Here is a 230,686-nt window from a genome sequence, read left to right on the forward strand (position 1 = left end):
AACCTTAACCTTAACCTTAACCTTAACCTTAACCTTAACCTTAACCTTAACCTTAACCTTAACCTTAACCTTAACCTTAACCTTAACCTTAACCTGTGCGACTGAAAGGAGCACTTTGTGGACAAGGACAAGCAGCAACAGGAAATTTCCGTCATCGGCAGGCTTTTTTCGATCCAGGTCCTGCTGATTCTCATGGGTCTCTTCTCTCTGGGGTCCGGCATCTACACGGGCCAGGCGGTGCAGATTTTCTGGGGGGTCATGATCACCGGCGGCGCCATTCTCCTCCATTTTGTACGGAAGAAGGACTGGAAGAAGCATTGGGAGGAGCAGGAGCGCATGGCCGAGCTTTACCGGCGGCGGGAGCAGGAAAGGAAAGAGCGGGATGCCGAAAAGCGAAAGTAGCATCGTCCTCGCGTCCGCATCTCCGCGGCGCTCGGAACTTCTTGAGTCTGCCGGGATCAACTTCATTGTCGTGCCCGGAGATATAGACGAGGCACCGCTTCCCGGCGAACTTCCGGCAGACCACGTTCAGCGGCTCTCACGGGAGAAGGCGTGCGAGGTGGCCGGCCGAAGTCCCGGGCGATTCTTCATCGGCGCAGACACCGTCGTCGTATGCGAAGGCGAGATCATGGGGAAGCCGAAGGATGAGGCGGACGCCTTCCGGATGCTCCGAAAACTGTCGGGCATTTCCCACGAGGTGATCACCGGGTATACCGTCTTCGACAGTGAGAAGAACACCTGCGTCACCGATTCAGTATCTACCAGAGTCTATTTCAAGCAACTGAGCGAAACGGAGATAGGGGCATACATAGCTACCGGGTGCCCTTTCGACAAGGCGGGAGCCTACGCCATCCAGGGGGGCGCGGCCTACATGGTCCGGAAGATCGACGGCTCGTACAGCAATGTGGTGGGGCTGCCGCTTTGCGAGGTGGTGGAGACGCTGCAACGTGTTGGGGCAACCGGCTGAGAACCTCTCCTGCTGCTGTTCCGCAGCCCGAACCGCCTATATCGTTTCAAAAAGATGTAATTCGGCGACCCCACGGTCGCCGTTTTTTATCTCGTTTATCCAATATTTCCTTGCTGTAGAAATATATATCCGATAATATTTCTGCAGCAAGAAGGAGGGAGCTATGCCTCAGGCCCGCCGCAAACCAGGAGCCGAAGCTCTCGGCAAGGCTGCCGTACTGTCGAAAGCACTCGTCAGGGCCGCAGCGCAACTGGATCTTCCCCAGGCAAAACTCGCACGCATTCTCGGAGTGAGCGCCGCCACCATGTCCCGCATCTATTCCGGCTCCTACTCTCTTTCGCCGGAGAAGAAGGAATGGGAATTCGCGGTCTTGCTGGTCCGGTTGTTCCGGTCCCTCGATGCGATAGTCGGTGGGATGACGGAGGATGCACGTCTTTGGTTGACGAGCGAGAACCGGGCGCTGGCGGATCAGAAGCCGCTGGACCTGATCACCACCACGGAGGGGCTGGTTCGTGTCGTCAACTACCTGGACGCCAGACGCGCTGTCGTCTAACAGCCGTCGTCTCACGGACATCGTGTGGCGGATGGTGGAGGCGCAGCACGTTGCATCTACGATGAAGCTTGTCGATACACTTGCGGAGCAGGATCTACTGGAGGAAATCCTCGAGGAGAGCAAGCCGCCGGTGCCGGCGGAGGTCCGTGACCTCGACTACCTGCTGGCCGCTCCTTTCCGTTACGTGCCGGTCCCTCCCGGGTCACGGTTCCGGGCTACATCCGATCCCGGAGTGTTTTATGCGGCGGAATCCGTAAGAACTGCTTCGGCAGAGGTTGCCTTCTGGCGCTGGAGGTTCCTTCAGGAAACAGCGGGGCTGGAGCGCCTCGGACCGGCACAGCATACCGCTTTCAGTGTCAGGCTCGACGGTAAGGGCATTGACTTGAGGGCGTCCCCTTTCGACGCTGATTCGGCTAGGTGGACAGACCCTCACGATTATACCGCGACCCAGCAATTCGCACGTACCGCAAGGGATGCGGGGGTAGAGGCAATAAAGTACGAATCGGTGAGAGATCCTTCTCCCTCCTGGTGCATTGCCGTGCTTACACCGAACGCCTTCGCCGCAAAGCGCCCCGAACCGGATACCCAGACATGGCAGCTGGTGGTAACGCGCGATGAAGCGATCTGGAGGAGGGGGGCGACCCAAACGTGTTCTTTTCCGACTTCACGCTGGTCCTCCTTTGGTGGTCATGAGAAAACTGGACCAGCGTGAACCCGGCTCAGCGGCTTCCTCCGGGCCTCCTGCCTCCGGAGGCGCCGGGCGCAGAGGGATCGCGTGTTTTCGTCACTCTGCGCCTTTATATGATGATATGCCTCGTGACCAGTTCCTACACCCGGGCAGAGAGCCGCTGACCGCATAGCAGGTCCAGCGCCGTCACACCGGCGACAGCTGCGGCAGCGACCACGGGTGCTTTCGAGCCGCTTTTGGCGGCGGAGGTCCCCAGGGTCGCCAGGTCGAGCAGGTCTCCCCCAACCCGCGCCCACAGCCACGGTGCCTGTCTCTGCTGGGTGAGAATCCCTATTCCCGTCGCTATCTCCCGCAGACCGTACGTCCGCAGAAGCCCCTCACGTTTCTCCATTCGTAATGCCTTGCCTATCTTCCCCGATGCCATGATTTCCGCAACCCCGAGGCCGATGCTGAACCACCCGAGGGCGGTGGCGATTTTTCTGTAGTTCATACATCTCTCCTTTCTCGTTGCATGGACTACTACAAGTATAGCAAAGGGGAGAGAGCAGCCTCTGCTGCACCGGGCAAAAACTTGAGACTTCCGGGGGGAGATATTTACGGGGCTCCAACGTGCTGAGCTGGAAAATCAGGGGAGGGTGGTATGAAGGCCATGCACCCATGGTGATGGAAAGAACTTCAGTGCGGAAGGAGGAGGGGAGAGCTTCCTGCCTGCAGCGGGATGCTAGGCCGGACGCGATGGCAGGAGCACCTTCTGTTCCAGCAGGGTCGCCAGCATTTCCACCCGGGGCATCTCTATTCCGCGCTCACGTCCATACGCGAGGGGGGTTCGCAGAATCGAGGCTATCTCCAACTGTCGCCCCTCCTCCACGTCGATCTGCATGGAGGGTTTGTACTCCCCCATCCTGTCGGTGAATTCAAGCATGCTCTCCGCATATCCGGCAGAGATCGGCCTGGTAAGCCCCTGTGCATTGGCGCCTGTTATCACCTCCAGCATGATATCCCGCACGAGGCTCCGGCATGCATCCTGAGCGAGAAGCATGTCGACCGTCTGCTGCAGGAGGGCGCAGAGCCCGTTGAAGGGGATGTTCCAGACGAGTTTCTCCCAGCGGCTCCGCTTCAGGTCATCCGTCGCCCGGCAGTCTACCCCAGCCTTCACGAACATCGCTACCAGCCGATTCACCCGTTCCCGGTCCATGTTCAGGTACTCCCCCAGGACAATCCTTCCTGCTCCCAGGTGATGCACCTCTCCCGGCTCCCCACGGTTGGAGCAGAGAAACGCCACGCCGCCGACGATCCGTTCCCTGCCGAACAGCTCCGCCAGCGCCTCTTCGTTTCCGAGCCCGTTCTGCAGGGTCAGTATGAGGGTCGACTCGCCGACCAGGGGCGGTATCAGCTCGGCATACCTGTCGTTGGCAAAGGTCTTGAGCCCTACGAGCACAAGGTCGACGGGGCCTATCTCCTGGGGCTTCCGGTATCCCTGCACGTGGGGCAGGGCGAAGTCGCCGTCGATCGAGAAGACTTTCAGACCCTGCCGGGTGATGGCGTCGTAATCCCGCCGCAGCAGAAAATGGACATCCTCGCCGCTTTTTTGCAACAGCGCCCCGTAATAGAGCCCCAAGGCACCGGCTCCGACTACCGCTATACGCATGTATCACCTTCTTGACGGGTGTTGAAAGACAGTCATCTCGTTTATTGCCTTGCGCTCTGGCGATGTCTCTAAACTATAGACGTTAGTAAACTTCGTTGAAAAACTGAGGTTGTTCAAAAACAGCCAGATCGTCGCACCCGCAGAAAGCCCCACGGAGGCGTAGCTGCGCTACGCCGCACACGGCGGCTTTTGAGGACGGCGGCGAGATGGCTGTTTTTCAACAACCTTCTAAAGGCCCTTAACGCAGATGGCGTACTTGAGGTACCGCCCCTCGGGGAATGTGACCGGGTAGGGGAAGTCCGCCGGCTGCCCATGGAGGGCGATGACCCGCAGGTGGCTTCCTGCCTGCAGTGCTCCGCGCCGTATCTCCTTCAGGTAGTCCGCGACATCTACCTTCTGGTGGTTGGAGGAGGCGATAATCAACCCGCCGTCCTCCAGGAGCGGCAGGGCTGCGGCCACCACTTCCGAGGTTCCCCCCTTGGTGGTGAAGCGGCTTTTGCCTGTTGTGGAAAAGGATGGGGGGTCGAGCAGGATGATGTCGTAACGTTTCCCCTGGCGGCCCATTTCCACCAGTGCAGCCAGGCAGTCCCCGACGATGAACTCATGTCGTTTCGGATTCAGCCGGTTCGCGCTGAAGTTAGCTCTCGCCCTGTCGGTGTAGGCCGGGGATGCGTCGACGCTTGTCACGAGAGTCGCGCCGCCGGCTGCTGCGGCCACCGAAAAGGCGCCGGTGTAGGCAAAGAGGTTGAGGACCCGCTTTCCCGCTACCCTCTGCATCAGGTCTCGACGGTTGGCGCGCTGGTCGAGGAACAGCCCCGTGTTGAGCCCTTGCTCCAGGCTGACGAGAAAATCGAGACCGTTTTCCCTGACCGTCAGCCGGTCGGGTGCGGCAATGCCGGCCAGCAGCTTGCCGTAGCGCTTGCTCTCGCTTACGGCCTCCAGCTCGCGTGTCTTCTGTGGCCGGGATTTTTCGTAGATGCCGAAAGGCTGCAGCATCTCCTGCAGCACCTGAGTCACCAGCGGCAGGTGAGGGCGCCACGCCGCGGTGTAGAGCTGGACCATGAGATACTCCCCATAGCGGTCCACGGTGAGGCCGGGGAGGCCGTCACCCTCCGCGTTCACCAGGCGGTAGGCAGTGGTCTCTCCGAGGATGGCATGCTCATCGCGCAGCCGGAACGCCGACGCCAGCCGCTGCTGCACCAGGCGCCGGTCGAGACGAAGCCGCTCGCGCCCCAGCACCCGCGCCACGATCCGCTCTCCCGGGTCGAGAAGGGCTGTGGCAAGGAAGCGGCCCTGGTTGTCCGTGAGCTCTATAAGCTGTCCGGGGCGGCCGGAGGGCCATTTTTTCGTATGGCTGTCGGCTATGATCCAGGGATGCCCCAACTCCAGCATTTGTACGGTTTCAGGGCCGACGGGCCATCCAGCATTAGACATCTGTGCGCCTTCTCGGGAAGTTCCTCGGGGGGAGTTGTGAAAGGTTTAGCGGGCCGCAACGAAGCGGGCGCGGCTGCACGCAAGGCCTGACGCCTGCGGTGCGTTCATCATTGGCTAGTCGTCGAACATCGAGTACTCGATATCCATGACTTGCCAGGTTTCATCCTGATATTTCAGTGTCCAGATCGTGTCAGCCCCCCCGCGGGACCCTTCGATTATCCCCGCGTCGTAAAGAGCATACACCTCCATGGTCAGCGTGTTGTCGGCGGACAACGGAGAGACTGCGAAGGTAATCGTATAGGGGGGCCAGTCTTTCTGGTCGTCACTGCCGGTGGCTCGCTCATACTCGCTCCAGGGCACTTCCGAAAGGCCGTCATCCTGGTAGCGCCAGGCACGGCCGTTGTTTGCGAGTATTGAACCCGGCTCCGAGCTCGCAAAACCATCCCTCCGGATGATGATAAGGGCAAGTTCTTCAGGTGCAGGCGGAATGGGTTTCGCAACGGTCACTGATCTCTCCCCTCATCATCTGCCGATGAAAGAATACCGCGAACCTCGGCATCTTCCGGGTTCTGCTCGAGTGCGATCCTGAGGTGTTCAAGCCCTTCCTCCCGCCGCCCCATCTGCAGGCAGGCAAGTCCGAAATCCTTGCGAAGGTCCCTGAGGCTGCCGTTCAACTCGACTGCCGCCGCAAAGTAGGAGAACGCCTCCGGGTTGCCGTCACGAGCGAGAAGTTTTCCCATGGCGTGATGAAAATCGGGAAATTCCGGGTTGAGTTCGATGGCCTTCAGGAAAGACTCCCGGGCTCGCTGTGTATCGCCTCCCGACAGTTCCGCCGACCCGAGCCCGAAGTGGGCCAGGGCGAGAGAGCCGTCCAGCGAGGTTGCTTCCCGGAAACAGCGCCGGGCCTCCTGGTGGTTCCCCATGAGCAGATTGATGTTGCCGAGGTTGATCTTCGCAAGCGGGAAGCCGGGGTCCAGTTCCGCCGCAACGGTGCATTGGGCGAGGGCGTCCTCGAGCCTTCCCGCCATCATGAGCGCTGCGCCGTAGTTGTTCCGGCACTTCACATGGTCCGGATTGAGCCTGACTGCTTTCTCGTAGTGCGTGATAGCCTCATCGAAGCGTCCCAGGTCCTGGAGCAGCACGGCGTAGGTGTACAGCGAGTCCCAGTGGTTCGGCGCGTGCCTGAGGGCCTCCTGAAGCACGGCTTCGGCGTATTCGTAAATGCGCAGGTCGTGAAGGGTATCCCCGAGCTTGTGGAGAACGCTGGCATGGTCCGGAAGAATGCCTGCGGCTATCTCGAAACAGACCGCGCTTTCCTGAAGAAGCCCCTGGGCCTTGAGACGGTCGCCGAAGGAGATGACGATCTCCGCTACATCGGGTTCCTTGATCAAAGGTTCTTCTTCCAGCAGGGCGACCAGGTCCTGTGCAACGGCGCGGGAAATGGTGGCTCCATCTGAGGAGACACGCCGGCTGAGGGAGCGCAGATCTTCGGTGGCCTCGGCGAGATTTCCCTTGGCGGCCTTCAGCGCCGAGGCAAAAAAGGGTGCCAGGTTGTCATGGGGCGAGTCTTCGGCAAAGCTTTCATAGGCAGCGAGGGCGGGGTCCAGCTCGCCGCGCAGGTGCATCTGCAGGGCCGTTACAAAGTCGGCGCCGGAAACTTCAGCGGCGCTGTCGTCGGTTTCTCCGTTCCTTCCGAACATCTTGTTGAAAAATCCCATGACCTGTCCTTTTTATCTAGATTACTCAGCGCCTGAATCCACGTTCTCGCCCTGAAGTTCCGCAAACGCCTGCTGCAAAGCCGGATCGGGGGTTTTGCCCTCGGCTGCGCAGAGGTAGTAGCGGCATCGGACGGATGAAGGATTCTTCTTCACCGCCTTCCTGAGCGCCGCCACGGCATCCTGGTTCCTGCCCATTTTCAGGAAGCACATCCCGATATCGAAGTTGATATCGGGGAAAGCCGGGTTAAGGATGACGACATTCTTGAAGGCAAGTATCGCATCTTCGTTCTTGCCGTCCCTGGCAAGGACTTTCCCGATCAGGTAGTGCAACTGCGGGATGTTCGGATTGATGCTCAACGCCCGGTTCACATGCTCCACCATCTCTTCGACCTTGTCCGCGGTTTTCGCCAGAATGGTGGCGATGCCGAAATGAGCGGGCATCAGATTGTCATCGAGGGAGAGGGCTCCTCTGAACTGTTCCAGCGCCTTCTCGAAGTCCCCTTGAAGCTTGTATACGTTGCCCAGGTTGATCTTTATGTATGGGGATGAAGGGTCGAGTTCCGCCGCCTTGACCAGGTACGGCTCGGCCTCGGAGGCTTTGCCCGTTTCGGCGAAAACCGTCCCCAGGAGATAGTTGGCGTCCAGGTTCTCCGGGTCGATTTCGAGGGCTTCCCTGTAAAATTTCGCGGCTGCTTCGTACTTCTTCTGGCGGTGCTTCTCGTGGGCCTTCTTCAATAGAACGTCGATCGACATCTTTCTCTCCAACCCATATGGAATTTGTCTCCGGGTGCGATTATTACCACACATCCGGAGCCGGATAAAGCCGTTTTCGGGGAAGGAGATCAGATCGGGCTATCTTCGCTTCGGGATATGGGGGAGCATTCCTGCAGGGAGATTTACCGGATCAGGCCGGCCAGCAAAGGCAGCAACAGAGCTGTGAAGAGCCCGTTCAGCGCCATCGCCAGCGCAGCAAAAGCACCGGCGGACCGGCTCCTCTGAATGGCATGAGCGGTTCCGACGCCGTGCGAGGCGACGCCGAGAGCCATGCCGCGGGCCTTATCGTCTTTGACTCTCAGGCGGTTCAGGATGAAATCTCCCCCTACGGCACCGGTTATGCCGGTGAGAACGACCACCACAGCCGTCAATGAAGGCAGCCCGCCGATCTGCTCTGAGATCCCCATGGCGATGGGGGTGGTGACCGACTTCGGAGCGACGGTAAGAAGTATCAGGTTTTCGCCCCCCAGCGCCCAGGCGATACCCACCGCGCTGATGACGGCAGCTGCGGAGCCCACTGCCAGCGAAGCGATGATCGGTACGAAAGACTTCCTGATTATCGTGATCTCCCGGTAGAGGGGGATTGCCAGGGAAACCGTTGCAGGGCCCAGCAGAAAGTGAATGAACTGCGCTCCCTTGAAATAGGTCTGGTAATCGATGCCGCTTACCTTCAGCAGAACGACCAGCGCAACGATCGCTGTCAGTACCGGATTCAGCAACGGGTGACAGTCGAACCTGCGGAATATCCAGGTGCCGATCTGGTAAGCGATCAGGGTCAGGGTCAGCCACAACAGGGGGGTTGACGACAGGTAAAGCCAGGCATCCTGTACTTCCCCGGTCATTCTCCGCTCCCTTCCCGCTCGGAGGGCAACCGGCGATTGAGAAACTGCATGACCAGCGCCGTTACCGCAATGGTCGCCAGCGTCCCGATGATGATCACGCCGGAAATCGGCGCCCATGATTTCATAAGAAGGTCGAGGTGCGTAATGACCCCTACCCCGGCGGGGACGAAGAGCAGAGCCAGGTAACGGAGCAGGAAGCCGCCGACCTTTTCGACCTCATCCGGCATTCTCCGGGGGCAGAAGGCCAGGCCGCAGAAGAGCAGCACCATGCCGATTACCGGGCCTGGAACGGGGAGTTTTGCAAGCCTCGTGATGACTTCTCCGACAAGCTGGCAGACGAGGATAAGGGTAAGAGAGCCGAGCATGGAAGTTCCTTTCCTCTAAGGGGAGGGGCGGGAAAGCGGGGCCTGCCCCTCCGCGCTTGCCTGTCCCATCAGTAGCATTTTCAGGAGATCTGTAGGGTCGATAAGGTTGGCAGGTCTCTCGCCGTACCATTTCGACCAGTCTTTCGTGCCTCGGGTGTACATTTCGAAATGAAGCTGCTTCGTCCCGCTCACCCTGCCGAGCACCTCTCCCTGCCGGACAGGTGCCGAGGCCTTGATGTCCGGCTTTAGAAGCTCGGCATAGTTGGCTACAAAATCATGATGATCAACAAGAACAGCGTAGGTGACCTCTCCGTTTGCCCGTGTATAGAAGGGGGCAATCTTGATGATGGTCCCATCGGCCACGGCCCTGACCGGTGAACCGGCACCCCCCACCGGGTAAAGGTCGACTCCCGCGTGACGGCGACGGTTCCGGTCCCTCGGAGCCCCGAAATAGGGGTAATCCTGGGAGCCCTTTCGCCACCTGCCGCAGCGGATGGATTCGTCCTTCGTGAATGGATACTTCAGCGCCCCTTCAACGGGCGCCACGAGTTTTGCCCCCATTGTTTCGGGTTGCTCGCCGGAAGCGCCAATGGGGCTGATGGAGAAGGATAAGAAAAAAACCGCAAGAAGCAGTCCCTTTGCAAGATGTTTTGTCATGTAGGCTGCTCTTGATGTAACGCCGGGAGATTTGGTCCATTCAAGGTCTCCCGGTCAGGTCGTTCCCGCTACGGCGCCTCTGGGGATTTCCGGACCGCCAGTTCCCGGATGCAGTCGCCCAGCGCCGTATCCCGGATGTCCGTGATCTCGCTCCTGAAAGGCTGCCGTGATGAGAGCTCCTCTTTTCCCGTAAGCGCCTTGCCTGCCGTCGTGGCGCTGAAAGTCTCCAGCGCCCTGCGTATCTGCGGCGGATACTCCGGCTCTTCGCCGGCAATCGTTTCTCCCTTCGCCGCTGACGTGTAGATCTTCTCCTCGTGCTGAAGGCCGGTTTCTACCGCAGCACTGCCCTCCTTGCTCTCGAAGAAGGTAACCGCATCACGCAGCGAAGCCTCATCGAGGTGGTCGGAATAAAGGCGGGCGAAATAATCTTTCAATGCCGGAGTGGCCTTTGCCACCGTACACCCTGAGACACCTTCCGGCAGCGGGATCGGCGACACCTGCACCATGAAACGGATGGCCAGCGCCTCTCGTTGGTGGGGCTTGACGAGGTCGACCAGGCGCATCGCGTTCTGCCCGGCAGGCTCCGCAGCTGCAGACTGCGCCGCGGTTGAGGCGGTGAATGCTGCTAAAAGAAGGAGCTTTGTGAATGTTCGCAGTAGAGCCATGGCATCGCTTTCTGATTGCAGGTATGAGCTGAATGGGCCGGGGAGATCGCAGGGGTTTTGTCTATCTGTCAGTGGTCCCCTGCTGATGTTTCTTTGAAAAGATGAGCCAGGCCGGCCCATATCGCGCCGGTGTTTACACGTATCAGATCCTCAAGGCCGGTCGACAGGTTGTCGGAATCTAAATCCCGCTGAAGCTTGTAGGCCATCTGTTCGAAGGGACTATTTTCATAACCGAACTGGATAAGGCCCGCCGCATATGCCAGCAGAAAGTTATTTACTCCAAGCTGATCCCACTGGACAACATGCACCAATTCATGGAAATGAATGCTTTCAGAATGCATCATGTCTTCCCTGACAAAGAAGGTGTCTTTGAAAGTAATGCCTGAAAAAGGTGTGGTTTCCATCTGTTGCAATTCAGGCAGGCCCATGCTGCTGACAGGGGGGTAAGGTATTTTCTCTGTTACCGCTATCACCTTGGCTCTCTTCAATAGGTCGGAAGAAAATACCTTTTCCAGTCTTGAAAAGCCCAGGGTGATGACCGGTACACCATTATGCTTATGATCCTCCAGGGTTTTCTCGATCCAGGAGCGGACAGCAGGCAACGCGAAATTTAATCTTTGAATGATGTCTTGATCCATATTTGATTCGGTTGTCACTTCCAATGAGATCCTAGATCTTATTTTTTTGCTGCTACCGGCGTATCGTTCGGGAATTGCACGGCGCGCTTACCGCTCGGGTGCAGGTCCTTCAGTGTGCGAATGCGCGTCACTCGCGCCGGATATCGATGCGGTTGTCGTAGAAGGTGCTGCCGTTGCCCCGGTCGGTCAGGCGCTGGGAGGTGAGGGCGTTTACCGAGCGGCTTCCGGGGGCGAATTCGAGCCACCAGACCCCTTCCGCCACTGCCGTCCCCGGCGGCACCGCTTCCGTCGTTTCCAGGATGAATGTCACTTCTCCCTGGCAGTTGAAGGCGATGACGCGGTCGCCGTGTGCCAGCCCGCGGCGGTCGGCTTCCTCCGGGTTTACCTTTAGCTGCATGACTCCCTGTTTTCTGCGCAGGTCGTCCCGCTCGTAGAAGGAGGCATTGAGGGCAAACGGGTTCGGCGCGGTCATAAGCCGCAGCGGATATTTACCGTTCTCTTCGTGGGGAGCGATGTAACGCGGCAGCGGCTCCTTCTCCGATTCGTTCAGTATCTCGATCTTGCCGGAAGGTGTGACGAAGCGGGCCGGCGGCCACGGCGGCACATTGAGCAGAACTCCTTTTCCCTCTTCAAGGCCCGTCGTGTCTATCCCCTCCCGCAGCGGCGATGCCCTCTGAAGGAGGCGGTCGATCAGTTCCTCGGCGCTCCGGCGGAAGAAGGGCTCATGGAACTCCAGTTCTTCTGCCAGGGCGGCGAACACCTCCCAGTTGGAACGGCTCTCCCCCACCGGCGGGATCGCCCCTTTCGCCCGCTGAATGCAGTACGTCCCGTAGGCGCGGTAGATGTCCGGGTGCTCCAGCGACGAGGTGGCGGGAAGGAGCACGTCGGCCCAGCGGGCGGTGTCGGTCATGAACCGCTCGTGGACAACGGTGAACAGGTCCTCGCGGGCGAGGCCGCGCAGCACCGCGTTCTGGTCGGGAGTGATCGCCGCGGGATTGGAATGGTAGACGTAGAGGCTCATCACCGGCGGATCGGACAGGTCGTTCAGCGCGTGCCCCAGGCGGTTCATGTTGACCACCCGCGTAGGCTGCTTCATGAAGTCCTCCCGCAGCACTTCGTTCATGGCGAAGGCGCCGGCGGTGGAGGTGCTCCCAAGGAGGCCGGCGTGGCGCTTGCCGTAAGCGCCGACGAATGCAGGGAGGGCGGCTATGGTTCGCACGGTCATGGACCCGTTCCCGTAGCGGGAGAGGCCGCTTCCAAGCCGGATGAAAGGGGCTTTTGCCGCGGCATACTCATGGGCAAGCCGCACGACGGTTTCCGCCGGAAGCCCAGTCAGTTCAGCCGTCCACTGAGGGGTGCAGGCCGTGAGCACCTCCCGTGAAAACCTTTCGCATCCCTGCGTCCTCTCCCGAAGGAATTGAAGATCCGCAAGCCCATCCCGTTCCAGAACGTGCATCAGGCCTAGTGCCAGGGCTCCGTCGCTTCCGGGTCTGATGAGGAAAACTTCGTCCGCGGCAGGGGCCGTGTGGGTGGCGTAGGTGTCGATCAGCCATACGCGGGCGCCTTTTTTCCTGGCGCGGTTGGAGCGGTGGAGGAAGTGAATGCTCGTGGCGGCGGCGTTGATGCCCCACAGAATGATCAGGTCGCTTCCGAGCACTTCGTCGGGATCGGGCGCGGGCGTATCACCAAGCACGGCTTTCAGTCCGGCGTCTTTTGCCGGCGCGCAGATGGTCCGGTCGAGGCGCGAGGCCCCCAGGTAATGGAAGAAGGGATGGCCGGCATTGCGCTGAATGAGGCCCATGGTGCCTGCGTAGGAGTAGGGGAGGATCGCCTCTGCGCCGTGGGTGGCTATGATTTTCCGCCAACGGAGGGCGATCAGCTTCAGGGCCTCATCCCACGTCGCCTCCCGGAATGTGCCGGATCCCTTCTCGCCGCTCCGGATGAGCGGCTTCAGGAGCCGCCGGGGGGAGTGCACCGTCTGCTCGTAGTCGTTCATTTTCGGGCAAAGAGTCCCCTGGGCATAAGGGTGATCGGGATCTCCTGTCACCCGGACGGCCCGGTCCTTTTCAACGTGGACCAGCAGCCCGCAGGTGTCGGGGCAGTCGTAGGGACAGACGGAACGTATGATTGTCGTCATGATGATATCTCTGAGAGGGGGCTGCATAACGCATAAAAGTCTTAAGCCGGTTACGGCGTGCCCCCCTTCACCCGTCTGCCCAGTTTTTCGACGGGTCGGGGTCCATGGAGCTTGATCAGTTCCCATAATATGCTGCTCAAGCATCGTGCCGGGTTACGGTCGGGGGGCGGTGGCGTCTGGAATACTTGCCTGATGCGCGCCCTTTTATAGCACACTCGCCCGCTGAAATAAAATCTGATTAAGATTAAGAGGAGGGCTATCCTGAGTTGTCAAATTTGAAGCCATGCTCCGTGCATAGCCCTGCAACGGCAGCGTTCCGCAGCATAAACTGAAAAGCCGCCCGCGGCTAACGCCGGTGCGGCTTTTCTACGTGAAGGAGCTGATTGCATTCACTGCTTGAAAAACGACAGCAGTGATTCGAAGCTCATTTCGGGGGGCGTTGCATGCTGCTGCATTAGGAGCGAGTCGCACAGGGAGAATAAGTACGCTTCCCTATTTCCCAATCCGCTTTATTTAATGGGGGGATGCGTTCCTTTTAATTCAGGATAGTAGCGACTACTTCTTATTCAGCGCTTGGACTATCTGATCGGCAAGTTGGTTGACTGCATAATCAAACCCGCTTTCAGATGAAAGTGGGTGATTAGCAGAACTGCCATCTGCTTTGAAATCAGTCAACACTTTGCTTGTTGAGTCCTTTAGCAACACATTAGCCTCAATGCCACTGGCACCTGCCATTATGCCCAACATTATTCTGGCAGTGCTCGATACAAGTCGTACGCCGGTTACATCTATTTCCAAGCTGTAGTCACCTTTGTTGGGATGAAATACTGTGGAATTAAACAAACCTTCAGAAACGAGACGGGAATATAATTTCTCCTTCAATGAACGGCAAGCCGTTGCCGCGTCTTCTTTTTCTCCTTCAGGTACTTTATCCGACTTTACCACGATAGACACTGACTTCTGGTTGTTTATAGGCTCAACCAGCTGTTGCTTCACTGTAAAGGTGCCAGAAGAAGTGCATGCCGAAACAAACGCCAGCAACACAAGTAATACTGCGATTTTTGCAATTTTTAACAACATAGTTAATTTCTCCCTTTTGTTTTATTTGGCAAGGTGTTTTATCCCGCCCAACTCATATTGAATAATTAAGTTCTGGATCTATGCGTATGTGTATGCATATCCATACAAGTAATGCTTGTGCATGCTACCAGTTATCTTCATTTAGATGCTTTTGATGTAATTCGTCACTTTGCAATTAATCTACAATAAATTTCTCAAGCGCGGTGATCGGGCACGAAATCGTTGGGAAAAGGAGACGACCTGTCACCTTGCATCTCAGTCTCCACCGCCGCAGTCGCCGCCACAGCCGCTGTCACTGTCCCCCCCGCTGCATCCGTCGTTGCTGGCCGCAGGGAAGGCATCGAAGAAGGGGCCGTAGAGTAGCGTTGCGGCCATGACGGTGGTTCCGAAGGTTGCGTATGCGTAGACAGGGCCGATGCCGCTCGCTTCATTTCTCCGTTCGGCTTCCACCTGAGAACCGTAGTGCATCCTCAGATCTACGAGGTACCGTCTGCCGAGCGGGGTGGCCGGGGAGGTGGGTTTCAGGAAAAAGGAGATCGCCAGAAGCGAGAGGGGAAGCATCGTGAAGAGCCGTGCAGAAGGGCGATCGAGGGCGATTCCTGCCACGAACTGGAGGGTGCCGATCCCCAGGACTACAGCGCAGACGGCTGCAAAGACGATCCAGGTCCGTCTCCGCTCCTCGTCGCTCTTTGTCAGCCCCCACTGCTCCAACTCGGCGCGCGCCTGCCGTAGTGACGCTTCGGCGTGGGTGCTGAGCCTGCTGCTGAAGAAGTCCTCGGGGGAGCGGGGTTTCTCGAGAAACTGCCACACCGCCATCTCCAGCCCCTCCGCCGGCGGGAGTGCCCCTTCAGCCCGCCGCAGTTCCGAGGTCCTGTTGCGGAACCGGCTTTCCCGTTCCTCCTGCAGGATTTCGATGATTCCTTGCCGCCAGAGCCTGAAAAGGGCCGTCTTTAGAACCAGTTGCCAATCCCCCCGCAGAGCTGCGACGGTTTCCGGCGGGAACGCCTCTGGGGCGGGAAGAGGGCGTTCCCGTTTCAGAATCCGTCTGCCTGCGATGATCCCGCAGGCTGTCAGCAGGGGGAAGATCACCAGGGACTGCGGCCCGGAAATGATGTGGAGAAATTCGTTCATGGAACGCTTTCGGTAAAACGGAGATGGTTGACTCCCGCCACGGTCAAATGGCAATGCCTGCTAGATATGTATCGGTAACATGACGGTAATCTTGCATCGACCCAACAGTGGTGAAGGCTAACCTGTTGTGACGGGACGAAAAAAAGCCGCCCGCGGCATATGCCGGGGCGGCTCTTGATATGTCTCATGGTGAAGTGCCGGCTGTGGTTACGCGGCGTCCAGGACTTCTCCCTCTCTACGGGCTATCTTCTGAAAAAGCGGGTCCGAAATTTAAACGACCGTGCAGGCCTATGCGCTTGTTATCGAAGCTGCTTAAGCCGCTTTCAGATTAAATCCGGGTGCACAGCGTCAAAGGGAAAGACGAACAGGCCTTTGTCGGTTTAACGGCTTGCGCGGTTGACCCGCGCCGGGGCACTTCTCAGCCCCGGTCGGTGTCCAAGGGCCTGTTGAGATCTTCTTTTTCGGGCTGCAGCCTCTTCTTGCTTGCAGGAGAACACTCTGATATATTTCCTGAAAAAGGAGCGCCCCATGAATGAAGTATTCTTTCTTGTAGAGGACGCGCCGGAGGGCGGATTTACGGCTAAGGCCCTCGGGGAGTCAATTTTCACAGAGGCCGAAAGTCTTGAGGAACTTCATTTGAATGTGAGGGACGCTGTCAGGTGTCACTTTGATGAAGACAATGTCCCCAAAATGATCCGTCTCCATTTTGTTCATGAAGAAGTTCTCGCTGTATGAAATTGCCGCGCGACGTCACTGGCAACGACCTTGCCAAGGCCCTTCGCGAACTTGGTTATAAAGTTACCCGTCAGACGGGCAGTCATATTCGCCTTTCGACATCCCAAAACGGCGAACATCACATCACCGTTCCTGCCCACAATCCTTTAAAGATTGGGACTCTCGCTGCAATTCTCTCTGACATAGAAGCTCACCACAAACTGACCCGCGACCAGCTTCTGGATCTACTCTTTTCTTAGATTCGTTCTCTTTTATGTCTCTCAACGTCTCAAGGCGCACCGGCGGAGCGAAGCGTAGACCGCGTGCCGCCGCAAGTTGGCCCCCGCTACTTTTGCGAGCGAAGGTTAAGTGTCACCGATGCGTACACGAAGAATTCAGGTAAATTACTAACAATCTGACCTTCTTTGAAATGGTGGTGTGCAATTGAGGGGAAGAGTTCTTCTGGGACTGGATGAATTGCATTTGGGTTATGGTACATCGAAACGCCCTCTCCCCAAGTCTCCTCTGATTTTTCATCGACAATGTATTTAAACATTTTTGGAAGGGACGCGTCAGGGTTATGATCGTGATGCGTTCCTTGTCTGATCATGATGATATCTTTATCCCCAAAACCAGCTTGTTTCCCTAACCTGTTGAACTTGGATATTGTTCCACTCGCTGAGGTTACTATTGCACTAACATGCTCGGAATCCGGCTGGAAGAAGAACCCCGACGGGATTTCCTTCTCTCCTACCCTATGCGTGGCAATGGGCGTTGGTGTAATGACTAATTTTTTATTCTCATCATAGTGATAGTCATGTTTGACTCCGTACAAATAATTAATCAGTGCAGTGGAGCTCCACAGCATCGACTGGTCGTCATGAAAGTCGGCAATAGCAAAAACAAGGGGGCGTCCTTTCACATGTTCCAATTCCCAGTACTTTTTCTTAACTTTTGAGTACAGCGGACTGCCAAACCGGATCGGCATGGCATTTTTGTGCTCTTCCTCAATATCTCGGAGAAGTTGATCATACATATTCTTTTTTGTGTGCAGGTACTTTGGCGGGTTATTTTCTTTTCTGCCAACTGTGACAGCTTCTATGGCTACTTCCTTCCCATACTTGGTCACGATGAAGTCTGGAGCATAGTGGGTGCGGTCGATGAATAATTCTTCTTCCTTCAGATAGCAAAATAAATAAAGTTCCCAAAGCCTTGCATCAAAACCAGTCGACTGAAACTGCTCAACAAAGTTGCCGTCTATGTCAGAAAGGTGTCGCATGTACTCATTAATCATCGCCTTGGCGGGCGTAAATGATCTGTCACTATTAAGCTTTGTGAAATATGGATGTTGTTTTTGTATTGGGACTACTGGTGCAAAGAGATCAATACCTTCTTTTTTGTCACCTTGAGGAAACATTGCGCCTGCTGATGTATGCCACTTCATGGCTCTGTGCAGCCAATCTGTTGCCTCTGCCTCGGTTGATATCGAGCATTGCAAATCTATCGCACGGAATCGTCCGCCTTCATCGCGACCTAGAACGACCCCGACGTAATCATCATCTACGGTGTCAACAAGGACTGCGCCAAGGACTGTCTCCTCTTCATTCGCGTACCAACCGATCTCATAGCTAACATAGGCGGCTGCTGGGCTTCGTGTAGCCCCTACAAAAGCGTTGAAACGTTTTTGATCAAGAGGTTGGATTTTTATCTCTTGCATTTCATTCTCCATGGGTCAACGTCACAAGGCGCACCGGCGGAGCGAAGCGAAGTCCGCGTGCCGCCGCGAGTTGGGCATTATGGGGTATTCCGTCTTAAACCCTCAGTCACTCACTTTTTGCCATTTGCAATTGGGGTTACCCGTCAGGACCAAATTGAAGTCATCGAAATTTATGATAAAAGTGCTGGCACCGTTTGGATAAGTCATGGCCATATTGCCTTCACCAGGCCCATTCGTTGAGGTCATGATATACGAGCCATTACTCCGTGAATACGTTACACCATCAATTACCAAAGTTTCATCGTAGGAAGCGTCCCCTAATACCAGTGTTCCTGTTATGGAATTAGCTCCTTCAAGTGAAATTATTCCATCTTGATAAGTGTATGTGCCACTTGCCGAAACAAGCTTATATGTTCCTTTCAATTGTTGGGAAGGTGGTGTGATTGAAGGGGCTGTGGTGTTGTTTTCACCACAACCAAATAGGGAAATTGATACAACCAACATAAAACCCAACCAATTCTTCATAATCAAAATCCTCCTCAAATTTCAAATCTGCCCAACGGGGTGCCCGGTTCACCTGGCGGTTTTTCGGGCAGGTGCAACCGGCTGGTTATGCGCTGGTCTTTAGTTCTTTGTATGAACAAAGTAGCCATCTTTTTGATAGAACACTTTACCGTCTGACTGACGAGTAAAGGTGTCTTCTCCAGGGGCGCAATGTGCAATACGGTGTCCATCACCTATGCCGTGTTGATGACGAGAACCGCAGAACGGGCAAAAGTCAGTTTCAGATTCTACTGTTTCGCGCCAAAGCACTATGTAATCTTTACCATTATGCTCTTCGGATTTTGGATTTAAGTATTTTGCCAGATAAGCAAAAACTTCATCTGCGCGACGGAACCACTCTTTGGTATGTTCAACTTTGTAAGCTTTTAGGTCTTTATGGATTTTATTTTCAAGTTCGTGGCCACCCTCGAACGTCATCATGATTTTCAATTTATTCGGATTGCCGCTTTGTAAGCTTGATTTTCTTTTTTCTGGTCTGAATGCAGTACCGATTTTTATGGGTTCGCTGGGGATTGTTTCAAGAACGTAGATCATTTGAAAGTCCTCGTGAATTATTCATTGATTCGCATAACTAGTTATTAGTAGGTTTCCCTATATAGTCCACAAATTACCTATATGAGGAAATTATGCCCAATATAAGGAATTGATGAAGTTCCTTATATCAGGAACATTTCCGAACACTTTTATTCCCTTACAACCCTTTCCACCAACTCCCTGTCCCCCCGTATCAACCCCCATTGCACTCGCCAGAGCTTCTGCACCGGGTCCCACTTCGCGCCAGCCCCTTTCAGCCGGTCTCGCAGTGCTTTCATTGTGAATGGCACCTGTACCAGGACGGTGTCCGTTTCCCTGATTCGCGGGACTCCTTTTCCTGGCCTTTCGTCTACGATGATCTCAGCCGTCTTGATTCGGATGTCCCTGATGGCGTCGTACCGGTAGCGAACGCACAGAAGGGTGTCTCCGAACTTCTCGACCAACCGCAGCGTTCCGTTTTCACCGGGCTTAAGGTGCTTGTGCGCCTTCATGTACTTCAGCATTCGAGGCCTCCGGGAACAGGATCAAGGCACTGTGTGGCAATCGTAATCACGTATATGCCGGATTATCCATTCCACGAGCTTATAGCACACTTTCTGATGAATAAGAATTTGCAAATTGTATGGAGCTTATATTGGGTGTACTTTAAGGGCATCTCGTGTCTGCTGTTTACTGCTGCAAATAAAAAAAGCCGCCCACGGCACATGCCGGGGCGGCTTTGGCTTTATACAAGCAACTGTCCCTTATGCGGCCTCCAGGACTTTCCCTTCTTTTCGGGCTATCTCGATGATCGCGCTGGAGTCATCGTCACGCCACTGCCGCGAGCCGCACGGTATCGGTTCAATTCTGCTGTCGACACGAGCTGCAATCCTCCACAGACGGTTGATCTCGCTCCTGTCTTTCATGTCATCAAACTGGGGCGATACTACCAGAAGATCTATATCGCTCCACTCGTCGGCCTGCCCTCGTGCCTGAGACCCGAAAATAACCGCCCGTTCAACCACAATACCCTGTGCAGAGAGCGCAGCCAGATACTTCCTTACTGATGTCAGAACTGATTGTTCAACCATTGCAGCACCTCGGCGATCTTTGCCATGTAATCGTCAGCTTCGGCAGGACTCGGAGGGGGCAGAAGCATTTCAGGATACCTGCCCTCGATGTTGAACTCGTTGACGTCGGCCAGCAGGTCGATCTGCTGGTCCGAGAGTTTCAGGCTGGCTATTTCGGAGAGCCGCACAAGGTTGTGAATTCGTGGCGCCAACTGCCCCGTGCTCCTGCAAACGTGCGCCTTCAGTGCCTTCTCCAGCGCCAGGTGTGCAATGAACAGGGCATGCCTGCTCTTCCCGTGGCCTATTAATTCCTGGGCCACGGCCCAGTCCTCGTCGGCTCCGTTTCGCCAGTAGCTGATCTGTTTGCCGATATCGATCATGGTGAAGCTTTTATCACAAAAGTACCAATGATGCAGCAAATACGTTTACTTCTTCAGTCACAGAAAAGCCGCCCACGGCAATGCCGGGGCGGCTTTTATTACACTATGAAACAGTTCCGGGTCAGCCCAGCTGCGCCTTCCCGTCCGCAACCATCAGCTCCGCTACAAGCCGGGTGAATTTGAGCGGGTCCTTGATGGGCGAGCCTTCGGTGAGGAGCGCCTGATCGTAGAGGAGCTCGCAGTAGTCATTGAGGCGCGGGTTCTTGCTGTCCTTCTCGTAGAGTCCGGTCAACACCTGCATGAGCGGGTGATCGGGGTTGAGCTCCAGGATGCGCTTCGACTCGGGGACCTCCTGGTTCATCGACTTCAGGAGCCGCTCCATGTTGGCGTTGAGCCCGTACTCGTCGGCCACGAGGCAGCAGGCGCTGTCGGTGAGGCGGCTTGAGAGGCGTACCTCCTTCACCTTCTCCTTCAGCTGGTCCTGGATCAGGTCCAGGACCCCTTTGTACTCCTTGGCCGCCTTCTCCCGCTTCTCCTCTTTCTCCTTCTTCTCCTCCTCGCTGTCGATCTCCAGATCGCCACGGTCTACCGCCTTCAGCTTCTTGCCGTCATACTCGCGCAGGCTCTGGGTGACCCATTCGTCGACGGGGTCGGTGAGGAAGAGGACCTCGAAGCCCTTCTTGCGGAAGACTTCCAGGTGGGGGGAATTTTCCACCGTCGCGCGGCTTGCACCGGTGATGAAGTAGATCTCTTTCTGCGCTTCGGGCATCCGCTCCACATATTCCTTGAGGCTCACGAACTTCCCCGCTTCCGTGGCGGTGCTCTCGAAGAGGATCAGCTCCTGGAGCTTCTCCTTGTTGGCGAAGTCGAAGTGGAGCCCCTCCTTCAGCACCGGGCCGAACTCCTGGTAGAACTTGAGGTATTGCTCGTTCTCCTTCTCCTTCATTTCCGCCAGGGTGCCGAGTACCTTGCCTACCAGGCTCTTCTCGATCCGCTTGATCTGGACATCTTCCTGGAGGATTTCGCGGGAAACGTTGAGGGGAAGGTCACTGGAGTCGACGACCCCCTTGATGAAGCGAAGATACTCGGGGATCAAGTGTTCGCAGCTGTCGGTGATAAAGACACGACGCACATAGAGCTGCACCCCTTTCTTACGGTCGGGGTAGAACATGTCGAAGGGGCGGTGTGCGGGGATGTAGAGGAGCGCCTTGAACTCGCTCACCCCTTCCGCAGAGTAGTGGATGGTCTTCAGCGGCTTGTCGTAGTCGTGGGAGATGTGCTTGTAGAACTCCTCGTACTCCTCTTCGGTGATCTCGCTCTTGGGGCGCGCCCAGATCGCCTTCATCGAGTTCAGGGTCTCCTCGACGGTCTTCTCGATGTCGCCGCCACCCTCGATGACTTTGCCGTCGACCCCCGTGGCCGGCTCCTTGCGGGTGATGTCCATGACGATCGGGTACTGGACGTAGTCAGAGTACTTCTTGACGATGGAGCGGATTCTCCACTCATCCAGGTACTCCTTCATCTCTTCTTTCAGGTGAAGGATCACGTCGGTGCCGCGGGTCTCCTTCTCGGCGTCCTCAATGCTGTAGCTCCCGTCGCCGGTGGATTCCCAGCGGCAGCCTGCCCCCTTGTCACCGGCCTTGCGGGTGATCATGGTAACCTTGTCGGCCACCATGAAGGAGGCGTAGAAGCCCACCCCGAACTGGCCTATAAGCTCCGGATTCTCCGCCAGGTTCTTCGCCTTGGCCGCCTCCATGAAGGCGCGGGTGCCGGAGCGGGCGATGGTGCCGATGTTCTCCACGACTTCGTCGATGTTCATCCCTATGCCGTTGTCGCGGATGGTGAGGGTGCCGGCTTCCTTATCTGGGATGAGCTTGATCTTCCAGTCGCTGTTCCCCTCCAGGAGCGCCTCGTTGGAGTGGGACTCGAACTTCACCTTGTCGATGGCGTCCGAGGCGTTTGATATCAGCTCGCGCAGGAAGATGTCCTTGTTGGAGTAGAGGGAATGGATCACGAGGTCGAGGAGCTGCTGTACCTCGGTCTCGAAGCGTTTGGTGCTTTTCGTCATTGCTGCGTTCTCTCCTTGTCAGGTTAATTGGCACATTCGATCACTGTAACCTAATCACTGCCGGCCCGTTTTGCAAGAGGGGAGGGGAATTTAATTCAGCATCGCGCCCGAATCACCGCTTTTTGTGGTTGAGAAGCCGGGAAAAGCTGATTTTCCCCATTTCTTGACACTCACTACCCCCTGTGCTATGTACATGCAGGCCATTGTGCCTGTAACAGCAGTAAACAAGCGGAGTTGCGATGCATACCCCCGACCTGAACCTCTTCCGTTCCCTCTGCGCGAAGGGAAACCTGATTCCCGTATACCGGGAGATCATGGCAGATATGGATACGCCGGTCAGCGCTTTCCGCAAGATCGACGACGGCCGCTACTCGTTCCTCCTGGAGAGCATCGAGGGGGGGGAGAAATGGGCCCGCTACTCGTTTCTCGGTGCGTCACCTTCCGTGGTCATCCGCTCCAAAGGGGAAAATATCGAAATCATCGAGGACGGTGTGGTGCGGCGTGTGGAAGGTGTGCGGGACCCCCTCGGTTTCGTCCGCGATTTCCTCTCCCGATTCCGGCCGGTGGAGCTTCCCGGCATCCCCCGTTTCTTTGGCGGCGCCGTCGGCTACGTCGGCTACGACATGGTCCGCCACTTCGAGGACCTGCCGGCGTCGACGCCGGCGGTGATCGGTGCCTACGACAGCTATTTCGTCATCACCGACACGATCCTCATCTTCGACAACGTCAGCCAGAAGATAAAGGTGGTCTCCAACGCTCACATGGAGGAGGGGAGTTCCCCGGAAGAGGCGTACGAAGAGGCCTGCAAGAAGGTGGACGCCATCATCGCCCGGCTGAAGACCCCGCTTCCCGCCCAGCAGGCGGTGCCGGCAACGGGGCATGTCTCATTCGCGCCGAACATGACGCGGGAAGCCTATGAGGGAGCGGTGGAGAAGGCGAAGGAGTACATCCGCGCCGGCGACATCTTCCAGATCGTCCTCTCCCAGCGTTTCACCGGCGACCTCACAGTGGAGCCCCTGGACATCTACCGGGTCCTGCGCACTCTCAATCCCTCCCCCTACATGTTCTTCCTGCGGCTGGACGACACCGTCGTCCTCGGCGCCTCCCCCGAAGTGATGGTCCGCCGGGAGGGGGGGCGTGTCGAGCTTCGCCCGATTGCGGGGACTCGGCCACGCGGCGCCACCCCAGAAGAGGATGCGGCATTCGAGCAGGAGATGCTGGAGGACCCGAAGGAGCGGGCCGAGCACGTCATGCTGGTGGACCTGGGCCGAAATGACCTGGGGCGGGTCTGCCGCACCGGGACCGTGCGCGTTTCGGAGCTGATGGTGGTGGAGCGGTACTCCCACGTCATGCACATCGTCTCCAACGTGCAGGGGGAGCTTGAGGAGGGGATGGACGCTTTCGACGTCGTGCGTGCCACCTTTCCTGCGGGGACCCTGTCGGGAGCACCCAAAGTGCGCGCGATGGAGATCATCGACGAACTGGAACCGGAGCGTCGGGAGATCTACGGCGGCGCAGTAGGTTACTTCTCCTTCTCCGGCAACATGGACCTTGCTATCGCCATCCGGACCCTTGTCATCAAGGACGGAAAGGTGCACCTCCAGGCAGGGGCCGGCATAGTGGCGGATTCTGTGCCCGCTGCGGAGTACCAGGAGACGGTGAACAAGGCGATGGCGGTCATGAAAGCCATCGAGACCGCAGAACGGGGATTGGTGTAGGGCTGCGGCTTTCACGCCGTCTTGCCGCCGTCCTCGTCGCTCCCTTGTGCGGCGTAGCGCTGCTACGCCTCCGTGGTCGCTTCTGCGGGTGCGACAATTCGGCGCAAAATCCGCAGCCCCGGCATTATCTGCTATATGGTTGCTGAAAACGAAGTTTCAGCGCAGCTAAAAGCAGCCATCTCCCCGCCGTCCTCGCAAGCTCCTGTGTGCGGCGTAGCGCTGTTTATGCCCCAGAGGGTACTACGCCTCCGTGGGGCTTGCTGCGGGTGCGAGGATCTGACTGCTTTTGAGCAACCAGATGTATCAGAGATCCCGCTAGGGCACTGGGATTAGGCTGAAATTTTTAACCGAACGGCTTCGAGATTTGCGACAGATCGTTGCACCCGGAGTCGGGCTTGCGGAGGCGTGGCAGCGCCACGCCGCACAAGGAGCCCGACGAGGACGGCGGCGAGATGACGCGAAGATCGGAGCCGCTACAGGACAATCCATGCTTTTGATGATCGATAACTATGACTCCTTCACCTACAACCTCGTTCAGTATTTCGGCGAACTTGGGGAAGAGGTGGCGGTGTATCGAAACGACAGGATAACCCTTTCGGAGATAGAGCAGCTATCCCCGCAGCGGATCGTGGTCTCCCCCGGCCCCTGCTCACCCAACGAAGCGGGGATATCTCTTCCCCTCATTCGCCACTTCGCGGGAAAGATCCCCATTCTCGGCGTCTGCCTCGGCCATCAGTCCATCGGGGCAGCCTTCGGCGGGCGGGTCGTGCGCAGCGATTTTCTCATGCACGGGAAGACCTCCCTTATCCATCACGATGGAAGCGGGCTCTTCGAGGGTCTTCCGAACCCCTTCGAAGCAACACGTTACCATTCCCTTGTCGTGGAAAAGACCCGCCTTCCTGAATGCCTTAAGATGACGGCCTGGGTTGAGGAGGGGGAGATCATGGGGCTCGAGCATCGGGAATTCCCCGTGTGGGGGGTACAGTTTCACCCCGAATCCATTCTGACGGTCCAGGGGAAGGATATTCTTGCCAATTTTCTCCGCATGAGTGCCAGGTAACTTAGGCCGCTGAATGATGGAAGGGGATAAGCCATGATCAAGCAGGCAATAGCAAAGGTAGTCGAGAGGATCGATCTTCCCGAAACCGAAATGATCGAAGTGATGGATCAGGTCATGTCGGGTGAGGCGACTCCGGCGCAGGTGGCTTCCTTCATAACCGCTCTGCGGATGAAGGGGGAGACGGTGGAGGAGATCGCCGGGGCGGCGCGGGTGATGCGCGACCGGGTGACCCGCATCAGGGTCGGCAGGGACGTCCTCGACCTTGACCGGGACGACATCAACCTCGACCGGGAGACGATCCTGGATACCTGCGGCACCGGAGGGAGCGGCACCAATTCCTTCAATATCTCGACCACCGTCGCTTTCGTCGTCTCCGCATGCGGCGTAAAGGTGGCTAAGCACGGCAACCGCTCCGTATCTTCCGCGTGCGGCAGTGCCGACGTGCTGGAATCCCTCGGCGTAAATCTCGACATTACCCCGGAAGCCGTGGAGAGCTGCATCAACCGGATCGGCATCGGATTCCTCTTCGCTCCCGCCCTTCATGGAGCGATGAAGCATGCCATCGGCCCCCGCAAGGAGATCGGCATCCGGACCATCTTCAACATCCTCGGCCCACTCACCAATCCCGCCGGCGCCGACTGCCAGGTGCTTGGGGTCTACCGGGAGGACCTGGCGGAAAAGCTTGCTCATGTGCTGCGAAAGCTCGGATGCAAGCGGGGGTTCATCGTTCACGGCCTTGACGGCATGGACGAAATCACCCTCACCACCGAGACCAGGATTGCCGAAGTATCTCCTGCCGGTGTGACCGTGGGTATCGTGAAGCCGGAGGATTTCGGAATGCGGCGCTGTTCGATGATGGAACTGCGGGGCGGCAATGCGGCCGACAACGCCGTGATCGTACGTGAGATACTGTCGGGTGGGAAGGGGCCGAAGCGGGACATCGTGCTCCTCAACGCCGCCTATGCCCTCACGGCAGCCGGGAAGGTGCTGACACCGGGGGAAGGCCTGCAAGTGGCAATGGACTCCATAGACTCCGGACGCGCCCTGCTGCAGCTGGAAAAACTTGTGGAGATGACAAACCTATAGAAAGAGGTCGAGGCTGAGGTTAAGGTTAAGGAACTCTGTGTTTCTCAGCCTTAACCTTAACCTCAACCTGCCTTGAACCTATGACCTCTACCCCCGACATTCTGCAAAAAATCATCGAGCACAAGCGGGGCGAAGTTGCCGCTGCCAAGGCCGCGACCCCCCTTTCGGAACTGCAGTCTCGTATAGCCGATCTGGAAGATCAGCCCCGCGGATTCGAGCGGGCGCTTCGCGATGCTGCAGATTCCGGCTGGACGGCTGTCATAGCCGAGGTGAAAAAGGGTTCTCCGAGCAAGGGGGTCATCCGGCCCGATTTCGATCCGCTGGAGATTGCGGAGACGTACGAAACGAACGGAGCAACCTGTCTTTCGGTTCTCACCGACGAACACTTCTTTCTCGGCAGCCTCCGATACCTCCCCCTCATTCGTGAGTCGATACGCCTGCCTCTTCTGCGCAAGGACTTCATCTACGATCCGTACCAGATCTTCGAAGCGAGGGCGTTCGGCGCCGATGCGATCCTTCTGATCGCCGCCATGCTAGATCTCGATCAGTTGCGGGATTTTGCGGCACAGGCGGAGGAACTGGGGCTCGACGTGCTTCTCGAAGTACACGACGAGCGGGAGATGGAGGCGGCACTGGCCACCTCCTGCCAACTGATCGGCGTCAACAACCGGAACCTGCGCACCTTCGTCACCGATCTGGAAACGACGGCGCGGCTTGCGAAGATGCTGCCCGCCGGCAGGCTGCTGGTGGCGGAGAGCGGGATAAATGCCAGAGCCGATATCGTCAGGCTTCAGCAGGCGGGAGCACAGGCGTTTCTGGTTGGCGAGTCTCTTATGCGTGAAGCCGATATAGGCGCAAAGCTGCGTGAGCTGATCGGCTGAGATGAAGATTTTCCCGGAAAAAGCTATTCCTGCCCGGGTGGAAGTTGCGGCTCTCCTCGTCATAATGGCGCTTGCCGTGGCGATGCGGCTGACATTCCTTCACGAGCCGTTCGAGCGGGACGAGGGATTCTTTGCCTATCAGGCGCAGGAGCTGCTGCGAGGCGCCATTCCCTACAAGGAAATCATCGACAACAAGCCTCCGGGCATAATGTACCTGTATGCCCTGGTGATAGGGCTCTTCTCCATCGATAACTCGGAAGGCATCAGGATATTCACCGCTTTCTATGCCGTGGGAACGCTTCTCGCCGTTTACTGGCTTGCCCGCCGCCTCGCCGGATATGGGGCCGGGTTGCTCGCGGGCCTGTTTTACGCACTCTTTTCCAGCGGTCCACTGATACAGGGGAGCAGCAGCAATGGCGAGACCTTCCTCGTGCTCCCCCTGATGCTGAGCGCCTGTTTTTTCGTGGCCTGGCTGGAAAGCTCCAGGCGAACCCACCTCCTTGTCAGCGGCCTCTTCGCAGGGTGCGCCATGTTTATAAAGACCGTGGCCTTGCCTGTTGTCGCCCTGATGCTCTGCTTTATCCTGTATGCGCAGATCCGTCCGACCCACGGCCGCCGGGGAGGGGCGTTATCACGAGCCATCGGCGCAATCGGGGACTTGGCCGCTTTCGGACTGTTTCCCATCCTGCTATATGGGGCGTTCGCCCTCTTTCTTGTGCGGCATGATGCGTTGCAGGATGCGGTCTACTGGAACTTCACGGCTGTCCGCAGTTATGGCGAAACCCCGCTCAGCCTTTTTTATGTAATAATGAAGAGGGGATTTGCCGAAGTCTACCGCGAGCATCTTTTCCTCTACCTGCTCGCCCTGCCGGCGAGTCTCCGGATGATCGTCAGGGGGGAGGATAGGAGCAGGGTTTTCGCCGCGCTGCTTCTGCCTGCGGCTCTCATGGGCGTGTGTATGCCGGGGAAGTTCTTTCCCCACTATTTCATCCAGCTGATACCTCCCCTCGCGCTTCTGGCAGGGGTGGGTGGTGCGGTTCTGTGGGAGCGGAAAGGCAGGCTGCTTTATGCCGCAGCCCCGGTTCTTGCGGCAGCCCTGGCGCTGTGGGCTTACGTCGACTACGAATATTACTTCGTCCTGACGCCGGATGAGGTCTGTCTGAAGAAGTATGAGACGTCGGGACCCGATTTCGTTGCCGCTCCGGCTGTTGCCGCCCATATAAAAGCCTCTTCGCGGCCCGGTGATTATACCTATCAATGGACATTCGAACCTCAGGTCTATTTCCTGTCCGGGCTACGGGCTCCGAACCCGTACTACTCCTTCATGATGATCCCTTCGACTCCCGATCCCGAAGGAGCGCTTTACAGGATAAACCGGTCTCTCTGGATGGCGAAGCCTCACCATATTGTGGTGAGCGAACGGGGCAGGGGGGCTTACGGGTGGGAAATCATGGAAAACATTCTGTCCAGGCGTTATCTGCTCGAACGGAAGATCGGCAGTTACAGCATATACCGGTTGAAGTCGTAGGTTTCCACCATGCGATGCCTCTAACCATGCGGACATAACGATGACAAGAGTCAAAATCTGCGGGATAACAAACCTGGATGATGCACTGATGGCGGTTCAAGCCGGGGCGGACGCACTGGGCTTCGTGTTCCACAAGCGCTCTCCGCGCTGCATCACGCCGGAAGCGGCTGCCGCCGTCATCAGGGAGATTCCGCCCTTCGTGCAGACCGTCGGGCTCTTTGTGAACGAAGAGGTCGAATACGTCAACGAGACCTCCGATCTCTGCCGGCTCGACCTCGTCCAGTTGCACGGGGACGAGGCGCCCGGCTATTGCGGCCTGGTCCGGCGGCGGGTGATCAAGGCATTCCGGGTCAAGGACATGGAGAGCCTGGGGCCGATCGGCAATTACCGGGTCACGGGGTATCTCCTCGATGCGTTTTCTCCCAAGGCTTACGGCGGGACCGGGGTTGCCTTCAACTGGGAAATAGCCAAGGTTGCCAGAGAGCAGTTTTCTCCGATTATCCTGGCGGGAGGGCTCACGCCGGAGAACGTGGCTCAGGCCGTTAAAGCGGTAGATCCCTTTGCGGTGGACGTATCGAGTGGGGTGGAGTCTCTTCCGGGCAGGAAGGACCGAGACAAGGTCGCAAGCTTCATCCGGCTCGCTAAAGGACGGAAATGAGATATTTTACGATACTGCTCCTGCTGCATGGCTTCAGGGGCGGGACGGAGGGGTTATGAAGTTACCTGACAGGAAAGGGCACTTCGGGCAGTTCGGAGGCAGATACGTGCCGGAAACTTTGATGCCGGCTCTTCTCGAACTGGAACAGGCCTACAGCAGGTACCGGAACGACCGCGATTTCCGGAAGGAGTTCACCTACTACCTGCGCCAGTATGTCGGCAGACCGAACCCTCTCTATTTCGCCGAGAAGCTGACAAAGCGCCTCGGGGGCGCCAGGATTTACCTGAAGCGTGAGGACCTGAATCATACGGGCGCCCACAAGGTCAACAACACCATCGGACAGGGCCTTCTCGCGAAACGGATGGGGAAGAAGCGGGTGATCGCCGAAACCGGGGCGGGCCAGCATGGGGTCGCGACGGCGACCATCGCCGCGCTGATGGGGATGGAGTGCGAAGTGTTCATGGGGGAGGAGGATATCCGCCGCCAGTCCCTCAACGTGTTTCGCATGCGCCTGCTCGGGGCGACCGTAACGCCGGTCACCGCCGGGACCGCTACGCTGAAGGATGCCATGAACGAGGCGCTCCGAAACTGGGTGACCCATGTCCATTCGACCTTCTACGTCATAGGTACGGTTGCGGGTCCGCACCCCTATCCCCAAATGGTGCGGGATTTCCAGGCGGTGATAGGCAGAGAAGCGAAAGCACAGCACCGCAAGGTCGAGGGGCGGCTGCCCGACTACCTGGTCGCTGCGGTGGGAGGTGGGAGTAACGCCCTCGGACTTTTCTACCCCTTCTACGATGACAGCAGCGTTCAGATGGTCGGAGTGGAGGCGGCCGGTCACGGGATTGCCAGCGGGCAGCATGCCGCCCCCCTCTGTGCGGGAACCGTCGGCGTCCTTCACGGAAACAAGACTTACCTCCTCCAGGACGAACACGGGCAGATCGCTCATGCGCACTCCATTTCCGCAGGACTCGATTACCCCGGGGTCGGGCCTGAGCATGCGTGGCTTAAGGACAGCGGCCGCGCCACCTATGTTTCGGTCACCGACGACGAAGCCATGGAAGCATTCCAGATACTGACCCGCGAAGAAGGTATTCTTCCTGCCCTCGAATCCTCCCATGCCATTGCTCAAGTCATTAAAATGGCTCCTACTCTCTCCCCCGACAAGACGATCATCGTGTGTCTCTCCGGTCGCGGCGACAAAGATATCCACACTGTCGCAAGTGTCATGGGAGTGACACTTTAAGCATCGTTTTTTCCTAATGAATTCAGGTAACTGGCTGATTCATAATCAAAAAATTTTAAAAAGCTGTTGACAGTGCGGAGGTGGTTCAGGTATAAAACCACCTCCTGCTGTCAAAAAGCAGACGCGAAGGAGCCCGAAAAGGTTCCTTTTGCCGTCTCTGGGATTAATCTCAATGAGACTTGCAAAGCCCGATTTATTAGATACTCTTTAGGCGTACTAATCCAGGCGAGTGCTGCCGGGTATTTGAATGAAAGGAGGTTCCAGCCGGAAGCGATGAACGGGCTACGTCACCAACGTAGGTCCCATCCGGCAAAGCCGAAAACACCGACAAAAAAACCAACTATGAAAAAAACTACAATTCTAATGGTATCTATGGCAGCAGTGTTTCTGTTCACCGCATCGTGTGACAGATCTCACCTGCAGCAGGCGCAGGTTCCGGTACAACCGGGAGACTCCGAACTCGACCGGGAGATCCGGAGGGTGATGGAAAAGGGGATCAATCTCGAGGAGCGAAAGAAGCAGGTGCCGGCTATTGCCGCCGCTTTCTCCAAAAAGACGGACCCACAGCGGGCCCGCTGGCTGGCGGCGCTCTGCTACCTGAAGACTTTGGGGACACCCTTCATGCCGATGGACATGGCCGAGATCGCCCTTGCGGAAACGGGTGAGCATGGCCTCTCGGGGAAGGCTGTCTCAGTAAAGGGCGCGGCCGGAGTATGGCAGCTCATGCCGTTCCGGGCCAAGACCCACGGCTATTCGCGGAAGGACCTTGAGGATGACGAGAAGTGCGCGGAAGCCGCGGTTCGGGAACTCCTCACAAAGGTGGCGATGGCTAAGGGGGATCTGGTGAAAGCCAAGAAGCTGTACTGCGGCGTCGGCCCACAGGCGGATGCCTACGAAGTGCGGCGGAGGCAGTTCAGGAAACAGATCCTCGAAGAGATGGCGAAGCTTTCAAAAAAGAAAGAGGCTCAAAGCACCATAGCCCAGGCGCTCTGACACAAAATCTCTCATATCACACAGACAGGCGGCTCTCCTCCAAGGGGCCGCCTGTTTCATTTCCTGGACGGAATTCGATCAGAAGCGGTAGTCAATTTTAACCGAGACGAGGTGCGATTCCGATTCCGGCTGAAACGCCGCCGTGTCAACGACGGCCACACCGCTCTGCTGGGGCGTGATGGGATTGACGCGAACGGGGCGGGACCGATCGAACTTGAGGGCTTCGTACCCGAGGCTGATCGACCAGGAGCCCGATTCCACTCCCGCCTCGGCAAACGGAGCAGGCCGTCCCTTCGGTCTCGTTACCACATCGTCGAATCCCGAGGCGTTCAGGTTGACGTGATTGCGAGTATAGAAGGGGACCGTGACCCCGGCTTTCACGGAGAAGGTCGCTGTAGCGGTGTCAAGCTTCGCACTGCCTCCGAGCCGTCCATAGAGCATGTTCCAGTCTTCACTGGACCTGGTGCGAATCCAGAACTTATGGCCTGCTCCAGCCAGGGGGGCTACGGTCAGGCCACCCGCCATGGGGAGATCGAAGGCGGCATCCAGTTCCGTACGCGTGCCGAGGTAGATGGTGTCGGTATGGATCGGCCTGGTATTGGTCACATCGTGTCCGTCGTAATCGACGCTTCCTCCCCAGACCTCGAAGGTCTCGCGGAGGTTGAACACGGCGGCGATGGAATGACTATGGGTTACCCCGACGGAGGTTATGAGCCCTTTCTCGTTGACGAAGTCGTTCCCGTCTATCTTCTCGTTCCAGGTGAAATACCCCGGCTTCACGTAAACCCTGGTTTCACCCGCCGCTGCATTTCCGCGGATGAATGCTACCGCCATGATTCCTGCCAATACCATTGCCGATATCTTCAAGCTCTTCATATCTTCTCCCAGTGCCGCCACGACATTGCCAGACTCGGGCAGACACCTTCCTTATCGGCGAGGGGAGAATATACTGAAGCCATCCATTGATAATTTTGGGACCACTAATCTTCTTTGTTTTCAATAAGTTGAGTTAAATGTGCTCCGCCTGTCCTTTCACTGCTTCATCCCCTGTGGCCGGACTTGCGGAAGCAGCCTGCGTTGCGTCACGGTGGAAGAGTGTGCTAAGGTATCGCGTTCTTTACCACAGCCTCTGATCGTCTTTTTGTCACTCCGGAGCATGTTCAATGAAGAAGCTGCCAGTAATCCTTCTTTTTCTGTTTCTGCTGACTGCCTGTTCATCGTTGGTGTCCGATCCGGATGTGCGGGTTTCCCGCGTAAACGTCGTCGGCTTCGACAGCAGCGGCCTCGACCTTGAGTTTTACCTGAATGTGTCGAACCCCAACTCGTTCGGCGTGACATTGCAGGGCTACAGCTACGACGTGCAGGTGATGGCCCTGCCGGTCGCACGGGGGGGAGCCAGGGAGAGGGTTGAGTTCAAGGCGGAGTCCATGACCGACATGCGCCTGCCGGTCCGGGTTCAGTATCGAGATCTGCTGGAGGTCATAAAGCGTCGCCCCGATCCGGACCGGATACCGTACCGACTGAACGCGGGGCTTGACCTGGATACTCCAGTGGGGCGGATGAACGTTCCCATCGACAGGACCGCTACCTTCGCCGTACCCGAGGAATACCGTCCCTCCTGGATGTTGAAGCAGGTTTCCGATATTTTCGACAGGATAAGGCCATGAATGTCATCGATGTAACAGCCCTCCAGAAGCATTACGGCCTTCGCAACGTGCTCGACCAGGTCACATTCGCGGTGGGTGAGGAGGAAAAGGTTGGTCTGATAGGAGTGAACGGCAGCGGGAAATCCACCCTCCTCCGAATCCTGGCGCGGCTGGAAGATAGTGATGGCGGTACCATTGCCACCAAGCGCGGCGCACGGATCGGGTACCTTCCTCAGGAGCCGATTCTGGACGACACGTTGACCGTGGGAGAGGAGATCGAACGGGGACTCGCGGAGATCCGCACTGCTCTTGCGGAATTCGGCGAAATAGCGCGACTCCTTGAGAAGGGGGGTGGGGACCCGAAACTTCTCGACCGTCAGGGAGAGCTGTCGGCGTGGATAGAGCATCATGGAGGATGGAATACCGACTACCGGATCAAACAGGTGATGGAGCACCTCGGTCTGACAGACTCCACCCAGCAGATCCTTGAACTTTCCGGTGGCACCAAACGTCGCGTCGCCCTGGCCCGGCTCCTCCTGGAGGCTCCCGACCTGCTGCTCCTCGACGAGCCGACGAACCATCTGGATGCAGAAACCACCGAATGGCTGCAGGAGTGGCTCAAGGCTTATCCCGGGGCAGTGATGCTCATAACCCATGACCGCTATTTCCTCGACCGGGTTGCGGGGCGGATGCTGGAGCTTGAGCAGGGTCGGGTGACAGGCTTTCCGGGCGGATATTCTGCATACCTGGAGGGAAAGGAGGCCCAGCTTGCCCAGGAGGCGCGCGCCGAATCGCGGCTCCTCAACCTCCTGCGCATCGAGACAGCCTGGATCCGGCGCGGCGCCAAGGCTCGCACGACGAAACAGAAAGCACGCATCGACCGTTATCAGCAGTTGCAGGATAAGGCCGTGCGGGTCACACGAAGGGAAACCAGGCTCGACTTCGGCGGCGAGGCGGAGCTGGGAGGCACGATCCTGGAGCTTGCCGACGTGAGAAAAGGGTACGGGGAGAAGGTCCTGGTGGAGGGACTGACTTTCGGCATGAAACGGGGGGACAGGGTCGGCATCATCGGCCCCAACGGCTGCGGGAAAACGACCCTGCTGCGTATGGTCATCGGTGAGGAGCTGCCCGATTCGGGGAAGGTGGTGCTGGGGAAGAAGACCCGTATAGCCTATTTCGACCAGCAGCGTGCGCTTCTCGATCCGGAGGCCACCATCTACGATTTCTTCGGCGATGGTGACTATGTCACTGTTCGCGGCGAGCGGCGCCACAAAATCGGCTACCTTGAGGACTTCCTCTTCCGGCCCGACGACCGCCGGCGGAAAATAGGTACGCTTTCGGGTGGAGAGAAGAGCCGGCTGATCCTTGCCAGGCTTATGCTGGAGGAGGCGAACCTCCTCATCCTCGACGAGCCCACCAACGATCTCGACATCCCGACCCTGCAGCTCCTCGATGCAGCCCTGACCGACTTCCCCGGCTGTGTCCTGGTAGTGACCCATGACCGGTTTTTTCTGGACAAGGTAGCCACCGGGATTCTCGCGTTCGGGCAGGGGGGACGAGCTACGTTCTACGAGGGGAACTATACTCTGTACCGGCAACTGAAAGACGAGGAAGAGCAACCGCAGCCCGTATCGGGAAAATCTGCGCCTCAGGCCCGCCGAGAAGAGAAACAGAAGCCGAAGCGCGGGCTTACCTACGCGGAGCGGCTTGAACTGGAGCGGGTCGAAGCGGAGATAGCCGAGCTGGAGGGGCGGAAGGCGGAAGTAGAACGGATGCTGGCCGATCCTTCGGGGTATGAAGGGTTTCCGGGTGGGATCGGTGCACTTTCCAGCGATTACGATGAGGTTCAGCGGCTGCTCTCGGAACGCTACGATCGCTGGGAAGAGCTGGAACTGAAAAAGGAGGAGGGTACATGCCGACCCTGATGTTCATGCTGATGATGTTCTGTGCGGGAATAACGGTTGCACTGCAGCCTTCCATAAACGCGCGGCTGGCGCAGAAGGTGGGGATCCTGGAGAGTGCCTGCATCTCCTTCGCCGTCGGTACGGTTGCACTGCTGCTGGTGGTCCTCGTTTCCGGCAGGGTCGGCTTTCGCGGAGCCGGCGGGGCACTGTGGTGGGAGTGGACCGGAGGGCTCCTGGGGGCGCTGTTCGTTTCGACTACCATAGTTGCAGTGCCCAGGATCGGTACCGCAGCGGCGATGGCCGCCACCATAGCCGCGCAGTTGATGACCGGCATACTTCTCGATCATTTCGGGCTTTTCGGGCTCAAGCAGGTTCCCTTCGATCTTAAACGGCTTGCGGGAATGCTTCTTCTCCTGGCGGGCGCGGCGCTGGTCTTCCGCCGCTGAGAGAATCGCCAGCGCCACCTGTCGTTCATAAAAAAAAGCCCTTAGAAGGGCTTTTTTTATGAGTGTTCTGCCCGTCATGCACGCAGCTTGAACCGCCCTACCTGCTGCTGAAGGTCTTCCGACAGCTCGGTCAGCCTGGTTGCAGCTGCGGCGGTTTCCTGGGCGCCCCGTGAGGTTTCCTGGACGACGTTCGTGATCATGTGGATGTTGCTGCTGATCTCGCTCGTGGTCGAATTCTGCTGCTCCGCTGCGGTTGCGATCTGGTTTACCTGCATGGTGACCGAATTGATCTTGTCGAGGATTTCACGAAGAGCATCCCCTGATCTGCCGGCCTCTTCGGTCCCTTTTTCCACTTCCCGCACACCCTCTTCCATGGTATTGACCGCGCTCTTTGTGTCGAGCTGGATGGTTTTGATCATCTCGCCTATTTCTCTTGTCGCTTTGGTCGTACGTTCCGCCAGGGCGCGCACTTCGTCCGCCACCACGGCGAAGCCGCGTCCCTGCTCTCCGGCGCGAGCCGCTTCTATTGCAGCATTCAGGGCGAGCAGGTTGGTTTGATCGGCTATATCCTCTATGGTCCCTATTATCTCGCCGATATGGTCCGAACGCTTTCCAAGGACCTCGATGGTGGAAGCGGACTGCTTGACCTTCCCGGCGATCTGGTTCATTACCGCTACGGTCTTTTCGACCACTGCGGTTCCTGCCTGGGCAGATTCCGTTGCCACCTTGGATTCCTCGGCGGCATTGAGGCAGTTCTCGGCTATTTCGCACGAGGTGGCAGCCATCTCCTCGCTTGCAGTGGCTACCGTGCCGGTCTGGGTCACTGCGTCGCCGATCCCCTCAACCATCTTTCCAGAGGTGGCCGAAAGTTGACCGGCCGCGGCGGAAAGGTCGGTGGCGGTCTGCGCTATGCGGGAAACCATGTCGTGCATCTTTTCCATCAGCCGGTTTATACCATCCGCCAGGCTCCCTATTTCATCGTCAGAAGAATGATCCAGCTTCTTCGTCAGGTCGCCACCGCCGCTCGCCAGTTCATCTACTGTGGAGGAGAAGTGGAGGATGTGCCGAATTATCGCCCTGCTGAAGAACAGGTACATGGTTACGAGCAGCAGCAGGAATGCAGTCACTCCCGCTGCCACGAGCGCAAGTGTAAGCTTCCGAGAGCTGTCATACCCTTCCTGGATCGATGTGGTGAGTAGGAGACCGCCCAGGTACCTGGGGCCGGAGTCGTGGCATGACTGGCACCGCTGTTCGTTCAGCAGCGGAACAGCCATGTTGAGGGTGTGTACGCCGTTCGCTACTGTTTCGAACTCCACGGGCTGCCCCTTCTCGAATGCCTGTTTGACGGAGGGAATGGGTGCTCCGGCCTCCTTTTCGGTCTCCTTCCCATCGGCGTCCGTTATTTTCAGGTCCAGGAGGAACTTTCTTTCTTTAGCTTCCCTTATATAGCGGCTGACCTCTTTGGAGTCCCCCTTCATCATGTATTCGTCAATATCCTTGAGGATGATCGCTGCGACGTTCCGGGTCTGGTTCCGCTCGAGCTTCATGGTTGCGTTCCACTGGAGCCAGATCGAGATGGCCCCGAGGGAAACGAATCCGATGGTGAGGGTGGCTCCAAGAATCGCGAGTACCTTGAAAGTCAGCTTTTTCTTTAGCATATATTCACACTCCTTCGTTTCTACACCGGCACATAACGTTGGTTCATCGTATCGACCGCCACCATTCAATCTTTAGTGTGAAACTACGTCGGGCCTCAGAGGTGGCCTTGCGCGTTTTGCTAAAGACCCCGGAGGGTGGGGACGATATGAAGCCTTAAAACATGATCTTGAAGGAGCACATATGAATGAACCAGTCGTTCAGGTTCCAGCTTCAGGCTTTGTTCTAGCCGATATTGCCGATCTCGCGGCGGAGACCGGGAGGGAAACATGAGGAAATCAATTCTGATAGCAGTCATCGCAGCCCTCATGGCTGCCGCACCTTCGCATGCGGGTGTCAAGACTGTGGGACGGGGGGATACCCTCAATTTCGATCCCTCCGGCTTCCCTCCCGCAATGAGGACCAACTTCGATATCCTGAGGATCAAGTGTGTGAAATGCCACACTATGGAACGCACGGTCGTGGCAATAACTACCGGAATTGCTCCCATCACTTCACAGCCCTTCGACCGGAACGCGACCAAGATGTACGGCATAAAGATGATGCGCAAGCCTGACTCCAACATGAACAAGCAGGAGGTCAAGGCCACGGTGGATCTGATGAATTATCTGCTTGACCAGGCGGCGCGCTGAATAACGGTCTGAGCAAAGGAGGATCTTATGAATAAAGCTGCGTGGATATTTTTTCTCCTGTTGACCGCCTGGCCGTTTTCTGGCCGGGCCGAGGAGATAGTGATTGCAGGGGGAGGGGCGGCCATCGCACACGTTTTCGCCCCAATGAAGGAGGATTTCGAGAAGAACACCGGAATAGTCCTTACACTTAAGCCGATGAATGCGGTTAAGGCGCTTGTCACGCTTCAGGAGGAGAAAGCCGATGCGGCAACGGCCGCGCATTCGTTGAGGGACCTCGTGCAGAACGGCGCCCGGGACGGAATCAAGCTTGACGCTTCCGCATTCAGGAGCATGGAGGTCGCGCAGAATCGCCTCGTGGTCATGGTCAACAAGGCGAACCGGATTTCCGCCCTCGACAGGTCTCAGCTGCGGGACCTCTTCTCCGGCAGGATCACCAACTGGAAAGAGCTGGGAGGAGCCGACGAGCCTGTCACCGTCGTGTGGGGGACGGACACTGTCGGGCAGAATTCCCAGTTCGTAAGGGAGGTTCTGGATGGGGAGCCGGTGTCTTCTGCTGCGCTGAAAGTCACCGACTACCTGAGCATCAGGGACAAGGTCGCATCCGTTCCGGGTGCCGTGGGGATAGATCCTCAAGGCTTTGTGAATGCGAGCATTAATGTCCCGGATATACCCCTGATATCGAGTCCGATCATGCTGTTCACCAAGGGAGAGCCTCCGCCCAAGATCAAAAAGCTCCTGGAGTTTTACGAAGCGGAGTTCTCCTTTGTCCAGTGATGTTTTCGCTGGCGAAGCTGCGTCAATAGGCGCTAATGCGCCGGTTTCACTTGTGAATCACTGACTGTTCTGCTATAAAACATACGCCCGAAGGGGGCAACGGTGCGTGCGGTTCATCTGCAGCACCGTCCTCTTTTTTTGTGGCGAGCCGGCGACGGTGACGATCCACCCTGCCGGTGAACGGAGAAAAAAGATGGTGCGAAACTCGAAGTTAGGGGTCCGGCTTATCGGATCGTTCATGATCATGGCGCTCATCGTCGGGATCACCGGCGCATATGGCGTAATCAGCATGAACCGGGTTGCGGATCGGACCCAGAACATGCTGAAGAACCTGGCGAGCCAGCAGAAGCTCATCCTCCACATGATCGTGACGCAGAAGGATTGTCGTGTGTCGCTCCTCCAGGCGGCGGTGATCGGCAATGCCGAAAAACTCGAGGAGTACGCCGAAGATTATGAGGTCAAAAGTGAGCTTTTCAAAAGCCAGTGCGGATATATCCTCAAAGGGAACGATAAGCTGGGGATCAAGCCGGCTTCCCCCGGAAGCGATATCGAAAAACGGACCATTGCCGCCCTTTCCCACTGGTCATCCTTCGAAGAAGTAGCCGGGCAGCTTCTGGCGGCGAAGCGTGCCGGATCGGATGTGGAGCGCCTTGCGGGCGAGCGCCTCGACGAGGTCAGCGACAAGGCGAAGGAGGCGGTGGACGACCTCCTGATCGCCGTAGGAACAAAGATCACCGATGCAAACAAAGAAATAGAGTGGATTCAGAGCACCTCCGGCCTCACCTTCACCGCGGTGATCATCGCTGCGGTCATCCTGGGCCTCGCTCTCGGCCTCTTCACGACTCGCAATCTCGTTAAGCGGATCAGCACCATGGCTCAGGCCATCAACCAGGGGGCAGAGGGAGATCTGAGAACCCGGCTGAGTGTCGATTCAACCGATGAACTCGGTGTCCTCGCCGCGGATTACAACACGATGGTAGCCCGTCTCGGAGAAGGGATCGGGAAAGTCAACGCTTCTGCCGGGGAGCTCACGTCGATCTCCGCGGGAATTGCCGATGCGTCGAAGCAGGTTTCCTCGTCGGCGAACCTCCAGGCGGATAGCATCGGCAAAACTTCCGCTGCAGTATCGGACATAAACGAATCCATTATCGGAGTTGCTAAAGGGGTGGAACTGCTGTCGCAGTCCACATCGGAAAGCTCTTCTTCCATTCTCGAAATGGCGGCTAGCATAGATGAGGTAGCTCAGAACATGGAGAACCTGACCATGGCGGTCGAAGAGGTGAGCTCCTCCATAATCGAGATGGCTGCATCCATCAAGCAGGTCGATAAAGGCGTCATCACCCTCATGGATGCTTCCAACACTACCGCTTCTTCTATCATGCAGATGGACAACTCCATCAAGCAGGTGGAGATGAGCGCCAAGGAAACAGCCGAGATTTCGGAGGAGGCACGTCGGGACGCGGAGGAGGGAAGACAGGCGGTGGAGGCCGCCATCCTCGGGATGGGGGAGATAAAGCGCTCCTCCCGCATTGCGTCCGAGGCCATAGAATCATTGTCTGCCAAGGCCGAGGATATCGGTACCATCCTTTCCGTGATCGACGAAGTAGCGGAGCAGACGAATCTTCTGGCCCTCAACGCTGCAATCATCGCTTCACAGGCAGGTGAACACGGCAAGGGGTTCGCCGTTGTCGCCGACGAGATAAAAGAGCTGGCGGAGCGTACAAGCAGCTCGATCCGTGAGATAGCCCTGGTCATAAAAGGTGTTCAGGACGAGACGATCCGTGCGGTGGAGGCCATCAACGAATCGGAAAAGACCATCGCGGGTGGTGAACTTCTATCCCAGAAGTCGGGAGAAGCCCTCATCAAGATCGTGACCGGGGTCGAAAAGTCAACGGAGCGGATGGCGGAGATAGCCCGGGCAACCGTGGAGCAGTCCCGCGGCAGCCAGGTCATCAGGTTCGCCATGGAGCGGGTATCCGACATGGTGGAGCAGATCGCAAAGGCGACGCGGGAGCAGGGGCAGGGGAGCGAAATGATCACTGCCTCCGTGGAGCGCATGAAACAGCTCACGACGAAGGTGCGGATCTCCACACGGGAGCAGAGCAACGCAGGCAGCTTTGTCGCGAGATCGACGGAAGACATAACCCGGATGATCCAGCAGATCAAGATGGCGTGCGACGAGCAGAGCAGGGGGAGCAGCCAGATCGTCGTTGCCATGAAAGACATAGAGCAGTCCACTACGATAAATCTGGATGCCACTGCGGTTCTGAACCGGGCAGTCGGCAACCTCCTGGAGCAGGCGGAGGTCATGCAGCGGGAGATGGGCGTTTTCAAGACCTGAGGCAGGCTCGCAGGAAGGTCGTTCCGCGGAAGCGTATCCCGCCCCTACGGCCTCCCACCTTCCACCCAACCCCTCTCCGTCTCATCTCGGCAGGCTTTCAGAAAGCTAAAACAAAACTGAACAAATCTCTAAGAATCGCCAGTCCTTCTTATTGCTGGAAGAACGAACGGAGGTCATGTGGGAAGATTAAGTGAAACCTTTGCCCGTCTGAAGAAGAGCGGAGAGAAGGCGCTAGTTACATTCATAACGGCAGGAGACCCCGATCTCGCCGTCACCGAAAAGCTGATCCCCATACTGGCTGAAGCAGGGGCTGACGTAATCGAGCTGGGGATCCCGTTCTCCGACCCGATGGCTGATGGACCGACTATCCAGAAATCTTCCGAGCGTGCCCTCGCTTCCGGGACGACTCTCCCGGACATACTGGAGATGGTGAAACGGGTTCGCCGTCATTCCCAGGTCCCCTTGGTGCTTATGGGGTACTATAATCCCATTTTCCTCTACGGCCAGGATAGGTTTGCCACAGATGCCGTTGCGGCGGGTGTCGACGGTGTCCTCCTTGTTGATCTTCCTCCCGAGGAAGCGGAAGTCTTCAAGGCTAAGGCTAAGGAGGCGGGGCTCGATACGGTATTTCTCCTGACCCCGACGGCAAACGCCGGGAGGATTGCCCAGGTCCGGCGTTTCGGCAGCGGCTTCGTCTACTACGTGTCGGTCACCGGGGTCACGGGAGCAAGGAGCTCGGTGGACGCCTCTGTGTTCGAACGTGTCGCCGAGATACGCGGGCAACTGAAGCTGCCGGTCGCCGTCGGTTTCGGAATCTCCTCTCCTGAGCAGGCAGCGCAGGTCGCGAAAGTTGCGGACGGCGTTGTGGTGGGAAGCGCCATCGTGAAGCTGTTCGAGGAATTCCATGGAGATGAGCTGAGTTCAAGGCTTGCCGTCTTTGTGAGGGGGTTGAAGGAGGGGATTGCACGGACGGCCGACGCGCCTGAGGGTAGGGTGAAATGAATTGACACTACCATCCTTTTCCGGTAATAGACGGGTTTATTGAGGCTAAAATCGTTCCACTGAGGTTATAAAAGACATGGCATGGTTCAGAAGAGAAAAGGCTCCGCTTCTACAGGCGGAAGGGAAGAAGGTCCGGGTTCCGGAAGGACTGTGGACCAAGTGCTCGAACTGCAACGCCACCCTCTATACCAAAGAGCTGGAAAAGAACCTGAACGTCTGCCCGACGTGCAATTTCCACTTTCGCATCTCCGCGCGAAAAAGGCTGGAGCTGCTCCTGGACGAAGGTAGCTTTGTAGAGCATGACGCCGGGATGGTGTCGGTGGATTTTCTGAAGTTCAAGGACTCCAAGAGCTACCAGGACCGGATAGATGCTGCCGTCGCCAAGGGAGGCTCAAAGGACGCGGTCATCTGCGGCTCCGGTGCTGTGGACGGAACCCCGGTGCATATCTCTGTCTTCGATTTTTCCTTCATGGGGGGAAGCATGGGCAGCGTCGTAGGGGAGAAGATCACACGTGCCATCGAGCGGGGCGTTGAGGAAAACACGCCCGTCATCGTCGTATCCGCATCCGGAGGGGCGAGGATGCAGGAGAGCATTCTCTCTCTCATGCAGATGGCCAAGACTTCCGCCGCTCTGGCTAAACTGCGCCGGAAGGGACTTCCGTTCGTTTCCATCCTGACCGACCCGACCACCGGAGGTGTAACCGCCAGCTTCGCCATGCTTGGAGACATCAACATGGCGGAGCCGAAGGCGCTCATAGGTTTTGCAGGCCCCCGCGTCATCGAGCAGACCATCCGTCAGAAACTCCCGGAAGGTTTCCAGCGCGCCGAGTACCTCCTCGACCACGGGATGGTAGATGTCATCGTGGACAGGAAAGACATGAAGGAGAGGTTGTCGCAGATCCTCAAGATGCTCTGCCACGCCTGTTAGAGGTTGCTGAAAAGCAGCCATCTCGCCGCCGTCCTCGAAAGCCGCCTTGTGCGGCGTAGCGCGGCTACGCCTCCGCGGGGCTTTCTGCGGGTGCGACGATCTGGCTGCTTTTGAGCAACCTGAGGTTAAAACAGCGTAAGGTCACATCTTTCGCAAAGGTTAAAGCGGCGCCAGATTCGCGATGATTCCGTCGTCGGCGACGACCGATGGCCCGCAGGCGTAGCAACGCTACGTCGAGGAGCCTGAGGAGAAGCCGGCGGCGGAAGGGCGCGAATATGGCGTCGCCTCCCCCGCCCAATTTGGTGGACTTTTCCCCCCCCATTCCCTATAATCCCCGCCTGTCATGGACTATCAGGAGACCCTTGCACATATATTCAGCAGGGGGCGATTCGGCATAAAGCCCGGGCTGGAGAGGGTCCGTCTCCTCCTTCGGCGGCTCGGTGACCCCCACCAGCAGCTACGCGTAATACACATTGCCGGCACTAACGGCAAGGGCTCGACAGCAGCCTTCCTGGCTTCCATCCTCCGATGTGGCGGAGTCCGGGCAGGGCTGTTCACATCTCCCCACCTCGTCAGCTTTACTGAGCGATTCCGTATAGACGGCGCGGAAATAACCCAGGATGCGGTTGTCGCAGTCGCACAAAGGGTCCTTGAGGCGGCTCCGCCGGAAGCAACCTTCTTCGAGCTTGTAACGGCCATGGCATATCTCCACTTCGCGGAGCAGAGTGTCGAGGCGGCGGTGATCGAGGCTGGAATGGGGGGGGGAGCCGACGCCACCAACGTCGCCGACGGTGTCCTGTCAGTCATCACCCCCATCAGCATCGACCATGCTGAATATCTGGGGAATACGCTCGCTGCTATTGCCGGGGAGAAGGCGGGGATCATCAAGCCGGGGCGTCCGGTAGTAGCAGCCGCGCAGCAGCCGGAAGCGCTGGAGGTGATCGAGCGCTCCTGTCTCGCTTCGGCAAGCTCCTGCTATCGCTTCGGCGATGATTTTGCGGCTTCCTGGGACGGCAGTTCCCTCGGTTACCGCGGTCTGTCAGCCTCCCTCCAAGGGCTGATTCCGGGGATAGGCGGGAGGTATCAGTCCGGCAATGCGGCCTGTGCGCTTGCTGCCGCAGAGATCCTCGGCGGCATCGGTTTCCCGTTGGACGAGGAGGCATTGCGTTCGGGGATTGAACATGCAAGCTGGCCGGGGCGTATGGAGCTCTTCCTTCGTGAAGGGGTCCGCGTGCTGCTGGACGGGGCACACAACCCTGCCGGCGCCGAGGCGCTTGCCGAATCCCTCACCTACATCCCCCGGCGCAGGCTCTTTTTAGTGACGGGGGTCATGGGGGACAAGGACGCTGAACTGATAGCTCCGATCCTGCCGCTTGCTTACGAAGTCTATGCAGTGGCCCCTGCTCTGGAGAGGGCGCTTCCATCGGCGGGTCTCGCTGCGCTCTGCCGCAGCCGCGGCGCCAACTGCCGCAATGCTGGAGGGGTTTCGGAGGGGCTTGACCAGGCCTGCCGCGCCGCTTCTCCGGACGATCTGGTTCTCGTCTGCGGATCCCTCTTTACCGTAGGGGAAGCCCGAGCGTCTCTCACGGGGGCAAAATTCCAGCCGATCCGGGGTTGACTCCGGAGGCATCTGCTGGAAGTCCCTTCGCCGGGGGGCCTCTTGCGACTCCACGGCTCACTGGTCAAACTATCAGGCTGTCCTGACAGCTCCATCTTCACCGGAGCGGGAATACGGCTTGATTCCGCCGGCCGGTTTTCCTCCGGCCGCCTTCGACAATTACTCTCTTGGAGCCGTCTGGTGCGCCATGGTTTTACTCTCATACCGCTGCTGATCCTTGCTCTGGCCGGGATCGCCGCCGCGGAAGATCTCTCCGGTGCCGGACCAGTCAAGATCACCGCCGACTCCCTCTCCCACGACCGCGCCACGTCAACCTACCTGGCGGAGGGGAACGTGCGGATCGACTGGGAGGACGCGACCCTTACCGCGGACCGGGCATCCGTCGACCAGCAGAAGAACCAAGCGCTGGCGGAGGGGGGCGTGACGCTCGTGAAGGAGGGCGATGTGCTCAGGAGCGACCGTCTCGCCATCGATATCGTTACGGGAGAGGGGGAAGTGATCAACGGCGACCTCTTCGTGCCCCGGAACAATTTCCACCTCCGTGCCGGAAGACTCGCCCGGACAGGTCCGGAAGATTACCGGATGGAAAGTGGGTCCTTCACTACCTGCGACGGCGACGACCCGAGCTGGAGCTTTTCGGCCAAGCGACTCGATGTCACTCTCGAAGAGTACGCCACCGCACGGGATGCGATCTTCTACATCAAAGACTTCCCCGTCTTCTACTTCCCATATCTGATCTTTCCCGTTAAAACCGAACGGCAGTCCGGATTCCTCTTTCCCCGCATCGGAAGCTCGACCAAGAAAGGGTTTTACCTGGACCTTCCCTACTACTGGGCGATCTCTCCCAGCCAGGACGTTACCTTCAACCTCGACCTCCAGACCAGACGCGGAGTGGGAACCGGTGCCGATTACCGCTATATCCGCAGGCAGGGGAGCGACGGCCAGGCGAGGGGGTACGGCATATACGACACCGACCGTAGCCGCTTCCGCGGGGACCTGGAGGCGAAGCACCGGGAATTTTTCTCCGATACGCTCTACGCCAAGGGGGACATCGCTGTCGTTACCGACCGCGATTTCTACCGGGATTTTTCCACCGATACCGGAATATACAACCGGCAGCTCCTCGACTCGTCCGTTTCCCTCACCAAAACCTGGGAAAACAGCGTGCTTGCGGGAGAAGTCCGCTATGTTCAGGATCTGGAGGCGCCCAACAACCGGCTTACCCTGCAGCGGCTTCCGTCCATCACCTATACGCTCCTTGAGCGGCAGCTCCCCGTACTCCCCCTTTCCTTCGGCCTCGATGCTTCCTTCGTCAATTTCTACCGGGAGGAAGGGGGGCAGGGGCGGCGGATCGACCTTCATCCGGTTCTCTCCCATCGTGCTCCCATTCCCGGAGGTGCGCTGATGCTCTGGGGGGGATACAGGCAACGGCTGTACGACTCTTCGTCCGAAGGGGATGCCGGTTTTCGAAGTTCCGGTATCGCAGATGCTGGCGCTGTCGCCACTACTACCCTGGAGCGGGTGTACGAGCCCCGTTGGGGCGCTGTCGAACGGGTGAGGCATACCCTGATTCCGGAACTAGGCTACCGGTTCGTGGATAGCAAGAACCAGGAAGGACTCCCCTTCTTCGACTTCAACGACCGGGTGGTCGGGCAGAGCATGGCGACATGGGGGATCAGCAACTTCTTCACCGGCAGGATCGGCGGAGGGGATCTTCCCGAGTACCGGGAGCTTGCCTACCTGCGGCTAAGCCAGGGGTACGAACTGAGCGGCTCACGGCGCGACCTCCTGACGCTCACCGATCCGGCCAGGCCCTGGACGGACATCCGGATCGAATCGCGGTTCACCCCGGTGAAGCAGCTTTCCCTCTCAGCCGACAGCCGTTTCGACCCGTACCGTTTATCGTTTTCCACGGCTGCCGTAGCCGGTGAGGTAAACGACGGGGAGGGAAACATGGCCGGAATCGGCTACCGGACGGCCCGGGGAGTTGTCGAATACCTGGAGGGGAGGCTGGGGGTCGCCCTTGTAAAACCCTTACTTTTCAACTACACTGGGCGCTACTCCTTCGACAGAGCAGGGTTTCTCGAATCGCTTTACACTGTGGAGTTCAAGCGCCAGTGCTGGAGCCTGACCTTTTCCTTCCGCGACCGCCCCGACAACCGGGAATTCCTGGTCGGCTTCACCCTATCGGGGATAGGCGCCGTCGGTCCGGTAAAGGCATTCTGATATTTTAGGAGGTTGTTGAAAAACAGCCATCTCGCCGCCGTCCTCGAAAGCCGCCGTGTGCGGCGTAGCACGGCTACGCCTCCGTGGGGCTTTCTGCGGGTGCGACGATATGTCTATTTTTGAACAACCTTGATTTTCAACAGCTATTTCATATTGAGGAGCGTCCATGACCGACACCTTTACTCCGAGAGCCCTGCTGGTCACCGGTGGCGCCGGCTTTATCGGGTCCAACTTCATTCACAGCTTCATGGCGGGCAACCCCGGATGCCGCGTGGTCAATCTCGACGTACTTACCTATGCCGGAAACCTGAAGAACCTGGCGGGGGTTGAGAAGGATCCCTCCTACCGCTTCGTTCGGGGGGATATCTGCGATGCTTCCCTCGTCGCCAGTATCCTCGCCGAGGAGAATATCGACGCCGTCGTCCACTTCGCTGCCGAATCCCACGTCGACAGGTCCATCACCGGCCCCGAGATCTTCGTGAGAACCAACGTGCTGGGCACCCAGGTGCTTCTGGAGGAGAGCCGGAAACATCGGGATGCGCGCGGAGGCGAACCGTTCCGCTATCTCCAGGTTTCCACCGACGAGGTGTACGGCAGCCTCGGCCCGACCGGCTTCTTCACGGAAGAGACCCCGCTTGCCGCAAATTCTCCCTACTCCGCCAGCAAGGCGGGGGGAGACCTGCTCGTCCGGGCATATCACGAAACCTACGGATTCCCGGCGCTCACTACCCGCTGCTCGAACAACTACGGACCCTTTCATTTCCCGGAAAAGCTGATACCATTGATGATTCATAACATACTTGCGCGGCGCCCGCTTCCCGTCTACGGCGACGGACTCAACGTTCGTGACTGGCTCCACGTGCAAGACCACGCCAGAGCGGTGGAAACGGTCCTCAAAAAGGGCAAACCGGGGGAAGTCTACAATATCGGCGGCCACAACGAGTGGAAGAACATCGATATCGTCAATCTGGTCTGCGATCTCCTGGACCAGCGACTGGGCCGGGGGGCCGGGGAGAGCCGTTCCCTCATCACCTTCGTAAAGGACCGGCCCGGGCATGACCGCCGCTATGCCATCGATGCGGGAAAGATCAAGCGCGAACTGGGATGGGAGCCCGCGTACACCTTCGAGCAGGGAATAGCCGAGACAATCGACTGGTACCTGGCGAACCAGGAGTGGGTGGCGGAAGTGACCTCTGGCGCCTACCGTGACTACTACGACCGCCAGTACGGCGAGCGGGGTGAAGCATGATACTCGTCGTCGGAGCGAACGGAATGCTGGGACGGGACCTCATGCGGGTATTCCAGGGTGAGGCGCGCGGGTTGGATATCGATGAAATCGACATCACCTCCCCTGAATCGGTGCGGCGGGTAATTCTTACGGTGAAGCCCCGGGTCATCATCAATGCAGCCGCCTACACCGACGTTGACGGCTGCGAGAGCGAGCGGGACCGTGCAGTGGAGGTGAATGGCGAAGGGGTTGCCTATCTTTCGATGGCTGCCGGGGAAGCCGGCGCCAAGCTCGTGCAGGTGAGCACAGACTACGTCTTTGACGGCGGAAAAGGAACTCCCTACATCGAAGAGGACATTCCCAGGCCCATCAGCGTCTACGGTGAATCGAAGCTGGCGGGAGAGCTAAACGCGCAGCTCGCCCCCGAGTGGCTCGTGGTGCGGACTCAGTGGCTCTACGGTGTTCACGGCAAGAACTTCGTGGAGACCATGCTGCGAATTGCCTCCGAGAAGAAGGAGGTTTCGGTGGTGGACGACCAGATCGGTTCCCCCACATGGACCAAGGACCTTGCGCGTGCCATCGGAGCGCTTGTTGCCAAAGGATGTCACGGCATCTACCATGCAACCAATTCCGGGACCTGTTCGTGGAACGAGTTCGCCAGGGCGATTTTCGAGGAAGCTGGAGTCCCCATGACCGTGAACTCAATGAGCACGAAGGAGCTGAACCGCCCCGCCCCAAGGCCTCTCTTCTCGGTGCTCGACAACGGCAAGCTCATCCGGGACACCGGGTTCGAGCCGCAGCCGTGGCGGGATGCATTGCGCTGCTACCTTCAGGAGAGGAAGGACCTTTGGGCACATCTTTAATAGTTGAAAAACTCAGGTTGTTCAAAAACAGTCAGATCGTCACACCCGCAGAAAACCGCACGGAGGCGTAGTACCCTCTGGGGCATGAACAGCGCTACGCCGCACACGGCGGCTTTCGAGGACGGCGGCGAGATGAATGTTTTTTCAACAACGAATCGAGGAGGCACATCATGGAACGGGGTGAGCGGCCCTGGGGAACGTACACCGTTCTCGAGGAGAACAAGAACTACAAGATCAAGCGGATCGAAGTGCATCCGGGGCAGCGGCTGTCGCTGCAGATGCATCATCACAGGAGCGAGCACTGGATTGTTGTCTCCGGTACTGCCAAGGTTACCTGTGGCGACAGGGAAGCGATCTACAATATCAACGAATCGACGTTCATTCCCATGGGCACAACTCACAGGCTTGAAAATCCCGGGGTCATCCCACTCATCATCATAGAGGTGCAGAGCGGGGAATATCTTGGTGAGGACGATATCGTGCGCATAGATGACGACTACCAGCGCTGCAGTCCGAAGCCACTTGCTCTCCCCCTTCCCGAGGAAGGTTCCACCCTCGCAATCGCTGCCGAGTAGCCACCTTTCCACGTTACCCAGCCGGGGAGTGCCTCCGGGGCACCCGGCTGGGATCGTCCTCCATCCACCACGTTTATCCTCCCGCAATGACCTTCCGCCTCCTTCAACCTTTGTGACCGCTCCGCTCTCTGCCGAAGAAGCACCGGCTGACATCCTTCAGCGGCATGCTACAATTTCTATAACCCGGGCACGTCATGAATGAGACTTCGGGCGGCTGGACCAAACCATCTGCAGCAAGGGGGGAATATGGCCGGCAACAACAATCCTGTAGTGAAGGAGATCAGGGCAGCCCTGGAGCGGGAGTCGCGGGTAAATCCCCACCGTAACCCCATAAACATCACTTTCGAAGGGGGAGCCGTCATTCTGGAAGGGGAGGTGGAGAGCATAATCGCCAAGAAGATGGCTCTCCACGTAACTGCTGCGGTCAGAGGGGTCGAAGGTATCGTCGACCGGCTGCGGCTGGCTCAGGCGGAGCCGATGGAGGATGGAGCAATCAGGGATCATGTCTGTGATTCCTTCATGCAGGACCTGGCGTTGCGCGAATACACGGTCCGAACCCTGGTCAAGGAGGCATGGGAAGTGCGCCGGGATGTGTCGAGAGCGGGGGGCGTCCTGGAGGTAGAGGTAACCGGCGGCGTCGTCATACTCAACGGCAGGGCCGGAAGCATTTCTCACAAGAGGCTCGCAGGGGTGCTGGCGTGGTGGGTGCCCGGGGTTCGTGACGTTATCAACAGTCTGGAGTTGGACCCTCCCATGGCAGACAACGACTATGAACTGGCCGATGCGGTACTGCTCGTGCTGGGCAAGGACCCCTTCGTGGACGCTTCTCACATCCGGGTCGGATGCAAGGATTATGTGGTGACCCTGGACGGCATAGTGAAGCGTCCGAGGGAGCGTGACATGGCCGAGGCCGACGCCTGGTACGTATTTCAGGTAAACAATGTGGTCAATCGCATACAGGTTGTCGAGGGGGGGTAGCGCATGGCGCGGATTTTTGCCTCTCTATCGAAGAAAAAACGAAGCAGATGAAGTGCATCAACTGAGCTATAAGAGGTGACTGCAATGCGTGGAGGAAACGACCAGGTTCGCCGGGAGCAGAGGGCGGCGAGAACTGCCCTTGCGGGTCTTGCCCTTGCTATCGTCTCCCTGCTCACAGGTATTTCAGCCGGGACAGGAAGCCGACTGGGCCTGTGGCATTTCCGTACCGGGTTCACTATCCTCCACTGGTCGGTCTGGCTTGGTGTACTCTCCTCAATCGTTGCCGTTGCGGGCGCAATTCTCTGCGGAAAGCTGCGGCTTCTGCGGGGGGTTGTAGTTTCCGTTGCCGGACTCGTTCTGGGAGCTATCGTCATTGCTGTCCCGGTAAAGTGGCGCATGAAGGCGACCAGCGTTCCCCCCATTCACGATATCACCACCGATGTCGTGCGCCCCCCCGCGTTCGTGGCGATTCTGCCACTGCGCGAGCAGGCCTCCAATCCTCCGGAGTACGGGGGGCTTCGGGTGGCGGAGCAGCAACAGAGGGGCTACCCCGACATCAAAACACTGATAGTCGAACTTTCACCGGACCAGGCATTTCAGCGGGCGCTGGAGACAGCCCGGAAAATGGGATGGCGGATAGTGGCAACGGTTCCGGCAGAAGGAAGGATCGAAGCAACCGACACCACCTTCTGGTTCGGCTTCATCGACGATATGGTTATCCGGATCACCCCGGCGGGGTACCGGTCCCTCGTGGACATACGCTCGGTATCCCGGGTCGGCAGGAGCGATGCCGGCACCAATGCCGACCGGATACGGCAGTTCCTCCAAAAGCTGAAGACCGGCTAGCCCCGCCGCAACTTCCGCAGCTGTCCGCTGTGCCTTCCGGTTGCCGTGTGTGGAAGTGCTGTGCTATAACCGTAGTCTCGAACACGTTTGGATGGAAATGGCTGCGTCTCCGTCATCCCTTTAATTTATATTTTTTCCTAGGAGGGTTCATGTACATCGTCATCCTTGCCGGCGGTTCCGGCACGAGGTTCTGGCCGCTGTCCCGGAAGAAGCACCCGAAACAGCTCATGTCCGTCTTCGGCGGCAAATCGATGCTTCAGCGGACGGTCGAGCGTGTGCTACCTCTTGATCCGAAGCGCATACTGGTTGTCACCAACGCGCTCCAGGCACGGGAGACCGCGGCGCAGCTGGAAGGGGTGCACGGCGTGCCGGTGGACATAATAGAGGAGCCGGTTGGGCGGAACACCGCTCCGGCTATCGGGCTTGCCGCGGCCATCATCGGTCGGCACGACACGGAAGCCGTCATGGTGGTCCTCCCCGCCGATCACTACATCCTGGACGAGGATAAATTTCGAGCGACCATTGCGCGAGCGCGAGGCACGGCGCTCAACGGCTATCTCGTCACTCTAGGCATCACCCCCGACCGCCCCGAGACCGGATACGGCTACATCGAGGCCGACAGGAAGCTGCGGGGGGAGGGGCCCTACCCTGTGGTCCGTTTCGTCGAAAAGCCGAATCTCGACCGGGCGCTGCAGTTCCTCGAAGCCGGCAACTTCTACTGGAACAGCGGCATGTTCATCTGGCAGGTGAAGGTGATTCTGGAAGAGATCGAGCGGCACATGCCCGACCTTCATGCCGCCCTCGCCAAACTCGATTTTTCCAGGGACGTGTGGGAACTGGCCGACCTGAAGCCCCAGATCGAAGCGATCTACCCGGATATCAGGAGCGAGTCCATCGACTACGGCGTGATGGAGAAGGCACAGGAGGTCGAGGTGATTCCGGCCGATTTCGGCTGGAGCGACGTGGGGAGCTGGCGCGCGCTTCCTGAGGTGATCGAGCCGGGTGAAACCGGGAATGTCGTCATCAACGCCGCGGGGGAGGTTTCCGTGGACTCCCGCAACTGCCTTGCCTATGGCGGAGGAAAGCTGGTCGCCTTCGTGGGTGTCGAGGATCTGGTTGTTGTCGACACGGACGATGCCGTGATGGTATGCCACGCCGAGCGGGCTCAGGACGTCAAGAAGGTGGTGGAGGAACTGGAGCGCCGCGGGAAGTCCGAGTACCTGTAGCGCCATCAGCCTGGATGAACAGATGCAGGCTCGACCTGCTTCTTACAGATCTCAGTTCGTTTCAACAGTATTGGCCTGCCGACCAGGCTCAGGAGTATTTTTAAAAATGATGTATGGCTGGACCGGTACCATCCTGAAGGTGGATCTTTCTTCCGGAAGCATTCGGCGGGAGAAGCTTCCCGAAGAGTTGCTCCATGCGTATCTCGGCGGGCGTGGTCTCGGCGTCAGACTCCTCAGGGAGCGTTACCGCCTCGATCCCTTAGACCCGGAGATGCCCCTCATCTTCGCCGTCGGTCCCCTCTGCGGCACTCCTGCCCCCACTGCGGCTCGCCTCGCCGTCGTGAGCCGTTCTCCCCTCACCGGCACCGTCTACGACTGCTCGGCAGGGGGGAGGTTCGCCTGGCGGCTCAAAGGGGCGGGGCTTGATGCCCTCTGGGTTACCGGGGAGAGTCCTGCACCCGTCGTCCTTGCCATCAGTGGGGATCGCGCTGAACTGATACCTGCCGACAACCTTTGGGGTAAGAATGTTCACGAAAGCGTAACGGCGCTCTCCGGCCGCGGCAGCGTTGCCGCCATAGGCCCTGCAGGGGAAAACGGAGTCCTTTTCGCCAACATCATGATGGGGGAGGGTAACTCGGTCGGTCGAGGCGGGCTCGGTGCTCTCATGGGGAGGAAGAGGCTCAAGGCCATCGCCGTTGACGGGGATACAGGCACGGCAATAGCCGACCGGGAGCGGTTCGACCACGCCAGGCAGGACGTGATGCGGCTCTTCAGGGCTTCTCCGGTGATTTACGGGGAGCTGGGTATCGCCGAGTACGGAACTCCAGCGCTTGTCGATCTGATGCGGCAGCGGCGAATGGCTCCGACGGAAAACTTCTCGAAGACTGTTTTCCCCGATTCCGGGAACTACTCGGGGCCCGCCATCCGCAGGGAGTTCGGCGCCCGCAAGGATGGCTGCTACGGCTGCCCCATCCAGTGCAAGAAGAGCACTCCCCAGGGGGAGCACCTTCCCGAATATGAAACCGTTTCCCATTTCGGCGCCCTCAACGGCATCGGCAGCCTCAATTCGATCGTCAGGTCCAATACCCTCTGCAACGAGCTGGGTATGGACACCATATCCGCCGCCGTCACCCTCTCCGCCTGGGGGGAAGCGCGAGGGAGGTTTCCCGCTGCGGCGGAGATCGCCTGTCTCCTGGAGGACATCGCCCACCGCCGCGGTGATGGCGACCTGCTTGCCGAAGGCTCCCGGAGGGCAATGGAAAGCCTTGGGCGGCCGGGCCTTTCCATGACGGTGAAGTCTCTGGAACTTCCTGCTTACGACCCGCGCGGGGCCTACGGTATGGCCCTTGCCTACTGCACGAGCAACCGCGGGGGGTGCCATTTGCGGGCCTATCCCATATCCCACGAGATCCTGCGAAAGCCCGTCGCCACGGACCGCTTCTCCTTCTCCGGGAAGGCCCGGATCATCAAGATCGCCGAGGACAGCAACGCCGCGATCGATTCCCTCGTAGCCTGCAAATTCTCCTTCTTCGGAGCGACTCTGGAGGAGTACTCAGAGCTTCTGTCAGCTGCCACGGGGATGGAGTACGGCCCGCAGTCGCTCAAGGAGATCGGCGAGAGGATTTATCTCACCGAACGCTTCTACAACTGTGACAACGGCTTTGGGCGGAAGGACGATCTCCTGCCGGAACGCTTTTTCACTGAGCCGGGGTCCAGCGGGGAAGGGATCGACATCCCGACTATCGACAGGGAACGGTTCGAGGAGGAACTCCGGAAGTACTACCGGATTCGAGGCTTGAAGGATGACGGGACGTTTGCTGATCCTGATTTTCTTGTGCGGCAGCCCTAGGGAAGCAGGTTGAGGTTTTCGTTCGCTGCGCTCACAGGTTGAGGTTAAGGTACTTCCTCAACCTCAACTTAATGTTAATAAGAGTGATCTGTGATCGACCAGATAAAAAAATACCACGATAAGCTCATTGCCGACCGCTCCGCATCCCCCGAAGAAATCGCCTTTGCCGCCCAGGATGACGTGCTGCTTACGGAGGGCAACACCGGGCTCTCGCAACTGGCAGGCAGGGTGGTTTCCCGCCTCAGCTGCCTCGGGCTTGTGGTAGCCCGGCCTTCGCTCCCTTTCGCCGACCTCCTCGTCGCCCGGGCTCCCCAGGGCGAAAGCCGTCTTATCCCCCGCGACACCGAGACCCGCACCTTTCTCCACGACATCCCGTTTTTGCGGCGGAGCGACCCTGGGGAGGACCCGGCTCCTGCGATTGCGGCGCTTCTCGGCACTCGCAAAGGGATCATCGTCGAGGGGGTTGGAATCATTGCAACAGGGGCCGTGACGGTGGAGCAGGCCTACATAAACTACTCCTCCGTCTTTCACTCCGTCTTCGTCGCGTACCTACAGGACCTGCTGAAGGACGGCTTCATGCTACCGGGGGAGCGGAGGCTGTTCGAGGCCTTCCGTGTCGAGTGGCTGCGCCCGCTGTCGGCGGACGGACTACGCTTTCGCCCCGGGCCCTTCACTGCTGCGGAGGAGATCCTGAATGAGGTTGCGACGGTGGGGCGCTACACGGTCCAGCGCGGCCTTGTCGATTCCTTCTTCGGCAACATTTCCGTCCGTTGCGGCGACCTGATCTACATCTCACAGACCGCAGCGAGCCTGGACGAGCTTGCGGGGTGCATCGATCCGGTCCCAATGGACAACAGTTCCACCACCGGCATCACGGCGTCAAGCGAGCTGGCGGCGCACAGGCGTGTTTATGAGCAGACCGATGCCGGTGTCATTCTTCACGGCCATCCGAAATTTGCGGTGATCATGAGCATGCTCTGCCAAGAGGAGGGGTGCTCCGTTACCGATTGCTGGAAGGAGTGCCCGAAGGTGCGTCTTTTGGGAGACACTCCGGTGGTTGCCGGCGAGATCGGCGCAGGGGGGCTCGCCAAGCGGGTGCCGCCGGTGATCGGCGGCCCCGGCAAGGCTGTCGTCTACGGCCACGGTGTCTTCACCATCGGCCGATCCGGTTTTACGGAGGCCTTTCGCGCCATGGTGGACGTGGAGAACTGGTGCCGGGAAGAGTATTTCCGGCGGCTGGATCAGAGGGCGTAGCCTTATATCCATGATCTCAGGAAAAGACGAAGACGCGCCTCTTACTGAACCTGGTTCCCGTCAACGTCATACATTTCCACTGAGTCTATCGTGACGGCAGCTCCCTCAGCTTGTGATGCGAAGGTGATCGTCGCAAGCTGGCCACTCCCCGAAAAGGGGGTGGCACGGACGATTGCAACGATGATCTTTCCAGGGACGGTAGTGTTGGCAGCCATGAGGGATCCGGTGCTATAGCTGGTCTCGGTCACGGAGGGGGAAGAGAGCTCGGAGCTGTTGTAGCTCAACGAAATTCTCACACCCCCGACGCCATCCATACCGTCCCCCTGAATCGTGAAGGCACTCCCCGACCTGATAATCGACACTCTCCCGCTTTGACTGAGCACTTCGGCAGATGTGGCCTCACCACTGCCGATCCCGCCTGATCCGGCAACGACAATTACCAGCATCATTACTATCCTGATGATTTTTGGCAGTATGATATTTCTCACTGTCCCTCCGTTTGTGCCTTATCGGTTGTGGCCGTCATACCGTCGAACCCGCTTAGGGAATCCTGCGCTTGCCGGAGGGTTCCGCACCGGCAGATGACGGCATTGTTCCGGTGAATTCAAGACCAGGGACCCCATGCCTCAGTCCCTGGCCTCCCTGCTTGGCCGACTGCCGTATTACCTAGATCGATTTCAGGTACTCCACCAGGTCACGTTTTTCCTCCTCGGTAAGAGCCAGGCCGAAGAAGCTGTTGTAGTGGTTCACCACATCCAGCAGAGTCCTGAACCTTCCGTCGTGGAAGAATTTACCTTTGTTCTCCGGCTTCATGAACAGTCCGTTCTCCCTGATGTAGAGCCCTGAGAGCTTTGCGGTCTTGTAGACCCGGTCCGGTGACCGCTCCGCCTGGAAGCTGTCGATCCCGATCTCCTGCGGCCGGTGCGCATTCCATCCCGGTTCGGTCCAGAGCGGTTCCACATGGCACTCGTTACATCTCGCCTTGCCGCTGAACAGAGCGTCCCCCCGTTCCGCAGCATCCTCGTTGAAATGCACGCCCGGCTGGGGTTTTGGCGCCGGTATCGCCAGCTGGTAAAAATGAAGGGCCGGCAGCTTGCTTGTGATCAGGTCGCTGGCGGGGTCGACCTTTTTGTGCCCAAGCCTGTTGGCAACGGCTATCGGGAAACGAGGGGCGATATCGGGAAACTGTGCCGGATCGTCCAGCCTTGGGTCGAAGAAGTTTCCCACCCCCTGTAGTTCAAGCGCCGCTACGAATGCATTCCAGTAGGTGACTGTTCCCCATGCGCCGGTCCAGGTGTGGAGGTTTACACCGGCCATGCCGAAGGCATCCGGAATAAGCGTTGCCGCCGGTCCGCCGTCGGGGCGGAAAGCTTTCCCGTCCAGAAGCAGCTGTGCGTCGAATTTACCAGGTCCCCAGGAGCTGAGGACATTGCGCACTTGCTGGGGTGTGATTTCCTCGTTCCCCGGGGAGGATCTCAAAAGCTGAACGAACGGGGAGACGTCGGGTGCAAGCGCCACGATCTTGCCTACGTCCAGATCGCGGTTGGACCAGCCGTCGAGGCGGTGGCCGATACCGAAGGCAAGGGAGTTGTCCACGGTCGAGTGGCAGAGGGCGCAGGTAAATCCGACCGATGAGAGTCTTCCTTCAGGGGAGAAGTTTCCTTTGACGCCCACTACGGCATTGACCTGGAGAAGGGCAAGTGTCGTCGCCGGATCGTTCAGGTTGATCGTATTCGATTGAAGCCCCTGCACCACGTTCTGGGGGAGGGCATCCACGTCGACCTTGAGCCCCAGGTTGATCGCCGTAGTCGGCGTAAGGCCGTTTCCAACGCCACCCCGGCCCTGCCCCGCGATGGCTTCGTGGAGCCTGAGCTTCCCGCCCCAGAACTGCTCGTCTCCGTATGTATCGAAGCGGAAGATTTCCCGTCCCTCTCTGACCAGGGTCTGTGCATTGTCCGCCGTTGCGTCACCCGAATTGAACTCACTGTTCTGGGCAAGCGCCGGGCACGAAACAGCCAACGTACCAATGGTGAGGAATGCAGCAACTGCTTTTTTCATCTCATTCGTCATCTCATGCCTCCTGTGAATGATACAAAAATCCGGAGAGCTCTCTCGTATAAATAATTATGCCTATCTCATAAAAGTCAAGACTTCTCTTATTCATGATACGCAGTTTCAGGCATCACCTGTAATGAGACAACCCATTATGACTATCAATGCGCTAATAAGAACTGCGAATGTCTTACAGTAATGAAGGAACTAGGTGCTATATGTCATTAATATGCATGTTCATGAACCACCGATTCAGGATATTACTTCTTCAACAACAATAGACAGAAAAAGGGACCGAAGTTTTGGTCCCTTTCATCATTATAGCGACATTAGTTTTTTTAACTGCTAAATACAGCGATAAGCAGTACGGCAAATGAGAGAACTGCCACAGTGCCGTGCACGAGCATCAGCGGCATCGGCAATGCCCTGTGTTTCATGTGATACAGGAAAAAGAGACCGGCTCCTCCCAAAGCGGCAAGCACGAATCCGGCAAGCGCCACATTCGCCAGTGCGGGAACTGCCCCTCCTTTTACTGCGGCAATAAGTGTTACAAGCCCTGCCGCTGCGATAACTCCATGACCCACCGCCAACGCAGTGGGAGGAAGGTCTTTCCCCCCCAGGCGCATTGCAACCATAACAGCTCCACCAAAGGCCGCTAGTGCAAAGAGTATAGCTGCCGTACCCATAGTATTGCCTCCTTCCTCGATATGGTCTTTCCTTGATAAGTATACCCCCTGCAAATACGTTGAGTTTCCGGACCCTGATTCCGCTCGACTTCAGTCCTGATTCGTCGACTGCGTCCGCTCCCTCCTTGACAGCCGACACTGGACGGATAGTATTTATTAAAACTCGATAACATGGAGATGCCGATGCGTGCTTTGACATCTGTGGCCGGCATAACGATGCTCTGCATATCTCTCTCCGGGTGTTTCGGCATGCGACCGTCAGCGGGAGGAGGAAAGATTACGGAGCTGCCGGAAATGGGGGAGCGGGCACTTAACCCGGCGGACATTGCCCTTCCTGAGGGGTACGCGATAGAGGCGGTCGCCACCGGCCTGACCTTTCCCACCGGAGTGACCTTCGATGAAAGCGGGATGCCATACGTCGTAGAGGCCGGCTACTCGTATGGGGAAGTGTGGGAGGTACCGCGTCTTCTGCGTGTTGACGGCGGAAAGTTGGTGCCTGTTGCAGAGGGAAGGAAAAACGGGCCTTGGACCGGGGTAGTCCGGCATGAGGGGGCTTTCTATGTCGCGGAAGGGGGGGAGCTGGAGGGTGGCAGGATTCTCCGGATAACCGCCGACGGTAATATGAGCACCGTAGCCGGAAACTTTCCAACGCGCGGGGACCATCACACCAACGGGCCTGCCGTGGGGCCTGACGGCTGGCTCTACTTCGGCCTGGGAACGGCGACCAACTCCGGTATTGTGGGGGAAGATAACCTGAAATTCGGGTGGCTTGCGCGGAACCCCGATTTTCATGATACCCCCTGCATCGATGTGACACTAACCGGCGAGAATTATGAGACGAAGGATGTGGTGAAAGGGGAGGGGGAGGCATTCACTGGAGCTTTCGTACCCTTCGGCAAGCCGACTTCAAAGGGAGAAGTGATAAAAGGAAATATCCCCTGCAATGGAGCCGTGCTGAAGGTATTGCCGTCAGGAGGAAGCCCGGAGCTGGTGGCGTGGGGTTTCCGCAACCCCTTCGGTCTGGCCTTCTCGCCGGAAGGTAAACTGTTTGTGACCGATAACGGTTACGACGAGCGGGGCAGCAGGCCGGTTTTTGGAACCGGCGATGCCTTGTGGGAGGTTCAGCAGGGCATCTGGTACGGTTGGCCCGACTTCAGCACGGGGCTTCGCCTCGATGAAGGGACCCAGTTCAAGCAGCTGCTCGGGGGTAAGCCGAAACTGCTCCTGGAGAAGTACCCGAACATCCCACCGAAACCTGCAGCGATACTTCCTGTTCATTCCTCTGCGGACGGCTTCGATTTCTCCCGCAGTGAGCATTTCGGACATGTGGGAGAAGCCTTTGTAGCCCAGTTCGGTGACCAGTCTCCCACGACGGGGAAAGTGGTCGGTCCGGTCGGATTCAATGTAGTTAGGGTCGATGTTAAGAACGGGGTGGTACGGGAGTTCGTCTCCAACAAAGGGAAGAAGAATGGCCCCGCTTCCGGGCTGGGGACGGGCGGGATCGAGCGACCGGTGGCGGCCCGGTTCGATCCGTCGGGAAAGGCTCTGTATATCGTGGATTTCGGCATTCTGAAGGAGACTCCAGAGGGGGCGAAGCCGGTGCAGAAGACCGGGGTGCTGTGGAGGATAACGCGGGAGGTGCATCGTGACCGGTAGCGGATTGATACATAAGATTCCCTGCCTGCTGCTGGTGCTGGCGATTTTTTCGGTCAGTGCGTGCACCTCTGCCCGACGCGGAGAGCCGGTGGCGGGGCCGCTCAAGATCGATTCGGAAAAGGTGGCTCGCGGACAGAAGGTTTTCATGGTCCACTGCGACAAGTGCCACCCGGGGGGAGAAGCCGGCCTTGGTTTCGCCATCAACAACAAGCCGTTGCCCGGCCCTCTGATAAAGACGCAGATCCGCACCGGAGTCGGAGCCATGCCCTCTTTTTCAAAGGAGCTTCTTCCCGACGACCAGCTGGACGACCTGGTGGAATACATACAGACCCTGAGGAAGCACCCGGACTAGATGGAAGCGCTTTCAGCGGCAGTGGAGAGAAGTGACGGGGATCCGGTGCGCTGCTTGTGGCAGGAGTTCGCCGTTCCGTACAGGTTTCCGGTTTACTTTACCCGCAACTCATTTTCGCCTGAGAATGCGGCGCTGGCGGAGGCGGCAGGTTCGGCTGAAGGTCCAACTGCTGTCTTTCCCATCGTGGACGCCGGTGTAGCCGCAGTCTGGCCGGATCTGGGGGAACGGATCGGAATGTATGCACGATCACACCCGCACGCGTTGGCACTCGCAGCGGGCCTTCACATCTTCCCGGGGGGGGAGAGGTGCAAGGACGGCGAGGCCCAAGTGGGACAGCTGCACCGCCTCTTCCTGAAGCACGGTCTCTGCAGGCACTCGGTGGTTCTAGCCATTGGTGGCGGCGCGTTTCTCGATGTCGCCGGCTACGCGGCATCGACGGCACACCGCGGGATTCGCCTTGTCAGGATGCCCACGACCACTCTTTCGCAGAATGATGCGGGGGTGGGTGTCAAAAACGGATACAACGCCTTCGGAAGAAAGAACTGGGTGGGCAGCTTCTCCCCGCCTTTCGCAGTAGTCAACGATTTCGACTTCCTGCGTACCCTCGCTCCACGCCAGCGACGCGCAGGAATAGCAGAGGCGATCAAGGTGGCGGTGATCAAGGATACAGGTTTCTTCCGCTTCCTATCTGCCGAAAGGAACGCGCTCGCCCGTTTCTCGTCCCCGCAGGCAGAGGAGATGATCGTTCGCTGCGCCCGCCTCCACATGGACCATATCGCCGCCGGAGATCCATTCGAAACCGGCTGTGCGCGGCCCCTCGATTTCGGGCACTGGGCTGCGCATGCCCTGGAGGAAACGAGCGGCGACATCCTTCACGGCGAGGGGGTGGCAATCGGTATTGCACTGGATACCCGGTACGCATGGGAGACAGGCCTGGTCTCTGAGGCGGAAGGGGAAGCCATCCTCCATCTCCTGCAGGATATTGGCTTCCAGCTCTCCTATCCGGCGCTTGCTCAAATAGACCTGTGCCGATCCCTGGACAGCTTCCGCCAGCATCTGGGGGGACGCCTGACCATAACGCTGCCGAACGGGATCGGCAGCAGCATCGATGTCAACAGCATGGACCTGCCACTTCTGCACCGCTGCCGGGAATGGCTGATGTCTCTTCCTGCTGCGGAATGAGGGAATGGAGCAGAACATGAAACCTACCGCACCTGAGCTGCTGGAGCGGGATTTCATCGAATGCCGGTCACGGCTCCTTGATATCGCCGCATTCCTCGACCGGCTCGACCGTTACGAAGGTGCCCCCCTTGCACGGGAGGATTTCCGCTACCGGGCCGTCACGAAGATTCTGAAGCTCCTTGCTTCCGGCCGCTGTAACAGGGCAGTCGAGATTCTTACCATACTCAGCGATCCGACCTCCGAGACGCTTGGCGATGAAATTCCTCCGCCTAAAGCCGTCGGAGCATGGGGGGGGATCAGGTGCTGATCGATCCCCACATCCACATGGTTTCCCGCACAACCGACGATTATGCCGCCCTGGCACTCCACGGGATAAAGGTCGTGACCGAGCCGGCCTTCTGGGCGGGGTACGACCGGAAGACCGCCGCCGGTTTCGCAGATTACTTCGAGCACCTTACGGTGGTGGAGCCGGCGCGGGCGGCAAGGTTCGGTATAAGCCACTACTGCTGGCTCTGTCTTAACCCGAAGGAAGCAGTGGACCTGTCACTGGCGCAGGAGGTACTGAAGATCCTCCCGCACTTTCTGGACCGGCCGACTGTCCTGGGGCTGGGGGAGATAGGACTGAACCGTAACGGCCGCAATGAGGTGAAGGTGCTCGAATGGCAGGTGGAATTGGCGGCGGAGCGGCAGGAGCTGATCCTCGTCCACACACCCCACCTGGAGGACAAGCTGAAGGGGACAAGGCTCATCATCGACCTGATCAGGAACGAGCCGCGGTTGAGCCCCGACCGTGTGCTCATCGACCACGCCGAGGAGCATACGGTAAAACTCATACGTGATGCCGGGTTCTGGGCAGGAATCACCCTATACCCATTGTCCAAGTGCACTCCCGCCCGTGCCGTCGATATCCTGGAAACGATGGGGCTCGACAGGATATGGCTCAATTCTGCGGCGGACTGGGGGGTAAGCGATCCGCTGGCGGTGCTGAAGGCAGGGGAAGAAATGAGGCGCCGCGGCTTCGGGAGCCACGAGATTTCGCAGGTCCTCCGCGACAATCCTGCCGCATTCCTGGGTCAGTCTCCACGATTCCGTCTCCCATGTTGACCTACTGCACCAACATCCATCCGGGGGAAACGTGGGAGGAGGTTTCCACCTCCGTCTGGCAAAATGTACTCAAGGTGAAGGAGCGGGTATCTCCGGATGCTCCTTTCCCGGTAGGGCTCCGGGTTTCGGCGCGTGCTGCCCGCGAAGCGACAACGGAATCGGCTGTGGAGTTTCTGGAGGAATTGGGGCAAAGCGGATGCTTCATTCCCACCATCAACGGCTTTCCTTTCGGTTCGTTTCACGGCGATCGGGTTAAGGAACAGGCATATCTCCCGGACTGGCGCAGCCGGGAGAGGGTCCAGTACACCCTCGACCTCGTGCGGCTCCTCAATGTCTGGCTTCCCAACGGAATTACAGGTTCCATTTCCACGGTGCCCGTCGGATACAGGGCACATCTCAACCGGCAGGACTTTCCCCTGATACGGGAAAACCTCCTGAGCGTTTTGAAGGAGCTGGAAGGGGCGGCAGAGGGGGGAAAGCGGATAATCCTCGCGTTGGAGCCGGAGCCGGGATGCCTCCTCGAAACCGCCGAGGACGCCATTCGCTTCTTCGAGACAATGGACTTTCCTCAGGACTTCAGACCCTTTATCGGCCTCTGCTACGATTGCTGTCACGGTGCCGTCATGTTCGAGGAGCCCCGGCAGGCTCTCTTTGCTCTGGAGCAGGCGGGTATTACCGTACCGAAGATTCAGGTCTCCTCGGCGGTCCGCCTTCTCCGGGATCATGCTGCCGCAGCGGAACTGTTCCGGGAACCCCGTTACCTGCATCAGACGAATGTCAGAAGAGGAGCTGACATACTGCCATTCGGGGATCTTCCCGATGCGCTTCTGGAAGGGGCACGCATGGATGAGGAGTGGCGGATACATTTCCATCTTCCTCTGTACGATGACGGAAGAGGGCGGTACGGGACCACCAACGGCTTCATCCCCCATGTTCTCGCATGCCGCCCAGCCGGTGCGCTCCTGGAGATAGAGACATATACCTACGATGTTCTTCCAGATAAACCCGCCTCGATAACCGATTCCATCTGCCGGGAGTTTGAGTGGTTGAGGTCGCGCCTGTGAACCGCACCGTCGTCATAAACATGGTGGGGCTGTCTTCATCGCTTCTCGGCCCGGACACCCCGCGCATAAACCAGCTTGCCTCCTCTCGTGCGCGTGTGAGGCCGCTCTGTCCCGCGGTAACCTGCTCCATGCAAGCCACCTACCTCACCGGGAAGCTTCCCGGTGAGCACGGGATCGTCGGGAACGGCTGGTACTTCCGGGACCTCTCGGAGGTATTTTTCTGGCGCCAGTCGAATCGTCTCGTCCAGGGGGAGAAGGTATGGCATGCCGGGAGGAAGCGTGACCGGTCCTTCACCTGCGCCAACAGCTTCTGGTGGTACAACATGGCGACGGACGCCGACTGGAGCGTCACACCCCGGCCGATCTACTGTGCCGACGGGCGCAAGATCCCCGACTGCTACACCGCTCCCGGCCATCTCAGGGAGGATTTCACGAGGCGCTTCGGCCGCTTCCCCCTTTTCCGCTTCTGGGGCCCCGCCACATCCATCGAATCGAGCCGGTGGATCGCCGACGCAGCCATGGCATTGGAAGAGCAGTTCCGGCCGATTCTCCACCTTATATATCTCCCCCACCTGGACTACTGCCTCCAGAAGGTAGGATCGCGCGCAGAGGCAGTCTCGAAGGATCTGCGGGAGATCGATACCCTCTTCGGCACCCTGGCAGACTTCTTCCTCGGCCGCGGCTGCCGACTGATCCTGCTTTCCGAATATGGGATCTCGCAGGTGGATAACCCCGTCCACCCGAACCGGATTCTCCGGGAGGCTGGGCTGCTCGGCGTGAAGACCGACCTGGGGCGGGAGTATCTCGATCCGGGCGCCGGCAGGGCGTTCGCGGTTGCCGATCACCAGATCGCCCATGTCTACGTGCGGGGCAAACGGGACGTGGAGGCGATAAAGTCACTCTTTCTGGCTGTCCCTGGTATCGAGCATGTGCTCGATGTGGATGGGAAGAGGGGGTGGGGGCTTGACCACGAGCGTTCCGGAGAGCTGATTCTCGTGGCGTGCGAGGGGAGCTGGTTCACCTACTACTTCTGGGAGGAAGATGCCAGGGCGCCCGACTATGCTCGGACGGTGAACATCCACGCGAAGCCGGGGTATGATCCCTGCGAGCTTTTCCTCGATCCGCGGATCCGGTTCCCCGCCCTGAAGGTCGGGACATTTCTTATGAAGCAGCGGCTCGGCTTCCGTGGACTCATGGAGGTGATACCTTTAGACGCACGTGTCGTACGGGGCTCCCATGGCAGAGTCCCGGAGGATCGGGGGGAATGGCCTCTCCTCGTCTCATCGGAGAACCGTCTCGTGCAGGACCACCTGCTTCAGGCCACAGACGTCTGCAAGACCATACTCGACCATGTCTTCATCGACTAGAGTGCTCCCAGCCGGAATGTACGGCTACCTGCAGTTGTGCCGGGTGAGCAACCTGCCCACGGTCTGGGTCAATGTGCTTGCAGCCTGCCTTCTGTCCGGGGGGGATTTGTCGTGGCTGAAAGTGTCACTGCTCCTGACGGGAATATCAATGGCCTACTGCGGCGGAATGGCCATGAACGATTGCGTTGACTCTGCTGCCGATACGCTTCACCGGCCCGAACGGCCTATCCCGTCAGGGAGGATCACCGTCACTCAGGGGACGGTGCTGTATGTAATCCTCTTCTTTTTTGCCGTGGTGACTTTTGCAGCGGCCGGCGGTATCCCTGCTTTTGCCGCTGGTATTTTCCTTCTGATCCTTATTGTCCTGTACAACCTTGTCCACAATCTCTCACCCCTCTCCGTTATTCCCATGGCCGGATGCCGCTTCATGATATACGTCGTCTCCGGCCTCGCATGCTCGGGGACGCTTAGCTTTCCCCTTCTTGCGCTGGCAACGGTGCAGTTCGGTTATATCCTGCTCCTGTCGCTGGCCGCGCGGCTAGAAAAGGGGGGAAAGGTGAAACGAAGGGGAATGCCGCTAGTGCCGGTTATGCTGGCAGGCATTCCTGTAGTCGACGGTATAGCGTTGGCGTTCGTGGTGGGACCGGGCTGGTTTACAGCCGGTATCGCGGGTGGAGCGGCGACCCTGGCGTTTCAGAGGAAGGTGAGGGGGGATTGACAGATACAGGAGTTGCAGCAACTGACACTGCTGCATTCGGTCGTCGGCTCAGAGTCCCGCAATTTCAGATGGCTGCCGAGGCGCACTCCAGATCACGCCGCATCCTTTAACGGCTTGACCTCCCGCTCGATCCGCTCGGCCATGGTGATTTCAGCAACTTCAAGATCATATTCAGCCTGAAGGTTCATCCAGCTCTGGGCGTCGGTGCCGAAGAACCTCGCCAGGCGCAGGGCGGTATCCGCAGTGATGGACCGCTTCCCTGCGCAGATTTCATCAATACGACGCTGTGGTACGGCGATGGACTTGGACAGGCGATAGCGGGTTATGCCCATTGGCTTGAGGAAGTCTTCCAGAAGAATTTCACCGGGGTGAACAGGAGGCAGGTCGCGTTTCATGTCGTTTCTCCTCAATGGTAATCTACCAGCTCCACGTCAAGTGCATTGCCGTCGGCCCATTGAAAGCAGATTCTCCACTGGTCGTTAATTCTGATACTCCATTGACCGCTGCGGTTTCCGGAAAGCTGCTCCAGCCGGTTTCCCGGAGGGACCCGAAGAAAATCGAGAGCCGCCGCGGCATGTATCTGTTTCAGCTTGCGTTGTGCTACACGCTGCACGTCCTGCGGCAATTTCGCCGAGAACCGACCATGAAACAGTTTTTCCGTTTCCTTGCAAGCAAATGATTTGATCACAGTTAAAGATGGTAACGGACTGCGTTAGTATTGTCAAGCGATACTATGTGGGCTGAAAAAAGTCTTGGTGTCTGCAGGTTTTTTCCTTCCGCAATTGAAGGGCCTTTTATGTCTCTTTCCGTCTTTTAAATCCGTGCACCAATCTCCGACGGCTGCCGAGCCACAGCCGTTGCCCTTTGCGGGTGATGCCGGGTTGCGAGGTGCTCCTTCATGTACGCCTCCGGCTTCATCATCCGCTGGGTCTGCCATAGTACCTTGGCGATGTAGGGGATCTGGGAGGGCTTTACCTGGCGGAACCAGTCGATGAGGCGTTTTTCTCCTGAGGTGTTGAGGATGGAGCGCTTCCAGGTCTCCGCGTATAGATCGAAGAACCGCTGTGCACCGAGGCGCGGCTCCCAGAGTAGGTGGTGCATGTCGTAGTTCCCCCATGGCTGGTCGGGAATCTGTGCTGCCATCTCCTGGTAATACTCGGTACCGGGGAGCGGGGTGAGGATCGTGAAACCCGCCCGCTGCAGCCCGTGCTTTTCCACGAAGCTCCACAGCTCCCGGAATTCTTCTTCCCCCCAGTCGTGGCTCACAAGAAAGTTGCCGTTGATGCCGTAATGCAAGTCCCGCGCGATCCGCACAGCTTCGATGCTGTCGCCTACTCCGGCGTCCTTTGTGATCCCTTCCAGCCCATTGTCGCTGGCCGCCTCCAGCCCAAGAAAGATGTCGAAGTCCTTTGCCAGTGGGCGCCATGCGGCCATAATCTCAGCGCTTCGCCGGATCAGGTCGGTGCGGGTCTGGACGAGAATCCACCGTTTGTACACTCCCCGCTTCTTTAGTGCAGCGGCAAGCTCCAGGCTTCTCTCGGGATTGTGCCAGAAAAGGTCGTCGGCGACGAAGACGGAATCTCCTGCAGTTGCGAAGTCTTCCACGACAGCGGCCAGTTTCCGCTCCCGGCAGGTTCGGCCATAGAATTGCCACACGGAGCAGAAGGTGCAGCGGTGGGGGCAGCCCCGGGCGGTCTCCACAAGCCACACAGGTTTGAAGAGGAGGCAGTGGTAGCCGCTGCGGTGACGCTCGACCAGATCCCGGGCGGGGAGCTGGATCAGGTCGAGGCTCGTCCGTTCGGCGAGAGGGCTGGTGGTTGTCCAGCCATCGCCTGTCTTGAGCCGGAGAGCCGGCACCTCCGTGAGGGGCGCTCCCCGGTCAAGCGCGGCGGCAAGGGCGGGCATCACCTCTTCCCCGTCATCGAGGCAGATGGCGTCGATCAGCTCATGCTCCAGGGGGGCAGAGTAGGCAGCTGCAGCATGCCCGCCGACGATGATGAACGCATCGGGAGCGGCGTGGCGGATTTCCTGGGCGGTGGCGATGATGCGGTCGTATTCGAGGGCGTGGAGGCAGGAGATGCCGACGACGCGGGGACGGGCGCGGCGGACCCAGGTGGAGGCGGAAGGGCGGAAACGGAGGTCGGCGATGGTGACGTCATGCCCGGCCTGGCGAAGGGCCGATCCGATGTATTCGAGGCCCAAGGGTTCCACTCTAAAGAAGGGTCCCAGACCGAACTTTTCGTTTCCCGGGTGGGGGCGAAGGAGGAGGATGTTCATCTATACTGTTCCTCTGGCAATGCGAGAGCAGGGGGGGCTACAGCTGCTGTACGAATATTGCTGGTGGTTATTCCTATTCGGCATATCGAACAGAAGAAATCAAATAGGCGCAATGCCATACGCTCCGCTCTGTCAAGTACTGATTCATTCGGGGCTTTGCCCCGTACCCCACGTACTTTCTTTGGCTTGGCTCCAAAGAAAGTACGCAAAGAAAGATCCGCCCCGGAACATTCCGTCCCTTCGGGATTCCCTCCTTCGTCAGCCGGGCGGGGGATTCTGCAAAGTCGCTCCGCTCCTGGGCAGCCTCCCCCTTCCCGCCCGGCTTCTTCACTCGGCGGAATGTAATGGGGAGGCCGCGGAACGCGGCCTAAAGGCTTAAAGCTTAGTTTTTAAAGCAGTTCCCCCTTCGGCATGGCCGAGTGAGAACACCGGCGGCGGGTTTTCGACGATCTCCTGAGCGAAGCGAATCTGATCGTCGCGCCGCCGGTGCTCGCAGCGAGGGAACCGCGTGAGCGGCCATGGTGTTGGGGTGCCATTTTCTTTGCTTCGTTTCTTTTGGGCAAACAAAAGAAATGAAGTGGGGGTGAGGGGGCAACGCCCCCTTAGGCTGCTGAGAAAACGCAGCCAAAAGGATGCTGTAAAACGGGTGGCTCATCCAAAAAGCAAAAGCCCCGGCCGGGGCCGGGGCTAAAAAGCACGTACGCAGTATCCTGTTACTTCCCTTTGCCAGTCAGCTTCACGAGTGCTTCCATGTACTTCTCGGCGGTCTTCCGCACGATCTCCTCGGGAAGGGGCGGCGCCGGAGCCGTCTTGTTCCAGTCGAGGGTCTCCAGGTAGTCGCGCAGGAACTGCTTGTCGAAGGATGGCTGGGGGCCCCCCGGACGGTACTGGTCTTTCGGCCAGAAGCGGCTCGAATCGGGCGTCATGCACTCGTCGATTATTATGAGTTCGCCGTTGTAGATGCCGTACTCGAACTTGGTGTCGGCGATGATGATTCCTTTTGTGTCGGCGATGTCCCGGGCTTTGGAATAGATCTTGAGCGTCACATCACGCACTTTTTCGGCGACATCCCGGCCGCAAAGCTCCGCCATTGTCTCGAAGGAGATGTTCTCGTCATGGGTCCCCAGTTCCGCCTTGGTGGAGGGGGTGAAGATCGGCTGCTCCAGCTTGTCCGATTCGACGAGCCCTGCCGGAAGTTTGATCCCGCAGATAGCGCCCGTCTGCTTGTAATCTTTCCAGCCGGACCCGGAGATGTAACCGCGGACGATGCACTCGGCAGGAAGGGGCTTCGCCTTCTTGACCAGCATCGAGCGGCCTTCGAGGATGTCGGCGTACTTCCGGCACTGCTCCGGAAACTCCGAGACTTCCGTTGAAATGATATGGTTCGGGATGATGTCCTCCATCTGGCGGAACCAGAAGGCGGAGATCTGGGTGAGGACGTACCCTTTGTCGGGAATCGCCTCGTTCATTATTACGTCGAATGCCGAGATCCGGTCGGTGGTGACGATGAGCAGCGCGTCGCCCAGGTCGTAGATATCACGCACCTTACCCCGTGCAGCCAGCTTCAGATCGGAAAAATCGGTATTGAGAACGAGTTGTGACATAGTATGCTCCTTGAAAACGTTTTGATAGGAAGGTGAAATGTTGTGGAAAAAATCTGGTTGTTCAAAAATAGCCAGATCGTTGCACCCGCAGAACGCCCCGCGGAGGCGTAGTACCCTCTGGGGCATAAACAGCGCTACGCCGCACAAGGTGGCTTTCGAGGACGGCGGCGAGATGGGTGTTTTTCAACAACCTCAGTCGGCCAGAAGCGCCTGGTTGATCTCTATCTTCGCCTTCGCCTTCAGATCCTTGAGCCACTTGTCCATCGCCTCCTGCTGTTTCTTCGGCAGAAGCGATCGGGTTAACTGATCCTTCTGCTTCTGGAAATCCGCAGTACTGGCTGCTACGCGGTTCTTGAGCCTGACTGCATACCAGCGGTCGGCGACCTTGAAAGTTGTCTTTGCAACGGGTGCCGCACTGGTGAGATCGAACGCGGCTTCCATCAGGTCTGGGGAGGGGCCGATCTTGGGTACCACCGGATTTTTGTCGGAGTAGGAGAAAAGTCCGGTCTCCTGAACGGGAGCTCCTCCCTTGGCGAGCAGAGCCAGAGCATCTTCAGCTTTCTTCTTCGCAAGATCCCGTGCCTTTTCCTCGCGAGCGAGTTTCTCGACCTGTGTCCTTATCTGCGCAAGGGGCGGGACTGCAGCAGGCTTTCTCTCCTTTACCTTCACTATGTAGATGCCTTTAGGAGTCTCGATGGGCCCTCCCAGTTCACCCTGCTTGAACGTGAAGGCCCGCTTGAGAAGCTCGGTCTCGCCGGCGAGTTGCGCGGGAGGGGTCGAGGCTGAGAAGAGCGGCGTCTCGGAGACGGCTATGCCTAGAGATTTCGCGGCGGCGGCAATGTCTCCGGATTTCAGGTTCTTGTTTGTGGCGTCGGCAGCCAGCTCGTAAGCCTTTGTGGCGCCCTTGGCGCGCTGGGCGTCTGCCCGTGCACGGTCTTTTACTTCGGCAAAAGGCAGTATCCCGCCCTTTCCCTGGTATCGGTCGATGTTCTTCTGGTAGTAGGCCTGCGCTTCCTCATCGGTTACCGTGACCCCAGCAGCCACCTTGCCCGGATCCACCAGAGCATACTGAAGGCTCACCTGCTCCGGAGTCTTGAACTGCTCCGGGTGCGCCTGGATATACGCATTGAGATCCTGATCGGTGAGTTTTACCTCCCCGGCCACGTCGGCGGGTGCGAAGGAAATGAACTGGAGTTCCACCGTGTCATTCTGTTTCTTGAAGGCCTGCAGTGCCTCTTCATCCGTCACCTTGACCTGGTTCTTTACCTGCTCCCTGGCTTTCTTGACGAGCAGTTCCTCCTTCTGCGCATCCTCGAATTGGGTCGGGGTCATGCGGCTGGACCTGAGGATCTGCTGGTAGAGCTGGAAGTCGAAGGCGCCGTTCTTCTGAAAGGAGGGAACGGCGGCAACTGCGGCGGCGATCTCGTCCTTGCTCACCTTGATTCCCATCCGCTTCGCTTCCTTTCGGACGAGAGCCGTCTCGATCAGGTTGTCGAGGGCCGTTTTCTTGATCCCCAGCTGCTTCTCCATTTCGGGGGTCAGGGATCGCCCGTAGATCTGATCATAAATGTTGCGCAGTCGGTAGTAGCTGTTCTGGAAAGCCTCCAGCGAGATCTTTTCTCCGTTCACTTTGGCTGCGTAGGAGGCTCCCCCCACCGACGTTCCTCCTTCTCCCCAGACGAGGAAGATGGTGCCGATAAAGGAAAGGACGATTATGCCGAAGACTACCTTGATGATGACTGACTGCTTGTACTTTCTCATTATGCCGAGCATATGGAGAAGCTCCTTCGGAGAGATTGAGAGGCGGCAACGAGCCCGGTGAGCGGTGCGGTCGGAGTGGTGGTCATCCGGGACAACGAGTTGGACATACTATTCTATTTCCCCCTCAAAAGCAACAATAACGTCGGTCGGGGAGGGTGGGGAAATGGGCCGGGGTGACCTGTCATGCGACGGGGGAGCAGTGCGGTGAGAGGGCAGATGTAGGTGCTGAAAAAGACGAGTGTAGCGCCTATTTATAGCTTGCAACTATGGTAGCATTTTGATAAACATTTGACTTTATTTCGCGAAAAGGAGCAGCCATGCTGAAAATGTTCGACTACCTGCTGGGATTTTTTTCGAACGACCTTGCTATAGATCTTGGGACCGCCAATACTCTCGTATACCTGAAAGGTAAAGGGATCGTCATCAGGGAGCCGTCGGTGGTGGCGGTGCAGCAGATGAACAACGGACAGCAGAAGGTGCTTGCTGTGGGAATGGACGCCAAGAAGATGCTTGGCCGCACACCCGGTAACATCACGGCTATCAGGCCGATGAAGGATGGCGTCATCGCCGATTTCGACATCACCGAGGAGATGCTCCGGTATTTCATCCACAAGGTTCATAACCGCAAGACCCTGGTGCGGCCCCGCATCGTCATATGCGTTCCGTCGGGCATCACGCAGGTTGAAAAGCGGGCGGTGAAGGAGTCGGCTGAATCCGCGGGTGCGCGCGAAGTATACCTGATCGAGGAGCCGATGGCGGCGGCTATCGGAGCCGGTCTCCCAATCACTGAAGCCAGCGGCAACATGATCGTAGATATCGGCGGAGGCACCACCGAAGTCGCAGTCATCTCTCTTGCCGGGATAGTCTACACCAAATCGGTCCGCGTGGGCGGCGACAAGATGGACGAAGCCATCGTGCAGTACATCAAGCGCAAGTACAACCTGCTCATCGGAGACCGGATGGCGGAGATCATCAAGATCGAGATCGGCGAAGCCTTCCCCGGGAGCGAAGTGCGTTCCATGGAAGTCAAGGGTCGCGACCTCGTATCCGGAATTCCGAAAACGACAGAGATCAACTCCGACGAGATCCGCGAGGCGCTCTCCGAGCCGGTCAACGCCATCGTCGACGCCGTCCGGATATGTCTGGAGCGCACTCCCCCCGAGCTTTCGGCCGATATCGTCGACAAGGGGATCGTTCTGGCCGGCGGTGGCGCGCTCCTGCGCAACCTCGACCTGCTGCTGCGGGAGGAGACGGGGCTTCCGGTAGTGACCGCTGAAGATCCCCTTTCCTGCGTTGTTCTCGGCTCCGGAAAGGTTCTGGACGAGCTCAACCTGCTGCGCCGGGTGGCCGTTTCGTCCTGAGAGGCTGTTGAAAAACAGCCATCGGCCGTCTGTGTAGCATCCCGCCTTCGCAGCAAAAGCGGCAGCTTCGGCGGAGCAGGCTGCTATGCCTCCTCGGGGCTTTCTGCGGGTGCGACGATCTGATTATTTTTTAACAACTTTGGGTTGCTTCAGAGTTTTCTCCCCCTTCGCCGCAGCCTAGTGAGCAAGGCGACTCGCGGAGAAGGCCTGTCCACGCGAAACCAGCTTTAGCGGAGACCTTGCGTCATCGCCTCTTTTAAAGCTCATCCCCATACCTTCGGACTTCCTAATGGAGATAGACATCGTCGTTCCGGTCTGGAACCGGCCGGTTGAAACGCGATCCTGCCTCGTGAGCCTCGTCGAACATTCTCCCGGCGCCCGCTTCATTTTCATCGATAATGCCTGTGACCGTGAAACCGAGCGCCTTCTCCACGAGGTAGCGGATGCCCTCGATCACCGCGCGCTCCTCGTTCGCACCAACTCCAATATAGGGCTCGTGCCTGCAATAAACCTCGGGCTGTCACGCGCGGAAGCCCCTTTCCTCGGGCTGGTGCGCAACATCTGCCGGGTCGGCAAGGGGTGGCTTCCTCCTATCCTCGAATTCGCCCGCTCCCATCCGGATGCCGGCGTTCTCATGCCCCTTCTGCTTCCGGAGGGAGCATCGGAAAAGAGGATGCCTGCGAATTGCTCCCCCGCAATGGAGGCCTCAGAGGCTTCCATCGATGCCATGGTTCTCAGGAGAGAGCTGTACGAGCGGGCTGGTGGGCTCGACGAGGGGCTGGATGCAGCCGTGTGGTGTGCCCGTGACTATGCCCGCCGAGCTCACCGCGAAGGTTTTCTTGCCTTCACGATAGGGACGAGCGTTGTATTTCGCAGCCCGGAGGCGACGCTCGGCTCCCCCTCGAAACGGGAGGAGGTCGTCCGGCGCAGTGCCATGCTATACCGGGAGAGATGGGAAGATGATTCCTCGTTCTGTATTCACTTTCCTGGCGAGGTAACCCAGGAAAGCATTCAGCAGAGGCTCGACCTGTTTCTGGCAGCCGCGCGGCAGGGGCATCGCGTGACGCTCCTCGTATCGGCGAAGCTCTCCCGGCGGCTCTCCGAGATGGGGATGAGTCGGGTTCACGAAAACATCCGTATGGAACAGTTGCCTCGCCTCTTCACCGCAGGGGGGGCCCAGAAGCTTCTGGCAGCTGTTCGCCAAGCCTACTCCCGCACTACGGCGGTGACCGGGGTGGACGGTATACCCTTTCCGGGGGAACCGGAGGCGATACCTTTTTCCCGTTTCGAGGAGCTTGTTCGTGCTGCCGAGGCTGAACGGTTCCGGCCGCTGACCGCTCGGGACGATGTGCAGCAGGTTACTGAAACCGGAGGATTTGCATGACGTCAGAGATACTGTCGCAGCTCCGCGCCCATCAGGCGGTGATGAGCTTGATCGAAAAGGAACTCGTGGAGAAGGTCGCCGCATTGGTGGATATGATGGCGGATGCTCTTGGAAGTGGGAAAAAGGTGCTTGTGATGGGGAACGGCGGATCGGCGGCCGACGCCCAGCACCTGGCGGCGGAGATCGTAGGGCGGTTCAAGATGGAGCGGCGCGCGCTGCCGGCCGTGGCCCTTACGACGGACTCCTCGATCCTGACGGCCCTTGGAAACGATTACGGGTTCGAGTCCATTTTTCGGCGGCAGGTGGAAGCACTGGCTTCCCCCGGGGATGTGGTGATCGGCATCTCCACAAGCGGCACGTCGGGAAACGTCCATTCCGCCCTTACCCTCGCTGCCGGAATGGGGTGCCGCACCGCAGGCCTCCTCGGCAGAGACGGGGGTACCATCCGGGACATCGTTGACATCGACCTCACCATACCCAGCGACGACACGCCGCGGATACAGGAGGGGCACATCACCCTGATCCATATCGTCTGCGACCTTGTGGAACGTCGGCTTTTCAGCTGAGGGAGCCCACTTCAGCGGCACGGGAATCACGATGAAAGAGATGCGAACGAAACGCGCAGTTTTCCTTGACCGGGACGGCACCATAAATGTCGATACCGATTACGTGCACCGCGCCGAAGACTTCGAGTTCATCCCCGGGGCGCCCGAGGCGATACGGCTTCTCAAGGAGGCCGGGCTGGTGGTGGTGGTGGTGACCAATCAGTCGGGTATCGGCCGGGGATACTACGACGAGGAGGCGCTGGCCGATCTGCACCGCTATCTCGACACGGAGCTCGCTCCTGTCGGAGCCTCCATAGACGCCTATTACTTCTGTCCCCATCATCCCGAGCACGCCGTCGGCGACTACAGGGTTGACTGCTCGTGCCGCAAGCCGTTGCCGGGCATGCTGGAGCAGGCTGCGTGCGATCTCGACCTCGATCTGCGGCGCTCTTTCATGGTGGGTGACAAGCTTTCCGACGTGGAGGCGGGACTCCAGGCCGGTTGCCGTACGCTGCTGGTCAGGACCGGGTACGGCGACAAGGCGGCCCCCAGTGTGCCGGAGGGGGTGACGGTGTGTGACGACCTGATGTCGGCGGCGCGCTCGATACTCGCCGAGCTTTCCCTGGAATCGTAGCTTACGGTTTGACGCGGTTCGTTCCGATGTGATAAGAGCATCTCATTTATCTGTGAGAGGAAACGAGGACATGGGTATTACCAAAGGTATCATACTCGCCGGCGGCGCCGGCAGCAGGCTCTACCCGCTGACCCTTGTCGCCAGCAAGCAGCTTCAGCCGGTATACGACAAGCCGATGATTTATTACCCCCTGGCAACCCTCATGATGGCGGGGATCAACGACATCCTCATCATTTCCACTCCGCAGGATACTCCTCGGTTTCAGTCCCTTCTCGGCGATGGTTCCCGTTGGGGCGTCCGCCTGACGTACCGCGTCCAGGCCGAGCCCAAGGGAATAGCACAGGCTTTCCTTGTGGGAGAGGATTTCATAGACGGCGACCCGGTTTGTCTTATCCTGGGAGACAACATCTTCTACGGGAAGATGGAGCTCGACCGCGCTGCTGCCGGGTTCGGCTCCGGCGCGACGATCTTCGGTTATTATGTCCAGGACCCGGAGCGGTACGGAGTGGTCGAATTCGATGCCGAGGGTAAGGCTGTGGGCATCGAGGAAAAGCCGGCCAGGCCTAAGACGCATTATGCGGTTCCCGGCCTCTACCTCTATGACAGCAAGGTGGTGGATATCGCCCGCAACCTCAAGCCCTCCCCCCGGGGTGAACTGGAAATCACCGATGTCAACCTGGAGTATCTGCGCCGCGGGGAACTCAGCGTGGTGAAACTCGGCCGGGGCATAGCGTGGCTCGATACGGGCACGCACCAGAGCCTGCTGGAGGCGAGCCATTTCATCGGCACGCTGGAGGCACGGCAGGGGCTCAAGATCGCCTGTCTCGAAGAGGTGGCCCTGCGTATGGGGTTCATCGATTGCGAGAAGATGGCCGCCGTTATCGCCGATACTCCCAACTCGGCATACAGGGAGTATCTGCAGCGCGTGTACAATGAAATGGAGTTGTGCGGAGGGAAAATTTGAGTGTACTTTGCGAATTCAAAAAGGGTAAAATCCACGATGTCGTCATCAAGCCGCTGACCAAGTTCATTGACGAGCGGGGGTGGCTGGCGGAGCTTTTCAGGACGGATGAGGTTGCCCAGGACATCGTTCCGGTCATGGCATACGTTTCGATGACCCAGCCCGGAGTGGCGCGCGGGCCCCACGAGCATGCGGAGCAAACCGACTACTTCTGCTTCATAGGCCCTTCGAACTTCAAGGTCTACCTCTGGGACTCCCGGGCCGACTCACCCTCCTGCGGAATACGACAGACCATCTATGGCGGCGCCGACAGCCCGCTCATGCTGATCGTCCCTCCCGGTGTGGTTCACGCATACAAGAACGTCGGCATCGATAACGGCATAGTCTTCAACGCCCCGAACCGTCTGTACGCGGGGGAGGGGAAGAGATCGCCCGTCGACGAGATCCGCCATGAGGAGTCGGCGGGGTCGGTGTTCCTCCTTGATTGACCCCTTGACTTGCCATGGCCATAGGGATGCGAAGGTGGTGTCGGCCAAGGTCGATACCTGTTTTCATAATGGTGTACATTGTCAATGATGTGATCGGGGAGGCTTTATTGCCTCCCTTTACCGTTTCCGGGTGCGTTAATGTGGGCGATTCTTAAAAAATACCGTGTTCATCTGGGGGTGGGAGCGCTATGTATGGCTGTCCTCATCTTTTACTCCCTGAACCTTCGCGCAAAATCACACGCGACCCCCTTCGAGCGGACCATGCTGAGCCTCGTTTCCCCCTTCGCGGAGACGGTGAGCAGTGTCAGCGACGCAGTAACCGGCGTATGGAGCAACTACATCGATCTGGTAAACGTAAGGCAGGAAAACAAGCAGCTACGGGATAGCGTGAAGCTCCTAAATTCCCGGATGATTGCCGCTCAGGAAGCCCTCAATGCAAACACAAGGCTGCAAAGGCTTCTCGATCTGAGGGGTTCGCTGGATGCTCCTTCGATAGCTGCCTCGGTGATCGGGGATGACGGTTCGGCATGGTACAAGACGCTGCTTATCAACCGTGGGGAGAAGGACGGAATCCGCGAGGGGATGCCGGTGGTGGCTGCTGAAGGAGTCGTCGGACAGGTTGCCAAAGTCGGGGCGGGAAGTTCACGGGTACTCCTCATGACTGATTATGCGAGTGGCGTTGCTGCCGTCGTTCAGCGATCCCGGGCCCGCGGAGTCGTGAAGGGGGCCGGTGGAGGCCGCTGCACGCTGGCGTTCACCGTCCGCGATGATGACGTCAAGGTGGGAGATATGGTGGTTACCTCCGGTATAGGGGGAGTGTTCCCCAAGGGATTGGCGGTAGGTGAAGTGACGATGGTAAAAAAAGGTGATTACGGGATTTTTCAAACGATCGACATCCGTCCCGCCGTGAACCTGATCAGACTTGAGGAGGTGCTCGTGCTCCTCCATACCGGCAATGATTAAAGCACTGAAGCTAGTTGTTATTCTTACGGCAGCACTCCTTTTGCAGGTTACGCTGCTTCCTCGTTGGGTCGCGGACCCGTTTCAGCCGAACCTGCTGATCGTTTTCGTCGTCTACCTCGGGCTGCGTGGGGGGGGGCGCGCAGACTGGACGCTCGTTCTCCTCCTCGGACTCATTCAGGACTCCTTCAGCGGGATCTACCTGGGCCTGCACGGCTTCTGCTACCTGCTTGTCTATCTCTTTCTCAAAAGCGTTGCCGACCGTGTCTACGCGGACAGCTCCCGGCTCGTCATTCTGATGGTGTTCATAGCCACGGTCGTCACAGGGCTGTTGCAGATTCTACTTCTTTCGATGTTTTCGGCTGCACCGGGCATATATGCCTCCATCTTCTACGCGCTGGTCCCTCAGGGACTCGTCAGCGCCCTGGCTGCCTCCGTCATGGTCTCTTTCCCCCTCTTTCCCTTTCTGGAGAAACACCGGTGAGCGAGCAACGCTTTCTGAATAACGGCGAACCAAGAAATCGCGTCATGGGTCTGTCGCTGGCAGTGGCAACTGCACTTTTCCTCCTGCTCACCCGACTCTGGTTCCTGCAGGTGATCGAGGTGGACAAGATGCAGGAGCTGTCGGAGACGAACAGGCTCAGGCTCGTCCCGGTTGCTGCGTCCCGCGGAGCCATCCTGGATCGCAACGGCAAGGTGCTCGTCAACAATTCCCCATCTTTCAGCGTCGGGGTGGTGCCTCAGGACGTCAAGGACAGGGAGGGATTGGTCGACAGCATCTCCGGCGTGCTCGACATCGCCAGGGAAGAGATCCTCGCCAAGTGGGAAAAGGGGAAAGGGCGCGCCAAGTACTTCCCCATCATCATCGCGTCGAACATTTCACGGGACCAGCTGGAATACCTGGAGGAGAACCGGCTCAGGCTGCCGGGCATAGAAATCGCCATGAAGCCTGTCCGGGAGTACCCCAATGGGCAGCTTGCCGCGCATCTTCTCGGATACCTGGGGGAGATATCGGAGCGGGAGATGGAGAAGGAGGAATTTTCTGACTACAAACCGGGAGATTACATCGGCAAGAGCGGCATTGAGCGGAGCCTCGAACAGGAACTGCATGGAGAGGATGGCGGGCGGCAGATCGAGGTAGATGCGCGTGGGCGTTACCTGCGTACGCTCAACGAACGCCCCCCGACCATCGGCAACAGCGTCATGCTCACCATCGATCAGGAGCTGCAAAAAGCCATAGAGAACGCCTTCGGGGAGAAGGCCGGGGCTGCCGTCATGCTCGATGTCAACACGGGCGAGGTCCTTGCCTTCGCAAGCGCTCCTACCTTCGATCCGGCAGTCTTCACCGGCAAGATCTCGCCGGAGCAGTGGAAGGAGTACCTGGACGACAAGCGACGCCCACTGGAAAACAAGGCCCTGCGTGGGCAATACCCTCCAGGCTCGACATATAAGATAGTGACCGCTCTCGCCGGCCTCGAAGAAGGGCTGATCGACCAGCACACCTCTGTATATTGCAACGGCTCCTACCAGTTCGGCAACCGGAAGTTCAGATGCTGGGAGCGGAAAGGGCACGGCACCGTCAACCTGAAAAAGGCGCTCCAGATGTCGTGCGATGTCTACTTCTACCAGCTTGGGGAGAGGCTCGGCGTCGACCGGATCGCCGCCTATGCCCGAAAGTTCAATCTTGGAAAGCCGCTCAACATAGGGCTGGAGCATGAAAAAGGGGGGCTGATTCCGGATGCGGCCTGGAAAGAGAAGCGGTTCAAGGAGAAGTGGTATCGGGGCGAGACGCTGCCTGTGGCCATCGGTCAGGGATACACGCTCACGACCCCTCTGCAGCTGGCTTCGATGATTTCGACAGTTGCCAACGGCGGAACGATCTACAAGCCATTTCTCGTGAAAAAGGTTCTTGACCGGGACGGTAAGGTGCTGAAGGAATTCAAGCCGGAGGTAGCCGGACGGGCGCCTATGAATCCGCGGAATGTGGAACTCGTCAAGGAAGGTCTTCTGGCGGTGGTGAACGAGCCCCGCGGCACCGGCGGCGCAGCCAGGCTTTACGAAGTGAAGGTGGCGGGGAAAACGGGGACGTCACAGGTCGTCAAGCTGCGGGACAGCAAGGGGGGGATCCCGTACCAGTTCCGTGACCATGCTCTCTTTGTCGCCTTCGCTCCGTACGATAAACCCGAGGTGGCGGTGGCGGTCGTGGTCGAGCATGGCGAGCACGGGGGCTCAGCAGCGGCTCCCATTGCCGGAGCTGCTCTTCGTGCCTATTTCCAGGAGAAAGGTATCATAAAAAAGCCGCAGAAGCCGGCTGAGGAAGCTGAAGCCGATGCTGAGGATGATGCTGCCCCCACCGAGGAAGAATGACGATGATCGATAGACGACTTTTCACAAATTTCGACTGGACCCTCTTCGGCCTCGTGCTCACCATCGTGACCATCGGGGTCATAAACATAGCCAGCGCCTCCGCCTCATACAAGATGGTCGGGACTCCCTATGCCTTGAAGCAGATCTATTGGATACTCGCCGGGCTTACGCTTGTGACGGCGGTGTGCAGCATCGACTATCACCTCTTCGAGGATGTGGCCTACTGGTTTTACGGCCTGCTCGTTCTGCTCCTGGTGGGAGTCCTTGTAATAGGGAAGACCTCCATGGGGGCTACGCGGTGGCTGGATCTCGGGTTTGTCACCATCCAGCCGTCGGAGCCGATGAAGATCGTCATCATCATAACCTTCGCTCGTTTCTTTACTTACAACCCTGTTTTCCAGGGCCTCACCCTCAGAGGCCTGATGCAGCCGCTCATGCTCCTTGGGGCTCCGGCCCTGCTGATCATGAAGCAGCCTGACCTCGGAACAGCGATTCTCGTAATTCTTGTGGCCTGTTCCATGCTTCTGTACGTGGGGTTGCGGTGGAAGACGGTGCTGGCTGTCTTTATGGCAATCCTGCCCGTGCTCTACGTCGGATGGCACCATCTGCTGAGGGAGTACCAGAAGAAGCGGATACTGAACTTCATCGATCCGGAGCACGATCCCCTCGGCAGCGGCTACCACATCATTCAGAGCAAGATCGCGGTGGGCTCCGGAGGGCTGCTGGGGAAGGGGTACATGCAGGGGACACAGTCACAGCTCCGCTTTCTTCCGGAGCAGCATACCGACTTCGCATTCTCGGTTTTTGCGGAGGAATGGGGGTTCGCCGGCTGCCTCGTGCTTCTGGTTCTCTACATGCTCCTCATTCTCTGGGGGCTGCAGATCGCCGACCGCTGCAACGACCGCTTCGGAAGTCTCGTGGCCGTGGGCGTTACCGCGATGCTCTTCTGGCACACCGTCATCAATATCGGGATGGTCATCGGACTCTTCCCCGTGGTGGGGGTGCCGCTCCCATTCTTCTCCTACGGGGGGACATCCATGGTGACTTCGATGGTGGGGGTGGGAATGTTGCTGAATATACGGATGAGAAGGTTCATGTTTTAACTGCTCCCCATGACGGGTGATACAAAAGAAAAGCCGGGCTGCCCCGGCTTTTTCTTTCGGCTTTTTTCCCCGAACGGAGTCAGGTTGCTCAGGCGACCTTTTTGTCCAGCAGAAGGATTCCATCCTCTGCGGTCACGAGCCATACCGCTTCACAGTCGCTGCATTCCAGCAGATTATCAGCATATCCGTCGGAATGCATGTCTATGCCGATGCCTGTGGTGCTGCAGCATACGGGACATTTCATAACGTCCTCCTTTCCTGTTCTCTTCACCTTCACTATAGTTGATGTGTCTTGATGTCCGCAAGGGGTAAATGGTTAAAATATATTGCTAAAACAACAGTTTACGTTACGGTTTACACCCCGGCGTCCGCCACGGCGGCTCTTCTCCGATTCTTGCCCCGTTTCTCCCGTCTGCTATAATGCCGGTACATTCAGGTGCCCTGTGGATGCGACGATTCGGAGGCGGCCATGAAGGAAGCGAGCTTTTACGAGAAGGTCGGGGAAGGGAAGGTCCGTTGCGGGCTCTGCCGGTTCCGTTGCCTCATTGCCGACGGTCACCGGGGGATTTGTGCTGTTCGGGAGAACAGAAAAGGGACCCTTTTCTCGCTCGTGTACGGCAAAGCGGTGGCGGAGCATGTCGACCCGGTGGAAAAGAAGCCGCTTTACCATTTCCAGCCGGGAAGCCTCACCTATTCGATTGCCACCGTCGGATGCAATTTCCGCTGCCTCCACTGCCAGAACTACTCCATCTCCCAGCCCGAGGGGGAACGGCTGCGGATCGCAGGAAACGATCTCACCCCAGAGGAGGCGGTGCGCCGTGCGGTAGCTGCCGGCTGCCGTTCAATCTCCTATACCTATACCGAGCCCACCATCTTCTTCGAGTATGCGTACGACATCGCCATCCTTGCCCGGCGGGCCGGACTGCGAAACATCTTTGTCACCAACGGCTACATCACTCCCGAGGCCCTTTCCGCCATAGCTCCCTATCTCGATGCAGCCAATATCGATCTTAAAGGGTTTTCGGAGCGGTTTTACCGGGAGGTCGTCCATGCGATGCTCGACCAAGTCCTGGAATCAATCCTCGAATACAAGCGGCTGGGGATATGGATCGAGCTCACCACTCTCATAATTCCGAACTGGAACGACTCCGACGAGGATCTTGCGGGCATTGCCAGGTTCATCGCCCAGCGGGTCGGGCCGGATACTCCCTGGCACGTGTCCCAGTTCTACCCCACCTTCAAGTTGACCGATCAACCTCGAACCCCTATCGAGACGCTGCGACGCGCCAGGCAGATAGGGCTCGACTCAGGGCTCCGGTTCGTCTATGAGGGTAACGTGCCGGGAGCTGGAGGGGAAAACACCTGGTGTCCTTCCTGCTCCCGGCTCCTTATAAGGCGTTACGGCTACACCATCCGGGAAAACCTGCTCGATGCAGGAAGATGCCCCCAGTGTGGAACCCTTCTGCCGGGGGTGGAGCAGTGATCTCTTCTCTTTAGAAAAAAACCCTATATCCCGAAATGTATATCCGGTATGGTGGATGTCGTGCTGCGCGATGCGGCTTGGCTGCTGCCTAAGATTATTTCGTACGGACCCTCGTGGTAGCGGTGCGAGGAGGGGACAGCCTGTCTATGAGCGGACAGATTGAAGAGCAGGCAAAAAAAGGAGAATTTCTTCTCCCTGCAGCCCTTATGGTGGTGACGCTTTCCCTGCTGGCAGTCGAGGTGGCGGGAATGCTCTCGCATCAGCCCAACGCCTTCCCTTTGGCGAGAGGGAGTAGTTTTCGGACACTGATGCTCCTTGTGCAGGGTGGTTTGGTCGCGGTTGCATGGCGGCTGGCCGTCAGGACCCGGAGGTGCCGGAGGGAGCTTGAAGAGGCGAGGCTCAGGTCGGAAGAGGAGCAGGGGAAGGTCACCGCGATTCTCGATGCCATGGTAGATCCGGTAAGCGTCCAGGATACCGACTTTCGGATAATCTACCAGAATGCGGCACACCGCAATTTGATGGGAGACCATCGGGGGGAGCATTGTTACCGTGCCTACCGCGGGAACGCGGAGATCTGCCCCGAGTGCCACCTGGAGCAGACCTTCCGGGACGGAAAGCCGCACTTCCATGAAGCATCGCTGGAGAAGGGTGAGGCGACCATCTTCCTGGAAATACTCTCTTCCCCCCTGCGCGATCGAACCGGGAAAATAGTAGCGGGAATAGAGGCAATTCGCGATATCACCCCCCGGAAGCAGGCAGAGGATGAGATACGCAAGCTCAACCGTGACCTGGAACGCCAGGCCCTCAATCTGGCCGCCACCAATCGTGAGCTCGAAGCCTTCAGCTACTCCGCATCACATGACCTGCGCACCCCACTTACCCGAATCTATACCGCAGGGCAGGCGCTGGAAGAGGCGTACCTAGGGGTGCTGGACGATAACGGCAGGTTTTTCGTCCGTACCATCTGCGATGCTGCGGAGCATATGGAGGAGCTCATAGAGGCCCTTCTTTCCCTGTCCCAGGTGGCCAGCAGCGAAATGACCGTCGAGCAGGTCGATCTGGTGCCCATTGCACTGGAAATTGCGGCTGATCTGCAGGCGGGCGGCGATCGCTCTGTGGAATTCGTACTTCCGGAGGGCCTTCAGGCAATGGGAGACCGGCAGCTGCTTACCGTGCTCCTGGAGAACCTGCTGGGGAATGCGTGGAAGTATACGAGCCACGCCATCGCCCCCCGCGTTGAACTGGGCGCCGGAATGCGTGACGGCGTCCCCTGCTATTTCGTCCGGGACAACGGTGCCGGCTTCGACATGAAGGACGCCGACCAGCTCTTCAAACCCTTCAAGCGATTGCACTCTTCGGCAGATTTTCCGGGTACTGGTGTAGGTCTGGCCACGGTGCAGCGAATCGTGCAGCGCCATGGGGGGGAAGTGTGGGCGGAAGGGGAGCCGGGTAAAGGCGCTACGTTCTGCTTCACCCTTCGTTCCTTCGCATTGCCGGTTGCGGCTAACGGCTGAAAAATGCTATAACAGCCCGGCTTCTATCCAACCCCCTCCCGAGGTACCACGATTTGAACGTCTCGCTGTTTCGCCGCTGCTGGGTCACCTTCTCCGCCTGGGTGATCGGCTGCTACGCATCGCTGCTCAACGATTTCCGTGTGAAAGGAGTAGAGAACATCCCGCCCGCCGGGGGAGTTCTCCTCGCCTCCAACCATATCTCCGCATTCGAAACCATCTTCCTTCCCTGGGCAGTCATAAGGAAACATCCGCTCCAGATGCTCTGGGCTCCGGCCAAGGAGGAGCTCTTCCGCAAGCCGGTCCAGCGGCTTCTATACTCCTCATGGGGGGCGTTTCCGGTGAAGCGCGGCAGGGACGTGCGTGCCGGAAAGGCCATCAACGAGCTTCTGCGCGATCAGAAGGTGATGCTCTTTCCGGAAGGGACACGTCATTCCGATGGCGTCCTCGGGAAGGGAAACCGCGGCGTCGGCAAGATCATATACGACACTCACCCCGTGGTGATCCCAACGGCGCTGGTGGGGCTAAACCGCTGGAAGTTTCCGCGCCTCGGGCAGAAGGGTCTTGTGATCTTCGGCAGGCCTCTGGATTTCTCGGACCTCTTGGGGCTGGAAGACTGCAAGGAGACCCACCAGCTGATCGTGGATCGCGTAATGGAGGCCATCGCCCGGCTGCTTGAGGCGGAAGGAGCGTATCGCGGTGAAGGTTGAGATATTCTGTGACGGCGCTTGCAGCGGAAATCCCGGTGTCGGCGGGTATGGGGCGATTCTGCGGAGCGGTACCGCCGAAAAGGAGATTTCCGGTGCCGAAGAGCTTACCACCAACAACAGGATGGAACTGATGGGGGCCATCAGCGCACTGGAGTCGCTCAAACGCCCATGCGATGTCACCATAGTCACCGATTCGCAGTATCTGGTGAAGGGTATGACCGAATGGATCGCCGGATGGCAGCGCAGGGGATGGACGAGCAGCAAGAAGGAGCCTGTACTCAACCGCGACCTGTGGGAACGCTTGCTGCAGCTGGCGGCGGTGCACCGGATCACCTGGTCCTGGATCAGGGGGCACAACGGCCATGCCGAAAACGAGCGGTGCGATGAGCTGGCTCGGGGAGCGATAGCCGCTTTCAGGGAGGGAAACCGGTAGCCCGGCTCTGCGCGAGGCTGCCGGGGATATCATGAGTGGTTTCATTGTAGAAGTGAGCGAACAGGATGTTCGCCGGGAGAAGGATAAGGCTCGGGAACTCCGCAAGAGCCGCTGGTGGCAGAACCGTGTCGCTCAGGGCATCTGCCATTACTGCGGCAGGAAATTTCCGCAGGCCGAGCTCTCAATGGACCACATCGTTCCTATCATTCGCGGAGGCAAGAGCACTAAGGGTAATGTGGTGCCTGCGTGCAAGGAGTGCAACAGCAGGAAGAAGTACCTCCTCCCCATCGAGTGGGAAGAGTACCTGGAGTCGGCGAAGAAGCAGGATTGATGGGTGGGTGGGAGTCGGAGTGGCGAGCGTCCGCTGCCGCGTGGTACTTCCCTTAACTTCAGGAATCCCGCCGGCTCCCGACGTTTGGAAGAATCAAAGTACTGGAGCACCTATGTCTGAAGTCTGCAAACTCATCATCTACGATTGCGATGGGGTCATGTTCGACTCCTTTGAGGCGAACCTCTCCTTTTACCAGCGGGTCATGGAGATGATGGGAAAGCCTTACCTGGACCGGGAGAATGCGGAACACATGCGCATCCTCCATACCTACTCACACCGGGAGGTTCTCGCTCACTTCTTCGTAGACCCGGCGGAGTGGCAGGAGGCGATACGCCATGCCGGCCTCATCGACTATCGTGATCTGGTGCCGCTCATGCAGATGGAGGAGGGGTTCAGGGAAACACTCGACGCGCTCCGCTCCAGGGTCGAGCTTGCCGTTTGCACCAACAGGTCTACCTCGATGGACATGGTCCTCGATTCCTTCGGCCTGACCCGCTATTTCGGCTGCGTCATGACCGCCGCCAAGGTGGAGAACCCGAAGCCCCACCCCGAGCCGCTTCTGAAAGTTCTTGATCACTACGGTTACGAAGCCCGCCAGGCCCTCTTCGTTGGTGATTCCGACGTAGATCGTCAGGCCGCCGCCGCTGCCGGTGTTCCCTTCGTCGCATACAAGGCCGATTTGCCGGCCGTGGCGCGTATCGATCGGCATGCGGATCTGATACGAATTCTCGGTTAATACTCCTCCGTTTCCCTTTCTCTGCAGCCGTTTCACCTTTCTGAGCATTAAAAGCATTTGAACATTAAAGCCAACGGTGCTATCTATTTCGCCTGCCGCACGTCGGCAGTGTTCTACTCGTTTATGTGTTCAGAAGGAGAACCGAATGAGCTTCACGAAGTATAGTATCGTAGTGATTGCTGCTTCTTTATGCCTTACTCTGATATTTGCCGGTGGGTGTGGAGTGGAGTGGTTTCCTGATACTCGCGACCCTAATGCTTTCACTTTGGGCAGCAAAAACACGAAGACAAATACAGTAACCGAATCTGATGGTGTCCAGATGTCCCACAACACCACCGGATCCGACGTCAGTATCCTTAACGGCGAATGGGCTACCTCAAATGACAATGTGACTTATTCCGCATGGACAAAGGAGCCGGGTAGGATTTCAGCTGGCCAGTGGCTAAAGGTCCGGCACACCTCGGCTGCCTCTATCGGGGTGGCAACCGTTACCACAATTCGTGTCGAGGACTTCACAGCTACCTTTACCAGCTTTACGACGGAAGCCGGAGTTTTCGGTAACAGCACAACAAACAAACCCCCGGCAGATGGGACGGTTCACGATGCGAGCGGTAGTATTGCTGCCTCTGTGACATCCACTAAAAAATCAAGTGATGCAACGAACACAACAGTAACATTAACGGTTAACGTTTCGAATACAGACTTGAATCAGGCATCTGTAACTGTGGTGGTTAACGGTGAGAATAGCTCCAGCGGGACATTGATTATCAAAAATTTGTCAGGAACAGTTTCAGGAAAGGGAAATGAAACCTTCTCGATAGATGTGATACTTACAACGAGTGACTATAATAAGATAACTAAATGGGTAATAGCTGAGGTCACAAAAAAATAGGCTGATTAAAGGGAGGAGCAGTCCCCATTGCAATAGTCTGAAATCTTGCTGCATATCAAACCAGCTTCAACGAATTAGTCGAGCCTTAGCAGCTCCCGGCGGTTACATCCATCAAAGTCACTTCCCACTGGTCCGTTTCCAGGTCGTGCCTGAGGATGTATATAATCCCATCTTCCGCCAGGACCTTGAAGTAGGAGTCGTCTTTTCCGTCCCACCGGTCGAGGATTTCCTGCACCTTGAATTTTCGGTCGCCTATGGTAAAGCCGGTGGGCCTGTCTTCAATCTTCCGGCCCTGTCCGGTCTGCACGTGCACGTTGGTCACCCGGCACCTCCTCGAACGGGATAAAGCGCTACGTTAAATAATAGCTCTCCTCCGGCTCGACGCAAGGTGTTTCCTCTTCTTTGCACCGGGGAGCTTCTTTCCGCTCCATGGCGCTGATGGCTGATTCGAGGTCGTCGCAGAGGGCGAGCGTCGTTCCAGCCTCCTCCTCCACCGATGCGAGGGCTGCCAGCATCGACTGCGCCACTTGTGACTGCTCATTGTTTCCATGGGCGATGACCTGTGAGCGCTGAAAGACTTCGTTCACCACCTCGGCGATGCTTTCACTCGTTATAGCCTGCTCCGAAATGGTCTGCTTCACGAAGGCGGTCCCGCTTCGCAGCTCCTTCACCCCCCGCACGATGGCGTCTGCCGACTGACTCTGTTTCGTTACGGCTTTCTTTATATCCCCCGACATCCGGTCGAAATTTCGGATGGCGCTCGCATTGAGCTCGACGTTCTTGCTCTGGGTGGCGATGCTTGCCTCCACCTCCAGCGCCATCTCCAGTGATGTCTCGGCTTTGGTCACTATCTCGGTGAGTGCGTTCGCTGCGGAGGTCGAGAGGGTAACGCCGTTGTCCACCTCCACGATGCTTCGTTTAACTGATTTTCCTGCACGCTGGATGTCCCGTTGCACCTGCCGTATTATCTCTCCGATGGCTTTGGTCGAGTCTGCGGAGCGCCTGGCCAGCGCGCGGATCTTGTCCGCGATGACGGCGAAGGCCTTTCCGTGTTCTCCCGACTGAGCTGCAAGAATGGTGGCATTCAATGCGAGAAGGTTAGTTTCGTCAGCAACGTCCCTGATAACTGCAACGATCTCCCCTATCTGCTCGGAGCGGGATGAAAGGCTTTCTATGGAGGCGTTGGTGGTAAAGACTTCCTCCCTGATCCGTTCCATCCCCTGTTTGGTGCTTTCTACCGCATCAAGACCGGAGGTGGCGGCGGTATCCTTCACATCCCTCGCGATGTCGGCCTGGTCCCGTGCATGATCGCTGATGTCCTTTATGGCATTGTCTATCCTGGCTGCCGATGAGCCGGCGCTACCCGTCAGTTCCGCAAGTAATACGAGATTTGCGGTTACCTGCTTCAGGGACGATGCAATCTGGTTTACCGCCGACTGAATGGTGTCGGCGGCGGTGTCGAGGGATTCGGTCGTGGTCGCGACTTCCTTGATGGTCGCCGAGATCTGCTGTGTAGCCGAGGAAGCCGTTTCAGCCGAGGAGAGAAGTTGATCCGCATCTTCCGCTATGGATCCGATGGAGCGGCTGATCTCCATGACTGAGGCTGATACCTCGTCAACCAGCACTGATTGGGCGCCGGCGGTACGTCGTATCGTGGAAGCGATACTGCGAACCGAGGCGGCAATCTCTTCCGTCTCTTCCGCTGAAAGAGGCGGTTGCGTAAGCTCCGCAGGTTCGGGGGGGAGAAGGGGTCCCCTTGCTTCCTCCTCTGGCGGGTTTAGGCCGAGCAGAGGGGAATTCAGCCATCTCTTCCCGATGCTGAGGCCGAACAGCGCCAGGTTCGCAGCCGTGATGGCTGCCGATGCAGCAATGAGCTTCACGGTTGAAAACGCGTTTCCCGAAGTTTCGACAAGAAGAATGCCGCCGGCCGTGAAAAGGAAAGAACCTGCACCGATAGTGATCAGACGCAGCATCTTCCGATCCGGGCACGCTGGCGCTTCCTGCAGAAGGTTCATGAGGGAGGCTTGTTCTTTCCGCATACTTCATGTCTTTTCGGTTGTTGTCCGCTCTAGTTGAGAGTTTAAATCCTGAGATATTTCCAATGGCCGCTGTCTGTGATACATAGGTAATCAGCGGATCTAGCGGATGAGATTACGCCCGGCAAGAGAAAGGAAAAAGCTTGGAACTAACGACAATTATCTACTTCCTCGGGGCCTCCATCGCCCTCACCCTGGCGCCGGGGCCCGACAACATCTTCGTGATGACGCTGGGGATCACCCGCGGGAGAAAATCGGCCATCGTGACGGCGCTGGGGATGTGCAGCGGCGTCAGCATCCATACCGCTGCCGCGGCATTCGGGATCTCGGCCATCCTCTACTCGTCCCTCCTTGCCTTCAACATCGTCAAGTATGCCGGCGCTGCCTATCTCCTTTATCTCGCATTCAGGACGCTGAAAGAGGGCTCCTCCATCGGGCTCGGCAAGAGCGATTCACGACCCGTGGGGGAGCTCTTCAAGCGCGGCTTCGTGATGAACGTCCTCAACCCTAAGGTCGGCATGTTCTTCCTGGCCTTCCTCCCCCAGTTCATCTCCCCCAGCGGGAGCAACGTCCCGCTCCAGATGATGTTTCTCGGTGCAATCTTCATGGTGCAGGCGATAGTAATCTTCTCCCTCATCGGGTACTTCTCGGGGAGCCTAGGAAGGGCAGTCCTTGCCAAGCCCCGGATCGCCCGCTACTTCGACTGGCTCACGGCGGGGGTCTTCGCCTCCCTCGGGGTCCGGCTCGCCTTGGCGCAGCGGTGAGGCCCCGTGCTCTCCGTCCTCGATCTCCATAAGCGCTACCGCGACACCCCTGCTGTTGACGGCATCTCGTTCAAGGTGGAACGGGGGGAGATCGTGGGGCTGCTCGGCCCCAACGGTGCGGGGAAGACGACCACCATCAATATGATCCTGGGTGTCCTGGAGCCAACCATGGGGAGCATCCGTATCGGGGGGCTCGACATCTCGTCGAACCGCTGCAGAGCGCTCCAGCGGACCAATTTCGCTGCGGTCTATGCGCCCCTTCCCGGGAACCTCACCGTCTACCAGAACCTGCGGGTCTTCGGGATGATCTACCAGGTTAAGGAGCTCTCCCGGCGGATCGACCTCCTCCTGGACCAGTTCGACCTGAGGCCCTTCAGGAACACGAAGTGCGGCCTCCTCTCCTCGGGGGAGCAGACCCGGGTCTCACTCGCAAAAGCAATGCTGAACCGCCCGCAGCTCCTCCTTCTCGACGAGCCGACGGCCTCCCTCGATCCGGCCACCGCCCGCGAGATAAGAACCAAGATTCGCGAATTCTCGTCACGGGAAGACGCGGCGGTGCTCTGGACCTCCCACAACATGTATGAGGTGGAGGCGGTATGCGACAGGGTTCTCTTCCTCTCCCGTGGGAAGATCCTACTGCAGGGTAACCCGAAGACGCTCCCGGCGGAGCACGGTGAGGAGACGCTGGAAGACCTTTTCGTGTCGGTGGCGCGGGAGCCGCTGGCGTTCGGGGAGGGGCAACAATGAGCCTCGTCCGCATCGCAGCCGTTGTGTTGCGCCAGTTCTACCTGATGCGGGGAAGCATGTCGCGGATTGTCCCGCTCTTCGCGTGGGTGGCCATCGATATGGTGCTCTGGGGATTTATTACCAGATATCTCAACACTGTCAGTGCGTCGGGGCTCAATTTCGTCCCGGTTTTTCTCGGGGCGGTGCTCCTGTGGGATTTCTTCACGCGGGTGATGCAGGGGGTGACCATCGCCTTTTTTGAAGATGTCTGGTCGCGGAACTTCCTCAACATATTCTCTTCTCCGCTCTCCCTGGGGGAGTACCTCACGGGGCTCGTCGCCACCAGCATCGCCACGAGCTCGCTGGGGCTTGCGGTGATGCTGCTTCTTGCCACGACCGTCTTCGGGCTCTCCTTCTTCGTCTACGGAATGATGATTGTCCCTTTTCTCCTCGTGCTTTTCCTGTTCGGCATCGCTCTGGGCATCTTCAGCAGCGCGGTGGTGCTTAGGCTGGGGCCTGCTTCGGAGTGGTTCGTCTGGCCGATCCCCGCGCTCATCACGCCCTTCGTTGGAGTTTTCTACCCCCTCGCAACGCTGCCTCATCCGATGCGCGTGATTGCCTGGTTCCTGCCGCCGTCCTATGTCTTCGAGGGTATGAGGTCCATCATCTCCGGCACGCCGTACCCCGTTGGCAACCTTATCCTGGGGGGAGGGCTCTCCCTCCTCTACATCCTGCTCGCCTGCATCGCCTTCAGGGGAGTCTACCGCTATGCCGTGCGCACCGGACTGATCGCACGCTACAGCGCCGAAAGCGTCTCGTAGGTTGTTGAAAAACAGCCATCTCGCCGCCATCCTCGAAAGCCGCCGTGTGCGGCGTAGCGCTGCTACGCCTCCGTGGGACTTTCTGCGGGTGCGACGACCTGGCTATTTTTGAACAACCTCGTATGGAGGCTCCTTCTCAGACTCCTCTTCGCAGGCGACGTCATATTCGCGCCCTTCCGCCGCCGGCTCCTCCTCAGGCTCCTCGACGTAGCGCTGTTTATGCCCAAGATGGTACTAGGCCTGCGGGCCATCTGTCGTCGCCGACGACGGAATCATCGCGAATCTTGCGCCGCTGATCGTCACTCATTCTTCGTTCTTCCTACCCTCGCCACTTCGTTTGCGTTGCCACCTCTGTCCGATACAATTCAAGAGGAGAAGGAGGCGCATGCATGGAAACCAAAATCGACGAAATCGCCGCGGGTGTATTCCGATTCTCCACCTACATCGCCAAGATCGATCTTCAGTTCAACCAGTTCCTCGTGGTTGATGACGAGCCGCTCCTCTACCATACGGGGCTGCGGGGGATGTTTCCGGAGGTCAGCCGGGCGGTGGCGCGCGTCCTTGATCCGGGAACGATCCGCTGGATAAGCTTCAGCCACTTCGAGTCGGACGAATGCGGTGCCCTAAACGAGTGGCGCGGAATCGCCCCCTATGCCGAACCGGTTTGCGGAGCAATCGGCGCGCTGGTAAACATCAATGATTTTATCGGGGGGCGGGCGCGTGTGCTTGCCGACGGCGAGACCTTCTCCACCGGGCAGAGGCAGTACCGCTTTTTAGAGACGCCCCATGTCCCCCACGGCTGGGATGCGAGCCTTCTTTTCGAGGATACGCATCGGGTCCTCTTCTGTTCGGATCTCTTCCTGCACAAGGGGGATTGCAGGGCGCTGACCGAGGACGATGTGGTGGGGCCTGCGAGGCGGGCCCTGGCTGATTTCGAGGCGGGGCCGCTCCATGATTCCCTTCTCTACTCGCCGTCTATGGAAAAGACGCTCTTCATTCTTGCCGAGCTGAAGCCGGAATTTCTAGCCCTCATGCATGGAGCTTCTTTCAGCGGTGACGGCGCGAGCGCGCTGAGGCGACTCTCCGGGATGTACCGGGAGATGCTGATTCAGCGGAGCTGAGCCCTTCGGAGCGAACCATGGACCTGAGCACACCGGCGCTCCTCTTTCCGACGATATCGCTCCTCTTTCTCGCCTTCACCAACCGGTTCCTCGCCATCGCCGCGCTCATCAGAAGCCTTCACGACCGTTACCAGGCAAACCCTGACGAGATTATCGTCGCCCAGATCGGAAACCTCCGCTACCGGATGATGCTCATCCGCCACATGCAGACCTTCGGAGTCCTGAGCCTGCTGCTGTGCGTGATCTGCATGTTCGTCCTCTTCGCTGGATACGTTCTGGTCGGGCAGATTACCTTCGGGCTGAGCCTCGTGCTGATGATGGTCTCCCTCGCCCTCTCGGCCCGGGAGATCCAGGTGTCTGTCGATGCACTCAACCTGCAGCTGCGGGACATGGAACTGCACAAGGCGGGACGCCGGCAGGCAAGGGGTTCTTGACGGCCGGGGACGTGGCTGATATTCTCCTCACCGGTCGATGAGGGGGCTTAAATGTTTCACCAAGGGGGCAGTAATGTCGATAGGCGAAAATCTCGCTGCAATCAGGAGTCGTATAGAGGCCGCGGCTGAAAGGGGAGGACGGAATCCGGAAGCGGTTCGACTGGTGGCTGTTTCCAAGACCAAGCCTGCAGCGGCGGTCATCGAAGCGGCGAGGGCAGGGCAGTCAGTTTTCGGGGAGAATTACGTTCAGGAGCTTGTCGCCAAGTCGGCGGAGGTGAAGGAGGCGGTAGAGTGGCACTTCATCGGGTCGCTCCAGTCGAACAAGGTCCGGCAGATCGCCGGTCTCGTGCACCTTATCCATTCGGTGGACCGCCTCTCCCTCGCCCAGGAGATCGACCGGCAGTGGGGGAAGCTCGGCAGCCGGGCCGACATCCTTATCCAGGTGAACATATCCCGGGAGTCGACCAAGAGCGGCACTTCGACGAGAGAGCTGCTCGACCTGGTCCGGGCGGTGGCGCAGTTGCCCAACGTGCGGATCAGGGGGCTCATGACGATGCCCCCTTTTTTCGATGATCCGGAGGGGGCACGTCCCTATTTCCGGGAGCTGCGGCTTCTATCGGAGGAGGTTGCCGCCGCGGAGATTCCCGGTGTGGAGATGAAGGAGCTTTCCATGGGGATGTCCGGAGATTTCGAGGCGGCGGTGGAAGAGGGGGCCACGCTTGTCCGGGTGGGATCGGCGATTTTCGGGGAGCGGCACTACGGCTGAAGGTGTTTTCACCGCAGAGGACACAGAGGGTGGTGGAGCGGAAAATTCCGCCACTCGCCGAAAACATTAGGGACTGCGCCCTCTGTGCCTAGCTTCCGTTCACATGGGCACAAAATAATTTCCTCGCCGCGCGGTGACGGAATCAATGGCTTCCCCTGCCGGGATACGTTCTGTTATACTGGCGCCTCAATACCATTCACGGAGGTCCTCTCACCTTGAAGAAGCTGCACCTGCTGGTTCTCGCCCTTGTTGTTTCCGTTGTCGCAGTTTCCCTTTCCGTCGCATCGGTTCCGAAAAAAGCAGCTCCCGCTCCGCCCCCTGCACCCTCCGTGCGGCAGGAAGTAGGCGTGCCGATCCTGCTCTACCATCGTTTCGGCCAGACCGTCGCCGACGGCATGACCATGAAGACCAGCGTCTTCGAGAGCCATCTGAAGTATCTGAAGGAGAACGGCTACAAGGTGATCCCGCTGCGCCAGCTTATCGATTGGTACCAGAAGAGGGGGCCCGCGCCTGCGCCGAAGTCGGTGGTGATCGTTGAGGATGATGCCCACAAGTCGGTCTACACGGACATGCTGCCGCTTGTTAAGAAGTACAACGTCCCCGTAACGATCTTCACGTATCCCTCGGCTATCTCCAATGCCAAATATGCAATGACCTGGGAACAGCTGCGTGAACTGAAGAAGACCGGTCTTTTCGATATCCAGTCCCATACCTTCTGGCACCCGAACTTCAGGAAGGACCGGAAGAAGATGACGCCCGCGGAGTTCGAGAAATCCGTGAACACTCAGCTCAAGAAGTCGAAGGAGCGGCTGGAGCAGCAACTTGGAGGAAAGGTGGATCTTCTCGCCTGGCCTTTCGGAATTCATGACGACTACCTGCTGCAGAAGGCCGCCGCAGCCGGCTATGTGGCCACCTTCACTATCCAGGCCCACCATGCAGGTCCTGCCGACAACATCATGAAACTTCCGCGCTACCTTCTAATCAACAGCGACCAGGGGAAGGCTTTTGCGCAGATCGTAAGCGGCGCCGCCCTGAAACGGGACGTGGTATTCTGATCGGGGAAGAGACGTTGACCGGTGAAGCGGAAGGGGAGGGGAAGAAGCATCCCTGCCCCGACTGCACATTCTGCCAGTGGTGCGGCGACGACCGGTGCCGTCTTTGCCGTGCCCCCTGCGCGAAGCGGAAGCTTTCCCTCGCTGAACAGGTCGAGCTTTATGAAAAGCTGAACAGGACGCAGAAGTAGAAAGAGGCGCAGAAGGTAACCCTTCTGAGCCTCTTTTTTTGTCCTGTCAGGATGGACGTCAGCTTTTGCCGAGTTCCTTCGAGCGGGCGGTCGCAGCTTCAACCGCGTTCATCACGGTGCCGCGGAACGCGTCTCGTTCCAGCGAATGGAGCCCGGCTATGGTGGTGCCGCCGGGAGAGGTCACCTTTTCCCTGAGGCTGGCCGGATGCTCCCGGGTCTCGATCAGGAGTTTCGCCGCTCCGAAAACAGTTTGCACAGCCAGTCCTGCCGCCACCTCCCGTGGAAGCCCCTGCTTCACTCCCGCATCCGAAAGCGCCTCGATGAAAGCCATGACATAGGCGGGGCCGCTGCCGGAGAGACCCGTGACGGCATCCAGCAGTTTTTCTTCCACTACCCACGTTTTCCCCACAAGATCGAAAATAGCCCGCGTCAGATGGATATCTTCCGGGGCAGCGTGCCGTCCCGCGGCGATGGCCGATGCTCCTTCCAGCACGAGCGCGGGGGTGTTGGGCATTATCCTTACGACGCGTGCGCCCGGAAGGGCTGCTTCCATCGTCGCTGCCGTAACTCCGGCCATCACTGAGATGAGGAGGGTTTCCCTTCTTATGGGGCCAGATATCTCCTTTAGGACCGATGCAGCCGTCTGAGGCTTGACCGCGAGGACAAGTACGTCGCAGCTTCTCGCCGCTGCGCCATTTTCCGCGGTGGTGCGGACGCCGTACCGGTCGCCCAGCAGCGTGCGGCGTTCTTCGGCCGGCTCCGAAACCAGTATCTGCTCTGCCGGCACCCCTCCTGCCAGAAGCCCCTTTATGAGCGCCTCGGCCATGTTGCCGCCGCCGATGAACCCCACCTTCGTTCCTTTCAGCATCTGCCCCTCCATTACAGTCTTCCTGCGTTTTCCGATAGGTAATAAATCCGGACTTCATTGTCAACAATTTACTCGCTGACGCGGCTTATGCTCCTGCAGGAAAAGGTTTGACACCCAATCCTTTTTATATTATAAAGCACCCCCTGCGGCGCCACCATTTAAACATAAAGTTTACAATTGCTAAACAAGGTGTTGTACAAAAAGTTTAGAGTTGCTAAACTTGCTTTGAGTTTTGTGAGCCAATGGAGGATTGCTTGAAAATCGGGGAGCGGCTGAAGCGGTTCAGGATGATCAATTCCCTCACCCAGGAGGAGCTGGCGAGCCGCGCAGACCTGACCAAAGGATACATCTCGCAGCTGGAGAACGACACCACGTCCCCATCCATCGCGACACTGAAGGACATTCTCGACGTCTTCGGGGTGTCGATGCAGGAATTCTTCAGCGAAGTCCGTGACGAAGAGATCGTCTTCGGTGCCGATTCCCGCGTGCAGTCTTCCGACGACGACGATGGGGTGAGGGTGGAGCTCCTCGTTCCCGGGGCGCAGAACCGGGAGATGGACCCGGCACTCGTCACCATAGCGCCGGGGGAGGAGATGGAGGAGCAGCCGTTTCACGAGGGTGAGGAGTTCGGCTATGTTCTACTCGGGAAGATCCAGCTGAAGCTCGACGACAAGGTGTACACGGTGAAGAAGGACGAGTGTTTCTACTTCACTTCGGACAAGCGGCATACGATTAAGAACATTGGCAAGGGGATGGCGAAGATATTGTGGGTAGTGACGCCGCCCACCTTCGATTACTAGTCGGGACGCGAGCTTCACGCCATCTCGCCGCCGTCCTCGGTCGGGGCGTTGTGCGGCGTAGCGCTGCTACGCCTCCGCTGCCCCTCCCTGCGGGTGCGACGATCTGACGTAAATCTCGCGTCCCTGGACGCTTGCTTTTGCATTAGGGAATAAAATTCTAAAACTTCCAGCGGCGACAGATTTGCGATGAATCCGTCGACGGCGACGACGAGGGCCCGCAGGCGTAGCAGCGCTACGTCGAGGAGCCCGAGGAGGAGCCGGCGGCGGAGGCGCGCAAATATGGCGTCGCCCCCCGAGGAGGAGAGATAATGAGCAAAGTCCTTATTATAGGCGCCGGCGGAGTCAGCCGTGTCGTCGTCCACAAATGTGCCCAGCGCAAGGAGATCTTCAGCGAGATCACCCTCGCTTCGCGGACGAAGTCGAAGTGCGATTCCATCGCCGCCGAGATCAAGTCGATGACTGTCAATACCGCCCAGGTGGATGCCGACAACGTCCCCGAGCTCGTGGCCCTCATCCGCGCGGAGAAGCCCTCCCTCGTCATCAATGTCGCGCTTCCGTACCAGGACCTCACCATCATGGATGCGTGCCTGGAGACCGGTGTGGACTACCTCGACACCGCTAATTACGAGCCGAAGGAGACGGCGAAGTTCGAGTACTCCTGGCAGTGGGCTTACCACGACCGTTTCAGGGAGAAGAAGCTGATGGCGCTTCTCGGCTCCGGTTTCGATCCCGGCGTCACCAACGTCTATACGGCGCTTGCCGCCAAGAAGTACCTGGACGTGGTGGAGGAGATCGACATCATCGACGCCAACGCCGGCTCCCACGGCCAGCCCTTCGCCACCAACTTCAACCCGGAGATAAACATCCGCGAGGTGACCGCACCGTGCCGTCACTGGGAGAACGGGAAGTGGGTCGAGACCGGTGCCCTCCAGACGAAGCGCTCCTTCGACTTCCCCGAGGGGATTGGTCCGATGAACATCTACCGGATGTACCACGAGGAGATGGAGTCCATCGTCAAGCACATTCCGACGATCAAAAAGGCTCAATTCTGGATGACCTTCTCCGACAACTACCTGAAGCACCTGGAGGTGCTCCAGAACGTAGGCATGACCCGCATCGACGAGGTGGAGTACAACGGTCAGAAGATCGTCCCCCTCCAGTTCCTGAAGGCCGTCCTCCCCGATCCCGGGAGCCTCGGGCCGCTCACGAAAGGGAAGACCTGCATCGGCGTCGTCGCCCGGGGGATGAAGGACGGGAAGAGGAAGCAGGTGTACATCTACAACATCTGCGACCACGAGGAGGCCTTCAAGGAGACCAACTCCCAGGCCATCAGCTACACCACCGGCGTTCCTGCCGTGGTGGGTGCCATGATGATGCTGACGGGCAAGTGGAGGGGGGAGGGGGTCTTCAACATGGAGCAGTTCGATCCGGAGGTGTTTCTCGCAGAACTGGGACCGATGGGGCTGCCGACCGTCGTAGTCGAAGGGGAATGGCCGGAGCTGTAGGGGAGCGCGATCTTCCGACCATCTCCAAGCCGTCCTCGGGACGCTCGTTGTGCGGCGTAGCGCTGCTACGCCTCCGCCGGCGTCCCTGCGGGTGTGAGGATCTGGCCGAAATCTCGCGCTCCTTATGTGAGCAAACCTGACTATTTTGTGATCCAGATGTTCTCTGTGTCTCTGTGCCTCTGTGGCAAGAGGGCTTATAAATGCTGATCTGCAACTCGCGACATAACGGTGCCATCACCCGGGCACCGATCGAGATGGAGGCGCTCCCGCTGCTGGACCGCTCGTCGGTGGTGTGGCTCGACCTCGTTGCCCCAACCTCCGCCGAGATCGCCCTCGTGGAGGAATCCTTCGGTGTGGAACTCCCCAACAAGCAGGAGTCGGAGGAGATCGAGTTCAGTTCCCGGTATTGGGAGGAGGAGGAGGGCATCACCATCAACACCAGCTTCCTCTCCAAGGTCGGTGACAAGATGGTGAGCGAGACAGTTTCGTTTGTCCTCAAGGGGCAGCTCATCGTGACGGTCCGGTTTGCGGAGCTGCGGCTCTTCGAGGACTTCGCACGGAGCATGCGCCAGAACCCGAGCCTCTACTCCAATGGATTCCAGGTGCTGAGCGGGATCCTCTCCCTCAGGATCGACATGGATGCGGACATCCTGGAGGCCCTGGCAAAGGAGATAGTCGGCACCGGCAGGTTCCGCCTCCAGAACAGCTCCGAATCGGGTAAGCTGCTTGAATTCGTCTCATTGTACGAGGAGAGCAACATCACCATCCGGGAGCATCTGACCGAGAAGCAACGGGTTCTCTCGTCGCTGCTGCGAAGCACGAAGCTCCCCTCCGTGACGAGGCAGGAGTTCTCCATGATGATCAAGGACGTCAACTCCCTGATCACCACCGCGAACTTCAACTTCGAACGGCTCGACTACCTCCAGGACCTGATCCTGAACTACCTGAGCGTCGAGCAGAACAAGGTCATCAAGATCTTCACAGTGATGTCGGTGATATTCCTGCCGCCGACCCTCATCGCCAGCATCTACGGGATGAACTTCAGGCATTTGCCGGAACTGGAGCTCAGCTACGGCTACCCGCTGGCGCTCCTGATGATCGTGCTCTCCGCGGTCCTTCCGCTCTACATTTTCCGCCGTAAGGGTTGGCTGTAGAAAATTCTTCCTCACCGCGGAGGATGCCTCTCCTCACTCCCTTCGCGGTAAAAATCGGATTTCGAGTCATGAACGGTATCGACGTCGACAAGATCATAAAAGTTTCCCCCTCTCCCGCCTACGTGGTGGACATGGGAAGGCTGCGTCACAACCTGGAGATCCTGGACGCGGTACAGAAGCGCTCCGGGGCCAAGATCCTCATGGCGCTAAAGGCCTTTGCGATGTGGAGCGTCTTCCCGGTGATTCGCCAATATCTCCAGGGCGTATGCGCGTCTTCTCCCTGGGAAGCGCGGCTCGGGCGGGAGGAATTCGGCGGAGAGGTGCATTCATTTGCTGCTGCCTTCAAGGAAAAAGACGTTTCGGAGCTCCTCTCCCTCTCAAACCACCTTGTCTTCAACTCCTTCAACCAGCTGGAGCGCTTCAGGCCGCTCTGGGAGAAGGAGAGGGGGCGGGTCTCCATCGGCCTGCGGGTGAACCCGGAGCACTCGGAAGGGCACACCGCAATCTACGACCCCGCCGCGCCGAAATCGAGGCTGGGGATTCCCCGAAGGGAGTTCGAGGGGAAGTCGCTTGAAGGTGTTGAGGGGCTTCACTTCCACACCCTTTGCGAGCAGCTCTTCGAGCCGCTGGAGCGCACGGCTCGGGTATTCGAGGAAAAGTTTGGAGAGTTTCTGCCGAAGATGAAGTGGCTCAACCTCGGCGGCGGCCACCATATCAGCCGCCAGGGGTATGACATAGACGGCCTTGTGGAGCTGATCAGGCACTTCAAGGGGAAGTACGGCGTGGAGGTCTACCTGGAGCCGGGGGAAGCGGTGGTTATCGGCACGGGACTCCTGGTCGGCGAAGTGCTCGACGTGGTGCACAACGAGGTGGATATCGCCATCCTCGATGTTTCCGCCACCTGTCACATGCCCGACATCCTCGAGATGCCGTACCGGCCGGAGATCACCGGCGGCTTCGATCCCGGCGTGAAGCCTTACACCTACAGACTGGGTGGGCCGTCGTGCCTTGCCGGCGACATCATCGGCGACTGGTCGTTAGAGAAGCCGCTCAAGCCGGGAGACCGGCTCGTCTTCGAGGACATGAGCCATTACACGATGGTGAAGACCACCACCTTCAACGGGATCCAGCATCCGGCGATTTGTACGTGGGAGCCGGAGACCGAAGAGCTGAAGGTCGTAAAAGAATTTAGCTACGAGGATTTTAAGGGGCGCCTGTCGTAGGGTGGGCGATAGCTTCCGACCATCTCGCCGCCGTCCTCGAAAGCCTCCTTGTGCGACGTGGCGCAGCCACGCCTCCGCGGGGCTTTCTGCGGGTGCGACGATCTGGCCGAAATCTCTCGCCCATTGATGTAAATCTTTAACCTGACGAGCCGTTGGCCGTCAGGGGTACCACAACCACTGCCAACCAGCGGTGACAGATTTGCGATGATGACGGCGACGGTGAGGAGGGAGGCCCGCAGGCGTAGCAGCGCTACGTCGAGGAGCTGACCGACGATCCGGCGGCGTCAGGGCGCAAATATGGCACCGCTTTCGGAGGATACATGTCGGAGCGCTGGTCGATTGCCAATTCCACCAAAATATACAACATGGACAACTGGGGGGCCGACCTCTTCTCCATCAACAAGAAGGGGAACGTCTGCGTCCATCCGTCGTCCAACTCGAAGAATTCCATCGACCTTCGCGTCCTGGTGGATGACCTCATAAAGCGCAAGATCAAGCCGCCGATCCTCCTCCGCTTCATGGATGTCCTCCAGGGGCGGATAGCGAGCATCAACCGGGTTTTCAAGAATGCTATCGCCGACAACGATTACCCTGCCAAGTACCAGACATTCTACCCGATCAAGGTAAACCAGCAGCGCCAGGTGGTGGAGGCTATCGCAAGCTACGGCAAGCGCTACAACATCGGTCTGGAAGTGGGTTCGAAACCGGAGCTGGTTGCCGGCATCGCCATCTCCAGCGGCAACGGCCTTCCGATTATCTGCAACGGCTACAAGGACACCGAGTATATCGAGACCGTCCTCTACGCTACAAAGATAGGCTACGACATCACCCTCGTCATCGAAAAGCTTTTCGAATTGGAGAAGGTGATCGAACTCGTGAAGAAGACGGGCATCCAGCCCAAGCTCGGAATCCGGGTGAAGCTTTCCTCCAAGGGGACCGGCAAGTGGGCCACAAGCGGGGGCGAGGACGCCAAGTTCGGCCTGCGGATGTCGGAGATCATCGCCGCCATTGACCTCCTCGAAGAGAACGAGCTTCTCCAGCAGGTGAAGCTCATCCATTTCCACATAGGCTCCCAGATCACCAAGATCGACAAGATCAAGACCGCCCTCATCGAAGGAGCGCGGATCTACGCGGAGCTGCGCAAGATGGGGCTCGGCATCGAATTCGTCGACATTGGGGGAGGGCTTGGGGTGGACTACGACGGCTCCAAGTCGAGCTACTTCTCCAGCGTCAACTACTCCATCGAGGAGTACGCCAACGACGTCATCTATCAGATCAAGAACATCTGCGACGATGCCGGAGTGGATTGCCCCAACATCATCTCCGAGTCGGGGCGCGCCACCGTCGCCCACTACTCGGTGCTCGTCACCAACGTGCTGAACACCAACACGCAAAGGCTCACGCCCGACTTCGAGGAGGAGATCGCCTCCGCGGAGAAGCTGGCGCCCACCGTTCGCAAGCTCGTCGATATTCACAAGAGCATTGACCGTTACTCGCTCCGGGAGGATTACCACGACACCCAGCAGCTTATCCAGGAGGCGGTCTCTCTCTTCAACCTCGGTTACCTGACGCTTCAGGAACGGGCCATGGCGGAGTGGCTCTACGGGAAGATCATCCGCAAGATCAACAGCATCGTCGAGAAGATCAAGCCGATCCCCGAGGAGCTGCAGAACTTTCAGCTGAGCCTTCGGCAGACCTACTTCGCCAACTTCTCGCTGTTTCAGTCGGTGCCCGACTCCTGGGCCATCGACCAGCTCTTCCCCATCGTGCCGCTCCAGCGGCTCAACCAGAAGCCCGACGTCATCGCCTCCATCGCGGACATCACCTGCGACTCCGACGGGGAGATCACGAGCTTCGTGGGGGAGAACGGCCGCACCAAGTTCCTGCCGCTCCACAAGATCCGCAAGGAGGAGGACTACTACATCGGCTTCTTCCTCATCGGGGCGTACCAGGAGATACTCGGCGACATGCACAACCTCTTCGGGGACACCAATGCCGTGCACATCACCTTCAACAAGAAGACCGGCTACATGATCGACACGGTGATAAACGGGGACGCCTGCTGGGAGAGCCTGAAGTACGTCCAGTACAAAGGGCCGGAGATCCTGAAACGGGTGCGGGAGCACCTGGAGAAGGGGGTGGCCCAGCGGAAGGTTTCCATCGAGGAGAGCAGCCACTTCATCGAGCTTCTGGACCGGACCCTGCTCGGTTATACATACCTGGGAGAGTAGCAGGCGGTTGCGTGGTGTTCGCGCCGTCGTGAAAAACGAGGTTGCTCAAAAACAGCCAGATCGTCGCACCCGCAGAAAGCCCCACGGAGGCGTAGCAGCGCTACGCCGCACAAGGTGGCTTTCGAGGACGGCGGCGAGATGGCTGTTTTTCAGCGACCTCCTAAAGCGTAAAGTAAAATGTCGCTCCTTTCCCCTCCTCTCCCTCCGCCCAGATACGTCCTCCGTGGCGCTGGATGATGCGGTGCACTGTGGCCAGACCGATGCCGGTCCCGGTGAATTCCTCGGGCGATACCCGCTGGAATGGGATGAAGACCCGTTCATTCTCCTTCGGCGCAAAGCCTATGCCGTTGTCCTCGACATAATAGGCAGGCCTCCCCCGGTATTCCGTCAGGCCGAACCTGATTATGGCGGTTTCCCTTTTCGCCGTGTACTTCCATGCGTTTCCGAGAAGATTTTCAAGAGCCACCCTGAGCAGTTTCGGATCGGCGCTCACGGTGAGCCCCTCCGCCACCTCGTACACTACCTTGCGGTCAGGCTCCCTCTGTCTCAGCCCCAGTAGAATCGTCTCCGCCATGATGCTGATGTCGACGGTTTCCCGGTGTACCTCGCTGCGGGTGATGCGGGCAAAATCGAGCAGGGTCCCTATGAGCTGGTCCATCCGGCCGACCTCTTCCTCTATGATCCCGGTTAGCTCCCTGCATTGCTCGTTGAGCCTTTGGCCGCACATCTCGACGACCATCTGGCTGGAGGCGCTGATGGTGGTGAGCGGTGCCCGAAGGTCGTGGGACACCGTATAGCTGAATGCCTCAAGTTCCTGATTGGCGATCTCCAGATCATGGGCACGGGCCGCCAGGTCCGTATGGAGAATTTCGATCTCCTCTGCGGCCTGCTTGTAGGGCGTAATGTCCCGCCCCTCAGGGACGAGAAAAACCACGTCCCCCTTGGCGTCCTTCACCGGTTTCAGGGAAAAATCGACCCATACCAGTTCCCCTTCCGGCGTGCGGTGCGTCGCCTCGAAACGGACGAATTCCCCCCTTGCAGCCGCTTCCACCGCGCCGTGAACCCTGTCCTGCATATCTTTCGAGTGAGTCCACCAGGGCGTTTCCCAGAACGGCCTGCCGAGCACCTCGTCGGCTCTCCCCTGGATGAATTCAAAGGCGGTCCGGTTGATCTTGATGAGTGTCCCGTCAGGCTTCATCAGCCCCATCAGCTGGGAAGCTTCATCAAAAATCACGTTAAGAAGCGCCTCGCTTTCCCGCAATTCCCGTTCGATCCGCTTCTGTTCGGTAACATCCTCCTTTACCGCTACAAAGTGCGTGATGACTCCATCCAGCTCCTTTACAGGGGAAATAGATGCCCGTTCGAGATAGATCTCGCCATTTTTTTTCCTGTTGATGAACTCCCCGTGCCATTCGTCACCACTGCTGATGGTCTCCCACATCCGTCGGAGCTCATCCGGGTTCATTTCCCCCGACTTCAGCAGCGCCGGGTTCTTTCCTGCCACCTCCGTGAGCGTGTATCCCGTTATTTCCGTAAACTTCGGGTTGACGTACTCGATGTTTCCCCTGTTGTCGGTAATCATGACGATGGAGGGACTGTCGGTAATGGCGCGGTACAGCTTTCGCAGTTCCTGCTCGCTACAGCGCCGGCCCGTTATGTCGTGAAGAGACACGAAAAGCGCCGCATGCTCTTCCCATTCCGTTTCGACCACCCAGACCTCGGCTGCCACCTCTTTTCCATCCCGTGATTTCAGAGTGATTTCCGCCTTCTCCTCCGTGGAGAGCGGGAACTGAAACGGCATCCCCACAAGCTCCTCCGGCAAGCATCCGAGCATCCTTCCGGCGGCACTATTGGCAAATCTGATACTTCCCCCCTTGTCTACAATCAGAATGCCGTGGGGCGTCTTGAGCAGGATGGCCCGGCAGTTTTGCAACTCCCGTGTCTTCCGCGCCAGGAGTTCCTTAATTTCGCCGGTCTTCTGGAACATCTTTTTCCTCCCTGAGGCAACCGTCTTCGGATTTATTGAAGTTCCCGCACCGCGAGCCGAGCCTTTTCGACGATTTCAGCAGCAGACTCCGTGCTGAACCTGATCGGAGGGCCGAACCGCACATGCACGTTTCCGCTCCTAGGCCGGGACGCTCCTCTGGGCAGCACCTTTTCGAGCCCCGATATGCTTACCGGAACCACCGGGACCTCCATCTCACGGACGATCACCCCCAGCCCCTGCTGAAACTCCAGCAACGTGCCGTCCGGAGATCGTGTCCCCTCAGGAAAGATCAGGACGTTCATCCCCTTGTCGATGAGCTTTCCCATATGGCGGAGCGAGCCGCGGAACCCCCGAGACTGGGGGAGGGGGAAGATGGTGAAGGCAAGGGTGGCGTACTCGAAGGCGAGACGCTTCCAGAGCTTCTGTGAAAAATTTCTGAAGTTCCGGAAGAAGAATTCTTCCCAGGCGGCGGTGGAGGTGTTGTAACGCCATTTGGGAGGAAGAGCGAACATTATCGTCGGGTGGTCGAGGTAGCTCAGGTGATTGGAGATGAAAATGACCGGCATCTCCTCTTCCCGCAGGTGTTCGGTCCCGGAAGCTTCGAGCCGCACCACGGTGCGGAACAGGGGGTAGTGGAGTACGCGGTCCAGGAACCGCCGTATGAGGAGGGCGCTCCGTCCGGCCCCCCACCGTCTGAAGTGCTCCTCGGTGCCGGTTTTCTCGCGCTTCCGTATCTTTTCCCGCAGGTCCGTGACTCGTGTCTGCGGATCGATAGCAGCGTCTTCGAGATCGAGCCGGAATTCCTGCTCGATGGCGTTAACCAGCTCCAGCCGTCCTATGGAGGTGAGTCCAAGTTCGGTGACAAGAACCGACTCCTCCTTCACCTTGTCCACCGGAGTATCGGTAATCCGGGCGATCAGGGCAATGAGCCGATCCGTTGTCCGAAGCGCTCCTTCCCCCGCTGCGGCATGCTCCTCCAGTTGCTTTTTCACCACGAATTTCCTGATCTTCATGGTGGTGGTCTTGGGGAATTCCGCTTCGGGCCAAACGGTGAAGCCGGTGATGCGGTGAAGGTCGTCCAGCCGGGCGTTCACTTCGGCTACGATCTCTTCCGGACCGGCTCGCTCTCCGTCGAGAATAAGAACCGCATGGACCTCCTCTCCGCCTCCCCGGTCGAGTCCCACTACGCAGGACTCCTTCACCCCCGGGAGTGCGTTCAGAAGGGCTTCGATCTCGTCCGGATATACGTTCACGCCAGCTCCGGTGACGATGAGCTCCTTGCTTCGCCCCTTGATCCTGAGCCTGCCGTCGGAATCGAACTCTCCCAGGTCCCCGGTCCTGAACCAGCCGTCGCTGAAGGTTGCCCGCGTCGCTTCCTCGTTCCGGTAGTACCCGGAGAAAACATTCTCTCCCCGCGCAAGGATCTCTCCGCCCTCGATACGCAGCTCCACTCCCGGCAACGGCCTGCCGACCGACCCGGGAGCCTGTTGACCCATGTCATTGGCGGCAAGAACGGGCGAGCACTCCGTAAGGCCGTATCCTTCAAGGACGGTGAATCCCATTCCGTCCCAGAATCGGAACACCTGCGGGTCCAGGGGTGCTCCTCCCGACACGAAGAGCGTGAAATTGGCGCCGAACTTCTTGTGGATCGGATGGAAAAGAAGCTTCCGGGCCTTTCTGGGAATCTTCTCTCCCACTTTCAGGAGGCGCTCGAAAATGGAACGGAGCCCCTTATGTTCCAGTTCCTGTTCGATGGAGCCCTTCAGAAGCTGAAGCAGGCGCGGCACCGCTATCATTGCGTAGATATCTTCCTCTTCCAGCGCTTCCAGGATTGCGGAGGGTTTGAGAGTGCGGATATAGGCTATGGTTGCCCCACGGTAGAGTGGGGTGAAGAAGCCTCCCATCTGCTCGAACATGTGGGAGAGGGGTAGGAGCGAGAGAAAGGTGAATTCCTCGGAGACGACCGTTATGTGTCGGTTGACCTGGAGAAGGTTGGCGATCAGGTTGCGGTGGGTGAGGATCACACCCTTGGGAGCGCCGGTGGTGCCGGAGGTGTAGAGGAGTTCCGCGATATCGTCGGGGCCGGCTGAGTGAACGGCTGTAAGGGGCTCTGTCTGGGCCAGCAGGTGGCGGAGCTCTTCCAGGAGAACCGTCGGCCGTCCCGCCAGCCGTTCCGGCTTCTCCCGGCTCTGGATCACCAGCCGCGCATCGGTAAGGGATGCTATCGTTTCCGCCCGGTCTCCCCCCGACATGAAATCGACAGGCACCGCCACCGCTCCCCTGGCCACAATACCCCAGAAGGCGACTCCCCACCAGGGGGAGTTGGGGCACCAGAGCAGGACCCTGTCTCCCTCTCCAATCCCCTGCGCGGCCAGCCAGCCGTTCATCCGGAGTGCAAGGGTGTGTATGTCCGAATATGTCAGGACAAAACGCCTTACCCCCGTCCTGAAGACCATGGCTGGGTCATCCCCATGTAGCGGGAAAGTGGCGAACAGGTCGGTGAGGGTGTTCATGACGATCTAAAACTCCTATCGGCCGCAAGACTCCTTCAAATGGATCCGAAGGTCAGGGCTCAGCAGCAGCCGCGCGTTTCGTGCGGAAATATCCCGCCACGGCAGCCTTCACTCTTTCCACATCCTCACGTGTTACATCCAGGTGTGTGACAAGCCGGACCCGCTCCCCTTCACGTATCAGAATCCCCGCTTTCCGCAGGTGGTGGTGCAGGGCTTCAGCATCGTACGGTTTCATCGACAGGAACGCCATGTTCGTGCGTGCGGGTGAAACATCCAGCCCCTCGATCCCCTGGAGCTCCTCGGAAAGAAGACGCGCATTTTCATGGTCCTCCGCGAGCCTTCCGATGTTCCGCTCCAGCGCGTATATGCCAGCCGCCGCCAATATCCCGGCCTGACGCATTCCCCCACCCGCGACCTTGCGCCATCGCCGTGCCCGCGCTACTATTTCCTGCTTTCCGCAGAGGAGTGAGCCTACAGGCGCTCCGAGGCCTTTGGAGAGGCAGAAGCTGACGGTGTCGAAATGACGTGCAATTTCCGCTGCAGGCACTTCCAGGGCGACCGCAGCGTTGAATATGCGGGCTCCATCCAGATGAATGCCGAGCGAACGCCGCCGGGCAAGCTCCGAAGCCTGCTCCAGGTAGGAGAGGGGGAGCGGTTTCCCCTCCTGGGTGTTTTCCAGGCAGAGGAGCCGTGTGCGCGCGTAGTGGCTGTCGTCTGGCTTGATGGAGTTTTCGACCTCCTTGAGATCAAGGGTGCCGTCGGGCTGAAAGGGGAGAGGCTGCGGCTGGATGCCGCCGAAGACCGCGGCGCCTCCTCCCTCCCAGCGATAGACGTGAGCTGTCTGGCCGGCTATATATTCGTCTCCCCTCTCGCAATGGGCCAGGAGGGCAAGTAGATTCCCCAGGGTTCCGCTGCCGACGAAAAGGGCGGCCTCCATTCCTAGAAGCTCCGCAGCGATGGATTCCAGGCGGTTCACTGTGGGATCTTCGCCGTAGACATCGTCGCCGACTTCGGCGTCGGCCATGATGCTGCGCATTTCGCGGGTCGGCCGGGTGACTGTGTCGCTTCGCAGGTCGATGATCTTCATCGGGATCAGGTGCTCCTGAAACGTGTTTCCCACGGCTTTTCCGCCGGGTCCGCCCCGATTCCGTGGTCGCCGTTGCCGGCGGCGTGGGTGAGGATCCTGAATATTGTTTCTGCCTCTTCGGCAGCGCCTATGGCGGCGGCGATCTCTTCCGCTGCTTCTGCACGACCGGAAGAACGGAGGTGAGAGAAAGCCTTCAGTTGCAGTTCGAGCACGGTGCCTGCAGCCTTCTTTCCCGCCTCTACCCCAGGCTGGTGATAGGCGTTGATGTTGACGAGAGATGCGTAGAGGCCGACGGCCCTCTCGTAGAGCGCGATAAGAACCCCCACTGCCTGCGGATCGAGCTTGTCTATAGTGATGGTCACCGATTCGCGTCCCTTCTCGTAGAGCGCCCTGCGTGTTCCGAGAAAGAAGCCGAGGAGATAGTCGCCGCTCGTGGTATCGGGCTCCACAGCCATCGAGGACCTCTGACGGTCCTTCACCACTTCGATGAAGGTGACGAAGAAGTTGTGAACCCCTTCACGGAGCTGCTGGACATAGGCGTGCTGGTCGGTGGAGCCCTTGTTGCCGTAGACGGAAATACCCTGGTTGACTGTGGCGCCGCTCCGATCCTTTTCCTTGCCGAGGGATTCCATGATCAACTGCTGGAGGTAGCGGGAAAAGAGGAGCAGCCGGTCCTTGTACGGGAGAATGACCATGTCGCGCTTTCCGGTTCCGCCGGTGCCGTGGTACCACATGAGGGCCAGCAGTGCGGCCGGATTGGCTCGGGTCTCGGTGCGCCGGGTGATCTCGTCGCAAAGCTTCGCTCCCCGGAGCAGCGCCTCGACGTCAATCCCCTGGAGAGCCGCCGGCAGCAGTCCCACGGCAGAGGTCTCCGAGGTCCGTCCTCCGACCCAGTCCCACATGGGGAAGCGTGCAAGCCACCCCTCGCTGACTGCGGTCCGGTCGAGCTCACTCTCCTGCCCGGTCACTGCCACCGCATGTTTCGGAAATGGTATGCCTGCGGCTTCGAAGGCTAGTTTGACTTCGAGCATCCCGTTTCGCGTCTCCTTCGTCCCTCCGCTCTTGGAGATGACGATGACGAGCGTTTCCGCAAGGCTCTCTCCGAGCTCTCCCAGCACACGGTCCATGCCGTCGGGATCGGTGTTGTCTAAGAAATACGGTTTGAGCGGGTCTGCGGGTGTGCCGAGGGCATCGGCTACGAACTGCGGGCCCAGCGCGGAGCCGCCGATGCCGATTATGAGCATCCTGGTGAATTTCCGTCCGGCTGGTGTCCTGAAAGTGCCTGCGTGAATGCCTGCTGCGAAATCGCGAACCGCCCGGAGGGTGAAATCTATCTCGGCTGAAATACGCCCGTCGGGGGCGAGAGAGGGGTTCCGGAGCCAGTAGTGCCCGACCATTCGGCCTTCGTCAGGGTTTGCGATGGCGCCCTTTTCCAGTTCCTTCATCTCCCTGAAGGCCTGCTGCATCCGCGGCTCCATCTCCGCGAGAAAGGAATCGGAAAAGTTCATCCGGCTGATATCAAGGGAGAGGCCGACCTCCCGGTTTACGCACAGATATTTCTTGTAACGCTCCCACAGCTGCAGGCTGTCCATGGTTCCTCCCGTTCGGTGATTTCAGAAAGTGGTACCACGTAATTGTTCCTTAATCAAGTTTCATTGGCGTACGACTCCCTGTTGGGGTGCCGTCGTGATGAGGGAGGCGGTGGAGTTCCTTCCGTTCCTGTCGTTCCTCGCTGCGGACCTGGATGGCTTTCCTTGTCCATCGAGGCACGCGCCTTCTGGTTGAGGGCTACAGTTATTGCCGGCGCCGGGCGCGCGTCCGCTGCCGCTAGTCACTTCCCTCCACTCCAGGAACTCCACCGCCTCCCTCTTTGTAATGGTTTAGGTGCTCGTCCGTCTAAGTCAACGGTCCAGAGGCTAATGTCGTGGCTTCGGGAGAGAACGGCGGAGCCGCAGCGGCAGATGTACGCGGACTATCCATTCACATGTGATGTCGGTGGTGAGCTTCTCTAGCAGGCAGGTGAAAAACTGAGGTTGTTCAAAAACAGATAGATGGTCGCACCCGCAGAAAGCCCCACGGAGGCGTAGTACCCTCTGGGGCATAAACAGCGCTACGCCGCACACGGCGGCTTTCGAGGAACGGCGGCCAGATGACTGTTTTTCAACAACCTGCTACGCAACGAGGGCACCCGTGCAGCTGGACCCTTCTCCGGCGGTGCAGCAGTAGCAGTGCTGGGCAAGGAAGAGCTCGGTGCCGCTGGTGGCGGCGGCTTGGAGATCGTCGATCTTCAGTATGGTGCCGTCCTTGCCGGTAATCGGCAGCCCCACCGCAAGGTTGAAGTCGCAGTTGTAAAGGAACCCGTTCCAGTCCACGCTTACCAGGGAGCGGCACATTATGTTGCCGGCAGCTTCCCGGTTGAAGCTTCCTGCTAGAAGATTCAGATAGCGCTCGTAAGCTCCCCTTGCCTCCAGATACTCCCGGAACCGTCCGATGGGAGCATTGGTTATGGTATAAAGGTTGTTGAATCTGATGCCGTGCCGTTGGTACAGCTCCCGGCCGTATGCGGACGCCAGCTCCTTCTGTGAACCGGCGATGAAGGCTCCTCCGGGGTTGTAGACGAGGTTCAGCTCAAGGGTTTCACCGTATCCCACGGCATTCAACCGGTGTAGGGCCTCGATGCTCCGTTCGAAGACCCCGCTTCCCCGCTGACGGTCGACATTTTCCTTCTCGTAGCAGGGAAGAGAGGCAACTATAACGAGTTGGTGGTCCCGGTAGAAATCGGGTAGCCACTCCATCCCCGGCTCGCTGAGAATCGTCAGGTTGCTCCGGACCATCCGCCGCCGGGCCAGCCCCTCGGTCCGTTCCACAAGGTACCGGAAAAGGGGGTTAAGCTCCGGGCATCCGCCGGTCATGTCGAGCACGAGCCCAGGCTGCCGGGCGAGGAACCCTATCGCCCTGTCCATTACCCCCTGCTCCATGATGCCGGTTCCCTCAGGGGAACAGCTCAGATGGCAGTGGCTGCACCTCAGGTTGCAGACGTTGCCCAGGTTCAACTGCAGGGTCTGCAGCGTGTCGAATTTAATATAGATCGGATTGACAGACTTCAGTTTTTCCTTGAATGCTGCCACCATCGGTTCTCCTTTAGCGGTTCGGATACGGTCGATACAGGGGCAGAGGAGTCATGAGCGGCATTGCCGCCGATGCCTGCGGTAGAGTGCCGGTATCAGGGCGAATATACCGAGAAGGACAAAAGCCCCTATGACACGCGGCGAGGCGACATCGCCCAGGTGCTCCACCGTGGCCAGGCTGGCCCCTGCATTGGCGTAGACGAAGCCGCCGGGGATGATTCCCATGAAAGTGCCGAGACAGAACGTGCCGAGGGGAATCCTCGTGAGTGCAGCGGCTATGTTGATGAGGAAGAATGGGAAGAGCGGCACGAGGCGGAGAAAGAGGAGGTAGTTGAGTCCCGACCGGTCGAGCTCGCGGTTTACCTCCTCCAGGCGCCCGGAAAAACGCTTCACCATCGCGCTGCGAAAGAGGTAGCGGGCGAAGAGAAAGGCGAGAGCCGCGCCCGTGGTCGCTCCGATAACGGCGTAGGCTGTACCCGTGACTGCGCCGAACAGAGCACCCGCAGCCAATGTCATCAGCGTAGCACCGGGAAGGGAGAGGGCTGTCTGTATGATGTAGCTGCCGACGAAAAGGAGCGGGAACCCCAGGGGGTGAGCTGCGTTAATCGCTTCAAGGGCTTCCCTGTTCGCCTTGAGGTATTCGATGGTTAGCAGCTTCGAAAACCCGGAGAGGATGAGGGTTGCGGCTATGGCGAGCAGGGTGCCGAGGAGCAGAAGTTTTTTCTTCATTTTCGGGATTCTCTCCATTGCCGCGGTTTGGTCTCTAGCGGCCGCAGGCGGTTTTCGGTGCCATTGTACATAAAGGTGTTCATATTGCAATATGCACTGACTGCTTGTAATTCAGGGGAGGCTGGTATAATAAATTTTCGTTAATTTATATTTGCTTCCACCGGGAGGGTCGTATCTGGTAGGTTAGCCCTTCCCGACCCCTGTCCCCAGTTGATTCGAGAGAGGAGACCATGATGGAGAAGAGTGCCAGAATATATGTCGCAGGACACACCGGACTAGTCGGGTCCGCCATCACCCGGCGTCTGCGGAAGGAGGGTTACGACAACCTGATTTTGCGGGACGAGAAGGAACTCGACCTGCGGGACCAGGGCGCAGTAGCCGGTTTCTTCAGGGAGAACAGGCCGGAGTATGTCATGATCGCAGCCGCAAAGGTAGGCGGTATCGTAGCGAACAACAGTTACCCGGCGGATTTCATCTACACCAATCTGATGATACAGTCCAACGTGATTCATCACGCTTATGCAGCCGGAGTGAAGCGGCTGCTCTTCCTCGGCAGTTCCTGTATTTACCCGAAGATGGCGCCCCAGCCCATCAAGGAGGAGTACCTCCTCACTGGGCCGCTGGAGCCGACGAATGATGCGTACGCAATAGCCAAGATTGCAGGGGTGAAGATGTGCCAGTCGTACAACCGGCAGTATGGCACCCAGTACGTCGCGGCGATGCCTACCAATCTCTACGGGCCCAACGACAACTTCAACCTCGAAACCTCCCACGTACTCCCCGCGCTGCTCCGCAAGTTCCATGAGGCAAAACTGGCCGGTGAGCAGAAGGTGACCGTCTGGGGGACGGGCACTCCGTTCCGCGAGTTCATCTTCGTCGACGACGTCGCCGAAGCTTGCCTGTTCCTTATGAATCTGGAGGGGGCCGCGTTCGACGCACTTCTGGACGACCCGAAGGCTCCTGCTCTGGTCAATGTCGGTACCGGAGTGGAGCTGACGATCCGCGATCTGGCGCTGACCATCAAGGAGATAGTCGGTTTCACAGGTGATCTTGTATTTGATTCGACCAAGCCGGACGGTACACCGCGTAAGCTTACGGACGTGACGAAAATCCATTCACTCGGGTGGCGCCACCGGATGGATCTACGGGAAGGGGTGGCCGAGACCTACCGCTGGTACCTTGAGAACAGAAGCTCCGGGAGTCACTAGAATGTCGCTTTCAGTGTAGTTGTCGTTCTTTAATTATTTTTCGTTATCCTTTTCCTTGACCCCTCCCGGCAAAAGGGCTACTCTTCCCGAAATTTCTCAGGTGAAGGAGCGGGGACGGACATCATGCCGGTAACAACACGACGCTGGGCCTTTCTTTTCTATTATCTCGTGTGTGCGGCTGCAATCGTCATGATGTTCGGGGAGGGAGCCTGGATGACCAGCCTGCGGCTGGCGCGGCTGGGTGTGCCGGTTCAGGGCGCACTGACGGCGGCTGCTTGCGGCAGTGACACCCCCCTCGCCTACAGGTTCGACGCCAATGGAGTGAACTATCAGGGGAGGGGAAAGGACGGTTTCGGCAATCCGCCATGCGCGAAGCTCCACCTGGGTGACCCCATCCTCGTCTACCATCTTTCCGATGATCCTTCCATCAATCTACCGGGAAATCCCGGTGAACGTTTCGTCACGGAAGCCTCCGGAATTCTCATGGCAGCGCTCTTCGTCCCGCTGGTACTTCTCTTCCTCTTCTTCATCACCCTCCGCATTTTAGGTTCTTCCCCCCGAGGCCGGTAAGGCCGCCTGATGCCAGGCCGGCTTACGGTTTTGGACACACGCCCATTTCCGGATAAAATGTAACCAGTACCACTACTGCCGGCGGTGGAGCCAATGGATCGTATTTCTTCGGCGCGGGAAACGATGATACGGGATCACCTGAAGGCGCGCGGCATTCGGGATCCTGCTGTATTGAGGGCCATGGAGGAGGTCCCCAGGGAAGAGTTCGTCCCGGAGGAACTGGTGGAGTTTGCGTATGGCGACTACCCTCTGGCGATAGGGGAGGGGCAGACGATCTCGCAGCCTTACATAGTTGCCCTCATGGCGGAGCTTCTTGAGCTGGGTCCTGAAGACAGGGTGCTGGAGATAGGTACCGGATCGGGATATTCAGCGGCGATTCTGGGGAGGATTGCACGGGAAGTCTTCACCGTGGAACACTACGCCACGCTTGCGCAGGGAGCGGCGAGTCGACTGCGCCGCCTCAACTGCGGGAATGTAACGGTTCTGCTGGGGGACGGGACGCGCGGCTGGCAGGAGTTCGCCCCGTATCAGGCGATCCAGGTGACTGCCGGCGCGCCCCATGTTCCTAAAGCGCTGCGGGAACAGCTGGCAACAGGCGGTCGCCTCGTCATACCGGTGGGGCATCACCCCAGGATGCAGTCGCTCGAAAGGATACTGCGAATCGGCGAGAATGAATTCCGAAGGGAGGACATGTGTGCCGTTCAGTTCGTTCCTCTCATAGGTGAGGACGGCTGGGGCGACGACCTGTGAAAGCGGGAATTCTGGTGCTGCCGAGGAAGTTCCCGTGGCGAAGCAGCAGCCGCAGCTGTACGATGGAGCTGCGGTCCCGCGGCCCTGGGCTGCATGGCTGCCGCAGTGCCTGCACCGATTTTCGGCGTCAAGAGTCGGATCGACAGGTGAACGTGGCATGAGTTCGCTCCGTGGAAGGTCACCTCTTTTTGCTACTTGCAGTCCTCCCGCCAGAGGCAGCCGTGCTCGCCGCAGTTCTCTCCCCTGCCCGGCTCGAAGCAGGCGGGGTTTCCTTCAGCCTGCTGGATGGCTCGGATAAGCTCCTCCTTCTTGAGCTTTCCCGGCTTGACTCCACGTTCTGCGGCGACCTCCCTGATTTCCTTCATATTCATTTTCCATCCTCCTGGTTGTAATGACATGAGCTAGCCATGTGATTCGACAAGTCCGGAAGCTTTTGCTTTGGGGCCCGTTTTTCTCCGTTCCGCGCCATCGAATGTCTCTGTTGCTTTTCGCACCGGATCGCGTCCAACTGCGACCCAGCCGCTCGACCGGAAGAATGCGACAATTTTCCCCGAGTTGATGAGGTCGTCAAGGAGATAATCCTTGACCATCCCGCTGGTATTGTCCTTGTAGAGCACTCTTATCATCATGCTCTCCCTCCGTGGTCGTGACGGTGATTCGACTTAATTAGTATACCATATGTTTTTTCCTCTCCTTGTCGGCCTCCGTATTTTTTCCAAAATTATGGGCTAGCCGCTCCGCATATCCTGAAAGGACGCTAATTATATAGCTTCCCGCAAGCGGGCGTCAACGGAGAAATGCTTTGACAAAACCCGCGCCATTCCTATAGTATGGCGCAAATTTTAATGTAAAGGCGTCAAAGATGGAAGCAGCTCTTGCCCTGATCGGGGAAGACCTCAGAAATGTGGAGCTTCAGTTCAAGAAGGACCTTCAGTCGGATGTCCCGCTGATCCGCAAAGTGGGTGAATACGTCCTCTCGAGTGGCGGCAAGCGTATCAGGCCTGCGCTTCTTCTGCTTGCAGCCCGCCTGTGCGGCTACCGCGGTGACCGTCACGTCCCCCTTGCCAGCGTTATTGAGTTCATCCACACCGCCACGCTGCTTCACGACGACGTGGTGGACAATGCCAACCTCCGCCGCGGGATCGCGTCCGCCAACACCCTCTGGGGAAATGAGGCATCGGTCCTGGTCGGTGACTTTCTCTTTTCAAAATCCTTCTCCCTCATGGTTGCAGACGGGGATCTGAACATACTCCGCGTTCTCTCCAATGCCACTACGGTCATCGCCGAGGGGGAGGTGCTCCAGCTCATCTGCACGAGCGACCTGGACATAACCGAGGAACGCTATATAGAAGTTGTAAAGTGCAAAACCGCCATACTTCTCTCCGCAGCTTGTCAGGCCGGGGCCATCCTCGGTGCCGCGACGGCTGAGCGGGAAGCTGCTCTGTCGGACTACGGAATGCGCCTCGGAATAGCGTTCCAGCTCATGGATGACACTCTGGATTACGTGGCAGACGAGGAGCAGTTCGGCAAAAGCATCGGTCATGACCTGGAGGAAGGGAAAATCACCCTGCCGCTCATCCATACGCTCAGACAATGTACTGCTGCCGAGCGGGACCGGATCGGAGACGTTGTTGCCAAGGACGTCCTGGAAGCGGAGGATTTCCAGGCGGTGTTCGATCTTGTCCACCGGTACGGCGGCATTGAGTACACCATTGCTGCAGCCCGCGACTATATCCGCAGCGCAAAGCTTCCGCTCGAGAGTTTTCAGGATTCCCCCGAGAAAACCGCACTGATGGAACTGGCGGATTATGTGGTAACGCGCGAACGCTAAATCACGAGGCGCTTCTCCGCTAAAACACTAGTATCCACAGCAGGTTGCCTCCTATTGCCCCTGTTTTTCACCTGTTCTGCTTGGCTCCGATATTGCAGGTTAAGTTTTTGTCATAAACTTGCGCGGGCGGGGTCCGGTGATGAACGAAGAAGTCCTTGTGCATGAGTCAGAGATAGAGATCCATGGCAGCCGCTACACCATCAACGTGTTCTGTCGCATGGACGGCCGGCACGTTGCCCGGACCCGCTTCGGTGTTGACGACGTCATCATAAATGACGGGGGATCCCTTCAAGAGGTGCTGGAGAAGCACGAAAGGCTGCTGCCGCTGGCGATAACTTCACGGCAGATGTTTCATAAGCTCTCCGTTCGCAGATAGCATGGTTACTTCACTCCCGCCCGTCGTTTCACGACGGGCTTTTTTGTGCCCGCTCAGGAAGTCCGACTTAAAAATCTTGCAATAACCCCATCTATGATCTACAAGTTGAACCTATGAAGAAGAGCCCGTATCCGCGCATCGCTCTCCTGTCCGGGTGCATCGTCGGAATCAGCCTGCTCCATTACCTGACGCCGCTGCATCTGCCGATGCTTCACGATATCTTCCAGCGCCTCTACTACATTCCCATCATCCTCGCGGCATTCTGGTTCGGTCTCCGCGGAGGGATCATTTCCGCCCTCGTCGTCAGTGTTTTCTATGTCCCGCACATCCTGTTCCAGTGGGGCCTCGTGCCCAGCATCGAGCTGGAGAAGTTTCTCGAAATCGTTCTTTATAATGTGGTTGGGGGAATAACCGGCTTTCTATCCCAAAAGGAGGAATCGCGCCGGGAGGAACTGCAGCGTACGGCGGAAGGCCTTGAAGAATCATACCGAAAGCTCCAGGAGCAGACCGACATGATCCTGAAGATAGAGGATCAATTGAGGCGGGCGGAGCGCCTTTCGGCGCTGGGAGAGCTTTCAGCCGTGCTTGCGCACGAGATCCGCAATCCCCTCGGCTCCATCAGGGGGACGGCAGAGATCCTCAGGGACGACTTTCGGCCGGAAGACCGCAAATACGAGTTCCTTGAGATCCTCATCAAGGAAGCCGACCGCCTGAACAGGGTGGTGGAAGATTTCCTCGGTCTTGCGCGGCCTGTTCCGACGGAGCGGGAGACCTGCGACCTCTTGGCCGACGTGCAGGAGATAATGGATCTGGTCGCGCCGGAAGCGGCCGCACGGGGGGTGCGCCTTAACGTAGTGCCGCAGCAGCTTCCTTCCGTACACGGAAGCCGGGAGCGGTTGCGCCAGGTATTCCTCAACCTGGTGCTAAATGCCATCCAGGCTACCGGACCGGGAGGCAGCCTGACGGTTGCGGCCCGCCTTCTACCTGCAACGGGTGAAATGCCTCCCCGGGTTGAGGTTTCATTCGCCGACACGGGAAAAGGAATCGAGCCCGAGCGACTGGAGCGGGTCTTCCAGCCGTTTTTCACAACTAAGCACGGGGGCACCGGCCTAGGGCTTCCCATCGCCCAGCGCATCATAGAAAGCCACGGTGGGACCATCCATGTAGAAAGCGAACTGCACCGCGGGACTACCTTTATCGTGAGACTGCCGGTGTGAGAAAAAACAGAGGCCACCATGCCACAGATACTGATAATTGACGATGATACATCGCTCCGCCGTGTCCTGGAGTACAACCTTCAGGAGGAGGGATACGAAGTCCTCACAGCTGCAGATGGTGAGGCCGGTATGGCACTCTTCGACCTTCACCGCCCGCCACTAGTCATTACCGACCTGAAGATGCCGGGGATGAACGGCTTTCAGCTCCTTGCGGCCGTGAAGGAGCGGGCACCGGAAACACTGGTGATCGTGATAACCGCCTTCGGCGCCGTCGAGACGGCGGTCGAGGCAATGAAACTGGGCGCCTACGATTACATAACGAAGCCCTTCAATCGTGACGAGCTGAAACTGGTGGTCAGGAAAGCCCTTCAACTGAAGGGGCTCTCGGACGAAAACCAGCGCCTTCGGGAGGAGCTCACCGACCGGGCGGATTTTCGCAATATAGTCGGCATTTCCCGTCGGATGGAGCAGGTTTTCCAGGTAGTGCGGAAAGTCGCCGACAGTGAGGCAACCGTGCTCATCACCGGTGAATCCGGCACCGGTAAGGAACTCATAGCCCGGGCGGTCCACTCGCTCAGCTCCCGCCGCAAGGGCCCCTTCATCCCCATCAACTGTGCGGCCATTCCCCGCGACCTCCTTGAGAGCGAGCTGTTCGGGCACGTCAAAGGGGCTTTTACCGGTGCGATCAGGGACAAGACCGGGAAATTTCAGATGGCTGACGGGGGAACGCTGTTTCTTGACGAGGTGGGAGAGCTGCCCCTCGAATTGCAGCCGAAGCTGCTGCGGGCGCTTCAGGAAAGATCCGTGGAACCGGTGGGGGGGCACGGCGAGCAGAAGCTGGATGTCCGTGTGGTGGCTGCAACAAACATGGACATGGAGAAGGCTATAGAGGAAGGTACCTTCCGTGAGGACCTCTATTACCGGCTCTCGGTCATTCCCCTTCACCTTCCGCCGTTGCGGGAGCGGCGTGACGACATCCCCGTACTGGTCAAGCATTTCGCCACCAAGCATGGCGCCCCTCAGGTCACCTTCTCCGCGGAAGCGATGAACGCGATGCAGAACTACCGGTGGCCGGGGAACGTGAGGGAGCTGGAGAATTCGGTGGAGCGCATACTCATCATGCGTAACGGCGATGTCATCAACATATCGGAGATTCCGGACAAGATCCGGGAAGGACGGGCCGAGCGGGGAGGGGCGAAAATAGTAAATCTCCCCGAAGAGGGGTACTCATTGGAGCAGTTGGAGCGGGAGATCGTGGTGGAGGCGCTGGAGCGAAACGGCTGGAACCAGACGCAGGCGGCGCGTTTTCTGCGAATCCCCCGACACACTCTCATCTACCGCATGGAGAAGTACAATATTCAGTCACAGGAGAGAACGCGATGAAAAAATGGACCTGCCTGCTCGTGGCGCTGACCTTGGCGGTGCTTGCAGCATGCTCGAAAAAGGAAGCGCCCCCCGCCGAAGGGAAGCCGGCTCCGGGATTTGCACTGAAGGACCTGGCCGGGGGGGAGACGAGCCTGGAAGGGCTCAGGGGGAAGGTGGTACTCCTGAATTTCTGGGCAACATGGTGTCCCCCCTGCCGGGAGGAGATCCCTTCCATGATGAAGCTGAACCAGGCCATGGCGGGAAAACCGTTCCAGATGGTGGCGGTCTCCATCGACGAAGGGGGGAAGGAGGCCGTTCAGCGATACTTCCAGAGCTCCGGCACAAGCCTCCCGACTCTTCTGGATACGGAGCAGAAGGTGGGGAGACGTTACGGGATCACCGGAGTTCCCGAGACCTTTGTCATCGACAGGAAGGGTGTTATAATGAAAAAAGTGATAGGCCCCATGGACTGGAGCCAGCCGGAGGTCGTCAAGTATCTTGAGGAGTTGATGAAGCAATAAAAAGGCAGGTTAAGGTCGAGGTTAAGGTTGAGGGCAAACGAGCTTTTTCCTCAGCCTCAACCTTAACCTCAATCTGACGGAGTGCTCATGGAATCACCGGACATAACCTACGTCAGTGCCTTCATCGCGGGTCTGCTCTCTTTTCTCTCCCCGTGCGTGCTGCCGCTCATTCCATCCTACATAACCTACATCACCGGTATCTCCTTCTCCGACCTTCAGGCGGAGCACCCGACCCACAAGGTCAGGCAGCAGACGGTGGCGCATTCCCTTCTATTCATCGGGGGATTCACGTTCGTCTTCGTCCTCATGGGTGCATCCGCCACCTTCATCGGGGGTTTCCTCCAAGAGCACATGACGCTCATCAGGAAGATAGGCGGAGTGCTCATCGTCATCTTCGGCATCCATGTCACCGGAATTCTGCCGATCGGGATGCTCCTGGGGGAGAAGCGGGTCAACATCCATCGAAAGCCGGCAGGGTACGTGGGCAGCTTTGTTGTCGGTGTCGCCTTTGCGGCCGGCTGGACTCCCTGCATCGGCCCCATACTCGCCTCGATCCTCATGGTTGCCGCCACAGAGGATACGGTCTACCACGGTGTCGCCCTCCTCTTCATCTATTCCATGGGCCTTGCCATCCCCTTTTTCCTGTCGGCGCTGGCGCTCCACCAGTTCCTTGCGTTCTTCAACCGCTTCAAAAAGCACATACGCATCTTCGAGATCGTCACCGGCGTCTTCCTGATAATCGTCGGGATCATGATCTATTCCAACTACCTGACACGCCTGGGGAATCTGACCACGATCTTCTTCAGCCGGTAAAACCCTATCCAGGAGTACTTCTTGTCTCACACATCGATTTCTCTTCAACTGGCGGTTGCCGAACTGGGCACCACAGAGGCATTCTACCGCGGGCTCCTCGGTGTGCCCGTGCGTCGGGCTGTTACTGCCCGCGGCGGCCAGGAATACCTGGTAATGCGGCACGAAGGGTGGGAAGTGATTTTCGTGGACGAGCAGGCGGTCATGCGCACTCACCCGATGCTGAATGAGGCCATCAACACATTTCCGAAAGGGGTCGGCCTCACCATTCACCTGCGTGTCGAGGGGATCGAGGATATCTACGACTCCCTGATAGAAGAGGACATCCAGATTCTCTATCCGCTGGAAGAGAAGCCGTACGGCATGAAGGAGTTCTGGTGCCTCGATCCTGACGGTTATCTGGTGGTGCTGGAGGAGTCTACCCGATTGTGACATCACAATAATCTTCCGGATCTTCATGTTCATGTGTCCCCCTGAAAGGAGCTTCGATGGCGACTAGCGATGAAAAGCTCGAAATGAACGTCCTTTGCGTCGACGACGACCCTGCAAGCATGAGGCTGATCAGCCTGCTGCTTGAGCCGAGGGTATCCCGGGTGCTTACCGCGCGGAACGGCAGGGAAGGCTTCGAGCTCTACTTGCAGGAGAAGCCCGACCTGGTGATCACCGACATCATGATGCCGGTCATGACCGGCCTCTCCATGGTCAGGCACATCCGCGAACTGGACAAGAACGTCGGGATCATAGTCACAACCGCGTTCGACTCTACCGATTTTCTCGTCGAGTCTATCGATCTCTCTGTGAATCAATTCGTCATTAAACCCATCAAGGGGGAGAGGCTGTTTGCCGCCGTCGATCGCTGTTATCGTACCGTTATGGCCGAGCGGGCGCTCAGGGGACAGATCGAGCGGGTATCGATGCTATCGCGTGCTTTGGAAGAGAGCCCGGCAGCTGTAGCCATCATCGGTACTCACGGAACCATCGAGTACGTCAATCAGAAATTGAGCAAGCTGACGGGGTGGAGCAGCGATGACCTGGTCGGGATGAACATTCGATCTGCCGCAGGCCTTAAAGAATGGCTCCGATTCTACGACGCCGCAATCGCCGGAGACGGGTGGCAGGAGGAAATGAGGTTTCCGCGTAAATCGGGGGACACGTTCTGGGGCAAGGCGAAGCTTTCACCCTTCTCTGCAGGAAACGAAGGGTGCAAGTACATTCTGATGATCGAGGACATAACCGATTACAAGCGTTACGAGCAGGAGTTGCAGTACCTCGCTACCCACGACACCCTTACCGGACTTTACAATCGGGGCTTTTTTGAAGAGGAGCTCAATAGGCTGGCGCAGGGGCGGCATTTCCCGGTGAGCATCATCGTTGCCGACATCGACGGGTTGAAAGAGATAAACGACAGGTGGGGGCATGCAGCGGGGGACGACCATATCAAGGCGGCTGCCCGTATACTCGCCGAATCATTCCGCGCCGGAGACGTCGTAGCTCGCACCGGGGGAGACGAATTCGCCGTGATAGTGCCGGGGGCTGATTCCGACACGATGATGGACGTCCTGAAACGAAACCTTCAGACCCAGGTGCCGGTAGATGATCCGGACCGTCGCCCCGTCCGTCTCTCCCTCGGCGCCGCTACCGCTACCAGCGGAGAGGAGATCGCCGATCTGCAGAAACGGGCGGATGCGCTGATGTATCGAGATAAGCTCCGTAAGAAAGGTTCCCGGAGCGCCGTGACTGCCGCGGATTCATCCTCGGTTCCCTGTTCCTGACTCCTGCCGAAGCAGACCTTCTCTCTGCTCGGACCGTAATTCTTTCCCCGTAGCGGTTACGGTACAGCTCCCGTGTGGCATTCATGGCATGCCGTCTCTTCCCACGAAGTACCCACCTCCTGAGGATGCCGGAACGGAAGGCTTTCCCCTGTCCGAGCCGTTGCCATTTCCTTCCCGGCGATTCCCTGAACAGTAATGTCGTGGCACAACGTGCAGTCGCGGCTGATCTTCTCCCCCTCCGCAGTCTGATGGGTGCCGTTGTGGCAGCGGAAGCAGCCTGGGAAATAGAGATGCCCGATGTTGTCGGGATAGGCGCTCCAGCGGGCTTTCATGTAGGGGAAGATATTGCTCGAAAATTCCCTGGCTGCAGCCCGGGCAGCCTGTTCCACCTGTGCTCTCGCCGATGTCGCGATTTCAGGATACGAAGTGCCGTAGAAGGATGTAATGCTGCTGCGGACTTTATCCGCCGTGGCATCGTCGGCGCTGCATGCCTCCACCGCCACCCGCTTGATCTCCGGCAGGTCCGGGGAAATGACCCGAGCCGCCAGCGCGTGATTGACGAACTGCGCCGGCGCCCTGTACCTGTGGGAGGGGCGGTTGTGACAGTCGATGCAGTCCATGGTCCGCAGTGCTCCCTCCTTCGGCACCGCGTCGTCCGCCTTGTGCGCCGCATCCCTGAAAATCTTCACCTTTCCCGTCTCCAGGTTCGTCGACCTTACCCAGGGTATCTGCTGCCGATCCTTGTCCGTTGCCACGTATTCGATCCTGACATGGGGGTTGATGTGCCAGTGTATTCCCTCGATGAGCCCAAGGGCTTCCTGGGCCGGACCGGTCTTCAGGCCCAGTCCGATGACCCAGGGGGTATTGTCGCGGTCGGGCAGGTAGTACGTCCGCTGCAGCTGCTTGTGCCCTGAGAAGCTCTCGGGCCAATGGCACTGCTCGCACACCGCACGAGCCGGGCGCAGATTGTGGATCGGCGTCGGGATCGGCCGCGGGTAGACCCCGGCCAGGACCGCATATACCTGATAGAGCCCCGAGAGCTTGGAACGGACGTACCAGTCGGCTCCTGGGCCGACATGGCAGGCAACGCATGAGACGCGTGCATGAGGGGACTTGGAATGGGCGACGTGTTCGGGCTCCATGACCGTGTGGCAGAGAGTGCCGCAGAAGGCTACCGACTCGGTATAGTGAAAAGCTTCGTAACTCCCCACGGCCGAGACCAGGAGAAAGAAGCCTGTGCCGATGATGAAGATGAATGCCGCATTGCGATGCCGGGGGTCCTCCAGATCGATCCTGGGCCAACCAGGAGCAACGTGTACCTTGTCCTGCCGCTCCTTGTGAACCGTTCTGACCATGCCTATGGGGATCAGGAGAAGCCCCGCCACCATTACTGACGGAAGAAGGATGTAGATGATGAGTCCCAGGTATGGAGCCTGTGCACGCATCACCACCGTCACGAGGAAGAGGAAGATGATCATGAAGAGGCTCGTGACGGCTATGATGGCGCCGCTGAGGGAGAGCCAGTTCTTTGCCGAGTGGGGAAGTTTCATCGCGGCTCCGTGGGCATTTTATTGAAAAGTTTAACTTCAGGGGAGGTTGAGTCAATACCCGGAAACCGGATGGTGGATGGACCGTCCTTCTTCATCCCTTCTCGATGGGAATGGTGAAGCTGAAGGTGGATCCCTTTCCGGGGGCAGATTCAACCCAGATTCGACCGTGGTGCTGTTCCACGATCTTCTTGCACGATGCCAGGCCGATCCCCGTGCCCGGATATTCCTCCCTTGTGTGGAGCCGCTGGAATATCTGAAATATCCGGTGAAAGTTCCGGGGCTCGATTCCGATGCCGTTGTCGCTGATGGAAAAGAACCAGTGCATTCCTTCCCGTCGCGCCGAGACATGTATCCTCGGCGTCACTCCCGGTTTCCGGTACTTCAGGGCGTTTGAGAGAAGATTCTGGAAGAGCTGGAGAAGCTGGGTTTCGGAGCCGCGGACACTGGGCAGTGCCTCCCGGGTAACGTCGGCTCCGCTCTCGGCGATGGCGGCCCTCAGGTTCGCCACGGCGCCGGCGAAGACCGCCTCCGTGTCCACCGTCCGGAGTTCTTCCTTGCGGGTAGTGATGCGGGACCAGGTGAGAAGGCCTTCGATGAGCTTCTGCATCCGTGCTGCGCCGTCCACGGCGAATTCAATGTACTGCGTCGCCTTGTCGTCCAGCACTCCCTTGTACCTTCGCTCCAGGAGCTGAAGGTAACCAGTTATCATCCTGAGCGGCTCCTGCAGGTCGTGTGACGCCACGTATGCGAACTGCTCCAGTTCACGGTTCGAACGGGCCAGCTCCTCCATTGTCCGTTCAAGGGCTTCCTCTGCATCCTTGCGATCGGAGATGTCGAAAACGATCCCCGTCACCCGCCGCCTGTTCCCCTCCTGGTCGCAGTAGACCTTGCCTCGTCCCATGATCCAGTGGACGGAGCCGTCGGGCCACGTCACGCGGAATTCATCCTTGAAATGGCACGATGAACGGAGGGCATTCTCCATCGATTGCCGGATACGGTCCCGATCTTCCGGATGGAGAAGGGCCAGCAGGGATTCCGGCGAGTCGGGCTCCCCCGTGATGCCGAGAAGGCCGAGACACTGCTCCGAGAAGGCGGGCTTCCGGTTCTGCATGTCCCAGCTCCAGATGCCGATGCCTGCTCCCGCCTGGGCCATGGAGAGCCATTCCTCGTTCCTGCGCAGCGCCTCTTCAACCCGCTTCCGCTGGGTCACATCCTGGCCTATGCTGAGGATTCCGGCAAAGTCACCCTTTTCGTAAATTATCCTGTTGGTCCATGAAATCCAGACCCTTTCCCCGTTCCGCTTGACGTTCTCGTTTTCGTTCTGCTCATGCGCCGGTGGATTTCGCAGAATTGCCTCGGCCATTGCCGACATGTTCCTGCCGCGGCTGTCGGTTGTGGGCAGGATCGTATCGATGAGGGGTCTGCCTACCAGCTCCTCCTCCGCATAGCCGAAGAATTTCAATGCATACTGATTGGCGAAAGTGAGGACTCCAGATCTGTCCATCCTGATGATGATGGAGTTCGCCCCCTGGACCAGTTCCCGGTACTTTTCCTCGCTTGCCTGCAGCCGGGTCTCGAAGTGTCTGCGTTCGGTATCATCCAGGGCGGACCCTATCATGCCGTTGATGCGCCCACGGTCCAGTAGCGGCACCACATTCAGAAGAAGCGTGCGCAGCGACCCGTCCTTGCGCACTATGGAGCATTCGTGTTCTTCCAGGCTGATTCCATGGGAAATCACGAGTCGGAGGCTCGATTCCAGCTGCGCAGCTGCCGATTCGTCGACCAGCATCCGGAAGGGTTGTCCGAGGATCTCTTCGCACGGGTATCCGCACAACCTGATGGCTGCCATGTTGAGCCTGGTAAAGCGCCCCCACTCGTCCAGGACGAAGATCGCGCTGGACACTCCCTCCATGACCAGTTCGAGAAAGATGCTGGACTGGTTCAGTTCGTGTTCCAGGTCTTTGCGGGAGGTGATGTCGATATTCACACCTACCAGGCGTTCCGGCTCCCCCTTTTCGTCCCTGAAGAGCTGACCGCGCCCCTCCAGCCACCGAACCCTTCCATCCGGAAGCCGGACGCGCCACTCGGCCAGGAATGTTCCCGTTTCGAACGCCCGATGCATCTGCCGGACAGCTTCCGGAAGGTCCTCCGGGTACACGAGAGCCTGCCAGCCTTCGCAGGTGCATGGGAAGCTGCCTTCTTCGATGGCGTAAAGATACTGAAACTCTCCGGAGCAGGTGTAGGTGCCCTCCCTGATATTCCACTCGAAGAACCCGAGGCCGCCGATCTTCTGAAGGAGCCGCATCTGCTCCTGGTTTTTCCGCAGCGCCTCCTGCGCTTCATTCTCCAGCCTGCGTTCCCTGCGGCTGCCGGTGCCCATTGCCTGCTCCTGAAGGTGTAGGTCCTTCGTCCATGCCTTCCGGCCGTTTCGCTCCCGTATAACAACTATAACGGGGAGTGGGAGCCGCGCAAGACCCGATGAAATGGTATTGGGTCGCAGCCTTTAAGAGCGCGCCGCATGCAGGTAAAGATCAATTGAAACTGCCAGGAATTTCTCCGTCGATATCTCCATCTGCTCCTTTTGCCGGCAGCGAGAAAAGGAATGTACTTCCCGCACCCGGTTCAGCCTCGACCCACATCCGGCCGTGGTGGCGTTCGACGATCTTTTTGCAGGAAGCGAGTCCTATGCCGGTGCCCGGGTACTCCTCCAGGGTGTGGAGGCGCTGGAATATCTGGAAGATCCGCTCTTTGTGCTGTGGCTCGATCCCGATGCCGTTGTCCCTCACCGAGAACACCCATTCCGCCCCCTCACGGTGTGCAGAGACTTGCACCCGCGGGGGGATGCCCGGTTTCCGGTATTTCAGGGCGTTGGCCATCAGGTTCTGGAAGAGCTGAAGGAGCTGGGTTTCATCCCCGAGCACCGTGGGGAGCGGATCGGCGTTTACCTCCCCCCCCGATTCCTGAACTACCCTCTTCAGGTTTGCGAGTGCTCCTTCGAAGACCGCATTGGTGTTTACCGGGGTAAATTCGGCGCCCCGGCTGAGACGGGAATAGTTCAGGAGTCCCTCGATGAGTTTCTGCATCCGGGCGGCGCCGTCGACGGCATAATTGATGTAGGTTTCCGCCTTCTCGTCAAGCCGCTCACTGTATCTGCGCTGGAGCAGCTGCATGTAGCTCGCCACCATGCGGAGCGGTTCCTGAAGGTCGTGTGAGGCAACGTAGGCAAACTGCTCCAGGTCCCGGTTGGATTGCTCCAGCCGCGCGACCGTCTCGCGCAGTTCCTCCGTCCGTTTTTCCACCAGCTCTTCGAGCTGCCGCCGGTACCTGGTGAGCTCCCGCTCTGCCTGTTTCCGTTCTTCTATCTCCGCCATGAGCTGTGCCGTCCGTACATCCACCTTTGTTTCCAGCTCGTCGTTCAGGGCTTCGAGATTGCGGCGGGCTTCCGATAGCTCCCCCGTGCGGCGCACCGCGGCTTCATAGACCGACAGAAGGAGGTCGAGTATCTGCTTCCTGTCGGACCTGATGACGTAGCGCTCCCCTTGGAAATGAAGCTCTACAGCGTTTGCCGGAGGGGGCTCTCCCGAGGGGGAAGGCCTGTAGAGCAGGTGTCTGATGCGGCTCAGGAGGTAGGGCTCGTCGTACGGCTTCGTGAGAAAGCTGTCGGCGCCGCACTGCAATCCCTTCAGCACGTCATGTGACTCCGCAAGGGAGGTGAGGAGCATAACCGGGATATCTCTGGTGTCATCCTGCTTCTTGATGCCTGAGCAGAGGCTGAATCCGTCCAGCTCCGGCATGATGATATCGCTTATGATGAGAACGGGCCTGACCTGCCGGACCTTTTCCAGGGCTTCCCGGCCGTTTCGGGCCACCGCAGCCGTATAGCCGTTCTTTTCCAGTACGTGCCGCAGCTGTTCCGCCTGGGTCATGCTGTCTTCGGCTATCAGAATCGTTCCCCTGTTTCCGTTCACTGGATATTCCTTTCCTCTGGGTGCTTCATCGTAAGCTCCCGCAGAAACGCCGGCATCCGTTCCGGAGCCAGTTCATGAAGAGCGGCGCCGAGCTGGAGAGCGGCCGCAGGCATCCCGAAGACGGCGCATGTCTCGCGTGACTGAGCTATCGTCACCGCACCCTTCTGCCGCAGGAGGAGCATTCCGTCGGCCCCGTCCTCTCCCATACCTGTCAGCAGAAGGGCTGCTGCTCTCCCCCCATAGGAGGCGGCCACCGACCGGAAGAGGCAGCAGACCGAAGGGCGCGCGCCATGTTCGGGTGCGCCTCTGGACAGGCAAATCGTGCCATGGCGCGTCACTTCCATATGGATATCATCCGGTGCAAAATAGACGTGTCCAGGGGCCAGGACCTCTCCGTCAACGGCAATGTGGAGGGGGAGGGGGCAGCTCTGGCCGAGCCATTCCATCATCCCGGGAAGAAACCCCGCTGCCAGGTGCTGTACGACAACTACAGGCAGAGGAAAATCGGGGGGCAGACCCCCCAGGATCGTGTGGAGCACGGGAGGCCCTCCCGTGGAGGCGCCGATGGCGACGATGGAGAGCGCGCACCAGGGGGGGCAGCTGACGGCAGGAAGCCTGTTGGCGGGAGGCTTTGCGCCGCGGCTCCAGCGCCGGACTACCTTCACCTCCGCCATGAGACGCACCGTCCGCCGCAGTTCCTCGGCCAGCTTCCGGTACTCCGGGTTTCCCGGTCCCGGCGGGCGCCGGACCGTGGCCAGCGCCCCCGCTTCCATGGCCCGGAAGGTGGTCTGCACCTCGGTGGGGTTCCAGATGCCGCTCACAATGACGATCGGCACCGGCGAGGTCTCCATGATGCGTCGCGTCGCCTCCAGACCGTCCATCCGGGGCATCACGATGTCCATGGTCACCACATCCGGCCTGAGCCTCCTCACCATCTCCACCGCCTGCAGACCGTCGGCGGCGGTGCCGACGACACGCATGTCGCCGCTGGAGAGGATGTGGACGAGAAGTTCCCTTGCCACAGGAGAGTCTTCCACCACGAGCACCGAGATCATGGCCCCGCCTCCGTCCCGGCGGCATACTCTTCCGCACGTCCCTTCACAGCAGCCTCCTGATCACTTCCAGGAGGTTGCTCTGGTCGAAGCTGCTTTTCACCAGGTATGCGCTTGCTCCCGCGTCGATGCCCCGCTCCTGGTCCTCCCGGGAGGCGAGGGAGGTTACTATTATCACCGGCAGTGAAGCCAGACGGCGGTCGCTCCTGATCTTCGCCGTCAGCTCGAACCCGTTCATTCCGGGCATGTCGACATCGGAAACGACGAGATCGAAGTCTGCTTCCTGAAGGGTCCTGAATCCCTCCACGCCGTCCACCGCGGTGCGGACAGCGTACCCTGCCGCCTGCAGGATGTTCTTGAGAAGCGACCGCGAGGTGATGGAATCTTCGACCACGAGGATCGATTTCACCTTCCTCTCCGCCTCTTCTTCATGAGCCTCGGGAGCCGGTGGGGGGGGCGCCCGCAGAGCTGATTTTATCAGGTCCGGCACGTTGAGAATCGGGACGACCTCACCGTTGCCCAGAATGGTAGCGGCCAGAACGTTCCTGACCCTAGGCAACTGGGGGCCCAGATGTTTTACGAGCACCTCCTGCTCATGGAGAACCTCGTCCACGCGGAAGGCTACACGTTCACCTCCTGCGCCGAGGATGACGAGCCTCGCAAAGGGTGAGGTGGCGGCGGAGCCATGCGCAGCAAGCTCCAGTACCGTTTCCAGGAGCGCCACCGGAATGATCCTCCCGTTGGCGATAACCGTGTTCCTGCGGATTTCGTCGGCCCCCACACGGGCCGTCCGCCTGACGGCGGTGGAGGGTATGACGAAATGCCGCTCGCCGCACCTGACCAGCAGCCCCCGGAATGTTGCCAACGTGAGGGGGAGGAGGATGCGGAAAAGAGTTCCCTTTCCCCCGGCCGTTTCGCAACCGATGGAGCCTCCAAGACGTTCCACCCGCTCCCGTACGATTGCCAGCCCCAGCCCGCGCCCGGAGATCTCTGTGATCATCCGGCTTGCGGAGACACCTGAGCGGAACATCAGCGATGCAACCCCCTCTTCGTTGAGCCGCTCGGCTTCCTCGGGGGATATCAATCCGAGGCGCACCGCCGAGTTTTTTACCCTTTCCGGATCGATCCCCTTTCCGTCATCGGCCACTATCAGCTCTATCCATTGCCCCTCCCTGTATCCGATCTCGATGCGCAGTTCCCCGGTTTCGTCCTTTCCGCTCGCTCTCCGTTCTTCGGGGTTCTCGATGCCGTGATCGATGCAGTTGCGGACCAGATGTATGAGGGGTTCCCGCATCTCGTCCAGGATGCGCCGGTCCGCTTCTATCTCCCCCCCGGTGACCAGAAGCCTCACCTGCTTCCCCTGGTCGTGTGCCAGATCCCGGACGACTTTTCCCATCATGTCGAGGAGTGACGAGAAGGGGAACATCGAGACGGACTTGAGGGTGTCGAGGAGCGTGTCGATCATCATGGCGGCGGAGCGCCTGTCCTGGTCGAGCCGGTTGTTCATCTTTCCGAGGGCGCCGGAAAGGGACGCCAGCCTTTCCGACACCTGCTGCAGACGGGGTGAGTTCCGAACCTCCGAATCTTTCATCTCTCCCTGGAGCACCGACCATTCATTGGCCAGTTCCGCCGCGGCAACGGCCGCTCCCGCCATCTCCGACGACCGCTGGGCCGCTGCCTGCTTGAGAGCCAGGAACCCCTCCCCCTGAAGGAGGAGCAAATCGAGCTTGGTCTTTGCTACCCGCACCGTCTCGGCCATGAGCAGATGGGCTGCCTGAGGGGGGGGGACCCCCTCTGCCGGAGAAAGGGGGGGGACTTCTGCAACGGGAGTCTCCTCCCTGCGGGTGATGATGTCGCTGAGCCCGCTGACGATTTCCCGGGCGGGGCCGCGTTCCGCCGAATCATCCTCAGGGGAGGCCAGCATGGCATAAAGCAGGTTGACTGCGCGGTGAAGGATGTCGAAGAGTCGGGGGGAAAGTGTGAGCTCCTTTTTCTTCAGGGCGGCGAAAACGCTCTCCAGCGACTGGCAGATCCGCTCGATTCCCGACAGGTTCACGGAGCGAGCGGCACCCTTCATGCTGTGCGCTTCACGGAAGATGATTTCCACCACCCGTTCCGCTTCTTCGGCGGGCATGTTCCTTTCAAGCTCCAGGAGGGATGATGCGATTACCTCCAGGTGCTCCGCCCCCTCCGCCTTGAAGGTTTCGAGAAGTCTTTTCAGGAATTCGGCATCACGGTCGTCCATCCATAAACTCCCCTTGCAACGTGAAGCAGGTAGAGGTAAGCGTCAGCGAACGGTACGTTTGCCTGTTCCTAGATGCGGTACCTCGATACCAGCTCTTTCAGCTTCCCCCCCAGCTGGTGGATGTTGCGTGCCGCCGCTTCCACCTGCCGGGTGCCCATCACGTTCTGTTCGCTCGCCTGCTTGATGTTCTCCATCGCGGTGAGAACCTGTTCCATCCCTATCAGTTGCTGCTGGCTGGAGGCGGCAATCTGGGAGGCGGCTTCCGCAGCTTCCACTATGCTCGCGGAGAGACTCCTGATCGATTCGCCTGCTCGTATGGACTGATGCACCCCTTCGTCCACGGTCTTGCTCCCCTGCTCCGTCGCCAGTACCGCGGCGCTGGTCGCTTTCTGTATGTCGTTGAGGATGGTGCGCACCTGGGCGGTGGCCTGCTTCGATTGTTCGGCGAGGTTCTTCACTTCCTGGGCGACGACTGAAAACCCTTTTCCGTGTTCCCCCGCCTTGGCCGCCTCTATGGCGGCATTGACCGCCAGCAGGTTCGACTGCTCCGCCAGGTCGTTCACCGTTGCGATGATTTCCCCGATGGCCTGGCTCTGTTCGCTCAGCATGATGATCCGCCCGGCGATGGATTCCATCTGTTGGCGGATTCCCTTCATCCTCTCGGCCACCTCCTCCACCGTGCTGCTGCCGGACTCGGATATCTGCACCGCCCTTTGGGCGGCTTCCGCCACCCGGTTGGCCTTCTCGGTGGAAACCTCCGAGGTCTGCCGCACCTCTTCGGTGGTGGTTGTCGTTTCTACAACGGCGGAAGCGGTCTCGGTAACGCTGGCCGCTACCTGGGTGGTCGAGGAGAGTATCTGCCCGGCGGAGTTGGCGATGATGTTGACTGCGTCCTGGATTTCCGCCGTCATCGTCCTGAGCGCGTCCGACATGGTGGTGAGAGCCCGGCCTAGGCTGTCTCGCTGCGACTGGACACCCAATACGGCGGAGAGATTTCCCGATGCGACCTGCTCCGCCATCTCGGCCACGCGTCCCAGGTAGCCGTTCATCTGCTGGAATGCCAGAGTCAGCTGGCCGACCTCGTCGTGCCGCTCCCTGGGTATCTCCGGGGTGCTGAAATCCCCCGAAGCTATTGCCTGCGCGCGTGCAGTAAGTTCTTTCAGCGGATCGGAGATGGCGCGGTTGAGGAGGGTGGTGAGGAAAATTGCCGCAACCAGCGCCATGGCGCTTATCGTAGTGAAGATCCTTCCGAGCCTGTCCACGCTTTTCGACGCTGCACTGATTTCACCCTCCGCCCGTTTCTGGATCTGGGTGATAAGGTCGTCGGTCACGGCTCCCATCTGCCTGTTTCGCTCCTGCTGGACGCCGAAGAGAAGCAGCTTCGCCTTCTCCGCCTCGCCGGCCATTATGAGCGGTATCTCCTGCTCGAATCTCGTCTGAACGAACTCCTTGCGTAACGACATAAGTTCCTTGAGACGGGGGAAGAACACCGGCTCGTTCTGCAGGCGTTTCTCAAGACGCGTGAAAAGCTCATCGTTATTCTCCGTCTGTTTCCGGATCTCCTGAAGCGAGCGGTCCCGTAAGAGACGGTCATCGCTGGAAGCCATCTCGATAGTGTGTGCCCTTGTGGCGAACTGGTTTGTCCGGATGTCCTTGAGCTCGAGGGCGGTTGCGAAATCCATCTCGTATATCCGCCGCTGTGAAGCCTCGATCTGCCTGATGCCGTAGTACGAGGTAAGCACCACGGCGGCGAGTAGAAGGATCATCACTGTGAAGGAGAGGGTGAATTTGCTTCGTGCCGTTATGTCGTGGAACCACCTCATGGGTCGTCCTCCTCTCGAATGGTCATCCCGCTTCTTCGTTCACGATCAGACGCGGGTCCGCCAGGATGGCGGCAACGTCGAGAACTGCTGTACGGTCTTCCGTCATTCCCTTGATGTATGCGCTGTTAATTCCGGCGGAACCGGCTCCTTCCTGGAGCGCCTTGCGGGGCAGCATCCGGACGCCGAGAATACGGTCGGCCAAGACGCCGAGCTCCATACCGCCGGTGCTTAGTATGATGATCCCCGCGCCCTCCCTCCTCCTCTCTCCTGAGATGCCGAAAAAGATTTCGAGGTCAGTCAGCGACAGGAGCATCCCCCTGATGTTCATGATCCCCGCGATGAAGGGGGGCGTGCAGGGGAGGGGAACCAGATCCCGGAGCGGATGGACTTCCCGGACGTACCCGATATCGATACCGTACTGATGCTCACCGAGGAGGAAGTCCAGGATATGCAACGTTTCTTCCGGCTCCCTCCGTTCCGGAGGACGTGCCAGGTCCCGCGCCCGCTTCTCCAGTATTCGGCGCCGCGCTTCCTGGTCAGGCAACCATTCCTGCCCGGCTCTGACCGCCGCCTCTTCAAGGCGGGCATGAACCGCCCGCCAGTCGATGGATCCGGTATCTTCTCCGCTGAACTCCTTCACTCGCTGACCGCTCCTTCAAATCCGCCATTCAACGCGCCGGCAGCCACAAGGGTGATTCAGCCTCCCCCCTGGGCCTATACAGCCGTTCTTCCGGTCATGGCGGTGGTGATCATCTCCCGCATCCTTCCCGCTGTGATTCCCTCCGTAAGCGGGACTACATCGTCGCGCCCCATTCGTTCCAGCACCAGAAGGGCGTATCCGAAATGCCGGTCCGCCTCGCGGCGCGCCGTCCTCCGCAGAGCCAGGTTCCCCCTGGCAAAGTGGGCGACTATCAGGTCATGGTCCAGGTAGAGCGCCCGCTTCAGGGCCAGGTCCTCCTCTTCGGCCAGGTCCATTTCCTGGAGTATCGTCGCCAGAAGCACATAGAGGCCCGCGTTAAGCTTGTCACCCGATATTGCCTGTTCGCACAGCTCGCGTGCACGCTGCAGCCGTCCCAGATTTGCCTGCACCCTTGCCATCAGCTCAATGACGCTGCTGCGTGCGTCACGCACCATAAGCTCTTTCAGCATCTCTTCCGCATCGCCGTAGCGCCCGCTGCGGTAGGCCTCTTCAGCGTCCCTGTAGAGATCGGAAGGGGGGGGAGGCGGAGCCGGTTCCGGGGCTTTGCGCGCCGCCGAACCGGGGGGCGCTACAATCGGTCTCTGCTGGGAGATCGTCATTTGCGGAGCCGAGACCCGCGAGGATGGCGGAGCGGGTCGAACCCGACCATCCTCCCCCTCCTTGACGTAATAGACCCACCCAGGAAGCCTCATCTCCGAAAAGGGTGAAAATACAGAGGGGGAGGACTCGGTGGGGCTGGCCGCCAGAATGCCCCGGTGAACGAGGCAACGGTGGAACTTGCGCACCACGTCCGCCTGCTGCTGTTGCGTGAAGTACATCAGGACGTTGCGGCAGAAGATTAAGTCCATGGCGTTGGTGCGGTTCAGGAGAGAAGGGTACAGGTCGTCGGCCAGGTTCAGATAGGAGAAGGTTACGCAGTCCTGGAGGCTGGGAACGATCCGGTAGCGTCTGGGAGCCACCGCAGTGAAGTAGCGCTCCCTGATCCGGGGCGCGACGGAGCGGAACGACCAGTCGCCATAGATCCCTTCCCTGGCCTTTCGCAGGAAGCCAGGGTTTATGTCGGTTCCCAGGATCGTGATGTTCCATTCTTCCATGTCAGGCAGCAGCCGGCTCAGGAGTATGGCCACCGAGTACGGTTCCTCACCCGTGGCGCAGCCCGCGGACCAGATGCGGAGGTGCCTGCCGTTGCCCCTGCGGTCGCGGATCAGTGGCGGGAATACATCCCGCTCCAGAGTTTCGAACATTTTAGGGTCCCGGAAAAAGTAGGTTTCCCCGATGGTGAGGTGGCTGGCCAGGATCTCCACCTGGTGTTTCGACAGGGGGGCCTGCATCAGCCACCGCACGCAATCCTCGTCGTCGTCGAACCCGAATTCCCTGGAAGCCCACCCGATGCCTCTCATCAGGTCCGAATGCCGCTCCCGCGGGAAACGGAGCCCCATGTGCAACGAGATGTACTCGCTGAACCTGAGGAGGAGTTCTTCGGAGATCCGGCGTTGGGTCATGGTCCCCCTCCGCTGTCGGCGGGAAGCGCACCGTCCAGGGGGGCGAGGAGAATGTCGAGGTCGTGGATGACGACGAGGCCGTCGGGCAGGGTGAGAACACCTTCAACGGCCTCAAGGCCGGAGAGTATCTGCGATGCGGGTGCCAAGCGCCCCCCGGGGAGGACTCCTTCGACCGAATCGACCAGTAGTGCCGCCATGCGGCGCGGGGTTCTCGCGATGAGGAGCTGATCCGTGAGGAGAATCTCGCGGGGGGGGATGCCGAGACGTCGCCGCAGGTCGATTACCAGTGTTATTGTCCCCGCTATATCGATTACTCCAGCAACCTCTTCAGGCGCTCCCGGAAGAGGGGTCACCTCCACTGCCTGCACGACTTTTTCCACCACTCGCAGGGGGAGAGCGAGCCGGTGCCCTTCGACGGAGAATAGAACGAGACGCTCTTCTCTCCTTTCGGGCTCTCCTGATCTTCTGAGGCGCGGCGTCTCCATGGTCACGATGATCTCCTCGCCCACCGCCTGTTTCAGATGTGTATCAGTTGTTACCTCTCTCCATTAACTATAGCTGTGGGCGCACGGGGCGCAACCTCCCGGCGCGTGCCGCGAACAATCGTCAGCCTTCTGTCTGATCCTCCCGAGCGGGGATGGAAAAGAAGAAGGTCGTGCCTTTTCCCGGTGTGGACTCAACCCAGATACGTCCGCCATGGCGCTCGACGATCTTCTTGCAGGAGGCGAGGCCGATGCCGGTGCCGGGGTACTCGTCCTGGGTGTGTAGCCGCTGGAAGACCTGAAATATCCTGTCGAAAAAGCGGGGCTCGATCCCTATGCCGTTGTCGGAAACGGAGAAGACCCAGTCCGCCTCCTCTCTGCTGCAGGAAAGGTGAATGCGGGGGGGCGCATCGGCCCTGCGGTACTTGAGGGCGTTACCTATCAGGTTCTGCAGGAGCTGGAGAATCTGTATCTCATCCCCCCACACTGTAGGGAGGGTATCGGTGGTGACGACAGCTTCCGCCTCCTTGACGGCGGCCTGCAGGTTGTCGATGGCGGCCCTGCATGCCGCGGCGGCATCCACCGGGCCGAAGGCTGCTCCCTGGGAGATTCTCGAATAGCCGAGGAGGCCTTCTACCAGTTTCTGCATCCTCGTCGTCCCATCCACTGCGAAACCTATGTACTGCCGCGCCTTGTCGTCGAGCATGTCGGCGTATTTGCGCTGCAGCAGACCCATGTAGCCGGAGATCATCCGGAGCGGCTCCTGGAGGTCGTGGGAGGCGACGTAGGCGAACTGTTCCAGTTCACGGTTTGAACGGGCAAGTTCCGCCAGGGTCTGCCGAAGGGCCTCCTCCGCTTCCTTCCTTTCGGTAATGTCCCGGTAGTAGACCTCCAGGAGCCCATCCCGCGGATAGGCGTGGACTTCGTGCCACCTGTCGTTTATCCGGGAGCGTCCCTCGAAATGCACCGGTCGGTTCTCCTGCATGGCCGCGAGGTAGTGCCGGTGGAATTCGCTTCCCACCACCCGGGGGAACTCTTCCCAGAACACCTTGCCCAAGAGTCCTGCGGCAGGCCTTCCGAAGAGCCTTTCCGCATGTTCGTTGATCTCCACCAGCCTCCATTCCTGGTCGAGGACGAAGTAGGCGTCGGTGATGCTCGAAATGATCCCGTTGAGCCGCAGGGTCAGCTTCTCCGCCTCGGAGAAGAGCCGCGCGTTTTCAAGGGCCAGCGATGCCGACGCCGCTACTTTCTCCGTGAAGTCTATGTCGCCGGCAGGCGTGAAGCCAGTCTTTCTCCACCCGTATCCCAGCACGCCGAAGACCTCTCCCCGGCTGATGAGGGGCACGATCAGGAGGGAACGCGCCCCATGCTCGCCGGCAAGCCTCCGGTTCAGTTGCCTGTCCGCCTCGACATCGGGACAGACATACGTTCTTCCCGTCCGACGGACCAGGGTGAACGCGCGGAGCTCCTCCATGGGAAAGGATGCGCCGAGCATGTCGCGAGACAGGTTATGCACGTACCGGATTATCCATTCGCCTGCCTGGAACATGGCGACTGTAACCATGTCGGCGCCTATGCAGACGGCGGCTTCGGCAATGCTCTTCTCGATGATCGTGTCGGCGTCGTGGGTGGACATGAGAAGAGAGTTGATGCCGTTCAGGCAGTCGCCAAGCCCCTTCTCCCTGGCCATCCACTGTTCGGCGCTCTTTCTGCCGGTTATGTCGATGGTGATCGCCATGGCTTCGCTTCTGCCGTCGAGCTTCGTACCCGCAAAAAGCCCCCAGAACCTGGTGCCGTCCTTGCGGAGGTACTCCTTCTCGTACGGGGCCATCCGTCCCGTCGCCTCCAGTTCCTCCATTGCCGCCAGGGTTCGGCCCATCCATTCCGGAGGCGTCAGGCGGTCCCAGCGTATCTCTCCCCGGTCGAGTTCTTCCCTTGTGAAGCCGACCAGGGAGAGCCATGGACCGTTTGCTCCCACCACGCGGCCGTCAAGCTCGAAGTAGGCGATGCCGAAAATGCCGCTTTCGCTCAGGCAGCGGAAATACATCTCGGTCTCCCGCAGCGCCTGTTCCGCCTGTGACCGTTCCCGAAAGAGAATGGCGTTTTTGAGGGCAAGGCCCAGGGACGCGGCGACCCTGTTCACGAAATCGATTTCCAGGTCGGAAAAGGTGCGGCCGGGGGTGTGATAGTGGAGGGAGAAATCGCCGATCATATCCTCTCCGACCATTATCGCCGCATCGATAAGCGCCCTGATGCCGTAGCGCTCATTGGTCTGCCGGTCGGCACGTTCGTCGTTGAGGGCGTCATCGATCACAACCGTTCGCCGCTCGCGGCATGCCCACACCGAATAGCGCACTTCGGTCTCCGCCAGCGCACCGTCGACCTCCTCACGCGGCATCCCGTAGGTGTACCGGGGAACCCACCGCTCCGCCTCCGGCATGTAGATTACCGCCGACTCCGCTCCCACCCCCCGCGCCGTCTCCACGACCACCTGCTGCATGATCTCGTCGAAGTCGAGGGCCGAGTGGATGAGGGAGTTGATGCGGTCCAGTTCGCCGCTGAAGTGGCGGATCTTCTCCAGGAGCCCCCCCAGCCGCCGCACTTCGTCGGCGAGCTGCGCTTCCCGCTGGCTGCATCCCGGATCGCCTGTTCTGTGGTTACCGTCCATTGTGCCTCTGGAAAAATGTCTACCGGCTCGGCGGGAGCTTGGCTATCCCGAACCAGAAATCCTCCATGCTCTTCACCATATCGAAAAGCTGAGTTATCCCCACCGGTTTGGTGATGTAGCAGTTGGCGTGGAGCATATAGCTTCTCATGATGTCCTCCTCCGATTCGGAGGTGGTGAGGACGACGATGGGTATCGTTTTCAGTTCAGGGTCCCTCTTTACCTCGGCAAGCAGCTCCCGCCCATCCTTCCGGGGAAGGTTCAGGTCGAGGATTACGAGGTCGGGCCGAGGGGCCGCCACATGGCTTCCCCGCCGGTGCAGAAAGTCGAGCCCTTCCTCGCCGTCGTTTGCCAGATGCACCGCCGTCCGCACCGGCGTTTCCTTCAGCACTTCCTGCATGAGGAAAGCGTCCGCCTCGTTATCCTCCACCAGGAGGATCTCCATGGTTCTGCCCGGATTGCCGCTATTCATGTCCGACTTCTCCTTTTCTCTCCCGGCTGATTCCCACTCCTTTGGGAAGTGTGAAGAAGAAGGTGGCTCCTTCACCCGGGGCCGATTCGACCCGGATGCTTCCCCCATGATGCTCGACGATCTTCTTGCAGATGGCGAGCCCCATCCCCGTCCCCTGGTACCGCTGGCGGGTGTGGAGCCGCTGGAAGATGTGAAAGATCCTGTCGAAGAACCGCGGCTCTATGCCGATGCCGTTGTCACGGACGAAAAATTCCCACATTTCTTCCTGCTCGCGAGCGCCGACCCGCACCACCGGGGCGGTTCCGGGCTTCCTGAATTTCAGCGCGTTGGACAGCAGGTTCTGGACGAGCTGCACGAGGAGATATTCGTTTCCCCAGACTGCCGGGAGCTGATCGACGTCGAGGGCCCCCCCGGTATCTTCAAGCTCCTGCCGGACGTTCAGCGCCCCCTGGCGCACCACCCTCTCCATCGCAACCAGTTCCCTTTCCCTGTTCTTTTCACCTATCCGGGTAAAGGTCAGCAGGTCGCCGATCAGGGAGTGGATCTGCTTTGCTCCGTCTGCGGCGAAGCGTATGTAGGTGTTGGCCTGCTCGTCCAGCCGGTCCGTGTACCGCAGCGCCAGAAGCTCCACGTACCTGGCCACCGCCCGCAGGGGCTCCTGGAGATCGTGGGAGGCTACGTAGGCGAACTGCTCCAGCTCCCGGTTGGAACGGGAAAGTTCATCCAGCGCCGTCTGAAGCTTTTCTTCCGCCTGCTTTTGAGGATCTATGTCGGTGCAGGTGCCGAACCAGCGGATGATATTCCCCTCCCTGTCCCGCAGCGGCAGCGCTCGTCCGAGAAACCAGTGATAAGCGCCGTTGGCCCCCTTGAAACGGTACTCTATCTCGTACGGTTCTCCCGTTTCGAGACTGTGGTGCCAGCGTTCAAGGGTCCTCCGGTAGTCGTCGGGATGCAGGAGCAGCGACCAGAGTTCCCCCTGCGTCTCCACCGGAAGGAGGCCCGTGAATTCGTGCCACTTGCTGTTGAAGTATTCATGATAGCCGTCGGGACGGGTAATCCAGACCAGTTGCGGCAACGCCTCCGTAAGTTGCCGGAACTGCGCCTCGCTCTGGCGCAGCGCTTCCTCCACGGCATGCCGCTCTGTCAGGTCGAGCATGGAGCCGATCATCCGGACTGCTCTTCCCCCCTCGTCACGAGCGATGATCCCCCTGTCGTAGAAGGTACCGTAGGAGCCGTCCTTGCGACGGAAGCGGTACTCGGCACCCCATGTGTCGGCCTTGCCGGTAATGGCGGCTTCAATCCCTGCAAGTATCTCTTCACGTTCCTGGGGGTGTATCCGCTCGGCCCAGCCGGAAAAGGCGCCCCCCAACTCATCGGGGGTGCAGCCGAAGGCCTTCTCTACCGCGTCGTTCCACTGGACCTCGTTGGATGCCACGTCCCAGTCCCATATGACGTCGGTTGTCGCACGGCTCACCAGGGCGTACCGTTCCTGGGCATTTTCCAGCTCATGCTCGCGCTGCTTCATCTCCGTGATTTCACGCGAGATTCCGCACAGGACCACCGTTCCCTCCTCGTCACGCAGTGCGAATTTGTCGGTGAGGAAGATGTGCTGCCGGCCGCCGATGGTCAGCACTTCCTCGGCTGAGACCCCCCTGCCGGCTTCCTGTCGTGCCTGCTCGTCCTCCCTGCGTACAGTTTCAGCTTCTGTCGCAGGAAGCAGATCGAAGTCGGTTTTGCCTATAATGGCGTGGCGTGAGAGCTCGAAGAGTTCCTCGAAGCAGCGGTTGACGGAGATGTAGCGGCCTTCCGAATCTTTCAGATAGATGGCGGCGGGAGAATGATAGAAGATTGCCTGGCAGATCTGTGGAATGTCTTTCATCGGCTGGCACCATCGGGGAGGCTTGTGTCGGCCGCCTCAGAGCCTGAAAGAGCCGGTCTGGGATGCTCACTGTTAACTATAGCCGCGCTGGGGTTAGGCGCAAGGAGGGGGAAGGTATTGGTCCATGCTATCAGAGATAAAGGCAGAGCAGGCTTCTGAGCTATCGGGAAGGGAGTTCCAGCGCTACCCGCTTTTCATGCTGCCGGGAGGGTGAAGAAGAATGTCGATCCGTCTCCGGGCGTTGATTCGACCCAGATCCGCCCATGGTGGCGCTCCACGATCTTCTTGCAGGCGGCGAGTCCGATGCCGGTGCCGGGATACTCCTCCCGGGTGTGGAGTCGCTGGAATATCTGGAAAATCCGGTCGAAATGCTGGTGCTGGATACCGATGCCGTTGTCGCGCACGAAGAACACCCACTCGTTCCCATCCCTGTGTGCCGATACATGCACGCGCGGCGGCACTCCGGGTTTTGTGTACTTCAGGGCGTTGCCGATCAGGTTCTGGAAGAGCTGGATAAGGAGGGTAGCGTCTCCCGTTACTGTCGGAAGAGGGTCGGCCTTCATCTCTGCACCGGTTTCGCCGATGACCGCCGCCAGATTGGCCACTGCGTCGGCCAATGCCCCCCCCATGTTTACAGGTTCGAGCTCGGCTCCCCGGGTGGTGATGCGTGACCAGGAGAGTAGGGCTTCAATGAGCTTCTGCATCCTTTGAGCCCCATCCACCGCGAAGTGGATGTACGAGTCCGCCTTCTCGTCGAGCCTGCCTCGGTACTTTCTTTCCAGGAGAACCAGGTACCCGGAGATCATCCGCAGGGGCTCCTGCAGGTCGTGGGATGCCACGTAGGCGAACTGCTCAAGTTCCCGGTTCGACCGCGCCAGCTCTTCAAGGGTCCGATTGAGTTCATGCTCCGCCATCTTCCGGTCATGAATGTCCTCCACGAGGGCGATGGCCTGAAACGGCCGCTCCTCGGCATCCCGCCGCACGGTCACGCTGATCCTCACCCACACGGAGCTTCCGTCCTTGCGGATATTCCTCTTTTCCAGGAAGAAGTAGGGAAGTTCTCCCGCCACAAGGCGCTGGAACAGTTCGACGTTCGTGCCGACATCCTCCGGGTGGGTGAGCTGCTGGAAGCCGAGCCCTCCCCCTAATATTTCTTCTCTGTCGTATCCTACTATCCCGCAGTAGGCCCCGTTTACGTAGAGGAACCGGCCCCCGGGGTCGCAGATCGCCATGCCTACGGGTGCGTGGGCGAATACGTCTCGGAAGAGCTCTTCGCTTTCCCGCAGTGCCGCTTCGGCCCGTTTCCGGGAGGTAATGTCGGTGGAGATGCCGATGACGGCGTGGCAGCGTCCTGTGTTGTCGAAGAGGGGGGACTTGACCGAGCTGTAGAGGTGGATGCCGTCATCATGAGGTATAGCCTCTTCGAATTCCGCGGCAGCACAGGTTTCCAGAATCTGCCTGTTGTTGGCGGCCAAAGTTGCGGCGTATTCGTTCGGGAAGAAATCGAATATGGACCTCCCTCTAAGCTCGTCGGAACTGAAGCCCACCGCCTCTTCGTACCTGCGGTTCACGTGCAGGAACCTGTTTTCTTCATCCATGAGGTAGACGAAGGCAGGGGTGTTCTGCAGGATGATTTCCAGGCGCTTCTTTACCGCTTCCAGCTCGTTCGCCCTCGCTTCGGCGGCAGCTCTCGCCTCTATGTGCCTGATGCCGAGGGATGTCAGGAGGCCGAGCTGGGAGAGGAGCGCCTCGTCCTCATCGGTGAAATCCCCCTGCCGCTTGTGGGAGACGAGTATCATCCCGTTCGGCTTCCCGTCGAAGCCCGCCAGCCGAGCACCCAGAAGCCCTCTGAGCGGCGGATGCCCCTCGGGAAGTCCCCACCATGCCGGGTGGCGCGTCAACTCCTCCTGGGTCAACCTGATCTTCGGAGACCCTTCGATGAGGTCGAGGTAGACACCGCCACGATCGATGATGAAGGGGCTTTCGGGGCATGGGGGTAGGTCAGCATCATCGGAGCGTGCGCCGACGGTGATCCGCCCTTCGTCGAATCCATGCCCTGATGCGGCCATTTCCGCTCCGGTGAGGAGGAGGGCGCCGTGGACGGCACGGTCGAGGATGCCTTCAATGGTCGTCTCGTTGAGAACGCTCGATGAAACGCTGAGGAGGATCATGATGCGGTCGAGTGATTCGATGACCCTTTCTTCAGTCTGCTTGAGCGCCGTCACATCCTGCACGACCCCCCTCAGTCCGCTGACGTTGCCCGAGCCGTCATGCAGGGCAATGATCTTCGCTTCGATCAGGCGTACCTCACCGTCCGCCCTTCTGATCCGGCACACATCTTTCAGGTCGGCACCTGTCCGGACGATGCTGCGTATGTTGCTCTCCACCCGCTCCCGGTCCTCAGGCAGCACGTGACGGAGGAATCTTTCGGAGGTCCATTCTTGGGGTGGTTCGGGGTAGCCGAATATACGGTGGTGCTGGGATGAGCACCAGCCCTTCCCGGTTCTCAGGTCCACTTCCCACGCACCGATTCCGGCTGCCTCGAGAGCGAACTCCAGCTTCTCTCCAGTTTCCCCGAGAGCTTTCGCCGCCTCCCTGCGTTCATTGAAGAGTATGGCGTTCTCAAGGGCAAGAATGATCGACGAAGCCGCCTTGACGGCGAAATCGACTTCAGCCTCTCCGAAGGTACGTCCTGCGGTGTGGTAATGGAGAGAAAAATCTCCTATGAGTTCTCCTGCAGCCGTCAGCGGGATATCCAGGATGGCTGTGATCCCGTACCTTTCGATGATCGCGGGATCGACACGATCATCGTGGAGCGGGTCGTCTATCACCAGTGTCTTACCCTCCACTGCCGCTATGACCGAATACCGGATCTCTTCGGCCGTCAGGTCCCTTCCCGCCATCTCCATGGGAAGGCCGTAAACGTAGCGCGTGTTCCAGACGTCGTCATTCGGAACGTAGATGACGGCCGATTCCGCGCCTACCGCCCGCGCAACTTCCACTACCACCCGCTCCATTATAGTATCGATATCGGTGGTGGAGTGGATGAGGGCATTGATGTCATTCAGCGCGTCGCCGTATCGCTTCCGCGTCTTCAGCTCTTCGTACTCGTCCAGATCCATCGGGCCTCCAGACAACAGGTAAAGGTATTCGTTCGCTACGCTCACATGTAGAGGTAGAGAATAAACCCTCACCTTCATTGAATTCGTGTTTCGCCTTTCTTTACCTCTACCTTTACCTTTACCTGCCTTTCACGCCGGCAGGGTGAAGAAGAAAGTGCTCCCTTCGCCGGGGGTTGATTCCACCCAGATTCTGCCCCGGTGGCGCTCCACGATTTTCCGGCAGGTGGCGAGGCCTATGCCGGTGCCGGGGTAGAGATGTCTTGCGTGGAGGCGCTGGAAGATGTGAAAGATCCGTTCGAAATAGGCGGGCTCGATCCCGATGCCGTTATCGGCCACGGAAAACACCCATTCATTGCCCTGGAGCTGTGCTTCGACCCGTATGGAGGGAGGGGCTTCAGGCCTCCGGTATTTCAGCGAGTTCGACAGCAGGTTGCGGAAGAGCTGAAGGAGCTGCGTACGGTCTCCGGTTACTATGGGGAGGTCCCCTCGGGTCACTTCTCCTCCCGATTGCCGGATCGTCTCTCCCAGGTATCCTGTCGTTTCTTCGAAAACTTCATTGAGATCCACCGGTCCGAATTCTTCGCCCCGGGCTATCCGGGAAAATGCCAGCAGGTCTTCGATGAGGCTTTTCATGCGCGTGGCCCCCTCGACGGCATAATCTATGTACAGCACTCCCCGCTCGTCGAGCCTGTCGCGGTAACGCTTTTCGAGGAGCTGGACGTAGCTTGCCACCATGCGAAGGGGTTCCTGGAGGTCGTGGGAGGCGACGAAGGCGAACTGCTCCAGTTCACGGTTGGTCTGGACCAGTTCTTCCATGGCCCGCTTGAGTTCGGTTTCCGCCTGCTTACGCTCGGTGTACTCGTGGCCGATTCCCATTATCTCGGTTACCTCGTTCCCCGGATCGAAGAGCGGGACGAAGGTCACTATGAAATTGCGCATTCCGTTCTGGAAGGGGAGGTCGAGCTCCATTTTTCGGACCCTTCCCGACTCCAGGACATCGACGAGGCCATCGTGCCACAGCTCGTAAAAGGCGGGCCAGATTTCGCTCCCTTTGCGGCCTATGAAGTGCGATTCCGGAAGTCCCGTGTAGGCGGTCATGTTGGGATTGACGTACCTGATCCGCAGGTCGCTGTCGTAAATGACGATGGAATCGGGTATGTTGCCGAGGGCGAGCCGGAACCTCTTTTCCGCCTCGCCGATCTCCGCCATCATCTCGTAGACCGCACGGCGAACCCTGCTGACCTCCTTGGGGGCGAGGAGGTCGGAGGCGGCAATACGTTCTTTTTCCCCGTTATGGGTATCACGCTCCAGCCGGAGAAGCGGAACCGAGATGGTGCGGGCAGCGACGGCGGCCAGGAGGAAGGCGAAGGCGAATACCGCGAGGCCGAGGAGTATTTCCCGGCGAAGGGCGTCGTTCACGGGAGCGAAAGCGGCTTTCGACGGTGTCCCGGCTCCAGCTACCCACCCGATGGCCGGGATGGGCACACGGGCCGATACCCAGCTTCCGCCGGTTATGACCTGGGTTATGCCGATATGGGGTTTTCCCGTCTCCAGCGTCCTTTGCAGAACGGCGTCCTGCTCTGACCACCGCCTCCTGGTTTCCCATGAGAGGGAGGGACTGGTGCTCCGGAAGACGAGGGTCCCCTGGCGGTCGAATATGGCGTAGGCGCCACCGGTAAGCCGCTGCTGGGTGAGGGCCAGTTCCCCGAGCCTTTCCGGCTCGATACCCGCTACCACCATTCCGCGCAATGCACCCTTCTCGTCCCGGATGGCCGTTGCGATGGCGAAGATGGGTGCGGTCGAGGAGGTCCCGGTGGCGGTTACGTCGCCGATGGACCAGGGGCTGCCGTGCATGAGCTGCCGGAAATAGGGGCGGGAGGAAAGGTCCCTTCCTGCCAGGGCGGAATCACTGGAGGCTATGACGAGGCCGTCGGTATTCGTCCAGCTGAAGTTGCGGACCGAAGGATAATTTTGTGCGGTGAGCGCCAGCAGGCGCACGGCATTCTGAGTTACAGGAGGGGAGAGCCTGATGATCGCCTGGCCGAGGGAGTAGTTTTGCCGCCGGAGGCCGTTCACAAAATTAGAGAAGGTCATGGCGACCCCCTCGGCTACTTCCACTTCGGTCTGGAAGGCGAGAGAGCGGCGCGTCTGGTACCGTTCGTGGTAGACCCAGGTCATGAGGAGCGCAAGGGGGAGAAGCACCAGGGCGATCAGGAGGAAAAGGCGCGCACGTATGCCCGACGGAATGAGCCGCCGGAGGCGGTCCGTCCCCACCGCATCTGATGACGCAGGCGATTCCGGCCCTGTCATGCGAGCTCCTGCCGATCGGGAATCGAGTTTTACTTATCCGCTAAAGGTCGGGCACCAAGAATACGGAGTTGTGCTAAAAAACTCGAAGCATGCGAAGGTTTTCCATGGGTCCCGTGTCCGATTCGTGCAATGAAAAGTTCATCAATTAACAGATTAACTATAGCCGGTAACGGGGGGGGCGCAAGAAGGGGAGGGTAGGGGATGTGCCGGGGTCGGACCTGTTCCTGTCCTGCTTTTTTTCATCCGTAGCCGCTCTTCTTTTCGTTGTATCTTGTAACTGTCGGTAATTTGTTGTATATCGACATGACGCAGCCTAAGGTATGTGGCGGCTCCCGCCGATCTCCGACCCGCATGCTTAATGGCCGAAACGGCCTTGTATTCAAGCGAAGATTGTGAAAGCGCGATAGACTTGCTGTAGGCGGAGAGGCGCCGCGAGGGCATCATTCTTTGTCCCCGGCTTTTCGGAGGTGACCATGGCATCAATTCTGCTCATCGATGATGATCCCCAGATACGGGAGGCGCTGGCCGGCTGCATGTCCCTTGACGGGCATCAGGTTCATCTCGCGGAGAACGGACGCGCGGGGCTGGAGATCATCCGCACGGTCGCAGTGGATGTGGTTATCACCGACATAATCATGCCGGAGCAGGACGGTTTCGAGGTGATAATGTCACTCGGAGCCCGGCTTCAGCCTCCCAAGATAATCGCGATAACAGGGGGGTCCGCCTACCTGGACCACGAGATGCTGCTTAAGATCGCCAGCAACATGAAAGTGAACAAGGTTCTGCAGAAGCCGGTGCGATTCGAGGAGATTTCGAAGGCGATAGCGGAAGTTCTGGGCGGGTAAGGCGCACCGGAAAATGTCACCAGGAACAAAAAGAAAGGGCCGCGCGGCAGCCCTTTCTTTTTTTATTTCCGTAGATAAGCCTACTCCTGCCTGCCCCCTGCTGCCGCTCCTGTGCTTCCGGGGGTGAGGGCGGTTATGGCGCGGTCCATGGCTGAAATAGCAGGTTCGGCAGCTTGCTTGAGGGCCTGCCCGTCCTGGATTGCTTTCTGCGCCACCGGCCTCATTGCTTCTATCCCTTTCGGCGTCAGATCGGAGGTAAGATATGTCTGGATCTGCTTGAGTTGGGCCAGGTAAGGTGTGAGCGAATCTTTGACGTTGGAGCTCGCCTGCGGAACTTTACTGTACACCTGGTTCATATCGGTCCTGCGCTCACTGCTTGCTTCACGGAGTTTCGGATCCGTATAGTTCATTTCTTTCTGCTGTAGCTCTGAAAAATACTCCCTTCCCTCATTTCGCAGTTCCGTGTCGTTTTTGTTGATCTTGTTCGCAACGCTCTCCATCTTGTCCACATTATCCTTGTACTCATCGAATGCCTTCTGCAATGCAACCTGATCGGGTTTGATCAGAGTTTCGAGGGATGCCGTAGTGGCATCTACCTGGACGACAGCCTGCTTCATGTCGGTCTGCGCCTTCTGCAGGGTGTCGGTCGGGGCTTTGGCCATTGGCTGTCCACCTCTCATTGTGGCGCATCCGCCGAGCAGCGTGACTGTGCCGAAAAGGGTCATTGTGAGGATGGCTCCGAGGATTCTTCGTTTCATGGTTTACCTCCTGTGCAGTGAGTTGTTTACCGGACTGACAGCCGGCCCTCCGGGCCGGCGCTCCAACCATAGATTAACTACCTGCGGTTTTTCGCAGACGGTTCTCATTTGTTCTTAGAGTATTCTAACATGACTCGCCGACTCCGCCACCAGTGACGGGAGTAAAATGAACGGAAGGGGGAAAAAAGGATTGACTTTCATGAGCTCGATAACTAGCATGAAATTCACTTTCATTGAGAGGTGACGCGTGAAGCGAGTAAAGAAGAAAGCCTTTCAGGAGTTCATGACCCAGAAGGGGCTGAAGTCGACGCGACAGCGGGACATCATCCTCGACGCCTTCCTCTCCTCCGAGCGCCACCTCAGCATCGAAGAGCTCTACCTGAAGCTCCGTGCCAAGCACCCGAGCATCGGCTATGCTACCGTCTACCGCACCCTGAAGCTCTTCGCCGAGTCGGGCATAGCCAGAGAGATCCAGTTCGGTGACGGTCAGACCCGCTACGAGCACGTGGCAGAAGGGGAGCATCACGACCACCTGGTGTGCACCCGCTGCGGCACGATCATCGAGTTTGAAAACGAGACGATCGAGAAGCTGCAGGAGGAAGTGGCAAGCCGTCACGATTTCCTGATTGAAACACACAAGATGGAGCTGTACGGAGTCTGCGCAAAGTGCCGCAAATAAAGGTCGCAGGGAAACCGGCCGCCGGCGGGCTCCGGCTCAGCCTCTCTCCGGTACGCCTGTGGAGGATTCATGGCCGGGGTAACCGGTGATGTTGGAAAACTGATGTCTGAGGCCGGCTACAGCTAATTTTTTTTGTGCACTTCTGAAAGTGAATATCATTGGCAAGTTGTAAGAAAAGAGGTGGCTGCATTGATGTCGTTCTTCTCCAATAAAGAACCCCGCCAGGCTTCTGCGGCCGATGCCACGGCCAAAGCCAGGAAAGTCGCGCTCGTCGGGAACCCCAATGTGGGCAAGAGCGTTCTCTTCAATGCCCTGACTGGTTCGTACGTTACCGTATCCAACTACCCCGGGACATCCGTAGAGGTCTCCAGAGGTTCGGCCGTCATAGGGGGGGAGGCATTCGAGGTCATCGATACCCCCGGCATGTACTCGATTCTTCCCATCACCGAGGAGGAGCGGGTCGCCCGCGAGATATTGCTGAATGAATCCCCCGATCTTGTGATCCATGTCATAGATGCGCGGAACCTGGAGCGGATGCTCGCCATGACGCTGCAGCTCGTGGAAGCGGAGCTGCCGGTGATCCTCGTAGTCAACATAATGGACGAGGCGGAGCGGATGGGGCTTCTCCTTGACCTTCCTCTACTGGCGGAGAAGCTCGGAATTCCGGTCATCGGCGCCGCCACTGCTAGAAAGCGCGGTCTTGCCGAAATACGTGAGGCCATTGCCGCGGGACCACCCGAGAAACGGGCATCTTTCGGCTACAGCAAGCGGCTCGAAAACGATATCAATACAATATCCGACGAACTCACCGGCGAATACCGGCTGTCGCGCAAGGCGCTGGCGCTGCTTCTCCTCCAGCGTGACGAGGAAGTTGCGGCCATCGTGAAGCGTGAGGAAAAGGAGCATTACCCGCAGGTCGAGACCAGGGTGAAGGAGAAGGTATTCGAGCGGCGCGAGTCATTTCATCTCGACCTTTCCATGGAGCGGAAGGGGATCGTCCGTGCGCTTATGGAGGGGGTTCTCAATCTGCCGAAGAACCGTCCCGTAACGATGGGTGAGCGGCTGTCGCGCTGGGCCGTCCGCCCCCTTACCGGCGTTCCCCTGCTCCTGATCGTCCTCTACTACGGCCTCTACAAGTTCGTCGGCTCCTTCGGCGCCGGGACCCTTGTGGATTTTCTGGAAGGGACCATCTTCGAGGAGTATTTCAACCCTTGGATCATTAATGTAGTCAACGGCATTGTGCCGTGGTGGTATGTACAGGAGCTGCTGGTGGGTGAGTACGGCATCATCACCCTCGGGCTCCGCTACGCGGTGGGAATCATTCTTCCCATTGTCGCCACTTTTTTCCTCTTCTTCTCCATCCTTGAAGACAGCGGCTATTTCCCCAGGCTGGCCCTTCTCGTGGACCGGCTCTTCAAGAAGATAGGCCTCACCGGCCGCGCCGTCATTCCCATAGTACTAGGCTTCGGGTGCGATACCATGGCGACGATGGTAACGCGGACCCTTGAGACGGTGCGGGAGCGCATACTGGCAACGATTCTGCTCGCACTGGCCATTCCCTGCTCGGCGCAGCTCGGCGTGATCCTTGCGCTCCTCTCCCAGGCTCCGGGCGCGCTCCTCGTATGGGCAGGCTGCCTCGTCCTCATCTTCCTGGTGATCGGCTTCATCGCTGCCCGCCTCATGCCGGGAGAGACGCCCATGTTCTACATGGAGCTTCCCCCCATGCGGCTTCCCCAGCTGTCGAACATACTCACGAAGACCTACACCAGGATGCAGTGGTACTTCATGGAGATTCTTCCCCTCTTCATACTGGCTTCCGTCCTCCTCTGGCTCGGCAAGATCACCGACTTCTTCGATACCCTCGTCGAGTGGATGAGCCCGGTAATGGGAGCTATCGGCCTTCCCCGCGAAGCAGCAGTGGCATTCATCTTCGGGTTCTTCCGGCGCGACTACGGCGCGGCGGGTCTGTACGATCTTCAGACCAAGGGAGGGCTCGACGCGCGCCAGCTGACGGTGGCTGCTGTCACGCTCACGCTCTTCATCCCCTGCGTCGCACAGTTCCTCGTTATGAAGCGGGAGCGAGGGCTGGCCGTCGCGACCGGGATAGGCCTTTTCGTGAGCGTTCTCGCCTTCGGCAGCGGCTGGCTCCTGAATCAGGTGCTCCTCGCGACGAACATTCTGTAACGAGGAGACATTAGAGGTGTGGTATGATCCGCTGCGGACTCTGCGGACATGAATATGCCGAAGCCGACGGGATAACCGGGTGCGGTAAATGCGGCAAGCCGGGCGCGTGCCGGATGGTTCGCTGCCCCCGCTGCTTCTACGAGAACGCACCGGAACCGAAGCTCGTGAAGAAGGTAAGGAAGCTTTTCCGTAAAGATCCAGGAGACGTTACCGGAAAATCGGAGTAATCGCAGGCGTTTCTGTCGATTCTCGCCCCGGGACTGACTCCTTTTCAATTCAAAGGAGCGCACCATGAAACTGTCAGATAAAGCCGAAGAAATACTCGAAGCCCTCTGGATAGCCGTGGAGGAAGAGGGGAAAGGGTTCGCGGAACTGGACAAGATCGGCGTCGCCGTCGGTGACCCTGCGTGGAGCGAACTGGCCCAGCTCGCGTTCATCGAGGTTAGAGAGGGACGGGTTTACCTCCGCCAGGAAGGGAAGGGGGAGGGGCGCAGCACCGTCCGCCGGCACAGGCTTGCCGAAAGGCTCATGATGGATGTGTTCGACATCCGTGGTGAAGCAGGTGACGACAAGGCCTGCCAGTTCGAGCACCTGCTCCATGAGGGTGTGGACACCAAGCTCTGCACCATGCTGAACCATCCGGAGACATGCCCCCACGGCAAACCCATTCCCCCGGGGGAATGCTGCGATGAGGCGAAGAAGAGCGGGGACCTGGGGGTAGTTCCGCTCACGGAGCTCAGGGCCAACGACGAGGGGGAAATTGCCTACATCCAGACCAAAGACGACAAGAAGATGCAGAAGCTGATGGCGATGGGGGTGCTCCCCGGCAACCGGATCGTGCTCCAGCAGACATTTCCCTCCTTTATTTTCCGCGTAGGTTTCTCTGAATTTGCCATCGACACCGCCATGGCAAGGGAGATATTCGTGCGGAGGTAGCCAGATGATGCGGGCTCGCAGTAGCGAGCCTTTTTTAAAAAGATGTATTGACAATGACTTTCAATTTTGATAATTTCCCTCCAGCATTAATGAGCAAACCGGACCGATCCCTTTTCGCCGGTTTTAGTAGACCCGCCCTTTTTTTTATCGGTTAATTGAAAATAAAAGTCATTATTAGGGATTGATCATGTGTGTTGCGATAATCGGTGGAATGACAAGGCTTGAGCAGCATTATCGCGACGAAGCAGAGCGTCTCGGTGTTACCCTTAAGGTCTTCCCGACGGCCGAGCACCGAATGGAAAACAAGCTGCGGTGCGTGGACGCAGTGATCATCTTTACCGGGAAGGTGTCACACCGGGCGCGCAATGAGGCCGTATCGGCTGCGAAGAGCATGGGGATACCTGTACATATGCGTCACTCGTGTGGGGTCTGCACCCTGCGACAATGCCTCGGATGCATCGCGCCCGAGGAAGAGTGCGAAAGGAGAAAGGATCATGTTGTCACTGGGACTGCTGTCCGCCGGTGAGAAGGCGGAAATCGTGGCGGTGCGGGAGCTGGCGGTTGCGGGAGCCAACTGTGAGTGCCGGATCGAGGATATGGGGCTGAGGGTCGGCAAGACCATTGAGATGCTCAGTAACGGCGGCGGCGCAATTCTCCTTAGGGTTGACGAGTCGAGGATCGCCATCGGCCGCGGCATGGCTATGAAGATAATGGTGAGGAGGCAGTGATGAATCTGGCTAAGCTGAAGCCCGGCGAAAAGGGAACGATAACGGCCATTGGCGCCATCGGCCCGCTGAAAAGACGGTTGATGGATATGGGAGTTCTGGTCGGGGAGGAAGTGAAGGTGGTCAAGGTGGCACCGCTGGGGGACCCGATAGAGGTGACGGTAAAAAATTACCAGCTCTCGCTGCGCAAGAAAGAGGCGGAGGGAATTTCTGTGGAGGTGGCGAAATGAAGGGTAATGCCGGGATCAAGATCCAGTCCGCCGAGGAGGCTCCGCTGCTCAGGCCGGTGGAAAAGCGGCAGATTACGGTTGCGGTGGCGGGGAACCCGAACGCCGGCAAGTCCACCCTCATCAACGCGATAGCCGGCAGCCGGCTGCACGTCGGCAACTGGCCGGGTGTCACGGTGGAGAAGAAGGAGGCGAGTTTCGACTATTCCGGCAGGAAAATCCGCCTCGTCGACCTTCCCGGTACCTATTCCCTTTCCCCCTACACCCAGGAGGAGATCATTGCCCGGGACTACCTCGTTCACGAGAAGCCGGACCTGATCGTCAATGTGGTGGATGCGACCAACCTCGAGCGCAACATCTACCTCACCATTCAACTCCTGGAGCTGGGAATTCCGGTGGTTATGGCTCTCAACATGTTCGATGAGGCCGAGGCGAAGGGATACCGCATCGATGTGCCGGGGATCGAGAAGATGCTTGGCGTCACGGTGATTCCTACCGCCGCAGTAAAAAACGCCGGGATGAAAGAACTGCTGGAGGCGGTGCTCGCTGTTGCCGATCGCCCGCAGCAGCATCAACCCCGGCAGCTTAACTACGGGGAAGACATCGAGGCTGCTGCGGAATGGGTTTGCGCGACGCTCAAGAAGGATTACGAGGAACTGGCTTCCCGCTTCCCGCTTCGCTGGCTCTCGTACAAGCTGATGGAAGGGGACGCCTGCGTCGCGAAGGAAGCGGGCATGTCTCCCGAGGTGGTAGCGGGCGAGCCGCTGCACCACCTGATGAAGTGTCATGGGGAGGATATCGAGGCGCTGATGGCCGACGCCCGTTACGGCCTCGCTTCGGGCCTTACCCGCGAGGTGCTGGTGAAGCCGGAGATCCGGAAGATGGAGCTGACGGAAAAGATTGATAGGATCGTCCTGAACCGCTTCCTCGGTATTCCGATTTTCCTCGGGGCCATGTGGCTGGTGTTCAAGCTGACTTTCGACCTTTCCTCTCCCTTCGGCGACTGGATCGACGCCATGACGAGCGGTCCTTTCAAAAGATGGGCAGCCGCCATTCTTGGCTCCATCGGCGCTCCGGAGTGGACCGTTTCTCTCGTCAACGACGGCGTCATCGCCGGCGTCGGATTCGTCCTCGTCTTCGTCCCGGTCATCTTCGCAATGATGTTCTTCATCACCTTCCTGGAGGGGAGCGGCTACATGGCGCGGGCGGCATTCGTCATGGACCGGGCGATGCACACAATCGGCCTCCACGGAAAATCGTTCATTCCGATGCTCCTGGGTTTCGGCTGCAACGTTCCCGGCATCTACGCAACCAGGACACTTGAAAACCCGAGGGACAAGGCACTGACGGCCCTTCTTCTTCCTCTGATGTCGTGCGGGGCGAGGCTACCTGTCTACGTCCTCTTCGTGGGCGTTTTCTTCGCAGGCAGCTCCGGCACCGTCATCTGGTCCCTCTACCTGATGGGGATCGCACTGGCGATCCTGATGGGGCTAATCTTCAAGCGCACCCTGTTTCGCGGCGAGGCACCCATGTTCATCATGGAGCTTCCGCCCTACCGGATGCCCTCCTTCAAGAGCCTCTGCCTCCACACCTGGGAGAAGGGAAAGCACTTCCTCATCAAGGCCGGTACCTACATTTTCGCCGTCTCGGTCCTTGTCTGGTTTCTGCTGAACCTCCCGTGGGGGGTCGAGAGCAAGAGGGACTCCTACCTCGGGAAAACCGGTGCAGTGGTCGCCCCGGTGCTGGCACCGCTCGGCTTCGGCACCTGGGAGGCGGCATCGGCTCTCATCACCGGAGTTATTGCCAAGGAGATCGTCGTCGGCACCATGGGAGAGATCTACGCCGCCACCAAAGAGAAAGAGGAGAAGAAGGACACGCCTACCCTGGGGGAAGATCTGAGGGAGATCGTCACCTCATTCGGAGCGGCTGCCAGGGACTCGGTGATGAATGTAGCGGCTTCTTTCCACCCGTCCAGCCTGTCGATGGAGGAGGAAGAGGACAATTCCGGGCTCAAGGCTTCGATCCGCCAGCAGTTCACTCCCCTTACCGCCTATGCCTTTATGGCCTTCGTCCTGCTCTACATGCCTTGTGTCGTGGTGGCGGTAGCGATGCGGCAGGAGTTCGGTTCGTGGAAGTGGTTCGGGGTGGCGCTCCTGTACCAGACGGTGCTGGCCTGGAGTGTGGCTTTCATAATCTATCAGGGGGGGAAACTCCTCGGGCTTGGGGGCTGATATGGGCATCGTAGACGTGACAATCGCAGTCATCATCGTAGCAGGCGCAGGGTACCTCCTCTATCACTCCCTATGGAAGAAGAAGGGACATTGCACCGGCTCCGGGTGCGGCGGCAGTTGCGCGACAGGAAAGCGCTTGCATAAGTAGTGGTGATCTCAAGGTAATCAGGACAGAGCCGAAAAGGGCTTATAACGCACATCGTCGCACAATATTAATCAGGTTCAAAGGGAGACAACCGGAATGAAGCGCGTCGTGAGTATTGGAGTGGCAGTCTTGTTGGCAGCGGCGGCAAATCTCCATGCAGCCGAAGGAAATCTGCTGGGCGACTGGGCAGGGCTGAGGCCAGCAATGGAGGAGAAGGGGCTTACGGCGGAGGCGGTACTGACGACCGATTTTCTTTACAATACCAGCGGCGGCATCAGGAAACGCGGAACCATCCTCGGCAACGTTGATGTTACCTTGAAGCTGGACACCGACAAGGCAGGCTGGTGGAAGAACGGAACCTTTTTTCTCTACTTCCTCGGCAATTTCAATTCAAACGGGCCCATGACCGAGATCGTCGGCGATGTGCAGGCCAGCAGCAATATCGAGGCCGATAGCAAATTCAAGCTCTATGAGGCGTGGTACGAGCACCGGTTTTCCGGCGATCGGTTCTCGGTTCTTGGCGGTCTGCACGACTACAACAGCGAGTTCGACGTGGTCGAGTACGGTTCCCTCTTCATCAATAGCTCCTTCGGCATCGCTCCCGACATCTCCCAGACGGGCCCGTCCATCTTCCCTACCACGTCCCTGGGACTCCGGCTTAAGGCTCAGCCGACGGAGAAGAGCTACCTTCTGGCCGCACTCTACGATGGCGTGCCGGGGGACCCTCATGATCCGCCGCGCACTGCCGTCATCCTGAAGGAGGAGGATGGAGTATTTGCCGCTTTCGAGGCGGGGATGTCGGCGGGGCAGCCGGGGGAGAAGGATTATTACAAGCTGGGCGCCGGAGCGTGGCTGCATACCGCCGAGGTGGAAAACTTCGACGGGCATCCCAAGGGGACGAATCACGGATACTACCTAATCGCCGAAAAAACGCTTTTCGCCGAGAGTGCCGCCGGGCAGGGTCTTGGGGGCTTTGCGCAGGTGGGCTGGGCCGACGACGACTGGAATCAGATCGCATATTACTGGGGTATGGGGCTCAACTACACCGGCCTGATCCCGGGACGTGATCGTGACAGTGCAGGTATTGCGGTGGGAAGCGCCAGGAACGGCAACAAGTTCATGGACTTCAGGAGCAATGTCGAGGGTGCCCCCGTGGAGCGTTCCGAGACGGCCATCGAAGTGACCTATCGTGCGGAGGTATTCCCGGGGGTGGTCGTCCAGCCGGACTTCCAGTACATAGTCAATCCGGGGATGGACCCATCTCTGAACAACGCTTTCCAGATCGGGTCGCGGGTCGAGATCGCTTTCTGATAGCAGCAGAAATACTCCCTGCCCAAGTCCGGGCAGGGGGTTTTTTTTATATGAAGGTTGTTGAAAAACAGCCATCTCGCCGCCGTCCTCGAAAGCCGCCGTGTGCGGCGTGGCGCTGCCACGCCTCCGTGGGGCTTTCTGCGGGTGCGACGATCTGACTGTTTTTGAACAACCTTTTCTGTTTACGGCGGGGTACATTCTTGCCGGCTTCGCTTGGCTACTCGCCTGTATTTCTTCTTCCGAAGCGCAGGTAGAGAGAGGGCAGCACGATCATGTTGAGGAGCGTCGAGCTGGCAAGCCCTCCGAGGATGACCACCGCCAGCGGAGACAGTATCTCGTTCCCCGGCTTGTCGGCTGCGATGGCGAAGGGAACCAGGGCGAGCCCCGCCGCAAGGGCCGTCATCACCACCGGGCGCAGGCGCTCCTTTGACCCCTGCACCACGGCCTCCCACAGCTCTTTCCCTTCGTGCTCCATCAGGTGCTGGTAGTGTGATACCAGCAGGATCCCGTTCCTCGTGGCGATGCCGAAGAGGGTGATGAAGCCCACCAGCGAGGCGACGCTGATGACCTTGCTCGTGAGGTAGACGGCGATGATACCGCCGATGAACGCCAGGGGCAGGTTTACCATGACCAGGAATGCAGTGCGGAACGAACGGAACTCGGCATAGAGGATCACCACGATGAAGAGCAGGGAGGCGATGCTTAGGAGTCCAATGGTCCGGGTGGCCTGCGCCTCGCTCTCGAACTGCCCGCCGTACTCGACGAAGTAGCCCGCCGGCAGCTTCACGTTCCGGTCGATCCGTTCCTTCACGTCATCGAAGACGCTGCGCAGGTCACGTCCCGCCACGTTGGCCTGTACCACTATCTTGCGCTGGACGTTCTCGCGGCTGATGCTGTTCGGTCCCTTGGCCGAAACCACTTCGGCAACCGCCGAGAGCGGCACCTTCACACCAGTGGGGGTATCTACCAGTACCTGGCCGATGGCGCCTATTTCCTGCCTCGCGACCTCCGGAAAACGCACCACTATGTCGAAACCCCGGTCCCCTTCCAGGGTACGGGATACCGTTTTCCCGGCCATGGCCGTTTCCACGGCTTCGGCAACCGAACCGACCGTGAGGTTGTACTTGGCCAGCTCGCTTCGCCGGGGGGTGATCCGCACCTGGGATATGTCCGCCTGCTGCTCGACCGACAGGTCGGCTATTCCGGGAACCCCCTCCATCTGCGCCTTTATCTCCTCGGCGATGGCCCGGTTGCGGAATAGCTCCGGTCCATACACCTTTATCGCCAGGTTCGCCATCGTTCCGGAGAGCATGTGGTCGATGCGGTGGCTGATGGGCTGGCCGAAGGTCACGATGATACCTGGGATTGTTCCCACGCTCTTTCGCAGCTCCGCGAGAACATCCGGGAGCTTCCGCCCCTTCATATCGAGGGTCGCTTCTATCTCGGAAGCGTTAGGGTATTTGCCATGCTCGTCCAGTTCGCCCCGCCCCGTTTTCCGTGCCGTCTTTGCGATGTTGGGATGATCGAGCAGTATCTTCTCCACCCGTCCGGCAACTTCCGCCGATTTTTCCAGTGAAGTCCCCGGTGCCGTGGCCACCAGCACCGTCAGCGATCCCTCGTTGAAGCCGGGAAGAAAGGAACGGCCAGTCTGTGAGAGCGGAATCATGGCGAGGAGAAACGCTGCGGCAGAGCCGGCGATTACCAGCATCGGCCGACGCACCGAGAGTTCAAGCATCGGCTGGTATACCCTCTGCAGCCATCGCATCACGGGACCGTCACCCTCTTCGGCCATGAATTTCGCGCGGGGGAGAAGATAAGAGCACATGGCGGGGGTAACTGTCAGGGCTACAAGCAGCGAAGCGCCGATGGAGACCATGTAGGAGATGCCCAGCGGCTTCAGAAGCCGACCCTCAATCCCGGAGAGAAAGAAGAGGGGGATGAACACCAGCAGGATTATGAGCGTCGCGTTGACGATGGATGAACGGATCTCCTTGGAGGCATCGAAAATGACCTCCAGGGCAGGATGGCGCTCCTCCGGCGGCCTGTGCGCATTCTCCTTCAGGCGGCGGAAGACATTCTCCACGTCGATGATGGCGTCGTCGACGATGACCCCGATGGCGATGGCCATTCCTCCCAGTGTCATCGTGTTGATGGAGATGTCGAAGATTCGCAGGGCGAATATGGCGAATATGAGCGACAGCGGCATCGCCGTTATGGAGATGAGGGTGGTCCGCAGGTTGCCGAGAAAGAGGAAGAGGATGACGATGACGAGTCCCGCCCCCTCGATCAGCACCCGCTGGATGTTCTTGAGAGCGAGTTCGATGAAGTTGGACTGGCGGAAGATGTTGGTGTCGATGGTCATCCCTGCAGGAAGGGTCTTCTTCAGCTCTTCGAGCTTCGTTTCAAGCCGCCTGGTCAGTTCCAGCGTGTTCGCGTCCGGGTGTTTCTGGATCGCTATGAGTATGGCGGGCTTCAGGTTCACCGAGGAATCTCCCACCCTGAAGGCGGAACCTATCTTCACCTCAGCCACATCGCGGACCATGATGGGGATGCCGTTTCTGGTGGCCACCACCGAGTTCTCCAGGTCCGCCGGCGATTGTACCCGTCCCACACCCCGGATCAGATAATCCTGCCCCCGTTCCTTCATCACTCCCGCAGCGAAGTTCTCGTTACTTCCCTTGACGGAGGCGAGCACCTCGTTAACCGACACGCCGAATGCCGCCAGCTTCTGCGGATCGGTTTCCACGACGTACTGCTTGCTTTCCCCACCGATGGTCACGACCTGGGATACCCCCGCCACAGCCATCAGCCGTTTCCTGACTACGAAATCGGCCGTTTCCTTGAGGGCTTTCAGGTCATGGCGGTCGCCGGTGACCGCGATGTACATGATCTCCCCCATGATCGAGGAGATGGGCGCCAGCATGGGGAGCGTGCCGGCGGGGAGCGTTCCTCCTACGAGCTGCAGCTTTTCGTTCACCACCTGCCGGGCGCGGTAGATGTCGGTTCCCCAGGTGAATTCCACCCATACCGTGGAGAGGCCGGGGGTCGAGGCGGAGCGGACCCGCCGGACACCTGTTGCGCCGTTCAGGTTGCTTTCGATCGGGTAGGTGATGAGGGTTTCCACCTCTTCCGGAGCCATACCCTTTGCTTCTGTGAGAATCGTTACCGTCGGTGCCGTCAGGTCGGGGAGGACGTCGACGGGCATCTTTACAGTGACGTAGGTGCCGGCAATGAGGATCAAGAGCGAGGCTATAACGACAATGAGCCTGTTTTCCAGGGCGAGTCGTATTATTTTATCAAGCATGGAATCTCCTAAGAAGGTTGTTGAAAAACAGCCATCTCGCCGCCGTCCTCGAAAGCCGCCTTGTGCGGCGTAGCGCTGCTACGCCTCCGTGGGGCTTTCTGCGGGTGCGACGATCTGACCGTTTTTGAACAACCTGAGCTTTTTCAAGAATCTGCTAAAGGTCGGGTGAAACTATCTAGATTGTTCTTGAACAACCTTCTCCTAGTGGGCATGTCCGGCATGGGGGTCAGCACCTTTCCCCGCAGTCGCTGCCAGCTTGACGTAGTAGGCACCTTTCGTCACCACACGTTCGTGAGGCTGGAGCCCTTCCACCACTTGAACATGGCCTTTGTCCTGAGCCCCTATCTTTACCTCCCGCCGCTCGAATGCTTCCCCTGAGGTCTGGACGAAGACGAACCAGCGACTCTCATCCTCGACAAGCGCTTCCTTCGGCACAGTCAGGGCGTTCCTTGCTTCTCCGGTACGTATCGCCACGTTCGCGAACATTCCGACCTTGAGCCGGGCCCCCGGGTTCGGTACTTCGAAAATAACCGGCAGCGTACGTGTCTGCGGATCGAGCATGTCTCCGACCGTGACGAGCCGCGACGGCCGGAATTCCCCATCGAGTCCGGTAATGGTAAAGGTCGCTCCCGAGGCCAGAGCCGCCTTGCCGGCATCGGCCGCCGGAAGATTGGCTTTAAGCCAGAGGGTGCCGGTATTGACCACTCGCAGGATCGGCTGTCCGGCCTCGACCCCCTTGCCGTTGGCGGCGTTGATCTCCACAACGGTGCCGCCGACGGGTGCCCGAACGGCAATCCGGCCGTTGCCGGCATCCCCCCTGATGCTGTTGACGGCTCTTTCAAGCGGCTCCAGCGCAGCCTTCGCACTGGACAGTGTCAATTCCGCTTCCTCGACCCGTTTCAGCGGGGCTATCTTGGCCTCGTAGAGGCGCTTCGCCCGGTCGTACTCCTTCTGCGCAAGCGCGACCCGGTTCCTTGCTTCGGCATACCCCGCAGTCAGTTGGCCCATGCCCCCTTCCTGGCGCACCGGGGGTTCGATGTAGGCTACGATCTCCCCCTTGGTAACTTTTTTGCCGATAAAGGGAAGCGATTTGCTGCCGGAGATGATCCCTGCCAGCGGTGCCGAAACGATCGCCTCCGCATTTGAGACCGGCAGCAGTTCTCCCATGGTCGAGAAATAGGTGGCGAGGTCCTTTCGCACGGCCGGCTGCGTCATGAATTCGGTCACCCATTGCTGTTCCTTGAGAAAGGGTATGGTGCCGCCACCGGTTCCGGTGATCACGGTCGCCACTTCCTCCCCATGGTGGGCTTCTTCGGTCTCACCATGATGTGCTTCTTCGGTCGCACCCTCATGGTCATGGTCGTCATGCTCCGATTCGGCGTGCTCTTTCTGGTGCGCCTCCTCTTTCTTCGGAGTCTCGGGGTGTTTCCCCTTCTCGTGCGCGGCATGGGCTTCGCCTTTCCGCACCACATGCACGTGCGGAATGGTTATCGTGTCGGCAAACCCCGTGCCTTCAGGAATTATGGCGAGGGAGTATTCCCCCTCCTTTGCCAGGGTCAGTCCGGCCTGATAAATTCCCGGACGGGCGGGCGCCGGTATCGTGAAGGAGGCGGGTGCCCCGGCGGCCGGTGTAAATACGAGCTTCAGCGACCCCTGGTTGACCGGTTTCCAGTCGGCAAGCCGCGTGAGGTGGATCAGAAAATCCGTCTTTTCTCCCGCCACCGGCTCTGCGAACTCCATGAACACTTCCGATTTATCCGAGTATGCCGTTATCTGGACCTTTTCCTCCTCATGCTCGTTGGCGGAATGAGTATCCCCATGTTCCCGGGAAGTGCATCCGGCGAAAAGGGCAGCGGAGAGCAGCAGCATCGGCAGATATTTGTAAATGATTCTCCAGGTTTTCATTTGTCTCCTCCGTCCGCTTCCTTGAACTCCGTTCCCGTCGCCGCTTCAAGTCTTGCCAGGGCTGTGTTCCTGTTGTGCAGAGCGGAGAGGTAATCCTCGTTTACTTCCGCAAATTTCTTCTGCTCTTCGATTACTGGGAGAATACCCAGCTCACCCAGCCGGTAAGCCTCCTGAACCACTTTGAGGTTCTCGTTCATCTGCGGGATGATCTCCTGGCCGTAGATCTTTACAAGCATCTCGGCATTGATGAACTGCCCATGGGCCGACTCCACCTCTTGCTCGATACGCCGGCGGAGAGACTGGTACCGGCTTTCTGCGCTGCTTTTTCTTGCGCCGGCTTCATGGATTCCGGCCTGATTGCGGTCGAAGACCGGGAGCGGAACGGATAGCTTCAGCCCTATGAGGTTGTCCGTATCGCGATCCTCAAGGTTGCCGATGGAGGTCGATGTTCTTTCCCTTGTGAACGAAATGCCGGCGGTTATGTTCGGAAGCCGATCGGCCTTTGCGAGCACGACCTCAGCTTCTCCTTTTTCGCGTTCCGTCTCCAGTGCCTTCAGATCGGCGCGATTCAGGGCTGCCGACTTCATTGAGGAGAGATCGGTTTCGAAGTTAGTGCCGTAGGGCAGGCTGGTCAGGCTGCCGGTTACTTCCGGGCTTTGCGACACGGGAAGCCCCGTGCGCACTGAGAGTTGCAGTCGCGTTGCAGCAACCTCGCGGTCCGCAGCGCTTCTTCTCCCCTCGCTTCGGGCAGTCTCGACTTTGGCGAGATTCACGTCGAGTTCAGGAACGTCGCCGGCGGCGAACCGCTCCCTCGTGATGCCCAGGAGCTGGCTGTTCAGCTCATGGTATGTATTGGCGAGGGCCAGGCGGTCTTTCGCAAGCAAAAGGTCGTAATATGCGGTCTTTACATCAAGCATTACCAGCCGTTGCGCATCCTGGAGACGCTTTTCCAGGGTGCCCAATTCAGCGTCGGTGACGGCCATGCGCTTCTTCCGCTTTCCGCCGGTCAGGAATTCCTGCGAAAGGCCGATGGAGATCCGATCCTCCGAGGAACTGCCGGTAAGAGCTCCGGTTTCCCCTTCCAGCTCAAGCACCGGATTGGTGTAGAGTCCCGCCTTCATTCTTCCTGCTTCGCCTATGCCGAGCTCGGCGCGAAGCGCCTTTAGTTCGCCGTTGTTCTCTCTCGCCATGGAGAGGAGCTCCTGCAGCGTGAAAGTTTTTTCTTCTGCCGCTGCCGTGGAGATGGCGGCACACAGCAGCGCCGAGGCAGCTATGAAAAGGCATGCCTGTTGTTTCAAGAATGTCGGATTCAATTGTTCCTCCCTGGTCTCCCGAAGGAGAGCCGAAAGCTGATTATGACAATTGTGGATGTGCCGGGTACCGCAGCACAGGTGCTCCAGAGTTACTTGATTGATTTTACTACAGCGGAGCCGAGAGACGCGGGTGGACGTCCTTCAGACGCACGAATAGCGGGATTTCTTTTTCAGGAGAGGTTTTGCGGAGGAATGAAGCGGTCCAGGTAGACTTCGGGAACTGCGCGGAAGGGCTCGAATACCCTCATCTGGCTTGAGTGTGGGGTGTAGGTCAGGGTTAGGGAGTAGAAAACGGCAGAGGCATGGGAGTGCTGGTTGCAGCAGGAATCGTCGTGCTCCTGATGGCCCCCCTCCTGGGGATGTTCAGGATGCTGTCCGTTGGAGCAGTCATGGGCGTGAGACGCGGCTACGGGGGCGTGTTCATGAAGGCTGTCGGCATGGCGGCCATAGAAGGCGGCGTCCGCGGAGAAGACGAAGCTGAGCAGAAGTACGAAACCGATCAATTTTTTAAACAGGAACGACCCGCCCATGGTTCTCCATGTCCTCATCAATTCATTAGGACAATAAGCGAACAGCGGAACGGGTGTCAAGAGATTTGGAAGAGCTTCTCATTTTCAGTACGAGTGCTCCGGGTGAGCTCCGTACATGAACTCGACTCCGAGCCACACCGAATGTGCTTCCCCGCTTGCGAGATGGTCCACCCGGTCATAGTTGTACTGGAGGCGAAGGCGCGAGAACTCCGTCGGTTGCCAGGAGATGAGCGGCGATACCCGATGCCGGTCGTTACGAAAGGGGTCCGGCTCCCGTCCACCCATGCTCTCGCCGCTGCCGGTCGCGTAATCGTACCTCACTCCGGCGGCCCATCCGTGGTGGAAACCGAACAATACCTGTGTGTAGAGACCCCAGTCTCGGAGGTTCGCAGCCGGAAGGTCCACTACCTCGGCCGGATTGGAGTCATCGAAGAAGGATGCGGCTCGGTAATCCCGCTTCATGATCTCCGATTCCCAGGTGACGAAAGGCCACTTCATTTCCCCCTTTACCGGGCGCCACTTCAGGACCAGGTCGGCGCCGTAGATTAAGGTTTCAGCTCTCGGTCCGGTGGCGTTGGGGCCGTAGAGCCCGGAAAATCCGAGCTTCATCGTCAGGTCATCCGCAAGGCTCCAGGAGTTGTCGACGCGGGCCAGGTAGACCAGGTCCCTAAGGTTCCTGACCCGCCGGTTGACGAAAGGTCTTCCGCCAATAGAGCGTTCCTCGAAGAACTCCTCGTTGGCGAGGAAGCTGGCCATTGTCTCGCCGTTTGCATTCTGGGCACCCACATGGAGCTCTGAGGACCAGGGAAGGGGAGCGAGCCACCCCAGCCGGAAGCCCGGTCCGCGCATGCCGTCGGGACCGAAGAGCCGCGTGTTGATGACCGGCTGATCCTGCCAATGCCACTGGTGAGGGTGCAGCGGGTTGATCCTGCCGAATTCGGTGAAGAAATGCCCTGCCTCCAGCTGGAGGCCGAAGGGGCGGTGCTGGGTGGTGAGAAAAATCTCTTCCAGTTCTATCTGCGTTTCGCCGGTCAGCGGCTCAAGGAAAAAGATGATGTGCGCTTCGCCGGTCATGAAGGGATCTACGGCACCCTTGAGGGAGAGCTCGATGTTCTGCACGGTGAATCCGCGCTTGCGCGGATCGTGCCCTCCCCCCTGGAGGGATTGCAGCGATTCGTCGTCCTCCGTCGAGCTTCCGGCTGCAACGAGTGCATCCACCGAAAGGTCGATGAGCCGGGCCCTCGTGCTTGGCGGTTCCTCAGTCGCATGATCGTGGGGGTCGGCAGTGGCGGGGCGGGCATCCTGCTGTGCATCGGTGTCCCTTCCGGACTTCTCATGGTTCGGTCCTGCCCCTCCGGCCAACGGCTCTTTTTGCAGCATATCGAGGCGTCGCCGCAGGTCGTCTAGCTGCTTCTGCTTTTCCGCATCCCTGCGCAGGAGTTCCTCCAACTGCTTCTCCAGGCGTCGGGAGCTTTCCGCACTGCTGTCTTCCGCATATGCAGCGGTGAGGGATAGGCTGAGGAGCATGCCTGAGATGCCCAGCAGGGCGAGGGCTCGACAGGTGGTTTGAGTCACGGTTAAGGTCTTTTGCATGCTGCATCCTTTTCGAAGGCCTTTCACATTAAACAGGCTGAGGAAAGTATACAGAAAGATTTGCGATGTCAAGCGGTTCCCAGGCAGGCTCTGACTTCTGTTTGAATTTGAGTTGTTTTGTCGGGTATGGTTCTGCTATCGTAGGAGCCACTCTTTCAGGTCAGGGTGCCCATGTCCCGTTTTCTATGCAGATACATCTCGTTTCTGTTGATGATCGTTTCGCTCACCGTCTCGGTGACCGGGGCGTGCCGGGATGCGCAGGCAACGGAACTGGGGTGCTGTACGCAGCAGCTTCCCGGTAATCCTGACGGCACAGCGGAATCGTCACCGTGCCACGATGAGGAACGGGATTCATCCGGTTGTGATTCTTCCTGCTACTGCCCGGGGCAGGCTCCGTTGACCCCGCAACACCTTCAGATCGCCTACTCCCCTGACCAGCTTCCCTTGCGTTTCACCGACCCCTTAATGTTTTTCCCCGAAGTGTATCTGTCGAAGTTCATCCCCCCGCAAAACCAGGTCTAACAGGTTGTTGAAAACGAAGTTTCAGCGCAGCTAAAAACAGCCATCTCGCCGCCGTCCTCGGCAGACCGCTTTGTGACTTCGGCCTGCGGCCTCACCCTTCGGGCGCTCAATGCTGCGGTCCACTTTTGCAAGCAAATGTGTGCGGCGTAGCGCTGTTTATGCCCCAGAGGGTACTACGCCTCCGTCGGGTCTACCTGCGGGTGCGACGATCTGTCTAGTTTTGAACAACCTGCTAACTACCAAGACTACCAACATCGAATACTTCTAAAGATTCCGGAACGCGGGGCGAAGCGCCTTCTGACTCTCTGATTCTGAAGTCATTCCACCCGCATATGCATAGGGGACGCTGAAGTCTCTCGCAGGCACAGCCTGCAGATTCCCGAAGCGGTCTTTGCCCTTTCTGCGGGTGATATCAACAATGTTGCCGGCAATGCCAATATAAAAAGGAGACAACACTATGTACCGTACCCTCATTTTAGCCGCAGCTCTTTCTCTCACCCTTGCTTTCCCGGCCTTTGCTGCCGAGAGTTCCAAGCCCGCAAAGGGTGGTGCCGATGTCCATGGCGAAAAGGGTGCCAAGCCCGGTTCGCATGAGGACTGGTGCAGCGAGCATGGGGTGGCGGAGTCCCAGTGTACCCGCTGCGACAAGTCGCTCATCCCTGCTTTCAAGGCTACCGATGACTGGTGCAAGCAGCACGGCCTGCCCAAGTCCCAGTGCAAGAAGTGCGATCCTAAGTTGAAAATCGTCCGTCCGCCAAAAGGGAGCAAATGACATGCGCCGGCTGATTCTGGTTTCAGCGACACTGACCCTTCTTGCCGCAGCCACTGGCTGCGGCGAGAAGGGGAAAACTCCCCAACCCGCTCCACCGCAGCAGGCTTACGGGAAGACCGAGGTAGCGGAAGAGGCCGGGATGTGCAGGGAGCACGGGGTTCTCGAAGCCCTGTGCACCAAGTGCAATCCGAAACTCGCTCCTGTTTTCCAGGCAAAGGGGGACTGGTGCGCGGAGCACGGCTTCCCCGAGTCGGTGTGCCCGACCTGCCATCCGGAGCGGGGGGGGAAACCGGCTGTTGACGTTGCCGGCGACGATGCCCCTGCCGACGGGACGAAGGTCCTCCTCAAAACGAAGGAGACCGAGCGTCTGGCAGGCATCGAGACCACCAAAGCAGTACCGGGCAAGGGGACTGCGGCCATTGTTGCTCCGGCAGTTATTGCGTACGACGCGACCCGGATGGCCCAGGTAAATGCGCGTTCGTCGGGGGTTGTCAGGCGGGTTTCCGCCGACATCGGCGCCTGGGTTGCGGCAGGCTCGCCACTCGCCGTCATCGAAAGTGCCGCGGTGGGTACGGATCAGTCCAAGCTTGCCGTGGCACGAAGCCGCGCGCAGATGATGGAGACCAACTACCGGCGTAAGGTCGATCTCGAAAAAAAGGGAATATCGGCCAAAAAGGAGGTCCTTGCAGCGGAGCAGGAATACCGTGAGGCTGTTGCCGAGGTGGAGGCGCTGCAGGCATCCTTGCGAGGCGTCGGTCCGGCCGCGGGTAGCGGCCGGTACACGCTGAAGGCGCCGGTTTCGGGCGTGGTGACGCAGCGTAACGTCTCTGTCGATCGTTACGTCGACCCCCAGATGACGCTCTTCGAGATCGTCGATACATCTTCCATGTGGGCCGAGGTCGCGGTGCGCGAAGCCGATCTCGGCGCGGTCAAAATCGGCTCGTCCGTTACCCTCACCTTCGACGCCATAAGCGGGCGCGATTTCAAGGGGACCATCTCCAACCTCGCCTCCGTCATCGATCCTCAGACAAGGACGGTGAAGGCACGGGTCCGTCTTGCGAACACCAACGGGCTCCTGAGGGCGAACATGTATGGTCAGGCACGTATCCAGGCCGGCGGGGAAAGGTCCTCATCGGCGGTACCACGGGGAGCCGTCCAGCGGGCCAAGTCTGTCAACGTCGCTTTTGTGAGGGTGGCGCCGGCGGAATACGAAACCCGGCGGGTTCAGCTGGCGGAAACCCGCGGCAGCAACGGAATGGTGGATATAGCCTCGGGAATCGAAGTGGGGGAGGAGGTTGTCGTCGCCGGAAGTTTTTTCCTCAAGACGGAAACCCTCAGGGATTCCATCGGCGCCGGCTGCTGCGAGGTCGAGAGCAAGTAATCCTTGATCGAGTGGTTCGTGAGGCATGGGGGCTCGCCTCCGCTGCAATGCCTCTGTTCTTGCGACCGAGATGGTACTGACGTTTTGGCGAAGGTCACCGACGGCGGTTGTTCAAACTCCCCGGCGGCGATCAACCCCGGCATTTCCGCTCCACCGAGCCCCCATGCCTCACGAATTCAGGTGGGACACTATATATGATGATTGGTCGCTCAAACTGAGCAGGATGTGCAGCCCTGAGGCATCGGTACTCGCCTCCGCTGCAATGCCTCTGTTCTTGCGACCGAGATGGTACTGACGTTTTGGCGAAGGTCACCGACGGCGGCTGTTCAAACTCCCCGGCGGCGATCAACCCCCGCATTTCCGCTGCACCGAGCCCCCATGCCTCACGAATTCATGTAGGAGATTGTAATGCTGAATCACATTATTCATTGGTCCCTCAATCACCGGATGACGGTCATAGCTGCATGGGCCCTCATCGCCGTCATGGGTGTGGTCGCCTTCCTGCGGCTTCCCCTCGACGCCTTTCCCGATACGACCCCCGTCCAGGTTCAGGTGAACACGGTGGCGCCGGCCCTTTCTCCTCTGGAGATTGAGCGGCAGGTTTCGGCCCCGCTGGAACAGGCGATCTCTGGGCTTCCGAAGCTGAAGGAGGTGCGCTCTCTTTCAAAGTTCGGGCTCTCCCAGATCACCGTCATCTTCGAGGACGGAATGGACATTTACCTCTCGCGCCAGGTGGTCATGGAACGGATACAGGGTGTGGCCCTTTCCGCCGGCATCGAGAAGCCCCAGCTGGGGCCGGTTGCGACGGGGCTGGGCGAGGTATTCCACTACCTTATTACCGCAAAGGACAAGTCCCTCGCTGAGCTGCGCACGCTGCACGACTGGGTGGTGAAGCCGCAGATGCGCTCCGTTCCAGGCGTTGCCGAAGTGAACACGTGGGGCGGCGACGAGCGGCGGATCGAGATAGTCGTGGACCCGGAGGAACTCGCGAAACGGGGCCTGTCCCTGGATCAGCTCATCGAAGCCGTGGAGCAAAACAATGCCAACGTCGGCGGGGGCACCATCGATCGGGCAGGGGAGTCGAGTCTGGTTCAGGGTGTCGGAATCATCAGGACGCCGCAGGAGCTGGAAGAAGTCGTCGTGACGGCCAGGGAGGGGATCCCGGTCCGGGTAGCCGACGTCGCGCGGGTGATGGAAGGGCGGGAGATACGCCGCGGCGCGGTGACGGCCGACGGCAAGGGTGAGGCGATCCTCGGCCTCGGCTTCATGCTTATGGGGGAGAACAGCCACGACGTCACCACCCGGCTCAAGACTCGCCTCGACGAGGTGAAGAAGAGCCTGCCCAAGGGGGTCGAGGTGGCAACGGCCTACGATCGCACGTCGCTTGTGGACAAGGTCCTCCACACGGTGGAAAAGAACCTCTTCGAAGGCGCCATCCTCGTCATCGCAGTCATCTTCGTCTTTCTCGGGAACCTCAGAGCCGGTCTCATCGTCGCCCTGGCGATTCCGCTCTCGATGCTCTTCGCCTTCGACCTGATGCTCCGCTTCGGGATCGCCGGAAGCCTCATGAGCCTCGGCGCCATCGACTTCGGCCTCATCGTCGACAGCTCCGTCATCACGGTGGAGAATTCCGTGAGGCGCCTTTCCGAGGACAAAAGTGGCCGGAGCGTCATCGACGTCGTCCGGGATGCCGCCATAGAAGTCCGCAAGCCGACCATGTTCGGCGAGCTGATAATAATGATCGTCTACCTTCCCATTCTTGCCCTGGAGGGGGTGGAGGGGAAGCTCTTCAGGCCGATGGCCCTCACCGTCATCTTCGCGCTCCTCGGCTCCATGGCGCTCTCTCTCACCCTCATGCCCGTGCTGGCCAGCATGGGCCTTGTCCGGAAAAGGGAGGAGAAGGAGCCGTACGTCGTGCGGCGGTTGAAGGAATGGTATCGTCCGGTTCTTGATTTCGCGCTCCACCGGCGCCGGGTGGTGCTCTGGGCGGCCGTAGGATGCCTTTTAGTCGCGGGGCTCCTTGCCACCCGGCTCGGCTCGGAATTCGTCCCGCGGCTGATGGAAGGGACGATCGTTGTAAACACCGTCCGGCTTTCCGGCGTCTCACTGGACGAGTCAGTGCGCTACGGGACCCACATCGAGAGGGCGCTCCTGGAGAAGTTTCCCAACGAAATAGAGCGGCTCTGGACCCGTACCGGGAGTGCCGAGGTCGCAACGGACCCGATGGGGGTCGAGCTCAGCGACATCTTCATCACATTGAAGCCGAGAGAGAGGTGGAAACGTGCCCGTACACAGGCCGAACTCGTAGCGGTCATGGAAAAAGAGCTGGGCTCCTTCCCCGGAATGAAACTGATCTTCACCCAGCCCATAGAGATGCGGGTAAACGAGATGGTGGCGGGGATACGATCGGATGTGGGGATCAAAATCTTCGGTGACGACCTCGACATCCTGAAGGCGAAGGCGAAGGAAGTTGAGAAGGCGGTGAAGGGGGTGCCGGGGGCAGCTGATGTAAGCGTCGAGCAGGTGACGGGGCAGCCCCTCGTCCAGGTGGAGGTTGATCGCGCCGCCACCGCGCGCTACGGCATACCTGCCGCGGAGGTCCTAGAAGTGGTAGAAGCCCTCGGCGGGCGGCACGTGGGGGACCTCCAGGAGGGGGAGCGGCGATTTCCTATCGCCGTTCGGGTTGACGACCGTTATCGAGCCGAACCTGACGACCTGGGCCGGATACTCGTCACCTCCGCAAGCGGCGAACGGATTCCGCTCTCGCTCCTTACGAAGATCAACACGAGCGAGGGGCCTTCCACCATCAACAGGGAGTGGGGCAAGAGGCGGATCGTCGTCCAGGCAAATGTACGGGGCAGTGACGTCGGGAGCTTCGTTTCCGACGTCCAGGCGGCCATCGAGCGGGAGGTGAAACTGCCGAGCGGCTACTACGTGCAGTACGGCGGCCAGTTCGAGAACCTGCAGCGCGCCCAGAAGAGGCTGATGATCGTGGTCCCCATAGCGCTCCTCCTCATCTTTACCCTCCTCTACTTTACCTACGGAAGAGTGATAGATGCCGCGCGCGTCTTCACCGGCGTGCCCTTCGCAGCCGTGGGCGGAATAGTGGCTCTCTGGCTTCGCGGCATGCCCTTCAGCATATCCGCCGGTGTCGGGTTCGTGGCGCTTTCGGGGGTGTCCGTGCTCGGTGACATGGTCCTTGTTTCCGCCGTACGGGACCTGACAGCCAAAGGGGTGCCGCTTCTGGAAGCGATCCGGCAGGCGGCCGAAAAGCGGCTTCGTCCGGTCCTGATGACGGCGCTTGTGGCAAGTCTGGGTTTTGTCCCCATGGCGCTGAATACGGGAATCGGCGCCGAGGTTCAGAGACCGCTGGCCACGGTTGTCATCGGCGGGGTGGTATCGTCGACCTTGCTCACGCTTCTCGTGCTTCCGGTGCTGTACGTAGTCTTCGGGCGGCCGCAAGGTGTGGAGAGTATTGAGAAAACCGAGTGATGTAAAACCGTAATGTAAAAAAAGTTTACATCGCCGTTAAAGGTTGCCAACTGCCCGACGATAAGCGGTCATATTGAAACAGCTCATTCCGGGGAGGTCCAGATGAAATTCCAGAATATGAAGCTCGGCGTTAGGTTGGCGATAGGTTTCGGGGCGATAATCGCAGCGATAGGGCTGTTCGTTGCCTTGACCACCTATTCTTTCGACCGGGTGGAGAAGACGGCCCTCCATATAAAGAATGAAACCATCCCCTTCGCCCTGCTCGCCGAAGAGATCGCATTCAATGCCGTACAGGTGCAGCAGTTCCTGACGGATGTCGGCGCCACACGGGAGCCGGACGCATACAAGGACGCGGAGGAAGCTGCACAGGGTTTCGTGAAGGGCCTGAACCGTTTCGAGGAGATGTTCCGCCGGGAGAACGACACGAAATCGTTGCAGGAGATCTCCGACCTGCGGCGCGAGTTCACAGCCTTCTATGCCATGGGGAAAAAGATGGCGGAGGACTACATCACAAGTGGGGTCGAGGGGGGTAACGCCACGATGCGGGAGTTCGATGCCGCGTCGAAAACGCTTACCGAGAAGATCAATACATTCCGTCATGAGCAGGTCACCGAGACCGAGCGGCTGACCTCCGGGATGATCGGCTCCATGGAAAAGGCGAAGCTCATCCTCTTCGGAGTGGGGGCTGCCGCCGTTCTCTTCGGCCTCTTCGTATCCTGGAGCATCAGCCGCAGCATAACGAAACCTGTGAAGGAAATAGTGTCGGTCATCGAAAAGATAGCAGCCGGTGATCTGAGGGAAAAGCCTTCCTGCGCGGGCAGGGATGAAATAGGCCTGCTGTCGTCGGCGGTGAACCGGATGGTGGATGATATGAATTCGGTCTTCTCGTCGGTCATGTCCGCCTGCGGAAACGTGGCTTCCGCCTCGGCGCAGCTGCATTCGACCTCTGAGCAGATAGCGACGGGGATGGAAGAGGTGGCGAGCCAGGCATCCACCGTCGCTGCCGCAGGAGAGGAGATGGCTGCCACATCGAACGAGATCTCCATGAACTGCTCCCGTGCGGCGGGAAGCGCCACCGACGCCGGAAAGTCGGTGGAGAAGAGTTCCGAGGTGATCCGCCAGACGGTGGAGGGAATACATCAGATATCGGAAAGGGTAAAGCTATCTGCCGGATGTGTAACGAGCCTGGGGGAGAGATCGGAACAGATAGGCCAGATAATCGGAACAATTGAAGATATAGCCGACCAGACCAACCTTCTGGCGCTAAATGCGGCTATCGAGGCGGCACGTGCCGGGGAGCAGGGACGTGGCTTCGCTGTGGTGGCCGATGAAGTGCGGGCACTTGCGACACGCACCGCCAGGGCGACCGAAGAAATCGCCGGGTTGATCGGGTGCATACGGAAGGAAATAGACGAGGCCGTCACCGGGATGAAGGAGGGGGTGGCGGAGCCGAGAGAAGAAAGGAAGATGCTGCCGGCTCCGGGGAAGCAATAACGGAAATTCTCGCCGCCGTAAGCACCATATCCGATCAGATCGGGCAGATAGCCACTGCAGCGGAACAGCAAACGGCGACCACCGGTGAAGTCAGCAACAACATGCAGCAGATAACATGCGTTGTAGAGGAAACCGCCAAGGGGGTCCACGATTCAGCCGCTGCGGCGGGGCAACTTGCCAGGATAGCCGAAGACCTGCAGTCACGTATCCAGCGTTTCAAGCTGGCGGTCTGACCTTCCGATGTAGAGCAGCCGGGCCATCCGCGCGACGACCCGGCTAACCCTCTATTCTCTGCTTCGCCGGATACTGCATCCGTCTGATTCAATCTTTGAAACCGCACTTAGCGCATATGTTGATGGGGCTCCATCCTTGATGGGGCGTCCCGCAGACGGGGCATGTCCAGCACCCCCATGCGGCGCTTGGCGTGCCGGATTTCCCGGTGCGAGCAAGATCGCGCTTTCTCTTTTCCTCCTTCACGAGGGCGTGCAGTCTCCTTAAATCCAGCGGTTTGGAAAAGATCGCGCATATCCCTGCCCGTCGGGCCAAAGGTGCCAGCTCCGGCGTGACATCGGCGGTTATGAGCACGACGGATATGTCGGGCAAGATGCTTCTGGCCATGAGCGAGAGTTGCAGACCGTCGATCTCCGGCATGTTCAGGTCCGTGATCAGGACATCAGGCTGCCGTTCTTCCAGCAACCGAAGCGCTTCTTCTCCGCCGGGAGCACACGCCGCCTCAAAACCTGCCGCCGTGAAAAACCTTCGCAAAAGCTCTCTGTCGTTCCCGTTGTCGTCTACCAGCAGAATGCTGCAAGCTCCCTCGTTCATTTCCCGTCCTGTTCTTCTCCGGCTGCGACTACCCGGTACGAAAGCCGGAAGTCCTCGTCGAGCCTTTCCGGCAGGTCACCATTCACTCCGATCAGGCCGCGCGCGGCGAGTCCCCGGCAGGCATGGCGAAGCCTGATTATGCAGAAGCTCTCTCCCATCGCCGCGCGGATGGTGACGGAGCCTATCTCTCCCTCACCCGTCGTACCGCAGGCAACCAGAAGCAGGAGATAGAGCTTCAACTCATCGGTCGTAAGCTCCTCCGCTGTCCGACCCCTCAGGTTTTTCAGAACCCGCACCTTGTCCATGAGAGCCTTTTTTGGAAAACTCTAAGACAAATATGCATTGCAGTCAAGAACAAATATGACTATATATCCTATAGCCGGTCATTGACATCATGTGAGATTCGGTTTATACAAAGGACGGCGAAAAGGCAGTATCCATTGCAGGGGCGGGGGAGCGCGCGTGAGGCTTCGGATAGGCACCCGATTGAAGCAGTTGAGAACGGACCGTGGGATGACCCAGAAGGAACTGGCTTCCCGGATCAGTGGCGGGATCGACTATACCTACATCGGAAAGATCGAGCGTGAGGAGCAGCTCCCCTCGCTGAAGATCCTGCTGAAGATCAGCGAAGCCCTGCAGGTCCCGGTGGGAAGTTTCTTTGCTGACGCCGCCGTGCCGTTTCCCATGGACATGCGCCTGCAGCGGCTGAACCGGACTAAGACGGGAAAATCCCTGCTAAATGCGCTGCAGCAGGTTGAGGATGAGGATCTTCCACTCCTCGTGGAGATCGTGGAGGTCCTTGCACGCCATCGGCGGCATGCATCCAGGGCGCATGCCGCGCTGCGTGCCGCCGAGGAGCAGCCCCCCTACGGTGACCCGGAGGATACCGCCGGTTGACATGCTTCGGTTTTGAACTATGGTAGACCTGTGATTGAAGATATTCCTGCGAGGAGGTTCAGATGAAAAAATTGTGGGTCGTTGTGCTGACGATGGTGGTTTCCTTTGCGGCGGTGGCTGTTGCCGCGGAGAAGGCATCGCTCCCGAAGGGTTACCAGAAGTGGGAAAAGAGCAAACAGAAGATCGTAACCGACAAGAACTCGCTCTTTTACGGGATCCACTACATTTACGTCGATTCCAAGGCCATGAAAACCTACAAGAGTGGAGGCACCTATCCGGAAGGGAGCAGGTTCGTCGTCGATTTCTACTCCATCAAGGATGAGGGGGGGAAGCAGGTACCGGGAAAGAAAAACATGATCGTGTTGATGAAGAAGGACAAAAAAGCTACCGAGACCGGTGGGTGGATATACGCCAGCTTCAATCCTGACGGGAAACCTTCGGGGATCGACCCGGTGAAAAACTGCTTCGAGTGCCACTTGAAGGAAGCCAAGAATACGGACTACATCATTTCAAAGTATGCTGATTTCAAATGATTCAAGCTCCTGACCATTGTTCCTGAGCCGCCGGCCCCGGCGGCCTCTTTTACGCATCCTCCAGTTTTGCTCTCAAGTATCCGCCTTCACCGGCGATATAGTCATTCATGCATGTTAATTACATCCGGCCAACGCTCGCCGAAGCAACGGGAGACCAGGATTCTTCCTGTTTTGCGTCTCCATGGGGCCAGGAGCCGGCCGGCAACGGTTATCTCTTCCGCGTTCTGCTGGCAGGGGGCAACGATGAGTTGCGCGCGTTGTTGGAAACCACGCTCAGCGGCATGAGAGGCGCGCCAATCGAACTTGTCCAGGTTTCGGATATCGACTCCGCCCTGGATTTCCTCCATGCAGGAACGGCGGACGTCTGTCTTGCGGGGGGATTTCCCGGAGAGGGGCACTCCGGTCTGGATTTCATCCTTCGGGCCGGTGCCGCTTCATGCAGCACTCCCGTCGTTTTCCTCAGTGAAGACCAATGCCGTGAATCCGTTGCGGAGGCAATGCAGGCTGGCGCGGCGGATTTTCTTGCCGCAGATGAATTGAGCCCATCGCTGCTCGAGCGTTCCTTCCGGTATGTAATCGACCGCCGCCATCTCCAGGAGGAGATCGGGATGCTTCTTTCGGCTGCCGGTGAGGCTGCCGCGGCCAAGACGGAATTCATGTCCAATATCAGCCATGAGGTGAGGACCCCCCTCAATGCTGTCATCGGCATGATAGACCTCATCCTCGATGACGGCCTCGGAGGCAAGCAGCGTGAAAACCTGATGCTTGCCAGGTCGGCTGCCACTTCGCTCCTCAAGATGATGGTCAACCTCATCGAATGTTCCTCCGGGGGGGCTGGAAACCTGTCCATCGACAACAGGTATTTCGACCTACGCCAGCTTCTCGACAACGCGGCTGTTCCCGTCCGGATTGCGACAAACCGGAAGGGAGTGGGTTTCTCGGTCCGAATTGCGCCGGATGTTCCATTCCAGCTTTACGGGGATCCGGAACGGCTCTCCCAGATCGTCACGCATCTGCTCGGGAATGCTGTGAAGTTCACCGAATCGGGGGCCATATCTCTGGAAGTGACGGCCGAGAGCGTGAAGGATACGGAAATCGCCCTGCGCTACACTATCAGCGATACCGGCATAGGCATACCCCGCAGGCGGCTCGCCGAGATTTTCGAAAACTTTACTCAGGTTGACGGCTCCTCCAGCCGCAGATACGGCGGTATCGGCGTCGGGCTCGGCATCGTCAGGAGCCTCGTGACCCTCCTCGGGGGGAAGATATGGGTTGAGAGCGATCCGGGCAAAGGAACTACATTCCACTTCACCACTCGGTTCGGGTTGCCTCATCCGAAACCTGGACGCGGAGCGGCGGTCGAAGTTACCGGCCCGGCTGCAGTGGCATCCCGTCCCTCCCCTGCGGCGGGTAGAATTCTTGTCGCCGACGACAGCGCCCTCAACCGGATCGTGCTGGAGGAAGCCCTGAAGAAAGGCGGGTTCCATGTCACTGCGGTGGAGGATGGAAAACAGGTACTTGAGGCACTGGAAACGGAGACCTATGATCTCCTGCTTCTCGACCTGCAGATGCCGGTAATGGATGGGTACGAGACGGCAACGGCCATAAGGGCTCGGGAAGGTGACGCCGGTTTCCGCATGCCGATCGTGGCGCTCACAGGGAGCGAGTATCGGCAGGACCGGGAACGGTGCATGCGGGCAGGAATGGACGCATACATCACCAAACCTTTTTGCGACAAGGATCTGCTCGATACCGTCTCCCGATACACGTCGAGAGCCGGAGGTCCGGCGGCGCTCGAACGTTTGAGAAAGCACCTGGATATGGATCCCGTTCTGGAAAGCCTTTCGGGAAACATCGACCTCTTCCTTGAGCTTGTCGCCTATTTTATCCGGGAAGCGCCCCTCCTGATCCAGGAGGCGAAGAAGGCTCTGACTGAGGGGGATGAGCATTGCACCGACCAGACGATTCACAAGCTGAAAGGAATGGCCGCGACCATCGGGGCTTCTGCCATAGCGGACGAAGCGTTCCGGGTCCAACTGGCCGTCCGGCGCGGAGATACGGGTTTCGCACTGACGTCGCTGGAGGGGGTCCGCCTTCTGCTCGACACGATGCGGCCTGATGCACAGGCATCTACTGGCGGAAAAGAGACGATAACCAGCAAAGGAGCATGAGATGAGAACACTGATAGTGGAAGACGATTTTATTGCACGCAGGCTGCTTAAAGAGATCCTCACTCCTCTTGGGGACTGCGATGTTGCAATAAACGGCAGAGAGGCCGTCCAGGCCTTCAGGATGGCTCTCGACGACAAGAAACCGTACGATCTGATCACGATGGATATCATGATGCCCGGGATGGACGGACAGGAAGCGCTGAAGCTTATCCGTGAAATCGAGAAGGAACGGAGCATACCTCCTTCATCCGAAGTGAAGGTCATAATGACGACTGCTCTGGACGATCCGAAGAACGTGGTGGAGGCTTATTACCATGGAGGCGCCACCTCATACATCGTGAAGCCTATCAGTAAAGGTAAGCTCATGAATGAAATCAGGGGGTTCGGGCTCCTGGCGTAAGGATATTCCTGAGAGGAGCACCGGAAAATCGATTCAAGTTTTACCGGCTCCCTTCCGAACAGGAAGAACATGTTTGCAGAAACTGTCCTTACAGAATTTACGAGGGTTATTCGTGATACAGGCCGCAAAACGCATAGTCGATGAGGAGCAGGAACGGTTTGAAGATCCGGCGCCCGGATGGGTTGCGCGGTTATCGCAGGCAAGCCTGCTCCTGAAAGGTCTTTCGGGTTCCACCGAGGCCGAGTTCCTCGCCATGGGGGAGCGGCTGCACGATTTCCACAGCCGTGCCGCCCGAATCCTCGATATGTCGAACGAAGTCGTCTGTCTTGTGGCCGGAGATGACGTAATACAGTCCATCGACGGCCTTCAGGACATCCTCCGCATCATGGAGGAGTACATGGGGCGGGCCGACCATGAGGCGAATGAGGGCTCCTCAACCTTTACGGCCATTCTCGACAGGCTCGAGAAGGTGAGCCAGCCCCTCGCCGGTTTCAAGAAGATCAACAAATCCCTCAGCGTCCTCGGTATTTCGACAAAGATCGAAAGCGCCCGGCTCGGTCAGAGCGCCGCCGGCTTCGATACCCTCGCCAACGATGTTGCAAAGCTGTCGGTTCAGGTCATCGAGAAGTCCGATACCATCAATAAACAGAAAGAGGAGCTCTGTGCCGTCATACGGCAGACGCTCCTCAAGCTGGTGGACATGTCCGTAAGCCAGCGGCGCAGCATCAGGGAAAGCCTGGAGAAGACCAGCGGCAGCCTGGGAGTGCTGAATGACGTCAATGCGCGATGCGCTTCGGCGGCTTCCGTCATATCCGGTGTTTCCGCCGAAGTTGCCCAGAGCATCGGCGAAGTTGTTACATCGCTTCAGTTCCACGACATTTCCCGCCAGCAGATCGAACATGTCCAGGAGGCCCTCGAAGAGCTTATTCCTCGCCTGCAGCAGGAGGGAGCTTCCCGCGAGCTTATCAAGGAGACGGGGGACGTGTGCGAGCTGCAGGAGGCGCAGCTTGCCCATGCCCGTGACGAACTCCTCGGTGCTGTGCGGAGCATCGTCATCAATCTCCAGGCCATCGCAAGCCAGGAAGCACATCTCTCCGACAGGACCCGGGACATTGCTGGTGTCGTCGATCAGGCCGACAGTTCGTTTTTCGCGAGCATGGAGGCCGACATGTCTTTGGTCGGTGGAGCTCTCGACAGGAGCGCCGCGGACAACAGGGAACTCGCCACGGCCATGACCCAGGTATCGGGTACGGTTGGGAACATCGCCCGTTTTGTTGGCGACATTGAAAATATCGGCGAGGAGATAGAGCTGATAGCGCTCAATGCGCAGATCAAAGCGGCACGGACGGGAAGTGACGGTGCGGCGCTCGGCGTTCTAGCCGAAGCGATCCAGCGCCTTTCCCATGACACGCGCCTGCACACCACCGTGGTTTCGGAGACGCTACGCAGCATTACCGACTTTATTGAAGGGCTGTGCAGCGGGGTGAACGACGATGCTTCCCAGATGGAAGCACAGGTGGGCGAGATGGTCGCCGACCTGAAACGGCTGCTCCAATCGCTTCGCGCAATAAACGAGAACCTCTATTCCCTTCTGACACGGATGGATGCGGAGGTACAGGCGCTCTCCGGCGACATCGAATGCGCGACCAGGAACATCACCGTAAGCGAAAGCGTCCTGGGCGTTTTGGCCGAAGCGATAGAGACCCTGCACGGAGTCCTAACCGAGGCCCGCAAGCTTATCCCGGCAGACAGCCGTTCGGGCGAGAGGCTTCGTGAACTGGCCAGCCGCTATACCATGCACAGCGAACGGAAGATACATGCAGCGGTTGCCGGCAGTGCTTTCGCTGCAGCGGCCGCCCCGACGGCGGAAGCTGCAGGTGAGTTCGGAGAAAATGTAGAGCTTTTCTAGCGACCTGTCGGCCTCTGGAGAGGCGTGAACAGAGGGGGTAACGGATGTCCGATTTTACGGTGACGCATTCGATGTCTGAGGACGGGGAGGTAAGAGTGGTTACCCTCTCCGGGGAAATGACCATCATGCATGCCGGCGAGCTGAGGGAGACGCTTCTTTCGGCTCTGGCGGGTGAAGGAAAATTTCGTGTCGATGTTACGGCAGTCACCGATATCGATCTTGCCGGACTGCAGCTGCTGTGTGCCGCTCACAGAGCAGCCGTCGGGGCACGGGGGACAATGACGCTGAACCGCGAGGGGAACGAAGGGTTTGTCGATGCAGCTCGCGCAGCCGGTTTTCCACGGCATGTCGGGTGCTCCAGGGATACTGAAAAATCCTGTATCTGGGTTGGAGGTTACTGATGGCGAAGATAATAATGACAGCCGACGATTCGGCAAGCGTTCGACAGATGGTGAGTTTCACGCTCAAGCAGAGCGGGTACGAGGTGGTCGAGGCGGTGGACGGGAAGGACGCCCTCCAGAAGCTCGGCAGCCAGAAGGTTGACATGCTCATAACCGACCTCAATATGCCGAACCTTGACGGGATAGGGCTGATCAAGGGTGCGCGGGCGCTTCCCGCCTGCAAGTTCATCCCCATCGTCATGCTCACCACCGAATCTCAGGATACCAAGAAGCAGGAGGGGAAGGCTGCCGGCGCAACGGGATGGATCGTCAAGCCGTTCAAGCCGGATCAGCTCCTGGCTGTGGTAAAGAAGGTGCTCGGATGATGGAAAACCACCGACAGGCATTCAAGGAAGAGGCGTACGAACTTCTCGCCGAACTGGAAACTTCCCTCCTCGAGCTGGAAGACAGCCCGCAGGACATGGAAATCATCAGCCGCGTGTTCAGGGCTATGCACACCATCAAGGGTTCGGGAGCGATGTTCGGTTTTGATGACATAGCGGCCTTCACCCACCAGGTCGAGACGGTCTTCGACACGGTGCGCAACGGAAAGCTCGAAGTCACGAAGCGGCTCATCGACCTTACGCTGGCGGCCCGCGACAGGATAAAGCTCCTCCTCGATTCGGCGGACGAACCGGGATCGGTTGACGAGGCCGCCGGTGAGGCGCTGATAACCGAGTTCAAGGCACTCCTGCCTCAGGCGGAGCAGGGGACGGCTGCGGCGAAGGAGAGTCCTTCCTCCGAGAATCCGGATCGTGAGGGGGACCTGCCGGCGGTCACCTACCGGGTGCGCTTCAAGCCTATTCCCGGGATTTTCCGCGGGGGCACCAATCCGGTCAGCCTCCTGAACGAGCTTCGCGAGCTGGGTGAATGCACCGTCATAGCCCAGACGGCCGGCATCCCCCCCATTAAAGAGATGGACCCGGAAGAGTGCCATCTCTCCTGGGACATCATACTTTCGACCAGCCGGGGGAAGGATGCGATTCTCGATGTTTTCATCTTTGTGGAGGATGATTGCGAGCTGGCCGTTGAAGTCATCGACGACGGCGGAAGCGACCGGGAAGGATACAAGAAGCTCGGCGAGATTCTCATCGAGCGGGGAGACATAACGAAGGTGGAGCTGGAGAGCGTTCTTGCCGGTCAGCGCAGAATCGGCGAGCTGCTGGTCGAGTCAGGGCTCGTGGAACCCGGCAAGGTCCAGTCGGCGCTCCTCGAACAGCAGCATGTGAAAGAGGTCCGGCAGGAGCGGCAGAGCCAGGAATCGGCCACGAGCATACGTGTTCCAGCGGAGCGGCTCGATACGCTGGTAAATCTTGTGGGCGAGCTTGTGACGGTACAGGCGCGGCTCAGTCAGATTGCCTCGGTCCAGCGCGAGCCGGGGCTTATGGCGGTAGCCGAAGAGGTGGAGCGGCTGACGGCCGAACTCAGGGACAATGCCCTCAATATCCGTATGCTCCCCATCGGTTCGACCTTCAGCAAGTTCAAGCGCCTTGTGCGGGACCTCTCGGCCGAGCTCGGTAAGGAGATCGAGCTTACGACCGAAGGCGCGGAGACGGAGCTCGACAAGACCGTTATAGAGAAGCTGAACGATCCCCTCGTCCACCTTATACGCAACAGCATCGATCACGGCATCGAATCCCCCGAAGTTCGCGAAGCCGGCGGCAAGCCGCGTCAGGGTACGGTGCACCTGGCGGCCGTCCACTCGGGAGACAGCGTCTTCATCACCATAAAAGACGACGGCGCAGGGCTCGACAAGGAGGCGATACGGGCCAAGGCCGTTGAACGCGGCCTGATTCCCGCCACGGCGGAACTCACCGACAAGGAGATTTTCGGGCAGATCTTCGTGCCGGGGTTCTCGACTGCCAAGGCCGTTACCAGTGTATCGGGACGCGGCGTCGGCATGGATGTGGTGAAGCGGTCGATAGAAGCTCTCCGGGGGAGCATAGAGCTCTCCAGCAAGCGGGGGGAAGGAACAACGATCACAGTAAAAATACCGCTTACACTTGCCATTATCGAAAGCCTCCTCGTTCGGATCGGCGAAGATCGGTTCGTCATGCCGCTGGCCATCGTCGAGGAGTGTGTGGAGCTGACCCGCGAGGATGTGGAGCGGGCTCACGGCCGGCACCTTGCCAACGTCCGGGGGCAGATCGTCCCCTACATCCCGCTTCGCTCGAAGTTCGCGATCCGCGGGGACTCACCCGATATCGAGCAGATCGTCATAACGGAAATAGAAGGAAGACGTGTGGGGTTCGTAGTTGACGACGTCATAGGCGAACACCAAACGGTCATCAAGTCGCTCGGCCGCATGTACCGCGACATCGATGGCCTCTCCGGCGCAACCATCCTGGGCGACGGCACCGTCGCTCTGATCCTCGATATTCCCAAGCTGGTTCAGCTGGAAGAGCGTTCCGTGCGCGCGGCATGATTACCCATGGCAGCACGGCAGAAGCCGCCGTGCTGCCTCTTTATTATCTTTCCTCCTCACAGTTCGCTTCTTCCCTCCTACTGTATTAAATTTATCAAGAATAAAGTCCCGCCATTCAATGCCGATGAACAAGATATCAGCATGCTGATTATTTTCCGATTTTTTCACTGCCCCTGCGGCAGCAGGTCCTTAGCCTGAAGGATTTATCCCCTCGTTAAATGAAGGAGACATTATGGCAACAATCAAATCGAAACTTATGGCAAACGTGGCTGTTGTAATCGTAGGCCTCGCAGCGATTGTGGGATTAATCTTCAGCGACCTGAAGCAGATGCAGGCACTTCAGGAAGAGGTGGCCAGGCGCGCGGCAGACGCCATACGGGCCAAAGAAGCCTCCATGGGTGGTATGGCCTTGTATCAGGTAGCGGCTGATGCCGCTATAAACCGTGATCTGGCGCAGACCGAGAAGAATTGGGCCGACAGGAAGGCCAAAGTCATCGAGGATATCGACACAATGATCGCAGCGGCGGACACCCCGGAGGAGAAGAAGCTGGCCGAAGGGGTGAAAAGAGCTGTCATGGAGGCGGCGGCGCTGTTCGAGGGAAAGATGCTACCTCTTCTCGGCACCACTGACGGAATCACTCCGGAAATGCGGGAGCTCGATGGCCGGCTCGATGAGCTGGTCCGCATTGTCGAAACGGACTCCGGCAAGGTGGTTTCCTCTCTTGAAAAGGAGCTGAGAACAGCCGACGAAGAATTCGACGCCGAAGTGCGGAACACGATAAAGAAATCCCTCCTCATCGGTCTGATCGCTGTACTATTCCAGGCAGGGCTGGCCGCCTGGCTCATCCGCAGCATCCTAAGGCCGATAAACTCGATGGTCGCACTTCTGAGAGACATGGCCGAGGGAGAAGGGGACCTGACTAAACGGCTGGATGATACGGGGAAGGATGAAATCGCCGTGGCCAGCAGCTGGTTCAACACATTCATCGGCAAGATCCGGGAAATCGTCGGTCAGGTTGAACATACCTCCACACAGCTGGCCTCCGCGGCTACCCAGATGCAGACCGCTTCCGAGCAGATCGCCACGGGGGCCGAAGAAGTTGCCTGTCAGACCGGAACGGTAGCCACCGCCAGCGAGGAGATGGCCGCCACTTCAGGTGAAATCGCGCAGAACTGCATGTATGCGGCCGAAGGCGCCCGGGTTGCCAGCGGTGCGGCCGAAAGCGGTTCCGACGTAGTCCGCCGCACGGTTGACGGGATGCAGAGAATCACCAGCCGGGTACACGAGAGTGCCATGACGGTCAGGAGCCTCGGTGACAGGAGCGACCAGATCGGCGCGATTATCGGCACCATAGAGGATATCGCGGACCAGACAAATCTTCTGGCCCTCAATGCAGCAATCGAAGCGGCACGGGCGGGAGAGCAGGGGCGGGGCTTCGCCGTTGTGGCCGATGAGGTAAGGGCACTTGCCGAGCGCACTACAAGGGCGACCCGGGAAATCGGCGAGATGATCAAGTCGATCCAGCAGGAAACAAAAGCTGCGGTAAGCGCCATGGAGGAGGGGGTACGCGAGGTGGAAGCGGGTACGGAGGATGCGGAGAAATCGGGTCGGGCGCTGGCCGAGATACTCGAACAGATCAATGCGGTGACACAGCAGGTGGCGCAGATTGCAACAGCCGCCGAGGAGCAGACGGCCACCACCGGGGAGATCACCAGCAACATCCAGCAGATCACGGAAGTTGTGCAGTCCACCGCGAAAGGAGCCATTGATTCCGCCGGCGCCGCCGCTCAGGTAAACAGCCTGGCGGGGGAATTGCATTCCCTGGTCCGCCGTTTCAGGGCGTGACCGCTTCGAGTCTAAATTCTTCATCAGGCAGCTTTCCCATCCGGAAAGCTGCCTTTTTTGTTGGCCTTCCTTTGCCCCGCGGTTTGTGTACGAGAAAATAGAAATGCGTTTGTTCATATATATTAAAGTTATTCACCGGTGAGACGATGGGAAAACAGGTATGAAGTCCATGGAGACAATGGGCGGGCTTCCTGTCCTTCAGACATTACTCTGGTGGTTACTATGGAAAACGGAGGAAGTATGTTCAGAAACATGAAGATCGGTGTGCGTCTTGCCGGGGGATTCGCCTTAATAGTGTTGCTCATGGTCGTTTCGGGTGTGTTCGGCATTACGCAGCTGCACAACCTCGACTCGGAACTTGACCGTATTGTAGATGAGCGATGGCCGAAGGCAGAGAATGTCGGCGAGATCCATGATCAGATAAACGTTGCAGCCAGGGCACTGCGCAATGCGGTACTTCTTGACGATAGAGCCGAGGTGCAGAAGGAGGTCGGCAGAGTTGCCGCTTCGCAGGAGAATGTCGGCAAGGCGGTTGCCGAGCTGGAAAAGACCATGACCAGCCCTGAGGAGAAGGCGCTGATGGCTGAACTGGTCAGCTCCCGCGCCAGGTATGGAGAGGTTCTCAAGGAGGTGGTCGCCGACATCGAGGCGGGACGCAGGGACCTGGCGGTAAAGGCGCTCTTCACGAAGGTTCGACCGGTGCAGCAGGCCTTTATGGGTGCGGCGGAGAAGCTGGAAGCCCAGCAGGCGAAACTGATGGAGCAGGCCGGGGAGCATGCGAAGGAGGATTACCAAAATTCCCGGAACCTCATGGTGGGGCTCATCTTCCTTGCGATTATCCTCTCGGGCCTGATGGCGTGGCTCGTAATGCGGAGCATAACGCGTCCCATCGCTTTAGCGGTCGACATCAACAACAGGATTGCCGCCGGCGATCTGAGTATGGACATAGTCGTGGACCGGACGGATGAGACGGGGCAACTCCTGGCGGCCATGCAGAAAATGGTTGCATCCTTCCGGGAGATCGTCACCGACATCAACAAGCTCACGGAAGCGGCTGTAGAAGGGCGGCTGGGGGTAAGGGCGGAGGCGCAGAAACATAGTGGTGAGTTCAGAACCATTCTCGAGGGGATAAACAGCACCATCGGAACACTGGTGGGGCATCTCGATTCCATGCCTGCCCCTGCGATGATCGTGGATCGGGACATGAATATCCAGTACATGAACAGGATCGGGGCGCAGGTGGGAGGAAAATCACCTGAGCAGCTTGTCGGCACCAAATGCTACGACCATTTTCGCACCTCCGATTGCCGGACCGAGAAATGCGCCTGCCACCGCGCGATTCAGGACGAGAAGGTTTCCAGCAGCGAGACCGATGCCCATCCCGGCAACCTTGATCTGGAGATTTCGTACACCGGCGTGCCCATCAGAGACCGGAGCGGCAAGGTCATCGGCGCTTTCGAGGTGGTCAGCGACCAGACACAGGTGAAGCAGGCTGCCCGCAAGGCCCAGAAGGTGGCGGAATTCCAGGCAGTGGAAACGGCGAAGCTTACCGATGGGCTGGTGAAGCTCTCGAAGGGGGATACGGGCTTCTCTCTGGCTGCAGATCAGGGAGATGCAGACACATCGGGCGTTCGCACGTCTTATGAAAGCATTTACGCCGCTGTGAACGGGCTGAGCGATGCACTCAGGAATGTCGCCTCCCTTGCCAAGGAAATCGCTTCGGGGAACCTGACGGTGCAGGTCAAGGAGCGCTCGGAGCAGGATGAACTGATGCAGACGCTGGCGGCAATGGTGGCGCGGCTCGCGGCTGTTGTGGCGGAGGTGAAGCAGGCGGCGGATAACGTTGCATCGGGAAGCCAGGAGCTGTCGTCCAGCTCGGAGATCATGTCCCAGGGGGCAAGCGAGCAGGCCGCCGCCGCGGAGGAGGCTTCCTCTTCCATGGAAGAGATGTCTTCAAACATCAAGCAGAACGCCGACAACGCCCACCAGACGGAGAAGATCGCCATCAAATCCGCGACGGATGCACAGACCGGCGGGCAGGCGGTCCAGGAGACCGTCCATGCCATGAAGCAGATCGCCGACAAGATTACCATCATAGAAGAGATAGCGCGCCAGACCAATCTTCTGGCCCTGAATGCAGCCATCGAAGCGGCTCGGGCCGGTGAGCACGGGAAGGGATTCGCCGTAGTGGCTTCAGAGGTTCGCAAGCTGGCGGAGCGGAGCCAGGTGGCTGCAAGCGAGATAATCGAGCTTGCCGGAACTTCGGTCGAGGTCGCCGAATCGGCGGGCGGGTTGCTGGCGAGGATCGTGCCGGACATCCAGAAGACGGCCGAGCTAGTGCAGGAGATTAGTGCTGCGAGCCGGGAGCAGGATTCCGGGGCGGACCAGATAAACAGGGCCATTCAGCAGCTCGATCAGGTGATCCAGCAGAATGCGTCCGCTGCCGAAGAGATGGCTTCAACCGCCGAGGAACTCTCATCCCAGGCTGAGCAGCTGCAGGAGGTGATTTCCTTCTTTACGATCAGCGAGCAACTCTCATCAGCGAAAGCTCCTGCCCGGCCCGCCAAGGCTACTGCTCCCGCAAAACAGCAGGTTAAAGCTGCAAAGGCCAAGAAGGCCGTAGGGACCGACCTCAGGCTGGAGGATAATGACTCGCAGGATGGAGAATTTGAAAAATTCTGAGATGGCAGGCTGATCATAAAAATACGTTCTATAAAATATTTTAAAGTGATTTCCCCGACGCGGCGATGAGGAAGAACATATGAGGATATATGAATCCTCACCGTGCGCTGTCTATAGCGCCTCACATTATCTGGAGGAGGGGAACAATGAAGTTCAATGACTACCGGATCGGAACAAGACTGGCTATCGGCTTCGGGGTGGTGCTTCTGCTTTCATGCTCTCTTACAGCCCTAGGCGTAACCGGCATGTCGAAGATCAATGCCAGCCTCGAGCGTATCGTCAATGTGAACTACGAAAAAATAAAGCAGGCCAACTATTCCATGACTGCCATAAATGGTCTCGTGACCTCGATACAGCGGATGATGGTGACGACGGACCGTGAGGCGAAACTGGAGGAGAAGGCGAACATAGACAACATGCGCGGGAGCTACAAGGCGGCCATGGACAAGCTGGAAAAGCTGGAGGTCCAGGAAGAGGGCAAAAGGATGATCGCCAACGTCAAGAGCGCCCTCGAAGCTGCCAAGAAGGCCAACAATGAGGTAATCGAGCTTTCCCTTGCCGGTAACAATGCGCAGGCTGTCAGCGTCTTCGTCAAGGAGGCCGCACCGCTGGACAAGAAGATCGAGGAGGCCTTCATCGCCCTGGTGAAGTACAACGAGGGGCGGATGGACCTCCGTCACCAGGAAGCCCTGAAAACTTACTCCGGCACCCGTACGCTGAATTTCATCATCGCATCTATTTCTCTTCTAATAGGCATCGTTATTTCCTATTTCATCACCCGCAGCATCACCCGGCCCGTCGGAGCACTGGCCGCCGCAGCAGACCGGATGGCAATCGGCGACGTGAGCGTCGATGTCGCTGTCGAGTCGAAGGACGAAATAGGAAATCTCGCCCACTCCTTCAAGAACATGGTGGAGAACATCAAGCAGTCTGCCGGGGCGATGGAGCGTATCGCCAAGGGTGACATGACGGTACAGGTAACCGCCAAGTCGGACAAGGACGTTCTGGCACAGAGCATGACGGCGGTCGTCGCGGCGCTGCAGAGCCTTATCGCCGAGGCGGGGATGCTCACCGAGGCCGCCGTGGCCGGGAAGCTCGACGTGCGCGGCGACGGGGAGAAATTCAGCGGTGGTTACCGGGAAATAGTTCTCGGCGTGAACAAGACCCTGGACGAGCTTATCCGTCCCCTGCGCGTTGCAGCCGATTATGTGGACCGGATCAGCAAGGGGGACATTCCCGGAAAAATCACCGACAACTACAATGGCGACTTCAATGCCATCAAGAACAATCTGAACGATTTAATAGATGCGATGAACAATGTAACGCGGATGGCCCAGGACATAGCGGGAGGCAATCTGCTGGTAGAGGTGCGGGAGCGCTCGGCGCAGGACGAGCTGATGCGGGCGCTGGCGCAGATGGTTGCAAAGTTGAGCGATGTGGTAGGCGAAGTGAAGGAGGCGGCCGACAACGTTGCATCGGGAAGCGAGCAGCTCTCTGCCGGGTCGGAGCAGATGTCCCAGGGTGCCAGCGAGCAGGCTGCTGCTGCCGAGGAGGCTTCCTCCTCCATGGAGCAGATGTCCTCCAACATCCGGCAGAACGCGGACAACGCGCTGCAGACGGAAAAGATCGCGGTAAAGTCTGCCACCGATGCCCAGGAAGGGGGGCAGGCGGTTGCGGAAACGGTTCAGGCGATGCGGGATATCGCCGAAAAGATATCCATCATCGAGGAGATCGCCCGGCAGACCAACATGCTTGCGCTGAACGCAGCCATCGAAGCTGCACGGGCAGGTGAGCACGGAAAGGGCTTTGCCGTGGTGGCTTCCGAGGTACGCAAGCTTGCCGAGCGGAGCCAGGGTGCGGCCGCCGAAATAAGCGAGCTCTCGGCTTCAAGCGTTGAAGTGGCCGAGCGGGCCGGTGAGCTGCTGGCGAAGATGGTGCCGGACATCCAGAAAACATCGGAGCTTGTCCAGGAGATCAGTGCAGCGAGCCGCGAACAGGATACGGGCGCGGAGCAGATCAATAAGGCTATCCAGCAGCTGGATCAGGTCATTCAGCAGAACGCCTCGGCCGCCGAGGAGATGGCGTCCACCGCCGAGGAGCTTTCATCGCAGGCCGAGCAACTGCAGGAGGCCATCGCTTTCTTCAAGACCAGAGACGTCACGACACGGGGGGAGAAAACATCGCGGAAACGGACGGTGAAAGCGGCGGCTGCTCCTGTGCAACCTGCCCCTGTTCGGGCAAAGAAGGCCGTCGGCCATGATCTCAAACTGGATGAACTGTCCGACTTTCATGACGGGGATTTCGAGAAGTTCTGATCAGTATAACTGGGGGTGAAGCATGAACGAAGAAGCATCGGAAACGAATTGCCAGTACCTGACCTTCCTTCTGGATGGGGAGATATTCGCACTCGATATTTCGCAGGTGCGGGAGGTGCTGGATTTCTCTGCTGTGACCAAGGTACCTCAGACGCCCGATTTCATGCGCGGGGTGATCAATCTGCGGGGGAACGTGGTGCCGGTGGTGGACATGCGGCTGAAGTTCGGGATGGAAACCGCCGAGCGCACTGTCAATACCTGTATTATCATCGTCGAGGTGGCGGTGGACGGGGAAACGACGATCCTCGGCGCAATGGCCGATTCGGTCCAGGAAGTGCTCGAGCTCGAGTCGGCGCAGATAGAGCCGCCCCCCAGAATCGGAACGAGGCTCAACACCGAGTTCCTGCGGGGTATGGGAAAGAAGGAGGATCGCTTTGTGATGATCCTCGACATCGACAAGGTTTTCTCCTCTGAAGATCTCGCCTCGGCGGGAATAGTTCCGGATGGCACGGAGGAGGCTGTGAACGGATAACGGTTCATGACAGGCATGGAAAGAAGCGGGGCAGTCTGCCGTCACGGGGGCTGCCCCGCTTCTTTTCGCGCGTTTCTACGGATACACATTTCGCATCAGGAAAATCGTAATCAAGTTGTGAAAATCCGGGACGATACGCTACATGAACAATAGCGTTACAGCACTAGCCAGAGCTGTGATGGAAAAAGGGTCAGGGGGATACGACATGAGGCTTCTGAAAGACATGAAGATCGGCGCGAAGATATTCGGACTGGTGCTGGTGATGCTTGCATTGATGGCGGTATTGGCAGGATTTTCGGTCAAGGCTTTGAACAGCATCGGGATGGAGATCAAGGAAATCGCCGAAGAGGACATAGCCGTATCCAAGGCGGTGACGGAAGTCGGGGTCCTGCAACTGGGGCAGATGGTGCTCTTTGAAAAGGCGCTGAGACTGGGGGCGGTTGGGGACCGGGAAGGGGTGAGGCGGGTGGAGGAGGAATTCGCCAAGCTCGCACAGGGCGCGGATGCGGAGATAGCCAAGGCTGAGAAGGTGGCTGCCGCAGCCGCCAGAGCTGCATCAAACCCCGTAAAGCAGAAGGAGTTCCAGGAACATCTGGAGAAACTCAAGGTCCTCGAAAAGGAGCATGGCGATTTCGACCATCACGCGATTCAGGTGATGGATCTGCTGAAAGAGGGGAGAAACGGCGCTGCCGCCGGTCTTTCCGGGAAGGTCGAGCAGGAGGGTGAGCATCTTGATCATTCTATAGAGGCTTTCCTGAAAAAGGTCGAGCAGGGCACCGATGAGTCGATAAAGACAGCGGAGCAGGACGAGCAGAACGCGGTGAAGATGATGGCGGGCGTCGCCGTGGTAGCGCTGCTTCTCGGGGTGCTTGTCGCCATTCTGGTAATCCGTAGCATTACGAGGCCTGCCCGGACAATACTCCAGGTTGCCACCGGCATCGCAGCCGGAAAGCTGGATGATGAAATAGACATCCATCAGAAGGACGAGATGGGGCAAATGGCGGATGCCTTCCGCAGCATGCAGGGCACCATCCGCAACTTCGCGGGAGAGACGGGACGTCTCATAGAGGCCACGAAGGAGGGAAAGCTCGACACCAGGGGCGATGTCTCGTCGTTTCAGGGGGGATGGGGAGATCTCGTTAAGGGGGTCAACGATCTTATCGACGCGTTCGTCTTACCCATCCGGGTAACGTCCGACTATGTCTCCAGGATAAGCGTCGGCGATATTCCGCAACCTATAACGGAGAACTACAGGGGTGATTTCAACGACATAAAGAACAGCGTCAATTCACTCATCGAATCCACGCAGTCGATGACTTCCCTTGCCAAGGATATTGCCGGTGGGAACCTTATGGTTTCGGTTAGGGAGCGTTCGGCAAAGGACGAGCTGATGCAGGCACTGGCGTTCATGGTGAAGAAGCTGAACGAAGTGGTGACCGAGGTGAAATCGGCGGCCGACAATGTGGCTGCGGGGAGTCAGGAGCTATCTTCAGGTTCGGAGGAGATGTCCCAGGGGGCCAGCGAGCAGGCCGCCGCTGCCGAAGAGGCATCCTCCTCGATGGAGCAGATGTCTTCCAACATCCGTCAGAATGCGGACAATGCCATCCAGACCGAAAGGATCGCCCTCAAATCTGCCGGCGACGCCAAAGAGGGAGGAGAGGCGGTCGCGAAAACGGTGCATGCCATGAAGGAGATCGCGGGCAGGATTTCCATCATCGAGGAGATCGCCCGCCAGACGAACCTTCTGGCGCTCAACGCGGCCATAGAGGCGGCACGGGCCGGGGAGCACGGAAAAGGCTTTGCCGTAGTGGCTTCCGAGGTGCGGAAGCTTGCCGAGCGCAGCCAGAAAGCTGCGGCGGAAATCAACGAAATGTCCGCCTCCAGCGTGGAAGTGGCCGAGCGGGCAGGGGAACTGCTCGATCAGCTCGTGCCGAGCATACAGAAAACCGCCGAACTGGTGCAGGAGATCAGCGCCGCTAGCAAGGAGCAGGATTCCGGTGCGGAGCAGATAAACAAGGCGATCCAGCAACTCGATCAGGTAATCCAGCAGAATGCCTCCGCTTCCGAAGAGATGGCCTCCACAGCGGAAGAGCTCGCCTCCCAGGCCGAGCAGCTTCAGAGCACCATTGCTTTTTTCAGGGTCGAAGAGGGTATCAGGGCCGAGAGGCGATCCTCTCCGAAGAAGCCTGTGGAGAAGACCGTGAAGAAGCCGGTGGTGGAGAAGAAGGTGGTCGGGCATGACCTCGATCTCGGCGAGAGGCAGGACTCGGTAGATTCCGACTTCGAGAAGTTCTGATACGGACGGCACGGAGCGCGGCTAAATCCCCCCCGATTCGTGCCGATATGAGAAAAAACACACGGCTTAGGAGTGACCCATGTCGGAATCCCTCGCCCGCCAGGATGGCAGCATCACCCTTACGCGGGACGACTTTTCAAGGTTGAGCGAATTCATCTACAAGGAGTGCGGCATCAAGATGCCTCCGGCGAAGAAGACGATGCTCGAAGCGCGTTTGCAGAAGCGGCTGCGGGTGCTCGGGATGCCCACTTTCAAGAAGTACTGCGATTACCTGTTCAGCAGTGAAGGAATGCAGCAGGAACTCGTGCAGATGATCGATCTCGTAACCACCAACAAGACCGATTTCTTCCGTGAACCTGATCATTTCGATTACCTTACTAACCATGTCCTTCCGAAGTGGATGGAGGAGCGTGGCGGGAACGGCAGGCGGCTCATGATCTGGAGCGCCGGCTGTTCCACTGGGGAGGAGCCGTACACCCTCGCCATGGTGCTGGAGGAGTTTGCCGAGAACTGGCCCGGCTTCAGCTACCAGTTGCTGGCAACGGACATCTCTACCCGTGTCCTTGAAAAGGCGAAAACTGCGATCTATGACGAAGAGAGGGTAATTCCCGTTCCGATGCCCCTAAAACGTAAGTATCTCCTCCGCAGCAAGGACAGGGCTGCGGGCTTGGTGCGAATTGTCCCGGAGCTGAGGAGCAAGGTAAGTTTCCGCAGGCTCAATTTCATGGACAGCAGCTTCGGAATCAGGGAGCACATCGATATTATCTTCTGCCGAAACGTCATTATCTACTTTGACCGGCCAACGCAGAAAAACCTCCTCTCCCGGTTCATCGATCAGATGCACCCCGGAGGGTACCTGTTCATGGGGCACTCTGAGACGCTGAACGGGCTCGATCTCCCACTGCTCGCAGTGCATCCGACCGTGTACCGGAAACCGATATGAGTTCTTCGGGCGAGGAGGAGATTCCGCAGTTTTATCTGAAGCCGGGGGAGATGTATCTCGGAGAGAGTCCCGCGGTCGTTTCGACGCTCCTCGGTTCCTGCGTGTCGGTGGTGATGTACAGCCGCCGGCGGAAGATCGGCGCGATAAGCCACTCGCTCCTGCCCGTCAACAGGGGAAAGGGAGCGTGCACCTGCACCGACCGATGCACGGAAGGGTTCAGGTATGTCGAATGCTCCATCCACCGGATGCTCAAGAGTTTCCTTAGCTGCAATATCCCCCGGGGTGAGATAGAGGTAAAGGTATTCGGCGGCTCCGACATGTTCACCTTCGACACGCAGTCCGCGACTGTCGGAAGGCAGAACATCGATACCGCCATGCGCATCCTTGAGGCGGAGAATCTTCAGGTTCACGTCTCAGACGTGGGGGGGCAGAGGGGACGGAAGCTCTTTTTCTATACCCACACCGGAGAGGTGCTCCTGAAGAGGTTGAACGACAAGGAGAGTCTCGATTGCCGGTGATTTGCCGGAATGCCGGTCAAGGAGAAGCGAATTTGCCGCAAAAAGTCCGTGTGCTAATAGTTGATGATTCGGCGGTCGTGCGCCAGACCATGGCGGACATTCTGGCTTCTGATCCTCATATCGAGGTGATGGGAACCGCCACGGATCCTTTCGTTGCCGCGGAGCGGATACGGCACGAGGTTCCCGACGTTATAACTCTGGACGTCGAGATGCCCCGCATGGACGGGCTGACGTTCCTCCAGAAGATCATGAGCCAGCACCCGATTCCGGTGGTGATGTGTTCGAGCCTTGCCGACGGGGGGTCTGAAACGGCGCTGAAGGCGCTGGAATACGGGGCGGTGGAGATCATTCAGAAGCCGAAACTGGGAACCAAGCAGTTTCTGGAAGAATCCAGGGTCCGTATCTGCGATACGATCAAGGCGGCAGCCCATGCACGCATCAGGAGGATCTCAGCCCGAAGCCACCAGGTGCAGCCCAAGCTGACGGCGGACGTCATCATGCCCAAAGCCACCAACAAGGCGATGATCCAGACCACCGAAAAAGTGGTGGTGGTAGGCGCCTCCACCGGCGGCACAGAAGCGCTGCGGGTATTTCTCGAATCATTTCCTGCAGATTCTCCCGGGATCGTCATAGTGCAGCACATGCCGGAAGGGTTCACCCGCGCCTTCTCGGAACGGCTAAACGGCCTGTGCCGAATCACCGTCAAGGAAGCCGAGGATAACGACACCGTGGTTCGAGGCAGGGCGCTCATTGCTCCCGGCAACCACCACCTGCTTCTCAAGAGGAGCGGCGCCCGTTACTATGTCGAGGTAAAGGACGGCCCGCTGGTCTGCCGTCACCGCCCCTCGGTGGACGTCCTTTTTCGATCCGCTGCGCGTTATGCGGGGAAAAACGCTGTCGGGGTCATCATGACCGGAATGGGGGACGACGGTGCTCGCGGGATGAAGGAGATGAAGGAGGCAGGCGCATCGACCATCGCCCAGGATGAGGCGACCTCCATCGTTTTCGGTATGCCTCATGAAGCCATCAAGCTGGGTGGTGTCGACCTCGTTCGACCGCTGAAGGCTATCCCGGCGGAAGTTCTCAAGTTCTGCTCCTGATCCCCCTTTCCCCTTCCGGTTACCGGCAGCCTCCCAGGATTCCTGCCTTGACACGTCCTTTCCTTTTGATGTAACTTCATACGTCCCGCCGCTGCAAGGGACATACTTCAACCAGTCGAGCCCTTGTTTTCCATGAAGATAACTGCGGTAATCCCTGCCAGATTCGCTTCCACCCGTTTCCCAGGAAAAGCTCTCGCCGACATCATGGGAAAGCCAATGGTCCAGCACGTCTACGAGCGCACGGCACGGGCATCCCTAATTTCCGATGTCGTCGTCGCCACTGATGATAAACGTATCGCGGATGCCGTCCGGGCATTCGGCGGTCGGGTGGAAATGACGTCGCCGGACCACGAGACCGGGACCGACCGGCTAGCGGAGGTTGCCGGGCACCTCTCCTCGGACATTGTCGTAAATGTCCAGGGTGACGAACCTCTCATCGAGCCGGGCATGATCGATGAGGCCGTCATGCCCCTCACCCTAGATCCTGGGATTGTGATGGGGACGCTCAAGTCCCGCATCAGGACACTCCACGATTTTCTGAGCCCCAATGTGGTGAAGGTTGTGACTGACGCGGAGGGATTCGCTCTCTACTTCTCCCGTTCGCCGCTGCCGAATTTCCGCGATAAGTGGAACGATCTGAAGGACGAGGCCTTCGCCTCCGGCAAGCTCCTCTGCTACAAGCATGTGGGACTCTATGTGTACCGCCGGGAGTTTCTCCTGAAGTACGCACAGATGCCGCCTACTTTTCTGGAGATGGCGGAAAAGCTGGAACAGTTGAGGGTTCTCGAATCCGGATACCGCATAAAGGTTGTGGAAACCCTGCACGAATCGGTGGGAGTCGATGTTCCCAATGATCTGGAAAAGGTGCTGGAGAGACTGAACAGCAGCAAGTAAAGATATAACGAAAGGTAGAGGTGGAGGCAGGGGTATAGAAAAGGCGTTTTCTTTACCTCTACCTCTGCCTTTACCTGTTTTTGGGGAGTTTTGATGAAAACCAAGTTTATATTCGTAACCGGCGGCGTTGTTTCTTCCATAGGGAAAGGCCTCGCCTCCGCGTCGCTGGGCGCGCTCCTCGAGTCACGCGGGCTCAGGGTCAGCATGCAGAAGATGGACCCTTACATCAACGTCGATCCGGGCACCATGTCGCCTTTTCAACATGGCGAAGTGTTCGTCACCGACGACGGGGCGGAGACCGACCTCGATCTCGGGCACTACGAGCGGTATACCAGTTCACGCCTCTCCAAGAAGAGCAACTTCACAACCGGCCAGGTCTACTTTTCGGTTATCGAGAAGGAGCGTCGGGGGGATTATCTGGGGGGGACCGTACAGGTCATTCCGCACATTACTGACGAAATAAAGCACAAGATACTTGAGAATGCTAAAGGAAGCGATGTTGCCATAGTCGAGGTCGGCGGGACCGTCGGCGACATCGAGTCTCTGCCGTTCCTCGAAGCGATCCGCCAGTTCAAGGCGGACCGGGGCAACGGGAACGTTCTGTACATACACCTTACCCTGGTGCCCCACATCCGGACGGCGGGGGAGCTCAAGACGAAGCCGACCCAGCATTCGGTCAAGGAGCTGCGGGAAATAGGTATTCAGCCGGATATCCTCCTCTGCCGCTGCGAGACCGACCTTCCCAAGGACCTCAAGGCGAAGATTGCCCTCTTTTGCAACGTGGAGGAGAAGGCGGTCATCACTTCCGCGGACGCAGAGCACATCTACGCGGTTCCACTGGCGCTCAACCGGGAGGGGCTCGACGATCAGGTGGTCGAAAAGCTGAATATCTGGACGAAAGCTCCGGATCTCGCTCATTGGCAGGAGGTAGTTGCAAAACTTAGGGAGCCGGCGCGGGGAGAAGTGAAAATCGCCGTGGTCGGAAAGTACGTCAACCTGACCGAATCGTACAAATCCCTCTCGGAAGCTCTGACTCATGGTGGAATAGCCAACGACTGCCGCATCACGCTCACCTACCTCGATTCGGAGAAGATCGAGCGTGAGGGGATTGACGGACTCCTGGACGATGCCGACGGGATACTCGTCCCCGGCGGGTTCGGAGAGCGGGGAACCGAAGGTAAGATCGAGGCGATCAAGTATGCCCGCACCAGAAAAATACCCTTTTTCGGCATATGCCTCGGCATGCAGATGGCGGTGGTGGAGTATGCGCGCAACGTCTGCGGGCTCGACGACGCCTATTCGAGCGAGTTCAAGACCGACTGCGTCAACCCGGTGATACACCTCATGGCCGAGCAGAAGGATGTGGACCGCAAAGGGGGAACGATGAGGCTGGGCGCTTTCCCCTGCTCGCTTACGAAAGGAACCTTTGCCCAGAAAGCCTACGGTACGACCGAAATCCATGAACGCCACCGCCACCGATACGAGTTCAACAACGCTTACCGTTCCGTTCTGACCGAAAAAGGACTCGTTCTTTCAGGAGTCTACAAGGAGCGGGATCTGGTGGAAATGGTGGAAGTCTCCGACCACCCCTGGTTCGTCGGATGCCAGTTCCATCCTGAGTTCAAATCGAAACCACTGAATCCGCACCCCCTGTTCAAGGCGTTCATCGCCGCTGCACTCGAGAAGAGACCCTAAGGAACTGTCATGGTCAAGGAAATCACCATCGGAAAGGTCAGAATCGGGGGGGGGCGGCCGCTCATGCTCGTCGCCGGCCCATGCGTCATCGAGAACGAGGCGGCTACGCTGCGCTGCGCCGAGCGGCTCATGACGATCTGCAACGGGGTGTCTATCCCCCTCATCTTCAAATCCTCCTACGACAAGGCTAACCGGACCTCCGTTACCGCATTCCGCGGCCCGGGGATGAAGGAAGGGCTGCGGATACTCGAAAAGGTGAAACAGTCCCTCGGGGTGCCGGTCCTTTCCGATATCCACTCTATCGAGCAGGTGCAGCCGGCTGCCGAGGTGCTAGATGTCATGCAGATCCCTGCGTTCCTCTGCCGTCAGACCGATCTTCTCGTGGCGGCGGCAAATACCGGGCGGGTGATCAATGTCAAGAAGGGGCAATTTCTCGCCCCATGGGACATGGAAAACGTCGTAGGTAAGCTGGTGGGTTCCGGTAACGACAATGTGATCCTTACCGAGCGTGGAGTCTCCTTCGGTTACAACAACCTTGTGACCGACATGCGGAGTCTTCCGATCATGCGCAGCTTCGGCTACCCGGTGATATTCGACGCCACCCACAGCGTGCAGCTTCCCGGTGGAAAAGGTACTTCCTCCGGCGGCCAGCGCGAGTTCGTGGAGTACCTTTCACGGGCAGCGGTTGCCACCGGCATTGATGGAATCTTCATGGAGGTTCATGAGGAGCCGGACAAGGCCCTCTGCGACGGGCCGAACTCTGTCAAGCTCGATGACCTGCCGGCGCTGCTCAAGAAGCTGAAGGCGATAGACGCAATTGTCAAATGACCTTCCGGAGGCTGTTGAAAAACAGCCATCTCTCCGCCGTCCTCGAAAGCCGCCTTGTGCGGCGTAGCGCGGCTACGCCTCCGTGGGACTTTCTGCGGGTGCGACGATCTGACTATTTTTGAACAACCTGAGATGTTCAATGATCTTCTATGCTAAATCTCTGCAGTTGAACACAGAACTCAAAAGACGGAGCAGTTTTGATACTTGAAGATGCGCGAAAAGTGATACGGGTGGAAGCGGAAGCGCTCATGGCGCTGGCCGATTCCATCAATGGCGAGTTCGAGAAGGCAGTACGCCTGATCCTGTCGTCACGGGGACGTGTCGTCGTCACCGGGATGGGAAAGTCCGGACTAATCGGCCAGAAGATCGCCTCCACGATGGCGTCCACGGGAACTCCCGCCTTTTTTCTCCACCCGGCAGAGGGTATCCACGGGGACCTCGGCATGATCATGAAGGGTGACGTAGTTCTTGCAGTTTCCAACAGTGGCGAGACTGAAGAAGTGGTCCGTATCCTGCCGATCGTCAAGCGGCTTGGTGCGAGCCTCATCTCGATGGCGGGCAATCCCTCCTCCACGCTTGCCAGGGCTGGGGATGTGTTTCTCGATATTTCGGTGAAAGAAGAGGCATGCCCGCTCGGACTTGCCCCGACTGCTTCGACGACGGCCACCCTTGCAATGGGTGACGCCCTGGCGGTCGCCCTCCTTCTGGAACGGGGATTCAGGGCGGAGGATTTCGCCCTCTTCCACCCCGGCGGCTCCCTTGGAAAGAAGCTGATCCTGAAGATCGAGGACCTGATGCACGTGGGAGATGCGATTCCTCTCGTCGGCCGAGAGGTGCTGATGCGCGACGCCCTTTTCGAGATCACCGCCAAGAGGCTCGGTGTAACCGGCGTCGTCGACGAGTCCGGCGCCCTCATCGGCGTCATTACCGACGGCGACCTGCGACGGGCGCTGGAGAAGGGGCTCGACATCATGAACCTCTCCGCAGCGGACCTGATGACCCTCCGCCCCAAGCGGATCAGCCGCCACGAACTCGCCGCCAAGGCCCTTCAACTGATGGAGCAGCATTCCATCACCTCCCTCTTCGTCTTTGAAAAGGACGATTCCCACCAGCCGGTGGGGGTGATACATCTCCATGACATTCTGAAAGCGGGTATCGCGTGAGCACTTTCGAGCAGGTGCCTTCTCCCGGCGAAGTCGCACATTCGCTGTATGCACACGTCAAAGACATCAAGCTCCTCCTCCTCGATGTGGATGGCGTCCTGACCGACGGCCGGATCATCTACGACTCGAATCGGATCGAGAGCAAATTCTTCAACGTAAAGGACGGTCACGGCATAAAGATGGTCCAGCGGGCGGGAATCGAGGTGGGAATCATCTCCGGTCGCGAATCGATGGTGGTGGCGAACCGGGCGCAGGAACTGGGCATCACCTGTGTCTATCAGAAGGCCCTGGACAAACTGACCCCGTACCTTCGGATACTTGCGGAGAAGGGGCTGGAGGATTCCCAGGTCGCTTTCATGGGTGACGACATCATCGACGTTCCAGTGATGCGGAGGGTGGCATTTGCCGCGGCTCCTGCCGACGCCCTGGACTATGTGCTCCCGTATGCTCACTTCGTCGCCAGAAACCGTGGCGGATGGGGGGCCGTGCGCGAGGTGTGCGACCTGATTCTCAAGGGACAGGGCAAATGGGAGGAGATAACGGCGAAGTACTTCGCCTGAAGGATCAGGGCTGGCCAGGGCCACAAATACACCGTAATTATCATTTCGACAAAAGGCCTCCTTCATAGCAGAAGGGGGCCTTTTGCGTGCCGGCTGCCGGTTTTGCATCGAGGACTCGCCGGCTTAGCTCAATCCCGTCCCAGAACTTCCAGCAGCTCTTTGAACTCTGAATTCTTCACCGGCACGGGTTTCATCATGGCATGTGGCCGCACGAGCCGCGGGTTGTGCAGCCACTTTTGTAACCTCTCCACGTTCCAGGGTCTGTCGTTTTCGAAGGTGGCAGGATAGAACCGGCTTAGGAGGCCGGAGAGATTGGGACCGATGTCACCTTCCCCCTGGGGGCCATGTCTGGAAGTGAGTGCCCGGTGGCAGGCGCCGCATTTCCTGGCAAATATAGTAGACCCCGCACCCTCTTTCTTGCGGAAACGCAGCACAAGCGGCAGGTCGGTTGTCCCGGCGGCTGCTCGTTTTGCCATGATCGCGTTCACGATGTCGGCTGCGTTTTCCCGGTTCAGACGGAAGTCGGGCATGTTTTCTGCCGGGTGGAGGATCGACTCCTCCAGGGCCAGCGGGTGGCGGTGGGCTGAAACGCGGTCCAGGTCGCCGGAGAGGCGGTTGCCGGTTTTGCCCGAGGTGTGGCAACGGCGGCAGGCGAGGGTCTCGATCAGCTTCGAGCCGCGGGCTACTGCGGGGGAGTTCCTGATGTGGTGGCGGGCCAGCCGTCCTGCGACCAGGTTGTCATGTGCGACCTGCTTCCGCGTAGTGCGGTCGTTGCCGCCATGGCAGGAGTTGCAGGTACCGTGGTCGGCATGGTGGGCGCGGTGGCATGTGAGGCACATGGCCCTCCGCGCTGCCGTCGCTTCTCCTGCGGAAACGGAAACTGCGACAAGCACCCCTATGGCAAGACGAATTGCAGCGACCAATTCGCACCCCTGAAGAACATTGCAAGTATGGTAAGAAGCAGAATCACCGAAAACAGGCTCAACGTCGCTGTACTCACCGCACGCTGGTCCGGCGGCAGCCACCGGGCCTTCTCCGAGGGCCCGGAGAGGGGCAGCCAGGGGAGGAGAAAGAGGGCCACGGCTGACAGCAGAACCAGGTTTATCAGGTATTTTGAATAACTTACCAGTTCCTGTATCCAGAGGAGGAACCAGGCTGATTTTACCGGGTTCGGAACGCGCGCAATGTCCGCCTGTTCCTGGAGAGGGGCAGGGATAACGAGCCCCAGCAGCAGTACAGCCATAGCGAAGACAGACAGCGATCGCCGTATCAGCCGGAAGAATCTGGGAGAGCTCCTGATGTAGCCGCGATTCACAAGTATGGCAGCACCCCCTTGTTCTTCCTGATCCGGTAGAAGTGAAGCAGTGAAAGGAGGAGGAGCGCCAGCGGCGTGACGGCGACGTGGAGCACGTAGAACCTCAGGAGAGACAGGCTTTCACCGACGCCGTCGGGAACCAGCAGTGCCTTTACCGAGGCCCCGAACGGAGCTGCCTCCACCAGCTTCATCCCCGTTTCGGTTGCCCAGAGCGCAAGCTGGTCCATGGGAAGAAGGTACCCGGTATAAGCTTCGAGCAGCGCGAGGCAGAGTAGCAGGCACCCGATCACCCAGTTAAGCTCTCTCGGCTTGCGGTATGCACCCGTCAGCACCACGCGCAAGGTGTGGAGGAAGATCAGAATGAGGAGGAGATGGGATGCGAGCCGGTGCACGCTCCGCAGATACTTTCCCCCCCGGACCGCCTCTTCGAGAAAGAGGATCGAGGGGAATGCCCGGTCCGGTGTCGGCTGGTAGTAGAAGAGGAGCAGCAGCCCCGTCGCGCCCAGAATCAGCAGGGCACTGAAAGCCAGCCCGCCCAGGCAGAACGTATAGGTGAGACGGAGATTCTTCTCCAGCACTACCCGGGGAAACAGATGTCGCAGGAATTCTCTGAACATGTTCTGATAAGCGTGCACCTTGGCCGGACTCCCGTCCGTTCGGTTGCTCCTCGTTGGCGGACCTGAACTGTTGTCCTTCCTTTCAGGTATGTCCTGACACGATTGCAGCTGCCTGTGTCACTTATTGTTGCTCCATTATGAAAGCAGGATGATGAAGCCCTGACCGGATATTTCCACGCGATGCCGCTTCAGGGGCCTGTCCGCCGGACCCCTGATCACATTCCCCTCCCGGTCGAATCTGCTGCCGTGGCAGGGGCAGACGAGTTCGCCGGGGGTAACGGAGACGGTGCATCCTAGATGCGTGCAGACGAGTTCCAGGGCATGGAGGCTCTCGCCGCTTCGTATCACAGCCATTCTGGCCTGCCGGTACACCAGGGCTCCCTCGGGCGGTACCTCCGCCTTCGGCAGAACGAGCCGCCGCTGACGCAGTGGCATCCTGGGAGTGAGATAGCGGTGCAGGAGAAACAGGCCGGCGATGAAAGCGATCAGCGTGCCGAGAAAATTTCTCCGCGATCTAGCAGCAGTTTCCATTTTTCGACATAGGCCTTTCTGTAAGCCGGGCTTCTTGCCGTCATGGCTCCGTAGCGGCTTTCAGGAAGATAGCCGCCATTGGTCACCCGCTGTCCTTTCCTGTCCCAGAAGGAGTCGAGACTCATCCCATCCTCCTTGAGCCGGTATATTCGGTGCTCCTTCTTTTCCAGCAGGAATCGCCGCGGATTGTCGTGGCATCCTTCACACATCACAGTTCCACGACGGACCGTATGCGGGAAAAATGCTTTCCACTCCGCCGCCAGCAGACGGTTTTCACGTCCTACAGCCCTGTCATGGTCTATCTCCGTTGCGTAAGCAATAAACTGGGGGCGGATCGGGCTGACCCTTCCGGCTTCGTTAAGACCCAGGGGGGGCGCATCCTGCTTTTTGAGATATGCGCTCTTCACATATTCCTGATCGTCTCCCCGCAGGTCGTACTCTTCACGGGAGGGGCTGTTCCTGAAGCGAAGGTAGAAGGTGCCGTACTCCTGTGCTCCCCAAGCGGAATGGCAGGCATAGCATTCCAGCCGGGAGAGATGCGCGGGAATCCGGTGCTCTATTACGTTACGGTCGACCCGGTGGCAGTCGCGGCACCCTTTGGCGCTCCTCATCCCTGAAACCAGGCTCATCATAGTGTGACAGTCGCGGCACTGAAGCCCCGCTTCGAAATGAACGTCCGGTACCATTTTCAAAGACGTTTCTCCGAATACCTCGGGCCCCCGCTGGTAGCGCATGTGGTCTTCCCGCGGCGCAGTTCCCCGATATTCCCCTCCGACGAAATACCCCTTATGGCATGGGGCACACGACGAGTCTGCGGGTTTAACGATGGCGTGCTCTTCCTCTCCGTGGCAGTCGAGGCAGCCCTTTATGTGGCACGAGTCGCATTTTTTCTCGAAAAAACGCCCATCGGCCGCCCCCCAGGTGCGTTCGACAAACCTGCGCTCGGAGGCGCGGGTTCCCATGGAGTGGGAAAAGAGCGCCGCATATCCCTGGTGGCAGCCGGTACATCCTTTCCCCTCATTCGCCCTGAGTCCCGGCTGACCGAGGGTGTCGGACTCGGAAAGGTGACAGGAGAGGCAGGGGAGTTGGGAATGTTTTCCCCGCACCGTAACCTTGTGGCAGACCGTGCAGGTTTCTCCCCCGTGAGCCGTGGCGCTAGCGGCGATCAAGCAGACGGCGATGAAGAGTATCTTCAAGTGCACCGAAATCCAGTTCCTTTCGATAGATCGGGTCTGCCGGCCTGTCGTGGCAGATGAGGCATGTGTTGACCGCCAATGTCCGGCTGACTTCCCGCTGGTTCAGCGGTCGCGAATGCTCCCGGGTGATCGCGGACCAGGCTGTGATCTTTCCCCCCCGCATGGTGAGAAAGCCGTCTAGAGGCTTGGACTCAGACTTCTCACAGAGCATGGTGCTCTCTATCCCCCTCGACGAGGCGACGTGCTGCCCGAATCCGAGGAACGCAGGGTTGCCGTGGCATTCCATGCAGCCGATGGCGCGTTTTCCCGTGTTGTGGGAGTAAAAGGGGGCGAACCGGAGCTGCTGCTTTCCCTTGAAGCGAGCGATGTACTCGTTCCTGCTCCGCGTGCCGTCCTCTTCGATCACAGTTACGAAGGTCTGGCAACCGGGGGTGACGGGGGAAATCCGTCCCCGCTGGTTGAGAGCAAGGGGGAACGGGTATAGCGCCCTGTAGTCTTCCGTTTCGCTGAATTCTCCCGGGGTTTCCTTTTTCAGAATGAAGTCGGTTGCTGTGGCGGAGCGGTCGTAGGTAGTGTGGCAGCCGTAGCATTGCACGACGGTGCGGGAATGGCAGGTGAAGCATTCGAGCCTCTCGTGGCCATGTACCGCATGTTCCGGTGTCCCGGTTATCACCTTGCTGGTGAATACCTTGCCGCTGCGCTTCCCGAGCACCTTGACGCGCCCTCCTTCGTACCAGACGTTGGAGTAGGGACGGCCCTTCGTGGTCAGAACCATTTTCCTGCCCGCTTCCATGCGGAACCGGTACTGCTTCGATTCCCGCACCGCCTCCTCGTTTTCCCGTACGATGGGTTTGTACCGGGGGGGCGCAGTGGGGGAGCCGTGACAGTCTTCGCAGCCGATTTCAGTCTGGAGGTACATGTTTCGGTAGGAGTAACTGTCCCCCATGATGTCGCGCGACGTGTGGCAGTCTATGCAATCCATGCCGGCGGCGAAATGGACGTCCGGGACAATATGCGTCAGATTTCTCCCGCCGCTCGCCATCACTGGGCCGGGGAGGCCGTTGCGCGTGGGGACCATCCCGTTGTTCCCGTCATAGAGACCCTGATATGAAAATGCGATCCTTCCGCTGCGGCTGTGGCAGCGGGAGCAGACATCGTTGCCCGGAAGACCCGTCATCCGGTGGCTGGCTGAAGCAGGCCTTTTCCCTTGCACGGTCGTATCTTCTCCACGGTATGTGGAAATGTCGTTGAAGGGGAAATGACAGGCCGCGCAGCCGGAGGCGTGTCCCGCGGTGTGCGATTCTCCGTTCTCGGTGCCTATGTGGCAGCGGGAGCAGAACTTTCTATAAAGCTCCCCCGACAGGTTCTCCAGTTCGGCTACCGGGCGGTATTCCAAAGAGTTTCCTCCTGCATCAAAGGCTTTTCCTCCCCGGGCGGAATAGCTCCGTCCATCATCTCCTTCCCATGAAAGCTGAATATTGCGGATCATTCCGGCATTGGTGAACATGATGGTCGAGCGTACCCGCTCCAGCTGATAGCGGTGGCAGCGGCCGCAGGTCTCCTCCCAGTGCGCCGGGTCCGACGGATTGCGTGGACCGTGCATTCCCTGATGCGCCTTTTTGCCCGTGGCGGCACTGGGTACCCCACCATGGCAGGCGGTGCAGGAGCGATGGGTAGGGGAGACCTCTTCAAGGCGGCTGTGGCAGGATATGCACGTCTCTGTCTTCGTGCCGCATCCGCCCACCCACAGCGGGAGGCCAGCGAGAAGAATCATCCGTAGCGCAGTGGACGCGAACCGTGTTGCCCGAGTCAGAAGGTGCATCGCCGGCACTATACCCTACTTGCAAGCAGGCAGGCAATTTGATTCCGTCAGCATCATATAAAAAATTTGATATATGCCACGGAATATATCGTGCATAGAAAATACTTAAGCTTTTCTTTTTTTGTTCGATGAGAAGCTGGAGATTGTAATCGATGGGTTTTTCAGCGGTTGCGATGGCAGCCCCTGCCTGAGAGGCTGCCCTGCCTCCGCGAACTCACGGCCACCTGCAGCAAAATAACCGCAACGACATCTAAAGGAGGAGACATGAACTGCAAGAGTATGACGGCAGTCCTGGCGGCAATGATTGCCTTTGCCGGCCACGCTGCAGCCGACCAGGCGGCCCCCCCGGCAAAACCCGGCAATGCCAAGATCTGCACCAACTGCCACAAGCCCGACACGAATAACCTGCGCGGTCACTGGGAGAGCGTCGCGATGAAATCATCGTCGATCCAGCTCAAAATCGACGACCGCTCCGAAATTCTTCGCTTCGACAAGGGGAAGGTTCAGGTGCTCAACGCTCCCGAGAAGGGGGACACGGAGAAGATGCTCCGCAGCATCAAGAAAGGGCATGAGGTACGTATCGAGTTCACCGAGAAGGATGGCGTGAAGTACGCTTCGGTGGTCGCCTCCAAACCCCCCATCAAGCTTTCCCCCGAGGAAAAGATAGCCCTTCCGGAGGTCGAGAAGCTCGTGGCGCTTGGGCCGCAGAAAGGGAACTACCTTCTTTTCGATTCACGCCCCGCGCCCCGTTTCAAAGAGGGGTCGATTCCGACTGCGGTTTCGCTGCCCTTCCCCGAATTCGACAAGAATATCGACAAGCTTCCCCAGGACAAGAGCACGCCGATCATCTTCTACTGCAGCGGCATCACCTGCAACATGAGCCCCGGCTCGCAGAAGAAGGCGAAGGCGCTGGGATACACCAACATCAAGGTTTTCGTGGAAGGGATGCCGGCGTGGCTCTCCAAAAACTACGGCGTCGTAACGGCTCCTGCCATGAAGGACGCTTACAAGGACATCCCGTATGTTCTGCTCGATGCCAGGCCCTCCGCCGCTGCTGAAAAGGGTTTCATAAAGGGAGCGGTGACATTTCCTGCTGCCGACGACAAGGCGCTGAAGCTTCTGCCGAAGAAGGAGATGAAAGCCCCTGTGATCGTGTACGACGAGGATGGAAAAGGGAACGCTGCTGCCGTGGCCAAGGGGATCGTCAAGGCCGGTTATACCAACGTGTTCGTCCTGACGGAGGGGCTTGCCGGCTGGAAGAAGGCTCAGCTTCCGGTTGAGACTGGAAAGCTGGCCGCCAAGGTCACATATGTACCCAAGCCCAAGCCGGGTGAATTCCCCATGGAAGATTTCAAGAAGCTTATCACCTCGATTCCAGCAGGTACCGTGCTGGTCGATGTGCGCAATCCTGACGAACTGGGTGACGGCATCATCAAGGGCGCGGTCAACATTCCAGCTGACAGGATCGATCAGCATCTATCCGAGTTCAAGGATAAGAGGGTGATCGCCTACTGCAATACCGGAACCCGTGCAGAGATGGCGTATCACGCCCTGAAGGCGAAGGGCTTCACCAACGCCTTTTTCCTCAACGCGAAAGTCGATTTCGATGAGGGAAAACCTGAAATAAGCAAGTAGCCGAAGCGTTGCCGCAAACCGAAGGGGCGCCGTCTGCATGTCAGACGGGGCCCCTTCGCGTTTTATATGCGCAGAAAATACTGTAGAATCCGCTCCATTGGCCGAACATATTCCTGTAGTTTGTTTGCAGGAATGAGGGGGGGCTCTGACATGAAGTGGTTCGCAAACAGGACTATCGGAACAAAGCTTTTGATCGGGTTCGGCCTGCTGGCCCTTACCACTCTTATAATCGGGTTCATCGGAATCGGCAGCCTGAGGAGATCCACAGCTTCCGGTACGCAGATGTATGAGCTGAATACCGAACCTCTCGGCCACCTCGGACGTGCAGGTATGACTATCCAGAGGTCTCGCGTCAACATTCGCGGCATGCTCCTCGACGACAGTCAGGAACGTATGGAGGCTAATGCCGCAACTATAAGGAAAAACGACATCCTCCTGGAGAAGGATCTTGAACATGCAGCGGAAGCGATGATCGACCTCTCCACCAGAGAGGAGTTCAATAATCTGAAATCCGTTCTGGCCGGCTACCGTCCCGTGCGCGAGAAGATCATTTCCCTTGCCCTCGCAGGAGAGCGGGACGAGGCACTGGATTTGATGCGGAGCGAAGGGCTTGATTACGAGAAGCAGCTCGATGCATCCATCAATAAGCTGCTGGAGCTGAAGATCGATCTGGCGAAAGAGAACAAGGAGAGGAGTAGCCTAACTGCAAGCCGGGTGATGTTCCTGAACATGATGTTCGTCGGTCTTGGTGTGGCACTGGCTGTTGGACTCGGGATCTTCATCTCCCGGATGATAACGGCCCCTCTGTCCAAGGTCGTCGAACTGGCCACCGCCATCGCGGAGGGGGATCTGACCCGGACCCTGGACCTGCGGAGGAAGGATGAGGTGGGCCGGCTGGCGGATGCCATGAACATCATGGTGGAAAAGCTGCGTTCAATTCTGCTGCTCCTTTCCAAAGAAAGCAGACAGGTAGCCGATAGCGCCGGACATCTGACCTCATCGGCGGCACAGATAGCTAACGGAACAGAGGAGGTGTCGGCCCAGGCTGTAACTTTGGCGGCAGCCGGCGAGGAGATGGCGGCTACTTCCAACGATATAGCCGTCAGCTGCAGCAGGGCTGCTGAAGAGGCTAAGGATGCCGGCTCTTCGGCCGTCAAGGGTGCGGAGGTGGTCAAAGAGACCGTTGCAGGAATGGAACGCCTGGCGGGAAGGGTACGCGAAGCTGCGGCCACAGTCGAGCGCCTTGGGGCCGGCTCCGACAGGATCGGCAGCATAGTTCTCACTATAGAAGACATCGCCGACCAGACGAATCTCCTCGCACTCAATGCAGCCATCGAGGCAGCCAGGGCGGGTGAGCAGGGGCGTGGTTTCGCAGTCGTGGCGGACGAGGTGCGGGCACTTGCCGAGCGTACCGCCCGGGCGACCCGTGAGATCAGCGCCATGATCAGGGACATTCAACGGGATACCAGGTCGGCGGTAGTGTCCATGGATGAAGGAGTGAAGGAGGTCGAGCGGGGAACGAACGAGGCGGAGTCATCGTCACGGGCGCTTGACGAGATCCTTTCCCAGATCGACGCGGTGACGGTGCAGGTTAATCAGATAGCTACCGCCGCCGAGGAGCAGACTGCCACCACGGGCGAGATTGCCGGCAATATTCAGCAGATCACGCAGATCATCGCCGAGACCTCCCGTGGAACCCAGGAGACGGCGTCGGAGGCCCAAGAGCTGGCGCGTCTGTCCGGGGAACTGCGCAGCGTGGTTGAGCAATTCAAGCTGGCGTCGTAGCCGGCGCGAACTGACTCCTTTTCGACAAGCAGGGGGCTCCGGTCTGGTACCGGGGCCCCCTGTTCTTTTTTCTCCGGACATTGTACACTTTACCGAGCAAACAGACTTTTCGATAGAGATGTCATACCAGACCAACGGCGGCCCCGAAAGGCGCCGCTTTTTTTCGGATACGCAATGAAAAACCATACTGATTCTCAAGAAAAAGAGACCGGCGTCATCGCCATACGCGGGGCGCGTCAGAACAACCTAAAGAACCTGGACATAGATCTTCCTCTTGGCGAGCTCATCGTCGTTACCGGCGTTTCCGGCTCCGGGAAGTCCTCACTTGCCTTCGACACAGTTTATGCGGAAGGACAGCGCCGCTACGTCGAAACATTCTCCCCCTACGCGCGGCAGTTCCTGGAGAGGATGGACCGCCCGGCGGTTGACCGGATAGAGGGCATCCCCCCTGCCATCGCCATCGATCAGACCAACCCGGTCCGCACCTCCCGCTCCACCGTCGGGACCATGACGGAGCTGAACGACCATCTGAAGCTCCTCTTTGCACGTGCGGCCAGGCTTTTCTGTCGTGGGTGCGGCCGGGAGGTGCGCCGAGACACCCCCGAAAGCATTGCGGAGCAGATACTTTCTCGTGCCGAGGGGGAGCCCCTTCGCCTTGTTGTCGCATTCACCGTCACCGTTCCCGCAAATTTCGGTGCCGACGAAGTCGAGGGTTTTCTAGCTTCACAGGGATACGTGCGTATCCTTCGAAGGGACGGGAACACCATCGAAGTGATCCAGGACCGTATCGTCGTATCGGAAAAGACCCGGGGCCGACTTGCCGAGGCCCTGGAGACAGCGCTCCGGGTCGGGAAGGGGCAGGTGGCGGTGCATCTGGTGACCGGAGCCGGGGATGCCGGGACGGATACAGGAGAAACGCTGCGCTTCTCCGCCGATCTCCACTGCCCCGACTGCGACATCCACTACGGCGATCCCACGTCCAACCTCTTTTCGTTCAATTCCCCGGTAGGGGCGTGCGACACCTGCCGCGGCTTCGGGCGGGTGATCGGCGTCGATTACGGGCTTGTCATTCCCGATGGCGCAAAGACACTCGGTGACGGCGCCATCCGGCCATTCCAGAGTGGAAGTTACGGCGAGTGCCGGGACGATCTCGTGAAGTATGCCAGAAGACGGGGTGTTCCCATCGATGTGCCGTGGCGGGACCTTGAGGAGGAGCATAGGCAGTGGGTCATCGATGGGGAGGGCTCCTGGGACGAGGGGGTATGGTACGGGGTGCGCCGCTTTTTCGAGTGGCTGGAGACGAAGGCGTACAAGATGCACATTCGCGTCCTCCTCTCCAAGTACCGCGCCTACAATGAGTGTCCCGACTGCATGGGAGCCCGCCTGAAGCCAGCCTCACTCCTGTGGCGGATCGGCGGGAGAGACGCCGCGGATATACTCCCGCCGCAACAGCGGTTCATGCCGGAGGGCGTTACGGACGAGGTGTTCCGCAGGCTGCCCGGCCTTACGATACACGACGTAATGCTCCTCCCGATCTCCCGAAGCCGTGATTTTTTCCGGACTCTCCTCCTCCCGGCGCCATTGGACGAGGCGGCGGAGCTTCTGCTCAGGGAGGTGAGGACCCGCCTCGACTACCTGTGCGACGTGGGGCTTCCGTATCTGACCCTCGACCGTCAGTCGCGTACTCTCTCGGGAGGCGAGGTGCAGCGGATCAATCTGACGACGTCACTGGGGACCTCCCTGGTGAACACCCTGTTCGTCCTCGACGAACCTTCCATCGGCCTCCATCCCCGGGATATCGGCAGGGTAATAGGTGTTCTGGAGCGGCTGCGGAATGCCGGAAACTCACTCCTCGTCGTGGAGCACGACCCGCAGGTGATGCTGGCGGCGGACCGGATACTGGATATCGGGCCGGGGCCGGGGGAGCAGGGAGGGGAGGTCATCTTCTTCGGTGACCCGGCGGCTCTTCTGGGGGACCGGCAGTCGTTGACGGGGCGGTATCTTTCCGGCGAAAGGAGGGTTGGATCCGGTGTGGACCTGACTGCTCCGGCAAAGGGGAAGGCACATTCTACGGCAACACGCGACGCGGGGTGGATCGAGGTTGCGGGGGCGGCCGCCAACAACCTGAAGGGAATCGACGTCCGCATCCCCCTGAACCGCTTGGTCTGCATAACGGGAGTCTCCGGCTCGGGAAAGTCCACACTGGTGGAGGATGTCCTGCACCGGGGGCTCCTGAAAGCCTTCGGAAAGCCGACGGAGGCACCTGGAGAGCATCAGGGGATCAGATTCCTCTATGGTGACGGAAAACGGAAGGTTCATCCGATGAACGCAGCGCTGCCCGATCTGCCGGTGGAATACGCAGTGGGAGAGGTGGTCATGGTGGACCAGTCCCCCATCGGCCGCACCACCCGCTCCAATCCAGCCAGCTACGTCGGCGCCTTCGACTCCATCCGGAAGCTCTTTGCGGCTGAGCCACTCGCCAAGGAGCGCGGCTATACCGCCGGGACCTTCAGTTTCAATTCGGGGAACGGCCGCTGCCCCACCTGCGGGGGAAACGGATTCGAACATGTGGAGATGCAGTTTCTCTCCGACGTCTACATCCGCTGTCCCGACTGTGACGGCCGCCGCTATCGTGAGGAAGTTCTGGAGATCTTCCTATTTCCCCCGGGGGGAGGCGAGGGGAGGTCGGTGGCTCGGGTCCTGGATATGACCGTCTCGGAAGCTGTCGCCTTCTTTGCCGGATGCCGCGACGTTCTACGCGCCCTGGAACCCCTGGAGGCCGTTGGCCTCGGGTATCTCCGCCTAGGCCAGCCGGTTCCCACACTTTCGGGGGGGGAGGCACAGCGGCTCAAGCTGGCCGGGCATCTGGCGGAGGCCTCCCGGAGGCGGAAGGGGACGCGATCCCTCTTCCTCTTCGACGAGCCGACCACCGGCCTGCATTTCGAGGATATAGACCGCCTTCTTTCGGCGCTGCGGCGCCTGCTGGACGAGGGGGATTCTGTGGTGGTGATCGAACACAACCTGGACGTAATCGGCGCGGCGGACTGGATCATCGACCTGGGCCCGGAGGGGGGGGACGGGGGGGGCGAGGTTGTTTGCGCAGGGACTCCGCAACAGATTGTCGCCTGCGCCGAAAGCCACACCGGAACCTCTTTGAAGGAGTACGCCGATCAACTCAAGGTGCTTCGCGCAGCACCCAAAAGGAACCGGGGGCGGAGCGGAGCGTCGTCAACGGGCGGAGCAAGGACAGCGGTTGGTTTGCACGACCAAAGAGGCATCGAAATCAGGAAAGCAAGGGAGCACAACCTTCGCAACATCGACATCACTATCCCTCGGGAGAAGTTCACCGTAATCACCGGCGTCAGCGGGAGCGGGAAGAGCACCGTCGCCTTCGACATTCTCTTTGCTGAGGGGCAGCGGCGTTATCTAGAATCTCTCAACGCCTACGCCCGGCAGTTCGTGCAGCCATCCTCACGCCCGGATGTGGATGCGGTGACGGGCATTCCTCCAACGGTGGCGATCGAGCAGCGGACGAGCCGCGGGGGGAGGAAGAGCACCGTCGGAACCATGACCGAGATCCACCATTTTCTGCGGCTTCTCTTTGTGAAGCTCGGTGTGCAGCACTGCCCGGAGTGCGACATCCCGATCACGCCGCAGACTCCCGACGCCATCGTGGCCCGCCTTCTGAAAGAGTTCCGGGGGAAGCGGGTCACGCTGCTTGCTCCCCTGATCACAGCGCGTAAAGGGTACTACACCGACCTTGCCAAATGGGCCGCCGGGAAAGGGTTCAATCATCTTCGGGTCGACGGTGCGCTCCTCCCCACCGAGCCGTGGCCACGCCTCGACCGTTTCAAGGAGCACGATATCGAACTGCCGGTGGGGGAGGTGACCGTATCGGCGCGTGGGGAGAAGGAGTTGCGGGGGCTGGTCGATCTGGCGCTTCTATACGGGAAGGGGCTCGTGAAGGTGGCGGTGACGCTTTCACGAGCCCCTGCTCCGCCCGAACTTCTTTTCTCCACGAAGCGCGCCTGCCCTTCCTGCAGCAGGAGCTTCCCCGAACCCGATCCGCGCCTCTTTTCGTACAACTCGAAGCACGGCTGGTGTCAGAAATGTTTCGGCACCGGGCTTCTTATAGCCGGGTTCGATGCGGAGCAGACCGGTGAAGAGATCTGGTGGAACGAATGGTGGGAGGGGGAGGAGCGGACATGTCCGGAGTGCGGCGGGGCGAGGCTTCGGCCCGAGGCTTTGGCCATACGTTTTCGGGAACGGTCGATTGCCGACTACTCGGCGCTTCCCGTTGAGGTTGCGGAAGAGGAGTTCCGGTCGCTGAAGCTCCAGGGGCGGGAGGGGGAGATTGCACGTGACATCCTCTCGGAGCTGCGTTCGAGACTCGCTTTCCTGCGGGAAGTGGGGCTGTCTTACCTGTCGCTGGACCGCGCGGCCCCGACCCTTTCGGGAGGGGAGGCCCAGCGGATACGGCTTGCCGCGCAGCTGGGATCGAACCTGCGGGGAGTCTGCTACATTCTCGACGAGCCGACCATCGGGCTTCATCCCCGGGACAACCGGATGCTCCTGGACACTCTGGCAAAGCTGGAGGGGAAGGGGAACACGGTGGTGGTGGTCGAGCACGACGAGGATACGATCCGGCGGGCCGAACATCTCATCGACCTGGGACCGGGTGCGGGGGTAAATGGTGGATATATCGTCGCGGAGGGAACTTTGGATGATATTACCGCCTCCCCCGATTCGCTTACCGGCAGGTTTCTCGCGGAGCCGCTTCGGCACCCGATCTTCGAGCGGCGATCTCCGCTCGCTCCTGAGGAGCCCCGGTTACGGGTCCTGGGTGCCACGCTTCACAACCTCAAGGGAGTAGACGCGGAGTTTCCGCTCCGCCGGCTAGTCTGCGTCACCGGAGTGTCCGGGAGCGGGAAGAGCACCATAGTCCGGAACGTGCTTCATGACAACCTGAAGAATCTCGTGGGCAAGAAGGCGGAGGTGAAGGCGGCCCCGCTTAGGGGATGTGCTGAAGTCACCGGCTCCGAGGCGATAGGGCGAGTCCTGGAAGTGGATCAGACCCCTATCGGAAAAACCCCCAGGTCCTGCCCCGCGACCTACGTAGGGTTTTGGGACGACATCCGCAAGCTCTATGCGGGGACTCCTGAGGCGAGGATGCACGGCTACACCGCTTCCCGCTTCTCCTTCAACGTCAAGGGGGGGCGGTGCGACGAGTGCGAAGGGCAGGGGGTGAAGACGATCGAGATGAGCTTCCTTCCCGACGTGAAGGTGTCGTGCGAGCGATGCGGGGGAGGACGGTTCAACACGGAGACGCTGGTGGTCCGGTACCGTGGAAAGAGCATTGCGGAAGTCCTCGCCATGAGCGTGGACGAAGCTCTCCTCTTCTTCCAGGCTCATACTGCCATCAGAAGGCCGCTTCAGCTGCTCCAGGACGTGGGCCTCGGTTATCTGACTCTGGGGCAGCAAAGCCCGACCCTTTCGGGAGGGGAGGCGCAACGGATCAAGCTCGTTACGGAACTTGCCAAGGCGCGGGAGGAAGCGGCCTCCGGCGAGACAATGAAGACTCGTCGTTCCCCTGCCGCCTCGGCCGCTACTCTCTATATCCTCGACGAACCGACCATCGGGCTTCACATGGCGGATGTGGAAAAGCTCGTGCGGGTGCTCCATCGCCTCGTCTCCGCGGGGAACAGTGTGATCGTTATCGAACACAACCTCGACGTGATCGCGGAGGCCGACTGGGTGATGGACCTCGGTCCTGAGGGGGGTAGCGGCGGGGGTAGGATCGTCCTGCAGGGGACGCCGGAAGAGGTGGCGAGGGGGGATTCACATACGGCACGGATTGTGGCGGAGTTTCTCGCGGAGCGGGGTAGGAGTTTCTAGGAGGTTGTTGAAAAACAGCCATCTCGCCGCCGTCCTCGAAAGCCGCCTTGTGCGGCGTAGCGCGGCTACGCCTCCGCGTGGGCTTTCTGCGGGTGCGACAATCTGACTGTTTTTGAACAACCTCGTTTTTTTAACCTTCTCTATGGATTACATTGCGAAAGTTAAACTCTTGCGAGCCGGCCCGTAGTGGTGGTTCAACATGCTTCCGACACGAGTTTTCTCCTCAGCCTGCTAGTGGAATTCCTCGCCGGTGGCGGTCATGACAAGTTTGCCGTGCTTCACCCCCTTGACCCCGATCAGCTCATCCGCGATTTTCTTTATCTCCCTTGCTTTTCCGCGCACCACCAGCACTTCGAGGCAGTTATGGGCATCGAGATGGACGTGGAGCGCAGAAATTATCTGGTGATGGTAGGCGTGCTGATGCTCGGTCAGTTTGTCTGAAAGGTCCCGCACATGGTGGTTGTACACGAGGGTCACAGTCCCCACCATCTGTTCCTCGTCATCTTCCCGTTTCCCCTCTATCAATGATGCCCTGATAAGATCGCGGAGCGCTTCCGAACGGGTTGCGTAGCCTTTCTGCTGGATAAGCCGGTCAAAGTTCTGCAGAAGCTTCGCATCGATGGAGATGCCGAATCGGATCAGTTCACTCATTGGTGTTGCCCCCTTGGCACGGGATGTCGGACTGTTCTTCGAGATGCCGATGAAAGGCGACGTGGACGTGGCGGTGATGATGGCTCCGGCCGCCATGTATGTGACGGTGTTCATGGATCAGGTTGGTCCGTAGCAGCAGGTCCTCGTCTGATAGGATTTCCGACGCCGCTCCGATTTTTTCTATCCGGTGATCTTCCGACATCAGGGCCACGTGCATATCGAGGTCGGCTACCAGATTCAGGTCGTGGGTTGCGAGGATTATGGTCTTGCCCGCCTCGTTCAGGGAAACCAGCAGGTCGATGAGGAATGATTGCGTACGGGGATCGAGCCCGTTCGTCGGTTCGTCCAGCAGCAGCGCCTCGGGGTTCATGGTGAGGACGGAGCCGATGGCCACACGCTTCTTTTCTCCGCCGGACAGCATATAGGTGGGGCGGTCCGCATGGTTCTCCATGCCGAGCATCTTGAGGACTTCGAAGGCTCTCTGCTCCGCCTCTTCTTCGCTGATCGACAATTGCAGCGGGCCGTACAGCAGCTCGTCCAGCACGGTAGGGCAGAAGAGCTGCACATCGGAATCCTGGAAAACATAGCCGACCCTCTCCCTGAAGAAGCGTAGAAACCCTTCCTGCCGGAGGGTTTCCTCGGTGAGGGGATAGCCTCTGAAGGTGATGCCGCCGCTTGCCGGAAATATGAGGCCGTTCATGAGCTGGAGCAGCGTCGATTTTCCGCATCCGTTGGCGCCGATGACGGCAAAACGCTGGCCGGCGCCGATTTCGAGATTGACCCCCGCCAGAGCGGGAATCGTATCCAGGTACCGGTAATTGATCTGTTTCAGCGAGAAGAGCGGGTCCATCGTATTCCCTTTCACGCCGCCAAAATAAGGGCGGCAGCCAGAAGCGAGATGCCAAAAGCCAGGCGATCGCGTGAGCTGAGAGGGGGGAATGGCTGCAGCACTCTCTTGTTTTCGAGCCCCCGGGAGATCATTGCCTTGTAAATTTCGAAGCAACGCAGCCGGCTTTTGTGAAAGAGTGCGGCAATGCGGCCCGCAGCCCAGCGCCTCGAATGCCTGCCGTCCATTCTCCCCAGGAGACGGCTTTTCTTCGCCAAGTGCATGTCCAACACGGTGCGGCTGAAGGTAAGGACATAGTTGTAGGAAAGAATGATCACCACAACGAAGCTTTCCGGAACACGAAGCACACGCAGCGCCTTGATCAGCTCGGGAAAGGAGGTTGTATGCAGCACCAGCATCGAAAGGGCAACGGAATTGCCGATGCGCAGGGTCAGCAGACCCATGCCCTGGAGACCCTCGCGGGTCACGCCGATGGTGGAGGGGATGCGGTACTGCCAGAAATGATGTTCATGCTGCAGGTGGATCAGAGGTAACAACAGTTCCCCGTCACCGAACAGATTCAACAGCGACGGCAGGGGGATCAGCACGCCGAAAAGCAGTGCTGCCCAGCCCGCTTTCCTGAAAAAGGGGAAGGGATCGAGTCTGGAGGCGGCAACCAGCAGGAGAGTGATGAGCAGGATAGCTCCCTGCGGCATGAAGGTCCGTTTGATACTCACCACCACCAGGAAAAGCACCAGAAAGAGGACTTTGACCCGCGGATCGATCGGCTGCAACAAGCCGCGCCGCCGGGAAGATTCCCAGTGAATGTAGCTGTTCCGGATCAGCTCGGCGAGATGATGAATTCCCTTTTCCAGGATCTGGGTCCTGACCGTCCTGGAGGAGGATGAAGGCGCCGCGGCTGTTGCGCCTTTAGTAAGAAAGGTGGGGAGCGGCTGCATCAATTTTACCTAGAAGTACAGGGTGAGTGCCGTTATCAGGCGGAATTTCTCCAGACCTTCGGCGCCCTGCTGGAGCTGCTCCTCGTTCAGGCTCCTGGCAACCGGCAGCTTGACCAGTATGCCCAGGTTCGCGTTCTGCAGCGACGGCAGGGAAAACCTGATGCCGGGAGAGAGATACAAAATATCTCCGCCTGTCCCTTCAAGTCCAACGCCATTTTCACGGTCGCGCTCCAGGTGGAGGTAGTTCAGTTCGAGAATGCCGTCTACCCTGGAAACAAAAAGGTTGTCGTTGCCGTACAGTTCGTAAACGCCTGCCAGATTTCCCCGCACTTCGGAACCGAACTGAAAATTATCTCGCTCGGTGAAGATGTCGGTGCTGAGCTCTGCATTCATTGTCAAGGGACCGAAAGCGCGGGCTGCCGCTATTCCCAGCGTGTATGAAGGTGCTCCGAAACCTGTCTGCATTCCGGGGTCGAGGGTCCCGTCATTCAGCGCCTCGTTGTGGTCTCCGGTGGGGATGCTCGCCATTGCCGAAACGGTGAGCCATGTTCTGTCGCCCAGAGATTCCATGGACATGGCGGAATCCTTCTCGGTGTTGCGTGAGAACCCTGTTGCAGGGTCATGGTGAAAGCCGTAAGTGAACTGCAGCTTCACGTCGGACAGCCCGGCGTTGGAGCCGTTGCCCTCCGTGCGCTTCACGTAATACGGGACGATGAAAGTGCCCATGAGCGCAGGGGTGAAGCCGTAGCTGAAGTTGGCGTTAAGGAAGGTGAAGGATGATTTGTCTTCCGGAGCGTGTACTCTCCTCCATTCCACCTGCTCGGCCCGAACGCCGGTAACGAACGCCCCCTCGGGCAGCGTCAGCGGAGAGCTGGTTTCGATGGGGCTGCCGGGGCCGAAAGCGAGCGTGACCCCGCCATGGTGGGCCGAAGCGGTTGCCGGGACCAACATAAGAGCAAGTAGTGCAATCAGTTCCTTCATCGTGCTCTCCTGTTAATTGCAGTGAATATCAAATGCGGGGAGGTGTTTCCTTCTTCCTTGACGCCACAAAACCATAGATGCCGAAAATGCCGATGATCAGGCTGATGCCGGTGACATACTTGGTGTAGGCGGCCACCATAGGCTTGCTGAACCCTTCAAGGCCTAGCGCCTTGTCCACTTTGATCTCGGTCGTTACCCCATGGAAGCCGTGGGTGGACTCGCCCCACACCTGCAGTTTCCATATTCCGGGACGGTCGGGAACGAACCCGACATAGCCGTTTTTGTCGGTGCGTCCGGTCTGGTGAGGTTCTTTATCTCCGGGTCCGTACAGCTCGTACTGGGAGTAAACGGCAGCGTCCTTTTCCGAATAGTATGCGCGGACTGCCATCCCCTTCTGCTCGACATGATAATTGATCGAATGGGGCAGGGCGGGGGTGGCGCTCAAGAGCAGGAGCGCCAGCGTAATGGGAAGTCTTAGCGGCCTCATCTGTTCACCTCGAAGGTCAGGGTCGTCGTAGTTGCTGCGTAATCGGCATCCGGGTCGTTCCTGATCGGGTCGCGCCTCTCTACGGTATAGATCTGGCGACCTTTCTTCAGCGTCACATTAATCGTTCCCTCTCCGTCGGTCTGACCTATCTTGTCGTGGTCTCCCTCCACGGGTGCTCCCGCGTACGGCTTTCCGTCGAAAAGGACCTTGAGTGGCAGGGTGTCACCCGCCTTCATGTCGAGCGGATTGCGAATCGGCACGATATCCAGTCTCAGCCCTTCCACAGGTTTCAGCGCAGCTTCGCCTGCGGATACTATCGATTTGGAGTAATGGTAGGCTTTGAACGACTCGATGGGGCGCGTTGCCTTGCGCTTTGGGAGATTCTTCAGGCCGTATATCGTCTTGGACCAGTAGCCGCTCTCCAGGTCCGCCAGGATCAGGCAGGCCTTGCCTGAAGGATGGATCAGCATCGCCTTTGACCGGACCTCCTTTTTGAAGTCCAGCTGCACCCCTGCGGCATTGTAGACTGTGACCCTCTTCACTTTCGCGGGATCGTACTCCAGTCGCTGCTCACGATGGCCATAGACTACAGCGTAATGCTTCCCCATCCTCTCAATCCAGTAGTCGTGTGCCGAAGCTGCCGCCGCACCCATGCACAGAGCGGCCGCAAATAAGGCAACCAGTTGCGCTCCCCCTTTCACGGCAACCCCCTTCTTTGTGAGAAATGCCAGCACCAGCGCGGTGACAGTCGCTTCCAGGATGCCCACCATGGTGAGGTGCGGCAGCATTGTAGCCGGGATGGCTACTTCCAGCGGAAAAGGAAAGTATCCGCTTCCAGGCTTGTCGCCGTAGATCAATGGTTGCAGCCCTAACATCGCCGCGGTCGACAGTGCGCCGAGGTTTGTGGCAAGGTAGGCTGCCACCGCCCCTGCAACGGCGGAAACCGTAGTCCCCTGTTCACCCCATCTTGTTGCTGCACCCACAATCAGACGGTAGATGGCGGAGCCGCACAGCGCTCCGATGACCGCGACATTGAAGCAGTTTGCACCGATGGCCGTAATGCCCCCGTCCCCCATCACGATCGCCTGAATCATCAGCGAAACGGAAACGGCGACAATCGCCGCCCATGGCCCCAGGAGGATCGCCACAAGAGTTGTCCCTGAAATATGGCCGGTCGTTCCTCCGGGAAGGGGTAGAACGAACATCATCGCAACCAGGCTGAAAACGGTTCCCATTGCAAGATAGGGAACTTCGGCCGTCTTGACGGTCAGCTTCACTTTCCGGGATGCATAGCCCCAGATCGGCAGCATTCCGGCCCAGCAGGCGCCGTAGGTGACAGGGCCGAGATACCCGTCCGGTATGTGCATGGGTTCTCCTTGCGGTCTTGATGGCCGCATACGAAAAACAAAATAGTGCTACCGCAACATATAATAATCCGGTCGAATGTACGACTGAAATCTGTCGAGTGTGTTACAAAAATGCTTAGTCGTGCTACTGGCGCATGAGTATCATGATTTTATAATTTGTTCAACTTAATTTAATTTCTCCCGGGGGGTCTGCAAACAAAAAACCCCTCCGTCTGGAGGGGCTCTTTTGCCATAGCGATGGCAGGATCAGCAGCCGGCGCTTTCCTTCTTTTTTGCTTTCTTTGCAGCCGGCTTTTCGGCGTCCTTCTTTTCAGCTCCTGCTGCCTCTTTCTTCTTTTTCTCTTTTTTAGCGGGCTTGGCCTCGGCGGCTGCGTCCTTTTTTTCCGCAGGCTTCGCTTCCTCGGCGGCTGCGAGCCCTGAAAGGCTAAGGGTGAGCAGAGCTGAGGCGAACAGTACGGCAAGTCGTTTCATGTTTTCCCTCCTGGTTGGAATGAGGATCTGCACCGGGGTGCGATACCGTTTATTATCACGTTTCTTCCTGCGTTTCCACAGATGTTAAAGAAGATACACGACCATCGGCTTCGTTCCCAGTTCCTCCCGGTAGCGGAAGGTGTTGGGGCGGGAGCTTACCTTCGCGATGAGGCTCTGGGGGTCGTTGAGGTCTCCGAAGTAGGTGGCGTGCCCGAGGCAGGTGGACGTACAGCGTGTCAGTTCCCCCTTTTCGATACGGTGAACGCAGAAGTGGCACTTGCGGGCGTTTCCTATGGGAGAATGCCAGTGGCTCTTCCTTTTGAAGGTCTTGCCGTACTCCCCTGAGTTTTCGACTTCGTACGTCTCCCTCTTCATATCCCCGGTGAAGTAGCGTCCAACGTCCGCTGATCGCGCACCGTAGGAACAGGCGACGATGCAGTAGCGGCAGCCAATGCACTTCTTGTAGTCGATATAGACGATCCCGTCGTCGCGGACGTATGTAGCTGTCACCGGGCAGACCGGTGTGCAGGTGGGATTCTCGCACTGCATGCAGGGGCGCGGCAGGTACCGCATCGACGTGTTGGGGAACTCGCCGGTCTCTTCCTCCTTCACCGGCCGGTAGTGGATATCTGGAGGCGTGAGGTTTTCCGACATGCAGCCGGTGGTGCAGGCATGGCAGCCGATGCACTTCTTCAGGTCGATGGCCATCGCCCAGCGGCGCTGGTTGCGCGGTTTCTTGAGTGCCCGCTGCAGGTCTTCCCGCATGATGTCAAGAATATCTTTACCTTCGAACTGTTCCATTATCAGTTGACCTCCTTGGCGGGGTGGGGATCGAAGACGCCGGAGCGGTTGAATATGCTGTAGACTGCCGTGACCAGAGAGGCCGAAGCGACGACCACCAGGTATTCATAGATTGACGGCGAGTAGTGCACCACCTCCGGCATCTCGTAGACCCGGAATACCGGAATCTTGAAGGCCCCTATGACGAGGTCGTTGCGCGCCTTCAGTTGCGTGACCATGATGAAGATGCCTACGAACATCAGCCAGTTCGGTCCCTTCCCGACTTTGAGCAGCAGATACGGAATGATGATCACGATGACGATTCCGAAAACGAAGCTGTTGATGAGGGTAAGAGAGAATACTTCCGACCCCGCCATATGCCCGGTCAGCCCGACGGTGGTGCGCCAGAAAGTGAGTATCAGGGCGAGGCCGAGGCCGATTTTCAGCAGCACGACGAACGGAGAAAGGTGATAGTCGGCGTTGAGATTCTTCCGTTTCACGGTACGGGCGGCGATGACGGTGGTAAGGGCGCATCCGGTCAGAAAGGCGATGAAGAGGAAGTAGATCGGCATGATCGCACTGTAGTAGTAGACGCGGGAGCTGACCGTCCCGAGGAGGCTGCCCAGTGTGCTGTGCGTTATCACTGCGGTGAAGAACGCACCCCACATCACCCTGTTCGAGTGCCGGTGCGTCTGGATGTTGATGTACTCTTTCGTGATGATCAGGACGTAACAGGTGTACCAGACCGCCATCCAGAACATCGGCGATTTCGGGTTGGGCGACAGCAGGAAGTTGTACATCCGGTCGATGCGCCCCATCTCCGTCGCCAGCGAGAAAAAAGCGGCGACAGCTGTAATGATGCCGATGAATATGATCCGGGAGGCAAAGGGGCGGTATTTCTCCTCAAAGAAGACGTGGCCGAAGAAATTGACGAAGGTGCAGCCAGTGGAGAGGAGCGCGAAGTAGATGTAGGTGGATATCTGGAGCCCCCACGGGACCAGGTTGCTCGTGTTGATGGTCTTGGCATGCCCCTGGATGAAAATGGTGGCTATGGCGTAGAAGCCGACGACGAGCCCGATCAGGGAAAGATAGAAAGGGATTCCCCCCTTCCCCTTGAGAACATCGGAAAACGCCTTCGACAGTCTTTCCCTGTCGGGGAAAACGACACCGGAAAATTGCATGCTATCCCTCCTTCACGATCTTGACGAAGTTTGACCTCATTCCGGTTCCCCCCATCAGAGGGTCGATGGTGTACTTCGCCAGCATTTCCTCGTCGCCGATCCCTTTGTTGTCGGCCCGGGTCATCCCTTTCGAGCGAACTCCGAAACCGTGAACCATGTAAACGCAGTCTGGGCGAAGCCGCTGCGTCAACCTTACCTTGATCCTGCCCGGCGACTTGTATCCCGCCTGGTTCTCCAGCCGGACGTAGTCCCCGTCCCGCAGCCCCAGCTCCTTCCCTTTCACTGCGCTTACCCATACGGAGTTCTCCGGCGTGAGGTCGGTGAGCATGAAATTGTTGGTGGTCCGGGAGAATGTGTGGAGGGGTGATCGCCCGAAGAGGACCCTGAAAAAGCCTGACGGTGCCTGCTCGTGCTGCGTGTACCTGGGCACCGGATCGAATCCCTTCTCGGCCAGCTGCGCTGAATGGAGCTCTATCTTTCCCGAGGGGGTTTCAAAGGTGGGCTGGTTGAGTGGCGTGATGTAGGGGGCGGATGTCCCGGGGACTTTCACCACCCCCTTCTCCTTCAGCTCGGCATAGCTTATTCCTGCCGCCTCGCAACGTTTTGCCAGATACTCCTCCCCATCCTTCCATGGGAAGTACGCTTCGAGCCCCATTTTTTTTCCAAGCTCCTTCGTAATCCACCAGGACGGCTTACTCTCCCACATCGGGTCTATCGCCGGTTGGCGGATGGCTACCTCGAACTCCTTGAATTTTCCGAGGCTGAGGGTGTCGTGGCGCTCGAGATAGGTGCATTCGGGGAGGACTACATCCGCCCATTTCACGATGTCGGCGGGAAGAATGTCAATGGCGACGAGAAGGTCCAGGTTGTTGATCGCCTTGATCGTCTCTGCCGTGTCGGGCATGGTCTTCATCAGGTTGCAGCCGTAGACGAGCCATCCCTTGATCGGGTGCGGCTCACCCGTGATGGCCGCGGTCCGGATGGAGGTTGTGGTCTGGGAGAGGGCGAAGGGGTAGGCGCCATCCAGTGCAGGCAGATCCTCGCGGTGCTCGGGGTACTCCGGCAGGCCTGGATATTCGGGAACCTTCCCGCTTGCCGGCAGGTAGATTCCGCCGGGCCTTCCCCAGCTGCCCAGAAGCGCATTCAGGAGAGCCACGGCGCGGCTTCTCTGGGCATCGTCGCCGTACCAGGCGCTGAATCGCCCGCCCGATATGATGACGTTCGGCTTGTGGGCCGCCAGTTCGCGGGCGACATTGACGATGGTCGCAGCAGGTATGTCGGTTTCCTTCTCGGCCCACTCGGGGGTGTAGTCCTGCACGGCTGCTTTGAGCTCGGGAAGTCCCATGGCATATGCCTTAAGATACTCCGCGTCGTACAGCTCCTCGTTTACAATGACCCTGATCCAGGCCAGGAGAAGCGCCAGGTCGGTGGCCGGGCGAATGGGGAGCCAATGGTCGGCTTTCCCGGCGATGTTGGAGAGTCGGGGGTCTACCACGCAGAGCTTGGCCCCTTTGTTCAGCCCATGAATGAGATCCTGAACCTGGCTGTTGTGGGCGTTTTCCCCGAGGTGGCACCCCAGGAGGACGATGTATCTGCTTTCGCTGAAGTCGTAGAATTCGGGGGAGCCCAGTTCGGTGCCGAAGGTCATTGTAAAGCCGACGTCGCGGGGACCGCGGCACTGCGCGAAGGAGGGAGCGGTGTAGTAGGGGCTGCCGTAGGCTTTGAGGAGATGCTTCCAGAAAGCGCCTCCGGTGCCGTGGGAGAAAAGCGCCACCGCTTCCGGCCCGTATTTTTCCCTGATTGCCTGGAGCTTTCCTGCTACGACGCCGAGCGCTTCGTCCCAGCTGGCACGCTTCCATCTCGGCTCCCCGCGCTTTCCGGTATTGATCAGGGGAAACTTGAGGCGATCAGGGTCGTACAGGGAGCCGAGAGCGGCATTACCCCGGCCGCAGAGACGGCCTCGTCCCCGTTCGCTCAGCGGGTTTCCATCGACCTTTATCACCTTGCCGTTTTCGACTTTGGCGACTAGCCCGCAGTTCCAGAAACAGAGCTCGCAGAACGTGGGGACTTTTTTCAGCTCTTCGTTACCTGTTTCTTCCGCCCATGAGAGGACGGTTTGGGGCACTTTGGCTGCGGTGAGTCCTATTGACGCAGCGCCCGATATTTTCAGGAACGATCTGCGGGTGAACCTGGGCATGCACACCTCCAAAAGGCAGGTTGAGGTTAAGGTTGAGGTTAAGGGAATCACTTAACCTCAACCTGTGAGAATAGCGAACGGAGACCTCAACCTGAGTTTAATTTTTTTTACCAATCTTCCTTCTGCTTCTCGGCCAGCTTCTCGAAGTAGACAGCCGGGCTCGTGAGACGCAGGATTTCATAGTCGGAGTAGCCGAGGGCCTTGAAGTTGAGGACTCCGTTGGCCGCGTGGCAGTTCTCGCATGTGAGTGCTTTCTTCTTCGTTACCAGGTGGCTTATGGAGAAGTAGATGGTCTGCCATCCCGGAACGGGTTTGTATTTCTCGATGCCCAGGGTCTTCGCTGCCGAAGCTATGCCTGCGAGGGTGTCCCCGGTAGCCATCGGCTGGGCAAAGTCCATTGCGAGAAGCTGGCCGGTATACTCGTCGTAGTAACCTTTCCCCAGGTACATCTTGAAGGGGTATATCTTGCTTGCCTTGTCGGTCCTGCTCCCTTTCGGGCCGATGAGATGCGGCATGTTTTCCACCGTCTTGTTGTACCAGGCATAGACCGGGACGTTCTCGTTGACCTCTTTTCTAAGGGTGGTCGGCTCGTAGAACTTGTCGCTACCCATCTCCCACTTGGTGAAATCCTTGGCGAAGGCTCCGCCGGTGCGGGGAATGTGGCATGTCTCGCAGGCGATCCTGGCGGTATGCCGGTTGTAGTCGCTGTCTTTGTGCGGCTTGTCGCCGTGACAGTCGAGGCAGGAGACCCGGACGCCGTCGTTGGCCCAGTTGTTGGGGTCGTAACCCGTGGGAATCTTGTGGTCCTTGGCCTTGTGGCAGTCCACACAGACCATTTTTTTCGCGGCGTGGACGTCGTATTCCTTCGTGAAAGCGAATCCTCTCTTTACGAGAACGCCTCCTCCCGCGGATTCATGACAGACCATGCAGTTCTTTATCCCGGGTTTGCCCACCGACATGGCGGCTTTAACCGTCCGGTCCTGCCCCATCACCACCTCTCCCTTTTCGTTTTTCGAGAGTTTCCTAAGGCGAAAATCGTAGTCGGAGGAGTGGCAGACGAGGCAGTCTATTGCTGCTTCCGCTTCGGGACCAGTGCTTCCCACCCCCTGCAGGTGATTCCCCGGGTGGCAGCTGCTGCACCCGGTAATCTTGGTTTTACCTGCGGCATTTTTCGGAGTTTCCTTCAGGTCATTGACGATGTCGTTCCCGTTGCAGAAGGTGTAGACGCGGTTCTTCATTCCGTATTCTTTGTTCGGGTCCAGGTTGTCCACATTGGCAACTTTCGAAGCATGGTTCCAGTGGACGGTATCGAGGAATTTTCGGGCGGTGCCGGGGTGGCATTCCTCACAGGTGGCCGGGCCCTTGTAGCCGTTCTTCTCAATGTACTCCTTACCCGGGTGTTCCGCGGTAAATGCGGTGCTCGCAACGAGAAGCGCTGCCGATGCCGCGATCCAACGATATGCCGGTTTCATCTCCCTGCCTTTCTTTCGACCCGCCTGGTGCGGGTGCTCGGTGAGACGCTCCTGTGCGGGCGCCTTTTTTCTCAGCAGCCCGCCGTCTTTTTGAAGATCAGGCTGATGTTCTGCCCCTCTTTCGTTTCGTACTTGCAGCGGATCTCGTCCCCTTCGACGATACGGTTGTCCTTGAACTTGTCGAGGGTAAGCTCGTCGTTGACGACGACAGTGACAAGTTCATCGGTTTTGTTGTCTTTGAGGACGATGGTGGCCGTTTTGGCGTCTTTGCCGGCGACCTCGATCTTGGTGATGACGCCTACCATCTTCACCTCTTCCGCATGAGCAATGTTGCCGTAGGAAATGCCGAGGGCAATGAGGGTGACGAAAGTAAAAACGCTTACCAGCTTCTTCATGGTTCTTCTCCTTATACGGTGACGCTGTTTGTAGGCGGGCGCATGATGCGCCCGCCCGATGGATCAAAATTTGACTTCGAAGGTAGCGTAAATGTTCTGCGCGGTTTTCAGCGGGGTGAGGAGTTGCATTTGCTGGCCGTTCAGGCTCGATATCTTGACGGGAGCTCCGACCCAGTTGTTGCTGCCGGTGTACTCGAAGTCGTAATACTGGTAGCCGACCTTGAAGAAGGTCTTGGACAGGTATGAGGAGATCGGCTTCAGGTTGAGATCCTGGATGAGGTAGCCCTCGTAGACGTTGCCTCGGGTTCCCGCCTTGGCGGTCCACATGTCGTCTGCGGCAGGTGCGAATGTGATCCAGTTCTTGGAGCCGTGGTTGTATTCCGCGCCGATCTTTGTCCCGGTCGGCAGGTCGTAACGGGCACCTACGTACGTGGCCCAGCCGGTTTTGTCACTGGGGGCTTCGGGGTTGAAGAAAGAGCCGGTCATGAGCCCCTGGAACCCTGCATTGGCGGAGACATTGTCGTTTGGATGGGTCACGCTGAGACCGAACTCCGCGAACACATTAAGATTGCCGGGGCCCACCTTCTTGAGGGTGCTCAGGACGCCGGTGCCGAACCAGTCGATGTCCCCGAGATTGACGCTGGGTGCGGTATCGCCGAAAGCGGAGCTCCGCATCTCCGGAAAGTCGAAGATATTGAAGCCGCGATTCCACTGGAGATGAATACGGAGCGGGTCGGTGTCGACCGGGACGATTGCTACCCCCAGCATGTCGGTGTCACGCAGCGTATTGCCTGCCGGGTTCTCGATGCCTGAATCGAAGCCCCGCCCGTAGCATATCTTTCCGTACGCGCCCGGAAGAGCCTCGATGTCGGGGGCCCATCCCAGGGTCATGCCGTCGAAGGCGTAATCCACCAGCAGAGCTGGGGTTCCGCCGTTGCCGGGGCGCTCTGTATTGAGACGGAGGTGCTCCGGTATTCCATTGGTGGAGGGACGGCGACCGACTGAAAACCATACCGGCTCGTCGCCTATGTTTGCCCAGGTAGCATACGCCCGATCGACGTTGACGTAGTCGGAGGAGGGGATATGGCCGAGGGTGCCGTCGAAGACCCCTACCCGGTCCGCGAAATAGGGATTCCCGCTGCCGGTGACTGCAGCATCGGTGTTGGACCCGAAGGTTTTGTACATGAGAAGACGGACGTTCACAGTTACATCCTGGGTTGCTTTCGCATGCAGGTCGAGACCAAGGCGATTGGTGTAAAGGGTATCGTTCTTCGGCTTGTAGGATGGGGTCTGTTGAGCGAATGCGAAAAGCCCTCCGGGGTTGGCCGGATCGAGAAGTCCGCCGGGAGCGCCGTGGGTTGCGAGGAAGGTGTTGGCGGCGCTGTAGGTCGTGGCGTTCCTCATGGCAGACTGGAAGTTCATGAAATTAGCCACCGCTGGCCCGAATAGAACGGGGTTGCCCGCGAAACCAAGGTTCATCTGGTCCTGGGCGAATGAGAAAGTTCTGTTCACGTCGATATAGGGGGCTGTTTTTCCCCGCAGGCTGTCCACCCGGAACCGGTAGTCACCGCCGATGGTGAGCCAGCGGTTGAGGGATTTCTCCTGCTCCTTCTTTGTCTGCTGCTTAAGTGCCTCCACTTCCTTCGACAGTGCATCCAGCTTTTGCTGGAGGTCCTGGTCCGCGGCCTGTGCCGCAAACGGCAGTGCCAACCCGGCGGCGAGGGTGCCGGTCACGATGGTGCGAATAGTTGCTCGCATATGCTCTCCTTTCCGTATGAATTGTGCTGCGTAATGTATCGGTTCGGCTTTATATCTTTTTAGAAAAATATATCCAGGGGAAGATATCGGACGGAAAATATATAGTGAAAAGCAAATATTGTGCCCTTGCTATATGGGCTACAGTCCGGCCACTTTCAGAAATGCATCTTTTTGGATATAGCGAAAATGCTGTATTAGGGTGTTATTTGGCGGAGGGTGATGTGTCTTATGCGTATTTCATCCTTTAGTGAAAATTTTGGCTGTCGGGAAGGGAGTAAGGGGGGCTGTCGCCGGAGCACCGGCCTGCTGCGGATGTTGGTAGGGTGAGGCGGTGACTGCTGCCGGAGGTGGTCCTCATCTTGCAGATATTAAAATCCGGCTGTACGGGCGTCATCAAATTCTCCCGGGGTGCCCCGGTCTGCTTGATAATTCCGGACCTGCCCGTACGGGCCTATTTTTGCTAATTATTATTTTTTTATTAAAACTGTTGACGGTCTGCTACTGGGGGAGAAATAAGCATGGCTGAAGAACCCGACGGCGGCTCAAACCCCCTGCGCATCCTTTTGGTGGAGGACCATCCGGACGATGCGCTGCTGACGATTCTCGCACTGAAAAAACAGAGGCTGGAGAAAGTGACGGTACTGAATGACGCGTTGAAAGCTCTCGATTATCTGGTGCAGGGAGGCTTGAAGCCGGAGGAGAGGGCAGTGCTTCCGGACCTTATCATTGTAGATCTGAAGCTGCCGAGGATGGACGGCTTCGATTTCATCGAGAGTATCAGGAAGTACGAGGATATAGGCCGCATCCCCCTTGTGGTGTTAAGCGCGTCAAGCTCGGACAAGGACAGGGAGCGGTGCCGCGAACTCGGAGTTGATGGATACCTGACCAAGCCGCTCGATATCGGCGAGCTGAACCGGGTGCTGGAGAAGGTCAAGTTGTGCTGATGGGGAGTAGAGGAGGGGCGTGCCGATGAACGAGGATCTTGCAACCCTGAGCCACGAGGAACTTATTCAGGTGAGCTGTCTGGTGTGCAAACTGCTGAAGTGGGACAACCTCATGACCTGGGACGAGGCATTGCGACAGGCTTACCACCAGGTGGTCGAGGAGAGCGAGTGGAGGAAAGGGCAGGCAATGCAGAAAACCTTATCCGGCTGCTGCGATTGCAGGAGCTGAGTGGCCGGTCGTTGCCCCTCCCTTTCTAGTTCCCTTCCATTCTGCTTCCCCTGAGTCCCTGCTCCAGAGTTGGATACCGCAGCACCACCCCGAGCCGTTCCAGCATTTTTCTGTTATCGAGGCAGCGGGATTCGCTGAAGTAGGAGAGAAGCAGCGGGTTCATAACCCCTCCCGCTTCCTTCCGGGTAACCTGGGGCGGACGGATCAGCCCGAAGAAGTCGGCGACGGCATTAAAGTAGTGTGTCATGGTAGTGCACTCACCGTCACTGACGTTGAATATCTCTCCTGCTTCACCCTTTTCCGCGGCTGCAAGGCATATTGTCGCCAGATCCTCTGCATGGACCCGATTCGACAGAGGAGATTCGTTCTCGCGCAACACCGGATTTCCGCTCTCTATGTGCGGTATTGGGAGTCTTCCAGGCCCATAGATGGCGCTTACGCGCAGGATCACAACCGGCACGTTCCGCTCCCTGCCCCACTCAAGAAGATACCGTTCCGCATCCAGCCTGCGTTTCCCACGGGGAGTCAGGGGGGCGGGCGACGCTGTTTCGTCAACCAGTGCACCTCCACAGTCGCCGTATACGCCGCTGGTGCTCATGTATATCAGCTTTGCCGGTTCCTTCCCTTTTCCGACGGCGGCACAGAATGTCCTGACCCGCGGATCAAGAAGTCCTCCGCCCGGAGGGGGCGCAAGGTAGTACACCATGGCTCCTCCCGTTGGAAGAGATGGGAGCGATTCCGGGTCATCCAGGTTACCGCGCACTACCCGGACTCCCTCCTGCTCAAGCTGTGCTGCCCGCTCTTCATTCCTTACCATGCCGAAAACTTCATCACTACTTGCCTGTGCAAGGCGTGCTATCCGGGCTCCGACATAACCGCAGCCGATGATGAGGGTTTTTCCCATCTCCCTGCTCCTTGTTGTTATTTCTCCAGGTTTTCGGCTCCTTGCTCCCTGGCTCTCCGTCTCTGGAATTTCATCCTGGATTTATGCGGGGCCTATCTCCCGCCCCCTGATCAGGTTCTCTATCTGTCGAGGGGAAGGGCGCTTGCTGAATGCGTTGTTACGTCGGGCTGCCGCCTCGATGTTCTCAAGTGTGGCTACGAGCCGGTCAAGAGTCGCAATTCTGTAGAACCTGCCTATCTGCCCGCCGATGCGGGAAAGATCGGTGCCGGCAGGAAACACGATGACCCCGTAGACGGGGATGTTCCAGGAGCCTCGCTTCTGCACGATGCGCATGAGGCTCATGCAGTACTCGTTTACCTGATGGTAAGGGTTGTCCCCCCAGAGACTCAGGATTTCACGCCGTTCTCCGCCGCTGACCGCGTGCCATTTGTCGTTC

General features: G+C 58.7%; 210 protein-coding genes (1 of these 210 cut by a window edge). 124 read left to right on the top strand and 86 right to left on the bottom strand.

Translation table 11 applies throughout. From position 1 onward, the window contains the following. Positions 1–117: 117 nt before the first annotated feature. From CFB04_RS18245 to CFB04_RS00020, 4 genes are all read left to right on the top strand, one after another. Positions 118–402: a hypothetical protein gene (locus CFB04_RS18245; RefSeq protein ID WP_088533349.1), complete on the top strand. Its 285-nt coding sequence runs from the start codon at positions 118–120 to the stop codon at positions 400–402. After that, the gene (locus CFB04_RS00010) at positions 383–967 is read left to right on the top strand and encodes a Maf family nucleotide pyrophosphatase (RefSeq protein WP_088533350.1); all 585 of its coding nucleotides are present in this window, start codon (positions 383–385) and stop codon (positions 965–967) included. The genes CFB04_RS18245 and CFB04_RS00010 overlap by 20 nt, the downstream gene beginning before the upstream one ends. Positions 968–1,130: 163 nt before the next feature. Further along, positions 1,131–1,520, top strand: a complete 390-nt coding sequence (locus CFB04_RS00015) for an antitoxin Xre/MbcA/ParS toxin-binding domain-containing protein (RefSeq protein ID WP_088533351.1) — start codon at positions 1,131–1,133, stop codon at positions 1,518–1,520. Then, entirely contained in the window at positions 1,480–2,232 is a 753-nt protein-coding gene (locus tag CFB04_RS00020; protein WP_231934276.1) for an RES family NAD+ phosphorylase, read from the top strand. Before CFB04_RS00015 ends, CFB04_RS00020 begins: the two co-directional genes overlap by 41 nt. Before the next feature lie 115 nt (positions 2,233–2,347). On the opposite strand, the gene CFB04_RS00025 is transcribed toward CFB04_RS00020, so the two are convergent. The 14 genes from CFB04_RS00025 to CFB04_RS00090 form a co-directional block, all read right to left on the bottom strand. Next, a complete protein-coding gene (locus CFB04_RS00025) occupies positions 2,348–2,698 on the bottom strand; it encodes a hypothetical protein (protein ID WP_088533353.1) in 351 nt (116 codons plus the stop codon). Positions 2,699–2,929: 231 nt separating this feature from the next. Then, on the bottom strand, positions 2,930–3,856 hold the full coding sequence (locus CFB04_RS00030) for a putative 2-dehydropantoate 2-reductase (RefSeq protein ID WP_088533354.1): 927 nt from the start codon (positions 3,854–3,856) through the stop codon (positions 2,930–2,932). A gap of 228 nt (positions 3,857–4,084) precedes the next feature. Further along, positions 4,085–5,290 (bottom strand): class I SAM-dependent rRNA methyltransferase, encoded by a 1,206-nt coding sequence (locus CFB04_RS00035; RefSeq protein WP_088533355.1) that lies wholly within the window; start codon positions 5,288–5,290, stop codon positions 4,085–4,087. Positions 5,291–5,404: 114 nt separating this feature from the next. Beyond that, positions 5,405–5,797 carry a hypothetical protein gene (locus CFB04_RS00040; protein WP_088533356.1) on the bottom strand — a complete coding sequence of 131 codons (393 nt, stop codon included), beginning with the start codon at positions 5,795–5,797 and terminating at the stop codon, positions 5,405–5,407. Further along, the gene (locus tag CFB04_RS00045) at positions 5,794–7,008 is read right to left on the bottom strand and encodes a tetratricopeptide repeat protein (protein WP_088533357.1); all 1,215 of its coding nucleotides are present in this window, start codon (positions 7,006–7,008) and stop codon (positions 5,794–5,796) included. The genes CFB04_RS00040 and CFB04_RS00045 overlap by 4 nt, the downstream gene beginning before the upstream one ends. Before the next feature lie 21 nt (positions 7,009–7,029). Next, complete coding sequence (locus tag CFB04_RS00050) at positions 7,030–7,761, bottom strand: lipopolysaccharide assembly protein LapB (protein WP_172825408.1); 732 nt, start codon at positions 7,759–7,761, stop codon at positions 7,030–7,032. 143 nt (positions 7,762–7,904) lie between these two features. Then, positions 7,905–8,624: an LrgB family protein gene (locus CFB04_RS00055; RefSeq protein WP_088533359.1), complete on the bottom strand. Its 720-nt coding sequence runs from the start codon at positions 8,622–8,624 to the stop codon at positions 7,905–7,907. Continuing rightward, positions 8,621–8,989: a CidA/LrgA family protein gene (locus CFB04_RS00060; protein ID WP_088533360.1), complete on the bottom strand. Its 369-nt coding sequence runs from the start codon at positions 8,987–8,989 to the stop codon at positions 8,621–8,623. The genes CFB04_RS00055 and CFB04_RS00060 overlap by 4 nt, the downstream gene beginning before the upstream one ends. Before the next feature lie 15 nt (positions 8,990–9,004). Then, a complete protein-coding gene (locus tag CFB04_RS00065; protein WP_088533361.1) occupies positions 9,005–9,646 on the bottom strand; it encodes a M23 family metallopeptidase in 642 nt (213 codons plus the stop codon). A gap of 68 nt (positions 9,647–9,714) precedes the next feature. Continuing rightward, positions 9,715–10,311 carry a hypothetical protein gene (locus CFB04_RS00070; RefSeq protein ID WP_088533362.1) on the bottom strand — a complete coding sequence of 199 codons (597 nt, stop codon included), beginning with the start codon at positions 10,309–10,311 and terminating at the stop codon, positions 9,715–9,717. A gap of 68 nt (positions 10,312–10,379) precedes the next feature. Further along, positions 10,380–10,949 (bottom strand): hypothetical protein, encoded by a 570-nt coding sequence (locus tag CFB04_RS00075; RefSeq protein ID WP_088536641.1) that lies wholly within the window; start codon positions 10,947–10,949, stop codon positions 10,380–10,382. A 127-nt stretch (positions 10,950–11,076) separates the two neighbouring features. Then, a complete protein-coding gene (locus tag CFB04_RS00080; RefSeq protein ID WP_088536642.1) occupies positions 11,077–13,086 on the bottom strand; it encodes a molybdopterin oxidoreductase family protein in 2,010 nt (669 codons plus the stop codon). Between the two features lie 555 nt (positions 13,087–13,641). After that, positions 13,642–14,166: a DUF4410 domain-containing protein gene (locus CFB04_RS00085; RefSeq protein WP_088533363.1), complete on the bottom strand. Its 525-nt coding sequence runs from the start codon at positions 14,164–14,166 to the stop codon at positions 13,642–13,644. 255 nt (positions 14,167–14,421) lie between these two features. Continuing rightward, entirely contained in the window at positions 14,422–15,297 is an 876-nt protein-coding gene (locus CFB04_RS00090; RefSeq protein ID WP_088533364.1) for a TIGR04222 domain-containing membrane protein, read from the bottom strand. 528 nt (positions 15,298–15,825) lie between these two features. Between CFB04_RS00090 and CFB04_RS00095 the strand changes: the two genes are divergently transcribed. After that, a complete protein-coding gene (locus CFB04_RS00095; protein ID WP_088533365.1) occupies positions 15,826–16,032 on the top strand; it encodes a 2-oxoisovalerate dehydrogenase in 207 nt (68 codons plus the stop codon). Continuing rightward, positions 16,029–16,271 carry a type II toxin-antitoxin system HicA family toxin gene (locus CFB04_RS00100; protein WP_088533366.1) on the top strand — a complete coding sequence of 81 codons (243 nt, stop codon included), beginning with the start codon at positions 16,029–16,031 and terminating at the stop codon, positions 16,269–16,271. The genes CFB04_RS00095 and CFB04_RS00100 overlap by 4 nt, the downstream gene beginning before the upstream one ends. Positions 16,272–16,357: 86 nt before the next feature. On the opposite strand, the gene CFB04_RS00105 is transcribed toward CFB04_RS00100, so the two are convergent. From CFB04_RS00105 to htpG, 7 genes are all read right to left on the bottom strand, one after another. Beyond that, the gene (locus tag CFB04_RS00105) at positions 16,358–17,728 is read right to left on the bottom strand and encodes a glycosaminoglycan attachment protein (RefSeq protein WP_088533367.1); all 1,371 of its coding nucleotides are present in this window, start codon (positions 17,726–17,728) and stop codon (positions 16,358–16,360) included. Between the two features lie 102 nt (positions 17,729–17,830). Beyond that, on the bottom strand, positions 17,831–18,253 hold the full coding sequence (locus CFB04_RS17730) for a hypothetical protein (RefSeq protein WP_157698677.1): 423 nt from the start codon (positions 18,251–18,253) through the stop codon (positions 17,831–17,833). Positions 18,254–18,352: 99 nt separating this feature from the next. Further along, positions 18,353–18,826 (bottom strand): GIY-YIG nuclease family protein, encoded by a 474-nt coding sequence (locus CFB04_RS00110; protein WP_088533368.1) that lies wholly within the window; start codon positions 18,824–18,826, stop codon positions 18,353–18,355. A gap of 149 nt (positions 18,827–18,975) precedes the next feature. Further along, on the bottom strand, positions 18,976–19,329 hold the full coding sequence (locus tag CFB04_RS00115) for a hypothetical protein (RefSeq protein ID WP_088533369.1): 354 nt from the start codon (positions 19,327–19,329) through the stop codon (positions 18,976–18,978). A 240-nt stretch (positions 19,330–19,569) separates the two neighbouring features. After that, positions 19,570–19,896: a nucleotidyltransferase domain-containing protein gene (locus CFB04_RS00120; protein ID WP_088533370.1), complete on the bottom strand. Its 327-nt coding sequence runs from the start codon at positions 19,894–19,896 to the stop codon at positions 19,570–19,572. Next, positions 19,875–20,255 (bottom strand): HEPN domain-containing protein, encoded by a 381-nt coding sequence (locus CFB04_RS00125; protein ID WP_088533371.1) that lies wholly within the window; start codon positions 20,253–20,255, stop codon positions 19,875–19,877. Before CFB04_RS00125 ends, CFB04_RS00120 begins: the two co-directional genes overlap by 22 nt. Before the next feature lie 121 nt (positions 20,256–20,376). After that, positions 20,377–22,323: a molecular chaperone HtpG gene (gene htpG, locus CFB04_RS00130; protein ID WP_088533372.1), complete on the bottom strand. Its 1,947-nt coding sequence runs from the start codon at positions 22,321–22,323 to the stop codon at positions 20,377–20,379. Between the two features lie 239 nt (positions 22,324–22,562). On the opposite strand from htpG, the gene trpE reads away from it, so the two are divergent. From trpE to CFB04_RS00170, 8 genes are all read left to right on the top strand, one after another. Continuing rightward, positions 22,563–24,041 carry an anthranilate synthase component I gene (trpE, locus tag CFB04_RS00135; protein ID WP_088533373.1) on the top strand — a complete coding sequence of 493 codons (1,479 nt, stop codon included), beginning with the start codon at positions 22,563–22,565 and terminating at the stop codon, positions 24,039–24,041. Positions 24,042–24,528: 487 nt separating this feature from the next. Beyond that, entirely contained in the window at positions 24,529–25,101 is a 573-nt protein-coding gene (locus tag CFB04_RS00140) for an aminodeoxychorismate/anthranilate synthase component II (protein ID WP_088533374.1), read from the top strand. 33 nt (positions 25,102–25,134) lie between these two features. After that, on the top strand, positions 25,135–26,187 hold the full coding sequence (gene trpD, locus CFB04_RS00145; protein ID WP_088533375.1) for an anthranilate phosphoribosyltransferase: 1,053 nt from the start codon (positions 25,135–25,137) through the stop codon (positions 26,185–26,187). 80 nt (positions 26,188–26,267) lie between these two features. After that, a complete protein-coding gene (gene trpC, locus CFB04_RS00150; protein WP_088533376.1) occupies positions 26,268–27,068 on the top strand; it encodes an indole-3-glycerol phosphate synthase TrpC in 801 nt (266 codons plus the stop codon). A gap of 1 nt (position 27,069) precedes the next feature. Then, entirely contained in the window at positions 27,070–28,596 is a 1,527-nt protein-coding gene (locus CFB04_RS00155; protein ID WP_088533377.1) for a glycosyltransferase family 39 protein, read from the top strand. 40 nt (positions 28,597–28,636) lie between these two features. After that, on the top strand, positions 28,637–29,254 hold the full coding sequence (locus CFB04_RS00160) for a phosphoribosylanthranilate isomerase (protein ID WP_088533378.1): 618 nt from the start codon (positions 28,637–28,639) through the stop codon (positions 29,252–29,254). Positions 29,255–29,309: 55 nt separating this feature from the next. Then, positions 29,310–30,500 carry a tryptophan synthase subunit beta gene (trpB, locus tag CFB04_RS00165; protein ID WP_088533379.1) on the top strand — a complete coding sequence of 397 codons (1,191 nt, stop codon included), beginning with the start codon at positions 29,310–29,312 and terminating at the stop codon, positions 30,498–30,500. A gap of 342 nt (positions 30,501–30,842) precedes the next feature. Further along, positions 30,843–31,493, top strand: coding sequence for a transglycosylase SLT domain-containing protein (locus CFB04_RS00170; RefSeq protein ID WP_088533380.1), 651 nt, complete (start codon positions 30,843–30,845; stop codon positions 31,491–31,493). Positions 31,494–31,571: 78 nt separating this feature from the next. Here CFB04_RS00170 and CFB04_RS00175 read toward each other — a convergent pair whose 3' ends face one another. Beyond that, a complete protein-coding gene (locus tag CFB04_RS00175; RefSeq protein ID WP_157698678.1) occupies positions 31,572–32,369 on the bottom strand; it encodes a hypothetical protein in 798 nt (265 codons plus the stop codon). 287 nt (positions 32,370–32,656) lie between these two features. Between CFB04_RS00175 and CFB04_RS00180 the strand changes: the two genes are divergently transcribed. The 3 genes from CFB04_RS00180 to CFB04_RS00190 are packed head-to-tail and all read left to right on the top strand — an operon-like array spanning position 32,657 to position 35,489. Beyond that, positions 32,657–33,160, top strand: coding sequence for an LEA type 2 family protein (locus CFB04_RS00180; protein WP_088533382.1), 504 nt, complete (start codon positions 32,657–32,659; stop codon positions 33,158–33,160). Continuing rightward, positions 33,157–35,064, top strand: a complete 1,908-nt coding sequence (locus CFB04_RS00185) for an ABC-F family ATP-binding cassette domain-containing protein (protein ID WP_088533383.1) — start codon at positions 33,157–33,159, stop codon at positions 35,062–35,064. The genes CFB04_RS00180 and CFB04_RS00185 overlap by 4 nt, the downstream gene beginning before the upstream one ends. Then, positions 35,052–35,489: a DMT family transporter gene (locus CFB04_RS00190; RefSeq protein WP_088533384.1), complete on the top strand. Its 438-nt coding sequence runs from the start codon at positions 35,052–35,054 to the stop codon at positions 35,487–35,489. The genes CFB04_RS00185 and CFB04_RS00190 overlap by 13 nt, the downstream gene beginning before the upstream one ends. 74 nt (positions 35,490–35,563) lie before the next feature. On the opposite strand, the gene CFB04_RS00195 is transcribed toward CFB04_RS00190, so the two are convergent. Beyond that, a complete protein-coding gene (locus CFB04_RS00195) occupies positions 35,564–37,147 on the bottom strand; it encodes a methyl-accepting chemotaxis protein (protein ID WP_088533385.1) in 1,584 nt (527 codons plus the stop codon). Between the two features lie 267 nt (positions 37,148–37,414). On the opposite strand from CFB04_RS00195, the gene CFB04_RS00200 reads away from it, so the two are divergent. The 15 genes from CFB04_RS00200 (at position 37,415) to CFB04_RS00275 (ending at position 55,485) form a co-directional block, all read left to right on the top strand. Further along, positions 37,415–37,777, top strand: coding sequence for a cytochrome C (locus CFB04_RS00200; protein WP_088533386.1), 363 nt, complete (start codon positions 37,415–37,417; stop codon positions 37,775–37,777). A 27-nt stretch (positions 37,778–37,804) separates the two neighbouring features. Continuing rightward, positions 37,805–38,551 (top strand): substrate-binding domain-containing protein, encoded by a 747-nt coding sequence (locus CFB04_RS00205; RefSeq protein WP_088533387.1) that lies wholly within the window; start codon positions 37,805–37,807, stop codon positions 38,549–38,551. A gap of 106 nt (positions 38,552–38,657) precedes the next feature. Then, positions 38,658–40,892, top strand: coding sequence for a methyl-accepting chemotaxis protein (locus CFB04_RS00210; protein WP_369833153.1), 2,235 nt, complete (start codon positions 38,658–38,660; stop codon positions 40,890–40,892). 177 nt (positions 40,893–41,069) lie between these two features. Then, a complete protein-coding gene (gene trpA / locus CFB04_RS00215) occupies positions 41,070–41,894 on the top strand; it encodes a tryptophan synthase subunit alpha (protein WP_088533388.1) in 825 nt (274 codons plus the stop codon). Between the two features lie 76 nt (positions 41,895–41,970). After that, positions 41,971–42,822 carry an acetyl-CoA carboxylase, carboxyltransferase subunit beta gene (gene accD / locus CFB04_RS00220; protein WP_088533389.1) on the top strand — a complete coding sequence of 284 codons (852 nt, stop codon included), beginning with the start codon at positions 41,971–41,973 and terminating at the stop codon, positions 42,820–42,822. A 343-nt stretch (positions 42,823–43,165) separates the two neighbouring features. Continuing rightward, positions 43,166–44,440, top strand: a complete 1,275-nt coding sequence (locus CFB04_RS00230) for a folylpolyglutamate synthase/dihydrofolate synthase family protein (RefSeq protein WP_088533391.1) — start codon at positions 43,166–43,168, stop codon at positions 44,438–44,440. 180 nt (positions 44,441–44,620) lie between these two features. After that, positions 44,621–46,666 carry an LPS-assembly protein LptD gene (locus tag CFB04_RS00235; protein WP_231934285.1) on the top strand — a complete coding sequence of 682 codons (2,046 nt, stop codon included), beginning with the start codon at positions 44,621–44,623 and terminating at the stop codon, positions 46,664–46,666. A gap of 166 nt (positions 46,667–46,832) precedes the next feature. Continuing rightward, a complete protein-coding gene (gene rfbB, locus CFB04_RS00240; protein ID WP_088533392.1) occupies positions 46,833–47,915 on the top strand; it encodes a dTDP-glucose 4,6-dehydratase in 1,083 nt (360 codons plus the stop codon). Continuing rightward, positions 47,912–48,757 (top strand): dTDP-4-dehydrorhamnose reductase, encoded by an 846-nt coding sequence (gene rfbD / locus CFB04_RS00245; protein ID WP_088533393.1) that lies wholly within the window; start codon positions 47,912–47,914, stop codon positions 48,755–48,757. The genes rfbB and rfbD overlap by 4 nt, the downstream gene beginning before the upstream one ends. Before the next feature lie 77 nt (positions 48,758–48,834). Beyond that, positions 48,835–49,332: a phosphomannose isomerase type II C-terminal cupin domain gene (locus tag CFB04_RS00250; protein WP_255396969.1), complete on the top strand. Its 498-nt coding sequence runs from the start codon at positions 48,835–48,837 to the stop codon at positions 49,330–49,332. Between the two features lie 246 nt (positions 49,333–49,578). Further along, complete coding sequence (locus CFB04_RS00255) at positions 49,579–50,310, top strand: BON domain-containing protein (protein ID WP_088533395.1); 732 nt, start codon at positions 49,579–49,581, stop codon at positions 50,308–50,310. A gap of 84 nt (positions 50,311–50,394) precedes the next feature. After that, on the top strand, positions 50,395–51,156 hold the full coding sequence (locus CFB04_RS00260; RefSeq protein ID WP_088533396.1) for a DUF1499 domain-containing protein: 762 nt from the start codon (positions 50,395–50,397) through the stop codon (positions 51,154–51,156). Between the two features lie 149 nt (positions 51,157–51,305). Beyond that, a complete protein-coding gene (locus CFB04_RS00265) occupies positions 51,306–52,382 on the top strand; it encodes a mannose-1-phosphate guanylyltransferase (RefSeq protein ID WP_088533397.1) in 1,077 nt (358 codons plus the stop codon). A gap of 109 nt (positions 52,383–52,491) precedes the next feature. Next, the gene (locus CFB04_RS00270) at positions 52,492–54,231 is read left to right on the top strand and encodes an aldehyde ferredoxin oxidoreductase family protein (RefSeq protein WP_088536645.1); all 1,740 of its coding nucleotides are present in this window, start codon (positions 52,492–52,494) and stop codon (positions 54,229–54,231) included. Between the two features lie 90 nt (positions 54,232–54,321). Continuing rightward, on the top strand, positions 54,322–55,485 hold the full coding sequence (locus CFB04_RS00275; protein ID WP_088533398.1) for a class II aldolase/adducin family protein: 1,164 nt from the start codon (positions 54,322–54,324) through the stop codon (positions 55,483–55,485). Between the two features lie 41 nt (positions 55,486–55,526). Here the strand turns inward: CFB04_RS00275 and CFB04_RS00280 are convergent, their stop codons facing one another. The 3 genes from CFB04_RS00280 to CFB04_RS00290 all read right to left on the bottom strand — a co-directional run bounded on the left by CFB04_RS00280 (position 55,527) and on the right by CFB04_RS00290 (position 58,223). Then, positions 55,527–55,973 carry a cohesin domain-containing protein gene (locus tag CFB04_RS00280; protein WP_088533399.1) on the bottom strand — a complete coding sequence of 149 codons (447 nt, stop codon included), beginning with the start codon at positions 55,971–55,973 and terminating at the stop codon, positions 55,527–55,529. A gap of 178 nt (positions 55,974–56,151) precedes the next feature. Continuing rightward, a complete protein-coding gene (locus tag CFB04_RS00285; protein WP_088533400.1) occupies positions 56,152–57,555 on the bottom strand; it encodes a hypothetical protein in 1,404 nt (467 codons plus the stop codon). A gap of 320 nt (positions 57,556–57,875) precedes the next feature. Next, positions 57,876–58,223, bottom strand: coding sequence for a hypothetical protein (locus tag CFB04_RS00290; protein WP_088533401.1), 348 nt, complete (start codon positions 58,221–58,223; stop codon positions 57,876–57,878). A 183-nt stretch (positions 58,224–58,406) separates the two neighbouring features. Between CFB04_RS00290 and CFB04_RS00295 the strand changes: the two genes are divergently transcribed. The 8 genes from CFB04_RS00295 to CFB04_RS00330 are packed head-to-tail and all read left to right on the top strand — an operon-like array spanning position 58,407 to position 65,666. Continuing rightward, on the top strand, positions 58,407–59,879 hold the full coding sequence (locus CFB04_RS00295; protein ID WP_088533402.1) for a sorbosone dehydrogenase family protein: 1,473 nt from the start codon (positions 58,407–58,409) through the stop codon (positions 59,877–59,879). Continuing rightward, complete coding sequence (locus tag CFB04_RS00300) at positions 59,869–60,231, top strand: cytochrome c (RefSeq protein WP_231934288.1); 363 nt, start codon at positions 59,869–59,871, stop codon at positions 60,229–60,231. Before CFB04_RS00295 ends, CFB04_RS00300 begins: the two co-directional genes overlap by 11 nt. Beyond that, the gene (locus tag CFB04_RS00305; RefSeq protein ID WP_088533403.1) at positions 60,232–61,413 is read left to right on the top strand and encodes a 3-dehydroquinate synthase; all 1,182 of its coding nucleotides are present in this window, start codon (positions 60,232–60,234) and stop codon (positions 61,411–61,413) included. It begins immediately after the preceding gene. Between the two features lie 16 nt (positions 61,414–61,429). Further along, positions 61,430–61,720 (top strand): hypothetical protein, encoded by a 291-nt coding sequence (locus CFB04_RS00310; RefSeq protein ID WP_157698679.1) that lies wholly within the window; start codon positions 61,430–61,432, stop codon positions 61,718–61,720. Then, the gene (locus CFB04_RS00315; RefSeq protein ID WP_197692540.1) at positions 61,714–62,517 is read left to right on the top strand and encodes a TatD family hydrolase; all 804 of its coding nucleotides are present in this window, start codon (positions 61,714–61,716) and stop codon (positions 62,515–62,517) included. Before CFB04_RS00310 ends, CFB04_RS00315 begins: the two co-directional genes overlap by 7 nt. Then, a complete protein-coding gene (eboE, locus tag CFB04_RS00320) occupies positions 62,511–63,581 on the top strand; it encodes a metabolite traffic protein EboE (protein WP_088533406.1) in 1,071 nt (356 codons plus the stop codon). Before CFB04_RS00315 ends, eboE begins: the two co-directional genes overlap by 7 nt. Then, positions 63,560–64,948, top strand: a complete 1,389-nt coding sequence (locus CFB04_RS00325) for an alkaline phosphatase family protein (RefSeq protein WP_231934290.1) — start codon at positions 63,560–63,562, stop codon at positions 64,946–64,948. The genes eboE and CFB04_RS00325 overlap by 22 nt, the downstream gene beginning before the upstream one ends. After that, on the top strand, positions 64,932–65,666 hold the full coding sequence (locus CFB04_RS00330; protein ID WP_088533407.1) for a UbiA family prenyltransferase: 735 nt from the start codon (positions 64,932–64,934) through the stop codon (positions 65,664–65,666). Before CFB04_RS00325 ends, CFB04_RS00330 begins: the two co-directional genes overlap by 17 nt. A 92-nt stretch (positions 65,667–65,758) precedes the next feature. On the opposite strand, the gene CFB04_RS00335 is transcribed toward CFB04_RS00330, so the two are convergent. The 5 genes from CFB04_RS00335 to CFB04_RS00360 all read right to left on the bottom strand — a co-directional run bounded on the left by CFB04_RS00335 (position 65,759) and on the right by CFB04_RS00360 (position 71,320). Further along, positions 65,759–66,061: a HigA family addiction module antitoxin gene (locus CFB04_RS00335; RefSeq protein WP_088533408.1), complete on the bottom strand. Its 303-nt coding sequence runs from the start codon at positions 66,059–66,061 to the stop codon at positions 65,759–65,761. An 11-nt stretch (positions 66,062–66,072) separates the two neighbouring features. After that, positions 66,073–66,354 (bottom strand): type II toxin-antitoxin system RelE/ParE family toxin, encoded by a 282-nt coding sequence (locus CFB04_RS00340; RefSeq protein WP_088533409.1) that lies wholly within the window; start codon positions 66,352–66,354, stop codon positions 66,073–66,075. 125 nt (positions 66,355–66,479) lie between these two features. Further along, on the bottom strand, positions 66,480–67,943 hold the full coding sequence (locus tag CFB04_RS00345; protein ID WP_088533410.1) for a radical SAM protein: 1,464 nt from the start codon (positions 67,941–67,943) through the stop codon (positions 66,480–66,482). A 713-nt stretch (positions 67,944–68,656) separates the two neighbouring features. After that, positions 68,657–69,547, bottom strand: coding sequence for a phosphoribosylaminoimidazolesuccinocarboxamide synthase (locus CFB04_RS00355; RefSeq protein WP_088533412.1), 891 nt, complete (start codon positions 69,545–69,547; stop codon positions 68,657–68,659). Between the two features lie 192 nt (positions 69,548–69,739). Continuing rightward, on the bottom strand, positions 69,740–71,320 hold the full coding sequence (locus CFB04_RS00360) for a peptidylprolyl isomerase (protein WP_088533413.1): 1,581 nt from the start codon (positions 71,318–71,320) through the stop codon (positions 69,740–69,742). Positions 71,321–71,625: 305 nt separating this feature from the next. Between CFB04_RS00360 and CFB04_RS00365 the strand changes: the two genes are divergently transcribed. From CFB04_RS00365 to rodA, 10 genes are all read left to right on the top strand, one after another. Continuing rightward, positions 71,626–72,669 carry a rod shape-determining protein gene (locus CFB04_RS00365; RefSeq protein ID WP_088533414.1) on the top strand — a complete coding sequence of 348 codons (1,044 nt, stop codon included), beginning with the start codon at positions 71,626–71,628 and terminating at the stop codon, positions 72,667–72,669. Positions 72,670–72,958: 289 nt separating this feature from the next. Further along, positions 72,959–74,053, top strand: coding sequence for a glycosyltransferase family 2 protein (locus CFB04_RS00370; protein WP_088533415.1), 1,095 nt, complete (start codon positions 72,959–72,961; stop codon positions 74,051–74,053). Beyond that, complete coding sequence (locus CFB04_RS00375; protein ID WP_088533416.1) at positions 74,050–74,619, top strand: D-sedoheptulose 7-phosphate isomerase; 570 nt, start codon at positions 74,050–74,052, stop codon at positions 74,617–74,619. Before CFB04_RS00370 ends, CFB04_RS00375 begins: the two co-directional genes overlap by 4 nt. A gap of 40 nt (positions 74,620–74,659) precedes the next feature. Beyond that, complete coding sequence (gene gmhB / locus CFB04_RS00380; protein WP_088536648.1) at positions 74,660–75,232, top strand: D-glycero-beta-D-manno-heptose 1,7-bisphosphate 7-phosphatase; 573 nt, start codon at positions 74,660–74,662, stop codon at positions 75,230–75,232. A gap of 70 nt (positions 75,233–75,302) precedes the next feature. Continuing rightward, entirely contained in the window at positions 75,303–76,196 is an 894-nt protein-coding gene (rfbA, locus tag CFB04_RS00385) for a glucose-1-phosphate thymidylyltransferase RfbA (RefSeq protein ID WP_088533417.1), read from the top strand. Continuing rightward, on the top strand, positions 76,193–76,681 hold the full coding sequence (locus CFB04_RS00390) for a dTDP-4-dehydrorhamnose 3,5-epimerase family protein (protein WP_088533418.1): 489 nt from the start codon (positions 76,193–76,195) through the stop codon (positions 76,679–76,681). Before rfbA ends, CFB04_RS00390 begins: the two co-directional genes overlap by 4 nt. Before the next feature lie 192 nt (positions 76,682–76,873). Then, positions 76,874–77,644 (top strand): rod shape-determining protein MreC, encoded by a 771-nt coding sequence (gene mreC, locus CFB04_RS00395; protein ID WP_231934292.1) that lies wholly within the window; start codon positions 76,874–76,876, stop codon positions 77,642–77,644. Then, positions 77,637–78,125 (top strand): rod shape-determining protein MreD, encoded by a 489-nt coding sequence (mreD, locus tag CFB04_RS00400; RefSeq protein ID WP_088533420.1) that lies wholly within the window; start codon positions 77,637–77,639, stop codon positions 78,123–78,125. The genes mreC and mreD overlap by 8 nt, the downstream gene beginning before the upstream one ends. A gap of 44 nt (positions 78,126–78,169) precedes the next feature. Further along, positions 78,170–80,008, top strand: a complete 1,839-nt coding sequence (mrdA, locus tag CFB04_RS00405; protein ID WP_088533421.1) for a penicillin-binding protein 2 — start codon at positions 78,170–78,172, stop codon at positions 80,006–80,008. Positions 80,009–80,010: 2 nt separating this feature from the next. After that, entirely contained in the window at positions 80,011–81,111 is a 1,101-nt protein-coding gene (gene rodA, locus CFB04_RS00410; protein WP_088533422.1) for a rod shape-determining protein RodA, read from the top strand. A gap of 88 nt (positions 81,112–81,199) precedes the next feature. On the opposite strand, the gene CFB04_RS17975 is transcribed toward rodA, so the two are convergent. After that, entirely contained in the window at positions 81,200–81,355 is a 156-nt protein-coding gene (locus CFB04_RS17975; RefSeq protein WP_088533423.1) for a hypothetical protein, read from the bottom strand. A 225-nt stretch (positions 81,356–81,580) separates the two neighbouring features. Between CFB04_RS17975 and amrS the strand changes: the two genes are divergently transcribed. The 7 genes from amrS to CFB04_RS00450 all read left to right on the top strand — a co-directional run bounded on the left by amrS (position 81,581) and on the right by CFB04_RS00450 (position 87,207). Further along, the gene (gene amrS, locus CFB04_RS00420) at positions 81,581–82,594 is read left to right on the top strand and encodes an AmmeMemoRadiSam system radical SAM enzyme (RefSeq protein WP_088533424.1); all 1,014 of its coding nucleotides are present in this window, start codon (positions 81,581–81,583) and stop codon (positions 82,592–82,594) included. 146 nt (positions 82,595–82,740) lie between these two features. After that, positions 82,741–84,108 carry an ATP-binding protein gene (locus tag CFB04_RS00425; RefSeq protein ID WP_088533425.1) on the top strand — a complete coding sequence of 456 codons (1,368 nt, stop codon included), beginning with the start codon at positions 82,741–82,743 and terminating at the stop codon, positions 84,106–84,108. A gap of 53 nt (positions 84,109–84,161) precedes the next feature. Continuing rightward, positions 84,162–84,815 carry a 1-acyl-sn-glycerol-3-phosphate acyltransferase gene (locus tag CFB04_RS00430; RefSeq protein WP_088533426.1) on the top strand — a complete coding sequence of 218 codons (654 nt, stop codon included), beginning with the start codon at positions 84,162–84,164 and terminating at the stop codon, positions 84,813–84,815. Beyond that, on the top strand, positions 84,799–85,248 hold the full coding sequence (gene rnhA / locus CFB04_RS00435; protein WP_088536649.1) for a ribonuclease HI: 450 nt from the start codon (positions 84,799–84,801) through the stop codon (positions 85,246–85,248). The genes CFB04_RS00430 and rnhA overlap by 17 nt, the downstream gene beginning before the upstream one ends. A gap of 31 nt (positions 85,249–85,279) precedes the next feature. Beyond that, positions 85,280–85,579 (top strand): HNH endonuclease, encoded by a 300-nt coding sequence (locus tag CFB04_RS00440; protein ID WP_088533427.1) that lies wholly within the window; start codon positions 85,280–85,282, stop codon positions 85,577–85,579. A 112-nt stretch (positions 85,580–85,691) separates the two neighbouring features. Beyond that, positions 85,692–86,315 carry an HAD family hydrolase gene (locus tag CFB04_RS00445; protein ID WP_088533428.1) on the top strand — a complete coding sequence of 208 codons (624 nt, stop codon included), beginning with the start codon at positions 85,692–85,694 and terminating at the stop codon, positions 86,313–86,315. A gap of 145 nt (positions 86,316–86,460) precedes the next feature. Further along, positions 86,461–87,207 carry a hypothetical protein gene (locus tag CFB04_RS00450; RefSeq protein WP_088533429.1) on the top strand — a complete coding sequence of 249 codons (747 nt, stop codon included), beginning with the start codon at positions 86,461–86,463 and terminating at the stop codon, positions 87,205–87,207. Between the two features lie 85 nt (positions 87,208–87,292). Here CFB04_RS00450 and CFB04_RS00455 read toward each other — a convergent pair whose 3' ends face one another. Together CFB04_RS00455 and CFB04_RS00460 are read right to left on the bottom strand one after the other, a co-directional pair. Further along, entirely contained in the window at positions 87,293–87,529 is a 237-nt protein-coding gene (locus CFB04_RS00455) for a hypothetical protein (protein ID WP_197692543.1), read from the bottom strand. A gap of 28 nt (positions 87,530–87,557) precedes the next feature. Then, positions 87,558–89,180 (bottom strand): methyl-accepting chemotaxis protein, encoded by a 1,623-nt coding sequence (locus CFB04_RS00460; protein ID WP_157698680.1) that lies wholly within the window; start codon positions 89,178–89,180, stop codon positions 87,558–87,560. 206 nt (positions 89,181–89,386) lie between these two features. Here CFB04_RS00460 and CFB04_RS00465 point away from each other — a divergent pair, with 206 nt between their 5' ends. The 8 genes from CFB04_RS00465 (at position 89,387) to CFB04_RS17980 (ending at position 95,118) form a co-directional block, all read left to right on the top strand. After that, on the top strand, positions 89,387–90,007 hold the full coding sequence (locus CFB04_RS00465) for a LysE family translocator (RefSeq protein ID WP_088533431.1): 621 nt from the start codon (positions 89,387–89,389) through the stop codon (positions 90,005–90,007). 6 nt (positions 90,008–90,013) lie between these two features. Then, positions 90,014–90,754: an ABC transporter ATP-binding protein gene (locus CFB04_RS00470; protein ID WP_088533432.1), complete on the top strand. Its 741-nt coding sequence runs from the start codon at positions 90,014–90,016 to the stop codon at positions 90,752–90,754. Then, on the top strand, positions 90,751–91,554 hold the full coding sequence (locus CFB04_RS00475) for an ABC transporter permease (protein ID WP_088533433.1): 804 nt from the start codon (positions 90,751–90,753) through the stop codon (positions 91,552–91,554). The genes CFB04_RS00470 and CFB04_RS00475 overlap by 4 nt, the downstream gene beginning before the upstream one ends. A gap of 389 nt (positions 91,555–91,943) precedes the next feature. After that, positions 91,944–92,675 (top strand): MBL fold metallo-hydrolase, encoded by a 732-nt coding sequence (locus tag CFB04_RS00480; protein ID WP_088533434.1) that lies wholly within the window; start codon positions 91,944–91,946, stop codon positions 92,673–92,675. A 17-nt stretch (positions 92,676–92,692) separates the two neighbouring features. After that, a complete protein-coding gene (locus tag CFB04_RS00485; protein ID WP_088533435.1) occupies positions 92,693–93,109 on the top strand; it encodes a DUF2721 domain-containing protein in 417 nt (138 codons plus the stop codon). A 73-nt stretch (positions 93,110–93,182) separates the two neighbouring features. Beyond that, entirely contained in the window at positions 93,183–93,875 is a 693-nt protein-coding gene (locus CFB04_RS00490) for a YggS family pyridoxal phosphate-dependent enzyme (RefSeq protein WP_088533436.1), read from the top strand. Between the two features lie 215 nt (positions 93,876–94,090). Further along, on the top strand, positions 94,091–94,930 hold the full coding sequence (locus tag CFB04_RS00495; RefSeq protein ID WP_369833160.1) for a polysaccharide deacetylase family protein: 840 nt from the start codon (positions 94,091–94,093) through the stop codon (positions 94,928–94,930). Between the two features lie 14 nt (positions 94,931–94,944). After that, a complete protein-coding gene (locus tag CFB04_RS17980; RefSeq protein WP_172825409.1) occupies positions 94,945–95,118 on the top strand; it encodes a hypothetical protein in 174 nt (57 codons plus the stop codon). A gap of 58 nt (positions 95,119–95,176) precedes the next feature. Here CFB04_RS17980 and proC read toward each other — a convergent pair whose 3' ends face one another. After that, positions 95,177–95,986, bottom strand: a complete 810-nt coding sequence (gene proC / locus CFB04_RS00500) for a pyrroline-5-carboxylate reductase (protein WP_088536652.1) — start codon at positions 95,984–95,986, stop codon at positions 95,177–95,179. Between the two features lie 254 nt (positions 95,987–96,240). Between proC and CFB04_RS00505 the strand changes: the two genes are divergently transcribed. The 5 genes from CFB04_RS00505 to speA all read left to right on the top strand — a co-directional run bounded on the left by CFB04_RS00505 (position 96,241) and on the right by speA (position 102,899). Next, positions 96,241–96,786 carry a helix-turn-helix domain-containing protein gene (locus CFB04_RS00505; RefSeq protein WP_088533437.1) on the top strand — a complete coding sequence of 182 codons (546 nt, stop codon included), beginning with the start codon at positions 96,241–96,243 and terminating at the stop codon, positions 96,784–96,786. A 308-nt stretch (positions 96,787–97,094) separates the two neighbouring features. After that, on the top strand, positions 97,095–98,291 hold the full coding sequence (locus tag CFB04_RS00510) for a saccharopine dehydrogenase family protein (protein WP_088533438.1): 1,197 nt from the start codon (positions 97,095–97,097) through the stop codon (positions 98,289–98,291). Positions 98,292–98,491: 200 nt separating this feature from the next. Then, positions 98,492–99,445, top strand: coding sequence for a magnesium/cobalt transporter CorA (gene corA / locus CFB04_RS00515; protein ID WP_088533439.1), 954 nt, complete (start codon positions 98,492–98,494; stop codon positions 99,443–99,445). A 68-nt stretch (positions 99,446–99,513) separates the two neighbouring features. Next, a complete protein-coding gene (gene nspC, locus CFB04_RS00520; protein WP_088536653.1) occupies positions 99,514–100,668 on the top strand; it encodes a carboxynorspermidine decarboxylase in 1,155 nt (384 codons plus the stop codon). 320 nt (positions 100,669–100,988) lie between these two features. Further along, on the top strand, positions 100,989–102,899 hold the full coding sequence (gene speA, locus CFB04_RS00525; RefSeq protein ID WP_088533440.1) for an arginine decarboxylase: 1,911 nt from the start codon (positions 100,989–100,991) through the stop codon (positions 102,897–102,899). Between the two features lie 160 nt (positions 102,900–103,059). Here speA and CFB04_RS00530 read toward each other — a convergent pair whose 3' ends face one another. The 6 genes from CFB04_RS00530 to CFB04_RS00555 form a co-directional block, all read right to left on the bottom strand. Beyond that, a complete protein-coding gene (locus CFB04_RS00530) occupies positions 103,060–104,886 on the bottom strand; it encodes a PAS domain S-box protein (RefSeq protein WP_088533441.1) in 1,827 nt (608 codons plus the stop codon). 32 nt (positions 104,887–104,918) lie between these two features. Continuing rightward, complete coding sequence (locus CFB04_RS00535) at positions 104,919–107,399, bottom strand: AMP-binding protein (RefSeq protein ID WP_088533442.1); 2,481 nt, start codon at positions 107,397–107,399, stop codon at positions 104,919–104,921. Between the two features lie 52 nt (positions 107,400–107,451). Continuing rightward, a complete protein-coding gene (ltaE, locus tag CFB04_RS00540) occupies positions 107,452–108,486 on the bottom strand; it encodes a low-specificity L-threonine aldolase (RefSeq protein WP_088533443.1) in 1,035 nt (344 codons plus the stop codon). A 5-nt stretch (positions 108,487–108,491) separates the two neighbouring features. Further along, on the bottom strand, positions 108,492–110,078 hold the full coding sequence (locus CFB04_RS00545; protein ID WP_088533444.1) for a glucose-6-phosphate isomerase: 1,587 nt from the start codon (positions 110,076–110,078) through the stop codon (positions 108,492–108,494). 579 nt (positions 110,079–110,657) lie between these two features. Further along, on the bottom strand, positions 110,658–111,617 hold the full coding sequence (gene arsS, locus CFB04_RS00550; RefSeq protein WP_088533445.1) for an arsenosugar biosynthesis radical SAM (seleno)protein ArsS: 960 nt from the start codon (positions 111,615–111,617) through the stop codon (positions 110,658–110,660). A gap of 48 nt (positions 111,618–111,665) precedes the next feature. After that, positions 111,666–112,343: a TVP38/TMEM64 family protein gene (locus CFB04_RS00555; RefSeq protein ID WP_088533446.1), complete on the bottom strand. Its 678-nt coding sequence runs from the start codon at positions 112,341–112,343 to the stop codon at positions 111,666–111,668. A 233-nt stretch (positions 112,344–112,576) separates the two neighbouring features. On the opposite strand from CFB04_RS00555, the gene CFB04_RS00560 reads away from it, so the two are divergent. The 3 genes from CFB04_RS00560 to CFB04_RS00570 all read left to right on the top strand — a co-directional run bounded on the left by CFB04_RS00560 (position 112,577) and on the right by CFB04_RS00570 (position 114,871). Beyond that, entirely contained in the window at positions 112,577–113,551 is a 975-nt protein-coding gene (locus CFB04_RS00560; protein WP_088533447.1) for a GDP-L-fucose synthase, read from the top strand. A 123-nt stretch (positions 113,552–113,674) separates the two neighbouring features. Then, positions 113,675–114,121, top strand: coding sequence for a hypothetical protein (locus CFB04_RS00565; RefSeq protein WP_088533448.1), 447 nt, complete (start codon positions 113,675–113,677; stop codon positions 114,119–114,121). Between the two features lie 93 nt (positions 114,122–114,214). Next, positions 114,215–114,871 (top strand): protein-L-isoaspartate(D-aspartate) O-methyltransferase, encoded by a 657-nt coding sequence (locus CFB04_RS00570; protein WP_088533449.1) that lies wholly within the window; start codon positions 114,215–114,217, stop codon positions 114,869–114,871. A 191-nt stretch (positions 114,872–115,062) separates the two neighbouring features. Here CFB04_RS00570 and CFB04_RS00575 read toward each other — a convergent pair whose 3' ends face one another. Both CFB04_RS00575 and CFB04_RS00580 read right to left on the bottom strand, forming a co-directional pair. Next, positions 115,063–115,242 (bottom strand): Rho termination factor N-terminal domain-containing protein, encoded by a 180-nt coding sequence (locus CFB04_RS00575; RefSeq protein ID WP_088533450.1) that lies wholly within the window; start codon positions 115,240–115,242, stop codon positions 115,063–115,065. 30 nt (positions 115,243–115,272) lie between these two features. Next, a complete protein-coding gene (locus CFB04_RS00580; protein WP_088533451.1) occupies positions 115,273–115,500 on the bottom strand; it encodes a GSU3473 family protein in 228 nt (75 codons plus the stop codon). Positions 115,501–115,733: 233 nt separating this feature from the next. Here CFB04_RS00580 and CFB04_RS00585 point away from each other — a divergent pair, with 233 nt between their 5' ends. The 8 genes from CFB04_RS00585 to CFB04_RS00620 all read left to right on the top strand — a co-directional run bounded on the left by CFB04_RS00585 (position 115,734) and on the right by CFB04_RS00620 (position 122,763). Beyond that, positions 115,734–116,702 (top strand): polyprenyl synthetase family protein, encoded by a 969-nt coding sequence (locus tag CFB04_RS00585; RefSeq protein WP_088533452.1) that lies wholly within the window; start codon positions 115,734–115,736, stop codon positions 116,700–116,702. Between the two features lie 139 nt (positions 116,703–116,841). Further along, the gene (locus tag CFB04_RS00590) at positions 116,842–117,078 is read left to right on the top strand and encodes a hypothetical protein (protein WP_088533453.1); all 237 of its coding nucleotides are present in this window, start codon (positions 116,842–116,844) and stop codon (positions 117,076–117,078) included. Between the two features lie 113 nt (positions 117,079–117,191). Further along, a complete protein-coding gene (locus CFB04_RS00595) occupies positions 117,192–118,295 on the top strand; it encodes a nitrogen regulation protein NR(II) (protein WP_088533454.1) in 1,104 nt (367 codons plus the stop codon). A gap of 18 nt (positions 118,296–118,313) precedes the next feature. Continuing rightward, positions 118,314–119,678, top strand: a complete 1,365-nt coding sequence (locus CFB04_RS00600; protein WP_088533455.1) for a sigma-54 dependent transcriptional regulator — start codon at positions 118,314–118,316, stop codon at positions 119,676–119,678. After that, on the top strand, positions 119,675–120,181 hold the full coding sequence (locus CFB04_RS00605; RefSeq protein ID WP_088533456.1) for a TlpA disulfide reductase family protein: 507 nt from the start codon (positions 119,675–119,677) through the stop codon (positions 120,179–120,181). Before CFB04_RS00600 ends, CFB04_RS00605 begins: the two co-directional genes overlap by 4 nt. An 87-nt stretch (positions 120,182–120,268) precedes the next feature. Then, positions 120,269–120,994 carry a cytochrome c biogenesis CcdA family protein gene (locus tag CFB04_RS00610; RefSeq protein ID WP_088533457.1) on the top strand — a complete coding sequence of 242 codons (726 nt, stop codon included), beginning with the start codon at positions 120,269–120,271 and terminating at the stop codon, positions 120,992–120,994. A 21-nt stretch (positions 120,995–121,015) separates the two neighbouring features. Next, positions 121,016–121,423: a VOC family protein gene (locus CFB04_RS00615; protein WP_088533458.1), complete on the top strand. Its 408-nt coding sequence runs from the start codon at positions 121,016–121,018 to the stop codon at positions 121,421–121,423. A gap of 56 nt (positions 121,424–121,479) precedes the next feature. Beyond that, positions 121,480–122,763, top strand: a complete 1,284-nt coding sequence (locus CFB04_RS00620; protein ID WP_088533459.1) for a diguanylate cyclase — start codon at positions 121,480–121,482, stop codon at positions 122,761–122,763. Between the two features lie 56 nt (positions 122,764–122,819). Here the strand turns inward: CFB04_RS00620 and CFB04_RS00625 are convergent, their stop codons facing one another. The 14 genes from CFB04_RS00625 to CFB04_RS00690 form a co-directional block, all read right to left on the bottom strand. Continuing rightward, a complete protein-coding gene (locus CFB04_RS00625) occupies positions 122,820–124,313 on the bottom strand; it encodes a NapC/NirT family cytochrome c (RefSeq protein ID WP_088533460.1) in 1,494 nt (497 codons plus the stop codon). Positions 124,314–124,404: 91 nt separating this feature from the next. Continuing rightward, complete coding sequence (locus CFB04_RS00630; RefSeq protein WP_088533461.1) at positions 124,405–126,693, bottom strand: PAS domain S-box protein; 2,289 nt, start codon at positions 126,691–126,693, stop codon at positions 124,405–124,407. A gap of 151 nt (positions 126,694–126,844) precedes the next feature. Then, complete coding sequence (locus CFB04_RS00635; protein ID WP_172825410.1) at positions 126,845–128,281, bottom strand: ATP-binding protein; 1,437 nt, start codon at positions 128,279–128,281, stop codon at positions 126,845–126,847. Next, entirely contained in the window at positions 128,278–129,336 is a 1,059-nt protein-coding gene (gene cheB / locus CFB04_RS00640; RefSeq protein WP_088533462.1) for a chemotaxis-specific protein-glutamate methyltransferase CheB, read from the bottom strand. Before cheB ends, CFB04_RS00635 begins: the two co-directional genes overlap by 4 nt. 43 nt (positions 129,337–129,379) lie before the next feature. Beyond that, on the bottom strand, positions 129,380–131,578 hold the full coding sequence (locus CFB04_RS00645) for a response regulator (protein ID WP_088533463.1): 2,199 nt from the start codon (positions 131,576–131,578) through the stop codon (positions 129,380–129,382). Between the two features lie 68 nt (positions 131,579–131,646). Next, positions 131,647–133,401 (bottom strand): methyl-accepting chemotaxis protein, encoded by a 1,755-nt coding sequence (locus tag CFB04_RS00650; RefSeq protein ID WP_088533464.1) that lies wholly within the window; start codon positions 133,399–133,401, stop codon positions 131,647–131,649. Positions 133,402–133,423: 22 nt separating this feature from the next. Then, a complete protein-coding gene (locus CFB04_RS00655; RefSeq protein ID WP_088533465.1) occupies positions 133,424–134,041 on the bottom strand; it encodes a chemotaxis protein CheW in 618 nt (205 codons plus the stop codon). A gap of 74 nt (positions 134,042–134,115) precedes the next feature. After that, complete coding sequence (locus CFB04_RS00660; protein WP_088533466.1) at positions 134,116–135,603, bottom strand: CheR family methyltransferase; 1,488 nt, start codon at positions 135,601–135,603, stop codon at positions 134,116–134,118. Beyond that, entirely contained in the window at positions 135,600–136,088 is a 489-nt protein-coding gene (locus tag CFB04_RS00665) for a chemotaxis protein CheW (protein ID WP_088536655.1), read from the bottom strand. The genes CFB04_RS00660 and CFB04_RS00665 overlap by 4 nt, the downstream gene beginning before the upstream one ends. Positions 136,089–136,209: 121 nt before the next feature. Then, the gene (locus CFB04_RS00670) at positions 136,210–138,753 is read right to left on the bottom strand and encodes an ATP-binding protein (protein WP_088533467.1); all 2,544 of its coding nucleotides are present in this window, start codon (positions 138,751–138,753) and stop codon (positions 136,210–136,212) included. A gap of 19 nt (positions 138,754–138,772) precedes the next feature. Beyond that, positions 138,773–139,222, bottom strand: coding sequence for a response regulator (locus tag CFB04_RS00675; protein ID WP_088533468.1), 450 nt, complete (start codon positions 139,220–139,222; stop codon positions 138,773–138,775). Beyond that, positions 139,215–141,101, bottom strand: coding sequence for a PAS domain S-box protein (locus tag CFB04_RS00680; RefSeq protein ID WP_088533469.1), 1,887 nt, complete (start codon positions 141,099–141,101; stop codon positions 139,215–139,217). Before CFB04_RS00680 ends, CFB04_RS00675 begins: the two co-directional genes overlap by 8 nt. A 194-nt stretch (positions 141,102–141,295) precedes the next feature. Then, complete coding sequence (locus CFB04_RS00685) at positions 141,296–144,223, bottom strand: PAS domain S-box protein (protein WP_172825411.1); 2,928 nt, start codon at positions 144,221–144,223, stop codon at positions 141,296–141,298. Positions 144,224–144,352: 129 nt separating this feature from the next. Continuing rightward, entirely contained in the window at positions 144,353–146,533 is a 2,181-nt protein-coding gene (locus tag CFB04_RS00690; RefSeq protein ID WP_088533471.1) for an ATP-binding protein, read from the bottom strand. Between the two features lie 473 nt (positions 146,534–147,006). Here CFB04_RS00690 and CFB04_RS00695 point away from each other — a divergent pair, with 473 nt between their 5' ends. Beyond that, positions 147,007–147,378: a response regulator gene (locus CFB04_RS00695; RefSeq protein WP_088533472.1), complete on the top strand. Its 372-nt coding sequence runs from the start codon at positions 147,007–147,009 to the stop codon at positions 147,376–147,378. Between the two features lie 80 nt (positions 147,379–147,458). Here CFB04_RS00695 and CFB04_RS00700 read toward each other — a convergent pair whose 3' ends face one another. After that, complete coding sequence (locus CFB04_RS00700; RefSeq protein ID WP_088533473.1) at positions 147,459–148,136, bottom strand: DUF2959 family protein; 678 nt, start codon at positions 148,134–148,136, stop codon at positions 147,459–147,461. Positions 148,137–148,383: 247 nt separating this feature from the next. Here CFB04_RS00700 and CFB04_RS00705 point away from each other — a divergent pair, with 247 nt between their 5' ends. From CFB04_RS00705 to CFB04_RS00750, 10 genes are all read left to right on the top strand, one after another. Next, positions 148,384–148,815, top strand: a complete 432-nt coding sequence (locus tag CFB04_RS00705; protein WP_088533474.1) for a Fur family transcriptional regulator — start codon at positions 148,384–148,386, stop codon at positions 148,813–148,815. 192 nt (positions 148,816–149,007) lie between these two features. Continuing rightward, positions 149,008–150,999, top strand: coding sequence for a ferrous iron transport protein B (gene feoB, locus CFB04_RS00710; protein ID WP_088533475.1), 1,992 nt, complete (start codon positions 149,008–149,010; stop codon positions 150,997–150,999). A 23-nt stretch (positions 151,000–151,022) separates the two neighbouring features. Further along, positions 151,023–151,226, top strand: a complete 204-nt coding sequence (locus CFB04_RS00715; RefSeq protein WP_088533476.1) for a hypothetical protein — start codon at positions 151,023–151,025, stop codon at positions 151,224–151,226. 64 nt (positions 151,227–151,290) lie between these two features. Then, a complete protein-coding gene (locus CFB04_RS00720; protein WP_088533477.1) occupies positions 151,291–151,935 on the top strand; it encodes a metal-dependent transcriptional regulator in 645 nt (214 codons plus the stop codon). Between the two features lie 187 nt (positions 151,936–152,122). Beyond that, positions 152,123–152,461, top strand: a complete 339-nt coding sequence (locus CFB04_RS00725; protein ID WP_088533478.1) for a DUF2325 domain-containing protein — start codon at positions 152,123–152,125, stop codon at positions 152,459–152,461. Then, complete coding sequence (locus CFB04_RS00730; RefSeq protein WP_088533479.1) at positions 152,430–152,663, top strand: FeoA family protein; 234 nt, start codon at positions 152,430–152,432, stop codon at positions 152,661–152,663. The genes CFB04_RS00725 and CFB04_RS00730 overlap by 32 nt, the downstream gene beginning before the upstream one ends. Further along, positions 152,663–152,890: a FeoA family protein gene (locus tag CFB04_RS00735; protein ID WP_088533480.1), complete on the top strand. Its 228-nt coding sequence runs from the start codon at positions 152,663–152,665 to the stop codon at positions 152,888–152,890. Before CFB04_RS00730 ends, CFB04_RS00735 begins: the two co-directional genes overlap by 1 nt. Then, positions 152,887–155,118: a ferrous iron transport protein B gene (gene feoB / locus CFB04_RS00740; RefSeq protein WP_088533481.1), complete on the top strand. Its 2,232-nt coding sequence runs from the start codon at positions 152,887–152,889 to the stop codon at positions 155,116–155,118. The genes CFB04_RS00735 and feoB (CFB04_RS00740) overlap by 4 nt, the downstream gene beginning before the upstream one ends. A 1-nt stretch (position 155,119) precedes the next feature. Next, complete coding sequence (locus CFB04_RS00745) at positions 155,120–155,266, top strand: FeoB-associated Cys-rich membrane protein (RefSeq protein WP_088533482.1); 147 nt, start codon at positions 155,120–155,122, stop codon at positions 155,264–155,266. Positions 155,267–155,359: 93 nt separating this feature from the next. Beyond that, positions 155,360–156,574: a carbohydrate porin gene (locus CFB04_RS00750; protein WP_088533483.1), complete on the top strand. Its 1,215-nt coding sequence runs from the start codon at positions 155,360–155,362 to the stop codon at positions 156,572–156,574. Positions 156,575–156,791: 217 nt separating this feature from the next. On the opposite strand, the gene CFB04_RS00755 is transcribed toward CFB04_RS00750, so the two are convergent. From CFB04_RS00755 to CFB04_RS00775, 5 genes are all read right to left on the bottom strand, one after another. Beyond that, positions 156,792–159,878: an efflux RND transporter permease subunit gene (locus tag CFB04_RS00755; RefSeq protein ID WP_088533484.1), complete on the bottom strand. Its 3,087-nt coding sequence runs from the start codon at positions 159,876–159,878 to the stop codon at positions 156,792–156,794. A gap of 201 nt (positions 159,879–160,079) precedes the next feature. Then, positions 160,080–161,783 carry an efflux RND transporter periplasmic adaptor subunit gene (locus CFB04_RS00760; RefSeq protein WP_088533485.1) on the bottom strand — a complete coding sequence of 568 codons (1,704 nt, stop codon included), beginning with the start codon at positions 161,781–161,783 and terminating at the stop codon, positions 160,080–160,082. Beyond that, positions 161,780–163,096, bottom strand: a complete 1,317-nt coding sequence (locus CFB04_RS00765; protein ID WP_088533486.1) for a TolC family protein — start codon at positions 163,094–163,096, stop codon at positions 161,780–161,782. Before CFB04_RS00765 ends, CFB04_RS00760 begins: the two co-directional genes overlap by 4 nt. Positions 163,097–163,266: 170 nt before the next feature. Then, positions 163,267–163,626, bottom strand: coding sequence for a hypothetical protein (locus CFB04_RS00770; protein ID WP_088533487.1), 360 nt, complete (start codon positions 163,624–163,626; stop codon positions 163,267–163,269). An 84-nt stretch (positions 163,627–163,710) separates the two neighbouring features. Then, positions 163,711–165,219, bottom strand: a complete 1,509-nt coding sequence (locus CFB04_RS00775) for a TonB-dependent receptor (RefSeq protein ID WP_088533488.1) — start codon at positions 165,217–165,219, stop codon at positions 163,711–163,713. Between the two features lie 171 nt (positions 165,220–165,390). Here CFB04_RS00775 and CFB04_RS00780 point away from each other — a divergent pair, with 171 nt between their 5' ends. The 6 genes from CFB04_RS00780 to CFB04_RS18380 all read left to right on the top strand — a co-directional run bounded on the left by CFB04_RS00780 (position 165,391) and on the right by CFB04_RS18380 (position 173,113). Next, complete coding sequence (locus tag CFB04_RS00780; RefSeq protein ID WP_088533489.1) at positions 165,391–165,741, top strand: hypothetical protein; 351 nt, start codon at positions 165,391–165,393, stop codon at positions 165,739–165,741. A gap of 457 nt (positions 165,742–166,198) precedes the next feature. Then, the gene (locus tag CFB04_RS00790; RefSeq protein ID WP_088533491.1) at positions 166,199–166,513 is read left to right on the top strand and encodes a hypothetical protein; all 315 of its coding nucleotides are present in this window, start codon (positions 166,199–166,201) and stop codon (positions 166,511–166,513) included. Position 166,514: 1 nt separating this feature from the next. Beyond that, positions 166,515–167,894 (top strand): efflux RND transporter periplasmic adaptor subunit, encoded by a 1,380-nt coding sequence (locus CFB04_RS00795; protein ID WP_088533492.1) that lies wholly within the window; start codon positions 166,515–166,517, stop codon positions 167,892–167,894. Positions 167,895–168,302: 408 nt separating this feature from the next. Next, on the top strand, positions 168,303–171,386 hold the full coding sequence (locus CFB04_RS00800) for an efflux RND transporter permease subunit (RefSeq protein WP_088533493.1): 3,084 nt from the start codon (positions 168,303–168,305) through the stop codon (positions 171,384–171,386). A 102-nt stretch (positions 171,387–171,488) separates the two neighbouring features. Beyond that, on the top strand, positions 171,489–172,880 hold the full coding sequence (locus CFB04_RS18175; protein ID WP_231934294.1) for a methyl-accepting chemotaxis protein: 1,392 nt from the start codon (positions 171,489–171,491) through the stop codon (positions 172,878–172,880). A gap of 101 nt (positions 172,881–172,981) precedes the next feature. Then, on the top strand, positions 172,982–173,113 hold the full coding sequence (locus CFB04_RS18380) for a hypothetical protein (RefSeq protein ID WP_255396955.1): 132 nt from the start codon (positions 172,982–172,984) through the stop codon (positions 173,111–173,113). An 88-nt stretch (positions 173,114–173,201) separates the two neighbouring features. Here CFB04_RS18380 and CFB04_RS00810 read toward each other — a convergent pair whose 3' ends face one another. Beyond that, a complete protein-coding gene (locus CFB04_RS00810) occupies positions 173,202–173,705 on the bottom strand; it encodes a response regulator (RefSeq protein WP_088533494.1) in 504 nt (167 codons plus the stop codon). Then, complete coding sequence (locus tag CFB04_RS00815) at positions 173,702–174,010, bottom strand: hypothetical protein (RefSeq protein WP_088533495.1); 309 nt, start codon at positions 174,008–174,010, stop codon at positions 173,702–173,704. Before CFB04_RS00815 ends, CFB04_RS00810 begins: the two co-directional genes overlap by 4 nt. A gap of 157 nt (positions 174,011–174,167) precedes the next feature. Here CFB04_RS00815 and CFB04_RS00820 point away from each other — a divergent pair, with 157 nt between their 5' ends. The 21 genes from CFB04_RS00820 to CFB04_RS00920 all read left to right on the top strand — a co-directional run bounded on the left by CFB04_RS00820 (position 174,168) and on the right by CFB04_RS00920 (position 199,852). Next, positions 174,168–174,602 (top strand): helix-turn-helix transcriptional regulator, encoded by a 435-nt coding sequence (locus CFB04_RS00820; protein ID WP_088533496.1) that lies wholly within the window; start codon positions 174,168–174,170, stop codon positions 174,600–174,602. A gap of 62 nt (positions 174,603–174,664) precedes the next feature. Continuing rightward, entirely contained in the window at positions 174,665–175,135 is a 471-nt protein-coding gene (locus tag CFB04_RS00825; protein ID WP_088533497.1) for a cytochrome P460 family protein, read from the top strand. Positions 175,136–175,242: 107 nt separating this feature from the next. Beyond that, positions 175,243–177,306 carry a response regulator gene (locus CFB04_RS00830; RefSeq protein WP_088533498.1) on the top strand — a complete coding sequence of 688 codons (2,064 nt, stop codon included), beginning with the start codon at positions 175,243–175,245 and terminating at the stop codon, positions 177,304–177,306. Between the two features lies 1 nt (position 177,307). Then, positions 177,308–177,706: a response regulator gene (locus CFB04_RS00835; protein ID WP_088533499.1), complete on the top strand. Its 399-nt coding sequence runs from the start codon at positions 177,308–177,310 to the stop codon at positions 177,704–177,706. Positions 177,707–177,818: 112 nt separating this feature from the next. Beyond that, on the top strand, positions 177,819–179,615 hold the full coding sequence (locus CFB04_RS00840; RefSeq protein WP_231934296.1) for a methyl-accepting chemotaxis protein: 1,797 nt from the start codon (positions 177,819–177,821) through the stop codon (positions 179,613–179,615). Positions 179,616–179,659: 44 nt separating this feature from the next. Further along, complete coding sequence (locus CFB04_RS00845; RefSeq protein ID WP_088533501.1) at positions 179,660–180,016, top strand: STAS domain-containing protein; 357 nt, start codon at positions 179,660–179,662, stop codon at positions 180,014–180,016. Then, positions 180,016–180,381, top strand: a complete 366-nt coding sequence (locus CFB04_RS00850; RefSeq protein ID WP_088533502.1) for a response regulator — start codon at positions 180,016–180,018, stop codon at positions 180,379–180,381. Before CFB04_RS00845 ends, CFB04_RS00850 begins: the two co-directional genes overlap by 1 nt. Next, entirely contained in the window at positions 180,378–182,480 is a 2,103-nt protein-coding gene (locus tag CFB04_RS00855) for a chemotaxis protein CheA (protein ID WP_172825413.1), read from the top strand. Before CFB04_RS00850 ends, CFB04_RS00855 begins: the two co-directional genes overlap by 4 nt. A 232-nt stretch (positions 182,481–182,712) precedes the next feature. Further along, the gene (locus CFB04_RS00860) at positions 182,713–184,326 is read left to right on the top strand and encodes a methyl-accepting chemotaxis protein (RefSeq protein WP_088533503.1); all 1,614 of its coding nucleotides are present in this window, start codon (positions 182,713–182,715) and stop codon (positions 184,324–184,326) included. Between the two features lie 240 nt (positions 184,327–184,566). Next, positions 184,567–187,008, top strand: a complete 2,442-nt coding sequence (locus CFB04_RS00865; RefSeq protein WP_088533504.1) for a methyl-accepting chemotaxis protein — start codon at positions 184,567–184,569, stop codon at positions 187,006–187,008. A gap of 146 nt (positions 187,009–187,154) precedes the next feature. Continuing rightward, positions 187,155–189,323, top strand: coding sequence for a methyl-accepting chemotaxis protein (locus CFB04_RS00870; RefSeq protein ID WP_088533505.1), 2,169 nt, complete (start codon positions 187,155–187,157; stop codon positions 189,321–189,323). 22 nt (positions 189,324–189,345) lie between these two features. Continuing rightward, entirely contained in the window at positions 189,346–189,855 is a 510-nt protein-coding gene (locus CFB04_RS00875; RefSeq protein WP_088533506.1) for a chemotaxis protein CheW, read from the top strand. Positions 189,856–190,060: 205 nt separating this feature from the next. Further along, positions 190,061–192,151: a methyl-accepting chemotaxis protein gene (locus tag CFB04_RS00880; protein WP_231934303.1), complete on the top strand. Its 2,091-nt coding sequence runs from the start codon at positions 190,061–190,063 to the stop codon at positions 192,149–192,151. Positions 192,152–192,230: 79 nt separating this feature from the next. After that, positions 192,231–193,094 (top strand): protein-glutamate O-methyltransferase CheR, encoded by an 864-nt coding sequence (locus CFB04_RS00885; RefSeq protein ID WP_088533507.1) that lies wholly within the window; start codon positions 192,231–192,233, stop codon positions 193,092–193,094. After that, a complete protein-coding gene (locus CFB04_RS00890) occupies positions 193,091–193,612 on the top strand; it encodes a chemotaxis protein CheD (RefSeq protein ID WP_088533508.1) in 522 nt (173 codons plus the stop codon). The genes CFB04_RS00885 and CFB04_RS00890 overlap by 4 nt, the downstream gene beginning before the upstream one ends. A 32-nt stretch (positions 193,613–193,644) precedes the next feature. Next, positions 193,645–194,712 (top strand): chemotaxis response regulator protein-glutamate methylesterase, encoded by a 1,068-nt coding sequence (locus tag CFB04_RS00895; protein ID WP_088536658.1) that lies wholly within the window; start codon positions 193,645–193,647, stop codon positions 194,710–194,712. A 132-nt stretch (positions 194,713–194,844) separates the two neighbouring features. Then, positions 194,845–195,606, top strand: a complete 762-nt coding sequence (kdsB, locus tag CFB04_RS00900) for a 3-deoxy-manno-octulosonate cytidylyltransferase (protein ID WP_088533509.1) — start codon at positions 194,845–194,847, stop codon at positions 195,604–195,606. 93 nt (positions 195,607–195,699) lie between these two features. Next, positions 195,700–197,301, top strand: a complete 1,602-nt coding sequence (locus CFB04_RS00905) for a CTP synthase (protein ID WP_088533510.1) — start codon at positions 195,700–195,702, stop codon at positions 197,299–197,301. Between the two features lie 9 nt (positions 197,302–197,310). Continuing rightward, complete coding sequence (gene kdsA, locus CFB04_RS00910; protein WP_088533511.1) at positions 197,311–198,129, top strand: 3-deoxy-8-phosphooctulonate synthase; 819 nt, start codon at positions 197,311–197,313, stop codon at positions 198,127–198,129. A 197-nt stretch (positions 198,130–198,326) separates the two neighbouring features. Then, the gene (locus tag CFB04_RS00915) at positions 198,327–199,292 is read left to right on the top strand and encodes an SIS domain-containing protein (RefSeq protein WP_088533512.1); all 966 of its coding nucleotides are present in this window, start codon (positions 198,327–198,329) and stop codon (positions 199,290–199,292) included. A 44-nt stretch (positions 199,293–199,336) separates the two neighbouring features. Then, complete coding sequence (locus CFB04_RS00920) at positions 199,337–199,852, top strand: HAD family hydrolase (protein WP_088536659.1); 516 nt, start codon at positions 199,337–199,339, stop codon at positions 199,850–199,852. Positions 199,853–199,980: 128 nt separating this feature from the next. Here the strand turns inward: CFB04_RS00920 and extS are convergent, their stop codons facing one another. The 6 genes from extS to extM all read right to left on the bottom strand — a co-directional run bounded on the left by extS (position 199,981) and on the right by extM (position 205,333). Continuing rightward, the gene (extS, locus tag CFB04_RS00925) at positions 199,981–200,775 is read right to left on the bottom strand and encodes a selenite/tellurite reduction operon c-type cytochrome lipoprotein ExtS (RefSeq protein WP_088533513.1); all 795 of its coding nucleotides are present in this window, start codon (positions 200,773–200,775) and stop codon (positions 199,981–199,983) included. After that, positions 200,748–201,167: a selenite/tellurite reduction operon b-type cytochrome membrane protein ExtQ gene (gene extQ / locus CFB04_RS00930; RefSeq protein ID WP_088533514.1), complete on the bottom strand. Its 420-nt coding sequence runs from the start codon at positions 201,165–201,167 to the stop codon at positions 200,748–200,750. The genes extS and extQ overlap by 28 nt, the downstream gene beginning before the upstream one ends. Continuing rightward, a complete protein-coding gene (locus CFB04_RS00935) occupies positions 201,164–201,784 on the bottom strand; it encodes a cytochrome b N-terminal domain-containing protein (RefSeq protein WP_088533515.1) in 621 nt (206 codons plus the stop codon). The genes extQ and CFB04_RS00935 overlap by 4 nt, the downstream gene beginning before the upstream one ends. A gap of 135 nt (positions 201,785–201,919) precedes the next feature. Beyond that, entirely contained in the window at positions 201,920–202,315 is a 396-nt protein-coding gene (locus CFB04_RS00940) for a ubiquinol-cytochrome c reductase iron-sulfur subunit (RefSeq protein ID WP_088533516.1), read from the bottom strand. Next, positions 202,270–203,517, bottom strand: coding sequence for a selenite/tellurite reduction operon b-type cytochrome iron-sulfur cluster-binding subunit ExtO (extO, locus tag CFB04_RS00945; RefSeq protein ID WP_088533517.1), 1,248 nt, complete (start codon positions 203,515–203,517; stop codon positions 202,270–202,272). The genes CFB04_RS00940 and extO overlap by 46 nt, the downstream gene beginning before the upstream one ends. Next, entirely contained in the window at positions 203,471–205,333 is a 1,863-nt protein-coding gene (gene extM, locus CFB04_RS00950; RefSeq protein WP_088533518.1) for a selenite/tellurite reduction operon c-type cytochrome ExtM, read from the bottom strand. The genes extO and extM overlap by 47 nt, the downstream gene beginning before the upstream one ends. Positions 205,334–205,597: 264 nt before the next feature. Here extM and CFB04_RS00955 point away from each other — a divergent pair, with 264 nt between their 5' ends. The 3 genes from CFB04_RS00955 to uvrA all read left to right on the top strand — a co-directional run bounded on the left by CFB04_RS00955 (position 205,598) and on the right by uvrA (position 214,648). Next, complete coding sequence (locus tag CFB04_RS00955) at positions 205,598–206,968, top strand: rhodanese-like domain-containing protein (protein WP_088533519.1); 1,371 nt, start codon at positions 205,598–205,600, stop codon at positions 206,966–206,968. A 150-nt stretch (positions 206,969–207,118) separates the two neighbouring features. After that, the gene (locus tag CFB04_RS00960) at positions 207,119–208,753 is read left to right on the top strand and encodes a methyl-accepting chemotaxis protein (RefSeq protein WP_088533520.1); all 1,635 of its coding nucleotides are present in this window, start codon (positions 207,119–207,121) and stop codon (positions 208,751–208,753) included. A 174-nt stretch (positions 208,754–208,927) separates the two neighbouring features. Then, positions 208,928–214,648: an excinuclease ABC subunit UvrA gene (uvrA, locus tag CFB04_RS18475; protein ID WP_088533521.1), complete on the top strand. Its 5,721-nt coding sequence runs from the start codon at positions 208,928–208,930 to the stop codon at positions 214,646–214,648. Positions 214,649–214,879: 231 nt separating this feature from the next. On the opposite strand, the gene nikR is transcribed toward uvrA, so the two are convergent. The 13 genes from nikR to CFB04_RS01030 form a co-directional block, all read right to left on the bottom strand. Next, positions 214,880–215,299 (bottom strand): nickel-responsive transcriptional regulator NikR, encoded by a 420-nt coding sequence (gene nikR, locus CFB04_RS00970; RefSeq protein WP_088533522.1) that lies wholly within the window; start codon positions 215,297–215,299, stop codon positions 214,880–214,882. After that, positions 215,292–216,149, bottom strand: coding sequence for an energy-coupling factor ABC transporter ATP-binding protein (locus CFB04_RS00975; protein ID WP_088533523.1), 858 nt, complete (start codon positions 216,147–216,149; stop codon positions 215,292–215,294). The genes nikR and CFB04_RS00975 overlap by 8 nt, the downstream gene beginning before the upstream one ends. An 11-nt stretch (positions 216,150–216,160) precedes the next feature. Further along, positions 216,161–217,084: an energy-coupling factor transporter transmembrane protein EcfT gene (locus tag CFB04_RS00980; protein ID WP_088533524.1), complete on the bottom strand. Its 924-nt coding sequence runs from the start codon at positions 217,082–217,084 to the stop codon at positions 216,161–216,163. A 9-nt stretch (positions 217,085–217,093) separates the two neighbouring features. Further along, a complete protein-coding gene (locus CFB04_RS00985; protein WP_088533525.1) occupies positions 217,094–218,065 on the bottom strand; it encodes a hypothetical protein in 972 nt (323 codons plus the stop codon). Positions 218,066–218,093: 28 nt separating this feature from the next. Next, on the bottom strand, positions 218,094–218,552 hold the full coding sequence (locus tag CFB04_RS00990; RefSeq protein ID WP_088533526.1) for a hypothetical protein: 459 nt from the start codon (positions 218,550–218,552) through the stop codon (positions 218,094–218,096). After that, complete coding sequence (cbiM, locus tag CFB04_RS00995) at positions 218,549–219,919, bottom strand: cobalt transporter CbiM (RefSeq protein WP_088533527.1); 1,371 nt, start codon at positions 219,917–219,919, stop codon at positions 218,549–218,551. The genes CFB04_RS00990 and cbiM overlap by 4 nt, the downstream gene beginning before the upstream one ends. A 246-nt stretch (positions 219,920–220,165) precedes the next feature. Next, positions 220,166–220,390, bottom strand: coding sequence for a hypothetical protein (locus CFB04_RS01000; RefSeq protein WP_088533528.1), 225 nt, complete (start codon positions 220,388–220,390; stop codon positions 220,166–220,168). Between the two features lie 84 nt (positions 220,391–220,474). Beyond that, positions 220,475–221,191, bottom strand: coding sequence for a 4Fe-4S dicluster domain-containing protein (locus tag CFB04_RS01005; RefSeq protein ID WP_088533529.1), 717 nt, complete (start codon positions 221,189–221,191; stop codon positions 220,475–220,477). Between the two features lie 2 nt (positions 221,192–221,193). Then, positions 221,194–222,351: an NrfD/PsrC family molybdoenzyme membrane anchor subunit gene (gene nrfD / locus CFB04_RS01010; RefSeq protein WP_088533530.1), complete on the bottom strand. Its 1,158-nt coding sequence runs from the start codon at positions 222,349–222,351 to the stop codon at positions 221,194–221,196. Between the two features lies 1 nt (position 222,352). Next, positions 222,353–224,548 (bottom strand): molybdopterin-dependent oxidoreductase, encoded by a 2,196-nt coding sequence (locus CFB04_RS01015; protein WP_088533531.1) that lies wholly within the window; start codon positions 224,546–224,548, stop codon positions 222,353–222,355. A gap of 107 nt (positions 224,549–224,655) precedes the next feature. Next, positions 224,656–226,020, bottom strand: a complete 1,365-nt coding sequence (locus CFB04_RS01020; RefSeq protein WP_088533532.1) for a cytochrome C — start codon at positions 226,018–226,020, stop codon at positions 224,656–224,658. A 71-nt stretch (positions 226,021–226,091) separates the two neighbouring features. Further along, positions 226,092–226,415 carry a hypothetical protein gene (locus tag CFB04_RS01025; RefSeq protein ID WP_088533533.1) on the bottom strand — a complete coding sequence of 108 codons (324 nt, stop codon included), beginning with the start codon at positions 226,413–226,415 and terminating at the stop codon, positions 226,092–226,094. Between the two features lie 63 nt (positions 226,416–226,478). Then, positions 226,479–228,173: a DUF3373 family protein gene (locus tag CFB04_RS01030; protein WP_088533534.1), complete on the bottom strand. Its 1,695-nt coding sequence runs from the start codon at positions 228,171–228,173 to the stop codon at positions 226,479–226,481. 518 nt (positions 228,174–228,691) lie between these two features. Between CFB04_RS01030 and CFB04_RS01035 the strand changes: the two genes are divergently transcribed. After that, entirely contained in the window at positions 228,692–229,117 is a 426-nt protein-coding gene (locus CFB04_RS01035; protein WP_088533535.1) for a response regulator, read from the top strand. Positions 229,118–229,142: 25 nt separating this feature from the next. Continuing rightward, entirely contained in the window at positions 229,143–229,346 is a 204-nt protein-coding gene (locus CFB04_RS01040; RefSeq protein ID WP_088533536.1) for a hypothetical protein, read from the top strand. 25 nt (positions 229,347–229,371) lie between these two features. Here CFB04_RS01040 and CFB04_RS01045 read toward each other — a convergent pair whose 3' ends face one another. After that, entirely contained in the window at positions 229,372–230,250 is an 879-nt protein-coding gene (locus tag CFB04_RS01045) for an SDR family oxidoreductase (RefSeq protein ID WP_088533537.1), read from the bottom strand. An 81-nt stretch (positions 230,251–230,331) separates the two neighbouring features. Continuing rightward, a protein-coding gene (locus CFB04_RS01050; RefSeq protein WP_088533538.1) for a nuclease-related domain-containing protein crosses the window boundary here: on the bottom strand, positions 230,332–230,686 show its 3' portion. It continues 1,184 nt past the right edge of the window; only the last 355 of its 1,539 coding nucleotides appear in the window; the start codon falls outside the window, past its right edge — the gene reads right to left on this strand; its stop codon occupies positions 230,332–230,334.

The sequence above is a fragment of the Geobacter sp. DSM 9736 genome (assembly GCF_900187405.1).
GTDB lineage: Bacteria > Desulfobacterota > Desulfuromonadia > Geobacterales > Geobacteraceae > DSM-9736.

What these genes read in the sequence shown, in the direction of transcription:
- CFB04_RS00685 (WP_172825411.1), bottom strand. Translation starts at nt 144,223, where the DNA reads ATGGATCTGGACGAGTACGAAGAGCTGAAGACGCGGAAGCGATACGGC.
- CFB04_RS00630 (WP_088533461.1), bottom strand. Translation starts at nt 126,693, where the DNA reads ATGGGCACCGGCAGCCGCAGGGAACGCAGGCTGGAGAATGAAGCGCAG.
- CFB04_RS00985 (WP_088533525.1), bottom strand. Translation starts at nt 218,065, where the DNA reads ATGAAGGAACTGATTGCACTACTTGCTCTTATGTTGGTCCCGGCAACC.
- CFB04_RS00330 (WP_088533407.1), top strand. Translation starts at nt 64,932, where the DNA reads ATGTCTTCATCGACTAGAGTGCTCCCAGCCGGAATGTACGGCTACCTG.
- CFB04_RS17975 (WP_088533423.1), bottom strand. Translation starts at nt 81,355, where the DNA reads ATGAAATGTCCCGTATGCTGCAGCACCACAGGCATCGGCATAGACATG.
- CFB04_RS00335 (WP_088533408.1), bottom strand. Translation starts at nt 66,061, where the DNA reads ATGAAACGCGACCTGCCTCCTGTTCACCCCGGTGAAATTCTTCTGGAA.
- nrfD (WP_088533530.1), bottom strand. Translation starts at nt 222,351, where the DNA reads ATGCAATTTTCCGGTGTCGTTTTCCCCGACAGGGAAAGACTGTCGAAG.
- CFB04_RS00090 (WP_088533364.1), bottom strand. Translation starts at nt 15,297, where the DNA reads ATGAACGAATTTCTCCACATCATTTCCGGGCCGCAGTCCCTGGTGATC.
- CFB04_RS00120 (WP_088533370.1), bottom strand. Translation starts at nt 19,896, where the DNA reads ATGGTTGAACAATCAGTTCTGACATCAGTAAGGAAGTATCTGGCTGCG.
- CFB04_RS00460 (WP_157698680.1), bottom strand. Translation starts at nt 89,180, where the DNA reads ATGCTGCGTCTGATCACTATCGGTGCAGGTTCTTTCCTTTTCACGGCC.
- nspC (WP_088536653.1), top strand. Translation starts at nt 99,514, where the DNA reads ATGAACGGTATCGACGTCGACAAGATCATAAAAGTTTCCCCCTCTCCC.
- CFB04_RS00370 (WP_088533415.1), top strand. Translation starts at nt 72,959, where the DNA reads ATGGAGATAGACATCGTCGTTCCGGTCTGGAACCGGCCGGTTGAAACG.
- CFB04_RS00355 (WP_088533412.1), bottom strand. Translation starts at nt 69,547, where the DNA reads ATGTCACAACTCGTTCTCAATACCGATTTTTCCGATCTGAAGCTGGCT.
- CFB04_RS00575 (WP_088533450.1), bottom strand. Translation starts at nt 115,242, where the DNA reads ATGAATATGAAGGAAATCAGGGAGGTCGCCGCAGAACGTGGAGTCAAG.
- CFB04_RS18175 (WP_231934294.1), top strand. Translation starts at nt 171,489, where the DNA reads ATGAAATTCCAGAATATGAAGCTCGGCGTTAGGTTGGCGATAGGTTTC.
- CFB04_RS00125 (WP_088533371.1), bottom strand. Translation starts at nt 20,255, where the DNA reads ATGATCGATATCGGCAAACAGATCAGCTACTGGCGAAACGGAGCCGAC.
- kdsB (WP_088533509.1), top strand. Translation starts at nt 194,845, where the DNA reads ATGAAGATAACTGCGGTAATCCCTGCCAGATTCGCTTCCACCCGTTTC.
- CFB04_RS00745 (WP_088533482.1), top strand. Translation starts at nt 155,120, where the DNA reads ATGGGCATCGTAGACGTGACAATCGCAGTCATCATCGTAGCAGGCGCA.
- mreD (WP_088533420.1), top strand. Translation starts at nt 77,637, where the DNA reads ATGATTAAAGCACTGAAGCTAGTTGTTATTCTTACGGCAGCACTCCTT.
- cbiM (WP_088533527.1), bottom strand. Translation starts at nt 219,919, where the DNA reads ATGCACATACCGGACGGGTATCTCGGCCCTGTCACCTACGGCGCCTGC.
- CFB04_RS00265 (WP_088533397.1), top strand. Translation starts at nt 51,306, where the DNA reads ATGTACATCGTCATCCTTGCCGGCGGTTCCGGCACGAGGTTCTGGCCG.
- CFB04_RS00035 (WP_088533355.1), bottom strand. Translation starts at nt 5,290, where the DNA reads ATGTCTAATGCTGGATGGCCCGTCGGCCCTGAAACCGTACAAATGCTG.
- CFB04_RS00940 (WP_088533516.1), bottom strand. Translation starts at nt 202,315, where the DNA reads ATGGAAACTGCTGCTAGATCGCGGAGAAATTTTCTCGGCACGCTGATC.
- CFB04_RS00260 (WP_088533396.1), top strand. Translation starts at nt 50,395, where the DNA reads ATGCGTGGAGGAAACGACCAGGTTCGCCGGGAGCAGAGGGCGGCGAGA.
- CFB04_RS00180 (WP_088533382.1), top strand. Translation starts at nt 32,657, where the DNA reads ATGAAGAAGCTGCCAGTAATCCTTCTTTTTCTGTTTCTGCTGACTGCC.
- CFB04_RS00800 (WP_088533493.1), top strand. Translation starts at nt 168,303, where the DNA reads ATGCTGAATCACATTATTCATTGGTCCCTCAATCACCGGATGACGGTC.
- CFB04_RS00680 (WP_088533469.1), bottom strand. Translation starts at nt 141,101, where the DNA reads ATGAAAGACATTCCACAGATCTGCCAGGCAATCTTCTATCATTCTCCC.
- CFB04_RS01025 (WP_088533533.1), bottom strand. Translation starts at nt 226,415, where the DNA reads ATGAAGAAGCTGGTAAGCGTTTTTACTTTCGTCACCCTCATTGCCCTC.
- CFB04_RS00880 (WP_231934303.1), top strand. Translation starts at nt 190,061, where the DNA reads ATGAGGCTTCTGAAAGACATGAAGATCGGCGCGAAGATATTCGGACTG.
- CFB04_RS01040 (WP_088533536.1), top strand. Translation starts at nt 229,143, where the DNA reads ATGAACGAGGATCTTGCAACCCTGAGCCACGAGGAACTTATTCAGGTG.
- CFB04_RS00025 (WP_088533353.1), bottom strand. Translation starts at nt 2,698, where the DNA reads ATGAACTACAGAAAAATCGCCACCGCCCTCGGGTGGTTCAGCATCGGC.
- trpE (WP_088533373.1), top strand. Translation starts at nt 22,563, where the DNA reads ATGCATACCCCCGACCTGAACCTCTTCCGTTCCCTCTGCGCGAAGGGA.
- CFB04_RS00975 (WP_088533523.1), bottom strand. Translation starts at nt 216,149, where the DNA reads ATGGACCCGCTCTTCTCGCTGAAACAGATCAATTACCGGTACCTGGAT.
- CFB04_RS00730 (WP_088533479.1), top strand. Translation starts at nt 152,430, where the DNA reads ATGTTGTCACTGGGACTGCTGTCCGCCGGTGAGAAGGCGGAAATCGTG.
- CFB04_RS00110 (WP_088533368.1), bottom strand. Translation starts at nt 18,826, where the DNA reads ATGATCTACGTTCTTGAAACAATCCCCAGCGAACCCATAAAAATCGGT.
- accD (WP_088533389.1), top strand. Translation starts at nt 41,971, where the DNA reads ATGGCATGGTTCAGAAGAGAAAAGGCTCCGCTTCTACAGGCGGAAGGG.
- trpB (WP_088533379.1), top strand. Translation starts at nt 29,310, where the DNA reads ATGAAGTTACCTGACAGGAAAGGGCACTTCGGGCAGTTCGGAGGCAGA.
- htpG (WP_088533372.1), bottom strand. Translation starts at nt 22,323, where the DNA reads ATGACGAAAAGCACCAAACGCTTCGAGACCGAGGTACAGCAGCTCCTC.
- CFB04_RS00445 (WP_088533428.1), top strand. Translation starts at nt 85,692, where the DNA reads ATGTCTGAAGTCTGCAAACTCATCATCTACGATTGCGATGGGGTCATG.
- CFB04_RS00665 (WP_088536655.1), bottom strand. Translation starts at nt 136,088, where the DNA reads ATGGAGACGCCGCGCCTCAGAAGATCAGGAGAGCCCGAAAGGAGAGAA.
- CFB04_RS00010 (WP_088533350.1), top strand. Translation starts at nt 383, where the DNA reads ATGCCGAAAAGCGAAAGTAGCATCGTCCTCGCGTCCGCATCTCCGCGG.
- CFB04_RS00760 (WP_088533485.1), bottom strand. Translation starts at nt 161,783, where the DNA reads ATGAAAACCTGGAGAATCATTTACAAATATCTGCCGATGCTGCTGCTC.
- CFB04_RS00290 (WP_088533401.1), bottom strand. Translation starts at nt 58,223, where the DNA reads ATGGGTACGGCAGCTATACTCTTTGCACTAGCGGCCTTTGGTGGAGCT.
- CFB04_RS00645 (WP_088533463.1), bottom strand. Translation starts at nt 131,578, where the DNA reads ATGGACGACCGTGATGCCGAATTCCTGAAAAGACTTCTCGAAACCTTC.
- mrdA (WP_088533421.1), top strand. Translation starts at nt 78,170, where the DNA reads ATGGGTCTGTCGCTGGCAGTGGCAACTGCACTTTTCCTCCTGCTCACC.
- CFB04_RS00555 (WP_088533446.1), bottom strand. Translation starts at nt 112,343, where the DNA reads ATGAAGAAAAAACTTCTGCTCCTCGGCACCCTGCTCGCCATAGCCGCA.
- CFB04_RS00755 (WP_088533484.1), bottom strand. Translation starts at nt 159,878, where the DNA reads ATGCTTGATAAAATAATACGACTCGCCCTGGAAAACAGGCTCATTGTC.
- CFB04_RS00285 (WP_088533400.1), bottom strand. Translation starts at nt 57,555, where the DNA reads ATGACGAATGAGATGAAAAAAGCAGTTGCTGCATTCCTCACCATTGGT.
- CFB04_RS00360 (WP_088533413.1), bottom strand. Translation starts at nt 71,320, where the DNA reads ATGCTCGGCATAATGAGAAAGTACAAGCAGTCAGTCATCATCAAGGTA.
- CFB04_RS00700 (WP_088533473.1), bottom strand. Translation starts at nt 148,136, where the DNA reads ATGAAACGAAGAATCCTCGGAGCCATCCTCACAATGACCCTTTTCGGC.
- CFB04_RS00695 (WP_088533472.1), top strand. Translation starts at nt 147,007, where the DNA reads ATGGCATCAATTCTGCTCATCGATGATGATCCCCAGATACGGGAGGCG.
- rodA (WP_088533422.1), top strand. Translation starts at nt 80,011, where the DNA reads ATGATCGATAGACGACTTTTCACAAATTTCGACTGGACCCTCTTCGGC.
- CFB04_RS00230 (WP_088533391.1), top strand. Translation starts at nt 43,166, where the DNA reads ATGGACTATCAGGAGACCCTTGCACATATATTCAGCAGGGGGCGATTC.
- CFB04_RS00115 (WP_088533369.1), bottom strand. Translation starts at nt 19,329, where the DNA reads ATGCTGAAGTACATGAAGGCGCACAAGCACCTTAAGCCCGGTGAAAAC.
- CFB04_RS00095 (WP_088533365.1), top strand. Translation starts at nt 15,826, where the DNA reads ATGAATGAAGTATTCTTTCTTGTAGAGGACGCGCCGGAGGGCGGATTT.
- CFB04_RS00890 (WP_088533508.1), top strand. Translation starts at nt 193,091, where the DNA reads ATGAGTTCTTCGGGCGAGGAGGAGATTCCGCAGTTTTATCTGAAGCCG.
- CFB04_RS00475 (WP_088533433.1), top strand. Translation starts at nt 90,751, where the DNA reads ATGAGCCTCGTCCGCATCGCAGCCGTTGTGTTGCGCCAGTTCTACCTG.
- CFB04_RS00670 (WP_088533467.1), bottom strand. Translation starts at nt 138,753, where the DNA reads ATGGACGGTAACCACAGAACAGGCGATCCGGGATGCAGCCAGCGGGAA.
- CFB04_RS00825 (WP_088533497.1), top strand. Translation starts at nt 174,665, where the DNA reads ATGAAAAAATTGTGGGTCGTTGTGCTGACGATGGTGGTTTCCTTTGCG.
- CFB04_RS00855 (WP_172825413.1), top strand. Translation starts at nt 180,378, where the DNA reads ATGATGGAAAACCACCGACAGGCATTCAAGGAAGAGGCGTACGAACTT.
- CFB04_RS01030 (WP_088533534.1), bottom strand. Translation starts at nt 228,173, where the DNA reads ATGCGAGCAACTATTCGCACCATCGTGACCGGCACCCTCGCCGCCGGG.
- CFB04_RS00075 (WP_088536641.1), bottom strand. Translation starts at nt 10,949, where the DNA reads ATGGATCAAGACATCATTCAAAGATTAAATTTCGCGTTGCCTGCTGTC.
- trpD (WP_088533375.1), top strand. Translation starts at nt 25,135, where the DNA reads ATGATCAAGCAGGCAATAGCAAAGGTAGTCGAGAGGATCGATCTTCCC.
- CFB04_RS00255 (WP_088533395.1), top strand. Translation starts at nt 49,579, where the DNA reads ATGGCCGGCAACAACAATCCTGTAGTGAAGGAGATCAGGGCAGCCCTG.
- CFB04_RS00045 (WP_088533357.1), bottom strand. Translation starts at nt 7,008, where the DNA reads ATGGGATTTTTCAACAAGATGTTCGGAAGGAACGGAGAAACCGACGAC.
- trpC (WP_088533376.1), top strand. Translation starts at nt 26,268, where the DNA reads ATGACCTCTACCCCCGACATTCTGCAAAAAATCATCGAGCACAAGCGG.
- CFB04_RS00270 (WP_088536645.1), top strand. Translation starts at nt 52,492, where the DNA reads ATGTATGGCTGGACCGGTACCATCCTGAAGGTGGATCTTTCTTCCGGA.
- ltaE (WP_088533443.1), bottom strand. Translation starts at nt 108,486, where the DNA reads ATGAAGATCATCGACCTGCGAAGCGACACAGTCACCCGGCCGACCCGC.
- CFB04_RS00735 (WP_088533480.1), top strand. Translation starts at nt 152,663, where the DNA reads ATGAATCTGGCTAAGCTGAAGCCCGGCGAAAAGGGAACGATAACGGCC.
- CFB04_RS00100 (WP_088533366.1), top strand. Translation starts at nt 16,029, where the DNA reads ATGAAATTGCCGCGCGACGTCACTGGCAACGACCTTGCCAAGGCCCTT.
- CFB04_RS00530 (WP_088533441.1), bottom strand. Translation starts at nt 104,886, where the DNA reads ATGTTCCAGAAGACCGGCGAAATTAAGGAACTCCTGGCGCGGAAGACA.
- CFB04_RS00620 (WP_088533459.1), top strand. Translation starts at nt 121,480, where the DNA reads ATGGCGACTAGCGATGAAAAGCTCGAAATGAACGTCCTTTGCGTCGAC.
- CFB04_RS00560 (WP_088533447.1), top strand. Translation starts at nt 112,577, where the DNA reads ATGGAGAAGAGTGCCAGAATATATGTCGCAGGACACACCGGACTAGTC.
- CFB04_RS00650 (WP_088533464.1), bottom strand. Translation starts at nt 133,401, where the DNA reads ATGAGGTGGTTCCACGACATAACGGCACGAAGCAAATTCACCCTCTCC.
- amrS (WP_088533424.1), top strand. Translation starts at nt 81,581, where the DNA reads ATGAAGGAAGCGAGCTTTTACGAGAAGGTCGGGGAAGGGAAGGTCCGT.
- CFB04_RS00375 (WP_088533416.1), top strand. Translation starts at nt 74,050, where the DNA reads ATGACGTCAGAGATACTGTCGCAGCTCCGCGCCCATCAGGCGGTGATG.
- CFB04_RS00725 (WP_088533478.1), top strand. Translation starts at nt 152,123, where the DNA reads ATGTGTGTTGCGATAATCGGTGGAATGACAAGGCTTGAGCAGCATTAT.
- CFB04_RS00310 (WP_157698679.1), top strand. Translation starts at nt 61,430, where the DNA reads ATGAAACCTACCGCACCTGAGCTGCTGGAGCGGGATTTCATCGAATGC.
- CFB04_RS00980 (WP_088533524.1), bottom strand. Translation starts at nt 217,084, where the DNA reads ATGCAGCCGCTCCCCACCTTTCTTACTAAAGGCGCAACAGCCGCGGCG.
- rfbA (WP_088533417.1), top strand. Translation starts at nt 75,303, where the DNA reads ATGGGTATTACCAAAGGTATCATACTCGCCGGCGGCGCCGGCAGCAGG.
- CFB04_RS00715 (WP_088533476.1), top strand. Translation starts at nt 151,023, where the DNA reads ATGATCCGCTGCGGACTCTGCGGACATGAATATGCCGAAGCCGACGGG.
- CFB04_RS00610 (WP_088533457.1), top strand. Translation starts at nt 120,269, where the DNA reads ATGGAATCACCGGACATAACCTACGTCAGTGCCTTCATCGCGGGTCTG.
- CFB04_RS00295 (WP_088533402.1), top strand. Translation starts at nt 58,407, where the DNA reads ATGCGTGCTTTGACATCTGTGGCCGGCATAACGATGCTCTGCATATCT.
- CFB04_RS00905 (WP_088533510.1), top strand. Translation starts at nt 195,700, where the DNA reads ATGAAAACCAAGTTTATATTCGTAACCGGCGGCGTTGTTTCTTCCATA.
- CFB04_RS01045 (WP_088533537.1), bottom strand. Translation starts at nt 230,250, where the DNA reads ATGGGAAAAACCCTCATCATCGGCTGCGGTTATGTCGGAGCCCGGATA.
- CFB04_RS00790 (WP_088533491.1), top strand. Translation starts at nt 166,199, where the DNA reads ATGTACCGTACCCTCATTTTAGCCGCAGCTCTTTCTCTCACCCTTGCT.
- eboE (WP_088533406.1), top strand. Translation starts at nt 62,511, where the DNA reads ATGTTGACCTACTGCACCAACATCCATCCGGGGGAAACGTGGGAGGAG.
- CFB04_RS00600 (WP_088533455.1), top strand. Translation starts at nt 118,314, where the DNA reads ATGCCACAGATACTGATAATTGACGATGATACATCGCTCCGCCGTGTC.
- CFB04_RS00345 (WP_088533410.1), bottom strand. Translation starts at nt 67,943, where the DNA reads ATGAACATCCTCCTCCTTCGCCCCCACCCGGGAAACGAAAAGTTCGGT.
- CFB04_RS00490 (WP_088533436.1), top strand. Translation starts at nt 93,183, where the DNA reads ATGTCGATAGGCGAAAATCTCGCTGCAATCAGGAGTCGTATAGAGGCC.
- CFB04_RS00675 (WP_088533468.1), bottom strand. Translation starts at nt 139,222, where the DNA reads ATGAATAGCGGCAATCCGGGCAGAACCATGGAGATCCTCCTGGTGGAG.
- CFB04_RS00865 (WP_088533504.1), top strand. Translation starts at nt 184,567, where the DNA reads ATGTTCAGAAACATGAAGATCGGTGTGCGTCTTGCCGGGGGATTCGCC.
- CFB04_RS00810 (WP_088533494.1), bottom strand. Translation starts at nt 173,705, where the DNA reads ATGAACGAGGGAGCTTGCAGCATTCTGCTGGTAGACGACAACGGGAAC.
- CFB04_RS00595 (WP_088533454.1), top strand. Translation starts at nt 117,192, where the DNA reads ATGAAGAAGAGCCCGTATCCGCGCATCGCTCTCCTGTCCGGGTGCATC.
- CFB04_RS00625 (WP_088533460.1), bottom strand. Translation starts at nt 124,313, where the DNA reads ATGAAACTTCCCCACTCGGCAAAGAACTGGCTCTCCCTCAGCGGCGCC.
- CFB04_RS00140 (WP_088533374.1), top strand. Translation starts at nt 24,529, where the DNA reads ATGCTTTTGATGATCGATAACTATGACTCCTTCACCTACAACCTCGTT.
- feoB (WP_088533475.1), top strand. Translation starts at nt 149,008, where the DNA reads ATGTCGTTCTTCTCCAATAAAGAACCCCGCCAGGCTTCTGCGGCCGAT.
- CFB04_RS00425 (WP_088533425.1), top strand. Translation starts at nt 82,741, where the DNA reads ATGAGCGGACAGATTGAAGAGCAGGCAAAAAAAGGAGAATTTCTTCTC.
- CFB04_RS00200 (WP_088533386.1), top strand. Translation starts at nt 37,415, where the DNA reads ATGAGGAAATCAATTCTGATAGCAGTCATCGCAGCCCTCATGGCTGCC.
- CFB04_RS00080 (WP_088536642.1), bottom strand. Translation starts at nt 13,086, where the DNA reads ATGACGACAATCATACGTTCCGTCTGTCCCTACGACTGCCCCGACACC.
- CFB04_RS00845 (WP_088533501.1), top strand. Translation starts at nt 179,660, where the DNA reads ATGTCCGATTTTACGGTGACGCATTCGATGTCTGAGGACGGGGAGGTA.
- CFB04_RS00830 (WP_088533498.1), top strand. Translation starts at nt 175,243, where the DNA reads ATGCATGTTAATTACATCCGGCCAACGCTCGCCGAAGCAACGGGAGAC.
- CFB04_RS00065 (WP_088533361.1), bottom strand. Translation starts at nt 9,646, where the DNA reads ATGACAAAACATCTTGCAAAGGGACTGCTTCTTGCGGTTTTTTTCTTA.
- CFB04_RS00780 (WP_088533489.1), top strand. Translation starts at nt 165,391, where the DNA reads ATGTCCCGTTTTCTATGCAGATACATCTCGTTTCTGTTGATGATCGTT.
- CFB04_RS00485 (WP_088533435.1), top strand. Translation starts at nt 92,693, where the DNA reads ATGGACCTGAGCACACCGGCGCTCCTCTTTCCGACGATATCGCTCCTC.
- CFB04_RS00860 (WP_088533503.1), top strand. Translation starts at nt 182,713, where the DNA reads ATGGCAACAATCAAATCGAAACTTATGGCAAACGTGGCTGTTGTAATC.
- CFB04_RS00170 (WP_088533380.1), top strand. Translation starts at nt 30,843, where the DNA reads ATGAAAAAAACTACAATTCTAATGGTATCTATGGCAGCAGTGTTTCTG.
- CFB04_RS17730 (WP_157698677.1), bottom strand. Translation starts at nt 18,253, where the DNA reads ATGAAGAATTGGTTGGGTTTTATGTTGGTTGTATCAATTTCCCTATTT.
- extM (WP_088533518.1), bottom strand. Translation starts at nt 205,333, where the DNA reads ATGCACCTTCTGACTCGGGCAACACGGTTCGCGTCCACTGCGCTACGG.
- mreC (WP_231934292.1), top strand. Translation starts at nt 76,874, where the DNA reads ATGGCTGTCCTCATCTTTTACTCCCTGAACCTTCGCGCAAAATCACAC.
- CFB04_RS01020 (WP_088533532.1), bottom strand. Translation starts at nt 226,020, where the DNA reads ATGAAACCGGCATATCGTTGGATCGCGGCATCGGCAGCGCTTCTCGTT.
- proC (WP_088536652.1), bottom strand. Translation starts at nt 95,986, where the DNA reads ATGCTGAAAGGAACGAAGGTGGGGTTCATCGGCGGCGGCAACATGGCC.
- CFB04_RS00535 (WP_088533442.1), bottom strand. Translation starts at nt 107,399, where the DNA reads ATGAACACCCTCACCGACCTGTTCGCCACTTTCCCGCTACATGGGGAT.
- CFB04_RS00870 (WP_088533505.1), top strand. Translation starts at nt 187,155, where the DNA reads ATGAAGTTCAATGACTACCGGATCGGAACAAGACTGGCTATCGGCTTC.
- CFB04_RS00990 (WP_088533526.1), bottom strand. Translation starts at nt 218,552, where the DNA reads ATGAGGCCGCTAAGACTTCCCATTACGCTGGCGCTCCTGCTCTTGAGC.
- CFB04_RS00750 (WP_088533483.1), top strand. Translation starts at nt 155,360, where the DNA reads ATGAAGCGCGTCGTGAGTATTGGAGTGGCAGTCTTGTTGGCAGCGGCG.
- CFB04_RS00960 (WP_088533520.1), top strand. Translation starts at nt 207,119, where the DNA reads ATGAAGTGGTTCGCAAACAGGACTATCGGAACAAAGCTTTTGATCGGG.
- CFB04_RS00850 (WP_088533502.1), top strand. Translation starts at nt 180,016, where the DNA reads ATGGCGAAGATAATAATGACAGCCGACGATTCGGCAAGCGTTCGACAG.
- CFB04_RS00205 (WP_088533387.1), top strand. Translation starts at nt 37,805, where the DNA reads ATGAATAAAGCTGCGTGGATATTTTTTCTCCTGTTGACCGCCTGGCCG.
- CFB04_RS01000 (WP_088533528.1), bottom strand. Translation starts at nt 220,390, where the DNA reads ATGAAACGACTTGCCGTACTGTTCGCCTCAGCTCTGCTCACCCTTAGC.
- CFB04_RS00775 (WP_088533488.1), bottom strand. Translation starts at nt 165,219, where the DNA reads ATGCAAAAGACCTTAACCGTGACTCAAACCACCTGTCGAGCCCTCGCC.
- CFB04_RS00875 (WP_088533506.1), top strand. Translation starts at nt 189,346, where the DNA reads ATGAACGAAGAAGCATCGGAAACGAATTGCCAGTACCTGACCTTCCTT.
- CFB04_RS00450 (WP_088533429.1), top strand. Translation starts at nt 86,461, where the DNA reads ATGAGCTTCACGAAGTATAGTATCGTAGTGATTGCTGCTTCTTTATGC.
- rfbD (WP_088533393.1), top strand. Translation starts at nt 47,912, where the DNA reads ATGATACTCGTCGTCGGAGCGAACGGAATGCTGGGACGGGACCTCATG.
- CFB04_RS00815 (WP_088533495.1), bottom strand. Translation starts at nt 174,010, where the DNA reads ATGGACAAGGTGCGGGTTCTGAAAAACCTGAGGGGTCGGACAGCGGAG.
- CFB04_RS00720 (WP_088533477.1), top strand. Translation starts at nt 151,291, where the DNA reads ATGAAACTGTCAGATAAAGCCGAAGAAATACTCGAAGCCCTCTGGATA.
- arsS (WP_088533445.1), bottom strand. Translation starts at nt 111,617, where the DNA reads ATGGTGGCAGCATTCAAGGAAAAACTGAAGTCTGTCAATCCGATCTAT.
- CFB04_RS00935 (WP_088533515.1), bottom strand. Translation starts at nt 201,784, where the DNA reads ATGTTCAGAGAATTCCTGCGACATCTGTTTCCCCGGGTAGTGCTGGAG.
- CFB04_RS01035 (WP_088533535.1), top strand. Translation starts at nt 228,692, where the DNA reads ATGGCTGAAGAACCCGACGGCGGCTCAAACCCCCTGCGCATCCTTTTG.
- CFB04_RS00015 (WP_088533351.1), top strand. Translation starts at nt 1,131, where the DNA reads ATGCCTCAGGCCCGCCGCAAACCAGGAGCCGAAGCTCTCGGCAAGGCT.
- CFB04_RS00605 (WP_088533456.1), top strand. Translation starts at nt 119,675, where the DNA reads ATGAAAAAATGGACCTGCCTGCTCGTGGCGCTGACCTTGGCGGTGCTT.
- CFB04_RS00105 (WP_088533367.1), bottom strand. Translation starts at nt 17,728, where the DNA reads ATGCAAGAGATAAAAATCCAACCTCTTGATCAAAAACGTTTCAACGCT.
- CFB04_RS00580 (WP_088533451.1), bottom strand. Translation starts at nt 115,500, where the DNA reads ATGATGATAAGAGTGCTCTACAAGGACAATACCAGCGGGATGGTCAAG.
- gmhB (WP_088536648.1), top strand. Translation starts at nt 74,660, where the DNA reads ATGCGAACGAAACGCGCAGTTTTCCTTGACCGGGACGGCACCATAAAT.
- CFB04_RS00365 (WP_088533414.1), top strand. Translation starts at nt 71,626, where the DNA reads ATGCTGAAAATGTTCGACTACCTGCTGGGATTTTTTTCGAACGACCTT.
- CFB04_RS00660 (WP_088533466.1), bottom strand. Translation starts at nt 135,603, where the DNA reads ATGACCCAACGCCGGATCTCCGAAGAACTCCTCCTCAGGTTCAGCGAG.
- CFB04_RS00155 (WP_088533377.1), top strand. Translation starts at nt 27,070, where the DNA reads ATGAAGATTTTCCCGGAAAAAGCTATTCCTGCCCGGGTGGAAGTTGCG.
- CFB04_RS00055 (WP_088533359.1), bottom strand. Translation starts at nt 8,624, where the DNA reads ATGACCGGGGAAGTACAGGATGCCTGGCTTTACCTGTCGTCAACCCCC.
- CFB04_RS00585 (WP_088533452.1), top strand. Translation starts at nt 115,734, where the DNA reads ATGGAAGCAGCTCTTGCCCTGATCGGGGAAGACCTCAGAAATGTGGAG.
- CFB04_RS00050 (WP_172825408.1), bottom strand. Translation starts at nt 7,761, where the DNA reads ATGTCGATCGACGTTCTATTGAAGAAGGCCCACGAGAAGCACCGCCAG.
- CFB04_RS01015 (WP_088533531.1), bottom strand. Translation starts at nt 224,548, where the DNA reads ATGCCCAGGTTCACCCGCAGATCGTTCCTGAAAATATCGGGCGCTGCG.
- CFB04_RS00060 (WP_088533360.1), bottom strand. Translation starts at nt 8,989, where the DNA reads ATGCTCGGCTCTCTTACCCTTATCCTCGTCTGCCAGCTTGTCGGAGAA.
- CFB04_RS00565 (WP_088533448.1), top strand. Translation starts at nt 113,675, where the DNA reads ATGCCGGTAACAACACGACGCTGGGCCTTTCTTTTCTATTATCTCGTG.
- rfbB (WP_088533392.1), top strand. Translation starts at nt 46,833, where the DNA reads ATGACCGACACCTTTACTCCGAGAGCCCTGCTGGTCACCGGTGGCGCC.
- CFB04_RS00885 (WP_088533507.1), top strand. Translation starts at nt 192,231, where the DNA reads ATGTCGGAATCCCTCGCCCGCCAGGATGGCAGCATCACCCTTACGCGG.
- CFB04_RS00190 (WP_088533384.1), top strand. Translation starts at nt 35,052, where the DNA reads ATGCCGACCCTGATGTTCATGCTGATGATGTTCTGTGCGGGAATAACG.
- CFB04_RS00175 (WP_157698678.1), bottom strand. Translation starts at nt 32,369, where the DNA reads ATGAAGAGCTTGAAGATATCGGCAATGGTATTGGCAGGAATCATGGCG.
- CFB04_RS00195 (WP_088533385.1), bottom strand. Translation starts at nt 37,147, where the DNA reads ATGCTAAAGAAAAAGCTGACTTTCAAGGTACTCGCGATTCTTGGAGCC.
- corA (WP_088533439.1), top strand. Translation starts at nt 98,492, where the DNA reads ATGCTGATCTGCAACTCGCGACATAACGGTGCCATCACCCGGGCACCG.
- CFB04_RS00545 (WP_088533444.1), bottom strand. Translation starts at nt 110,078, where the DNA reads ATGGACAGCCTGCAGCTGTGGGAGCGTTACAAGAAATATCTGTGCGTA.
- CFB04_RS00305 (WP_088533403.1), top strand. Translation starts at nt 60,232, where the DNA reads ATGGAAGCGCTTTCAGCGGCAGTGGAGAGAAGTGACGGGGATCCGGTG.
- CFB04_RS00590 (WP_088533453.1), top strand. Translation starts at nt 116,842, where the DNA reads ATGAACGAAGAAGTCCTTGTGCATGAGTCAGAGATAGAGATCCATGGC.
- CFB04_RS00070 (WP_088533362.1), bottom strand. Translation starts at nt 10,311, where the DNA reads ATGGCTCTACTGCGAACATTCACAAAGCTCCTTCTTTTAGCAGCATTC.
- cheB (WP_088533462.1), bottom strand. Translation starts at nt 129,336, where the DNA reads ATGATCTCGGTGCTCGTGGTGGAAGACTCTCCTGTGGCAAGGGAACTT.
- kdsA (WP_088533511.1), top strand. Translation starts at nt 197,311, where the DNA reads ATGGTCAAGGAAATCACCATCGGAAAGGTCAGAATCGGGGGGGGGCGG.
- CFB04_RS00955 (WP_088533519.1), top strand. Translation starts at nt 205,598, where the DNA reads ATGAACTGCAAGAGTATGACGGCAGTCCTGGCGGCAATGATTGCCTTT.
- CFB04_RS00690 (WP_088533471.1), bottom strand. Translation starts at nt 146,533, where the DNA reads ATGACAGGGCCGGAATCGCCTGCGTCATCAGATGCGGTGGGGACGGAC.
- CFB04_RS00440 (WP_088533427.1), top strand. Translation starts at nt 85,280, where the DNA reads ATGAGTGGTTTCATTGTAGAAGTGAGCGAACAGGATGTTCGCCGGGAG.
- nikR (WP_088533522.1), bottom strand. Translation starts at nt 215,299, where the DNA reads ATGAGTGAACTGATCCGATTCGGCATCTCCATCGATGCGAAGCTTCTG.
- CFB04_RS00030 (WP_088533354.1), bottom strand. Translation starts at nt 3,856, where the DNA reads ATGCGTATAGCGGTAGTCGGAGCCGGTGCCTTGGGGCTCTATTACGGG.
- CFB04_RS01005 (WP_088533529.1), bottom strand. Translation starts at nt 221,191, where the DNA reads ATGGAACAGTTCGAAGGTAAAGATATTCTTGACATCATGCGGGAAGAC.
- CFB04_RS00770 (WP_088533487.1), bottom strand. Translation starts at nt 163,626, where the DNA reads ATGGGCGGGTCGTTCCTGTTTAAAAAATTGATCGGTTTCGTACTTCTG.
- CFB04_RS00085 (WP_088533363.1), bottom strand. Translation starts at nt 14,166, where the DNA reads ATGTTGTTAAAAATTGCAAAAATCGCAGTATTACTTGTGTTGCTGGCG.
- CFB04_RS00160 (WP_088533378.1), top strand. Translation starts at nt 28,637, where the DNA reads ATGACAAGAGTCAAAATCTGCGGGATAACAAACCTGGATGATGCACTG.
- CFB04_RS00510 (WP_088533438.1), top strand. Translation starts at nt 97,095, where the DNA reads ATGAGCAAAGTCCTTATTATAGGCGCCGGCGGAGTCAGCCGTGTCGTC.
- CFB04_RS00795 (WP_088533492.1), top strand. Translation starts at nt 166,515, where the DNA reads ATGCGCCGGCTGATTCTGGTTTCAGCGACACTGACCCTTCTTGCCGCA.
- CFB04_RS00570 (WP_088533449.1), top strand. Translation starts at nt 114,215, where the DNA reads ATGGATCGTATTTCTTCGGCGCGGGAAACGATGATACGGGATCACCTG.
- speA (WP_088533440.1), top strand. Translation starts at nt 100,989, where the DNA reads ATGTCGGAGCGCTGGTCGATTGCCAATTCCACCAAAATATACAACATG.
- CFB04_RS00480 (WP_088533434.1), top strand. Translation starts at nt 91,944, where the DNA reads ATGGAAACCAAAATCGACGAAATCGCCGCGGGTGTATTCCGATTCTCC.
- CFB04_RS18380 (WP_255396955.1), top strand. Translation starts at nt 172,982, where the DNA reads ATGCAGCAGATAACATGCGTTGTAGAGGAAACCGCCAAGGGGGTCCAC.
- uvrA (WP_088533521.1), top strand. Translation starts at nt 208,928, where the DNA reads ATGAAAAACCATACTGATTCTCAAGAAAAAGAGACCGGCGTCATCGCC.
- feoB (WP_088533481.1), top strand. Translation starts at nt 152,887, where the DNA reads ATGAAGGGTAATGCCGGGATCAAGATCCAGTCCGCCGAGGAGGCTCCG.
- CFB04_RS00185 (WP_088533383.1), top strand. Translation starts at nt 33,157, where the DNA reads ATGAATGTCATCGATGTAACAGCCCTCCAGAAGCATTACGGCCTTCGC.
- CFB04_RS00835 (WP_088533499.1), top strand. Translation starts at nt 177,308, where the DNA reads ATGAGAACACTGATAGTGGAAGACGATTTTATTGCACGCAGGCTGCTT.